This window comes from Caldicellulosiruptor acetigenus (assembly GCF_026914305.1).
GTDB classification, from domain to species: Bacteria; Bacillota; Thermoanaerobacteria; order Caldicellulosiruptorales; family Caldicellulosiruptoraceae; genus Caldicellulosiruptor; species Caldicellulosiruptor acetigenus.
This window is the reverse complement of record NZ_CP113866.1, coordinates 1,403,529-1,634,214: the sequence shown is the minus strand read 5'-3', so window position 1 is coordinate 1,634,214 and position 230,686 is coordinate 1,403,529. Positions and strand designations below refer to the sequence as shown.

Here is a 230,686-nt window from a genome sequence, read left to right as displayed (position 1 = left end):
GAGGAATGAAATAAAATGGAGAGATTACTGGATAATAAGTTTTCTGTTGAGGATGTTCATGAGGAGTCATTAAGGCCAAAGACACTTGAAGATTATATTGGCCAGCAAAAAGTGAAAGAAAAAATAAAAATTTTTATTGAAGCTGCCAAAAAAAGAAAAGAACCGCTTGACCACGTACTCTTGTATGGTCCACCCGGTCTTGGAAAAACAACATTGGCAAACATCATTGCAAATGAGATGGGAGTTGATATAAAAGTAACATCTGGCCCTGCAATAGAAAGAGCAGGCGACCTTGTTGCTATTCTTACAAATATTGGTGAAAATAATATTCTATTCATTGATGAAATTCACAGATTAAACAGGACAATCGAAGAGGTTTTATATCCCGCAATGGAAGACAAAAAGGTTGACATTGTGATTGGCAAAGGTCCGTCCGCGAAGACCATAAGATTGACTTTGCCACCTTTTACACTCATTGGAGCAACAACAAGGGCAGGTCTTTTATCATCGCCGCTGAGAGACAGGTTTGGAATAATAGAAAGGCTTGACTACTACACAGTTGAAGAGCTGAGCCAAATTGTTATGAGGTCTGCCAGCATTTTAAAGTGCGATATAGAAAAGGAAGCATGCATAGAGATTGCAAAGCGCTCAAGAGGAACTCCAAGAGTTGCAAACAGGCTACTTAGAAGACTTAGAGATTATGCTATGGTAAAGCACACAGGAAGTATAACATATGAAGTTGCAAAAAGTGGTCTTGAGATGTTTGAGGTGGACGAATATGGACTTGACCTTGTTGACAGAAACATTTTAGAAGCGATAGTTTACAAGTTTGGCGGAGGACCTGTTGGACTTTCTACAATTGCAGCTGCCATTGGCGAAGATGAAGGGACAATTGAAGATATTTACGAACCTTATTTGATTCAGGAAGGTTTTTTAGTAAAAACTGCGCGAGGAAGAGTTGCAACTCAAAAAGCCATAAATCACATAGCAAAGATAAAGTTTAGGGTCAAAGAGAGCGGTGATAAAAGATGAGATTACTTATGCACACATGTTGTGGTCCTTGCAGTGTGTATCCTTTGGAAAAGCTAAGTGAAGAAGGGCATGAAGTTTTTGGGCTTTTTTTCAATCCAAACATTCATCCTTATACAGAGTTTAAAAACAGATTAGATTCAGCAAAGCTTTTTTATGACCTGCGGGGTAAAAAACTTATTGTGATAGAAGAGTACCCTTTGGAAGAGTTTTTGCGAAACTGTGCTTTTAGAGAAAATGCAAGGTGTATTTATTGTTATTCTGTAAGGTTAGAAAGAACTGCTTCAGTTGCTAAAAAAAGTGGGTTTGATGCCTTTACAACCTCTCTTTTGGTAAGTCCTTATCAAAAGCATGAGCTTATAAAAGAACTTGGAGAAGCAATTTCAAAAAAATATGAAATTGAATTTTATTATAGAGATTTCAGGGAAGGATTTAGAGAAGGAAGGCAAAAAGCAAGAGAAATAGGACTTTATATGCAAAAGTATTGCGGCTGCATTTACAGTGAAAAAGAGAGGTTTTACAAAGAAACAAAATGATAAAGACACAAAGGGTTTTGAGGAAAATTTGCTATTGTAATGGGCAATATTCAATGCTATAATATTGAATGTTGTTTTGTGAGCGCTCGCAAAGGGCAAATTGCTCCCGTAGCGGCGTGCAGGCAGAATTTGAAAAATTTCTTAAAAGCAGGAGGTATGGAAAAGAAGATGTATGCAATAATTGAAACAGGTGGAAAGCAATATAAGGTGCAGGAAGGCGATGTTTTAAAGGTTGAAAAATTAAAAGCTGATGTTGATTCTGTAGTAAAGATTGACAAGGTGTTGGCAATTTCGTCTGACGACGGTTTTGTTGTTGGAAAGCCATATGTAGATGGCGCATATGTTGAAGCGAAGGTTTTGGAACATGCAAAAGACAAAAAAATCATAGTATTTACTTACAAATCAAAAACAGGTTACCACAGAAAGCTTGGACATCGCCAGTGGTATACAAAGATTCAGATAACAAAAATAGCAAAATAAGCAAATTAAATTATTAACCATGATTGAAGCTACTTTTTTAAAATCACAAAAGAAAGGGTATTATAAAATAGTTGTCAAAGGGCACAGCCATTTTGCCCCAAAAGGTAAAGACATAGTGTGCAGTGCAGTCTCTTCAATAGTACTTGCAAACGTAAATGGCTGTATAGAGATATTGAAAGCTGAGCACTTTTTAGAACAAAAAGAAGGCTATTTGGAATTTGAAGTGCTAAATAACAATGAAGAAGTAACAAAAGGCTGTTCGCTTCTTCTTCAAACAGCATATTTAGCGTTAAAAGAGTTAGAATCTCAGTATCCCAAATATGTTAAAGTGGAGGTGAAAGAAGATGAAGCTAATATTTGACATTCAGCTTTTTGCACACAAGAAAGCTGGTGGTTCAACAAGAAACGGAAGAGACAGCGAGTCAAAGAGACTTGGTGTTAAAAGGTCAGATGGTCAGTTTGTTTTGGCAGGAAACATCTTGGTAAGACAGAGAGGAACTAAATTCCACCCAGGCAAAAATGTCGGTCGTGGTGGAGATGACACCCTCTTTGCTTTGGTTACAGGGTATGTAAAGTTTGAAAACAAGAGAGGAAGAAAAGTTGTGTCTGTTATTCCAGCTGAAGAGATGGTTGCTGTTCAATAAAAATCTATGATGGTTTAACGCTTTTCAAAAAGAGGCAAACTGACAAAAGAGGTTTGTCTCTTTTTTTGTATCTTTTAGTTGTTCTTAAAAGAGGTGAGATTTTCATGTTTGTGGACATAGCAAAGATTTATGTCAAAGCAGGGGACGGTGGAGATGGCATAGTTGCATTCAGGCGTGAAAAGTACGTTCCAGCAGGTGGTCCTGCAGGTGGCGATGGCGGGAAAGGCGGAGATGTTATATTTGTTGCTGACAGAGAGCTGAACACCTTGCTTGATTTTAAATACAAAAGACATTACAAGGCACAAAATGGTGAGCGTGGCGGACCTAACAATATGCACGGCAAAGACGGTGAGGATTTGATAATAAAGGTTCCTGTTGGAACTGTAATAAAAGATGCTGAAACTGGTGAGATAATTGCTGACCTGTCAAGAGAAGGCGACAGAGCAATTGTTGCGCACGGTGGACGAGGTGGTAGAGGCAACGCCCACTTTGCAACATCAACCCGTCAAGTGCCAAGATTTGCTGAAGTGGGGGAAAAAGGTGATGAACTTTGGGTGATATTGGAGCTCAAAGTTTTAGCAGATGTTGGGCTCATCGGCTATCCAAATGTTGGGAAGTCAACCTTCTTATCCGTTGCAACAAACGCAAGACCTGAGATAGCAAACTATCCATTTACAACAAAGTATCCAAACCTTGGAATTGTATATATCAGCGAGGGTGAGAGTTTTGTATTAGCAGACATACCAGGGCTTATTGAAGGGGCAAGTGAAGGAGCTGGTTTGGGACATCAGTTTTTGCGACATGTTGAAAGAACAAAGGTTTTGATTCATATTGTTGATGTGTCGGGAAGTGAAGGAAGAGAGCCTGTTGAGGATTTTATAAAAATCAATGAGGAGCTTAAAAAATACAGTCCAGAGCTTGCCCAAAAACCGCAGATTGTTGCAGCAAACAAGATGGACCTTCCTGATGCCCAGGCGTATTTTGAACTTTTCAAAGAAGAAATTGAAAAGATGGGGTATGAAGTGTATCCTGTCTCTGCTGCAACTGGTATGGGTGTAAGAGAGGTTTTAAAAAGGGCTTATGAACTTTTGAAGCAGCAAAAAGCAGCCGAAAATGTCGAAGAGGATACAAAGCCACGGACTTTTGTGTACTACAAGAAAAAGGATGTAAAGCCATTGACTATCAGAAAAGAAAATGGTGTATATATTGTAGAAGGAACAGTTGTGGAGAAGGTTGCAAGAAACATAGTTTTAAATGACCATGACTCATTCAGGTATTTTCAAAATTTCTTAAACAAGCTTGGGGTCTTTGACAAGCTAAGAGAAATGGGAATCCAGGATGGCGACATTGTGAGGATACTTGATGTTGAGTTTGAATATTATGAATAAGTTTTAGATTTATCATAAAAATGGATATAGACAAAACAGTGAAAATGGGTTAAAATAATTGACAAGCAAAAACAAATTCTTAAAAGGTTTGGAGGTTATCTTTTCTAAATGGAGTGCATCAATTGTGGGAACTGCAAGGTAGGTAATACCACATACTTTTGTTTTAAGGAAAACGGGTTTGTTGTGGATGTATCAAAACAAAAGGTGGTTGAGAAGGTAAGAAGCGGTTGGAAAAAGGGGGATCCGGAGTACGAGAAGCAGCGGCGCAGGTCTCGAAAAGAAGTAGAGGTCTAAAAAATAAAAAAACGCCGGCAGAAAGGCAAGTTCCTTTCTGCCGTTTTAGTTTATAAATCGAAAATTAAATTCATAAAAGAGGTGAAAAATATCTTGCTAACATCCAAACAAAGAGCAAAACTCAGGGGCATGGCAAACACAATGAATGCAATTATTCGAATTGGCAAGGAAGGGATTACAGAAAGGGTGCTCAAACAAATAGATGAAGCACTCACCGCAAGAGAGCTTATAAAAATTACCCTTGAGAAGAACTGCGATAAGAATCCAAAAGAAGCGATGGCTTATATCTGCGAAAAACTAAACGCAGAGCCTGTGCAGGTGATTGGCAGAAAAATTGTAATTTACAGAATGTCTGAAGAAAATCCAAGAATTCAGATTTAAAAAGTAGAGTATTGACCAATGTATTTTTAAATGGTATAATCAAAACAACAAAATTGAATATCGAAAAATTACTTCTTATCAAGAGTGGCGGAGGGACTGGCCCAATGAAGCCCGGCAACCGGAAAAAGGTAGGCTATAGCCCTTTTTCTTGGTGCCAATTCCAGCAGGTATTTTTTTAAAATACCTGGCAGATAAGAAGTAAGAAGATTTGAAAAAAAGTCTTCTTGTAGCTTATCTGCAGGAAGACTATTTTTTTATCTTTTTTAAAAACCAAGATATTATAAAATTAACGAAAGGGGAAAAGACATGATGGAAAGAAAATATGGTTTTGATACTCTTCAACTTCATGCAGGGCAGTTTGTTGACAAAGAGACAAAATCAAGAGCTGTCCCAATTTACCAGACAACCTCTTACATTTTCGAGACACCTGAAGAAGCAGCAGACCTGTTTGCACTCAAAAAAGCAGGAAATATCTATACAAGAATAGGAAATCCGACAACAGATGTTTTAGAAAAAAGAATTGCAGCATTGGACGGTGGTGTTGGAGCTGTTGCTACCTCTTCAGGGCAGGCTGCCATCACTTATGCGATTTTAAACATCACAAGAAGCGGTGATGAGGTTGTTGCGGCATCCACTTTGTACGGTGGGACATACACCCTTTTTGCTCATACTCTTAGAAAACTTGGCGTTGTGGTGAAGTTTGTCAATCCCGATTATCCAGAAGAATTCGAAAAGGCAATCACAGACAAGACAAAGGCTGTATTTGTAGAAACTCTTGGAAATCCCAATATAAACATACCTGATTTTGAAGCAATAGCTGAGATTGCCCACAGGCATGGGATTCCATTTATTGTTGACAACACATTTGCAACACCGTATCTATTTCGTCCTATTGAACATGGAGCAGATATTGTTGTATATTCAATGACAAAGTTTTTGGGCGGGCATGGAACATCAATTGCAGGGATTGTTGTTGACTCTGGCAAATTTGAGTGGAATGAAAAATTCCCAGATTTGATTCAGCCAGACCCAAGCTACCATGGACTTGTTTACACAAAAGAGTTTGGGAACGCTGCATACATTGCAAAGCTAAGACTTACGCTTCTTAGAGACATTGGCGCATGCATCTCGCCATTTAATTCGTTCTTGATACTGCTTGGTGTTGAGACGCTCTCTTTGAGAATGCAAAAACATGTTGACAATGCAATAAAACTTGCCAAGTTTTTAAATGACCATCCAAAGGTTGAGTGGGTGAACTATCCAGCTTTAGAAGGCAACAAGTATTATGAGCTTTACAAGAAGTATCTTCCAAAAGGACCGGGTGCTATCTTCACATTTGGACCAAAAGGCGGCTACAGTGCTGCAAAGAAGATTATAAACAATGTAAAGCTCTTTTCACACCTTGCAAATGTTGGTGATGCAAAGTCGCTTATTATTCATCCTGCATCAACAACTCATCAGCAGCTGACAGAAGAAGAACAAAGAGCAGCCGGAGTTTTGCCAGAGATGATTAGACTCTCTGTTGGTATTGAAGATATTGAAGATTTAATATATGATATTGAGAGTGCACTCAATAAAGTGTAAAATAGTTTTTAAGCTGACATTTCAACTAGCATTGAAAGATTGCTCCAAAAATCAAGGTTTATTAAATACAAAATGGGGCAATCTTTCATTTTAATTAATCTTTTTTGGTGGGGGTAAAGGAAAGTTGGAAAAATTTGAGTTCTGGGAAGAGGGCTACAAAAAATTTGTACGATTTGCTCACAACAAGGATTTTGTATTAGAAAGTGGAAAAACATTTGGACCAATCACAGTTGCTTATGAAGTCTATGGAGAGATAAATAAAGAAAAGAATAACATCATCCTTATAACCCACGCTCTAACAGGTGACTCTCACGTTGCAAAGCATTCAGAAGATGACCCTAAGCCTGGATGGTGGGACAAGTTTGTCGGCCCTGGCAAGATGATTGACACAAACAAATATTTTGTAATATGTTCAAATGTGTTAGGAGGCTGCCAGGGAACAACTGGTCCTTCTTCTATTGACCCTGAGACAGGGAAACCTTACGGTGCACGGTTTCCTATAATAACCATAAAAGACATGGTAAATGTTCAGAAAAAGCTTTTAGAAGCACTAAGAATAGACCATATACTGTGTGTTGTTGGTGGTTCCATGGGCGGAATGCAGGCTTTGGAGTGGGCTGTGAGCTACCCGGATTTTATGGACGGGGTTATAAACATTGCATCGCCGCTCAAACTCAACGCACAGTCCATTGCTTTCAATGAAGTTATGAGAAGGGCTATCATGGCAGACCCAAACTGGCACGGTGGAGACTACTATGACAAGACAGGACCTTCTCAGGGACTTTCAATTGCCAGAATGCTTGGCATGATAACATACCAGTCTGACAAGCTCATGGATAAAAAGTTTAATCGACGAATGAAAGACCCTGTTGAGAGCTTTTTTGAGTCGTTTAACACCGAGTTTGAAGTTGAAAGTTATTTGCACTATCAGGGTATGAAACTTGTTCAGAGGTTTGATGCAAACACGTATCTTTATCTCACACGCGCAATGGACCTTTATGATTTGGGAAGGACATATGGCAGCGAGGAAGAGGCTTTAAGACGAATAAAGGCAAAATTTTTGCTCATTGCTATAACCTCGGATATACTTTTCCCGCTGTCTCAGATGAGATATATGAGAGACAAGCTTTTAGAAGCTGGGGTTGACCTTGTTTACAAAGAGATTGATTCTGATTATGGTCATGACTCCTTTTTGGTGGAAGAGGAGAAGTACAGGAATATTATCTCTGAATTTTTAGAATTACTTTATAACAAGGAGATGATAAGATGATATTAAATATCTTAGGGGCAAGAGGACCTTATCCGGCAAAGGGTGAGCCTACATCAGGGTATCTTTTGAGGACAAAAGAGGCAAATATTCTACTTGAGTGTGGAAGTGGAGTTTTGACAAGGCTTTTAAACTTTATTTCTTTTGATGAGATTTCTTTTATCATTTGCAGTCACCTTCATGCTGACCACTACAGCGATTTGGGAGTTTTGAGATACTATCTTGCATCAAGAGGAAAAGAAATAGACCTTTATATACCTTCTGAGCCAAAAGAAGAATATGATTTGATAAGAAAAGGAGTGTACAGGGTTAAGGAAATTGAAAATAATATGGAAACAAGAATAGGAAATCTTACAATCAAGTTTTTGGAAGGTCAGCACCCTTACAAAAGCTTTGCCGTAAGAATTGAAGAGGATGGTAAGGTTTTTGGATTCTCAGGTGATACAGGATTTAAAGAAGAACTTATAGAATTTTTCAAGGATGCAGATGTAATTTTGCTAAACTCAGCATACACAGACAAGGAAGTGGAGAAGATTGAACCTGAAAAGAGATTTCATATGAGTCCAAAACAGGCAGCTGAAATTGCAAAAAAAGCAAATGCAAAGCTCCTTGTTTTGACACATTTAAAGCCTGAGTGCAACGAAAAAGAACATCTTATGTCTGCAAAAGAGGTTTTTGAAAATGTTGTTCTTGCAACTGATAATGAAACAATAGAATTTTAAATGAGAGGCCAAAAATCCAACGAGCTTTGTAAAATGTTTGCCGATGCCCATAATGATACGGTGACCACCGCTTTTTCAAAAGGTGAAAATCTTTATAAAAATTCATGTCAATTTGATTTTAAAAGAGCAAATAAGCTTAATTTAAAACTTCAATACATGGCAATATGGCAAGACACACGTCAAAAAGGCATTGATTTTTTGAAAAATGCCTTTTATTTTTTGGACAAAATAAATGAGTACACAATAAACAACGTAGCTAAAAGCCAAAAAATCGAAGATGGTATGATAAACGTTTTACTTTCAATCGAGGATATATCTTTTATAAATGACACGTATGAGATAGAGCTTTTAAAACAAAGAGGGGTAAAAAGTGCAACACTTTCGTGGAATCATGAAAATAAACTTTGCGGTGGTGCATATTCAGATAGAGGTTTGACAAACACGGGACGTGAAGTTTTAAAAAAATTACTTGAAGAAAACTTTATCATAGACCTTGCACATGCATCAGAGAAAACTTTTTTTGATGTTGTAAAGCATCTAAACAAACCTTTTATAGTAAGCCATTCTAACTGTTTTAGCTTATGCCCGCACCCGCGAAACCTAACAGATGAGCAGATAAAAATTGTGAGAGATTTTGATGGCATAATAGGAATTAATTTTTATTCTCCATTTGTGAAAAATGAAGGCAGAGCTAATTTGAATGATGTTGCCAGACATATAGCATATATTGCAGAATTAATTGGTGTGCAGTACATTTCGTTTGGGTCTGATTTTGATGGAGCAGATGAATTTCCAGAAGGCTTGAGAGATGTTGAAGATTTGCCAAATATAGTGAATGAACTTGGAAAATATGGGTTTTCCGAAAAGGAGATTATGGACATTTGCTATTTTAATCTTGTAAGGTTTACTGAAAGGTTTTTAAAATGAAATTTTTACATCTGCATCTTGCGTTTTTACTTGAAAAATTCTTAGTTTTCTGTATCAGTACTATTGAAAAATGCATATAAATATGATATAGTATTGCAAAAATGAATTGAAGGAGAGAAGCGATAAAAAATGAAATATTCTCAAAAGGCACTTAACATTTCAGCATCACCGACACTTGCCATCGATAGCCTTGCAAAAAAATTAAAAGAAGCTGGCGAAAATGTAATTGGATTTGGTGCTGGTGAGCCTGATTTTGACACTCCTGATAATATTAAGTATGCTGCAGTTTCAGCTATTGTAAAAGGGTATACAAAATACACGCCGGTTGCGGGGATTAGCTGTTTAAAAGAAGCCATTGCAAAGTATTACAAAGAGAATTATGCAGTTGATTATTCTCCAGATGAAGTGGTTGTTTCAAATGGTGCAAAGCATTCACTTATGAACGTGTTTTTTGCACTTTTAAACGACGGTGATGAGGTGCTTCTGCCATCTCCATATTGGGTTACATATCCAGAGCTTATAAAGCTTGCAGGTGGGAAGGTAATAGTTGTTCCAACAACAAAAGAAAAGAACTACAAAATAACAGTATCTGACATTGAAAGGTATGCGACGTCAAAAACAAAGGCGATTGTGTTGAACACACCTTCAAATCCCACCGGTATGGTCTATACATATGATGAGCTCAAACAAATTGTTGAGTTTTGTATTGAAAGAGAGATATTTGTTATCTCTGATGAAATATATGACAAGTTGATTTATGATGGCAAAAAGCATATATCGGCAGCATCGATAAGTGAAAAGGCAAAAGAGTTTGTAATTGTTGTAAACGGTGTTTCAAAGTCATATGCGATGACAGGATGGAGAATTGGTTATACCCTTTCAAACAAGGAACTTGCAAAGATTATGTCAAACCTTCAGAGCCACACAACCTCAAACCCGAATTCAATTGCTCAGTACGCTGCATATGAAGCATTGGTAGGTCCGCAGGATAGCGTAAAAAAGATGATATGCGAATTTGAAAAAAGAAGAGACTTAATTTATAGCCTTGTAAATGATACCAAGTTTTTATCTGCACTAAAGCCCGAAGGTGCATTTTATATATGGGTTGATATATCTGCTACTGTTGGAAAGAGTTTTGAAGGCAAATTAATAGACTCGGCAAACACGTTTGCAAAACTTCTTTTGGAAGTAGAAAAGGTGGCTGTAGTTCCAAGTGAAGGATTTGGAATGGAAAATCATATAAGACTTTCATATGCAACATCTGAGAAGAATATAAGAGAAGGGCTTGAGAGGATTAAGAGGTTTGTTGAAAAGCTAAGTTAGTAGTATAATATATGGTATCAAATGCTGAAGAATTGACAGAGTGGGGATGTGAAGTAAGGTGAACGATATTTATGAGACACCGCTAAATTCAAGATATGCAAGTGATGAGATGAAAAGACTTTTTTCAAACGATACACGTTTTAAGCTTTGGAGGAAACTTTGGATTGCACTGGCAGAGGCACAAAAAGAGCTTGGTCTTGATATTACAGATGAGCAGATTGAAGAGATGAAAAGATACGCAGAGGATATAAACTATGAGGTAGCAAGACAAAAGGAAAAAGAGCTAAGGCACGACGTGATGGCGCATATCCATGCGTTTGGTGAGCAGGCAAAAAAGGCAAGACCAATAATTCATCTTGGTGCAACAAGCTGTTTTGTCACAGACAACGCAGATATTATCATTATGTATGAAGCGTTAAAACTTATCAGAAAAAAACTTGTAAACTGTATAAAGGTGTTGTCCGAGTTTGCTCTAAAGTATAAAGATATGCCTACGCTTGGATTTACGCATTTTCAGCCTGCACAGCTGACCACTGTGGGCAAAAGAGCCATGCTCTGGGTTCAGGATTTGGTGATGGATTTAGAGTTTTTGGAGTATGTTATGGAGCATACTTATCTGAGAGGAGTCAAGGGGACAACTGGTACTCAAGCAAGTTTTATGGCACTTTTTAACGGTGATGAAGAAAAGGTCAAGATGCTTGACAAGCTTGTTTGCAAAAAGATGGGGTTTGAAAAAAGTTTTCCGCTGACATCACAGACATATCCCCGAAAATATGATTTTCTGGTCTTGTCGGTTTTAGCTTCAATTGCGCAAAGCAGTTACAAGTTTGCAAATGATATAAGGCTTTTACAACACTTAAAGGAAATTGAAGAGCCGTTTGAGAAAACGCAAGTTGGTTCATCTGCGATGGCATACAAGCGAAATCCTATGAGAAGTGAAAGAATCTGTGCATTAGCAAGATATGTCATGGTGAATATTCAAAACCCGCTTTTTACAGCATCTGTTCAGTGGCTTGAAAGGACGTTAGATGACTCGGCAAACCGAAGAATATCAATTCCGGAGGCGTTTTTGGCAGTTGATGCTATTTTGAACCTTTATCACAATGTTGCAAGCGGGCTTGTTGTGTATGAGAGAATGATAGAAAGGCATATACAGCAAGAGCTTCCATTTATGGCAACAGAAAATATATTGATGGAAGCTGTAAAGCGCGGCGGTGACAGGCAGGATTTGCACGAGAGAATAAGAAGGTATTCCATGGAAGCTGGAAGAAATGTCAAAGAGTTTGGGAAAGAAAATAATCTTATAGAGCTTATTTCAAATGACCCAAGTTTTAAACTTTCAAAAGAGGAGATTGAGGCTATTTTAGACCCTAAAAAGTTTGTGGGAAGGGCACCTTCACAGGTGCAAGAGTATTACGATGAATATGTAAAACCTATATTGGAGAAGTATAAAGACGAACTTGGCTTTGAGTCTCAAGTGAACCTATAAAAAAGTAGAAAAAGGGGGCAAAAAACCCCCGCTTTTTGTTTTGGAGTTAATTTTCAATTAAATTTTTTAAATCGTTGAACAGCTCGCTCAAAATTTCTTGATAGTCTCTTTTTCCTTCTTCTACTATGTCCATAAGTTTTTCAAGCTCGCGTGTAGTTTGCTCATTCACGTATTCACCATATTTTTGTGAAAGATAAGAATATACCTTCTTACCAAGCGATGTTGACCTTATTCTTCTGAAGCTGTCTTCAAACACATACCCTCTTTTGAAAAGTGTTTCTACCATCTTTGCATATGTTGAAGGCCTTCCTATATTTTTCTGTTTCATTTCGTCAATAAGGCTTGCCTGGGTGTAAAGCTGAATGGTATGTTTTTTATAACTTCGCTTGTCAGTTATGCTATAATCCTTATTTTCAAACAAAGGGTAAATCTGCATAGGAAGAAATTCCAGCCAGCTCTCTTCTTCCACTTTCACAGGGATGTCCTTGACAATTTCAATGTCATTGATTCTAAAATGCACTTTTTGAACCAAAACCTTCGGATTTTTCATTTGGCTGCTCATAAACCTGTTGAAAATGAGCTGATAAACTTTTATGTGATTTTGTGATATACCCTGTGCATATTTTTCATAGGCAAGTTCTTTTAGCTCCTCAGGTGATATAGGTTTTACAGGTCTTATTGCTTCATGAGCACCTTCATCTCCAAAGCTTCTTGGTAAAAACAATTCTTTTTTACCCACCTTTTCTAAAAACATTCTTGCAATATTCTGTCCTGTCCCAGAAATCCTTGTTGAGTCTGTTCTGTGATAAGTGATAAAACCATGCTCAAACAAAAACTGCAAAATTTCCATTATCTGTGGTACACCCAAGTTTAGTTTCTGTGAAGCCAAAGATAGTAACGATGAGGTTGAAAATGGAGCAGGTGCAGATATTTCCTCTATTTTTTGTTCAACAATCTGTGCTTTTACTCTTTCGCATTCAATTTCACCTTCAATTTCAAGATTATATCCGTTTTCAAGTTTTAAAAGGGTAAATGTTTTCTCACTTTTTGCATATTCCTTTTCTCTTTCAACAATCCAGCCAAGGATGGTTGACTGGACCCTTCCCGCAGAAAGATTGTAACTTTTAAAGTTTTCTTGAAGCTTTGAAGAAAGCTCAAATCCTACCCATCTGTCTTCTATTCTTCGCACAATTTGAGATTTTACAAGGTTTGTGTTGAACTGTCGCGGGTTTTTCAAAGCACTGTCAAGACCATAGCGTGTAATTTCATGCATTTCAATTCTTTTGATATTACTATTTGCAGGCTTTATATACTGTGAAATGTCCCATGATATCTTTTCACCTTCAACATCAGGGTCTGTTGCAATCAATACTTCGTCAACCTCAAGTGAAAGTTCACGCAATGTTTTTAAGATTTCTTTTTTATCATCAATTGTATTAGATGCGCATTTGGGACAGCTATCAAGCTCATCTGTAAATTGAGTATTGCATTTCATGCAGCGTTTAATAGAGTTGTAATAGGGAATGAATTTTCCATCATGGTACTCAACACCGTGTAGACCCTTTTTTGTCTCAAGGTCGTACACATGCCCTTTTGATGCAGTGATAAGTAGAATTCCTTCCGGGGTTATCGATTCATATACAGAGAGTTTACCATATCTTCTTGTTGAGGCTTTTTCCAGGAACTTCGAAATGGTATCAGCTTTTGTTGGAGATTCAACTATCATAAGTCTTGACTTTGTGTCATTTTGATAAAAATCATGGTTTTGGATTTTTCTGCTCTCTTCTACCTCTTCCATAAGATTTTCAAAATCTACCTCATTTTCTTCCATCCATTCCTCATCCAGTAAAAACAAGAGTCGTGACTTTAAGCTTTCGAATATAGTATCATCTTCTTCAAAGAGGATTGAAACTCCTTTTGTCAGGCGCATTCCAAACATTCTGGATGTTCTGCCAGAACCTTGGATGTATGTTGGAACGTCAGGGATAACCAGTTTGCCATCGTCGGTTAATTTCAAGTGCGAAAATATTTCATTTACAATTTTGCTGTAATCCTCTTTAGATATATATTTTGAGACAAGTTGTCTGAGCTTTTCTGTTTGCAGACTATCAACATTTTTAAAATACTCCTTGAGCTTAGGATGATTATCAAGGTATTCAACAAAGACTCTTTCAAGTACAAATCGAGGAGCTTTATCCATGTCAATCAAAAATCTAAAACAAGGTGTTTCCCAAAAGATACAGTATTTTATGCGTAAAGGTAAGTCAATTCCTCTTATTAGTTTTCCATAGTAAGAAGAGACACCACAGATGACATTCAACTTTCCTTCTTTGAAAAGTTCAAACTCCTTCTCAAAATCATTCCATGTAGCTCCAATTTTAATACCATTTTCTAAAAGAAATTTAACAATTTCTTTTCCTTCTTCCTCAGTGTTGACAAACAGAAGTATACCATCTTTTAAGATGTTGATTATTTCAAGCAATTTTTTGTTTGATTTATTTTTGATTCTTATATTGGTTATATTTCTTATATTAAATGTAAATCTGCCAATTTCAAAACCCAAAAGTTCTCTGAAAAGAAGTGGCTTTAGTCCCTGCGGCTTTGCTGTTGCTGAGGATACTATGAGCATTCCCTTATTTTTAGAACCATTTGAAACTGTATCTTGCCCGCTTTCTTTATTTTTGCTTCTCAATCTTTCGGTTGCTTTTTCAATCTCATCTTCTGAAAAGCCTATCATCTGAAGTAATGTATCGATATTCTTTGAAGATTTCAAAATAGCGTCAACATCGTCCACAAATACAAGGTCAAAAAACATTTTAGATAGAACATCTTTTCTTTTTGAAACAAACTGAGTGGTTATTATAAGTATATCAAAGTCGCAAGATAAAAACCTTTTTTCAAACTCTTCTTTTCTACTTTTTGTCATCGAAGAGTTAAATAATAAGATTTTCACAGCGTTTGCATTTTCTAATTTTGTTTTAAACTCTTCAAGTCTTTCAAAAGACTGCTGTGCAAGTGAGATTGTAGGGAATACAAGAGCTGACTTTTTACCATTTAGCGCTAAAAAAAGGCTTGCTACAAGTCCAAATGTTGTTTTACCAACTCCTGTGGGGGCAACAAGGGTAAAGCTTTTTGAAAGCAAAAAACGTCGTGCCCATGTTCTTTGGTATCCTGTCAATGGTTTTTGAAAAATATGCTCAAAAAACTTTTCAAACGTATCAAAGTTTTGCTGAAAGTTCCAGTATATTTGATAGTCTTTCAATGTTCCCTTCTTTTTTAAAGATTCAAATATATTTTTACTTATCTGTTCTTGGCTAAGACACTGCTCACAGGGTAGTCCTTTTTCATTTCTTGTATCTGTATTTATCCCGCCACAATTTATGCAAGAGTGATAGTATTTTGCTCCTGTTGCCAATCAGCACTCCTCCTGTTTTTTTAAAGATTTTAATTAGCTCTTCTATTTTTCAATAATACTAAGTGGAAAACCAAAATTCAATACTGTCAAAAAAAAATAAGCTGCCCCAACTTCAAAGGCTGTTTTGGGCAGCGTGTGCACAAACTTACTTTAAATCAAATCTTTCTTTTATAATCTGAACAGCTTTTTCCTCGTCTTTCTGGTCAATCAAATATGATATGTCAACCTCACTTGTTGTTACCATCTTAAGCTCAACACCTGCTTCAGCTAAAGTGGTGAAAAGTGATGCTGCAACGCCGGGAATGTCTTTCATTGCTTCACCAAAAATTGAAAGCTTGCTCAAGCCAGACACGATATCAATTCTCAGGTGAGGAATCTCTTTTTTGAACTTGCTTAGTGCAGATATTGCCTTTGGCACATTTTCTTCGTCAAGACTAAATGATAAATTTATGTTTCCTTTATAAGGTGCTGTTTGGCTTATCATATCAATATTTATTCCATGGTTTGCCACTTCATTGAAGATAGATGCTATCAAGTCAATTTTATTAGGGACATTGTCAAGGGTTATCATGGCAACATTCTGGGTGACATTTAAATTTGTCACAGGCTTCAAATTCAAAACACCTCACATTGAATTAATCAAATCTTTCATATTATATATACCCGCGCCTTTGCCTATCATAAACATTGCAGCCTTGATTGCCCCGTTTGCAAAGATTTCTTTTGAGAGTGCTGTGTGCTTTATCTCGATAATCTCATCAGGGCCGGCAAAAATGACACTGTGCTCACCAACAATTGTTCCACCGCGCAAAGACGCAATTCCTATCTCGTTTTGCTGTCTTTTCTTTCTCCTTGTATGCCTGTCATAGATATACTCATAAGAATTATTTGCAACCTCGTTTATTGCATCAGCAAGCATCAGAGCTGTGCCCGAAGGTGAATCTATTTTCTGGTTATGATGTTTTTCGATGATTTCAATATCAAATGAAGGACCAAGAGCCTTATAAGCCTTTTGAATAAGCTCTGCGACAAGATTTACTCCCAAAGACATATTTGCCGACCAGAAAATAGGAATTTGTTTTGAGTATTCTAAAATTTTAGATTTCTGGTCAGATGTAAAGCCTGTTGTTGCTATTACAACTGGCTTTTGCTTCTGCTTTGCAAACTCAAGTATTTTCATTGTTGCTTCAGGAAGAGAAAAGTCAATTATGACATCAAAGTTTTCAACCACTTCCTCGGGACTTTTGTAAACAGGATAGTCAAAGTTTTTAGTTGTGTTTAAGTCAACCCCTGCAACAATTTTGATATTGTCATAGCTTTTGGCAACCTTGCTAACAACCTGGCCCATTTTACCATTGCAACCGTTAAGTAAGATGCTAATCATTTGTGTCTCACATCCAATCCTTGTTATTATTTTATTCTCATTCTTTTATCGAAATGCCATAGTCAACAAGTGCTTTTTTGAGAATTTCCCTGTTCTTTTCTGTCATAGTGGTAAGCGGCAATCTTGGTTTTCCAACATTAAATCCCATCATATTCATAGCTTCTTTTACAGGAATTGGGTTTACCTCAATAAAGAGTGCTTTGATTATAGGAAGAAGCTTTAGCTGAAGCTGTCTTGCCTTTTCAATTTCACCGTTTAAGAAATATTCAACAATATCATGCGTCTCATCAGGTAAGATATTTGCCAGCACCGAAATAACACCAATTCCACCAACTGAAAGAACAGGCACTATCTGGTCATCATTTCCAGAATAGATATCAATTTCGGGGCAGAGCATAGCAATTTCAGCAACCTGTGTGATGTTACCACTTGCTTCTTTTATCGCTTTTATGTTTGGCAGTTTTGCAAGTTCTTTCATGGTTTCAGGCAAGACATTTAACCCTGTCCTTGATGGTACATTGTAGACAATAATAGGAATTGATACAGCATCATTTATTTCTTTAAAGTGCTCAATCAATCCTTTTTGAGTTGTTTTGTTGTAGTATGGTGTTACATGCAAAAGACCATCTGCACCAAGCTCCTGTGCTTTTTTGGAAAGATAAACGGCATGTTTTGTGTGATTACTACCAACACCAGCAATAACAGGTTTTCTGCCAGCTACCCTGTCAATTACAAATCTGATTACTTCTAAATGCTCATCATCTGGCATTGTTGAAGGCTCTCCGGTTGTACCACATACAATGATTGCATCTGTCTTGTGTTCAAGGTGAAAGTCAACAAGCCTTCCAAGAGTTTCAAAGTCTACACTTTCCTCATCTTTAAATGGTGTTATTAAGGCAACACCTGAACCTTTAAAAAGAGACATAGCAAATAAACCCTCCCAATTTATTCAAACTTTAAAGTTTAGCCACTTTTCAATTAGCTAAAGAAATATTCTATTACCTTTTCAGCAATCTGAACAGCATTTGTTGCTGCTCCTTTTCTTATATTGTCAGCAACAACCCACAGATTTACTCCACTTTCAACAGATTCATCTCTTCTAATTCTTCCAACATAAACTTCATCTTTTCCGGAAACATAAATTGGCATTGGGTATAAGAGATTTGCAGGGTCGTCCTGAACAACCACGCCTGGAGCACTCTTTAGAATTTCTTTTAACTCTTCTAAATCAAACTGCTTTTCGAACTCCACATTTATTGACTCACTGTGACCGTTGAAAACAGGCACTCTCACAGTTGTTGCTGTTATCTTTATGGAATCATCATGTAAAATCTTTCTTGTCTCATTTATCATCTTCATCTCTTCTTTTGTATATCCGTTTTCTAAAAACACATCAATATGGGGAATAACATTTCCTGCAATTGGGTATGGGAACTTCTTTGGCGGAGCACCTTTTAATCCTTCTTCTAAATCCAAATATCCTTGATACCCTGCACCTGAAACTGCCTGGTATGTTGAGTATACAATCCTTTTTATTTTGTACCTATCATGCAAGGGTTTTAAAACAACAACTGCTTGGATTGTTGAACAGTTAGGATTTGCAATAATTCCCTTGTGCCATTTGATATCTTCCGGGTTGACCTCTGGTACAACAAGAGGAACATCTTTTTCCATACGCCATGCACTTGAATTGTCAATTACAACACAGCCTTTTGATGCTGCAATTGGCGCAAAGTGAAGAGATGTTGAAGCGCCGGCAGAGAACAAAGCAATGTCAATGCCCCTGTCAAATGAGTCTTCTTTTAGCTCTTCAACTGTGTATTCTCTTCCCATAAATTCAACCTTTGTCCCTGCTGACCTGCTTGATGCAAAGAGGAAATATTCTTCAACCGGAAGATTTCTCTCTTCCAAGACTTTCAAAAATGTTCTTCCAACCATGCCTGTTGCGCCAACTATTGCCATTCTGATTTTCTTTGCCACTTTACTGTAAACCTCCTCTTCAAAAATTAAAATTGTACTTTTGTGCATATACATAAAACTAAAAAAAGCTGGTTTTTGAGCCAGCTTCTGTTAATATATTGTACATCAAGCATACAATATATTAACAGATAGCGCTCCACCAATTTTTCAATTGGTGACAGTTGCATGGATATTCTCCATGCACCCAGGGAAGTTTCCAAGAAGAAAGAAACTCCCTTCGGCGTCTTTTCCTTTCAGCAGGTTTCATCTGTGTCTTCTTTCACATCCACCTGCCTACTCTTAAAAGACGCGCCTCTATCTATTAATATATTATGAGCTATTCATTTGTGGTGTTTATTTAATAATACCATTAAGATTCTTTGCATGTCAAATTTTTTTGAAGGGCTAAGAGCATTTTCATGTGATATAATTTAAGTAACGATAATGTGAATGAACAAAAAATGGAGGATGAAAAGTTTGGAAAAAATTAAAGAAAGATTTGCTAACTTTCAAAAAGCTCTTTTAAGATTGAAAGAAGCAGTGGAAGAAAGAAGTGATAATCCTCTTTTGTATGACGGTGCTATTCAAAGATTTGAATTTACCTATGAGCTTGCTTGGAAATTATTAAAGGCGTATTTGGAATATCAAGGTATAGTAAATATTTCTTCACCTAGGGCAGTTTTCAAAGAAGCATATTCAGTGGGCTTGATTGAAAATCAAGAAAAATGGCTAAGGATGATTGAAGACAGGAGCTTGGCAGTCAACAGCTATGATGAGTGTATTGCTAAAATAATATTTGATAGAATAAAAAATGATTACTTGCCATTGTTTATAGAGCTTGAGAAAGAAGTTGAAGAGTTAATTAAATGAAATTTGAGATTGAAGATGTGGTATTTGAAAGGGGAGTTTAAATCAATGTTTAAAGTAGGAATTGGTTATGATGTTCACAGATTTGCTGAGGGAAGAAAACTTATACTGGGCGGTGTTGAAATACCATTTGAAAAAGGGCTTTTGGGACATTCAGATGCGGATGTTTTGGTTCACGCTATAATTGATGCTATTCTTGGTGCTATGGGGGAAAATGATATTGGAAGGCTTTTCCCGGACAGCAGCCCAAAGTATAAAGACATTTCCAGCCTGCTTCTTTTAAAAGAAGTTGCAAAGCTTTTAGAAGAGAAAAACTTGAAAATAGTGAATATAGATTCTACAATAGTTAGCCAAAGACCCAAGATTTCACCATATACTAATGAGATGAAAAATAAAATTGCAGATTGCCTCAAGATTGAAAGTACGCAGGTAAATATCAAGGGAAAAACAACAGAAGGATTGGGGTTTGAAGGAAGAGAAGAAGGTATCTCAGCATATGCAGTTGTTTTGATTTGCGAATAAATGTTTGATAAAATGACGTACAAGGGATATAATTATAAGTATAAGAATAACTTTTGGATGTGATAAGATGTTAGACCTTTATAGTTTATCTGAACAGATAAATGAGAAGAAAGAGATTTTAGCAAAACACGAAAAAGAGCTAAAATCAAAGATAGAAGATGTGTTCGCGTTTTTAAAATCGGCAGATGAGAAGAAAATTCAAAGCATTCTTGCCAAAATTCCCAGCAAGGACGAGAAAAATGAGATTTTATTCTGCCTTCCCTACTATAGCAATTACGATGAATTTTTGAAATCTCACAGATGTCATTTGAATCTTGAGTATGAGGTCTTTGCAGTAGATGGCAGCAATACAGAAATAGATAGGCATAATCTAACACCTTACTATGTGTTAAACATTGCCTGTGTCTCTATTGCCTACGGAGAAAAAGAAAGTAGATTTTGGTACAGAACTTTTCCCTACATTTACCTCGACCAAGAATTATATTCTGACAAAGACGATGTTACTTTTAAAAATTCTTCTGAGATATCACAAGAGCGCCAACAAAAAGAATTTGAGGCGATTTTAGAGTATATAGAAAAGAGCATTCAAACAGAAAAGCTCAAAATAGTGCTTTACGACGGCAATCTCATTGACTGGTCGCAGGACAGGCAAGGCATGCGTTTTGGCAGAAAAGCAAATGCTATTCTTGAAAGGATATTCCTGCTGGCTGAGCAAAAAAGAATAGCCGTGTGCGGTTTTATTTCTGTCCCCAAAAACTCAATTATTTCTAATATTTACAGAATATATATGTGTGAAAAGCTAAGGATAAGCTGTAGAGAATGTCCAAAGGAGCAAAAAAGAGAGTGTGAAAAGGTAGGCAGAATAAAGGATGTGGTTTTATTTTCCAGCTTTAGGGAAGGAGAGTATTCAAACATCTTTTACACATTAGGTAGAGCTTTTGATGAGTTTGAAAAAACTGATATAGGCTTTGTTTATTTGAACACAGGTTACGAGATAGCACGAATAGAGTTTCCGCTCTATATAGCAAACGATAAAGACTGGTTTGAGAGTTGCTTGGGTGCTATTTACCATCAGTGTCAGCTTGGGTTTGGCTATCCCATATCTTTGACCCATGCCCATGAATTTTCTGTTATATCTAAAGACGACAAGGACGCAATAGAAAGCATGCTATATAGTTTTGAAGATGGTCTTGTGCGCTATTCTGCTAAAAAGAATAATAAAATGAAAAGAATAGTATAAAAGGAGTAGTTCTTGAGATGATAGTGGGTGAGATAATAGATATTTCTTTTACCCAACTTACCTGTGAGGCAAGGGACTTGAACAACGTACCTACACCTGGAAGGTTTATAAAATTTGAGTTAGATGATTACACGGTGGTGGGATGTGTTACAAGATACGATATCGGCAGCATATCCGAGGGAGGATATCCGAGAGCTTTGTGGAAATCACCAGAAGAGATAAGAAAGCAGTATCCACAGATTGACCAGATTTTGAAAGGTTATTTTAAATGCGTTGTTATTGGTTACATAGTAAATGAGAAGTTTGTTGTATGTCTTCCTGACAAAAGTATAAGACTTCACAGTTTGGTTGAGCTGGCAAACCAAAAAGAGATTCTTCTTGCCACTCAAAACGGTCTTTTTCTAAATTCTGTGCTGAAAGCAAAAGATATTGACATTATTGAAGTTGTCCCGTGGATGCTCTTTTTTGCATATCTTGCAAGAGGAAAAGATTATTACTATATAGAACAGATGGGGAAAAGTTTAAATGCTTATCTTAAATATGATCTCAATCTTCTTGAGCCTGTAATTGAGAGGTTAGAAAATCTAATAATGACTGTACAAGAAGGGTGATTGAGATATGGCAAGTGGTATGTATGAAGAAAGCAGGATTGGCAAAATCATAGGTGGTTCGTACTCAGAAGGTCTTGCAATAAAAGTCGAGGATGATTCTGTGGTGGAAAGTACAAGGATTGGAACAATTCTTGTGAGCGAGACTGAAAAGAGAAAGTACTACTGTATGCTTACCGACATGGTTATAGAAGGTATGAACAAGCAGGCTTTAACAGAGCTTCCGCGAGGGACATCAAACTATCTTTTAAACAGAATTACAAGAGGAACCTCTATTTACACTGTGTTCAAGGCACAGCCAGTCCTTTCCTTCGACCTTGAGGAAAGGAAAAATCAGCCTATAAGAAACATACCGCCTCATGCATCAAGCGTAAGGCGTGCAACATATAATGATATTTCTGATGTATTTGGAAGCTTTGAGAAGGACCCAAACCGATATTTTCCTGTGGGAAACATTCTTGACATGGACGAAAGCTCTACAGTTTGCATAGATATGGAAAGGTTTATTGAACGAAGCAGTGGCATTTACGGCAGAACTGGTACAGGAAAATCATTTATTGCAAGATTATTGATGGCAGGGATTATCCTTTGTGATAAGGCATCGCTTCTCATTTTTGATGCTCACTCAGACCACGGACCTGACAGCGTTGATGAGGAAAACCGGCCTGTCAAAGGGCTTAAAAGTCTTTTTGGAACCAAAGTCCAGATAATGACAATTGAAAATTCATCGTCAATGGCAGGTGTTTTGCCAATTGAGATTGATGTTAGAGATGTTGAGATTGAGGATATTCTATCAATTGCAGAAGAGCTGAACCTCAATGAGACGGCACAGCAGGTTATGATTGCGCTTAAAAACAAGCTTGATGCAGAAGGGAAACACTGGCTTGAAGAGATACTTGTAAATGGCGAAGACTTGGCAGAGAGGTTTAAAGACAGTGAAGCTGTTGTCAATAGAAGCTCTCTTTTGGCGCTTATTAGAAAACTTTCCGTATTAAAGGAATTGCCTTATCTTAGATATGATAGACGACCTGGCACAAACTCAATTGATATTATTTTAAACTATCTTCAAAAAGGTATCAGTGTTGATATAACATTTGGCAAAAGTGATAAATTACTTAACTACCTTTTTGTTACAAACGTCTTATCAAGACGTATTTACCAAAGATATATGGAGATGTACGAAAGGTATATTTCAAACAGACAAAAATATTCCCCACCAAGGCCGCTTGTGATTGCAATTGAAGAAGCACACAGATTTTTATCGCAAGATGTTGCAAAGCAGACAATATTTGGAACAATAGCAAGAGAGATGAGAAAAGCGAAGGTAAGCCTTATGTGTATAGACCAGAGACCTTCTCAGATAGACAGTGAGATTGCATCGCAAATTGGAACAAGGGTTATTTTATCTCTTTCTGATGAAGCTGACATTACAAGTGCACTTGCTGGTATGAAAAATAGTAAGCAGCTGAGGGCAATTATAGAGTCGCTTGATTCGAAACAGCAGGCATTACTGATAGGTCATGCAGTCCCTATGCCAGTTGCAATAAAGACAAAAGGATATGATAGTAGCTTTTATGATTTTATTTCAATTTATCTCAAAAAAGATGAGGTAGATGAAAAGTACGAAAAAACAATAGAGGCATCTAAGAAATGGCTTGATGAGATGGACTATTAAAAATTTTTTTAAGAGGGAGAATAAAATGGCAATAAAAGGTGTTCATACAGCAGACCTTCATTTTGGTGTGACAACTTACAGCCGCGAAACCCCAGATGGTCTTGGCTCGCGTGTACATGATTTTTTCAAGACATTTGACAGAATACTGCAGTTTATACGAGAAAATGGCATTGACCTTTTGCTAATAACAGGCGATATTTTTAAAGACAGGGAACCAAACTCTACGCTGAGGAATATGTTTTACAAGAGGGTTGTGGATATTTCAAAAGAAGGTGTTTTGGTCATAATAATTCCAGGCAATCATGATATGCATCCATTTGAGACAAAAGACCATTCTGTAAAGGTCTTTGAAATATTTGACCAGCCAAACATTGTTGTTATGGACAAACCTTTTGAAATCAAAGAATTTGAAATAAGAGGTGAAAAGCTTCGCATTGTGGCTGTGCCATACCTTTATCTTGAAAGGTTTGTGGATGAGACATTTCCTCAAAAGACAGAAGAGTTTGATATGGTAGCAGCCAATTTTTTTGAGAAGAAACTTAACCAGGTTTTGGACTCTTCAGAAGATAATATTCCAACAATTCTTGCAGGGCATTTTACTGTAGTAGAGGCGCAGATTGGCAGTGAAAGAGCAATCATGCTTGGCAAAGACATAAAAGTGCCTCTTTCTTGCCTTTTAAATCCAAAGTTAAAATTTGTTGCGCTGGGTCACATTCACAAACCTCAAATTTTGCATGCAGCAAACCCAACTGTCCTATATTGCGGGTCGCCTGACAGGATAGATTTTTCTGAGGCAAACGACAGCAAGGGGTTTGTTGTATTTGAGATAGGCAAGGACAGCTTCAGATTTGAGTTTCAACCTGTCAAGGTAAGACCTTTTTGCCAGTTGGAGATTGAGGTGTTTGAAGACCAAGTAGAAAATCTCACCAAAAAGATTCTTGACAAAATAGAAGAGAGAATACAAATGTTTGAGCAAAATACTTCAAGTAGTATTAAGGTTTCGGTTGTAAAGCTCATAATAAAAACTCAAAGTTTGATAAAAGAAAAGATTGACATTGGGCTTGTTGAAAGGTTTTTGAGAGACAGATGTTTTGTTTTAGCGCCTATCGAAATTGAGGTAGTTGATTCTAAAAAAGATTTTAGAATAGCTGAGGTTGACGAGAAGTCAGACCCTGTTTATGCCTTTGAAAAGTTTTTATCGGCAAGCCAGAAATACAGGGGTATAGAGAATAAGGATAAGGTTGTATCAGAATTTAAAAAACTTTTGTATGAAGTGCAGGAAAAATGAAAGCAAATAAAGAGGTGGGGATGAAATTTGAGACCTCTTTTTTTGAGGATTGAAAATTTCAAATCATATAAAGATACTCAAAACGAGATTGATTTTAGCAAAATAAAAGTTGCTTGTATCATAGGAAAAAATGGCAATGGAAAATCTTCAATTGCTGAGGCAATTGCCTGGGCGCTTTTTGGCGAGTTTGAAAGACTTCAAACAGGCAAGCGTGGAAAAGTTGCAGAAACAGAGTATATAAACTCACATAGGGATTATATGCAGGTTGAATTTGAATTTGAGTTGAATAAGACCATATACAAAGTTGTGAGAAGGCTTGACAGGAAAGGAAAAAAGTATCTTTCGCTCTTTGTCAGAAAAGCAGACAGCCTCATTCCTATAAATGAAGCAACTTACACCCAGACTCAAGTAAAGCTTCAGAATATTTTGGGAATAGATTTTAATGTCTTTTTGCACTCAGCCTATCTTTCTCAAAAACGAACAGAAGATTTTTTGCTGTCATCCCCTGAAGACAGGCGTGAAGTTCTTGCAAAGATATTGAACTTGAGCATATATGACAGGATAAACGAACTTGCGAAAGAAAAACGAAAAGAAATAAAGGTTTTGCTGGATGTAAAGAACAGAGAAATAGAGGAAGAACATAAAATTTTGTCAGAGGAAGAGTCTATAAAAACTTTGGTAGCTGATTTGGAAAAGAAAAAAGCCACAATGGAAGCTGAATTAAATGGTTTGAGAAATGAACTAAATGCCCTTATTTCAAAGAGGTCTGAAATAGAACAAAAACTTGGTTTATTGAGTCAGAAAAAGAATGAAATGACAGAACATCAGAGAAAAGCTGAGGAGATAAGGTATAAGATTGGAACTGCCAGAAAAGAGCTTTTAAAAATTGAAGAAAAGTTAAAGGAAGAAGATAAGATAACTGCAATGGTTAAAGAGTATGATGGAATAAAAGAAAAGGTTGAGCTCAAGAGAAAGGATTATGAAACGTATCTTGAACTTAAGAACAAAATTCTTCTTTGTGAGAGGGACATAATAAACAAACTGGAACAGAAAAAGATATTTGAAAAAAACATTGAAGAGAGTAATTTACAGCTTAATAAAGAAACTTCTGAGATTTCAAAGTATGAGGAAGAGATGAAAAAAGTGGAGATTGAAATTTCGAAGGTCGAAAATGAGCTGGATAAAGTAAAGCAGTATAAACAGGAGCAAGAGAAAAAAAGAGAGGAGATTGTAAAACATGAAAAGTTGTTAGAGGTTGTTGAGAACAAATTAAAAGAGCTTGCTTCAAGTTACAGGCTCATAGAGGCAAATCAGGGAAGGTGCCCAGTATGCTTGCGCCAAATTAATGGCCAGGAAGAAAAAGAGCATATAAAAAGTGAAATTGCAGCCCAGGGGAGAGAATTTAAACAAAGAAGAGAAAGTTTGACAAAAAAACTTGAAATTCTGAAAAAAGAGTTTTCTGAGCTTGAAGAAAAGATAAAACTTGAAGAGCTTCTTCGGGCAAGAGAAAAGAAGCTTCACGGGATGTTAGAAAATCTTAAAGCTAAGGTGGGGCAGAAAACACAAAACATTGTTAATCTACAAAATTCAATAGCCCAGATAACTCAAAGCATAAAGCTTTGTGAAGATGAAGTAGAAAGACTGAAAGAAGAGATGACAAACCTAAAGAGAGAAATTTCCATTTTAAACTTTGATGAGAATTACTACACCCAGCTTTTGCAAAGAGAAAAAGAACTTGAAATATATCAGAGACTTTTTAGCGAGCTTACTGTGAACAAGGTGAAAGCTGAAAATTTAAAAAAGGAAATACTTGGATATCAAGAACAGGAAAAAGAGATTTTGAAAAAGGTTGAAGATTTAAGCCAGGAAATAGCAAGTTTATCTTCTTTTGCACATGATATGATGCTTGAAAGGGTAAAGTCAGATATTCTGAGCTGTGAAAGTAAGATAAAAAATCTTCAAGAAAATCTCAATTCTGTTTTAAAAGAATTGGGAATCCTTGAACAGAAGCTAAATCAGATTGAAGAGGCAAAAGAGAAGCTCTCAAGGCTTGAAAGTGAAATAGAAGAGATGAAAAAAAAGATTGAAATATACGACATAATAATAGATATCACAGGACCAGATGGAATAAAAAACGAGATAATCGCAAATACACTGCCGCAGATAAGAGATGAAGCAAATGGGCTTTTAAAAATACTGACAAATGGAGCATTTTCAATAGATTTTAAAACCCAAAGAGAAACAGCATCTGGAAAAACAATTGAAACTCTTCAAATAGAAATTTCTGATGCAAACGGTACAAGAAACTATGAGCTTTTTTCGGGAGGGGAGCTTTTCAGAATAAATTTTGCTATCAGAATTGCTCTTTCAAAGGTACTTCTCAAAAGAGCAGGTGCTTCTATCAGGATGCTGATTTTAGACGAAGGTTTTGGCTCTCAAGATGAAGAGGGGAAGGACCACATTGTTGAGTGTCTGAATAGAATCAAAGACCAGTTTGACACTATACTTGTTATAACCCACATTGAGGATTTAATGGATGCATTTGACCAGCGAATTGTTGTTAAAAAAGATATGGAAGGGTCTAAAATTTTTGTTGTATAATATAAAAGTATTTCTTGAAATAAATGATGTAGCCGTTTGCAAAATAGGTGGTGATTGAAGGGAAAAGATGCCAGTATAAACAGGAAATACAATTAAAATATAAAAAGAAGAGAAGGATTGAAACCATATATTATCAATGATAACAAAAGTATTCAGGAGCAAATATACGACAAGGATTGAAAAGTTCAAAAAAGACAATAGCATCCTAAGCCTTCTAAACTCTAAGTTTTAGAAGGTTAAATAAAAAACAAAATCATAAACCTTTAGTTAGTAGGTTAACTTTAGTGGATTAATTACTCAAGAAAAATTGTAGTTTTAAGCTATAAGTTTTTTAAGTTTGCTCAGTTTTTTGATAGTTAATTTAGAACAATAGAGTTTAATGTTGTGAGCAAGGATAAATAAGAGCGAATAAGTAATAGCAGAGAGCAAGAAATCAGAGAAAATAGGAATATGATCAAGAGTTTGTGTTGTATCAGAGCCCATGTAGGATTTTAGGTGGTAAATAGTCTGCTCTACAGCGACACGTTTTTTGTAGAGGTCAAAAAACTCTTGGGAATTTCTGTTGATTCCTGGGAAAGAGCGAAAGTTATCTGGGTATGTATAGAACATTCTGCCCGATTTAGAGGTAGTACAAGGCTGAGGGCAAGAGCAGATGCGTTTGCCGTCTTTGTAACAAGACATAGGGCAAATCCATTTAAAGCGCAATGAGCGATTTTTGCCTTGACATTTGCCTTCAGGTTTAAAAGGTTTATTGAACTTTTTGCAGATTGGGACACCATCTTCAGATATAACGATATTAGGGTCTGAAGTAGGTGTAGTATTTTTAGAGGCTCTTGTATTTAGAGGGATAACAATTTTGGAGAAGTTGAAAGAATTTTTTAAAGTGGAGTAGATGTTGTGTGAATCCAAGGCACTGTCAGCGATGAAAGTAGAGAAATTTTTAGGTAGATAAGAGAATAGAGTTTCGAGTGAAGGAATTAAAGCTTTAGAGTCAGAGATAGCTTTATGTTGCAGTGGGTCTGACGAAGGAGAATCAGAGTCAAACAGAGGAACTAAAGCTAAAGGAATACCGAGAGCGTTGGTAATGACAGCAAATTTTAAAGCCCAGCAGAAATGGCCATTTACGAACATAAGGCGGATATTAGAATTAGCGTTAGCAGTTTTAGGCAAAGAAGAATAAACAAGAGAGTAGATTTTGTCAGAAGACAGCTCAGGGTTAGCTTTTGAGGTATTTTTCAAGAGTGATTGAATGAATTTAGGGTTGTTTTCACGAACCTTTGGGACAATACCGGTTGTATCGAAGATTAGGATTGAAGCAAGTTCAGGGCATTGTTGGATAGAGATATTGTGTGCATGGATAGAGATATTTTGGAAAAGTTTTTGGATTTCGCTTGCAAATATTTTTCTGAAGCGAGAGAAAGTAGAGATAGAAGGGACATTGCCATGTAGATTACAAAATGAGCGAAGTTCATATGAGTTAAGCAAGACAGCGCGAAGTTGGGTTAAGGTATTGAGTTTAAGGATTTTTTGGACAAAAAAGCAAAGAAGCATAGATTCTAAAGAGAAGTATCTATGCTTACCGAAGTATTTGTAGTAGGCTTTGTAGAAAGAAGAAGGTATGTAGTTGGACAAGTCGATGAATTTGTTGAACAAGCCCAAGAGGCTTTCAGGCTTGTAAAGAGCCGAGGCCTTTATGTGGGAATACAAGTCTAAAAATGAAAGCTGATTAGGTTTGTTTTTGAACATTTTGGACCCTCCTCATAGTAGAAAATTTGTTTTATATACACATATTTTACTACAACTATGAGGAGGGGGTCCAGACTTTTTTGATTCTATATAAAGCTTGATAACGCTCATCTTGAGCGTTTCTGCAAAAGGCTATTGAAATAAATGATGAACAAGGAGGTAAAACTTTAATGGCAAAAAATAGGTTTCCTGGGCTTGGTGGTGGCTTTAATATAAATCAATTACAGAAACAGGCAAAAAAAATGCAAGAGGAAATAGAAAAGTTGCAAGAGGAGTTAAATCAAAGGGAGATTGAGGTAAGTAGCGGCGGTGGTGCTGTCAAGGTTGTTATTAATGGCAAAAAAGAGATAAAAAGCATCCAAATATTGCCGGAGGTTGTTGACCCGGAAGATGTGGAAACTTTGCAGGATTTGATAGTTGCATGTGTAAATGAAGCTATAAGAAAGGTTGATAAGATGGTTGAAGAAGAGATGCAAAAAGTTACAGGGTTTGGAATCCCAGGTCTTTTTTAAAACGAGGTTGAGAGGAAGATGCAGCAGAAAGAAAATTCTATATCAAAACTTATTCAGCAGCTTGAAAAACTTCCTGGCATTGGTCAGAAAACTGCCCAGAGGCTTGCATTTCACATCATTAATATGAAAACTGAAGATGTCAAAGCACTTGCTGATGCTATCTTGAGTGCTAAAATCAGCACAAAACTGTGCAAAGTGTGCTGTAACTTTACAGAAGATGAAGTATGTCCTATATGCAAAGATGAGAAGAGAGATAGAAGCATTATCTGTGTTGTGGAAGAGCCACAGGATGTTGCAGCACTTGAAAGAGTAAAGGAATATAAAGGACTTTATCATGTGCTTCACGGTGCAATATCTCCGCTCAAAGGTAAATACCCTGAACAGCTTACAATTGATGTTCTGATGAAGAGACTTTCTGACCCACAAGTCAAAGAGGTTATAATTGCCACAAACCCTGACGTTGATGGTGAGGCAACAGCCTCATACTTGGCGCGGCTTATAAAACCAATGGGTATCAAGGTTACAAGAATTGCCAGAGGAATTCCAGTTGGCGGTGACATTGAGTACGCTGATGAGGTTACAATTCTCAAAGCAATAGAAGGAAGAAGAGAAATTTAGTAGTATATTAAATAAAATATTGGTGCATAATATATAAAAGAAGCTTTATAAATGAGGTTGAATGTAAATTTAAGATGAAAGTGGATATTTTAAATGTTGTCGCAGACCAATTTGCAGATAAGCTTAGCAAAGAAATGGATGAGCAAAAAAGAAGTGACTATGAGTCTTTACTTAAGTATGTAAAGGGGTTGCTCGCCTCTGCAAACACCATTTTTAATTTCGCTTCTGACCAAGACCTTATAGAAATAGCCATCTATCAGCAAATTCTTGCTGAAAAATGGTTAAACTACCTGTATAAAATCCTAAAGCAGAACCCTCACTAAAAAAGAGGGTTCTTTTTATTTTTGATTTTACATAAATTTATATTTAGAAAAGCCAAATCTGAGGTAATCCATATATGAGACTTTTTGATTTAATTATAAGATTTATTCTTACTGCATCTTTTATTATCCTTTTTAATCTCTTGTGCCAGCCGTATGGTCTTCATATTGGATTTAACATGGCAAACCTTGCAATTGGAACTTTAATAGGATTTCCCGGTTTTGCCCTGCTTTTTATTTTGGCTCTTCTTTTTAGGTAAAAGTGTATATTCAGGAAGCTTAATAAGTTCTTTCTTTTCCAATACCCCAATTAAATAACCTATCCAAGACGAAACTGGCAAAAACAAAGCAGATATCCAGTAAATTGTTACTATAACATCCACTGAATGCTTGGTTTTTGCAATCTCATCTGCGTATGAATACACACCAATAAAAGGGGAGTTCCAAAGTCTGAACGCAACATTTGCCCAGTGAGAGTTTAAAAAACCCTTATCGTTCAAAGATACATAATTTGTTGCCAGTATAGCTAAAATAATTGTGGGAAGTGAAGCTATTGCTATAGCTGCAGCACCTTCTAAAAAAGACAGCGCATCTCTTTTTTTTGCATGAAACCTGCCACTTGAAAAATTGCCATATAAGTAAAGCAGACATATAACTATGCCACTTATAAGCTGTGAAGTTACTCCTCTGAAAAGAGAAAAGTACAAATACATGAATGCTATGAATATGACCATTGTTAGAAAGTGATTTTTCAAAATGTGCAAACTATACAGAAATATCTTTTTGGTTTTCATTTTGTATTTCAAAAACCCCCTGAAGTTTAAATTTATTTCATCCTCTAATTATATCAAAGTTTGCAATTGAAATAAATTAGATATATACTTTTTCTATATACAAAATAAAAAGGAGTGCAAAGTCTATTGGCAGTTCTTGTGACAGGCGGTGCTGGCTTTATTGGGTCGCATATTGTCGACAAGCTCATTGAAAGAGGATATGATGTATGCATTGTGGACAATCTTCTTTCGGGCAATGTTTGTAATATTAATCCAAAAGCTAAGTTTTATCAACTTGACATTCGTGACAATTTAGAAAAAGTATTCGAAGAAAACAAAATTGAATATTGTATACACCAGGCAGCTCAGGTGAGTGTTGCAAAGTCTATGGAAGATGCTTATCTTGATTGCAGTATAAATGTCTTGGGCACGGTTAATCTACTTGATTACTGTGCAAAATACAAAGTGAAAAAATTTATTTTCGCATCCTCAGCAGCAGTTTATGGAGAACCTGAGTATATTCCAATTGACGAAAATCACCCGTTAAGACCAGAATCTTTTTATGGTCTGTCCAAGCTTACTTCGGAAGAATATATCAAGATGTTTGCGCACAATTTTAATTTTGAGTATATCATTTTCAGATATTCAAATGTCTATGGGCCACGGCAGGACCCGTTTGGTGAGGGCGGAGTTGTATCAATTTTTTGTGAACGTATGCAAAGCAGCAAAGATGTAATTATATTTGGAGATGGGACTCAGACAAGAGACTTTATATATGTTGAAGATGTTGCTGAGGCAAACTGCGTTGCACTTGAAACTTCTGTGTCAGGAACATTTAATCTTAGCACTGGCAAAAATGTGTCAGTAAATGAACTGTTTGAGATTCTCTCAGGCTTGACAGGATACAAAAAAAGTCCTGTGTATCAGCCAAAACGCCCCGGCGATATAGCACACAGCTGTCTTTCAAATAATCTTTTAAAAAGTGTATTAGGATTTTCACCACAGTTTTCACTTTTGGAAGGGTTGAAAAAAACAGTCGAATATTTTATTGATAGGTCTGTTTAAACCCTTTTTATAGAGGGTATCATTATATCATAATAAAAAAGCATATATTTCATAATGTCATTGAAAAGGGGTTGTTTGGAATATGATAAAAAGAGGTTTTAGATATCAAACAGGCGAAATTGATGAGGTTGCAAAGCTTTTAAAAGAAGGGAATATCCCTGAGATTGATATTGACTTTGAATATGAGATTCAGGAAGTCATTAGCGACCTTGAAAGTTTTGGTTTTGAAGTTGCCTGGGAAGATGCTTACGACTATGATGCAGTTGATAAGATAGAACATCCAGATTTTATGTTCAGATTAAAGATGGTTGAAAAATCCACAGGCAAGATTTGCTATTTGGACTTTTATGAAGGACCAAAAGACCAAGAAGATGGTTATGATGAAATCTGGTGGGGATAATATATTGTAGATTAATTTGAGTGTTGACACGTGCCAATTTTTGTATTACAATAATTTATATTTTAGCCGTTTGCAAAATAGGTGGTGATTGAAGGGAAAAGATGCCAGTATAAACAGGAAATACAATTAAAATATAAAAAGAAGAGAAGGATTGAAACCATATATTATCAATGATAACAAAAGTATTCAGGAGCAAATATACGACAAGGATTGAAAAGTTCAAAAAAGACAATAGCATCCTAAGCCTTCTAAACTCTAAGTTTTAGAAGGTTAAATAAAAAACAAAATCATAAACCTTTAGTTAGTAGGTTAACTTTAGTGGATTAATTACTCAAGAAAAATTGTAGTTTTAAGCTATAAGTTTTTTAAGTTTGCTCAGTTTTTTGATAGTTAATTTAGAACAATAGAGTTTAATGTTGTGAGCAAGGATAAATAAGAGCGAATAAGTAATAGCAGAGAGCAAGAAATCAGAGAAAATAGGAATATGATCAAGAGTTTGTGTTGTATCAGAGCCCATGTAGGATTTTAGGTGGTAAATAGTCTGCTCTACAGCGACACGTTTTTTGTAGAGGTCAAAAAACTCTTGGGAATTTCTGTTGATTCCTGGGAAAGAGCGAAAGTTATCTGGGTATGTATAGAACATTCTGCCCGATTTAGAGGTAGTACAAGGCTGAGGGCAAGAGCAGATGCGTTTGCCGTCTTTGTAACAAGACATAGGGCAAATCCATTTAAAGCGCAATGAGCGATTTTTGCCTTGACATTTGCCTTCAGGTTTAAAAGGTTTATTGAACTTTTTGCAGATTGGGACACCATCTTCAGATATAACGATATTAGGGTCTGAAGTAGGTGTAGTATTTTTAGAGGCTCTTGTATTTAGAGGGATAACAATTTTGGAGAAGTTGAAAGAATTTTTTAAAGTGGAGTAGATGTTGTGTGAATCCAAGGCACTGTCAGCGATGAAAGTAGAGAAATTTTTAGGTAGATAAGAGAATAGAGTTTCGAGTGAAGGAATTAAAGCTTTAGAGTCAGAGATAGCTTTATGTTGCAGTGGGTCTGACGAAGGAGAATCAGAGTCAAACAGAGGAACTAAAGCTAAAGGAATACCGAGAGCGTTGGTAATGACAGCAAATTTTAAAGCCCAGCAGAAATGGCCATTTACGAACATAAGGCGGATATTAGAATTAGCGTTAGCAGTTTTAGGCAAAGAAGAATAAACAAGAGAGTAGATTTTGTCAGAAGACAGCTCAGGGTTAGCTTTTGAGGTATTTTTCAAGAGTGATTGAATGAATTTAGGGTTGTTTTCACGAACCTTTGGGACAATACCGGTTGTATCGAAGATTAGGATTGAAGCAAGTTCAGGGCATTGTTGGATAGAGATATTGTGTGCATGGATAGAGATATTTTGGAAAAGTTTTTGGATTTCGCTTGCAAATATTTTTCTGAAGCGAGAGAAAGTAGAGATAGAAGGGACATTGCCATGTAGATTACAAAATGAGCGAAGTTCATATGAGTTAAGCAAGACAGCGCGAAGTTGGGTTAAGGTATTGAGTTTAAGGATTTTTTGGACAAAAAAGCAAAGAAGCATAGATTCTAAAGAGAAGTATCTATGCTTACCGAAGTATTTGTAGTAGGCTTTGTAGAAAGAAGAAGGTATGTAGTTGGACAAGTCGATGAATTTGTTGAACAAGCCCAAGAGGCTTTCAGGCTTGTAAAGAGCCGAGGCCTTTATGTGGGAATACAAGTCTAAAAATGAAAGCTGATTAGGTTTGTTTTTGAACATTTTGGACCCTCCTCATAGTAGAAAATTTGTTTTATATACACATATTTTACTACAACTATGAGGAGGGGGTCCAGACTTTTTTGATTCTATATAAAGCTTGATAACGCTCATCTTGAGCGTTTCTGCAAAAGGCTATTACAATAATTTATATTTAGAAAAGAGGTGAATCCATTATGGATATGTTTGACAATGTAGTAACATTGGTAGATGAGGAAGGAAGAGAGATATCTTTTGAGATGCTTGATAAGGTCAATTACAATGGCAATGACTATATAGTACTTCTTCCTTTAGAGGAGATGGAGAAAGAAGACGAAGAGGCTGAGGTTGTAATTCTCAGAATTGAAGACAGAGACGGTGAAGAGGTATATGTGGGTGTAGAAGACGAAGAAGAGCTTGAAAATGTATTTGAAATCTTCCAGTCCAGATTTGATGAGGAAGATTTTGATATGTACGACGAGGACGAAGAGTAAGTGAGAAATAAAGCACGGCCAATTTTTGCGGGAGACTATAAATAATTTTGTGTAAAGTATAAGGACCTCCTTCTTGGTAAGAATCAGAATATAAACAAAAATATCCAAGAGGGAGGTTTTTGTTATGGAAAATGTTTTAACAAAAGAACAATTGCTCGAATTCATAAGAAAAAATAATATCCAAAGTGTAAGCGACATTTATGAAAGCTTAAAGGACCTATTTAAGGATGTGTTGCAAAGTTTTTTAGAAGCAGAGATTGAAGAAAGTTTAGGCTACGAAAAATATGATGTCAAAAACAAGCAGACAACAAATTCCCGAAATGGTTATAGTCAAAATACTGTCAAAACTAAGTTTGGTGAAATGGAACTTGATATTCCAAGGGATAGAGAAGGTAAATTTGAACCGAAGATAATTCCTAAGTATAAAAGAGACATTTCAGAGATTGAAGACAAAATTATAGCCCTGTATTCAAGAGGAATGACAACACGAGACATTCATGAGCAAATTAAAGATATTTATGGTATCGAAATATCTAGCGAAATGGTTAGCAAAATTACAGAGAAAATTATTCCTGAGATAAGAGAATGGCAAAATAGACCATTGGAAAAGATATATCCATTTATTTTCATGGACGCAATTCATTACAAGATAAAGGATGAGGGTAAAATTGTGAATAAAGCTGCCTATGTTGTTTTGGGTATTAACATTGAAGGATATAAAGATGTTTTAGGAATATGGATTGGAGAAAGTGAAAGCTCCAAGTTTTGGTTGGGTGTTTTAAATGACTTAAAAACAAGAGGAATAGAAGAGGTGTTGTTGTTTTGTGTTGATGGTCTTACAGGTTTAAAAGAAGCAATAGAAGCAGTATTTCCAAAGAGCGATATTCAAAGGTGTATTATTCATCAGCTCAGAAATTCGTTCAAGTATGTTTCATACAAGCATATAAAAGAGTTTTCGAGGGATTTTAAGAATGTATATCAAGCAGTCAATGAAGAAGAGTCGTTTGAAAATTTTTGTCAATTAAAAGAGAAATGGGGGAAACAGTATCCTTATGCGTTCAGAAGCTGGGAAAACAACTGGGATTCACTGATATCGTTTTTTAAGTTTCCCCCAGAGATAAGGAAGATAATTTATACCACAAACATCATAGAAGGAATTCACAGACAGTTTAGGAAAGTGACAAAGACAAAATCAGTGTTTCCAAATGATATAGCATTGGAGAAGATGCTTTATCTTGCAACAAAAAATGTTGTAAGAAAGTGGACACAGAGGTACAGAAATTGGGATATAATATTAAATCAGCTTTTGATAATGTATCCTGACCGTTTGAGAGAGTATATAAAGTAGATAGCAATCACCAGTTCGTATTTTAAACTGCTTCCATGGAAGCAGTTTAAAACAGCAAATAAAAAACAGAGTATTATAACCCAGTATTAAATTTTGTCCAGGATTTTAAAAATTTATGCATAAAAATTTTTAAAATGGTAATACTAAAAAATAGAAAGTAGACAAGTTAATCTGAATGATCTCTTACCAAGAAGGTTGGCCTAATTTAAATACACAAAATTATTTACAGACCCTTTTGCGGTCGTGCTTTATTTTTTTATCTCAATTTTCATCTCAAATCTGAAAGCTCACAGGATATGCTACTTTCTGCCATCTAAATTCCAATAAAAAGAAAATATACAAGTAAATAAACTCTTGCATTTGCTTAACTGTGATTATTATAATTGAATTAATACCATATCCTGAAAGTATATAAATTGTCGAATTATGTTGAATTGTGTTGAGCTATGTTCTTAGCAGTTGCTTGAGAGTGAGCTATAAATGCTTGACAATTTTGGAAAAGGAATTGAGAGTGATCTTGGGAATAATCTTTTTGTATGTAACAAACTTAAATAAAAAGACGTTTAGTTTGGATTTTTTGAGGATATAGCAAGGTTTTCCGAAGAACCCAGAAACAAAGTGGTGGTTATTACAAATGTTATAAAGAGAGGCTTTGTTGTTGATAGGTATTTTAACTGCATATAAGATTTATTATGAGAATTATTTTGTTCTTGCACTACAATATGCCAACATTCCAAGCGACAAGTACAACTTTACTTGAATTTGGTAAGTATTTATTAATTTTTAGCTGATACATGTCACAGCCGCTTTTATTTTATTATTTTTTCAGCTGTGAATATGACTCGACATTAAGTATTTTTAGATGCTTTATAACGCTCATATAGAACGTTTTTATAAAAAACAAAATCATATTTAGCCGTTTGCAAAAAGGGTGATGTTTGCAGGTAATAGGTGGGAAAACAGAAATTATGTACAAATAAGGAGTAGGAAGGCAAAGGAAAAGCTAATACAATTAATACCAATACAAACAGCAATAGCTAAATCAAATTGATGGAAATTATTAACAGCGTTTAAAAAGACAATACTATCCCATACCCTCTAAAAAAGCTTCTTTAGAGGGTTTAAGACAGGTAACTATGATATTGAGTAAAGGGTTGAAAGATTTAACCAAGAAAAAACTTAAAGTTTTAAGCAATAAGTTTTTTGAGTTTATTAAGTTTTTTAATAGTAAGCTTAGAGCAATGAAGCTTAATATTATGAGCGAGAATAAATAGCAAGAGGAAAGACACAGCAGACAAAAGGAAATCAGAAAACAGAGAAATATGGTCGCGTGTTGGCAGGATGTCAGAGCCCATGTAGGATTTAAGGTGAGCGATGGTTTGTTCAATGACGACACGTTTTTTGTAGAGGTTTAAGAATTTTTGAGAGTTTCTGTTGATGCCAGGGAAAGAACGAAGGTTATCAGGGTATGTATAAAACATTCTGCCTGATTTAGAGGAAGTACAGGGCTGAGGGCAAGAGCAGACACGTTTGCCATCTTTGTATGAAGACAAAGGGCAGACCCATTTAAAACGCTCTGAACGATTTTTACCCTGGCAAATGCCTTCTGGTTTAAAAGGCAGATTGAATTTTTGACATATGGGGATACCATCTTCTGAGATAATGATATTGGGGTCAGAGGTAGTAGAGTTTTTGTTAGCTCTTTTGTTTAGAGGGATAACGATTTTAGAGAAATTGAAAGAGTTTTTTAAAGTGGAATAAATGTTAGCAGAATCCAAGGCACTATCAGCGCTAAAAGTAGAGAAGTTATTAGGGATGTATGAAAAAAGTTTTTCAAGGCAAGGTAGCAAAGCTTTTGAATCAGAGACAGCTTTATCTTCAATAGGGTCAGAGTTTGATGAATCTATATTGAACAGAGGATGGATAGCCAGAGGAAGACCGAGAGCATTTGTAATGACAGCGAATTTGAGTGCATAACAAAAATGACCGTTTATGAACATAAGGCGGATATTAGAATTAGCGGCGGATGTTTTGGACAAAGAAGAATAAACAAGAGAGTACACCTGGTTAGTTTCGAGGTCAGGGTTAGCCTTAGAAGTTTTACGCAGTAGAGATTGAAAGAATTTAGGGTTATTTTCCCGGACTTTAGGTTCAAGGCCTGTAGTATCGAATATTAGAGTAGAAGCTAAATCTGGGCAATGCTCAAAAGCTATGTTATGAGCGAAAAGAGCGATGTTATTGAACAATTTTTCGATTTCAAGTGCAAAGAGTTTTCTAAACCTTGAGAAGGTAGAAATAGAGGGCACATTTTCAAAGTTGCAGAATGTACGAAGTTCATAAGATTTAAATAGAACAGCACGGAGCTGGGTGATAGTATTAAGTTTGAGGATTTTTTGGATGAAGAAAGCGCAGAGCATGGATTCTAAAGAGAAACTTCTGTGTTTGCCGAAATATTTGTAGTAGGCTTTGTAGAATGAGTCAGGGATGAATTGAGACAGGTCGATGAATTTATTGAACAAGCCCAAAAGGCTTTCAGGCTTGTAGAGAGCCGAAGCCTTTAGGTGGGAGAATAGATCTAGGAAAGAAAGTTGTTTAGGTTTAGTGTTGAACATTTTGCACCCTCCTCATAGTAGAAAATTTGTTTTATATAATCATATTTTACTAGAACTATGAGGAGGGTGACCAGACTTTTTTGAATCTTCCTAAAGCTTGATAACGCTCATATTGAGCGTTTCTGCAAAAGGCTAAAAACAAAATCATATTGTGAGGGAGGTTAAATTTATGAAGAGAAGATTGTTGAGCTTGTTTTGTGTTGTAATGATTTTAGTTACAAGTTTTTATTTAGTATTTGCGGCTCAAAGCAGTGCAAAATCGACATCAAAGGTTCAAACAGAAGTATTAGCTGGTGGTAAGTTTTTGTTAATTAAACCTCAATTCGATTGGGTTGGGCCTTTTTCAGAAGGTTTAGCGGCAGTTTATCTTAATGACAGATGGGGTTTTATAGATAAGACAGGTAAGTTCATAGTTAGTCCTCAATTTGATGAGGTTAAGGGTTTTAAGGAAGGATTAGCAGCAGTTAAGCAGAATGGGAAATATGGTTTTATAGATAAGGCGGGTAAGATTGTTATTAAACCTCAATTCGATTTGGTTGGGGATTTTAGTGAAGGATTAGCAGCAGTTAAGCAGAGTGGGAAATGTGGTTATATAAACAAGACAGGCAGGTTTGTTATTAAACCTCAATTTGATGATGTTGGAAATTTCAGTGAAGGTTTAGCAATAGTTAAGCAGAATGGCAAATGTGGTTATATAGACAAGACAGGTAGATATGTTATTAAACCTCAATTTAATGTTGCTTCTGGGTTTTTGGGTAGTATAGCATTAGTTTTGCAGGATGGTAAATGTGGCTTTATAGATAAGACAGGTAAGTTTGTTATTAAACCTCAATTTGATGATGTTTATTTTTGGTTCTCAGAAGGTTTAGCACCGGTTAAGCAGAATGGAAAATGGGGATATATAAATAAAACAGGCAAGATTGTTATTAAACCTCAATTCGATGAAGCTGGAGATTTTAATGAAGGTTTAGCAGTAGTTAAGAAAAATGGGAAAATGGGTTATATAGATAAAACAGGCAAATTTATTATTAAACCTCAATTCAATGAAGCTGGGACTTTTTCAGAAGGTTTAGCACCGGTTAAGCAGAATGGGAAATGGGGTTATATAGATAAAACAGGCAGGTTTGTTATTAAACCTCAATTCGATAATGCCTATTGGTTTTCAGAAGGTTTAGCAGTAGTTGAGCAGGGTGGAAAATATGGTTTTGTAGATAAGACAGGTAAAATTATTATTGAACCTCAATTTTATTATGTTAAGGATTTTAGGGAGGGTTCAGCAATTATTGGGCAAGATGACAAATATGGTTTTATAATTAAGCTTAAATAGAAGCCAAATTAATAATGGTTAACTTAATTATGATTCTATTACACTATGAGCTGAAGAGTAATAATTAAAAATTAAATATAGGGAAGTAAAGAAAGGAATCCATTAATTGTGTCTTCTATCCTACAAAGACACATAAGAAAAACAAATATATGAGGGAATGCTTGATTTAAAATGTCTCAGAGATTGTTTTGAAAATTATCATAGCATTATTTATTTTAAGACTCTCTTGGCAAGCGAGCTTCAAAGCAAATGAATTTTATCCTGCACTTCTTTGTGTTTAAAATATTTACCACAGAAAAGAATATAAATAGGAAAAGCGTTAAACATAACCAAAGAGTACGTGGTTAAGTATATTTACAACCTAATTCATTAATAAATAACAAACAAATAGTTAATAATTTGACGCTGTATGGTATCTATAATAAAATTTTACTCATAAAGGATAAAGTTTTTTAGCTGTTTGCAAAATAGGTGGTGATTGAAGGTAAGAGATGCCAGTATAAACAGGAAATACAATCGAGATGTAAAAAGAAGAGTAGAATTGCAACTAAATATTATCAATATAATCAAAATATTCAATAATAATTGTATGCTAAAAATTTACAAGCTCAAAAAAGACAATAGTATCCTAAACCTTCTAAACTCTAAGTTTAGAAGGTTAAGAAAAACAAAATCATAAATTTTTTAAAAGTTAATAATTCAATAAAAATTGTGAGTTTAAGCGATAAGTTTTTTAAGTTTGTTCAGTTTTTTAATAGTCAATTTAGAACAATAAAGCTTAATATTGTGAGCGAGAATAAATAAGAGCGAAAAAGTAATGGCAGAGAGCAAGAAATCAGAGAAAATAGAAATATGGTCATAAGTGCAGATGGTATCAGAACCCATGTAGGATTTTAGATGGTAAATAGTCTGCTCCACAGCGACACGTTTGTGGTAGAGGTCTAAAAACTCTTGAGAATTTCTGCTCAAACCTGGGAAAGACCGAAAATCGTCAGGGTAAGTGTAGAACATTCTACCTGATTTGGAGGTAGTACAAGGCTGAGGGCAAGAGCAGGTACGTTTGCCATCTTTATAAGAAGACATAGGGCAAGTCCATTTAAAACGCACAGAACGATTTTTACCCTGACATTTGCCTTCAGGTTTAAAAGGTTTATCGACCTTTTTGCAGATAGGGACACCATCTTCAGAAATAACGATGTTGGGGTCTGAAGTAGGTGTAGTATTTTTAGAGGCTCTTGTATTTAGAGGAATAACGATTTTGGAGAAGTTGAAGGTGTTTTTTAAAGTGGAGTAGATGTTATATGAATCCAAGGCGCTGTCAGCAATGAAAGTGGAGAAATTTTTGGGGATATAAGAGAATAAAATTTCGAGTGAAGGAATTAAAGCTTTAGAGTCGCAGATACTTTTATGCTCTATAGGGTCAGAAGAAGTAGAATCAGAGTCAAACAGAGGTAATAAAGCTAAGGGTATACCAAGAGCATTTGTAATGACAGCAAATTTTAAAGTCCAGCAAAAATGGCCATTTACGAACATAAGGCGGATATTAGAATTAGCATTAGCAGTTTTAGGCAAAGAGGAATAAACGAGAGAATAGATTTTGTCAGAGGACAGATCGGGGTTAGCTTTTGAGGTATTTTTCAAGAGTGATTGAATGAATTTAGGGTTGTTTTCACGAACCTTTGGGACAATACCGGTTGTATCGAAGATTAAGATTGAAGCAAGTTCAGGGCATTGTTGGATAGAGATATTGTGTGCATGGATAGAGATATTTTGGAAAAGTTTAAGTATTTCGCTGTTAAAGACTTTTCTGAAACGTGAGAAAGTAGAAATAGAAGGAACATTGCCATTTAGGTTACAGAAAGAACGAAGTTCATAGGAGTTAAGAAGAACAGCCCGAAGCTGAGTAAGGGTATTGAGTTTGAGTAATTTTTGGACAAAGAAGCACAGGAGCATAGATTCTAATGAGAAGCATCTATGCTTGCCAAAGTGTTTATAGTAAGCATTGTAGAAAGAAGAAGGTATGTAGTTTGATAAGTCGATGAATTTATTGAACAAGCCCAAAAGGCTTTCAGGCTTGTAGAGAGCCGAAGCCTTTAGGTGGGAGAATAGATCTAGGAAAGAAAGTTGTTTAGGTTTAGTGTTGAACATTTTGCACCAGGCTAAAAACAAAATCATATTGTGAGGGAGGTTAAATTTATGAAGAGAAGATTGTTGAGCTTGTTTTGTGTTGTAATGATTTTAGTTACAAGTTTTTATTTAGTATTTGCGGCTCAAAGCAGTGCAAAATCGACATCAAAGGTTCAAACAGAAGTATTAGCTGGTGGTAAGTTTTTGTTAATTAAACCTCAATTTGATAAAATTTAAAATTTATCGGAAGGTTTAGCCTGGGTTGTGCAGAATGGGAAATGTGGCTATATAGACAAAACAGGAAAGTTTGTGATTAAACCTCAATTCAATGGGGTTGGGGATTTTTCAGAAGGATTAGCAGCAGTTTTTTGTGAACAGAATGGTAAATGGGGCTATATAGACAAGACAGGTAAATTTGTTATTAAACCTCAATTCGATGATGCTGGGAATTTTTTTGAAGGTTTAGCGGCAGTTAAGCAGAATGGTAAATGGGGCTATATAGACAAGACAGGCAAATTTGTTATTAAACCTCAATTCGATGATGCTGGGGACTTTTCAGAAGGTTTAGCGGTAGTTAGGCAGAATGGGAAATATGGCTATATAGACAAAACAGGCAAGATTGTTGTTAAACCTCAGTTTGATAATGTTTGGCCTTTTTCAGAAGGATTAGCAGCAGTTCAGCAAAATGACAAATGGGGCTTTATAGACAAGACCGATAAGTTTGTAATTAAGCCTCAGTTTGATGATATTTGGTGGGTTTTTTCAGAAGGATTAGTGGCAGTTAAGCAGAACGGCAAATGGGGCTTTATAGACAAGACAGGCAAGTTTGTAATTAAACCTCAATTCGATGATATTAATGTTGTTAATCCTCCTTCTGCTAAGCATATTTATCGTTTTTCAGAAGGTTCAGCACTGGTTTATCAAAATGCCAAATGGGGCTTTATAATCAAACTCAAATAAAATCATTGCCAGTTTATATAAAAATCAGGGGCTGGCTGGAAGGTAAATGCCAGCCCTTTCAATGTTATATGTTTTTCTCTATAGTATCAGGAAATTACGGTTTCAGAATTTTATCTTTTGAGAAATTCTAAAATTAAATGACTCTATATAATTGTGCGAATTTGTTGTATAATGGAATTAAATTTTGATAAAATTTTGATAAAAAGAAGGTGACATGTAAGTGAGAAGGCTTATCAAAAAAGCAATTATTCCTGCGGCAGGACTTGGAACAAGGTTTTTGCCGGCAACAAAAGCACAGCCCAAAGAGATGCTTCCTATTGTGGACAAGCCAACAATTCAATACATAGTTGAAGAGGCGTTAGAATCGGGGATAGAGAGCATTTTGATTGTCACAGGGCGTGGCAAAAGAGCAATTGAGGACCATTTTGACAAGTCTTTTGAGCTTGAGGTTGCGCTCGAAAACAAAAAGGATTATGACAATCTTCAATTGATAAGAAAGATAGCAGATTACAATGTTCATTACATACGTCAAAAAGAGCCAAGAGGGCTTGGAGATGCAGTGTATTGTGCAAGACTTTTTATCGACAATGAACCTTTCGCAGTTTTGCTTGGAGATGACATCATCATTTCTGAAAAGCCATGTTTAAAACAGCTGATAGAGGTGTATGAAGAGTACAGGACAACCATCTTGGGTGTGCAAAAAGTACCAGAGGATGATGTTAGCAAGTACGGAATTGTTGCAGGAAAACAGATAGAAGAGAGAATTTACAAGGTAAAAGACCTTGTCGAAAAGCCAAAAAAGGAAGAAGCACCTTCGAATATTGCTGTGCTTGGAAGATATATCATAACTCCGGAGATATTAAATATTCTACAACATACAAAAGAAGGCGTTGGTGGCGAGATTCAATTGACTGATGCTTTAAGAGAGTTATCAAAAAAAGAGGCTATGTATGCTTATGAGTTTGAAGGGAAAAGATATGATGTTGGCAATAAACTTGGATTTTTGCAGGCAACAGTCGAAATTGCTCTTTCAAGGGAAGACATTGGCAAAGATTTTTATAACTATCTTGTTACTCTTGTAAATGCTAAGAATTATAAAGAAAAGCTGAATGAGTTAGATAAGATTTAAAAATTTTTTTGGCCACTTTCAGAAAGTGGCTTTTTTGTTATTGAAAATTAAGTCATATTTATATATAATATTGGCATAAGAATTTAATACCTGATATTAATATCAAATATTAAATCATGGTGATAAAATTATGGCAAAGCTATCAAGGAGAGAAAGACACAGGCTTTTGCTTCAAAGAATTAAAGAGAATCCTTTTATAACAGATGAAGAATTGGCGCAGGAATTTGGATGTTCTGTTCAGACAATAAGGCTTGATAGAGCAATACTGGACATTAAAGAAGTCAGAGAAAGAATAAAAGAGATGGCAAAAGAAAGCATATCTAAACTCAAGACAATCTCACCGCGAGATGTTGTGGGCGAGATTATTGACATAGAGCTTGAGAATTTTGCCATTGCAATGTTTGAACCGGAGCTTTGGATGACATTTACCAATAGTAATATGGTCAAGGGCCAGTACATCTATGCTTTTGCTGAGTCGGTTGCGATGTCTGTTATTGATGCAAAAGCAGCGTTGATTGGTGTGGCAAATATAAAGTATAAAACACCAGTTTTTGCAAATGATAGGCTTGTCGCAAGAGCTGAGCTGAAAAAGAAAAGGAACAATAAATATATAGTGTGGGTATTTATCAAGAGAAATAATGAAGAGGTTTTCAGGGGCAAATTTATTCTTGTTGCTTTAAATGAAGAGACTAATTTACCGCAATAGGAAACGGGAGTGTAGTAAAATATGAGGATTGGTATTGATGCAATGGGCGGTGACAACGCACCACATGCAGTTATAGAGGGCGTTGCACTTTATTTAAATCAAAACCAGGATGATGAAATAGTAATTTTTGGAGATAGGGACATTATTGAAAAAGAGTGTGCTCAAAAAATAAAACAGCTAAATAAAGTAGAAATAGTAGATTGCAAGGAAAAAATAGAATTTGAAGATGAGCCAGTAAAGGCAATAAGGCAAAAGAAAGGTTCTTCTATTGTAGTGGGTTTGCAGTACTTGAAAGAAGGCAAGATTGACGCTTTTGTATCAGCAGGAAGTACTGGTGCTTTAATGGCAGGTGGGCTTTTGATTGTGGGAAGAATCAAAGGGATAGACAGACCTGCGTTGACAACCCGGCTTCCTTACAAAGACGGGCAGTACCTTTTAATTGATGTTGGGTCTAACACAGACTGCAGACCAATAAATATCCTGCAGTTTGCTCAGATGGCAACAGTGTATGTAAGCAAGGTGCTTGGCAAGAAAAACCCGACAGTTGGGCTTTTGAATATAGGCACAGAAGAAAATAAAGGTAATGACCTTTCAAAACAGTCATATGAGCTTTTAAAAGGTGCAAGAAACATAAACTTTGTAGGAAATGTTGAGGCAAGAATTTTGCCATTTTCACCACCTGATATAGTTGTATGTGATGGATTTGTTGGCAATATAGTTTTGAAGCTCACAGAGGGAATGGGACTTTTGTTTTTTGATATCCTGAAAGATATTGCAAAATCAAGTTTTAGAGCAAAGATTGGAGGACTTTTGTTAAAACCATACCTCAAGAGGTTAAAAGGTAAATACGATTACAAGGAAGTAGGAGGAGCTCCTCTTTTAGGAATAGATGGAATAATAGTTAAATGTCATGGTTCATCAGACAGCCAGGCAATTTTCAGCGGAATACATCAAGCAAAGTCTTTTTATGAGAATAACATATTAGCATTACTTAAAGAAGAAATCACAGCCGAAAGCGAGGTCTAAAAAATGAAACAAAACGTCAAGATTCTTTCAACAGGGAGATTTGTGCCTGAGAAAATTCTTTCTAACTATGATTTAGAAAAGATGGTTGAAACATCTGATGAATGGATAACCCAGCGGACAGGTATAAAAGAAAGAAGAATAGTTGACGGCAGAACCTCAACCACCGATTTAGCAGTCCAGGCGGCAAGAAATGCCATGCAAAAGTCAGGAATTTCACCGGATGAGATTGAGCTTGTGATTGTTGCAACAGTAACACCCGAGATGTTTTTTCCATCAACAGCATGCCTTGTTCAAAAGGAGTTAAAGCTTAAAAATGCGTTTGCCTTTGACATATCCGCAGCATGTTCAGGTTTTATATATGGAATGGCAGTTGCTACTCAATTTATACAAAACGGCTTTTGCAAAACTGCTCTTGTGATAGGCGCAGAAGCACTCTCTAAGATAACCAACTGGTCTGACAGGTCAACCTGTGTGCTTTTTGGTGATGGAGCAGGTGCTGCAATTTTGACAGCTTCAAGCGAAGAAGGTATTTTAGGCTTTGAGCTTGGAAGTGATGGTGAAAACGGGCTTTTACTTTACTGTCATGCTTTTGGGCTCAGTGACTTGAGCTATTCTCAATTTAAAGATATGCCAAACTTCAGAAAAATCTATATGGATGGAAATGAGGTTTACAAATTTGCTGTTAAAATAATGCCATACGCAGTTGAAAAAGTTTTAGAAAAGGTTGGTCTTTCTTCTTCAGATATAGATGTTTTTATCCCGCATCAAGCAAATATAAGAATAATTGAAAGTGCTGCAAAGAGGCTCAAAATTCCGATGGAAAAGGTGTTTGTTAACCTGCACAAGTATGGTAACACATCTGCTGCATCAATCCCAATTGCACTTGATGAGGCAATAGAAGAAGGAAGGATAAAAAAAGGGGATAGGATTGTTCTTGTTGGGTTTGGTGGAGGCCTTACATGGGCATCTTGTGCTGTTAAATGGATATAGGAAGGAGATGTATAAAAAGTGGGGAAATTGGCAGTCATGTTCCCTGGTCAAGGTGCGCAGTTTGTTGGCATGGGTTATGATTTTTACCAGAATTTTGACGCTTCTAAAAGAATTTTTGATTTAGCAAATGAAGCTTTGGATTTCGATTTGAAAAACATTGTTTTCAATGGTCCGGAAGAGGAGCTAAAACTTACAAGAATAACTCAGCCTGCGATTCTTACAACCTCAGTTGCAATATATGAAGCTGTTAAAGAAAGACTTGAACCTAAAGCTGTATTTGGTCAGAGCTTAGGAGAGTACTCTGCGCTTGTTGTGTCTGGTTGTATTGATTTTAAAACTGCTGTGTGGCTTGTCTCAAAAAGAGGAGAGTATATGCAAAATGAAGTGCCTGAAGGAGTAGGAGCGATGGCAGCGATTTTAGGCTTGTCAGTAGAAGATATAAAACAAGTCTGTAGAATAGCAAAAGAGAAGGGAGTTGTTGAAATTTCAAACATCAACTCTACTGAACAGACAGTGATTTCCGGAGAAAAACAAGCTGTGTATTTTGCAATGGAGATTGCAAAGCAAAAGGGAGCAAAAAGATGTGTGGAACTTAACGTGTCTGCCCCATTTCACTGCAGCCTTATAAAAGGCGCAGGAGAGAAACTAAAAAAACACTTATTAGAAATTGATATAAAAGAACCTCAAATCCCTGTTGTATCAAATGTTACAGCAGATTATATGAAAAAAGAGGATATAGTAGACCTTTTAGAAAAACAGGTTTATACTACTGTAAACTTTCTTGGATGTGTAAACAGGCTTTTGGAAGATGGGTTTGATACGTTTGTAGAAATAGGACCTGGAACCACTTTGAGCGGTCTTGTAAAGAAAATAAAAAAGGATGTGAAAATTGTAAACATTAACAAGGTTGAAGACATGAATAATCTTTAACTTTGCGTTCATAAGATTCTGTTGTAGGAGGATTTTGAATTATGGAACTTTTGAAAGATAAAGTGGCGCTCATCACGGGTGCATCACGTGGAATTGGAAGAGCAATTGCTTTAAAGTTTGCTCAAAACGGAGCGAATGTAATTATTAACTATTCGTCGAGTCAGTCCCAAGCAGAAGAATTAAAAGAAGAGATAGAGAAAATAGGAACAAAAGCAATGATAATAAAATGTGATGTTTCAAATGCAGATGAGGTAAGTCAGATGTTCTCACAGGTGGAAAAGGAGTTTGGAAGGCTTGATATACTTGTTAACAATGCCGGAATTACAAAAGATGGACTAATTCTTAGAATGAATGAGGAAGACTTTGATAAGGTTATTGCAATAAACCTAAAAGGAGCGTTTTTGTGTGCAAGAGCAGCTGCCAAAATGATGGTAAAACAGCGATCTGGCAATATAATTAATATATCCTCTGTTGTAGGAATTGCGGGCAATATTGGTCAGGCAAATTATGCAGCGTCCAAAGCAGGAATAATAGGTCTTACAAAATCTCTTGCAAAAGAACTTGCGTCCCGAAATATCAGGGTAAATGCAATAGCACCAGGCTTTATTAAAACTGACATGACAGAGGTTTTAAGTGACAAGGTGAAAGAGGTCATGCTTTCTTCCATCCCACTGGGTAGATTTGGCGAGGCTGATGAGGTAGCAAATGTAGCACTTTTCCTTGCATCTAATCTTTCGTCCTATATTACAGGGCAAGTTATTGTTGTTGACGGTGGGATGATTATGTAATAATATTCTTATAGTGAGCGATTATTAAAAATACAAAATTTTTGGAGGTGTTTTTTGTGAATAGCGAAATTTTTGAAAAGGTAAAAAAAATCATAGCAGACAAACTTGACATTGAAGAAGACAAGATAACACCTGAATCTTCTTTCTTGGACGACCTTGGTGCAGACTCACTGGACATTGTTGAGCTTATCATGGAACTTGAAGAAGAGTTTGGCATTGAAATTCCGGATGAGGATGCAGAAAAGATTAGAACAGTTGCAGATGCGGTAAAATATATTGAAGAGCATCAATAAGAAATACTTGCCCCTGCTTTTAAAGTACAAAAGCAGGGGTAAAGTATTCAACTTTTAAGTGTTTAGGAGGTAAACTTGAATGCAAAGAAGAGTTGTAATAACTGGGCTGGGAGTTATATCCTCTTTGGGATTTGATATAGATACATTTTGGAATTCTCTCAAGAGCGGAAAGAATGGGATAAAGGTTGTAGAGAAATTTGACATCTCAAACTTTCCTACAAAGGTTGCGGCAGAGATAGTAGACTTTGACCCTACAAATTACATAGACAAAAAAGAATCGCGAAGAATGGATAGGTTCACACACTTTGCTTTAGCGGCAACAAAACTTGCACTTGAAGATAGCAAACTTGATTTAGAAAACATTGACAAGACAAAAGTTGGAGTGGTAATAGGAAGTGGCATTGGGGGAATTGAGACATTAGAAGAACAGGCAAATATCTTGAGAGAAAAAGGGCCATCGAGGGTAAGTCCGTTCTTTGTTCCAATGATGATAGCAAATATTGCAGCAGGACACATTGCAATAACGTATGGGTTCAAAGGTGTAAATGAGACAATTGTCACAGCATGTGCCTCATCTGCACATGCAATTGGAGAAGCATTTAGAATGATTCAGCGAGAGGACGCTGATGTGATAGTCACTGGCGGGTCTGAGGCAGCAATCACGCCACTTTCGTTTGCAGGTTTTTGTGCTATGAAGGCAATGTCAACAAACCCTGACCCGAATTCAGCCTGCAGACCGTTTGATAAAGACAGGGACGGTTTTGTAATGGGCGAAGGTGGAGCGATTCTCATCTTAGAAGAGCTTGAACATGCCAAAAAGCGAGGAGCTAAAATATATGCAGAGGTTGTGGGATATGGTGCATCAGATGATGCATATCACATTACAGCGCCTGATCCAGAAGGAGAAGGGCCTATGCTTGCAATGCAAAAGGCAATAAAAGATGCAGGAATTGCTCCTGAGAAAATAGATTATATAAACGCTCACGGCACATCCACACCTTACAACGATAAATTTGAAACCCTTGCAATTAAGAAGGTGTTCGGAGAACATGCATATAAACTTTCAATAAGCTCTACAAAGTCCATGACAGGTCACTGGCTTGGCGCTGCAGGTGCAGTGGAAACATTGATAACTGCATTGGCAATATATAACCAGTTTGTTCCACCAACAATTAATTATGCAACCAAAGATGAAGAGTGCGATTTGGATTATACTGTTAATCAGGGTAAAGAAAGGCCTATAGAGTATGCTATGACAAACTCTTTTGGTTTTGGAGGTCACAACGCAGTTCTTGTTTTAAAAAAATACCAAGAATAGAAAAGTAATATGCCCCAATTTTAGAAAAGAAATTGGGGCATTTTGTATTTGTTAACATAAAGAGTTTTGACGAAAGGGGAAAACAGATACTAAAATGGAAGAAATAGAGAAGGCTTTAGGATACAACTTCAAGGATAAAGATTTGTTGAGACTTGCGCTTACTCACAAGTCGGCAACACACAGCAACAAAAACTGCTATGAAAGGTTTGAATTTCTTGGTGATGCAGCTTTAGAACTTGCTGTGAGCAAGTATTTGTTTGTCCACTTTCCTGAGCTTTCTGAAGGTGAACTTACAAATATAAGAGCCGCAGTTGTGTGTAGTCAGACGTTATCTAAGGTTGCAGAAAAGCTGAATCTTAAAAATCATATAATCTTTGGAAAACGAGAAAAAATGGAAAAATTTCAAGAGAATAAATCAATTTTAGCAGATGTACTTGAAGCTATTTTTGGAGCAATTTTTATTGAATCTGGCTTTGATATAGTTGAGAAGATTATTGTTAACCTGCTTAAACCTTACATTCAAAAAGCTGTAGCAGGCAAGCTTTTTTACGATTACAAGACAAAGCTTCAAGAGATTGTACAAAGAGAAGGAAATAAAAAGATTGTGTACAAAGATTGTGAAATAATTGAAAAGAAATATTTCAAGTCAGAGCTTTTCATTGAAGGAAAAAAGGTCTCTGAAGGATACGGAACTTCAAAAAAAGAAGCTCAGCAGGATGCAGCATATAAATTCTTGCTTGAAATGGGGGAGCAAGAGGAGTGAAACATAGGATTTTACCCATATTTATTCCCCAGTATGCCTGTCCTTTTAACTGTATATTTTGCAATCAAAAAACAATATCTGGAGAAAAAGAAGAGGTAAGCTTTGATAGGATAAAAAGGCAGATTGAACAAGGACTGAAAATTAATCCAGATGAGGATGTTGAGCTTGCATATTATGGAGGAAATTTTACTGCCATAGATATAGATTTTCAAAAGAAATTGCTTGAACTTGCTAATAGTTTCGAGAGAATAAAGAGTATTCGGATTTCCACAAGGCCGGACTGTATTGATGAGGAGAGATTAAGATTATTAAAACTTTACAATGTGAAAACAATAGAACTTGGAATCCAAAGCATGTTTGACGATGTTTTAAATGCGTGTGCAAGAGGACACACCGCTCAGCATAGCAAAAATGCAATGGAAATGATAAAGAAGTTTGGGTTTTTACTCGGGGTTCAGGTTATGGTAGGGCTTCCAAAATCAACACCAGAGAAGGATATTGAAACGGCAAAAATATTGACCAGTTTTTCACCGGACATTGCAAGGATTTATCCAACTCTTGTCATAGAGGGTACTTATCTTGCAAAGATGTACCAAAAAGGAGAGTATGAGCCTCTTTCTTTATATGAGGCAGTAGTAAGATGTAGCCAGATAAAATCCATATTTATAGAAAATGGCGTAAATGTTATTAGAATTGGGCTTCAGCCAACAGAAGAGATAAATTACAATGCAAAAGTTTTGGCAGGACCTTTTCATCCTTCGTTTGGCGAGCTTGTAGACTCAGAGATAATATTCAGAAAGGTTGTAGAAAGATTACAAAACCAAAAGTTTTCTAAAATTTTGTTTATGATACATCCTAAGAACTACTCAAAGTTTGTGGGACAGAAAAAAAGCAATATTACAAGGTTTAAACAACTTTTTCCCCATGCTGAAATTAAAGTGTTATGTAGCAGTGAGCAGGTTGACAGGATAAAGATAATTACAGAATCTAATGAGACAGTAGTTGATATTAGTCGACTTTGAGATTATTTAACATAGATTTAACATTCATTTTAATTTGATTTAACATTAGTTGTGTAAAATCGTAATATATCAGAAACATAAGGGTAAAAATAATATGTAAAAAATTAAAATGGGGAGTGGAAGAATGTTCAAAAAATCTTTTGCTTTAGTAGTTGTATTATCTCTTTTGAGTTTACTTCTTTTTGGATGCAAAAATGTGGGAAATGAAGCTAAGAAATCCAAAAATTCGATTACAGTTGCGGGTTCAACCTCTGTTCAGCCATTGGCAGACGATTTGGCCAAGGCGTTTATGGAAAAACACCCAGAGACAAAAATTGAGGTCCAAGGCGGAGGTTCTGGTGTTGGGATAAAATCGGCCAGAGACGGTGTTGCTGATATTGGAACATCTTCGAGAGAGTTAAAACCAGAAGAAAAAGGTCTTCATGAATACAAGATAGCAATTGATGGAATTGCAGTTGTTGTACACCCTTCAAATCCGATTGACAACCTATCAGTTGAACAAATAAGAGATATATATGCAGGCAAAATAAAAAATTGGAAAGATGTTGGTGGCAAGGATGCACAGATTGTTGTTGTAACACGAGAAGAGGGGTCAGGAACACGAGGTGCCTTTGAAGAACTTGTAATGGGAGAAAGCTCAATTTCTGATTCTGCAGTTGTTCAGCCATCAACAGGTGCAGTAAAGCAATCTGTTTCGCAAGACCCTAATGCAATAGGATATATCTCAATGGGTGTGTTAGATTCAAGTGTAAAGGCTGTAAAAATAGAAGGAGTGGAAGCTACAGAGGATAATGTAAAAAACGGCAAGTATAAACTTCAAAGACCATTTTTATTTCTGACAAAGGATGAGCCACAGGGACTTGTAAAAGAGTTTATTGATTTTGCATTGAGCAATGAAGGACAGGCCATTGTAGAAAAGTATCATTATATTAAAGTAAAATAGTATTTTATTGTAATGGGGTGTAAGATTTATTATGCCTAAGAAGAAAAGTGCGATAGAAATTATTTTGTTTGTAGCAGCAGCACTCTCAGTAATATCTGTGTTGCTAATAACAGTTTTCATCTTCAAAGAAGGTTTTGCAATCATAAAGGAATATGGACTTTGGAACTTTATCTTAGGTAAAAAGTGGGCGCCTTTGAGTGGCAAGTTTGGAATTTTCCCGATGATTTTGGGTTCTATTTATGTGACAGTGGGAGCAATTATTATAGGTGTACCAATTGGAATTGCAACAGCAATATTTTTGGGTGAACTTGTAAATGAAAAGATATCAAGGCTTATAAGACCATTTGTTGAGCTGTTGGCAGGAATTCCATCTGTGATCTACGGTTTTTATGGTCTTGTTGTGGTGGTTCCTCTAATAAGGAAATATTTAGGAGGCTCTGGTTTTTCTATTTTGGCATCTTCTATAATTTTAGGAATTATGATTTTACCAACAATTATAAACATCTCAGAAGTTTCAATAAGGTCTGTACCAAGAGAATATAAAGAAGGGTCTTTGGCCCTTGGTGCAACTCACTGGCAAACAATAAAAGGAGTTATTTTGCCCGCTGCAAAGTCTGGAATCATTGCTTCAATAATTCTTGGTATGGGAAGGGCAATTGGCGAGACCATGGCTGTTATTATGGTAGCAGGCAACAGTCCAAAAATACCAAATAACATTTTGGACCAGGTAAGAACCTTAACAGGAAATATAGCAATTGAGATGGGGTATGCGTCTGGTAAACATGCTCAGGCGCTTTTTGCAACAGGCATAGTTCTTTTTGTAATTATTATGATTTTAAACACCATTGCAAATGTAATTGCAAGAAGAGTTGGTGAAGAGAAATGATAAGAAAGAATAAAGTTGTACAGGGTATTGTATTTTCTATAATTGGACTTTTTACGTTAATCACCATGGTAATATTAATTGTTATAGTATTTCACATTATTTCTAATGGACTAAAAGGTATAAGTTTGAGCTTTATTCTTCAGTATCCTGAGGAGATGGGCAAAAGCGGAGGAATATTTCCTGTTATTGTGGGAACTTTGTATGTGACCTTGCTTGCAGTCATAATTGCGGCACCTGTAGGGGTATTAGCAGCAATCTATTTGACTGAATATTCAAAGAAAGGAAAAGTTGTTGAACTTATAAGATTCGGCACAGAAACATTGGCTGGAATACCTTCTATAATTTATGGACTTTTCGGATTTGCATTTTTTGTAATTGCACTTGGATTTAGATGGTCCATTTTATCAGGTGCACTTACACTTTCGATAATGATTCTGCCTACTATTATACGAACTTCAGAAGAGGCTATAAAAACTGTTCCGATGTCTTTTAGGGAAGGGAGCCTTGCACTTGGTGCAACAAAGTGGCAGACAATAGCTAAGGTTGTGATTCCACCTGCAATGCCCGGGATATTGACAGGAGTTATCTTGGGAGTTGGAAGGGCAATAGGTGAGACTGCTGCAGTGCTTTTGACAGCTGGAAGTTCGCTTAATTTCCCCACAAGCATATTTAGTCCAACGCGAACCATGTCTGTGCACCTTTACATTCTTTCTTCAGAAGGACTTTCAAAATTAAATTCATATGCTACTGCGACATTGCTTATTGTAATTGTGTTCATAATAAATACATTTGCAAATTTGATAATTCGAAGATATAACAGAATTTTAGGGAGAGGATAAATTAAAGAAGGAATTTTTAAAATGGTGTAGAATTATATATAGTAGACATTTGGTTTTGTATTTAAATAAAGTCACAACGTCATATTCAGGAGGTATAAAAAAGGATGGAAGTTCTAAAAGTTGCAGCAACTTCAAAACCACAAAAAGTTGCAGGAGCTCTGACTGCAGTTATAAAAGAAAAAAGAGTTGCTGAGCTTCAGGCAGTTGGAGCAGGTGCTGTAAACCAGGCTGTCAAGGCTATTGCAATTGCAAGAGGAAAAGTAGCACCAAATGGTATTGATTTGATTGTAATTCCAGCATTTTCTGAAATTGATATTGACGGTGAAGAAAGGACTGCAATAAAGTTTATTGTTCAAGCAAGGTAAGGAAAATCAATGTTTTTCAAGATATGGCAGGTAGAAAAAACTACCTGCTTTTTTGTTGTTTTAGCAGCATTGTATTTACACAAATGATATAGCACTGTTCAATAATTTTTGCTAAAATAATGATTGTTTTTTCTTGACTTTGTCAGTTAAGAGGTGTTTTTGAGCTAACAAAAAATAACAAAGTCTTAATTTATGCGGGTTTCAAGAAGAGAAAAATAAAAAATTTTAAAAAATGTAGGGACAAATTTTAGCTTAATATATACTGAATTTGCTTGACTTTTTAAATATTTTGTGGTACAATATAACAAACTATCTTCAAGGAGTTGCCATATGTTTGTCAAAATTACTAATGCTGGCGGTTATCAGTATGTTAGGTTAGTCGAAAATTACCGTGAAAATGGTAAAGTAAAGCAAAGAGTACTATTTAACTTTGGTAGACTTGATATTCTCAAAGATGACCCCGCTTTTAAAAACATTGTAAAAAAACTATCTGATATTGTCGCTGAAACAACTACTGAGAATACAAAAGCTGTTACTATTGAATCTGAAGAAGATATTTCGGATGCAGTTGCAAAAAATTGGGGATACATTGTATACAGAAAGTTATGGGAGGAGCTTGAAATTGATAAGTTTTTAAAAGGGAAAGCAGCAAAAGAGAGAAAGATAAAATTTGATGTAAACAAAGTAAGTTTTTTAATGACCATACAGAGATTGATAGAGCCAATGAGCAAACTAAGAACTTATCATCAGAGAAGCAAATATTTTGGATTTGAAGAGGATATAGATTTGAATCAATTGTACAGGTGTTTAGATTTTCTTGACAGTGTAAAAGAAGATTTAGAGACATACCTGTATCAGAGAAATAAAGACTTATTTAAGATGGTAGTTGATGTAGTGTTTTATGATGTGACGACAATATACTTTGAGAGTTGTAGAGCGGATGAACTTAAAAATTTTGGGTTTAGCAAAGACAACAAGGTAAATGAAGTGCAAGTTGTATTAGGGCTTTTGGTGGACAAAGAAGGCAGACCGATAGGGTATGAACTTTTTCCTGGTAATACGATAGATAGCAAGACGATGGTAAAGATACTGAGGAAGCTGAAGGAAAAATTTAGTATAGATAAGATAATAATAGTAGCAGACAAAGGGCTTAACAGCAGAATAAATTTAAAGATGATAAAAGAAGCTGGGTACGACTATATAGTAGCAAGCAGATTAAAGAATGCAAGTAAAGAAATTTTAGATGAAGTTTTTAATGAAGAAGGATATAAAAGACTTGATGGCAAAAGATGTTTGAATGCTGAAGAAATTTATGGTGATGAATTCAAATATAAGGTATTGGAAAGAACAAATATTGTCAAGGATGAAGAGGGTAAAGAGTTCAAAATAGAAGAGAATTTGATAATAACGTATTCAAGCAAGAGAGCCAAGAAAGACAAAGAAGACAGAGAGAGATTGGTAAGAAAAGCCAAAGAGCTTTTAGAGAACAAAGGAAGCATAACAGCCTTAGAGAAGAAAGGTGCAAGGAAATATTTGAAGAAGAAATCAAAATCAGAAGAATATGTGCTGGATGAGGAAGCGATAAAACGAGATGAGAAATTTGACGGATATTATGCAATTCAAACGAGCAAAAAGGATATGGATGTAGAAGAGGTTTTAGGAGCATATCACGATTTATGGAAGATAGAGCAGTCATTCAGAGTAATGAAAAGCTGTTTAGAAGTGCGACCGATATATCACTTTACAGAAAGCAGAATAAAAGGACATTTTGTGATATGTTTTTTGGCATTTTTACTGCAAAGGACATTGGAATATATTTTGAGGAGAAAAGGTAAAGGAATAAGTAGTGAAAGGATAATGGAAGCAATATATTCAATGAACTTTTTTGAAATAGAGATAAAAGGGAAGAAATATTTGATAAAGCAAAGAATTGAGGGAGGAGCTGGAGATATACTGAATGTAATGAAGATAAAGGGTCCAAAAAACTTCATGACATATGAGGAAGGCTTAGAATTTATTGGTATTAGCAAATGATGTAGTGACAAAATTGACGACCAAATTTTGTCAATCCCAGTCCTCCCAAGCTTTTTGAGCTTCAAACTGACAAAGTCAAGAGCTTCAGGCAGTTGGAGCAGGTGCTGTAAACCAGGCTGTCAAGGCTATTGCAATTGCAAGAGGAAAAGTAGCACCAAATGGTATTGATTTGATTGTAATTCCAGCATTTTCTGAAATTGATATTGACGGTGAAGAAAGGACTGCAATAAAGTTTATTGTTCAAGCAAGGTAAGGAAAATCAATGTTTTTCAAGATATGGCAGGTAGAAAAAACTACCTGCTTTTTTGTTGTTTTAGCAGCATTGTATTTACACAAATGATATAGCACTGTTCAATAATTTTTGCTAAAATAATGATTGTTTTTTGAAGTGATGGGGGATATGATAATGTACATAAAATGGCTTGAAATCTATGGTTTTAAATCTTTTTGTGAAAAGACAAGAATTGAATTTCAAAAAGGAATTACAGCTATTGTTGGACCTAATGGATGTGGAAAGAGCAATATTACAGATGCAATAAGGTGGGCTTTGGGCGAGCAAAGTTTAAAAATTTTGCGTGCAGCAAAACAAGAAGACCTTATTTTTGCTGGCACTGAGAAGAGAAAATCTCAGGGTTTTGCTGAGGTTTCTATATGTTTTGACAACTCAAGCGGGGTTCTTCCCATCGATTATCAAGAAGTGGTGATAACAAGAAGGCTTTTTAGGAGTGGAGAGAGTGAGTTTTTTATAAATAAAATTCCTTGCAGATTGAAAGATGTATATGAGCTTTTTCTTGACTCTGGACTTGGAAAAGACGGATATTCTATTATATCCCAAGGTAGAGTTGATGAGATAATAAATGCAAGGCCTGTTGAGAGGTATAGGATTTTTGAAGAAGCGTGTGGGATTACAAAGTATAAGTACAGAAAAGAAGAAACAGAGAGAAAGCTTAAAGCAACAGAGGAGAACATTCAAAGACTTCAGGATGTAATTTTTGAACTTAGCACACAGCTGGAGGAAATTAAGCCTGATGTGCAAAAGGCAAAGACATATCTTCAAATAAATCAAAAACTCCAAAGTTTGAAAAAAGAAAAGTATGTTTATGAGTATAACTTGACAGGCAGAAGATATCATGATTTTCTCACAAAGGAGAAGCAATTAAATGAGGAACTTGAAAAGCTAATACAATTGAGAAGAGAACTTGAAGAAAGTATAAATCAGAACAAATTACAAATGGACCTGCTGACCCAGGAGGTAGAGAAAACAAGACTATCTTATGATGAAATAAAAAGTGAACTTACAGAAAGCACCGCTCGGCTGAAGTTTTTAAAAAAGCAGCTTGAAAGCGAACAGCAACTTAAGGACCATTTGTCAAGGCAGATTTTACAGCTTGAGGAGCAAAAAGAGGATTTAAAAAAGAGCATAGATGAATTGCAAAAGAGTCTTTCTGAAAAAGAAGAAGAGCATAGAAGAGTTTTAGAGGTTCATGCAAAGTTACAAAATCAAATTACAGCTTTAAAAGAAAGCATTATAAAAGTAGAATCAGAAATCCAAAAGAAAGAAGCAGAGTTAATTGAATGCATATCTCAGATAGAAAAGTTTAACCAAAAATTAAATGGAATTTTGCATTTGTCAGGTACTTTAGAAAATAGAAAAGTGAAAATAAATGAGCAGACAAATGCTATTTTAAGCGAATTTGAAAAACTGACCATTGCACGAGATGCAAAAAAATCACAACTAAGGGAGTTAGATGATGAAAGAAAAAAGCTTGTAATTTTACTTGAAGATTTAAACCAGCAGGTATCAAAAAAAGAGGATTATCTTGCCAACATCAAAAATTTAGTAGATGATCTTTCAAAACAGCTGATAAAAAAGCAGGAAAGATTAAGTGTTCTAAAAATGATGGAAGAAAGCTATGAAGGATACAGCAAAACAATTAAGGAAGTTTTCAAACGAGTAAAAAATCTTCCCATTTGCCTGTATGGAACGGTGGGAAGTTTGATATCTGTCAAAAGAGAATATCTAAAAGCTATTGAAACAGCACTGGGCAGTTCTTTGCAACACCTTGTTGTGAAAAATGAAAATGATGCAAAAAGGATAATAGAGATAGCAAAGAATGAGAAGCTTGGCAAGGTCACAATTATTCCTGTTGATACCGTTTCGGTTTTAAGTCAAAAAGAAGATATTAACGCAGATGGTTTTTTGGGATATGCAGATGAATTTGTTGAGACAAATGATGAGGTACAAAAAGTATCAGAATTTTTGCTTGGTCGTACTCTTGTTTTTGATACTATCGACAGAGCTATAGAGTATCAAAAAAAGGTAGGATATAAAGCAAGGTGTGTTACACTTTCGGGAGAGCTAATTTCTCCCGGTGGCGTTTTTGTTGGTGGTGAGAAGAAAGCTGATTTTTCTCTTTTGGAAAGAAAAGTGGAAAAAGAAGAACTGGAACTTGATGTAAAAAACCTTTCATCCAAGCTTGAGGAAATGGATAAATTGATTATAGAAAATACTAAAGTGTTGTATGATCTTAAAACTGCGAAACGAGAAGTGGAAGAAAACTTAAATGATTTATTGTCGAAAATGAGTGAGCTTGAAAGAGAAATTGAGATGTATGATTATAAAATGAAACAGCTTGTCCAAAACAAAGATGCTTTAGAAAACGAAAAGAATTTGATAGATCAACAACTCATAACACTTGAATGCGACATAAAGTCTTCCCAGGAAAACTTAGAAAATCTCAAAAAATCAAAAGAGGAGTTGGAGAAAGAGATTTCAAATCTTAAAACCATTTTGAGTAAACTAAAAGAAGATTATAATCTTTTGGATAGCAAGTTCACAAAGGCGATAGAAGAAAAGAATAAGATTGAAGCAGAGATTTCTATATTAAAACATAAGCTTGAAAGTAAAAGCTATAACATGGTTGAGATAGAGAATCAAAAAATGTACAGGTTTAATGAGAAGGCAAAATGTGAAGAGAATATAAGAGAGCTTGAGGGTCAAATTTTTCAAACTTCTGAAGAGATAGAGGAGAAAAAACAAAAAGCAGAAGAGTTTAAAAATAATTTGCAGCAGCTTGAGAAAGATTACTTTGAACTTTCTGAGCGATACAATTCTGAGCAAAAAGGGTTAAATGAAATTTCAAATAAAATTCAGGAGATAGAAAAAAAACTTGGACAAATTGCTCTTGAAAAGCATGATCTTGAAAACTACATGAAGAATATAAAAGAAAAATATTTTGAGACATTTAATGAAGAAATCCATGCTTCAAATAATGAAGTTTTTTGGACAAAAGAGAAGGAAGATGAGCTTGAAAGGTGCACTCAAGCGCTTTCTGAACTGGGGGAAGTAAAGTTATATTCAATTGATCAGGAGAAAAGACTACAGGAAAGAATGCAATTTTTGCAAAAACAGATTGAAGATTTGCAGAAGACAACAGATGAGTTAAAAAGACTTATTAGTCATCTTGAAAAAAATATGAAAGAGATATTTTTAGAAAACTTTGAAAAGATAAAGAGTTTGTTTTCAGAGATATTTTTTGAACTTTTTGGCGGAGGAAGTTGTGATTTGAAGCTCATAGGTCAGGATGGAGAGCTTGGTGTAGATATTGATGTTAAACCTCCAGGCAAAAAGCTTCAGAATATAAATCTTCTTTCTGGTGGAGAAAAGGCTTTAGTAGCAATTGCACTTTTGTTTGCCTTTTTGACGTTTAAAGGTTCTCTTTTGTGCATATTAGACGAGATAGATTCAAGCTTGGATGAGGCAAATGTTCAAAGGTTTGCCCAGTATATAAAGAATTTGAATAACCAGAGCCAAATCATTTTCGTTACCCATAGGAAACCCACAATGGAGATTGCCGACGTTCTATATGGTGTTACAATGGAAGAACGCGGTGTTTCAAAAGTTTTGTCACTAAACATTGAAAAAATACAGAAAGGATGATAGAAGATGGGATTTTTTGATAGACTTAAAGAAGGTCTTTCGAAGACTAAAAAGAATTTTACTGAAAAAGTCGAAAGCTTATTAAAATCATTCAAGCAAGTAGACGATGAACTTTTTGAAGAGCTTGAAGAGGTTTTGGTACTCTCAGATGTTGGTGTTAAAACATCTCAAAAAATAATAGAAAATCTCAAAGAGAAGGTTAAAAAAGAAAAAATTTCTGCTACTGAAGCTGTGAAAGAGCTTTTAAAAGAAGAGATGCTTAGTATTATTAATCTAGAAAACAAATTAAGTGAAAAGTATCCCCTCATAATCCTGATGGTTGGCGTAAACGGTGTGGGTAAGACAACATCCATAGGCAAAATTGCAAATCTTTTAAAATCAAATGGTAAAAAGGTTTTAATTGCGGCAGCAGACACATTTAGAGCAGCAGCTGCAGAACAGCTTGAGATTTGGGCAAAAAGGGTTGGGTGTGACATTATAAAGCATGTTGAAGGTAGCGATCCGGCAGCTGTTGTGTTCGATGGTATCCAGGCAATGAGGGCAAGAAAGGCTGATGTTTTGATAGTCGACACGGCTGGAAGACTTCATACTAAGAAAAACTTAATTGAGGAACTTAAAAAGATTGACCGGGTGATAAATCAGCAAATGCCAGAAGCAAGCAAGGAGACTTTGCTTGTGATTGATGCAACAACTGGTCAAAATGCGCTGAATCAAGCAAAAGAGTTTAACCAGGCAGTCAATATTTCTGGAATTGTACTTACAAAGCTTGATGGTACAGCAAAAGGCGGCATCATTATTTCCATATGTGATGAGCTCAAGATTCCGGTAAAGTTTGTAGGAGTGGGAGAAAAGATAGATGATCTTCAGTATTTTAATGCAAAAGAATTTGTAGATGCTCTTTTTGAAAATTAATAAAAGTCACAAGGCTGGGTATCTGCCCAGCCTTTTATGCATCTTCGTATAAATACTCCTCTATCTTTTCCAGATCTTTGATCCAGATTTCTTTTCCCCAGAAATCAATTAGCCCTTCTTCTTTCATTTTTATGAGCTCTCTTGAAAGTGAAGGCCTTTGCACATTAAAAATTTTAGCAAGTTCTTGCTTTGTAAAATTGAGTTTTAATTTTGTAGTTTTCTGTTTTTTGTACTCTTCAATTAAAAAATTACAAATCTTTTGTCTCAAAGTAGAAAGCGTATTTTCTTTAAGTTTTGTGTTCAAAAGAAGAATTCTATCTGAAAGAAGATTTAAAAAGTTATATAAAAACTTTTCGTTTTTTTTGCACATCTTAATTATGGCATGCTTTGGAATGAATATAACTTCTGTTTTGGTCTTTGAAACAATTGTCGCAGGAAAGGTGTTTGCCGAAGAAAATATGACAGCTTCACCAAACGTATCGCCTTGTGTCAATGTAGTTATGGTATATTCTTTGCCTGAGACAGAACTTTTCTTCACTTCAATCATTCCGCTGAGTATAAGTCCTATAAAGCTGCATTCGTCACCTTCAAGTACAATCACCTGGTCTTTTTCAAAATCCTTTTTAAGAATATGAAAGGAATCCAATATCTCTTTTATTTCGCTTTGATCCATCATCTTAAACAGCTTGCTTTGACATACTCTTTCAAGATGCATCGATTTTCACCTTCTTTAAAATGCATATAAAACTGTAACATATGTTACCGCAAATATATTCTAAACCATATAAAATATAATTGCAAGTAAACAGAGAGGGATGGTTGAAAATGATAAGAAAGATTGTAAAGATCAACGAGGAAAAGTGCAATGGGTGCGGACTGTGTGTGAATGCTTGTGTTGAGGGTGCGATTGAGCTTGTAAATGGCAAGGCAAAACTTGTAAGTGAAGAATACTGTGACGGACTTGGCAACTGTCTTCCTGTTTGCCCAACAGGGGCGATTGAGATAATTGAAGCAGAAGCAAAACCATTCAATGAAAAGGCTGTGGAAGAAAGACTCAATCAGAAAAAACAGCATGAGCAGTTTTCATGTATGTGCCCTGGTTCTCAGGAGAGAGTAATTGAAAGAAGTAACATGCTCGAAGCTTCAGAGGAGAAAAATCAAAAGGTAGAAGAGAGCAAAGAAGAATTATCTCAACTTGTTAACTGGCCGGTGCAGCTAAATCTTGTTAATCCTTATGCAAAGTTTTTTGACAACGCGCATCTACTCATTGCGGCTGACTGTGTTGCATATGCATATGCGTCTTTCCACAGAGATTTTATGAAAGGAAAAGTGACAATAATAGGATGTCCAAAGCTTGACAATATTGAATACTTCTATGAAAAAATCTTAGAAATTATTCAAAGTCATAACATAAAGAGCATCACAGTTGTTAAGATGGAAGTTCCTTGTTGCAATGGTATTGCAAGCATAGTTAAAAAGGCCATGCTTCAGGCACAGAAGATTTTGCCGTATCAAGAGGTAACAATTACCACCGATGGTGGTATAAAAGAATAATTTTGGGTAAATAAAAACTGATAATATTTTGGGAGGTGCTATTTTGAGATGATCCAAACTGATATGTTTTGTTTCCAATGCGAGCAGACAGCAGGTGGAAAAGGCTGTACAAAGGTAGGTGTTTGCGGTAAAGACAGCAGAGTTGCCACACTTCAGGATTTGCTTTTGTACCAGTTAAAAGGCATTGCATACTTGGGTAGCAAAATTTTAGCTGAAGGAAAAAAGATTGACGAAGGTACAACCAAATTCATGATGGATGCTCTATTTTCTACTCTTACAAATGTGAACTTTGATGAGAAAAGATTTGTAAGGTATATTCTTGAAGCAGACAGTGTGAAAGAAAATCTAAAAAATCAAGTTTCAAACTTAGATAATCTACCGGCTGCCGTTTACTATCGACCACCAGAAGATGTTGAAAAGATGATAGCAGATGGGAAAAAGGTTGGAATTTTGGCAGATGACATTGATGATGATATCAGGTCTTTAAGAGAGCTCCTTATTTATGGCTTAAAAGGAATGGCTGCATATGCTCATCATGCATATAGGCTTGGCTACAAGGATGATGATGTGAACAATTTCTTCTTTACAGCACTTGCAAAAACGCTGGACAGCAATTTGTCAGCAGAGGAGCTTTACAACCTCTGTATGGAACTTGGAAAGAAGAATTTTAGATGTATGGAAATTTTGGACAAAGCTCACACTGAGACTTTTGGTCATCCACGGCCAACAGAAGTTTTGATTTCCAAGAAAAAAGGACCATTTATAATTGTCTCTGGGCATGATTTGAAAGACTTAAAAGATCTTTTAGAGCAAACAGAAGGAAAAGGAATAAATATCTATACACACGGTGAGATGCTTCCAGCACATGGTTATCCAGAGCTAAAGAAGTACAAACATCTTGTTGGTAACTATGGTGGTGCATGGCAGGACCAGCAGAAGGAATTTGACGGCATTCCAGGTTGTATCTTGATGACTACAAACTGTTTGCAAAAACCACGCGACAGTTACAAAGACAGAATATTTACAACGGGTGTTGTTGGGTTTGATGGTGTTGCACACATTGAAGAAGTAAATGGCAAAAAGGATTTCACACCAATTATCCAAAAGGCATTAGAGCTTGGTGGTTGGCAGGAAGACGAAGAAGAAAAGAAAATCCTTGTTGGATTTGCTCACAACACTGTGCTTGGTGTTGCAAACAAGATAATTGAGGCTGTAAAAAGTGGTCAGATCAAGCATTTCTTCCTGATTGGTGGATGTGATGGTGCAAAGCCAGGTAGAAACTACTATACAGAGTTTGCTGAAAAAACTCCAAAAGACACGCTTATTTTGACGCTTGCGTGTGGAAAGTATAGATTCAATAAGAAAGACTTTGGCTCAATTGGTGAATTTCCAAGGCTTTTAGATGTTGGCCAGTGCAACGATGCATATTCTGCAATCATCATCGCAATTGAACTTGCAAAAGCTTTTGGAGTTGATGTAAATGACTTGCCGCTTACACTTGTCCTTTCATGGTTTGAACAAAAAGCAGTAGCGATACTTTTGACACTGCTATCCCTTGGTATTAAAAACATCTATTTGGGTCCATCACTGCCAGCATTTGTTTCACCAAATATTCTGCAGGTACTTGTTGAGAGATTCAATATAAAACCTATTTCAAACCCCGAGAATGATTTGAATGAAATTTTGTCAAAAAAATAAGCGAAATAGGGTAAAAGGCGGGGTTGTGTGAGAAAAAACACAGCCCTGCCTTTTTTATATTAAGGTGCATAATGGGAAAATTAAAGTTGCAATTTATACAAAGTTGAATTTTTAAAATTAAGAAAAATCAAGAGGTTAGTAGCATGCAGGAAAAATTAATTGAAATATATTGACATCCAAATTTCATTTTGCTATACTTAAATCAAGACTTAAGTTAGACAGGGAAGGTTATTGACTGACAAAATGACAAAAGGGCAGATAGAGGCAAAAATCAGCGAGGCGGTAAGCAAGTTCGAAATAGAATACATGGGCAGAGGACCAAAGCAGATAAAAACTATAATTACAGAGGATATTATTGTTGTGAGACTAATTGGTTTTTTAAGTCCTACAGAAAAAAGGCTTGCGCAAACTAAGGAAGGCATTGAACTTATCAAAAAGGTGAGAGCAACTTTGTTTGAGAATGCAAAAGAGGATTTGGCAAACTTAATAAAACAGGTAATTGATGTTGACATTGCGGGCATATACTCAGATGTAAACACAGTAAATGGTGAAAAAGTAATTGTAATAACCCTAAATGAAAACTTAGAAAAAAAATTAAGTCAGTAAAATTTGGCAGACCAAGCAAAGGGCCAATAAATTGGCCAGTTGCAAGGTAGGCCAATATTTGCAGGGGAAAAAAGGCTTTGCAAATATTGGCCTTTTTTGATGCCCTGCAGAGGTGATGATTACAAATTAAGGAGGTATTTGTATTGTTTGCTGAAATTTATGAGGCAAACCTCTACAAGACTCAGGATTTACCGTCAAAACTGTTTACAAGAAAAACATTTTTTATACTCATAGAGAAATTTTTTAAAGAATACTGTGAGACAAATCCATTTTTGACAGGCTTCTTTTATAAATATTTTTGGGACGGAAGCTATATTGACCTGTGGGCCTTACCACTTGTTTTGTTGGATGTATTTCGCCTAAACACCAAAACTCTTAACTTTTATATAAGGAAAGATAAAAATTTTCTCAAAGACTTGAAAATTGTTGTGCAATGTTTGGAGTATTATGTTGTGGAATTTTTCAAAGAAAATGGGGAGTATTTCAGGCAAACCAAAGAAGTAATTGAAAACTACAGATATCTTCTAAAACTTTTGATTGAGAAGATTGAGTTTATTGAAAGTAACTGAAAAATTCTTCTTAATAGGAGGTATATATTGCGATGGTCAAGCTTCTAAACTTAAAGGTAAAAGATGAAGTGTATGAAATTTTAAGCAGCTGCAAAGGAATAATTATGCCAGAAAAGAGACTTGATTTTATAGATTTATCCCTTGGTGGAAAAGATAATATGGTGTTTGAGGTAAAGTATGAGGTAGAAGGTAAGGGCGAAGTGGTTGAGGCAATAGTTACAAGATGTAAAAATGGTATTGTTGTGAATTATCCTGATGTGTACATGAGAAGAAGAGACCCAGATAGCTTAATTATTGGTGATGATGGTGAAACTGATAAGCAGAGATACAAAGATATTTATGGAGACAATTTTGAAGCCGTAAGAAAAGAAACATTTGAGTGGTTAAAAAAGCAAGAATTAATAGTGTATGGCTTCTATGCTGGTGGAAAGGAACATGGTTATCCTGCTTTGGTCATAGCTCCAGCTAATGCTGCATTTTTTGGATTTGCTCTTGCTGATATTCAGGGGTTTATTCCAAAAAGCGAATTTGAAAAGATTGATGTTTTTGAACCAAAAGCAGTGATATATGTAGCTCCACCTTTTAGACATACACATTTTAACGGTAAACAAGTGGTTGTGCACAATAGGTTAAATGGCGTCCATGAAATATTTTCATATAACTTGTACCCAGGACCAAGTGCTAAAAAGGGAGTATATGGTGTACTTTTGAACATTGGCGAAATGGAAGGCTGGGTTGCAGCTCATGCTTCAACAGTCAGGATTGTTACACCATACGACAATGTGATAACAATCATGCACGAGGGAGCAAGTGGTGGCGGAAAGAGCGAAATGTGCCAGCAGATGCATAGAGAAAAAGACAATAGAGTTTTGCTTGGAGAAAATATTATAACCAAAGAAAGAATTTACCTTGAGATAAAAGAATCCTGCGAGATACATCCCGTGACAGACGATATAGCACTTGTCCATCCCAGCCTTCAAAAGGGTTCGAAAATGGTTGTAAAAGACGCTGAACAAGGTTGGTTTGTAAGGCTTGATAATATTCCACATTACGGTACAGACCCACAGCTTGAAAGGCTTTGCATTCATCCACCGGAGCCGTTAATATTCTTGAATTTAGAAGGTGTGCCTGGTTCAACCTGTCTTATATGGGAACACACAATGGATGAGCCAGGAAAACCTTGTCCTAACCCAAGAGTTATTTTGCCTCGCAGGTTTATTCCGAACATTGTGGATGAACCTGTTGAGGTTGACATACGAAGCTTTGGAGTGAGAACACCACCTTGCACTAAACAAAAGCCGACTTACGGTATTATAGGGATGTTTCACCTTTTACCACCTGCATTGGCATGGCTGTGGAGGCTTGTTAGTCCCCGCGGCCATGCAAATCCAAGCATAACACAGGCAGAAGCATTAAGTTCTGAAGGAGTTGGTTCTTACTGGCCATTTGCAACAGGACTTATGGTAAAGCAAGCAAATCTTTTGCTTGAACAGATTTTGCAGTTTACAAAGACCCAGTATATTCTCATTCCAAACCAGCACATAGGTGCGTACAAGGTTGGTTTTATGCCGCAATGGATAACAAGAGAGTATTTAGCAAAAAGAGGTAATGTAAAATTAAGACCTGACCAGCTAAAGCCTGCAAAGCTGCCGCTTTTGGGATGGGCACTTGAATACATGAAAGTTGAAGGAACTTATATACCAAAGTTTTTACTCCAGGTTGACCTTCAGCAGGAGGTTGGAGAAGAAGGCTATATGGAAGGAGCAAAGATTTTGACAGAATTCTTTAAGAAAGAGATTATAAAATTCAAAACATTGGATTTACATCCCCTTGGAAGAAAAATTATAGAATGCTGCTTAGATGATGGAAGCTTAGATGATTATGTATCTTTGATAAAATAGACAAAAACAATACCTCCCTGCAAAGAATATTTTGTGGGGAGGTCATTTATTGTTTTTTGAAGAGTTTGTGGTAAACTATATTTGGAAAGGAGAGATGAAAAGAGATATGCATCACAGCACTTTTGGTTTTCCCATAAAGAAAATTGGAATTATTGGTGGCGGACAGCTGGGTAAGATGCTTGCGCAAAAGGCAAAACAGATGGGCTTTTATGTCATCTCTTTAGACCCAAGCCCTGAGTGTCCTGCTGCTTCAGTCTCTGATGAGCTAATTGTGAGTGATTTTTACAACTCTGAAAAGTTAAAAGAGCTTGTTGAAAAAAGTGATATCACCACTTACGAGATAGAACATATCAACACTCAAGTGTTAAGAGACCTTTACGATAAGGGATATCAAATATATCCGTCGCCTTATTGTTTAGAGATTATTCAAGACAAATACAAACAAAAGCAAATGTTTAAAAACGCTAACCTCCCCGTACCAAGGTTTGAAAAGGTAACTCATTTGGATGTATCTTTTTTTGAGAAGTTTGGTTTCCCGTGTGTCCAAAAATCTTCAAAAGGCGGTTATGATGGAAGAGGTGTTGTTGTAATAAAGGACAAAGAGGATTTAAATAAAGTACTTAAGACAGAATCTTTTGTAGAAGAGTTAGTTGACATAAAAAAGGAATTGGCAGTGATGGTTGCCAGAAACAAAAGAGGAGATGTTAAAAGCTATCCTGTTGTTGAGATGGTTTTTGAGCAGTCAGCTAACATTCTTGATTTTTTAGTTGCACCTGCTAGGATTGACGAAAAGATAGCACAAAAAGCAAAAGAAATAGCAATCAAGGTGGTTGAAGTGCTGGATGGTGTTGGCGTGTTTGGAGTTGAGCTGTTTTTGACAAAGGATGACGAAATTTTAATAAATGAAGTTGCTCCAAGACCACATAACTCTGGGCATTATACAATAGAAGCATGTGTTACAAGTCAGTTTGAACAGCATATAAGAGCAATCTGCGACTTGCCACTCGGCTCTACAAGGCAACTTTCACCGGCTGTCATGATAAACCTCTTGGGCGAAAAAGATTATAAAGGAAAACCAAAGATAGAGGGCTTGGCAGAAAGTTTGTCTATAGAAGGAGTTTCGTTTCATTTCTATGGTAAGAAGATGACAGCACCTTTTAGAAAAATGGGGCATGTGACAATACTTGATGACAACTTGGAAGTAGCAATTGAAAAAGCAAAGAGGGTTAAAGAAGTACTCAAAATTAAAGCGGAGGTGTAATTTTGATGAAAAAACCACTTGTTGGAATTATTATGGGGAGCGATTCTGACCTTCCTGTTATGAAAGAGGCGGCAAAAGTTTTAGAAGATTTTGGGATAGAGTATGAGATAACAATTGTTTCCGCTCACAGAACTCCTGAGAGGATGTTCAAATATGCAAAAGAGGCAGAAGTACGGGGGATAGAAGTAATTATTGCTGGGGCTGGCGGTGCTGCACACCTTCCTGGCATGGTTGCTTCAATTTCATCTTTGCCGGTTATTGGCGTTCCAGTAAAAACTTCTTCTTTAAATGGTCTGGATTCTCTTATGTCAATTGTGCAAATGCCAGCAGGAGTGCCTGTTGCAACGGTAGCGATAAATAATGCCAAAAATGCTGGTATTTTGGCAGCTGAAATCCTTGGTATAAAGTATCCCAATATCAGACAAAAGGTGGTTGAATATAAAGAAAAAATGAGATTAGAAGTAGAAGAAAAAGCTAAAGGCTTAGAAAGTGTTGGGTATGAAGAATATCTTAAAAGGAGGCAGGATGGGTGACGAAAAATCATCCTGGGAATTTTGTAACCAACAAAAGTCGTTATGTTTACATATTATTGGGACTTATTATTAATTTATGTCTTGGTTCTGTATACTCATGGAGTGTGTTTAGAAAACCGCTGGAGCAACTGTTTAAGCTGAGTGCAACCGAAAGTAGTTTGCCATACATGATTTTTCTCGTATTTTATGCTATTTTGATGCCCCTTACGGGAAGGGTTTTAGATAAGTTTGGACCGCGGATGGTATCAATACTTGGAGGAATTTTAGTTGGTATTGGTTGGATTTTAGCAGGTTTTTCTAATGGTTTGATATATCTTATTCTGGGATATGGAATTATTGCTGGAACTGGCGTGGGAATTGCGTATGGAGTTCCGATTGCAGTTTCTGTGAAATGGTTTGAAGACAAAAGAGGATTTGCAGTTGGGTTGACTGTTTTAGGATTTGGCATGTCGCCTCTTATTACAGCACCTATTGCAAGAAAACTTATAGAGATGTATGGTCCTCTTTTAACATTTAGAATATTAGGAGTAGTTTTTCTGATTGTTATTATTTTATTATCAATTCCATTAAAATTTCCATTTAGAGAAGTAACAACTGATGAAGGGTTTAAGATCAAAAAAGATAAACTTTCTTATTCTTCTTCTGAGATGGTAAAAACAAAAACCTTCTGGGCTCTTTGGTTTTGCTTTGTTATAGGGACGCTGAGTGGGTTGATGGCAATTGGAATATCAAGCCCTGTTGGGCAGGAAATAATAAAATTATCAGCTGAAGCTGCGGCTGCGTCAGTTTCTGTCTTTGCTATTTTTAATGGAATTGGGCGACCATTTTTTGGATGGCTCACAGATAAAATTACACCGAGGTTTGCGGCAATATTTAATTTTTCTTTAATGTTTTTGGCGTCGTTCGGTATGCTTTTTGCAAAAGAGGGAATGACTCTTTTGTTTATGATAACTTTTAGTTTGTTGTGGTTGAGCTTAGGTGGTTGGCTTTCAATTGCTCCGACTGCGACTGCACAATTTTTTGGAACAATTCATTATAGTAAAAATTATGGTATTCTATTTACTGGCTATGGAGCGGGGGCTATTTTAGGAAACCTAATCTCTGGAAAGATTAGAGATATTTTTGGGAGCTATACGTTTAACTTCTATATAACAGCTATCCTCTCTATTGTTGGTATTTTGATTGCTCTTTTTTACTTAAAACCACTCATAAATCAAAAATAATTAATTTTAAGATAAAAGTTTGAAAAAATGCACCCTAGTTTTGGGTGCTATTTTTTATATCACAAAAATCTTTGATTTGGGAACAAATTTACTCAAATTTGAAATGAAGAAGTCCATCATCTCTTTTTTTAATTCAAAAGGATAAGTAAAAACACCATTTTCTTCTTCATAAGGAAATAGAGTAATTTCATTTTTGAATACTTTTTTCATTCTCTTGAGAAAATCTTTTGGAATTCTGAATACACCAACAGAAATATCTGTAATTTTAGAGGGCTGTATTTCTTCAAACACATTATTTATAAACTTTAAATATATCTCTTTCCAATTATTGGTAAACAGAAGGGGATCAAAACAAAGTCTTACATTCCACTCATTTTCAATAGCCTTTTTGATTGCATCAAGCCTTGCAGACAAACTTGGAGTTTTATGCTCAAACTCTTCTATAATTTCTTGGGGTGACAAGGTCCATGCTAAAATTACGTTCTCGGGTGGTTTTAGACTTTGCAGAACTTCATAGTTTGCAGTCTTTGTCCTGATTTCAATTGTCAAATCTTTTCTTGAAGTTGCATATTCAATAAACATGGTGCAAAAAGGAACAATTTTTTCAAATGCCATAATGTCAGTGTCATAAGACACTGATAGGTACAAGGGATGTCTTTTCAAAACCGAGTCAATCTCTTCAAAATAGTCTTCTATGTTAACAAATATTACTATATTAGCAGAAGAGTACATTCCTTTCAAGAAACAATAGTCACAGCTGAAGATGCAATTTAAAATGAGACTGGTATAATAAAAATGATTGTATCCAAAATCATGGCACAGAGGAGGACCAGGGTATAGAAATTCACCCTTCTTTTTAGCAAGTATTAGTTTTTTACTAATCTCTTGAAGTTTATAATTTTGTCTTGGTCTTGAGAAAACTTCTTTGTAGTTATCTATTTCTACTAAAACAGAGTTAGGGAATTTATCTAAAATTATTTTTGTAATCGGATGGGAAATAATCTCTCTTTCAATGTATATATGAGAAAAATGTTTAGCTAATAAGGAGTTTTTTGAGTTTTTCAAAGTATTGCTTGCCCTCCTTTTTTGAGTTTACATTTATATTAAAAAACTCTGAGATATCCTCTGGCAGATTTTCATGTCTTATTATATAACTCTTTAACAATTTCTCAAGTTGATATGTCATGGAAGTAGTAAGACGCAGACTACTTTTAAGCTTTTCAATCACTTCTCTTAATTTTTCCTCTTCGACCATAGTGGCGCAAAATTCAAGATTCACCTCAACAAGGGCATTTATAAAGTTTTCTATAAAAGGCATACTTTGTTTTACAAGATTTGTAACTTCTTGTGGTTCTATCTTCTCATATTCTAAAAAATCATAAACAATTTTAATACAATGGACATTGTGAGGGGCTAAAAAGCTTAAGGCTGCTTCAAAAAATCCTGCTCCTTCCATATCAACTATATCCCCTTCAATCTCACCAGTAAAGGTATCTTTCTTAACAGGAAATAAAAAAGTTTCAAGACAGACTTCTTTCATCTGGTGAGTTATCAGAATGTCGGGGTAAAATGCCCTTTTTGAGTGATGATTTATTATCTTGTTGCACAGCAGGACATCGCCTTTTGAAAGTTTTTTTTCCTTTGCACCACAAATTCCAATATTCAAGGCTATACATCTATCACTTGCTCCAAACTTTGTCAAAGCAAATGTGGTGGCTATTGCAGCTTGTAAAATTCCCTCTCCGCTCACTATAAGAAGAATCTCATCGCCAGAAAAAATTTGAAATTTTGATGGTTCGTATAATTTCTTGAGTCCGAAAGAGTCTATCAAAGCCTTGGCTTCAGAATAAAAGGCAGTGATGAAATATATCATTGACGGCTCTCTCCTTTATTGCTGTCATAGTTCAAAAATTTAAAAGTTATTTTAAATAATACAATACCACAAAGAAGAAGAGATGTGTACACGAAGTGAAGTTAAAAGAAGAACAATAGAAAAATTGATATTGCAGTTTGAGGTCTTCAAAAACATTAAAAAAACTATTGACATAAAAATTACCATGTATTATAATTTTAATAACCAAGTATACAGATAGAAATTTATAAGTTTGAAGTTAAAAATTTGCCTCTGCTCTTTAGTTTTTTAAGCAGAGGTAAAAAAATAACCTGAATTTGAAGTATTTCGATACAAATAGTTAATATTAGGGAGGTACATAAATGGAAATAAAAAGATATTATAAAGTGATTGCATCAATTTTATTGCCAATTGCATTGTTATTTCTCCTTTCAGGATGCTATGCAAGAAAAGAAAACAAAAATCTAAAGGTAAGAATTGCATTTTTCCCTAACATAACTCATGCCCAAGCATTGGTAGGGAAAGAACTTGGCATTTTCCAAAAGAGAATAGGTGAAGATGTAAAAGTTGAATATAAGGTTTTCAATGCAGGTCCAGCTGAGATAGAAGCATTTTTGGCAGATGAAGTTGACATAGGCTATATTGGACCTATACCTGCGATAAATGGATTTGCAAAGACAAATGGAGAAATAAAGATTATTGCAGGAGCTGCAAACGGAGGAATGATGCTGGTTTCAAGGCGCAATTTGAATATAAAGAGTTTAGGTGACTTAAAAGGGAAGAAAATTGCAGTTCCTCAATATGGGAATACTCAGGATATTGTGTTAAGGTTATTACTAAGTAAAGCTGGACTTAAAGATACTACTAAAGGTGGAAATGTTGAAATTATTCAGGCTGAAAATCCAGATATTAAAACTTTGCTTGATAGAAATCAGATAGATGCAGCGCTGGTTCCTGAGCCTTGGGGAACAAGGTTAAAAAAAGAAGTAAATAGCAATGTTGTACTTGACAGTAACCAAATAAGACGATACATAGATATTCCTACAACAGTAGTTATCACTACTTCAAAGTTTTTAAAAGAGCATTCTGATATTGTAGAAAAATTTCTCATAGCACATCTTGAGGCAACAGAATTTATTGAAAAAAATCCTGAAAAATCATGTGAAATAATAAATAACCAAATTTCTGAGATAACTTCTAAACCGCTGCCGGCGGACATCCTAAAAGAATCCTTCAAAAATATCAAACTTACAAGCGAAATACAAAGGGAATCCTTAGAAAAAGCAATTAAGTCATATTTTGAATTGGGATATTTAAGAGAAAAGCTAAATATAGAAGAGCTAGTAAATACAGAAATTTTAGATACAATTAAGAACAAAGAGGTGTATTAAAAATTGGCGTTAGCAGTTGAAAATGTAAGCAAAAAATTTCTATCAAAAAACAAAGAAATAACTGTGTTAGAAAAAATAAATTTAGAAGTACAAAAAGGGGAATTTATATGTATTCTTGGTCCCTCTGGATGTGGGAAGTCTACACTTTTGAATATAATTGCAGGACTTGAAAAACCCTCTGAGGGAAAGGTTTTTTTAAACGGCAAAGAGATTTTGTCACCCGGACCAGATAGGATTGTAATGTTCCAAGAGTCTGCTTTATTTCCATGGCTAAAAGTCATTGACAATGTTGAATTCGGCATGAAAATATGCGGTATCCCTAAGAAAGAAAGGTATGAAAAAGCGCTCAAATACTTAAGAATGGTTCACTTAACAAAGTTTAAAGACGCTTATGTTCACCAATTATCGGGTGGAATGAAACAAAGAGTTGCCTTAGCAAGAGCATTGACACTTGATTCTGAAGTTTTGCTCATGGATGAGCCTTTTGCAGCGCTTGATAGCCAAACTAAAAATATATTGTTACTTGAACTTCAACGAATTTGGTGGGAGACAAAAAAGACAATTATATTTGTCACACATAACGTAGAAGAAGCAGTTCTTTTAGCAGACAAAGTGGTGGTTATGTCTTCAAACCCGGGAAAAATCAAAAAAGTTTTTGAAATAAAACTTGCAAGACCGCGACTTCTTGACAATCCAGACATAGTTTATATGATATCTGCCATTATGAAAGAATTAAAAGATGAGGTGGAAAAGATTGCAAAAGCAGAATACGATAGCGATTGGAGTTTTGAAAAGGACACTGTTTTATATAGCTCTGATAGTAGCTTGGGAATTGGTCTATAGGATTTTTGTTGAGCTTTTTAAGATATGGAAACCTTATGTTTTTCCATCTCCTATCTCAGTGATAGAGACATTTGTGAGACTTTTAAACGACAATACTTTAACTGTGGCAATGATAGCAACAGTGAGGAGAATGCTTATAGGGTATTTGATTGCTGTTGTTATAGGGGTTGTTGTCGGACTTGCAATTGTAAAATCTGAATTTTTAGATAAGAATTTAAGGCCTCTTATTCTTGGTTTTCAAACACTGCCAAGTGTATGCTGGTTACCGTTTGCTATATTATGGTATGGTCTTTCAGAAAAAGCAATTATATTTGTTACTGCAATAGGTTCTATCTTTTCTATTACACTTGCTGTTGAGTCAGGTATTAAAAATGTCAATCCACTTTATATAAAAGCTGCAAAGACAATGGGTGCAACAGGATTAAGACTTTACCTGAATGTTATATTTCCTGCAAGCCTTCCATTTGTTATCTCAGGCATGAAGCAAGGTTGGTCATTTGCATTCAGAGCTTTGATGGCAGGTGAGATGCTTTTTGCTACAAAAGGTTTGGGGCAAGTACTCATGGTTGGAAGAGACCTTGCAGATATGAGTCAAGTCATTAGCGTGATGATAGTAACGATTGTATTTGGGCTTGTGATAGAAAAGGCAATTTTTGGCCCCTTAGAAAATCAAATAAGAATTAGATGGGGCCTTAAAAATACATGAAAAATTCCTGAGGGAGGTAGAAAAGAATGAAAATTAAAGCAAATGGAAATGAAGTACAAATTGAAAGAGAGATGACAATCTTTGAGATGTTAGATGCTTTGAATGTTTCAATGAAAGAATATGTAACAGTGCAACTCAACGGCCAAATTATCCCCAGAAGTGAATATGATAAGGTTACAGTAAAAGAAGGCGATGAGGTTGAGTTTCTATATTTCATGGGAGGGGGACTATTATGAAGCTAACAGACATCCAACTTGAAAGATACTCAAGACATATCATCCTAAACGAGGTTGGAGCTAAAGGACAACAAAAACTTTTGGAATCTAAGGTTTTGATCATTGGGACCGGGGGACTTGGTTCACCTGCTGCAATGTTTTTGGCAGCTGCCGGTGTTGGGACAATTGGACTTGTTGATTTCGACGCTGTTGAACTTTCCAATCTCCAAAGACAAATAATACATTTTACACCCGATGTAGGCAAGCCAAAGGTGTTTTCTGCAAAGGAAAAGATAAACCAAATAAATCCGGATGTGGTAGTAGTAACTTATCGTGAAATGGTAAATTCAAGCAATATTATAGATATTATCAAGGACAGAGATTATGATTTTATAATCGACGGCACAGACAACTTTCCAGCAAAATTTCTGATAAACGATGCCTGTGTGATGTTAAAAAAGCCATTTTCACATGCAGGTATCATAAGATTTGATGGGCAAACCATGACATATGTGCCAGAAAAAGGACCATGCTTTAGATGTATCTTTCAAAGCCCACCGCCACCTGATGCAGTTCCAACTTGCAAGCAGGCAGGAGTTTTAGGTGTGATGGGTGGTATAATTGGCACAATCCAGGCTACAGAAGCAATTAAATATTTGCTTGGAATTGGTGAACTTCTAACAGGATATATCCTGATTTACAATGCTTTTAAGATGGATTTTAGAAAAGTAAAGATAAACAAGAGAGAAAGCTGTGAGGTGTGCGGTGAAAATCCAACAATAAAAGAGTTAATTGACTATGAGCAGCCCCAATGTGATTTAAAAAACTAACGAGAAGAGTGCAAGAATAGATGTCTAAAAAACAGGAGGGACAAAGAAAAATTGATAATATTGCCAAAAACATTATATGAGGAGATTTTGAATCATTGTTTAAACTCCTTGCCTATAGAGGCATGCGGACTTCTGGGTGGAGTTATTGAAGATGAAAAAAGAATTGTCAAAAAGGTTTACTTGCTTACTAATGTTGACCAAAGCCCAGAGCATTTTTCAATGGACCCGCTTGAGCAGTTTGCAGCTGTAAAAGATATGAGAAAAAACGGATGGGTATTACTTGGTAATTTCCATAGCCATCCAACATCACCTTCAAGACCATCTGAAGAGGATAAGAGACTTGCTTTTGACAGGGATTTGAGCTATCTTATATTATCGCTCATGGACGAAAAAAATCCTGTTTTAAAATCATTTAGGATATATGAGAGCTATGTGGAAGAAGAAGAGATACAAATCATTTGAAAAAGCAGGGGGTATTTCAAGTGAAAGAGGTAAATTATAATGAACTGAAAAAAGGGGGGTTTATGCGCCAAGTCCAAAAAGATCATTTTTCACTAAGATTAAGAGTGGTTGGTGGAAGGTTAACATCAAGTCAGCTCAAAAAAATATACGAAGTTGCAAACAAATATGGCAAAGGATATGTTCACTTGACAGCACGCCAGGGAGTAGAGATTCCGTTTATTAAGTTACAGGATATAGAGGCAGTCAAAAAAGAGCTATCGGAAGCAGGACTTGAGCCTGGTGCATGCGGACCAAGAGTAAGAACAATTACTGCTTGCCAAGGTAGTAGCATTTGCCCAAATGGAATTATAGACACAACAGAGCTTGCCAATGAGTGCGACAAAAGATATTATGCTCAAGAACTTCCGCACAAGTTTAAAATCGGCATAACAGGTTGTGGTAATAATTGCCTTAAAGCTGAGGAAAATGATTTAGGTATAAAAGGAGCGATAGAACCTGAGTGGGAAGAGAGCAGCTGCACATTTTGTGGGCTTTGCCAGGCTGTATGTCCAGCAAAAGCAATACAAATAGATGAGAAGAACAAAAAGATTACCATAGATAGAGACAAGTGCACCTATTGCGGAAGGTGTGTAAAGTCGTGCCCGACTAATTCATGGAAAGGCAAGCCTGGCTATCTTCTCTATTTTGGTGGTATGTTTGGGAACAATGTAGCACTTGCGAAACAAATTTTGCCAATACTGTTTTCAAAAGAGGATGTTCACAAGGTCATTCAAGCTACACTCAAGTTTTACAAAAAATATGGCAAGCAAGGCGAAAGGTTTAGAAATACCTTAGAGAGAGTGGGATGGGATATATTTAAAAAAGAGTTGGAAAAAGCAATAGAAAATAAAGGGAGTGATTTTGATGAGTGATATCAAGGCTGATGTTTTTCTGGACATTACTAATCTTGTGTGTCCAATGACGTTTGTAAAAGCAAAAGCTACAATGGAGGATATGGAGGTAGGGCAAATCATAGAAATAAGAATGAACGAGGGTGAGCCCATTCAAAATGTCCCAAGAAGCTTAAAAGAAGAAGGACATGAGATTTTGAAAGTAATAAATAACAATGATGGGACATATACAATATTTGTAAAAAAGGGTGGGCTGTAATGAGGTTTAATACTTCTTTAATTCACGGAAACATTGGCCCCAAAGAAGATAAGGGAGCAACAAACATTCCAATATACCAATGTAATTCTTTCCAATACGAAACTGCACGTGAGTTGGAAGAGGTTTTTTCTGGCAAAAAGCCGGGCTTTATATATACAAGGATTAACAATCCCACAGTTGAAGCATTTGAAAGAAGAATAGCATTTTTAGAAGAAGGCATTGCTGCTGTTGCCACATCGTCTGGCATGGCAGCCGTTGCCTTAGCAATATTGAATTTAGTAAGAAATGGAGATGAAATTGTATCAGCAAGCGGGATTTTTGGTGGCACATATTCATTGTTCAGATCATTTGAAAACCTTGGTATTAAGACAAGATTTGCAGAAGATAGCAGCCTTGAGAGCTTTGAAAAGCATATAACAGACAAAACTAAAGTAATTTTTATCGAAACAATAGGAAATCCGAGACTTGATGTCCCAAATATCAGACAAATTGCTGAGCTTGCACATAAGCATGGCATTGCACTTATTGTTGATAGCACTGTCACAACACCGTATCTTGTAAAACCCATAAAACTTGGTGCTGATGTAGTGGTTCATTCAACATCAAAGTTTATTAATGGAAGCGGCAGCTGTATTGGCGGAATTGTAGTAGCAAGCGGTAACACGAAAATTGATTACGATAAGTATCCGTTGCTAAAAGATTACAAAAAGTATGGTGAATTTGCATATATCGCAAGACTTCGAAATAATCTCTTGAAGGATTTTGGTGCCTGTATATCACCTTTTAATGCATTTTTAACCACTATCGGGCTTGAGACTTTAGGTGTTCGCATGGAAAGAATATGTGAAAATGCTCTTTGCCTTGCAAAAGCTCTAAAAGAAAATAAGAAGGTTATTTCAGTAAATTACCCTGGGCTTGAAGAAAGTATATATCATCAACTTGCAACAGAGCAGTTTGGTGGCAAGTACGGAGCAATATTGACTATAAGAGTTGGAACAAAGGAGAATGCTTTTAAAGTGATAGATTCATTGAGGTATGCAATAAATTCAACCAATATAGGGGATGTAAGAACACTTGTTGTGCATCCTGCATCAACTATATATGCAAGCTTTGATGTTGAAGAAAAAGAAGCTATGGGTGTTTATGAAGATATGATAAGAATTTGTGTTGGCCTTGAGGATGTAGAAGACATAATAGAAGATTTTTACCAGGCACTTGAAAAGGTTTGATTATGATCTTTATTTTCAAGAAAGGTGAGAAAGCTCATGAATTTTGAGGTAAAGATGCTCAAAACCGACATACTCATAATTGGTGGTGGAACGGCTGGTTGCTTTGCTGCAATAACAATTGCCGAAAAAGCGTCAAATGCTAATGTTTTGATTGTAGAAAAGGCAAACATTAAGCGAAGCGGATGCCTTGCTGCAGGCGTCAATGCTCTCAATGCCTATATCACAGAAGGTGAAACTCCAGAGACATATTTGCAATATGTTAAAGAAGATTATGAAAATATTGTAAGAGAAGACTTGGTCTACACAATTGCGTTGAGATTAAACGAGGTTACTAAAAAGATTGAAGATATGGGTCTTGTCATTTTAAAAGATTCAAATGGGAAATACTTGGCAAGAGGTAAGAGAAACATAAAAATTAACGGCGAAAATATAAAACCAATTTTAGCAAAAGCAGTTGAGAGTAAAAGAAATATCAAAGTGCTAAATCATGTGAATATCATTGATTACATCGTCAAAGACAATAAAGTAATAGGGACATATGGATTCTCTATAAATAGCAATGTTTTTTACATTATCACTGCCAAGGCTGTAATCTGTGCAACAGGTGGTGCTGCGGGACTCTACAGGCCCAACAACCCTGGATTTTCAAGACACAAGATGTGGTATCCACCTTTCAATGTGGGTTCTGGGTATGCAATGGGAATTAGAGCAGGTTGTGAGATGACAAGTTATGAAGTTAGATTTATTGCGCTTCGTTGCAAGGATACGTTAGCCCCAACAGGAACAATCGCTCAAGAGGTAGGAGCAGAGTTTGTTAATTCAAAAGGTGAGTGCTATGAAAGAAAATATGGAAGACCTACCACATACAACAGAGTATTCTCAACAATTGAGGAAATAAAAGCAGGCCGAGGTCCATGTTATTTAAAAACAGTAGGGATTTCAAAAGAGGATGAGCAAAGACTGATAAAAGCTTACCTTCACATGGCACCTTCACAAACTCTTAAGTGGATCGACAGTGGCAAAGGGCCATCGGTTGAGAATGTCGAAATTGAAGGTTCAGAGCCATATATTGTTGGTGGACATTCAGCAAGTGGTTATTGGGTAGACACAAAGAGACAAACAACCCTAAAAGGCCTATTTGCAGCAGGGGATGTTGTTGGTGGGTGTCCTCACAAGTATGTGACAGGCTGTTTTGCAGAGGCTGAAATAGCTGCAAATTCTGCATTGGAGTATATAAAAGATAAAGAGTTTGAAACCTTAGATATATCCTCAATAGAGCAAAAACTCAATGAAGTGCAGAGATTTTTCAACAATACTTCTCCTTTGTACACCACAGAAGAATTAGAAGAAGCTATGCAAAAAGTAATGGATGTTTATGCTGGTGGGATTTCGACAGGTTATGCATACAATCTAAAAGGGCTACAAGTTGCAAAAGAAAGAATAGAGGAACTTCTTTCACTTGCCCAAAATTTAAGAGCAGAAAATACTTATCAGCTCATGCAAATTTATGAACTTATTGACAGACTCTATGTTTGCAAAGTTTTGCTACATCACTTAGAAGCAAGGAAAGAAACAAGATGGAGAGCGTTTCAAGAATTTGTTGATTATCCTTATAAGGATGATGAGAACTTTTTAAAGTATGTAAATTCCCGCTTTGAAGACGGCAAAGTCAAGATAATCTTTAGAAGCTTAGTAAAAAAGGATGAGGTATATGAGCATAAGGATTGACAGACAAAGATGCGTTGGATGTGGAAAATGCGCTGAAATTTGCCCAGGTAATTTAATTATCATAGATGAAAATAAAAAAGCATTTATAAGAGACCCACGGGATTGCTGGGGCTGTGCGGCATGTGTAAAGGAGTGTAGATTTCAAGCAATAAAATACTTTTTAGGAGCAGATATTGGCGGAAGAAGAACTATTATGTACGTGAAAAAAGAAAATGATTTACTTTATTGGTTTTTTGAAAAGCCAAGTGGCGAAAAAGAAGTAATTATCCAAAATCCTAATGATAACACCACATATTAGGAGGGAAGAATAAAATGGATCACTTAGATAGATTAGAAGCAGAAAGCATATACATTTTGAGAGAAGCCTATAGCAAATTTAGCAAAATAGCAATGCTATGGTCAATAGGAAAAGATTCGACAGTCCTTTTGTGGCTGGTCAAAAAAGCATTTTTTGGACATTGCCCGTTTCCATTGATTCATATAGACACCACATATAAAATTCCAGAAATGATAAAATACAGAGATAAATTGGCTAAAGAATACAACCTTGATTTAATTGTCCACATAAATGAAGAAGCACTAAAACAAGGGATGGGACCTGAAAAGGGAAGGCTTGTTTGCTGCAAGGCCCTAAAGACAGATGCGCTCCAGCAGGTAATTAATAAATACAAGTTTGAAGCTTTGATACTTGGTATCAGAAGGGATGAAGAGGGCTCAAGGTCTAAAGAGAGGTTCTTTAGCCTGAGAAATGAGGATTCTGAATGGGACTATACAAATCAGCCACCCGAGTTTTGGAACCAGTTCAATACAGATTTTCCTAAAGGAAGCCATGTAAGAGTTCATCCTTTGCTTAACTGGACAGAAATTGATATTTGGATGTACATCAAACGTGAAAACATCCCGGTCATCGATTTGTATTTTGCTAAAAATGGTAAGAGGTATAGATCTCTTGGATGTGCACCTTGCACCTTCCCTGTTGAGTCAAACGCAACAACAATTGATGATATAATCGAAGAGTTAAAAAATACCAAAATTAATGAAAGAGCAGGAAGAGCTCAAGACCAAGAAGATGCATATGCAATGCAAAAACTGAGAAAAGAAGGGTACATGTAAGACTATGCATGAGGAGGTATTTGGAGTTATGACAGCAAGAGAGCTACTTAAGATTGTAGTAGTAGGTCACGTTGACCATGGTAAATCTACAATTATCGGAAGACTTCTTTATGATACCAAATCTGTTCCTGAAGCTGCAATAGAAAGAGTAAAGAGAATATGCAAAGAAAAAGGTAGACCCTTTGAATATGCATACCTTTTAGATGCATTAGAAGAAGAGCAAAAACAAGGAATTACAATTGACACGACCCAGATAAAATTTTCAACCCCAAAAAGGGACTATTTGATTATTGATGCGCCAGGGCATAAGGAATTTCTCAAAAACATGATTTCAGGTGCTGCAAATGCAGAAGCAGCACTTCTTGTTATTGATGCTGCTGAAGGTGTGCAAGAACAGTCAAAAAGACATGCTTATATTCTATCCTTATTGGGAATACAAAAAGTGTATGTTATAGTTAATAAAATGGACATGATAGGCTTTTCAGAAGAAAAGTTCAAAGAAATCAAATACGAAATATCCAGCTTTTTGGACAAGCTCAATGTATATCCCCAAAAGTACATTCCAGTATCAGCCTTTTTAGGAGAGAACATAACAAGAAAGTCTGATAAAATGCCGTGGTACAAAGGAGAGCCTTTACTTGAGGCTTTGGACCTTTTTGAAAAAGACAAAGAATTGGAAGACAAACCTTTGAGATTTCCTATACAGGATGTGTACAAGTTTGACCAGAGGAGAATCATAGCTGGTAGACTTGAGTCTGGAAGATTAAAAGCGGGAGATGAAATAAAAATCCTGCCAGAAGGAAAGGTTAGCAAAGTTAAATCAATTGAATTTTGGCCAGAAAACAATAACAAGAATGAAGTTATGGCAGGAATGTCTGTAGGGATTACTATTGAAGATGAGTTTTTTAACAAAAGGGGAGAGATTATTGTTCATAAAGATGATAACACTTTATATGTTTCAGATACATTCAGGGCAAATCTGTTTTGGCTTGGGAAAAAGAATCTTGTAAGAAACAAAACATATAAGCTAAAGCTTGTAACACAAGAGACAGAATGCGAAATTATTTCAATAGATAAAGTTATTGACGCGACAACTCTTGAGACTATCGAAAATGCTAATGAAGTTAGAACAAACGATGTTGCAGAAGTAACTATCAAAACAAAGGAAAAGATTTGCTTTGATGAATTTAAAGCAAATTCTTCAACAGGAAGATTTGTTTTGGTAGATGGTTATGATGTTTCTGGTGGAGGGATTGTAGCAGGTTTAGCAGATTTGAAAGAAGAGGTAACTAAGCTTGTAAAAGAAGATATAGAAATGGTAGTTAGCTGCTTTGATGAGTATTACTATTTGCTACCCGAAGGTATTATCAGAAAATATTCTAATCACCCCAGAACATTCAAAGTAGGAGATGCTGTTCCTATTGAAGGTGAGACTTATTCTTATCCTGACAGCTTTGATATTATTGATTTGAACAAAAAACTTATTGCAAAAATTAGAAAAGGTTGCTTGAGTGACTTGATAAACTTGGATGGGTACACCTACAGTGAACTGCCAATTATAACAGCAGACGGTTTTTATGTGAAAGTAAATTCAGTCGAGGAATTTAAAAATTTTAAGGCCGAATTAGTTCAATTAAATGAAAAAGATAACTTCTTTTTAACCATGTTTGCCAACAACTGGTTTGATATATCTAAAAATAGAACATTCAAATTCGGAATATAGACATTATTTTATCTCTTAATAAGAAGGGGGTGGTGGATACTTTTTTTTTAATCTTATTTATTTACGGTGTAATCATAAAGGTGTTTTATAAACTCTTCAAATAAGTTTGATTTGAACTTATCTTTATGATAAATGATACTAAACTTTCTTTCAAATCTAATATTTTCAATATTAACTTTCACAAGTCTGCCATCTCTTATTTCCTTTTCCACAGCCAGCTTAGAAATGACCGAAACACCTATATTAGCTTCGACAGCCTTTTTTATTGCTTCGGTACTGTTAAGAACATATTTTATTCTGTACCTCACATTATTTTTCGCCATTGTTTCTTCAAAAACTTCCCTCGTTCCGCTTCCCTTTTCTCGCATAATTATATCTTCATTTTCAATTTCTTCGGGGCAGATAATTCCTTTCTCTGCCCATCTGTGGTTTTTTGAGGATACAAGATACAATTCATCGTCTATATATGGTATTACAATAATATCCCTTGAGTGTACTGGTCCTTCTACAATACCAAGATCTATAGCATTGTCAAGTATTAGCTTTTCTATTCCTGCTGTGTTGTCGATTGTAAAGTAAACATCCACACTGAATTTTTCTCTGAAATCACCAATTATTTTCGGAAGCAGATAAATTCCTACTGTGGTACTGGCTCCCACATTTAGTCTTCCCATCCTCATATTTCTCACATCATAAAGGATATTTTCTGCTTCCCTAACAAGATTGAGTATGCGTCTTCCGTAACTATAAAGTATTTCACCTGGGTAGGTAAGGCTAAGTTTTTTGCCTATTCTGTCAAAGAGTTTGATCTGAAATTCTCCTTCTATTTGTGATATAGCTTGACTTACAGCAGGTTGTGACATATAGAGCTTTTTTGCGGCAGCAGACATACTTTTTAGCTCACAAACAGTAACGAAAATTTCTATATCTCTAAGGGTCATACCGGTCACCTCATATAATCATAATGTTATCAAGTATAATGGTACCATATTGTTTTACTAATAACAAAGACAAAATGAACGTTTTTAGTGTTGTCTTCTTACGAGAGTGAGTTATACTTTGGACTTTTAATATGGACATGTAAAAATTGGTATTTGTAGATATATAAGAAATCATTATTAATGTTATAACCATTTCTTATTGGACTGGGATTTTTACAGGTGTTATACTTATGATAAAGTTAATTATTTGACAAAGTGATTGTAAATAACCTTTAGGTTAACACATATTGAAGGGAGAGAGAGCATGAGTTATTGTGTAAGCACTAAAAGAATGGATGAAATTTTAAAAGTATTACAAAAGGACTATAGAATATATGCACCTGTACGCTTTGAAAAGCGAGGTCGTTATTCAGACACAGATTTAATTCGATATGCAGAAATTAACTCGATTGAGGATGTAGTCTATGACGAGAAATCACATTTTTCACCAAAAGAAGTGATCTATCCGATTACCCAAGCACTATTCTACTTTACCGAAGATGAATATAGAGAAAGCAAAGTAGACGATAAAAAGATTCTAATATTTGCCCGTTCCTGTGATATAAATGGCTTTAGGCGACTTGACACTATCTTTCTCAAAAATGGGGGAGCAGAAGATATCTACTACAAGCGTTTACGAGAAAAAGTAAAGTTTATTTTGATGGAATGCAAAGAAAGTTGGGATAGTTGTTTTTGCGTCTCAATGGGTTCTAACAAAACCGACAACTACAGTTTAGCAGTTAGATTTGATGGGGACAACATATTGGTAGAAGTAAAAGACCATGAATTTATAAATTTATTTGCCAATGAAAGAGAAGTAGAATTTACACCTGAGTTTGTTACTTCTAACCCAACAAAAGTTAATATCCCTGAAATTGATAGCCAAGAGTTGTTAGAAAAAATTTACAACCTTGAGATGTGGGAAAGTTATAATTCAAGATGTATAAGCTGTGGAGCGTGCAGCGCAGTGTGTATAACCTGCAGCTGTTTTAATACCTTAGATATCATATATACCGAAAATGGCAGAGTAGGTGAAAGAAGAAGGGTTCAAACAAGCTGTATGCACGAAGATTTCACAACAATGGCGGGAGGATGGAGCTTTAGAAAAACTGCTGGAGAGCGGATGAGGTTTAGAACCCTACACAAAATCTACGACTACAAAGTTCGTTTTAAAGATGAGAATATGTGTGTTGGCTGTGGACGTTGTGAGGAAAGATGTCCTAAACTAATATCTTTTTCTTCTACTATTAATCGTTTATATGATGAAGTGGAAAAACTTAAAAAAGGAGAAGTTAGCCGAACAAGAGAACAAGCACCATCAACTGAGGAGGGAAAATAAATGAGCGAAAATATAATGCTTCCCCATCCACATAAAATAATAGACATTATTCCCGAAACAGAAGACGTATATACCTTTAGAGTAGAAACCAGCGCAAAAGTTAAACATGGGCAATTTTTTCAGGTATCTATACCTAAAATTGGAGAAGCTCCTATATCAGTAAGTTCTATGGGTGAAAATTGGGTGGAGCTTACTATAAGGAAAGTAGGAAAGCTTACCAATGAGATATTCAATTTAAAGCCCGGTGATAAGATATTTATGCGCGGACCTTACGGTAATTCATTTCCGATAGAGGAATTTAAGGGCAAACATTTGGTTGTCATTGCCGGTGGTACTGGAGTTGCTCCTGTTAGAAGTTTTTTAAAGTATTTTTACGAAAATCCAAATGAAATAAAATCCCTGTACTTTATTGCTGGATTCAGGGATGAAAAGAATATTTTGTTTAAAGAGGATCTAAAAAATTTTAGAACAAGATTTAACACGATCTATACTCTTGATAGAAATATAATAGAAGGTTTTGAAGTTGGCCTTGTTACCGAACACATTAAGAAAATACCATTCAATTCATTTGAGGACTATAATGTAGTAATCGTAGGACCTCATGTTATGATGCACTTCGCCGCTTTAGAATGTTTAAAAAACGGAGTATCTGAAGAGAAAATCTGGGTATCATTTGAAAGAAGAATGTCCTGTGGTGTTGGCAAGTGCGGTCATTGTAAGATAAATGAAACATATGTTTGTTTAGAAGGCCCTGTTTTTAATTATACCAAGGCGAAAAATTTACTGGACTGATGAGGAGGGGGAATTATAATGGGTTATGATATTGATGTAGAAAAACTTCGCAGAAACTGCTATCGTCAGTCAAAAGTAAGTGGTGAGTTTATGCTTCAAATGCGTGTTCCTGGTGGTGTAATAAGCGCTAAATATTTTCCATTGTTCAAACATATAGCGGAAACGTGGGGAAATGGTGAAATTCACTTAGGGATGAGGCAGACAATTTCAATTCCTGGTATTAAGTATGAAAATATAGAGGCGGTTAACAAATATATAAGGTCTTATATTGAGGATATAGAAGTAAAGTTATGCGGTGTTGAAATGGAAGTTAATGACAACGGATATCCGACCATAGGTGCTCGTAATATAATGGCTTGCATAGGCAATCGTCATTGCATATATGCTAACATTGACACAACCGACCTGGCCAGGAAAATAGAAAAGATTATATTCCCCAGCGATTATCACATAAAGTTAAGTATATCAGGATGCCCCAATGACTGTGGCAAAGCTCACTTTAATGATTTTGGTATAATTGGTATCACAAAAACAGAATACGATTATGAGCGCTGTATAGGGTGTAAAAAATGTGTGGAAGCATGTGCACGCCATGCAACGGGTGTTTTATCTGTTGAAAAAGGCAAAATCGTCAAAGACAATTGCTGTTGCGTCGGCTGTGGCGAATGTGTTCTTGTGTGCCCAACCGGGGCTTGGACCAGGAACCCTAAAAAATTTTACAGGGTATTGATCGGCGGCAGAACAGGAAAGCAAACACCTCGTATGGGAAAAATCTTCTTAAACTGGGTTACAGAAGATGTGGTTTTGGGTGTACTTAAAAACTGGGAGGCATTTTCTGCTTATGTGTTGAATAATAAACCTCAATATCTCCATGGCGGACACCTTATTGATAGAGTGGGATATGAGAAATTTAAAGAAATGATATTAAAAGATGTCCAACTAAACCCAGAAGCTATGGTAGCTCAAAGAGTTTTGTGGACAGAAACCGAATATAGATCTAACTTTAACTTAAAACCTGTAAACCAGCGTTAACATTCATCTTCTGAATAATCTAAAACCTATGGGCTGCTATAATAGTAGTCCACTCTTTTTTATCATCTTCTGCCCTTTGTTTTAAATATTTTACCAAAATTTTCAAGGAGGGGAGTAGTTATGGAGAAAAAGTACGTCAATAAAGGGTTTATACAGCAGTTAGATGGTAGTTACGCTGTTGTAATCCATCCTGTCAATGGGTATCTTGAACCAGAACAGCTGGAGACTATCTGGAGGCTAAGCAAACAATACGGAGGTGCGAAGCTTACAGTTACTCAGGCTATAATGATTTTTGGCATAAAGCCAGAGGATTTTGACAAGATTGCTGAAGAGTTGGAGAAGGTTCGCCTGCCTTTGGCTGATATTGGGCCAGTAGTACGAAATGTTAAAGTATGTTCTTGTGAGCATTGCAAACGTGTAATTCGCGACGTTACACCACTGGCAGCGCAAATCAATCAGTGCCTTGCAGGACTTGCGACGCCGAAAAAATTTAAGATTGCTGTAAATGGTTGCCCTAATTCATGCGTTGAGGCACAACTAAATGATTTGGGCATCATTGCAGTCAAAGACGGCTATTGGATTTATCTCGGAGGCAAAGGTGGTCGTCAGCCACAGTTAGGTACTCGGTTAGATGTGGTTATCAAGGAAGAATATCTAATCGATACAGTTAAACGTATTGTTAATGGCTATATTCAGGTTGCACAAAACGAACGATTGGCTGAGGTTATTAACCGCATGGGGTTTTTACCATTCCTTAGAATAGCATTGGCATGGAATAGTGAAGGAATCAAGACATGCATAGGTGCGCGCTATTGCAAAAATGGTGTTGGGGATGTCCATGCTATAGCTGAGCATATAGTATCCTCAGGCAATTTACAAGGAAATATAACCATCAGTGGTTGTGGTAATGCATGTGCTATGGATAAGGAAGCAGATTACAATGTTGTCGTTTTGAAAGATAGAGTATGGGTATATAATAAAAACGGCAATATGGTAGTTATCAATGGGGACCAGTTATCCGAGTATCTTAGAAAAAATGGTATTTTAAGGTGAAGTAAAAGAGGAGAGGTTTGAAAAGATATTTTTCACATTTAGCGAGGTGGCTGAAACTAAACAGAAAGTAGGTGTTTGGATGAATGGATTAAAGGTTCTCTTCCATATCAATGAGTTAAGCAGGTGGCAGATAGTACTCGGAAATATCACTAATTTTTTAAATGATGTTGGGCAAGATAATGCTAACATTGAAGTAGTGATTAATGGTGAGGCAGTTTCTATTTTTAAAAATAGATGCCAGCCAGCTGAAGGCGGTGGTTTGTGCGATGGATCAATTAATGGATCGCTTTTGGAACAGATGGAGAAATTATCAAAGGTGGGAGTAAAATTTGTAGCATGCCGGAATGCTCTCAAAGGGCAGCTTGTCGATGAAGAGAGCCTTCCCGATTTTGTCACAGTTGTACCAGCTGGCATAACAGAAATTGTCAGAAAACAGGCAGAAGGATATGCCTATATCAAGCCTTGATTTATATGTCTTAAATCTAAAATAAGGCAGGTGAATGAGATTGATGAAAGAAATTGTAGATTCTCATGTGCATGTTTCGTTACTCCCGTTCGAAGGATGGGAAAATATGTCATTAGCAGGGGTAAGGAAAATTATTGGTTGTTCCCTATTTTTTGGGGCAAAACATGCCGAAACACTCTTTGATCATTTTCATCAGATGTTAACTCTTTCTATGAATATTGCTGCTAAAAATGGTATTAAGCTTTACGTTACCATTGGAATTCACCCCATGGGAATACCGGACGATTGGACCAGAGTGATCGACGCTCTTCCAGACTACCTTAAAATGAGTGGTGTTGTTGGGCTTGGTGAGATTGGGCTGCATGAGGGAAACCAGCGGGAGCAGCAGGTCCTCCATGAACAATTGAAGATTGCCAAGGAATATGGGGTTCCAGTAATCCTTCATACTCCGCCAGACAACAGGGTTGAAATTACCGAGAAAACAATTGAGATTGCTGCTAAGGTAGGAATTGAACCCCGAAAAGTGATAATAGACCATGCTAATTTAGATATTATTGACTTAATCGAAGATTTTGGTGCTGTGCCCGGTCTTACAATTCGCCAGGATGGGCTTACTTCTCAACTGTTGCTGAATCATCTGGAACGTTTCCAACGAGGTGTACTAAATAGCGATTACAGTAATCTCAAACCCAATGATCTACTAAGTGTACCCAAGACGGTGCGGTACTTAGAATTGAATCGAGCTTACCCAGAAATTATTGATCGAATTGCAAGATACAATGCTGAGGAAATTTTTAGTATTTAAAAACCAAACTACTTAGTGGTAAATCCATAATAAAGGAGATGAAAGTATGCCGGTCAAGCATGACCAAGATGAACTTCTTGATTTAACAATCCTTGCCTACCTCAAAAAGCTTGGACCGGAATATGCAAAACTTCTGGCGATACGTCTGGGTTTATCCTTGGAGGAAAGCAGGAATCGGCTTCAAAGTCTGGAGGAGAGAGGGCTCATCAAGCGAGTGGAAAGAAGAATAGTTAAATATTACCATCGTCGACGAAAAAGTGTTGAGCATCGAAATCACACATATTATGAGCTTACCAGGGAAGGAGAACTTTTTTAAGAGAGGCTAAGAAGAAAATTGATATTAATTTGGACATCGAGTATCCTAAAAGGTAAAGTAACTCCTCTAAAGATTCTCCTCAGAAAAATAAAAACACGGTAGATTTGAAAGAAGCTTAAGCCATCAGGGAGTAACTTCAACATCTTTTTATAGTCTACAGCAACTGTGTTTACTCAAGCTTGCTGGTCCCTCAAGAGAATTGCACTAAGATGTGCAACATGATAGAATTTCTCTTGAGGGCAATTTAATATCCAAAAGAATTAAGGTTTTAACCGATGGTGGGGCTGATATATTTGGATATAAAAGAAATTAATAGCAATCATATTACACAGAGCAAAAGAATTCCAGAGATTAATCAAAGTGATAGATTGAAAAGAATAAAATAACTTATACCAAGAATCACATAGGGCTTTTTTAATAAGAACTCTTAATAATCCAAAAACCTTCGGAGATGATGTTTTGTGCTATGGGTCATTGGAATCAATCACAAAGTAGATATTGATATCAGACAAAAGTTTTCTCTGACAAAGACCAAGCTACAAGAAAAGCTTATAGACTTGAAAAAATTAGCAAACGAAGTCATAATTCTCAGTACTTGCAACAGAACAGAAATATACTTCTTTTCAGAGGAATATATTGACATAGAAGAAATATTCACTGAACTTGCCTGGGATAAGAAATATATGCCTTTATTTTATATTTACAAAGACAAAGATTGTATAAAACATCTATTTGAAGTTGTATGTGGTTTTGATTCGCTTATAGTTGGAGAAGAACAAATTGTAGCTCAAGTAAAAGAAGCAAAAGAGATTTCAGATTCAGCTGGCGGTAAAAACCCAGTCCTTGACAGACTTTTTGATTTGAGCTTAAGATGTTCGAAAGAGTTTCGAACAACGTCAAGGTTAAATGAGCATCCCATTACAATTGCATCAGTTGTTGGAAGAGTTATAAAGGAGTCAAATATCAAAAAAGTTGCTATAATTGGACTTGGAAATATTGGATTTTTATTTTGCAACTACTTTAAAAATTCAGATGTCGACAAAGTGTTTTTGATAGGACGAAAAAATGAAAAAATTGACCAATTCGTTAAGCTAAATCCTGAAAAGTTTGGGTATTATGATAAAAAGGAGGCAATCTTAGAAGCCCAGTGTCTAATATGTTCAACATCTGCCCCACATCCAGTTGTCCACAAAGATGATATACCAGAGGGAAAAAGTTTACTCATATTTGACCTTGCTGTGCCAAGAGATGTTGATGTTGAGGTATATAAACTTCCGAACGTTAAAGTGATTGATATAGACCAAGTTCATAAGATGGATACTGTTAACAAAGAATTTAGAATTTCAAAGATGCAAGAGAACTACCATATAATTGATAAATATGTTGATGAATTTATTGATTGGCTTGAGTTTAGGCAGTACAAAAACTTAATTATGGACATGAAGAAACATGCAGAGCAGCTGTGTAAAATGCAAGTGAAGAAGTTAAAAGATTTTGACAACCAAGAGAGAGAAAAAATTGAAGTGCTTTTGCTAAGGATAGCAAATTTATATATTGATAGGGCAGTTGAAGTTTTAAGAGAGGCACACAAAGAAGGAAGTGGTGAAATTTGTTCAAATCTGATGAGGAGAATATTCTTGAAGTAGATTCAAGCTTTGAAAATCTTATGCATATTGGACTTGTAGCAAATAATATTAAGGTGGGAGTTATAGGGGCAGGGAAAGCTTCTTTGATAAAAACCAAAACCTTTTTAGGAGCTGGTTGCAAGGTTGAAGTTTTATCGCCAAGGTTTGATATAGGCTTCAGAGAGTTGAAAAGTGGATATCTTAAGCTCAAAAGAGGGAAGTTTTGCAAAAGTTTTTTAAAGGATAAGCACATAGTTGTAATTGGGGTGTCAAATAGAAAGCTTGAAAAAAGAATTATCTGGCACTGCAAAAGACTAAATAAACTATATTTGGTGTGCTCAGATTACAGGCTTGGAAACTTAAGACTTGGTGCTCAAAAAAGAACTGATGAATTTGTTTTTAGCTTGTCAATAAGAAGAGGAAATCCAAAGCTATCAAAATATCTTGCCCAGAAAATTCTAAGTTATCTTCAGTTTTATTCTATATTCTCAAAGTGGGTAACTGATTTGAGAAGTAAATTGAAACATCATCCGCAAAAAGACCAAATATTGGAATTCGTTTGTTCAGATGACTTTTATTATTTTTTCAAAAAAGGATATGCTAATAAGATTATAAAATTGTTTTACGAAGATGTTTGGGATTCTGAGGTGACAAGATGAAAAAGTTAAGAATTGGCGCAAGGGACAGCAGACTCAGCAGAATTCAAGTTGATATTGTAGCAAGAAAAATCAAGCAGACTTTAGGTATTGAATGTGAATTTGTTCCTATAAAAACAAAAGGAGATATTGATAAAACAAAAAGTCTAAAAGAGTTTAAAAGCCCCGGTGTATTTGTAAAGGAGATTGAACTTGCACTTTTATCAAGAGAAATAGATTTAGCTGTGCATAGTCTAAAAGACCTGCCTTGTGAAATGGATAGCAATTTTGAGATTGTGGCAGTTGTTGAAAGAGAGGATCCCAGGGATGTACTTGTGTCAAAAGATGGTCTGGGATTCTACCAGCTAAAATCAAACGCAAAAATTGGAACAAGCAGTTTGAGAAGAGAAGTGCATTTAAAGAATTTAAGAGAGGATATACAAGTTATTAACATAAGAGGAAATATAGAGACAAGACTTTCAAAGATTCAATCAGAAGGCCTTGATGGTATCGTGCTTGCCTATGCTGCATTAAAACGATTAAAGTTAGATTCTTATGTAAGTTATATTTTTGATATAAATGAAATTACACCTTGCCCTGGTCAAGGTGCAATATGCATTGAATGCCTTAAAGATAGTCCCTATAAAAGCATCTTAAGCAAAATAAACGATGCTGATGCATATATCCAAACCCAATTTGAAAGGCTTGTTTTGAAGTTTTTGGGAGGAGGGTGTCATTCATCGATTGGCGTTTTTTGCAAAACAGACCAGAATAAAATTTATGCATTTGCTTCCCTTTTAAGAGGTGATAAATTAGTAAAAGCAAGTATTGAGGGTAACAAAGATGATTTTTTGTCTCTTGCAAATAAGCTAAGTAAGATGCTTGAAAGTTAGTTTATGGTAAGACTTGTATGAAGTTAATTTTCCAAAGGAGGTTAATATATTGAAAACTGGAAAGGTATATATTGTTGGTGCTGGTCCATACATGGAGGACTTGATAACACTAAAAGGTTTGAACGCTATAAAAACTGCTGATGTAATAATTTACGATAGGTTAGTAAATAAAAATTTGCTGAGACTTGCAAAAGATGAGGCAATTTATGTCTACTGTGGCAAAGAGCCAAAAAACCATACTCTTTCTCAGGATGAGATTATAAAACTCATGATAGACTATGCAAAAAAGGGTTTTAATGTTGTTCGGCTAAAAGGTGGTGACCCCTATATATTTGGAAGGGGTGCAGAGGAGGCAGAAAAATTATTTGAAAATAATATATCCTTTGAAGTTATTCCAGGTATTAGCTCATTTTGCTCTGCTCTTACTTTTGCAGGCATTCCTATCACATATAGAAAGCTTGCACGTGAATTTCATGTGTTTACTGGGCATACGTGCAACGATGAAGAGCTGAATTGGAATGTAATTTCTAAACTTGACGGGACTTTAGTATTTCTCATGTCAGCGGAAAGTGTTGAAAATATTTCACAAAAATTAATTTCACATGGCAAGGAACCTAAAACCCTTGCTGCAGCAGTGATTAATGCAACAACTGGTCGGCAAAAGGTAATTAGCGGGTATTTAGAAGACTTTGCAAGTGGAAAATTCAAAAATCAGGTTGCATCACCGATGGTATTTGTAATAGGTGAAGTTATAAGGTTTAGAAATAAGCTTTCCTTTTATGAAAGTTTACCTTTATATGGAAAAAGAATTTGTATCACACGTCCAAAAAGTGTTTCTGGAAATATAAAAAGTTTGCTATCAAGTCTTGGTGCAGACGTTGTTGATGGCTGCTGCTCAAGACTTGTTCACCACAAAGAGGAGATTGACAAAATTATAAGCTTTCTGCCTGAGTATGATATATTGGTGTTTACAAGTGTGAATGGTGTAGATAGTTTTTTCGATTATCTGATTGAGAAAAAGATAGATATAAGAAACATAAAAGGTGACTTTGCTGCAATTGGTAAAAAAACTGCCCTTGCACTACAAAAGAGAGGATTTGGGGTAAAATATATTCCAGATGAACATTCATCGGATGGATTAATCAGAATTTTCAAAAATGAAGTTGATAAGAGCAAAAAGATATTAACAGTTCAGTCTAAAATAGCAGGAGATTATCTTAAAAATGCCCTTACAAGTTTGGGATTTGAAGTTGACACCATCTTTGCATATTCAATGGAGTTTACTAAAAACCCAAATGATGCAGTTTATGATTCAGATATATATGTATTTACAAGTTCGGGAATGTTTAGACACTTTGTAGAATGCTATGGGACTGATATGCTTTTTAATAAAATAGTTATTTCAATAGGTGAACACACAAAAAAGACATTGGAAAGTTTCGGTATTAAAAGTATCGCTTGTGATGAGGCAAATGATGAGGGAATAGTAAATAAAATTTTAGAGGTGGTCAAAAATGGAGTTTAAAAGATTAAGAAGATTAAGACAGACAAAGGCTTTAAGAGAACTTTTTTGTGAGACAAGACTTAATAGCAAAGAGTTTATTCTTCCCTTGTTTATTGATGATGGTAAAAACGTGTTTGAAAGAATGCCGGGATTAGATGGTATAGTGAAGGTATCTGTTGACAGACTTCAAGAAGTCTTAGAAGAGGTCAAGAAAGCTGACATTGGAGGTTTAATTTTATTCGGCGTAACTTCCCAAAAGGATGAAATGGGGAGCTATGCCACAAGAGATGATGGAGCAGTCCAGCAGGCAATAAGGAGAATAAAAGAATACTCCGAAGATATATTGGTGTTTGCCGATGTATGCCTTTGCGAATACACATCACATGGACATTGTGGTATTTTGAAAGGTGATAAAATAGATAATGATAAGACAATAGAGGTTTTAAGTAGAATAGCATTATCTTATGCAAAAGCAGGGGCAGATGTAATTTGCCCATCTGATATGATGGATGGAAGAGTTGCTGCCATCCGAAAGAAACTTGACATCCATGGTTTTGAGTATGTTCCAATAATTCCTTACAGTGCAAAGTTTGCTTCCTCACTTTATGCACCATTTAGAGAGGTAGCAAACTCAAGGCCTGCTTTTGGTGACAGAAAAAGTTATCAAATGCCATATCAAAACAAAAGAGAAGCTCTGCGCGAGATAGAAGCTGACATTTTAGAAGGTGCTGATGCAGTAATTATAAAACCAGCCCTCACCTCTCTTGATGTAGTTTCTGCTGCCAGAGAAAAATTCAACATTCCAATTATAGCATATAATGTTAGTGGAGAATATGCCATGGTAAAAAGTGCAGGCAAATTAGGTTTTTTGAATGAAGAAGAGGTTGTAATTGAGATATTGACTGCAATTAAGAGGGCAGGGGCGGATGCGATTATAACATACCATGCTTTAGAGGCTGCAAAGATATTAAATCGAAAGGAGCTGTAAGCATGAGACTTGACAAAAGTAAAGAGATATTTGACAAAACCAAAAGGTATATACCTGGTGGTGTTAACAGTCCAATTCGTGCATTTAAAAATTTGAATATTACCCCACCTGTCATATCAAAAGGAAGAGGCTGCTTTATATTTGATGTGGATGGTAATAAATACATTGATTTTGTCCTGTCCTGGGGGGCAATGATATTAGGACATTGTGACCCTGATGTTGTAAATAGCATAAAAGAAGTGGTGGTGGAGCAAATAGCATTTGGAGCACCAACCGAAATAGAGTATAAGATGGCAAAGCTTGTATGTGAGACAGCCCAAATTGATATGGTCCGATTTGTTAATTCGGGAACAGAAGCTACAATGACTGCTGTAAGACTTGCAAAAGGCTATACTGGGAAGAAAAAAATAGTTAAGTTTGCAGGTTGTTATCATGGTCATCATGACATCTTTCTAAAAGAGGCAGGGTCAGCGATAGCTGAGCTTAAATTAAAAGGAATTGATGAAGACATTGTGCAAAATACAATAGTTGTTGAATACAACAATTTAGATTCAGTTGAAAAAGCTTTTACAGAAAACAAAGATGAGATAGCAGCTGTTATAATTGAGCCCATTGCGGGGAATATGGGTGTTGTGCCTGCAAAAAAAGAATTTTTACAGGCTTTAAGAGAAATTTGTAACCTCCATGGCAGTCTTCTGATTTTCGATGAAGTAATAACCGGTTTTAGGCTTTCATTAAAAGGTGCAAGAGCTATATATAATGTTGAACCAGACTTAGTAACTTTTGGCAAGATAATTGGTGGAGGACTTCCTTGTGGCGCGGTTGGTGGCAAGAAAGAGATTATGCAGTGTTTAGCACCACAGGGAAATGTCTTTCAAGCTGGCACAATGTCGGGCAATCCAATTGTGATGAGTGCAGGGTACGCTACTATTAAAAAGCTTAAAGAAAATCCTCATTTTTATAGTAACATGGAGATATTAGGCGAAAAGCTTGAAAGAGAGTTGACACAAGTTTTTTCTAATTCCAATTTAACTTTTTGCATCAATAGAATGGGTTCAATGCTAACAATCTTCTTTGGAGTTGAAAAGGTAGAAAATTTCAAGATGGCAAAGATGAGCGATTTAGACTTGTTCAGAAGTTTTGCAGAATATATGATAAAAAACCATATTTATGTTCCTTCCTCTCAATTTGAAGCAATGTTCTTATCTGTGGCACATAGCGAAAATGATGTAGAAAGGTTCGTTGAAATTGCTCAGGAATTTTGCTCTTCAAAAAGGAAATGATAAGCTACAAACATCTTGTAATTAATTTAAAGCATTTAAAAAGATGTTGATAGAATTAAATGATATGTGTAAAATAAATTTATACTAAATCTATCTAAATAATATAGTACAATAACATACAGGAGGGTAATTTTATGGATATCATAATAGATGAAACATTACAAGAGAAATATGAAAAATTAAAAAATTATATCAAAAGCTTAGGAAGCCTTGCAGTTGCTTATTCAGGTGGAGTTGATAGTACCTTTTTAGTCAAAGTTGCTTATGATGTTTTGGGAGATAGAGTTATTGCCGTGACTGCAACATCCTCAACCTATCCAAAAAGAGAACTCAATGATGCAATAACATTCATAAAACAAATAGGTGCAAAACATATAATTATAGAATCAGAAGAGCTTGAAATTGAGGGATTCAATAAAAATCCTGTTGATAGATGCTATTACTGCAAAAAAGAGCTATTTGAAAAGATATGGAAAGTAGCAAAGGCACATGGAATTGAGTATGTTGCGGATGGTTCAAACTTTGATGATTTGAACGATTTTAGACCTGGCATGAAGGCGGCATGTGAGCTTAACGTTGTAAGTCCACTTAAAGTTGCTGGGCTTACAAAAGAGGATATTAGGAAATTGTCAAAAGAGTTGGGCCTTCCAACATGGGATAAGCCTGCCTTTGCATGTCTTTCTTCACGCATACCTTACGGAGAAAGAATAACAAAAGAAAAATTGAGCATGATAGAAAAAGCTGAGGAGTATTTACTTGGACTTGGGTTTAAGCAGGTGAGGGTAAGGTATCATCAAGACAAACTTGCACGAATTGAAATAGGTAAGGATGAGATGGAGAAGTTCTTAAATATCAATGTGATAGAGAGTGTTAGGAATAAATTTAAGGAGTTAGGCTTTTTGTATGTTACCTTAGATTTAGATGGGTATAGAACGGGGAGTATGAATTTGAGCCTGAATTTATAGATTTTTAAAATTGTTTTTTGATATTGACATTCCCAAAGTATATGTGGTATCCTTATAGAGGTGAAAAAGAAGTAGAAGTCTATCGCTTCTCACCTTTCCGAGAAATGACTCGGAGGGTCAATAATGCTTTTTGAGCCATTTAATATGGCTCAAAAAGAGTTAAGGGAGTGGATAGGCTATGCTTCTATCCACTTTTTGTTTAAATTAGGAATTAGGGTTATTTATTTCCAGGAGGTGTTTTAATATAAATAACAAAGATTTGCTCATTAATGAGCAGATAAGAGACAAAGAGGTAAGAGTTATTGATGAGAACGGTGTTCAGCTTGGAATTATGAGCATTAAAGAGGCATTAAGAATTGCTGAGGAGAAGAAGCTTGATTTGGTTAAGATTGCTCCTCATGCTAATCCGCCTGTGTGCAAGATAATGGATTATGGCAAGTATAAGTTTGAACTTGCCAAAAAAGAGAAAGAGGCAAAGAAAAATCAGAAGGTTATTAACGTAAAGGAAATCAGGCTTACAACCACAATTGAAGAACACGACTTTAACGTAAAGGTTAAAAATGCAATAAGGTTTTTGCAGGATGGAGACAAAGTAAAAGTGTCCATTCGCTTTAGAGGTCGTGAAGTTTTGCATCCAGAAATAGGTGAAGAGATTATAAACAAGTTCATAGAAAAGATAAAAGAGTACGGAGTTGTTGAGAAAAAGCCCAAATTGGATGGTAAGAACCTTACAGCGGTCATTGCGCCAAAACAGCAATAAAAATTTTTGATGGGGAGGAGTTTTTTAATGCCGAAACTAAAAACGCATAGAGGTCTTGCAAAAAGAATTAAGATTAGCGGAAGTGGGAAATATTTGAGAAAGAAAGCAGGTAAAAGTCATCTTTTGAGCGGTAAGTCAAGAAAGAGAAAGAGAAATTTGAAAAAGACGGTGGTTGTTGATGCTACTAACGTTAAAGCAGTCAAAAAGCTTTTGCCGTACCTATAAACAACAATTTTGAGCAGGAGGTAGAGATATAAATGAGAATAAAAAATGGTGTTTGGGCAAGAAAGAGACATAAAAAATGGCTAAAACTTGCAAAGGGTTATTTTGGTGCAAAAAGCAAGATTTTTAAACAAGCGCATGTAGCTGTAATGAGGTCTTTAAGATATGCATATATAGGTAGAAGGCTTAAAAAGAGAGATTTTAGAAGGCTGTGGATAACAAGAATTAATGCAGCAGCAAGACAAAATGGTCTTTCGTACAGCAAGTTTATAAATGGGCTTAAGAAAGCAGGGATTAGTCTTAATAGGAAAGTCTTAGCAGATATGGCTGTAAATGACCAAAAAGCATTTGCTGAGCTGGTTGAAATTGCCAAAAAGCAAATAAATGCTCAGTAAAGTATTTAAATTTTGATTTTTTTTTGAACAAGGGCTATTGGTAAGATGTCCACAAAAAAAGTTGAGTTTATAAGCAGTCGAGAGAACGAATGTATAAAGAGAGTAAAAAAGCTGCATGATAAGAAGTACAGAGAAGAGTTTAGGTCTTTCATAATTGAAGGTTTAAAACTTGTAAAAGAAGCTATTGACTATCAGATTGAATGTATAAACTTGGTGATATTTTCTCAACAGGCGAAAGATAGGTATCAAGAATTTTACTGGGAGTGCAAGCGTCTTTTAGAAGATGGGAAAATAGAAAGAGTTATTGAGGTTCCTGATAAGTTATTTGAATACATTACTACAACTTCTACACCACAAGGTATTTTAGCTGAGTGCAACTTTGTTGACAAAGGCATAAATTTTATAAAAAATCTGAGAAGAGTAGTTGTAGCTAACAAGCTACAGGACCCTGGCAATTTGGGAACATTAATTAGATGTGCTGATGCATTTGGATTTGATGCTGTTGTAACAACAAAGGGAACAGTTGATATCTACAATCCCAAGACAATACGTGCCACAATGGGTTCACTTTTTCATCTGCAGATTATGAGAGAGGCTGAAGAGGGAAAATTAATCAAAATCCTAAAAGATAATAGCTTTGCAGTTTATGTAACAACGCCGTATGGTGATATTGAAATTTCAAAAATTGTTCCTGACAAAAGATTTTGTGTTGTTATTGGTAATGAGTCTGAAGGAGTTAGCGATTCTTTTGCAAAGGTGGCAACAAGAAAGATAAAAATTCCTATGGCTGGCAAAGCAGAGTCTTTAAATGCAGCGGTGGCAGCTTCAATTGTGTTGTATGAATTGAGAAAAAGATAGAATTTAAGCCTTCATCCAGAGTTAAAATTGTGGATGAGGGCTTAAAAATTAATTAAAAGGTGGTATAAGAAATGAACGATAAAACTCAACATTTCTCATTTGAAGAGAGTATGGAAAAAAAGGTTAAAGAAATATTGAGTGAGGTTTACAGTGCACTGAAAGAAAAGGGTTACAATCCAATTGCCCAGCTTGTAGGATACTTAATATCGGGCGACCCAACTTATATTACTAATCATAAGAATGCCCGCTCTATAATAAGGAGAATTGAAAGAGATGAAATATTGGAAGAAATTGTTAAGTTTTATATTGATAATAACATTGAGTAGCTTAATTTTCAGCTCAGCTTTTGCATTCAGTTTCTACAAGTTTAAAGGGGAAGAGTTTATTGATAAATATTTTTTTGCTACTGTAAAAGAAGTTATTTCAAGCAGCAAAAAAGGTTGGGCAGTGATTGTAGTTTTAAAAGATGAAGTAAGAAGTCAAAAGATTAAAGAATATCTTGAAAAAAAAGGGACAAATATTAGTAATCTATCACAGATGAAAAAGAAAAAAGAGGGACTATTTTTTTTATACAGTGGTGATGGCAGGTTAATCTTTGTGCTCAATAACCTTTCTGATGAAGGCTTTTTTACTTTCAAATCAGTTCACACTAAAAGAGCTGGGCTTGTACTGGACAGCGAGTTTATGGATATATTAGAAGGCAAGCTTAAAAAAGATGCTAAAATGTTAGTAGCAAATGACTTTTTACAATACTTGTGGAAGTTTTTTTGGATATTGAATTATCAGCTTATGTATCTTAATAGGTATTTAATAGTGCTTTTTGCTGTTATTATTATATTCTCAATTTTAGAAGCAATAATTTATTTTGGTGGTTTTAAAATAGGTTTACCAAACGCTATGCGTATGTATATTTTAAAATTATTTCCTACCACTGCGTTGCTTTCGTACCTTTTTATTATCTACTCACCGATAATAGTTCAGTTTATTGGCCATCTTTTTGTATTTTTATTACTGTTTTTTGCAACCTCGTTAATATTATCATACTTCAGTTTAGAAAAAACTCAAGCTGGAGTTGCTCTGGCTGGAATCCTCTCTATTTTGATTCAGGCTATTTTTTATGACAACTATTTGCAACTTATTTCTACTGCGGGATATCATCCTTCATTTGCAAATAGATTTTATGGCATAGGCAATGAATTTTTTGCTTATTTGTTGGGCTTTGCATTTGTATTTTCGGTTGCAACTAAAATTCCTTTAAAAAATGTTTATATAATACTTGGGGCCTTGGCTATATTTTTGGCGATTCCATATTATGGTATAAATTTTGGTGGGCTTGTTTCCATCCTCTTAGGTCTTATTTTGTTTTTAGTTATAAATTCACGAAATAAAAAAAAGATGATTTTTTTGTTGTTACCAGCTGCAATCTTGATAGTTTTTGTTATCTTCAAGAATAGCTATCTATTTAATGTTTTTTCAAACACTGATGTTTTGCTTGATACAATAAAAAGAAAAACGCTCATGAACCTTTCTTATTTTATATCCTATCCATTGACAATTTTGCTTGTTAGTTGCCTTGTGATTTTAAGTATCTTAGCTTTGACCAAAAATAAAATTTTGGTTTTGAGCTCACTTGAAAGAGAAAAGATAAAATTGTTTATTATAATCACTATGTTTGCATGGCTTTTGAACGATTCAGGTACGATAATTGCTGGTCTTTTATTAGGATTTTTAAACTTGGATATATACCTTGCAAAGCTGGTGAAAGATTATGCAAACAATTAAACTTGGAAATACATCACTTTATGTGAGCAGAATATGTTTTGGTACTCTTACCATTGGACCGCTTCAAAAAAGATTATCTATTGAAGATGGAGCAAGGCTTTTAGCGTACGCGTACCAAAAAGGCATAAATTTTGTTGATACTGCTGAGCTGTATGAGACATATGAGTATATAAGAAAGTCAATTCAGATAAGCGGGATACGACCAGTGATATCTACAAAATCATATGCTTATGATAAAAAATCAGCAGAGTTTTCTTTATATAAGGCTTTGAAAGAGCTGGATGTTGATTACATAGACCTATTTATGCTCCATGAACAGGAAGGTGAGCATACTTTCAAAGGACATTATGAAGCAGTTGAGTATTTTTTAAAAGCAAAAGAAAAAGGGTATATCAAACATTTTGGCATTTCTACCCACTATGTAAAGGCGGTAAAAGATGCCATCAAATATCCAGAAATTGAAGTTATTCATCCAATATTTAACTACAAAGGAATCGGAATTGTAGATGGTACAGTTGATGAGATGGCTGAGGCAATAAAACAAGCCTACATACAAGGCAAAGGAATTTTTGCTATGAAAATATTTGGTGGAGGCAACCTCCTTTCTAATTTCAAGCAAGCGCTTGAGTTTATATTTGACTTTCCTTATCTTCATTCTGTTGCAATTGGTATGCAAAGTATATTTGAAGTTGACCATAATATTAGATGCTTTGAAGAAAAGAAGGTTTACTTGACCAAAGAATTATTAGAGAATGTAAAAACCAAAAAGCTCCATGTTGAAAGCTGGTGTGAAGGTTGTGGAGAGTGCATTTTGCATTGCCACCAAAATGCATTGTCTGTGAAAGATGGAAAGGTAGTTGTTGACCATTCTAAGTGTCTTTGCTGTGGATACTGCAGCAGTTATTGTAAGCTTTTTGCTTTAAAAGTAATATGAAGCAAATTGGAAAGGTAGAAGGGTGGTTGCGAATTGAGAATTCTGTGTCTTGACATAGGAAACAGCAGAGTTGGTGTTGCAATTTCAGACCCACTCAAAATTACTGCTCAGCCGGTTATGACAATTGAGCTACGAAATAAAGATTTGTTTGAGGAGCTTGATAGTATATTTCAAAGATTCAGTATAGAAAAGGTTGTAATAGGCTATCCTCTTTCTAAGCTGCATCCTGATCAGAAAGATGAAAAGCTCAAAAAAATTGATGAGATTTCTGAAAAGATTAAAAGCAGATACAATGTAGAGATTGTAAAATGGGATGAGAGATTTTCAACAAAAGCTGTTGAAAGGGTAATGAATGAAGAACTGAACTGGAAAAGAAAGAAAAAGGTAATTGACAAGGTTGCAGCAGTTTATATTCTGCAAGGGTATCTTGACTTTTACAATGGAAGCTAAGAATCTTTTGTGTATGTTGATTTTGGTCTTCTTAAATGGTATATTAATGATAAAAATCTTACCAAGAAAAGCGAGTGATATTATTGAATATAGAAGTGCTTAAAAATGAAATTTACAAGCTCAAAAGAGAAAAGAACGCTTTGATAGTTGCTCACAATTACCAAATTGATGAAGTGCAGGAGATTGCTGATTTTGTGGGCGACTCTTTTTATCTTAGCAAAGTGTGTGCTGAGCGTCCTGAAGAAGTTATAGTGTTTTGTGGAGTTCACTTTATGGCTGAGAGTGCAAAGATACTTTCACCACATAAAAAGGTACTGTTGCCAGAGATAGATGCTGGATGTCCTCTTGCTGATATGGTGACTGCAGAAGATGTTGAAAATTTAAAAAAGAAATATCCTGATTATTCAATTGTGTGTTATATTAACTCTCCTGCTTCTGTCAAAGCAAAATCAGATGTTATCTGTACTTCATCAAATGCTGTGAAAATTGTAAGGGAATTTCCCAATGACAAAATAATTTTTTTGCCAGACAAAAACTTAGGAAGTTTTGTTAGAAAACAGGTGCCTGAAAAAGACATCATTTTATGGGAAGGATTCTGTATTACCCATTACAAGATAAAAAAAGAAGATGTTGAAAAAGCGAAGTCTGCGCATCCAAATGCTTTGGTTTTGGTCCATCCTGAGTGTAGACCAGAAGTGGTTGAGCTTGCTGACTTTGTCGGAAGTACAAAACAGATAATAGATTTTGCTACTGCTTCAAAAGAAAAAGAGTTTATTATCGGAACAGAGATGGGAGTGCTGTACAGTTTAAAGAAGCTGAATCCCGACAAGAAGTTTTATATTCTTCATCCAGGGATGATTTGTCCTAATATGAAGAAGAATACTTTGCAATCGGTAAGAGATGCTCTGTTGTATGAGAGATACCAGATAGAAGTTGAAGAAGAAATTATGCAAGGTGCGAAAAGAGCACTTGCTAAGATGCTTGAGATGGGTTAATTTGTAAATTGGGGATGGTTAGTTTGGCAGAGTTTAAAAGGTTTTGCATTGAATTTGACTCTGGTAGTGATGAAGTTTTAAATTTTGATGTAGTAATTATTGGAACAGGTGTTGCAGGGCTATATACGGCAGTTAATTTGGATAAAAAGCTCAAAGTGGCACTTGTCACAAAAGAAACCATGCAGGTTAGCAATACCAATTTAGCCCAAGGTGGGATTGCAGCGCCACTTAGCCATGATGACAGTCCTGACATACACTATATGGATACAATAAGAGCAGGCAGCGGTCTTTGTGATTCGCACATGGTAAGAATTTTGGTTGATGAGGCTATTGAAAATATAAATATTCTGCTTAAGATGAATATTCCGTTTGATTTAGATGACGAAGGTGAGATTGTTTTAGGTCAGGAAGGAGCACACAGTAGACGAAGGATTATCCATGCAAGTGGAGATGCAACAGGAAGAATTGTGTCTGAGCATTTAGGACTTGTAGTTAAGTCATATGAAAACGTTACAATATTTGAAAATGCTTTTCTGGTTGATATACTCACCGATGAGCAGAACACTGCCATAGGAGTTTTGCTAAAGATAAAGAATAAGAATGTCATTTTATTTGCAAAAAACATTGTTCTGGCATCTGGTGGTTATGGATATTTGTACAAATACACAACAAACCCTGAGGTGACAACAGGCGATGGCTGTGCTGCAGCTGTGAGATGTGGAGCAAAGGTTGTGGATATGGAACTTGTGCAGTTTCATCCCACTGTGCTTTATCATGAAAAGAACAAAAGTTTTTTAATATCAGAGGCAGTAAGAGGAGAAGGTGGTCTTCTTTTTAATAGTTTTGGTGAAAGGTTTATGGTAAGGTACCATCCTCTTGCAGAGCTTGCACCAAGAGATATTGTTTCTCGTAGTATATACTTTGAGCTACAAAGGACAGGCTCTGAAAACGTATTTCTCGACATTACTCATCTTGATGCTAACTTTATAAGAAAGAGATTTCCCAATATATATCAAAAATGTTTGGAACTTGGTATCGATATTACAAAACAGAGAATTCCTGTTGCACCTGCGCAGCATTATAGTATGGGCGGGGTGCTTTCTGACGAGTTTGGCAGAACCACTGTAGAAAACCTTTTTGTATGTGGTGAGGCAGCAGGGACACGTGTTCATGGAGCAAACAGGCTTGCATCAAATTCACTTTTAGAAGGTCTTGTTTTTGGAAGAAGAATAGCTCAATATATCAACAGCAGGTCACAAAAAAATGTAAAACATATAGCAATCTGCCATAGAAGTTTGAGTAAAAAGGAGTTTGATTTGAACGTAGCTACCGAGATTGAAGGTTTGAGAAGTAAAATGAGTGAACATGCAGGGATTGTGCGAACAAAAGAAGGACTTGAAAAATTGATAGATTACATTGTCTCGAGGTTAGAAATATTGAATACAATGAGACTCAGCACGCAAAAAGAGATAGAATATTATAACATGCTTATGATAGGGTACATCTTGGCAAATGCTGCACTGATGAGAAAAGAAAGCAGGGGTTCTCATTACAGAAAAGATTTCCCGTACCAGGACGATGTTAACTGGAAGAAGCATTTGGTATACTCAAACATTTATGGATGGGAGGAAATCTTTTAAATGCTGAATTTTTTGGTGATTGATAAAATTATTAAGGATGCACTTGTAGAGGATATGCCATATGGGGATGTTACAACACAGCTTTTGATTCCACAGGAAAGTATCTCAAGTGCTGTTTTTCTCAGTAAAGAGAATGGAATTTTATGTGGAATAGATGTGGCAAAGAGGGTATTTGAGATATTAGACTCAAACATAAAATTTGAAAAGTTAAAAACTGATGGAGACTATATTCAAAAAGGTGATGTTTTGGCCAAAATACAAGGAAATACACGAGCAATCTTGATGGGTGAAAGACTTGCTTTAAACCTTCTTCAAAGGATGAGCGGCATTGCAACATTTACAAATATGCTTGCACAAAAGATAAAAGGGTACAAGGCGACTGTGACTGATACTCGAAAGACCATTCCTCTTTTGAGAATGCTTGATAAATATGCTGTTTTTGTCGGTGGTGGGAAAAATCACAGATATTCTTTGTCTGATGCGGTGCTAATTAAGGATAATCACATAAAGGCTGTTGGGAGTATAACAGAGGCTGTAAAAAGGGCGAAAGAGAATGTTCCACATACAATGAAGGTTGAAGTAGAAGTGCGTAATATGCAGGAGTTTGAAGAGGCATTGCTATCGGGTGCAGATATAATTATGCTTGACCATTTTACGGTTGATGAGATGAAAAAGGCTGTTGAGAAAGCTGAAGGAAGAGTTTTAATAGAAGCATCGGGAAATATAAATATTGATAACATTGAGGAGATTGCAAAGACAGGTGTTGATATTATTTCTGTTGGTAGCATTACCCATTCAGTAAAAAGCCTTGATATTAGCCTTGACTTTGTAGATTAAAGTTTTTTGGAGGCAAACTCTTATGAAAAAAAAGACATTTTGTCCACTTGACTGTTTTGACAGTTGTGCGATTGTTGCTCAGGTTGAAGATGGGAAAGCAGTAAAGCTGTACGGTAGTAAGGACCACCCTATCACTAATGGTTTTTTGTGTCCAAAAGGTTATAGATTGCTTGAAAAGGTTTATTCAAAAGAGAGGGTAACCACTCCTCTTTTGAGGGTTAAAAACGAATTTCACCAGATTTCGTGGAACCAAGCTCTTGACATGATTGCAGAGCAAATAAAAGAGATTTTAAAAAAGTACAACTCAAGTGCCATTTTATACTATAGTGGAGATGGGTACGAAGGGTATTTAAGAAATATTGAAAGGCTATTTTTTGATTATTTGGGTGGTGCGACATACTCTGAAGGGAGTTTGTGCTGGGGAGCAGGTCTTCTTGCCCAGAAAATAGATTTTGGAAATTCGCTTTGTCATTCACCATTTGATATTTTTAATTCTAACTGGATTGTTCTTTGGGGAAGAAACGCTCTGTGGACAAATCTTCACCTTTTTTATTTTGTCCATATGGCCAAAAAACAGGGTAAAAAAGTAGTGGTGATTGACATTTACCCTACCGAAACATTCAAGGTAGCTGATATTGGTCTGATTATAAATCCTGGGTCTGACTCTCACCTTGCATATGGAGCAATAAAATATATATTGGAAAATGGGAAGGAAGACAGAGAATTTATCGAAAAGTATACCATTGGATTTGAAAAGGTAAAGGAGATTGCAAGTAGACTAACATATGAAGAGATAGAGAAAAAGTGCGGTGTGAATAAAAAAGATATAGAAAACATTGCAAATATTTACATTCAAAGACCTGTGTCAACTTTTATTGGCTATGGTCCGCAAAGATATACAAATGGAGTAAATACAATTAGGACAATTGACTATCTTGTTGCAATCTCAGGTAATGTTGGCATAAAAGGTGGAGGTTCAAACTTTGCTCACAGGTTCACTCAAAATATAGCTTCCATTTTCAAAAACGATACCAAGGCTGTGAATAAGCGTTTTTATAACAAAGCAAAACTCGGTGAATATCTAAAAGACCAGCAAAACCCGCCTGTTGAAATGGTTTATATATCTGCCGGAAATCCTGTTTCACAGTGTCCTGACTCAGATTTGGTGTTCAGAGAACTTCAAAAGAGGTTTGTAGTTGTGGTTGACATGTTTTTGACAGCAACAACACAGGCAGCAACCATTATACTTCCTGCTGCAAGTTTTCTTGAGAAAGAGGATGTGTTTGTGCCGAATATGTGGCATGATTATATTGGGGTTTCTGAGAAGGTTATTGAAAATATCGGTAAGTCAAAATCTGAGGTTGAAATAATAAACGAGCTTGCAAAAAGGCTTGATTTAGATTTTCCTATAAAATCAGAAAAAGAATGGGTAGAATATGTAAAGGCTCATTTTGAGAAAGCTTTGAACATTAAATTTGAGAAGCATTTTGTGCGTGCAACCAAAATGGAAGTTCCGTGGGAAGATAAACTATTTGCAACAAAGAGCAAAAAATTTGAATTTGAAGACGAAAAGATGGGTGTAGCTGTGCCATCTATAGATGAAGAAAGAGCGTTAAAAAACCAGCTCAGACTTGTGACCGTTCATTCTCAAAAAACATTGCATTCTCAGGAGTTTTTTGAAAGAAGACCAGTTGCTATTTTTAATATTGAGGATGCAAAGAGACTTGGAATTGGAAATGGAGATAAAGTGCTTCTTTACAATGGCTGTGGAAGTTTTGTTGCTGAAGCAGTGCTGAGACAGTGTATAAAAAGAGGGTATATAATAGTTGAAGAAGGGTTTCAGAACCAGAATATTGAGACAATAAACTCTTGCATTTTTTCCAAAACGGCAGAGATGGACAGTCAAGCAGCATTTAATTCAAATTTTGTATTTGTGAAAAAGGTGGCAACATGAAAAATCTATTTATTTTGGCGGGTGGGAAGTCAAAAAGGCTTGGATTTGACAAATTATATCTTAAGATTGGTAATCAAAGGGTTGTACAGATAATAGACAAGATTATAGGGAGCCTTTTTGACAAAAAGTTTATTGTTGTAAAAAACGGGTATATAGAGTTTGAAGGTTTTGAAGTAATAAAAGATATAATTGAAATAGATGCTCCTGTTGCAGGGGTCTTAACAAGTTTGATGGTAAGCAGAACAAACAAGAATTTTATAATAGCATGCGATATGCCGTTTGCCAAAAAAGAACTTGTAGAGTACATGCTTGGGTTTGATGGGTACGATGCAGTTGTTCCTTATTACAATGGCTATTTTGAGCCTCTTTTTTGTGTATATAGCAAAGCATTTTTGGAAAAAGCGTTGGATTTTATAGACAAGGGTATATTTTCTCTTTCTGCTATCTTACAAAGCTCAAACATAAAAAAGATTGAGCTCAACGAAATATTGAGGTTTGACCCTTGTTTTGAAAGTTTTAAAAATATAAATACTCAATCTGATTTGGAGGAGGCAAATGAAAGGTTTAGAAGAGCTCTTTCAAGCCAGGTTTGATTTAGAAAAAATACCAATTGCTTCAGATTTGATTGTAAGAGAGGTTACTGTAACAATAGAAGATAGAGAGTTCTTTGAATATGTTAAAAGCAAAATAAATGTTGATAGAATAGGTGAAGTGGTGTTTGCAATAAAAGATGGTGAAGAAGTGCTTGTTGTTAGGCAAAAAGAGTATCCTGATAAAGTTTACAGGATACCTTCTGGTGGCATCGGTCTTAACGAGGATGTGGATGAGGCTTTGAAAAGAGAAGTAAAAGAAGAGCTTGCACTGAATATTAAAGATTTTTTACTAATTGGAGCGATAAAGTATAATCTTGTCTGCTTGCAAGAACATCTCGATTTTTATTCGTTTGTATTTTTAATTGAAAAGTGTGAAAAAGATAATCTTGCAAAAACTGATGGTGAGATTTCAGAGGCAATAAAAGTATCTTTGGATGGATTAAAAAATCTTAGTGATATCTTGAAAGAACAAAAAGGTTTTTGGGGTGATTGGGGCAAGTTCAGGTATTATTCTACTTATCTTGTATATGAGTACCTTGTACGAAAGAAAATAAACTAAAAAAGAGGTGTTGTTTAGAGTATGGCAAAAGTGTTTTTGGCAAAAGGGAAAGGACTGAGAGTGGAAAGCGGTCATCCATGGGTTTTCAGGCATGAAGTACAGAAGATAGATGGGGAGTTCGAGGATGGGGATATTGTTGATGTGTTAAATTTTAAAGGAAAGTTTGTTGGAAAGGGGTTTATAAATTCCAAGTCTCAAATACTTGTAAGACTTCTTACACGAAAAAATGAGGAGATTAATATTGACTTTTTTAGAAAAAGAGTTCAAGATGCCTGGGATTACAGAAAAAGTATAGGCTATACACAAAATTGCCGGCTCATATTTGCTGAGGCTGATTTCCTGCCTGGACTTATTGTTGACAAGTTTGGCGATGTTCTTGTGATGCAGACATTGTCAAAAGGTGTTGACAGATATAAAGATAAGCTGGTAGAAATATTAGTTGAGGTTGTCAATCCCAAAGCTATATATGAGAGAAATGATGCAAGGGTAAGAGAAATTGAAGGACTTGATTTGAGAAAAGGATTTTTATATGGCAGCTCGCCTGTTGAAGTTGAGATAGAGGAAAATGGTATTAAGATGATAGTAGATATAGAAAATGGACAAAAAACAGGATATTTCTTGGACCAGAAAGAGAACAGGGTTGCAATAAGAAACTTTGTAAAGGATAAAGTGGTTTTGGACTGTTTCTGTCACACAGGAGGATTTACAATAAACGCTGCTAAGTTCGGTGCATCAAAAGTCATAGGTGTTGATATTTCAGATACAGCCATTGAACAAGCAGTAAAAAATGCTAAGTTAAACGGCGTTGAATCAAAATGTGAGTTTGTGGTTGCAAATGTTTTTGACTATCTAAATGAACTTGACGACAAGAAAGAAAAATACGATATGATAATACTTGACCCTCCTGCATTTGCAAAAAGCATACACACCTTGGAAAATGCAAAAAGGGGTTATAAAGAGATAAACTTGCGAGCTATGAAGATACTCAAAAAGGGTGGAATTCTTGTGACCTGTTCATGTTCACATTATATGAAACCAGACCTGTTTTTTGAGGTTATTAAAGATGCTGCAAAAGATGCAAAAAAGATATTAAGACTCATTGAGTACAGAACGCAGGCAAAAGACCATCCATATCTTATCAACTATGAAGAGTCTTTGTACCTCAAATGTTTTATTTTTCAGGTTTTATAAGATTTACAAGGAGGTCTAACTTTAAATTGAACTTGCCAGAAGAATTCTTGTCAAAGATGAAAGAAATTTTAAAAGAGGAGTTTGACCAGTTTATAAAAGTATACGACTTTGACAGTTATAAAGGCTTTAGGGTCAACACTGCCAAAGTTTCAGTTGAAGAGTTTATAAAGAAAATGGGAATTGAATTTGAAAAAGTTCCATGGTGCAAAGATGGTTTTTACTACACCGAAGAGATAAGGCTAAGCAAACACCCGTACTATTTTGCTGGGCTTGTGTATATACAGGAACCATCTGCCATGTTTCCGGTTGAGGCTTTGGATGTAAAAGAAGGCGAAAAAGTCTTGGACTTGTGTGCCGCACCTGGGGGAAAGAGCATTCAGATAGCAGCAAGGCTTGGTCAAAATGGCTTGCTTGTATCCAATGATGTAAAGCCATCAAGAATCAAGGCACTTGTGAAGAATGTTGAAAATCTTGGGCTCACAAATATTGTAATCCTGAACAACAAGCCGAAAGAGATAGCTGAAAGCTATGGCGCATATTTTGACAAGATTTTAGTTGACGCACCTTGTTCTGGTGAGGGAATGTTTCGCAAAGACCCGACGGCAGCTAAAAAATGGACTTCTAATCACCCTGAAAAGTATGTCAATCTGCAGAGAAGTATCATGACAGAGGTAGATGAGCTTTTAAAAGTGGATGGCGAGATAGTATATTCCACTTGTACGTTTGAAGTAGAAGAGAATGAAGGAATTATTGACTGGTTTTTAAAAAAACATAAAAACTATGAAGTTGTTGAGATAAAAAAATATGAGGGCTTTTCGGATGGGATCGAGATAAACGGCAATGAAAATTTGAAAAAAGCTGCAAGAATATACCCGCATAGGGTCAAAGGTGAAGGACATTTTATTTGCAAGCTAAAAAAGGTAAGAGAAAGCGGAGCTGAGTGGACTTTCCAGCCACAAAGATTTGAGGTGGATAGAGAGGATTTAAAAATTTTTGAAAAGTTTTGTAATAAATACTTAAACATAGACTTGAGTTACTTCAAGGATAGGGTGTTTTATAAAAAAGCAAGCAAACTATATTTGGGTTTTGAAGGACCTTTTGATAAAATAACACCGCTTCGAAATGGTCTTTTGCTTGGAGAAGTTTATAAAGGAAGATTTTATCCTTCTGCTCATTTGATTGCAAGTTTAAAGTGCGAAAATCTCAAGGTTGCTATTAACTTTTCTCAAGACGACGAAAGGCTGTGGAGGTATTTAAAAGGCGAGACGATAGAGAACAAAGAAAATCTAAATGGATTTGTAGGGATATGTGTAGATGGCTTTACTCTTGGATGGGGTAAAGCAGAGGGACATATAATAAAAAATTATTTCCCAAAAGGATGGAGATTGGAATAAAAATGAGACTTGACAAGTTTCTGACTCACTGTGGTTTTGGTTCACGAAGTCAGGTTAAAAAGTTAATAAGAGAAGGAATTGTGACTGTAAATGGGAAACGAATAGTAGAAGTTGATTTTAAGATTAATCCCGAAGAAGATGTAGTAGAAGTCGATGGCAGGGTTGCAAAGTTCAGTAGACAGATTTATATCATGATGAACAAACCGAAAGGTTATGTGTGCTCAAATGACGACCCGGCATCACTTACAGTGTTCTCACTTATTTCTGATGATTTAAAGTATCGAGATTTGCATACAGTTGGAAGGCTTGACAAAGACGCAGAAGGTCTTTTGATAATTACAGATGATGGTGAATATACGCACAGAGTTATCTCACCCAAAAAAAGAATTGAAAAAGAGTATTTAGTAAGGCTTGAAAAAGAGGTGGATGAGGAAAAGCTGAAAGAGTTTGAAAATGGTATTATTTTAGATGATGGTTATAAGACACTTCCTGCAAAATATACTATTATTGATAGTACCACAGTAAAATTGTGCATATATGAAGGTAAATATCATCAGGTTAAAAGGATGTTCGAAGCAATTGGAAATAAGGTGGTGGACTTAAAACGTCTGAGAATAGGAGGTCTTAATTTAGACCAAAATTTAAAACCGGGTGAATACAAGGTTATAGACAGAGAAGAAGCTTACTTAGTTTTTGAATAAGACAAGAAAGGAGAGCAGCTGATAAATGAAACAGGTTGAGTTAAAAAATCTTGTTAAGGTTTCAATCTTTGGTGCTTTAGCATTTGTTGTAATGCTTATAGAGTTTCCTTTAGGGATATTTCCGGACTTTTTAAAGCTTGATTTTAGTGACTGTGTAGCATTGATAATTTCGTTTGCTCTTGGACCTGTTTGGGGTGTGGGTGTTGAATTTTTGAAAAATGTACTTCATCTGTTTGTTACCAAAACGGCCGGGATAGGCGAGTTTGCTAACTTTATGATTGGCGGCTTTTTTGTGTACATTGCGGGATACATATATGGCAAGAATAGAACTAAAAAAGGTGCTGCAGTAGCTCTTATTATTTCTACCATTGCATTTTCTGTCTGGGCAGGCTTGCTAAACTATTTTGTGCTTCTTCCTCTTTACGAAAAAGCTTTAAAATTTCCAATCTCAGAGATAGTAAAAATTGCTGCGAAGGTAAATGGTCTTGTGACAGATAAGTTTACATTGATTTTGTTTTCAATAATTCCATTTAATTTGGTAAAAGGTACAGTTATTTCAGTGGTTACTTTTGTCCTTTATAAAAGGTTATCGAAGATTGTAAAAAGATAGGAGATGAAGATTATGGGCGTTTATTTTGAAAATGAATTTGGAAAGATAGAGATTACCAATGATTGCATTGCTACAATAATTGGGCTTTCGTGTATGGAAAGCTATGGTGTTGTTGGTATGGCATCAAAGAGTGTAGCAGACGGGATAGTTACACTTCTTGGCAGGGAAAATTTGCAAAAAGGCATAAAGGTTTTGGCAGAAAATGGTGTTGTTAACATTGATATTCACATAATTGTGGAGTACGGTACAAGAATTCCTGTTGTTGCTGAAAATATCAGAGAAAGAGTTTCATATGCTATTGAAAAATACACAGGTCTAAAACCGGGAGCTATAAATATCTTTGTAGATGGTATTCGTCTTTAATTAGCTGAGGAGGATTGGACTATGAAATTTTTAACTGCAGATGTGTTAAAAGATATGTTAAAAGCTGCAAATAATTATTTAAAATTGCACATAGATAAGATAAACTCTTTAAACGTCTTTCCAGTACCAGACGGTGACACAGGTACCAATATGTCTGCGACTCTTGACAGCAGCATAAAAGAGATAAACGGGAAGACTTTTGAAAATGTGGACAAACTTATGAATGCAGTTGCTTTTGGCAGTTTAAAAGGTGCACGCGGCAATTCTGGAGTTATTCTTTCTCAGCTTTTGCGCGGATTTGCCAAAGAGTTAAAAGGCAAAGATGTTATAGATATACCAACATTTGTTGCTTGTTTAAAATCTGCGTCTGCAAGTGCTTACAAAGCAGTGATGAAACCTACAGAAGGGACTATGCTCACAGTTGCACGCGGGATTGCAGAGGATGTTGAAAAAGAAGTGGCAGAAGGCATTGTGAGCGAAATAGAGGATTTGCTGGAAGTGTGCGTTTCAAGCGGAAAGAAGTGGCTTGCAAAGACACCAGAGATGCTTCATATTTTGAAAGAGGCAAATGTAGTTGACAGTGGCGGTATGGGTCTTGTCATAATTTTTGAAGGGATGTATAAATTCTTAAAAGAAGGGATGGTATTTGAAGAGCCATCACAGCAGGAAGTTTATACAGCCCTCACTTTTAAACCTGAGGATATTAGGTTTACTTACTGTACAGAGTTTTTTATTACCGGTTTGAAAAAGAATATTGAAAAAGAATTTAAGGAATATCTTGAGACAATTGGTGATTCAATTATTGTAATCCAGGATGGCGACATTCTCAAAACACACGTTCACACAAATTCACCTGGCAGGGTATTAGAGAAGGCTTTGAAGTATGGTGAGCTTATAAATATAAAGATTGATAATATGAAATATCAGCACCAGGAGTTTATAAGTAAAAGAGAAAACCCTGATACAGAAGTTCAAACACAGGCTGAAGTTATTACAAAAGAATATGGTTTTGTAGCTATATCACAGGGAGAAGGATTCAATGAAATATTAAAAGGCTTGGGTGTTGATTTTATAATTGAAGGCGGACAGACTATGAATCCAAGCGCTGAGGACTTTGTAAATGCTATAAAGAATGTACCAGCTAAAAATGTATTTATTTTCCCGAACAATAAAAACGTGATTATGTCTGCAGAGCTTTCTTTGCAGCTTATTAACACAAATAAAAATGTAGTGATTATGAAGACAACCAACATTCCTGAGTGCATTGCTGCAATGATAAAGTTTGATTTGAACAAGAGTGTTGAAGAAAATATAAAGCTCATGCAGGAAGCTATAGACTCAGTAAAGGTTGTAGAAGTTACTAAGGCAGTGAGAAATACAAAAATAAACGGGTTTGAGATTGAAGAAGGCGATTTTATAGGGATTTCCAAAAAGGAAATAATTGCATGTGACAAAGATATGTTAAAAGTAGCTTTGGCTTGTGTCGAAAAGATTGTTGATTCTACAACCCAGATTTTGAGTATCTACTATGGCAAAGATGTAGCCTTAGAAGATATAGAGGTGCTTGTTAAAAACATACAAGAAAGATACCCGAAAATTGACATTGAGAGCTATGAAAGTGGAAATGAAATTTATCAATTAATTATTGTGGCTGAGATGTGATGGTAAAATGAATGTTCTTGAAAAAGACATAAGATTCTTAAAAGGTGTTGGAGAAAACAGAGAAAAGCTATTTAAAAAGCTGGGTATAAAAAAAGCCGAGGATTTGCTCTGGCACATACCACGAAAATATCTTGATTATAGTAGGCTAAAGAAAATAAGAGAGCTTTGCGATGGAGAGATAGAGTCATTTGTTGCAAAGGTTGCTGGCAAGCCTGTGGAGATAGAGACAAGGTCAGTAAAGGTAATAAAAATTCCTGTTGAAGATAGTACAGGCGTTGTTACAACAGTATGGTTTAACCAGGACTATATAAAAAACGTTTTGAAAGAAGGAGAGATATTCTGCTTTTCTGGGAAGATAGAGAGAAAAGGCTTTTATATTGAGGTTAAAAATCCTGAATTTGAAAAATATGATCAACAACTTCTTCATACAGGCAGGATTGTTCCTGTATACAATTCTACAGAAGGTCTTTCTCAAAAGGTGATTAGAAATATTGTGAACAATCTTCTGCATCAAGTTGATGGAATGCTTATAGATATAATTCCGCCTTATATAAGACAAAAATATAATTTGAGTGATATCAATTTTGCAATAAAAAATATTCATTTTCCAGAAAACAAATTGAGCTTAGAACTTGCAAGGAAAAGGCTTGTGTTTGAGGAATTTTATCTTCTTCAGCTTTCCCTTTTGCTTTTAAAAGAAAACATAGAAAAAAATGAAGGAATAAAAATTGAAAATGCTCAAAGTAGCTTAAAAGAGTTTGAAAAGCTCCTTCCGTTTGAGTTGACCGAGGCACAAAAAAGAGTGCTGGCAGAGATTGCACAGGATTTAGAAAGTACAAAACAGATGAATAGACTCATCCAAGGCGATGTTGGCTGCGGGAAAACGGTTGTAGCTTTGGCAAGCGCATATGCAACAATAAAAGCGGGATATCAGGTTGCACTGATGGCACCAACAGAGGTTTTAGCTTTGCAGCATTATAACGAATGTAAAAAGTACTTTGGTAATAAATTCAATGTAAGACTTCTAATTGGGTCAACTCCAAAAAAAGAAAAGGAAATAATCTTAAAAGAGCTTGAACATGGACTTTGCAAAATGGTCATTGGAACCCATGCACTTATCCAAGATGAGGTAAAATTTAAAAACCTTGGCTTGGCAATCACTGATGAACAACACAGATTTGGAGTTATCCAAAGGGTAGAACTCACAAAAAAAGGAAGTTCACCGAACATTCTTGTTATGACAGCAACTCCAATACCCAGGACGTTGAGTTTGGTTTTGTATGGAGACCTTGATATTTCTATTATTGACCAGTTACCTCCCGGCAGAAAAAAGATTTTGACATACGCTGTTGATGAGAGTTTTCGCCAGCGGGTGTACAATTTCATAAAAAAACAGTTAGATGAGGGGAGACAGGTTTACTGGATATGTCCTCTGATTGAAGAGTCAGAAACTTTGAATGCAAAATCAGCAGTTGAATTTGCAAAATCTTTGAAAGAAGGATTTTTTAAAGACTACAATGTTGGTTGCTTACACGGAAAACTTTCTGCAAAAGAGAGAGACAAAATCTTAAATGATTTTAAAGATGGACACATCCATATATTAGTTTCAACCACAGTTGTTGAGGTTGGAATAAACGTTCCAAATGCCACAGTTATGGTAATTGAGAATGCTGAAAGATTTGGACTTGCTCAGCTGCATCAGCTAAGGGGGCGAGTTGGCAGAGGCGAGCACCAGTCGTACTGTATTTTGTTTAATCAAAGCGATTCAGAGATTGCCAAAAAAAGGATGATAGCTATAACCAGAAGTCAGAACGGATTTGAAATTGCTGAAATGGACCTAAAACTCCGAGGACCTGGTGATTTATTTGGGACAAAACAGCATGGTATCATGAACTTTAAAGTAGCCGATATTATAAATGATATGGATATTTTAAAGCAAGCAAGAATTGCTGCAGAAGAGACGATTAGACTCAAACTTGTTGATAACAAACTTTTAGAAAAAATTAACAAACAATTTTACAATAATATAGAAAATATTGGCCTTTAACCCTTTTCAAAAATTTCTTGTTATAATGTTTTTAAAAAGAGAGCATATTAAATAGTGAAAAAAGAAAAGTCTCAAACAAAAAAAGGGGGTTGAAGGCCATGGCAAGAAATAGAAAGCTTGTTCCGGAAGCAACTAAGGCTCTTGACCAGTTAAAAGCAGAGGTAGCAAGCTCAATTGGTGTTCCGTTGAAACCAGGTTACAATGGTGATTTGACAGCAAAACAGGCAGGTTCAATTGGTGGTTATATGGTAAAGAGAATGATTCAGGATTATGAAAATAGAGCAGCAGGTAAATAACCCCGCGAGGTGTTTAAAATTTACCAACAACGAAGGGACTTTTTGAGTCTCTTCGTTGTTGTTTTTTTAGAGGGATTTTTATATAATCAATATATAAACAAATTGTAAGAAGTTGCTTAAAAGATGAGGGTTATAAGCGGCCAGCAAAAGGGTAGAAGATTAAAAAGTGCAAATATTGAAGGGTTAAGACCCACATCAGATAGAGTAAAAGAGGCTATTTTTAATATGATAGCACCTTTTTTGAATGAAAAGCTTATTGTAGCTGATTTTTTTGCAGGGACAGGAAATGTGGGGATTGAGTTTTTATCAAGAGGTGTCAGAGAAGTTACATTTGTTGAAAAAGATATGAGGTGTATTAATCTAATAAAGGAAAACCTTAAAAATTTGGATTTGTTGAAAAGGGCAAGGATAATAAAAGGTGATGTATTAAAATTTTTGAAGTCTAAAAACTGTCCAGTATTTGATATTATCTTTTTAGACCCACCGTACAGGTCTGATTATGCAAAAGAGTGTATTTCTGAAATAATAGAAAATAACAGAATCAATGAAAATGGTCTTATAATTGTTGAATCTAATTTAGAGTTCCGGTATGAAGATGAAAACCTCTCTATCTTGAGAGAAAGAGAGTATGGTGATACTAAAATCACAATATTCTGTTTTGGGGGTAAGAGAAGTTGAAGATAGGAGTATATCCGGGAAGTTTTGACCCTGTTACGAATGGTCACCTTGATATAATTGAAAGGGCTTCGAAAATTTTCGATAAATTAATTGTGGCTGTTCTGGTCAATCCAAATAAAACTCCTGTGTTTGACATTGAAGAGAGGGTTGAACTTTTAAAAGAGACAACGGAGCATCTGCCAAATGTAGAGGTAAAAGCTTTTAAAGGTCTTTTAATTGATTTCATGAAACAGGAAAATGCCAAGGTTATAGTAAAGGGATTGAGGGCAGTGTCCGACTTTGAATATGAATTTCAGATGGCACTTTTGAACAAAAAACTTGAACCTTCGATTGAAACAATCTTTATGATGACAAATAGCAAATACTCATACCTCAGTTCAAGCATGGTCAAAGAAGTTGCAAGATTTGGCGGGTGTATAGAAGACTTAGTCCCTGAAAAGATTGCTAAAAAGGTAATGAAAAAATTGAATAAGAAATATGCAGAAACGGAGGAAAATAAGTGATGGGTGAGCTGAGCATATTAGAGCTTTTAGAGAGAATGGAGGAAATAATAGAAAATAGCAAATCAATACCGTTTACATCAAAGGTTATGGTGGAAAAGGATGAGCTTTTAGAGATAATAAAAGAAATAAGGCTTTTGCTGCCGCAGGAACTTTCTCAAGTCAAGTGGGCAAAAGAAGAGAGGAAGAAGATTTTAGAGAGAGCTCAAAAGGAAGCAGAAGCAATCATAAATGATGCGGAGAGCAAGGTAAAAGGTCTTGTGGATGAGACAGAGATTGTCAAATTGGCAGAGAAGAGGGCAGAGGAGATTATTCAAAAAGCAAAAGAACATGCAAAAGAATATAGACTCATGGCCCAAAGTTATACCATTGAGCTTTTAGAGCAGACAAAGAAAACTATTGAAAATATTGTAAAAGAACTGAATGATAATATTGACCAAATAAGACAGAAAAACTCATAGTTGTAAAATTATTGGAAACACACAAATGATAGCTGTAGCTAAAGCGCACTGGATCAATTTTCCAATGATATAGTGGAAAGATTGCAAACCTGCTACGCTCAAAAAGGATATAGTTTGAAAATGCACCGAAAGTCCACCCCAGGAAATAATAAGCTCAGATGCTATCAATTTTTGCCAGACAGGGAGAGAGTTTGTATTAATTTGCACACTACCGTTTGTTATTTCAAACAAGCCATATAAAAGTCCTTTTATGAGAGTATCATCTGCACCTGTAAATCTGAAGAGGCTACATATTGAATGATAAATTTTGAAATATTCGAGAACGTTATTCAAGTTGAAAAAGAGAGTTATAAAACCACCTATAATGAGTATGGACTCAACTGAGTCTTTGACTGATTTTGATAGAACCTTTCCAATGTCAAAGTTCAAAAATTTGTAAGGTGCGGAAGCTGACAGTATTTCACTTTGTGCAAATCGAGAAGTACACAAAGCTATTATCAGGCTTGCGAGTATATGAGCAAAAAATAGCATATATCCATATTTTTTGGAACCCAAAAGATTGATTCCAACCGTTCCAATGATAAAAAGAGGACCAGAGTTATTTACAAAATAAAGGAGCCTTACAGCTTCGTTTTTACTGATTAATTTTTGGCTATATAAGTTACATACCATTTTAGCGCCAACTGGATATCCTGTTAACATTCCTATTATCATTGCTAAAAACCCATTTGATGAAAGTTTGAATATCTTTTTGGAGGGCAAAAAGAAGATATTTGAGAGATAGCTTATAAGCTTTGATTCAATGAGTACATTTATAACTAAAAAATATGGGAAAATAGAAGGCAGGACTTTTTCCCACCATATGATTGCTGATTTTGTTGTTGACTGAATGATAAGTTGAGGATTTAAAAACATAGATAAAAAGTAAAGTATACATAATATTATTACGGTAAGGTTAAATATCTCTCTCAAGTACTCTGCTCCAATACATAGCTAAATGGTATTCTAATTAAAATATTATTACTGTACGGAGGTTAAAATGAAAAAAGTTTCGCTTGCGCTTGGTTCTGGTGCAATGAGAGGGTTTGCACATATAGGGGTTATAGAAGTGCTGGAAAAGGAGTTTAAATTTGAAGCTTTTTCAGGTTCAAGCATTGGTGCTGTTATAGGCGCATTTTACTGTCTTGGATATGACCTTGGTCTTATATATAAGGTAGCAAAACAAATAAGAAATGACATACTCATAGATTTTAAAGTAAGAAAAAATGCTCTCATTTCAGGTAAAAATATTGAAGAGATTTTAAAGCTTTTTTTGAGAGATAAAAGGTTTTCTGATTTGAAATATCCGTTTTATGTTGTTGCAACAGACCTTTTAAAGGGTGAGCAGGTGGTCTTCAGCGAGGGAAGTTTATATGATGCTGTAAGAAGCAGCATATCTATTCCTGGTGTTCTTCCACCATATAAAATAGGGGATACTGTGCTGGTTGATGGAGCGGTAGTAGACAAAGTACCGGGAAAGGTTTTAAAAGAAAATGGTTGCGAGTTTGTAGTTGGTGTGGACGTTTCAGGTAAAAGTTCGCTCAAAGAACCTAAAAATATCTTTGAAATGATAATGACTACCATTGATATCATGGGTGAAGAGATACTCAGACTTAAGCATGGGTACTTTGATTATCTCATAAAAATTAATCTTGAGGATATAAATCCATATACCCTTGCTGATGTGGAAAAGGCGTATCAAAGAGGAAAGAAAAGGGCAGAAGAGGAGTTAGAAAACTTAAAGAATTTAGCTTCTTGAACTGATATAGATAGGAGATGATTTAAATTCTGTCTGCAGATATTTGTGAAAATCTCTATATTGCAGGGCATGCAGCATTGAAGACCTTATTTCAAGTTCAAGAAGCTCTTTGTATTGAGGGTTTTTTAACCACTGCTGATTTAGTTTTGTGATATACTCAATTTTGTCTTTTATCTTATTTAAATATTCTTTTCCTTTTTGGTTGAATCCCAAAACTCTTACATAAGGTGTAATGGAAAGAAGAGTTTTTTGGTCAAAATTGTTTCTTACAATAGCGTGTATGAATATTCTCTGAAGTCTTGTAAGGGTATATCTTTTAGTTTTTACATTCTCAAGAAGATTTTTAGCTGATGGAGAATTGAAAATGTACTTTTCAAATCTATTTTCAAGCCCTTCTTTGACATCAATTTTGTTTTTCAAAAAATCTGGTACAACGATGGCGTTGTAGATAAAGAGCTTAAAGTAATCCTCAAGGAATACAGGTCCTCTTCCGCTTTCAAATTCTTCTATCAGTATTTCATAAGAAGCAGATGGCATTTTGTTTTTGATTGCCTGCAGGTTATTTATGTTTCTTCTTATAGCAGTAGCTGAAGCGTATGTGTCTTGTGTGAGGTTGGGGTCATTGTAAGATGCACCTATCCTCTTTATAGTCAATGGTTCAATCTTTGAACTTAACCTGTAAATCCATTTGATATATTCAATTCCAAGTATGTTGTTAGAAGAAAACTCAATATTGGTTTTACATGTTTTGATAAGAGCAAGTTCACGAGCTTTTGGGAAGGAATACCCTTCTTTCAAATAACTTTTCAAACTTGACTTGAAATCATCTTCTTCAAATGCCAAGTGTTTAGCAGTTTCTTTAAGCTTATCTATATCACCACATTCTGAGCCAAAAACAATAAAGTCAACGCCGAGCTGGTTTAAAATGGATATTGCACCGTATGCAAATATTTCGGCACTGTTGCAGGCATATGCAAACGGCAGTTCAAAAATGACATCTACCCCGTTTAAAATGGCCATCTTTGTCCTTGCCCATTTGTTTACAATTGCAGGTTCTCCTCTTTGAATAAAGTTACCGCTCATTACGCCCACAACTATGTCTGCATTTGTTATTTCTCTTGTTTTTTGCAGATGGTACAGGTGGCCATTGTGAAAAGGGTTGTATTCCACTACTATTCCAGCAACCTTCATTTTGTGGTCCTTCCCCAGGACAGTTTTTTTATATGAAGTATGATATCAAAAAATAATCACGCAATACAACAATTATTGTTACAAAATAGTCACATTAATGAAAAATATTTATGGTTGTTTGACAATAGAGAATTTCATCTGATAAACTATGAAGAAGGATACTGAAAAAGTAGGGGGCGAATTTTTAAGGTGGAATATTTTTTAAGCGAAGAACAGAAGATTATAAAGAAACTTGCAAAGAGGATTTCAGATGAATACGTGTCAAAGGTTGCAATAAAATATGACAAAGAAGGCATATTCCCAAAAGATATATTGGACCTTTTAGCATACACAGAGCTCACTGGTGTATACATTCCTAAAGAGTACGGTGGGTTTGGTGGCGGTGTTATGGAAATGTGCCTTGTTGTAGAAGAGCTTTCAAGAAATTGTGCAGGTGTTGCAGTATCATACGCTGCAACAGCTCTGGGTGCATATCCTATAATTCTTTATGGTAAAGAGGAACAAAAGAAAAAGTATTTACCTAAGATAGCAAAAGGAGAGTTGATAGCCGCGTTTGCATTGACAGAAGCTGATGCTGGAAGTGATGTGAGCAGCATAAAGACAACTGCAGAGAAAAAAGGAGATTATTATATTTTAAACGGAAGCAAGCACTGGATAACAAACGGCGGTGAAGCTGACGTGTATGTAGTATTTGCAGTAACCGACAAATCAAAAGGACCACGCGGAATTTCGGCTTTCATTGTAGAAAAGGGATATGAAGGGTTTTATTGTGGCAAAAAAGAGGACAAGATGGGCATAAGAGCATCTTCTACTACAGAACTTATATTTGAAGATTGTAAAGTTCCCAAAGAAAATCTTTTAGGTCGTGAGGGTACAGGATTTATTGTTGCAATGAAGACGTTTGACAGGACACGGCCTGGGGTGGCTGCAATGGCTGTTGGGATTGCCCAAGGTGCATATGAGCACGCAGTCAGGTATGCAAAAGAAAGAGTCCAGTTTGGACAGCCTCTTTCATCCTTTCAGGCAATCCAGCATATGCTGGCTGACATGTACATAAACATCGAAGCTGCAAGAGCTATGCTTTATTCAACATGTAGGATGATAGACAGTGGTGCAAAGGATTTTTCAAAGGAGTCTTCAGCGTGCAAGGTTTTTGCTTCTGATGTTGCTATGAAGGTTACCACTGATGCTGTTCAGATTATGGGCGGAAATGGATATGTTAAAGACTATCCGGTTGAAAAAATGATGAGGGATGCTAAAGTAACTCAGATATTTGAAGGTGCAAATCAAATTCAGAGAAATATTATCGCGTCTGAAATCATAAAAGAGTATTAAATTTTTAAGACTTTAGGGGGAGTTTTTGAAAGATGAAAATTCTTGTGTGTATAAAACAAGTAGTAGACCCGGAAAAAGTGGAGTATAATGCTCAGACTAAAACAATAAAGAGAAATGCTCAATATTTGATGAACAATCCTGCAGACCTTAGCGCTTTAGAATTTGCTCTTAGAATAAAAGATGTTTATAAAGATGTTCATATCACAACCCTTTCAATGGGGCCTGCTGAGTGTGAAAGCAAAATAAAAGAACTTATAGAGGTTGGTTGTGACAGCTGTGTGCTTTTGAGCGATAAAAGACTTGCTGGTTCTGATGCGTATTCTACTGCGTATGCACTGGCAAAGGCTATTGAAAAGCTTGGCAATTTTGACTTGATACTGTGTGGTGAGTCCTCCTTAGATGGTGAGACATCTATTGTCCCACCTCAGATAGCAGAATATCTCAATATTCCTCACATAGCATTTGCAAGTAATATAAAGGTTTTGAATATTGAGCGCATTGAAGTTGAAAGAAAATTAAAAAATCTACTATTTAGGTTTGAGGTAAAACTGCCTGCGCTGATTTCTGTCAAGAAAGATAGCGCTTTTCTTAGGCTTCCAAAACTAAGCTTCATGATAAAAGCTCTTTCATATACTCCTCAAATTTTAAGTGTGGATGATTTTGAAAACTTTGATTTTGATAGGGTTGGAGCAGAAGGTTCAAAGACCTCGGTCGATAGCTTTGTTGAACAAAGCTTTGAAGATGTTAAATGTGAAATCTATGATGGGATTGAAGATGCTCAAATAGAGTGTATAGCTGACCTTGTTACGAGATTCTTATAAAAACTTCAATTTCATAAGGGGGACTAAAAAGAGAAATGGAACACGTGATATTTGTACCGGCAATTTATCATATTGATGAAATCTCACAACTTGCTTCTCTTCTTTCTTTCATTGATAGCAGAATTGCAGTTAAAGATAAAAAGATTGTTTTGTACCTATATTCGAACAGAAAAGTGGAAGATAAAGATATAAATTACTTGAGAACACTTCCATTAAGTCAAATTGTAATCTGTAAAAATGAACTTTTTTCAGACTGGGAATGGCCTTACATCGAAGCTATAACCCAGCATATAAATACAATAAAACCTCATGCCGTCATTTCAACATCAAGCGATTTTATAAAGTCAATTTTAGCAAGAGTTGCTGCACGCTTTTCATGTGGGTTTGCTGTTGATTGTACAGACCTTATTTTTGATGAGGGTACTCACAACTACAGTTTTTTGAAGCCTGCATATACAGGAAATATAAATGCTAAGATTTTGGTCAAAAATTCTTCTATTGTCTTTGCTACCTTAAAAATAAAAAACGTAGCTGAATGTTCTTTTGAGGCTGTTGATAAAAAAGTAGAGATTGTTGAAAGTCTCTTTGAAGGGCTTAAACCTTTTTCTGGCAAAATTAAGATTATTGAAAAAAATTTAGCTCAGAATATTGATAACAAACTTGAAAGTGCTAAAATAGTTATTGGTGTAGGAAGAGGAATCAAAGACAAGGAAAATTTAAAATATGCCTTTGAACTTGCAAATCTCTTAAATGGTGCGGTGGGTGTCACGCGACCGCTTGTTGACATGGGCTGGATTGACAAAGAATATCAAATTGGTCAAAGTGGCAAGGTTGTATCACCACAGATATATTTTGCTTTTGGAGTTTCGGGTGCAGCCCATCATATTTGTGGGATTGGCAGTCCAAAACTCATAATAGCAGTTAACAAAAACAAAGATGCGCAGATTTTTAAAATTGCTCATTACGGGATTGTAGCAGATGCTACCTCTGTTATGAAAAGTTTTATAAAAGCTTTTAAAAGTAGGCTCAAAGGCTGCTGATTTTTTGAGGTGTACTGGAGGAAGTTTAAGTAATGAAAAGCAAACTCTCGGTAGCTGTTGTTTTAATAACAGTTATTTTCTTTCTTTTTTTAAGTGGATGTTCGTATTTATTTCAAAATTCAAACTTTTGGGAAACAAACTCAGCACAGTTTTTAGATAAGCAAGTATGTAGTGTATTTTTTTTAGATGTAGGTCAGGGAGATAGTATACTGATAAAAACACCAGGAAATAAGTTTGTATTGATTGACTCAGGACCGAATTCTGCTGAGCAGGATGTTTTACAAACCTTAGATAGATTAAATGTCAAAAAATTGGATGTGGTAATTGCAACTCATCCGCATGAGGACCATATTGGCAATATGGACAAGATTATTTCTAAATATGACATAGAAAGATTCTATACAATTAATAAAACAACAAATACTCAGACATTTGAAGATATGCTAAACGCACTGAAGAAAAAGAACCTAAAAATTTCAATCGCAAGGCCGTTTGATAGACTGAAATTAAATGGTGTTACATTGACTTTTTTATCTCCTCTTAAAGATTATGATGATTTGAACGATTCAAGTGTGGTTGTCATGCTTGAATTTGCGGGAAAAAGGGTGTTATTTACTGGCGATATTTCAAAGAATGTAGAATATGACATAGTAAGGAATGTTCACGATATAAAGGCAGATGTTTTGAAGGTTTCTCATCATGGAAGCTATGCTGCAACTTCAAGTTTATTTTTAGAAAAGGTAAATCCTAAAGTGGCTATCATAAGTGTGGGAAAAGACAATCCATACGGTCATCCGCACTCATCCACAATAAGGAGATTGGAGAAATTTAAAGTTAAAATATTTACAACAGAACAAAATGGCAACATTGCTGCGCTGATGTTCCCAGATGGCACATTGAAACTCATCACCCAGAGATAGAAAGGAGAAAAGTTGAAAAATGATTTATATATTTAAAAAAAGGATTAAAGAAATAACAGCAATAATTATCTTATTTTTGATACTGTCGGCTGTGGTTGTACAATTTTTTACAAAAACATTGTGGACGGCTGAGACAAACCTAAGACTTGATAACAATCTTTTAAATCCGTTCAACTTCAATACTTCATCACCCAACGTTTCCAATATGGTACAGGGTTTGTATTCTAACGTGACTGCATTGGATTTGAACAAGGAATACTTAGAGATGGTAGCGCTAAACCCTCCTTTTATTGATTATGTCACAAGCAGATATGGTGAAGATGAGAGGTTTGGGGTTTTTATTGAACCTAAAGCTTCAAAGAGCGGTATAAACTATGTCGTTATAAAAGCTGTTGCAGATTCACAGACTGCTGCTCAGAATATGCTAAATGAATATCTCAAAAGTTTAGATAACCAGGTAATCTCAGATTTGAAAAGTAAGTCAGAAGCTGCTCAAAAACTTTTGGATGAGCTTTTGCTTGAAAGAAGCAAATATGAAAAGACCAGTTTGACTTCAAGTGAACAAGAACAACTAAGCCAGATTTCAGCTGCTATAAGTCTTATAAAGTGGGTAAATGAACATTACAACAAAGTGATTGATTTGAAAAGTGCTATCTATCAATATGGGAAAGTAAAGGTATACGAGTCTGCTGGCAGCAAGTTCGAAAAGGCATTGAGAGTTGTTGCTGGAATGCTGGCAGGTGTGATTGCGGCAATTTTGTATGTAATATATAGAGAGAGAAAATATATTATCCAGAATTTATAATTTTTTCTAAATATCAAAATTAGAATGGAGATGAGCACTTAAAATGATTTCGCTTATTGATTTGAAAAGACAGTACCAAAATATTTCCCAAGAAATATTAGACAGCGTAAAAGAGGTATTTGAAAGTGGACAATATATCTTAGGGCCAAAAGTTGCAGAGTTTGAGAAAAAGTGTGCTGAGTATCTGAATGTAAACCACGCGATAGGTGTTGGGAATGGAACAGATGCCCTTGTCATAGCACTTGAAAGCGTGGGTATAGGACAAGGTGATGAGGTTATAACAACTCCTTTTACCTTTTTTGCGACAGCTGAGGCAATAGTAAGAGTGGGTGCAAGACCAGTTTTTGTTGACATTGACCCTCTGTCGTACAACATAGACCCTGAAAAGATAGAAGAAAAGATTACTGAGCGCACAAAAGCTATTATTCCTGTCCATATATTTGGTCAAGTGTGCGACATGAAGAAAATAGTACAAATTGCCAAAAAGTATAACTTGTATATTATCGAAGATGCCTGCCAGGCATTTGGTGCTGAATTTGAAGGGAAAAAAGCAGGCACAATTGGAGATGTAGGATGTTTTTCGTTCTTTCCTACAAAGAACTTAGGCGGGTTTGGCGACGGTGGTCTGATTGTAACAGATTCTGACGAGATTGCCTCAAAAGCAAGGATGCTCAGACAGCATGGTTCTAAAAAGAAGTATTTCAATGAGATGATAGGATTTAACAGCAGGCTTGACGAAGTGCAGGCAGCAATACTTCTTGTTAAACTCAAATATATTGACAGTTGGAATAGAAGAAGAATAGAAATAGCTCAAAAGTTTTCTCAAGAGCTTAAGCTTGATGGACTTGTCACTCCCAAAAAGTGCAATAGTTTTGAGTTTGGACACATATATCATCTGTATATTCTCCAACATGAAAAGAGAGAAAATCTTATGGAATATTTAGCCCAGAAAGGAATTGCAACAGGTATATACTATCCTGTACCACTACATTTAACTAAAGCCTTGAGCTTTTTGGGATATAAAGAAGGCGACTTTGAAATTGCCGAAAAGCTTTGCAAAAAGTCATTTGCAATTCCAATGTTTCCTGAATTGACAGATGAAGAGATAGAGTATATAACAACTTCAATAAATCAATTTGGAGGGAGTTTACAATGAATGAGATTGCACAAAGACTTCTTGAGAAGATTGAGAACAAAACAGCAGTGATTGGAGTTGTGGGGCTTGGGTATGTAGGGCTTCCGCTTGCTGTCGAAAAGGCAAAAGCAGGATATAAAGTTATCGGATTTGATATACAGCAAAAGAGAGTTGATATGGTAAACAGAGGCCAAAATTATATAGGTGATGTTGTGGACAAAGAACTTGCTGACCTTGTAAAAGAAGGTAGAATATTTGCCACAACTGACTACAGCAAAATTGGAGATGTTGATGCTGTTGCTATATGTGTTCCCACTCCACTTGATAAATACAAACAGCCAGATATTTCGTACGTTGTAAATTCTACAAGGGAGATTGCAAAATACCTTCACAGAGGAATGTTGGTTGTTTTAGAGAGTACTACATATCCAGGGACAACAGAAGAAGTGGTAAAACCTATTTTGGAAGAAAGTGGGCTAAAATGCGGTGAGGATTTCTTCTTAGCTTTTTCACCTGAGAGAGTTGACCCGGGCAACAAGGTGTATAACACAAAGAACACACCAAAGGTTGTAGGCGGTGTGACAAAAACATGTACTGAGATAGCTGCAAGGCTTTACGAGAATGTGTTAGAAGGAGAGGTATTTAAGGTCAGCTCTCCAAGGGTTGCAGAAATGGAAAAGATTTTGGAAAACACCTTCAGAAATATAAACATTGCGCTTGTAAACGAAATGGCTATTTTGTGCGAAAGGATGAACATTGATATTTGGGAGGTCATTGAAGCAGCAAAAACAAAACCATATGGATTTATGGCATTTTATCCCGGACCTGGGCTTGGTGGTCATTGCATACCGATTGACCCATTTTATCTCACTTGGAAAGCGCGCGAATATGATTATCATACAAGGCTAATTGAAATAGCCGGTGAAATAAACAACTATATGCCAGAATATGTGGTTGAAAGAGTTATGAAAATCCTCAATAAATTCAAAAAACCTTTGAACGGCTCAAAAATTTTAATTTTAGGTGTGGCATACAAGAAGGATATTGATGATATAAGAGAGTCACCTGCATTGAAAATTATCGAGATTTTTGAAAAAGAGAATGCAGAGGTAGAATACAATGACCCATATGTACCGAGTTTTACTTATAATGGCAAACAGTATTTCTCGGTGGATTTTACAGCAGAGTCGCTCAAAAAATATGATATAGTTGTTATCACAACAGACCATTCAAAATATGATTATAACTTTATTGTAGAGAATGCAAACCTTATTTTTGATACCAGAAATGCTACAAAAGGTATAAAATCAGACAAAGTTTATAAACTATAAAAAAATTCAATATAATGGAGGATTTGTTGATGGACAAGTTAAGGATTTGCCTTGTTGGATGTGGGAGAATATCGTTCAAACATGCTGAGGCTTATGCCAACAATTATGACCAGCTTGAGGTTGTGGGATTTTGTGACTTAGATAGCCAGAAAGCTTTAAGGACAAGACAAAAGTATTATGAGCTGCTTGCGAGCAAAGGAATTGAAATAAAAAAGGATATACCCATATACACAGATTATATAAAGATGTTAAAAGAACAAGAATGTGACATAGTTGACATAGCAACATACAGCGGATGCCATGCTGAGCAGACGCTTGTTGCTTTGGATTTTAACAAGCATGTGATTGTAGAAAAGCCCATGGCACTTTCAATAGAAGATGCAGATTTGATGATTAAAAAAGCAAGAGAAAAGAAAAAGGTACTTGGTGTATGTCTGCAAAACAGGTTTAACAAGAGTGTACAAAAACTGAAGAGTACTATTGACAGTGGCAAATTTGGCAGGATACTGTATGCTGTTGCAAGTATTAGATGGAATAGGAACGATGAATACTACAGGCAAGATAGCTGGAGAGGCACATGGGAACAAGACGGTGGTGCGCTTATGAACCAGTGTACCCATAACATTGACCTTTTGCAATGGATAATAGGTTCTGAGGTTGACGAGATTTATGGTGACATAGAAACATTTTTAAGACCTATTGAAGCAGAGGATACAGGGTTTGCCATCTTGAAATTCAAAAGTGGAGCAAGAGGAATTGTTGAAGGAACTACCTGTGTTTGGCCTTCAAATTTGGAAGAGACGCTCAGCGTATTTGGTCAAACAGGCACAGCAGTGCTTGGTGGTACGTCAGTCAACAAGATTGTTGTGTGGCGTGTGCCTGATGAGGATGAAAAAGAGGCTTTAGAAAAGTTTACAGAAAATCCAGACAATGTATATGGGTTTGGTCACACTCCTCTTTTCAGGGATGTTATTGAAGCCATCAAAAGCGGAAAAGACCCGCTTGTTACAGGAGAAGAGGGGAAAAAATCACTTGAGATAATTCTTGGTATTTACAAATCGGCAATTGAAAAAAGACCAATAAAACTGCCACTTACTAACTTTTCAACAATAGACATGAAAAAGCTTTATGAAAGGCAGAGGTTGGTAAGATGAGATTTATAAGTGAGAAAGCAAAGATAGCTGAAGATGTTGAAATGGGTTATTTTGTTGTGATAGAAGATGATGTTAAGATAGGTAGCGGATGCAAAATTGGTCACAATGTAATTATAAAAAAAGGAAGCATTATAGGTGACAATGTCGAAATTTCTGATGGTACAATTATAGGAAAATCTCCTCAAAAGGCTTTTGCGAGCAAAACAACAGAAGAGATTGTTCTTCCACCTGCTAGGATTGGGAACAACGTCAAGATTGGGGCAAACAGCATAATCTACAGGGGTGCTGTAATCTCAGACAATGTCTTTATAGCCGACCTTGTGACAATAAGAGAAAATGTGACAATTGGTGAGTATACCATTATAGGTCGTGGTGTTAGCATAGAAAACAAGACAACTATTGGAAGTTATTGCAAAATAGAGACAAATGCATATATTACTGCTCTTTCAACAATTGAGGATTGGGCGTTTATTGCACCGTGTGTTGTTACCTCAAATGACAATTTTGCGGGAAGAGGTAAGGACAGGGCAAAATATTTCAAAGGTGTTACAGTAAAACGAGGTGGCAGAATTGGTGCAAATGCCACCGTGCTTCCCGGAAAAGTGATTGGAGAAGAAGGGTTTGTTGGTGCTGGCAGTGTTGTTACGAAAGATGTCATGCCAAGGAAGATTGTTGTGGGAAATCCTGCAAGGGAGATAAAAGATGTACCGGCTGATCAGTTACTTGAAAATCAATAAATATGAGCTTTTGCTTGCTGCAGGTGCTGCTGCTACTGTGCAGTTTGTTAGGTATTCGTATATTCCTGTATATTTATTTTTGTTGGCGCTATTTTTTATATCCTTTTATGTCTATAAACCAAAAATTAAATTTGACATTTTGAATTTTGTTCCTATATTTTTTTATGTGAGCCTTGCATTGATTTCTCTCTTGTTACTAAATGTCAGTTTAGCTAAGGACAAGGCGATTATAGGTGTAATAAATGCTTTTGTATTTCCAGCAATATTTTATATCTTCCTCATTTCATGTAACAAAGATTGCATTTTGAAAATAGAAAAAATATGGTTGTTTTTATTAGCAATTGCTTCAGTTGTATGTATTTTTGAATTTTTGTACTATATAGCTTTCAAAACTTTTAGAGAGAGAACTATTTCAATCTTTTTTAATCCAAACACATTTGCGTTTTTTTTAGTTATGGTTTACCCACTTGTGAGAAACAAGTTGAAAGATGAAAAGTCAAAACTCTTGATATCACTTTTAATATTTGTAGAAATCTTACTTTCTGGTTCAAGGACAGGGTTTGTAGTATATATATTTGAGTTTCTTCTCATAAATATTTACCTTATTAGAAAAAATATCTTAAAGGTTTTCTTGGCACTGGCTGGTATATTGACTATTTTTCTACCCAAGATTCTATATAGAATTCCCAAATTGGGTGATATAACAAATCCTAAAACAGCTGTAGGGCAGAGAGTTTTTGTGATTGAGTTTGTTTTGAGATATTTTTCACACAGAAGCCCGTTTGAAGGAATTGGTGCAGGCCAATTTGAGCTATTTTTTAGAAAGTTAAAAGCGCCTGGTATAGTGGCCCTTCATTCAGCACATAATTTGTTTTTAAATGCCCTTATTGAATATGGTATAATAGGATATATGATTTTAGTTTTTATAGTTTATTTTTCGGTTTTTCTTTCTGCATATAATTTTTTTAAACACAAAGAAGAATATGATAGAAATATTCTTATTGGATTTATTCTTATTACCATTTTTCAGATGTTTGATATGGCTGAAATTACAAATAGTAGGATGCTGTTAATTAACATGCTATATACATTTTATCTTTTCTTGCCTATTTGCAGATTTAAAAGGTGGAGAGCTATAGATGGAGAATGCATTTAGAGTTAAATTGAAGCAGCGGGTTATTCCAGCTATTTTGTACTTGACCTTTTTGAGTGGTTTTTTTGGGAGTACACTCGCGTATCCAAAGTTGAGCTACCTTTTTGCATATAGAATATTTTTAGCATTTTTATTTTTTCTTATTTTTATCGATTTGATGTTAAATGGGATTGAGCTGAAAAGTTTTCTTAACTTTTCGACTTTTTTTCTAATAGGATGGTGTGCCTACTCACTTTTAAGTTTTTTATGGGCTCAGGATGTAAAAAGTGCAGCAAGAGATCAGGTTTTTTTAACTATCAATATATTTGTGATACTGATATTTATGTATTACTCAAGATATCTTAGATGGGATGTATTTGAAAACATAATGTTGATTTCATTTATCATTCATCTTGCTGTAGGCTATTTAGAAGTAGTGACTGACAAACATTTGTGGACATCTAAGGTACCTTTATATAATCTTCATAGAACGCCTTCAACCTTTTTTGCAAATCCAAACGATTTTGCAACTTATTTGGTTTTATATTTGCCTTTTATTTTTGCTGTTGCGATAAACAAGAGTGATAATAATTTTTTCAAAAAGTGGGCAGCTTTTTTAGGTGCAGTTTTGGCTATCCCACTTTTGATTCTTACCACAAGCAGAGCAAATTACATAGGATTTTTAATAGCTTTGTTTGTTTATTTTCTTTTGGCTGGTAAAGACCAGAAAAAGAGTCTTCTACAGTATGGGGCTATATTTTTAGTTTTTTTAGTGTTTATAATAGGTTTTAGACTGGACTTTGGAGCGTTTAATAAGGTAGTTGAAATGATAAAGATTCAGATTTCTTCGCTTACTGATTTTTCGCAGACTTCTCTTTCATCTAATGTGCGACGAGAACTTTTGGTTGTATATGGTCTTTCATTCTTGTATGACTATCTCTTTTTTGGTGTTGGTTCAGGCAACAGCAGGGTTTTGATGGAAAAGGTAAAACAGTATACTGTAAATGTTGAACTTCATAATTGGTTTTTGGATGTTCTTGTGAGTTACGGAGCAGTAGTATTTATCTTGTATCTTGTTTGGATATTTTATCTGCTTTATAATCTTTTCAAAATAAGAGAGAAAAGTAGTACTTTAAGTCTGTCTGCAATCTCTTTAATGAGCTCTATTTCTGCCTTTTTTATATCAAGCGTAAGTTCATCAAAGATGATTGAGATGAGGGTAATGTGGTTTGTATTTGCACTTTCACTCTTTGTTTTGGCAAAGACAAAAGAAGAAAAAGGAGAGTATTGAGCTTGAAAAAGGTGCTGGTTTTGTCTTCTGCTCATCCATGGGATGACGAAAGAGTGTTTAGCAAAATAACAAAGAGTCTTTCGAAAAAGTATGAAACAGCCCTATGTGCTGTTGCAGACAAGCAATTTTTTGAAGTGGACCGAATAAAGATTTTTGGACTTCCAAAATTGCCCCGCTCAAAAAGATATAAAAATTATTTAAGAATCATAAAGATAATTAATGAGTTTAAACCTGATATCATTCACTTTCATGACCCTGACCTTTTGGTTTTGTCCTTGTACTTTAAGTTTTTTTTGAAAAAAAAAGTGATATATGACGTGCATGAGGACTATCCTTTAGCCTTCAAAGATAGAAAATATTTTCCAGAGCCGTTTAGTACATTATTTTCGATTTTTTTTAATCTTGCTGAAAAGACTATAAGCAAGCTTTTAGACGGTGTTGTAACTGTTACAGAAGACATATATTCAAAATTCAACTGCAAGAACAAGGAGGTTATCAAAAATTATCCTGTTGCTGAGACGTTTTTTGAGGAAAAAGATAGCACCATTGATGGGACATTAAACCTCATATATATAGGAAGTGTTTCGCAGAGCAGAGGAATAACAAACTTGATTTTGGCAGTGAAAAGTTTGCACGAACTTGACATAAAGTTAGACATCGTGGGACCTGCTGAAAACCAAAAATACTTTGAAGAGATAAAAAAATACGAAGATGAGAAGATAAGGATATGGGGAAGAGTGCCTAAAAAAGACATTCCTGGAATTTTAAAAAATGCGCATGTTGGGTTTGTGACGCTTTTGCCTCTTTCGCGGTATAAAACTTCACTTCCTTTGAAACTTTTTGAATACATGGCTGCAAAGGTAGCTGTCGTTGCTTCAGACTTTGAACTTTGGAGAAGAATAGTTGAAGAAGCAGACTGTGGAGTTTTAGTTGACCCTACAGATATTCAGTCTATCTGTCAAGCCATATTGTTTTTTTACAACAACAGAGACCAGATAATAAAGAAAGGTTTAAATGGTTACAAGGCATTTATGGAAAAGTACAACTGGGCAAATGAGGAGAAAAAGCTTTTTCAATTTTATGAAAGAATTGTATAGTATTGAAAAAGTGCGGGGAAGGAGAAACAAGATTGGTATGAACAGGGCAAGAAATAAAAAAATTGTGATTTCAATTATAATTTCAATTTTGCTTATATGTGTAGCTGTGGGTGGGTACATTTACAAGGTTTTTGTTATTGATGCAAAACATATTGAGAAGGTTTTCACGAAAAAATCACAGGTATCAAAAAACTCTTCTTTAAAATATCCTTTTGATGATAGTAGTGTGAACATCTTGATTGTTGGACTTGACAAGGCAAGCAACAGGACAGTGTACGATATGCACCGAACAGACACAATTTTGTTTATAAACATTAATTTCAAAGATAAAAAAGTTAGAGGAATTTCTATTCCAAGAGATACACTTACGCAAATTTACAAAGTTGAAAAATGGGACAAGATTAACAGTGCATTTGGTTATGGAGGAGGAGAGAAAAAAGAAGGTTTTATATACACAATGGAAACTGTGAGCAAGCTCTTGGGTGGGATGCCAATTGATTATTATGTTGGATTTGACCTTGATGCTATAAGAAAGGTTGTAAACATATTGGGCGGTGTTTATGTCAATGTTGAGGTGCCAGTGAGGGTAAAGACAAAGTGGGTGGACATTGATTTAAAACCGGGGTATCAGAAACTGAATGGTATAGAAACTCTCTATTATGCTCTTTGGAGAAAAACTCCTGGTGGCGACATAGACAGAATTAAAAGAGACAAAGAATTAATTCTTTCAGTTTTCCAGCAGCTTAAAGAAAGCAATAAGATAATAAAATTGCCAGAAATATATTGGAAGATAAGAAAACACTTTTTTACCAATCTTTCTCTTCAGCAGATAACATCGCTTGCTTATTTTGCCCAGAGCATGAACAAAGAAGATATAGTATTTGAGAGCATTCCTGGCACTTATTTTAACTATGCGGGAGTAAGCTACTGGAAACCAGATTATGAAGGGATAAAAAAGCTTGTAAAGGACCTACTTGGCTATGACATTGAAATAGACCTTCAGCTTCCTGACAGATTTAAATATACACCGCGGATTGTAAAACATAAAACCAGTAATTCTTCCCAAAAAACCGTGAAAAAAAATCCACAGATTATAGACCAAGAACATCAGAAAACAACAGAAGGACAAACTAAGCAAAGTAGTTCAATTGATACTTCCTTGCCTGCACAAAATTCAGAAAATCCTTCAACTGGGGATACTACTGCCCAGACCCAGCAATCTTCGCAAGCACTGGAAGGTCAGCAAACTTTGCCACCCACAAATAGTCAACAAAGCTTGTACGAAAATCAAGATCAGAATTCTTCAGTCCAAAGTGGTTTTTCATCGTCTGCAGCCTCAGATGTAAACAGCGATGTTTATAGTCAAGACAGATAGGAAGAATTTTTGACAAAAACTTTTAAATTGGATATACTTTATTTATGTAAAGTTATTGTAAGATAGCATGGGGTGGCAATGAATGTATAAGGTGGGAGATACTATAATACACCCTTTGCATGGAGCAGGCAGGATAGTTGAGATAGTTGAGGAGAAGGTTTTCGATAGTGTTCAGAAGTATTATGTGGTAAAGATATTGTACAATGGAATGAAGGTACTAGTTCCTGTCAAAAGCGCATCAGAGATTGGTATTCGGAACGTGATTTCTGAAGAGGAAGCAAACAGGGTATTTGAGCTTTTGAAAGACAACAGTTTTAAGGTTGACATAAATAGCTGCGGAAATTATAACAAGCGAATAAGAGAAAATCAGCAAAAGCTAAAGAGCGGAAATATTTACTGTGTCGTAGAAGTTTTAAAGATGCTTGCAATGAGAGAAAAGGTAAAAGGACTTTCGACAAACGAAAAGATGATGTTCAACACTGCAAAACAGATTTTAGTAAGCGAGCTTGGACTTGCGAAAGGTCTTGACATTGAAGAAGTTGAGAGGATGGTTGACAGTATTTTATTTGAGCTTGAGACGGCAGAGTAAGGGGGAAGTTTTTGGTGGCAGGATTTTTTGGATTTTTTGACTATACAAAGCCTGGTCCGGGTGTGCCGGAAAACGAGCCTCCAAAATCAAAGTTTATAGTGTTTTTTGAAGTGCTTGCAAGGAAGTTCTGGAAACTGTGCTGGCTAAATATTTTGTACTTTCTTGTTTCATTGCCGATACTGATATTGCTTTATCTTGTTATTGCAAATTATATTTATCCTATTATTCAGTCTGTAACAAAAGGAGCTGGAAATGTAAAAGATATTCAGTCACTGCAGGGTTTTTTGATGACAGCTTTTGGATTGACACTTTTAAGTGGGTTTATGGTGTTTGGCATAGGGCCAACAACTGCAGGATTTACGTATATTGTGAGAAACTTTGCAAGAGAAGAACATGCATGGGTTACAAGCGATTTTTTTGAACATACGAAAAAGAACCTCAAGGAAGGAATAATAAGTTTTGTAACAGATTTGTTGGTGTTGTGGATATTTTCTGTAGCTATACAATTTTATTCAGTTCAAAGTCTTAAATATCCCAGCGTAGAAATTATAAAATACTTTTTGGTATTTACACTTTTTATCTATTTCATGATGCACATATACATCTATCCCATGATGGTAACATACAACCTGAAAGTGAGACACATTTATAAAAATGCTTTTATCTTCACCATTTTAAAACTTCCTCATACTATTGGAATGTTTTTGTTATTGGCAACATTATGGCTACTTCCTTTCCTACTGCTTTTATTCGTGATACCTTTTATGCCACTGCTACTTCTTTATCCTTTAATATGGGTAAGCATAATTGGGCTTGCCCAGAATTTCTACACAAACTACATCTTCGGGATATATCTCAATCCCCAAAAGGAAAATGAAGAGCAGCTCGAAAGTCAAGAAAATACTGAACTTTCTTCCGACAAAGATGATGACAGCAACAGCAAAGATAGTGTATAATATATAATACTGCGCAAAAATTTAATATGCGAAGGGAGGTTGCTTCTTTATGGAACCAGTACTTGTCTACAACAGAAGGGACGTATTTACAAAGAGCAATTTAAATAAACTCAGAAAAGAAGGATATATCCCTGCTGTTGCGTATGGTGATGACATAAAGAGCCTTCCTGGATACGTTTCTAAAAAGGAGTTTGAAAAATTATATCATCAAAAAGGTTTGGCTGGTAAAATAAAGATTTCAATTGATGGGAAAGAGAGAACTGCTCTTATAAAAGAGGTTCAGACCCATTATACAAAAGGGAATATAATTCATGTGGATTTTCAGATACTTTCTGAAAACAAGCCTATTTATGTTGAGGTGCCAATTATATTTGAAAACGCAGAGATTTTGAAGTCAAGAGGACTTGTGCTGCAAAGACAAATGGACACAGTAGAGATAGAAGGGCTTCCTAAGGATATTCCTGAACACTTGGTAATTGACCTGATGGGCTATGAAAAACCAACAGCTATAAAGTTAAGAGATATAAAACTTCCAGAAGGAATTAAAATAACAGAAGACTTGGATGAAGTTGTTGCGGTAATTGATGTAAGCGAGATTACAGAAGAGCCAGAGGAGAAGCAAGAAGAGACTTCTTCAAATGCATAATCAAACAGAAAGGATTAAAAAATAGGACCTGAATGAAATTGCAAAAAAGAAAGGTGGCAACAACAAACAAATGTGCCACCTTTCTTTTTCTATGATTTTCTATTTCAAAATCAAATATTCGCTATAAGAATTTAAAGAGTTATCCTTTTCATAACTTCTCAAGAACAGGGAAGTTGCAGGTGACTCTGAGTATAGCATGATGTTATTGGAATATTCTTTCTGAACTTTGAGATATGGAATTTTGTAATATTTTAAATCTTTTAGCGAAAAGATATAAATTCCATCCTTTAAATAGTTGCCATACCATGAAAGATATCCACCAGAAATATAGGGGTCGGCGAAGGTAAAAATTGTGTTGTTTTTTGTAGGGTATAGGGAAGGGTATACAATAATTTTCCATTTGTATGGTTGTTTTGAGATGTCACATAAAACTATTTGGGTTTGAGAGTGTATACTATTTGGTAGTCGAAGGGCAACAACGTAGTTTTTATATATCCTTGGCATTACAAGCTCGCTGTTTGGCGATATTTTTCTTTTGACGTTGGTCTTTAAATTGTACAAGTATATCTCTCCATCTTCTGTTGCCATGGAATGAGTACTTACAAGTTCAGATACGCACCATACAATGTTACTATCGTAAATGGAAGGAGGGTAGATAAACCTATTTTCTCTTTCAGGGACCTTGTCAACTACAAAGTATTTTTTGGTTGCAACATCGCATACTTTTATCACTTGATAAACAATTCCATTGTTTCCTTTTTCGTATTTTACATAAACTACCTTCCCGTTATGACCAAATATATCTCTCCACATGATTGATGATTTAGCTTTCATATCTCTTGTCACAGGCAAATTTCCTTCTCCGCATGTATCAATCAAGTACTTTTTGTTGGTGGTAATATCATAAGCATACAGTGTCCATCGACAGCTTTGCTGCAAAAATCCCTTTTTTCTTTCACCCTCTATCCAGTAAAAGTATCTTCCATCCCAGTTTTCAGCTATGCTGAGAAAGTTTTTCTTTGTTATTTTGTGTATTATGGTTTTCTTGCCACTTCTCATGTCTTTGACAAAATATGCATCTTCTTCTTTTGAAAGCCCAATAAATCTGTTTGAATCGATAGCAATAATTAGATTTTCGTCCTTATTTCTTTTAAAAATTTTAAGAAGAATATCACTAAATCTTCCTTCATTTTTGGGAAAGTATTCAAACATCTCTTTACTTTGAGCAGTAGCTGATTTCAGGCTTGAAAATACTTCTTTGTTGGATATAAAAAGAGACACAACACAAATAATGATTGTTAAAATGAATATTTTGGGTGTATCAATTCTATTACTCATTGTCGCTTTCTCCTTTTTCAATTTCTACATTTTTGGATTTTCTTGCTATAACTATATACCACTAATAATATTTTGTCAACTATACTTTTGTATAGTCTTTCTTGAAAATCTAAATAGATTCTGGCTGCAAAAAACAAAAAAGGTGAGTGTCCAGCATCCACCTTGAACACCCACCTTAAATCTAATTCATTTTCAATGTATTATTCTAAGTTTTTTAAAAATTCCTTTAGATTATCAATTTGTTTTCTTACACTCTCCAGCGAAGTTCCGCCATAGCTTTTTCTCCGGTTTACACAAGTTTCAATCTTTATAAATTGATATACATCCTCTTGAATCTTCTCACAGAATCTTTTATATTCCTCTAACGATAAGTCTTCCAATGTTTTGCCGCTTTCAATACAGTGCTTTACAATGTTTCCTACAATAAAATGTGCATCTCTAAAAGCTACGCCTTTTGTCACCAAGTAATCTGCAAGGTCTGTTGCATTAATAAATCCAGATTTGCAGGAATTAGCCATATTTTCTTTGTTAATTTTGAGAGTTTTAAGTATTTCATTTATTATTATTAAGCTCATTTCTACTGTTTCGATGGAATCAAATAAAAATTCTTTGTCTTCCTGCAAATCCTTGTTGTATGAAAGAGGCAAACCCTTTAGTACTGTTAAAAGTCCAATCAAGTTTGCGTATACTCTTCCTGTCTTGCCACGTATTAGCTCTAAAGCGTCAGGATTTTTCTTTTGTGGCATGATGCTACTGCCTGAACAGAAACTATCATCAAGTTCGATAAATTTGAATTCATCAGTATTAAAAATAATAAAATCTTCTGCAAGTCGTGACAAATGCATCTGAATCATGGCAAGTGAGAATAACATATCAAGAATAAAATCCCTATCAGAGACAGCATCGATACTGTTTTCTGTCACGCTTTCAAAACAAAGTTCACTTGCCACAAAAAATCTGTCTATTTCAAATGTAGTTCCTGCCAAAGCAGCGCTGCCAAGAGGACTGTGGTTTGTCATGCTGTAGTTTTGTCTTAATCTTAACAAATCTCTTTTTAGCATTTGAGCATATGCAAGAATATAATGAGAAAAAAGTATGGGCTGAGCCTTTTGCAGATGAGTAAACCCCGGCATAATTACATCAATATTTTCTTCGGCTAAGTTTACAATGGTGTTTATTAGCGTTTTTATCAGTTCTTGAAGATACAAATTCTTTTCACGACAGAATAATCTCTCATCAAGAGCAACTTGGTCGTTTCTGCTTCTGGCTGTATGGACTTTTTTGCCAACTTCTCCTATTCTCTTTATGAGCTGTTTTTCAATCAGCATGTGTACATCTTCATCAGAAATTTCATATTCGATTTTTCCTGATTTAAAGTCTTCTAATATTTGATAGAGACTATCTATGATAAGTTTTGCCTCATCCTCAAGGATAATATTGCACTTTGCAAGCATTTTAACGTGGGCAACAGACCCAAGGATGTCGTATTCAAAGAGTTTTATATCAGTCATGATAGAAGCATTGAAAAGGTCAAAAATCTCTGCTGTAGACTTTGAGAACCTGCCTTCCCAGAGCTTCAGTTTACTTATCCTCCTTTCTGTTCACCATTCCAAATACCTTCAAAGGCAAGCCAAACAGGTTTATAAATCCTTCTGCATCCTTTTGATTGTACATCTGGTCTTCTTCAAAGGTTGCAAGGTCTTTGATATATAGCGAATTTGGTGATTTTGAACCAGCAGAGTAAATATTGCCTCTGTAAAGTACAAGTTTTACTGTGCCATTTACAACCTCTTGGGTTTTGTCAACAAATGCTGAAAGTGCTTCTCTTAACGGTGAAAACCAAAGCCCGTCATAAACAAGTTCAGCAAATCTAATTGCAACCATGTCTTTAAAATGCAAAGTAGCTCTGTCAAGGCAGAGGTATTCTAATTCCCTGTGAGCATAATAAAGAATTGTACCTCCAGGGGTTTCATACACGCCGCGCGATTTCATTCCAACAAGCCTATTTTCAACTATGTCTGCAATGCCAATTCCATGATTTGCGCCTATTTTATTCAAAGTCTTTAGAAGTTCAACTCCATTCATCTTCTGTCCGTTTACTTTCACAGGAATTCCTTTTTCAAATTCAATCTCCACAGTCTCTGGAGAATCACTGAGTGAAAGAGGATTTTTTGTAATCTTCAATACTTTATCAAAGTCAGGCATGTTCCAAGGGTCTTCTAAGTCAAGCCCTTCGTGAGAAAGATGCCATATGTTCCCGTCCATGCTGTAACTTTCTTCCTTTTTGAAAGGAATATCAATTCCTTTTTGGCCAAGATAATTTAGTTCATCTTCACGCGATTTTAAATTCCACATTCGCCAAGGAGCTATTATCTTTATTTGTGGCATAAGTGCCTTAATTGTCACTTCAAATCTTACCTGGTCGTTTCCTTTTCCTGTTGCACCATGTGCTATTGCATCAGCGTTTTCTTTTTTTGCAATATTGACAAGTTTCTTGGCAATTAAAGGTCTTGCCATTGATGTTCCAAGCAAATATTTTCCTTCGTATATAGCTCCAGCTTTCAAAGTGGGGAATATATATTCATTCACAAACTCTTCTTTGGCATCTTCGATGTAAACTTTTGAAGCCCCCGTCTTGTAAGCTCTTTCTTTTATGGCTTCAAAGTCATCTTCCTGTCCTACATCAACAACCACGGCAATTACTTCACAGTCAAAGTTTTCTTTAAGCCAGGGAATAATTACTGAGGTATCAAGTCCGCCTGAATATGCCAAGACCACTTTGTTCAGTTTCATTTTCTTTATCTCCCCTCACATGATTTAATTGGCTTTATAAAATTATACACCTAAATGAATAATTATGCAATGAGCTAAATCAAATTTTCTTGAGATTTAAAGGGATTTATTTTATTATAATATCTTAGATATGAAGAATTTTTCAAGGAGTAGGTAGATGAAGATAGCTCTATTTGGTGGTACTTTTAATCCCATTCACATTGGACATCTAATTATGGCTCAGTATGTTTTGAATTTTTCGCAAGTGCAAAAGGTTATATTTGTTCCAAATGGACATCCGCCGCACAAGATTGAAGATATAGCAGATGCGAGCGACAGATTTGAAATGGTTAAGCTTTCAATAGAAGATAATCCATATTTTGATATAAGCGACTTTGAAATCAAAAAAAGTGGACCAAGCTGGACTATAGATACGCTTGAGTATTTTTCATCTATTTATGAAAGAGTATATTTTATTATTGGAAGCGACAATCTTTCAGAGATAGTAAAATGGTACAAGGCAGAAGAGATTTTAAGAAGATACCCTCTTATTGTTCTTCCACGAGAAAGAGATTTGTGTGCCATAAAAAAGGAAATAGAAATGCTTTCCTCTAAATTTGCTCAAGAGATTTCTTTGATTCAGATGCCTATTGTTGATATATCTTCAACAGAGATAAGAAAACTAATTTCTCAGGACAAAAGTATAAGATATATGGTTCATCCAAAGGTGGAAGAATATATTAAGAGAAAGGGGCTTTACAAAAGATGAAAATTGAACAGATTAAAGATAAATTAAAAGAACTTTTGGATGAGAAAAGGTATGTGCATTCGATTGGAACAATGGAGTGTGCAGTAAAGCTTGCTGAAAGGTTTGGCGAAGATGCGCAAAAAGCAATGATTGCAGGTCTTGTTCATGATGTTGCAAAGTGTCTTGATAAGCAGCAGTTGTTGAATTGTGCCTTGAAATCTGGTATAGTTATAGATAACATTATGCGAAGTCAAATAGAGCTTTTACACGGTCCTGCTGGTAGCTATTTGGCAAGAAAGCTCTTTGGAATAGAAGATGTTGACATCTTAAATGCTATTGCATATCATACAACGGGAAGAGAAAATATGTCAAAGTTAGAAAAGATAATATATGTGGCGGATTTGATTGAGCCTTCAAGACAATTTGAACGTGTAGAGAAGCTCAGAGAAAAATCATTTGAAGATTTAGAAAAAGCAGTTGTGATGGCTATGGATAATACTTTAAAGTATGTAATTGACCGTGGTGGATTAATACATCCCAATACTATTTATGCAAGAAATTGGCTTATATTACGAGAAAGCGGGGAAGTAAGGTGAAGAAGATTCGAATTAAGAAAGAAGCAAAAATGTTTTTGGCATCTTTTTTAGCTACTGTAGCAGTTATATTTTTGCTCATTGTTGCAACAGCTTTGTATTATAAAAACACAAAAACACTTCCACCAATAATAAATAATCTCATTGAAAAAGTTACAAATACTGAGACAAGCGGGCTTGAAGATAAATTGCCAATGAACATTTTAGTTCTTGGAGGAGATGAAAAAGAAGGTGGAAGGTCAGATACTATAATGCTTGTTCATATCCAAAAAGATTTCCAACCTGTTATTATTTCTATTCCAAGGGATACAAGAGTAAAGATAGAGGGTATAAGAGGATATTCAAAAATCAATGCTGCATATGCTTATGGTAAATCAAAGCTTGCTATAAAGACCGTAGAAGACCTTCTGGGCGTAAAAATTGACAGATATGTTGCCCTAAATTATGAAGCAGTCAAAAAAATTGTTGACGCAGTCGGTGGAGTAGATGTTGAAGTTCCTTTTCATTTATATTACAAAGATACAACACCGGGCAAAGAGCTTTTTATAGATATCCCTGCAGGTCTTCAACATTTGGATGGTGAAAAAGCAGTTGAGTTTTTGCGCTGGCGACACAACTCAAACGGCAAAGAGTATGGCAGAGGCGGGGATTTGGGTAGGATTGAGATGCAGAAAAAATTTGTGTTTGCTTTGATTGACAAGGTATTAAAACCACAAAATCTTATAAAACTTCCAAGTATTATCCAGACAGCAACAAAGTATGTTGACCACAATTTTACAAGAAATGAGATGGTTTGGTTTGTCCAGAATGCAGGGAAATTCAGTAGCCAAAATATAATGACAGCTGTACTACCGGGCTATCCTAAGTATATTGATAATGTTTCTTACTATATATTGGATGAAGAGAAATGCAAACAGCTTGTTGAAGATTTAAATGAGCCAGAGTTAATAAAGGAGAATTTCAGAATAAAAGTGATAGGAGAAAGTGGTAGCGAAAAGGCAGCTTTGCTTAAAAGTGAGCTTGAGTCAAAAGGATATGTAAATGTGGGGTTGGGAAGTCAAAAGAGTATTCAAAATTCTACAATTGAGCTAAAGAGGATTAACAGAAAATATCTTGAGCAATTAAGAAATGACATTGACCTTTCAACTTTTCAGGTGGTTTATTCACCGGACTATGGGGAAAAGTACGATGTTTATATTAAAGTAAAATAAAAAAAGGGGTGAAAAAAGTAAATTGGAACAGAAAATATATGAGATTGTAAAACTCCTATCTGACAAAAAAGCTCAGGATATTGTGGTTTTGGACATTTCAAAGCTAACCATAATAGCTGACTATTTTATTATATGCAGTGCATCAAATGTTCAGCACGTGAAAGCAATTGTAGATGAAATAGAGGAAAAAGAACCAGTGCATATATTGAGAGTTGAAGGAAAAGAAAGTTTCAGGTGGGTTGTTATAGATTTTGGTGATATAATTCTTCATATCTTCCACGAAAAAGAGAGAGAATTTTATAACCTTGAACGATTGTGGATAGATGCCAAAAAGGTTGAGATTGCAGCTTTATAATAGTAAGATTCATTATTTAAATGAAAAAATCATTGGGGGTAGGAGAAATGGAATACAACTTTAGAGAGATTGAGAAAAAGTGGCAGCAAAAATGGTTTTCACAGAACAAGTACAAAGTGTCAGAGGACAGTCCAAAACCAAAATATTATGTCCTTGAGATGTTTCCATATCCTTCAGGAAAACTTCATATGGGGCATGTTAGGAACTATTCGATTGGTGATGTATTTGCTCGATTTATGAGATTAAAAGGCTACAACGTTTTGCATCCGATGGGCTGGGATGCGTTTGGTCTTCCGGCTGAAAATGCTGCTATAAAGCATGGAATTCATCCTTCTGACTGGACATGGTCAAACATTGAAAATATGAAAAGGCAACTTATGGAACTTGGAATTAGCTATGATTGGGACAGAGAAGTAGCAACATGTCATCCAGATTATTATAAATGGACTCAGTGGATGTTCTTGCAGTTTTATAAAGCTGGACTTGCTTATAGAAAGAGGTCATATGTAAACTGGTGTCCATCATGTGAGACAGTACTTGCAAACGAACAGGTTGTAAACGGGAGATGTGAAAGGTGTAAATCACTTGTTGGAAAAAAAGATTTAGAGCAGTGGTTCTTCAGAATTACTAACTATGCAGAAAGACTTCTTCGTGATATAGAAAAGCTTGATGGGTGGCCAGAAAAGGTAAAGATAATGCAAAAGAACTGGATTGGAAGAAGTGAAGGTGCAGAGATTGAGTTTGAAATTGAAGGTTTGGGTAAAAAAATAAAAGTGTTTACTACAAGACCTGATACCCTTTTTGGTGTCACATACCTTGTTTTGGCTCCAGAACATCCTTTAACAAAGGAGATAATAGCAGGAAAACCTCAAGAGAGAGTGTGTCTTGAGTTTATCGAAAAGATGCAATATCTAAATGAGATTGAAAGAACTTCTACAGAGACAGAAAAAGAAGGAAGGTTTACGGGTGGATATGCTATTCATCCCCTAACAGGTGAAAAGGTGCCAATATACATTGCAAATTATGTGCTGGTTGATTATGGAACAGGGGCTGTAATGGGTGTTCCAGCCCATGACCAGAGGGACTTTGAGTTTGCAAAAAAATATAATCTTCCTATTAAAGTTGTAATAAAAGGTGAAGGTGTTGACATTGAAAATCTTCAGAGTGCTTATGAAGACGAAGGTGTTTTGATTAATTCTGGAATTTTTGATGGGCTTAAAAACACAGATGCTATGAAAAAGATAACACAGCATCTGGAACAAAAAGGCGTTGGCAGGGCATGTGTAACGTATAAACTCAGAGACTGGTTAATATCCAGGCAACGTTATTGGGGAGCTCCAATTCCTATTGTATATTGTGATGAATGTGGGATTGTTCCTGTACCTGAGGAAGATTTGCCTGTTTTGCTACCTTACAATGTTGAGTTCAAACCAACAGGACAGTCGCCACTTTCTTACTGTGAAGAGTTTGTCAACACCACATGTCCAAAGTGCGGAAAACCTGCAAAGAGAGAAACTGATACAATGGACACATTTATATGTTCGTCATGGTATTACTTCAGATATACAGACCCAAAAAATAGCCAAAAACCTTTTGAAAAGTCGCTTGTCTCTTACTGGCTTCCTGTTGACCAGTATATTGGCGGGGTTGAACATGCTATATTGCATCTTCTATATTCGAGGTTCTTTACAAAGGTGCTATATGACCTTGGTTATGTACCTTTTGAAGAGCCTTTCAAGAACCTCTTGACGCAAGGCATGGTATTAAAAGATGGTGCAAAGATGTCTAAATCGCTTGGAAATATAGTCAGTCCTGAGGACATTGTAGAAAAGTATGGAGCTGATACAGCAAGGCTGTTTATACTCTTTGCTGCACCACCAGAGAGAGATTTGGAGTGGTCAGACCAAGGAGTTGAAGGATGTTTTAGATTTTTAAATAGGCTGTGGAGACTTTATATAGAACTTAAAAGCAAACTTGCAGATGAGAGCCTACTTGGGGAATCTGAACTTGACGATGAACTGAAATATAGATTAAACTATACAATTAAAAAGGTTACAGAGGATATAGGAGAGAGGTTTAACTTTAACACTGCTATCAGTACTATCATGGAACTTTTGAATTTCTTGTATGAGTATAAGGAGAAAGGAAAATTAAATAAAGATTTGATTATAGATACACTCAGGAATTTATTAATACTGATTTATCCATTTACACCTCACATTGCATGTGAGCTATGGGAGATTATGGGGTTTGGTGAGGACATTGAAGAGGTAAGCTGGCCGCAGTACGATGAAGCTGCTCTTGTTCGAAAGAACGTAGAGATTGCTATTCAGGTAAATGGCAAGGTAAGGTCAAGGATGAGTATCTCTGTGGATATGACAGAAGATGAAGTAAAACAGGCAGTTTTAAATGACCAGAAACTCAAATCGCTTTTGGACGGGAAAGAAATAGTGAAATTTGTGTACGTAAAAAATAGACTTGTTAACATTGTGGTGAAATAAAATAAAGAGGGCATTTTGAGATGTGCCCTCTTTATTTTAATCTTCTGTTGTGCAGGTTTGAAAAGTCTATCGTTTTTGTTGCTCTGAGCTTAAGTTTGGCTCTTCTGCGCTTAAATTTGATTATGGTTATTATTGTGAATATAAGTACAAGTAAAATAGCTCCTATCAAAAGTTCTATCACTATTTTAGTGCCCTTTATCAATCCTTTTTTTACATTCTGGAGAATTTTCTTTGCAGGCTGTATCTCATAACTTTCATATGATAACACAGGAATAGAGTTTATAAGATGCCCCTTGCTGTATATATATACATTTCCAATTACTGTATCCTTGTATATGGGGATTTTAAGGTCTTTTGAGAAGTCTACAGTATAAGTAAAATTGGATTCTGCTGGAGAATAAACATTTTGAAGAACATAGACAGGGGCTTTGAGATAGCCATCAAGCCATTTTTGGTTTGTTTTATCTATTAACACCTTTCCAACAATCTGATTTTCTGAAAAAAGTTTCTCTCTTTTGAAGTTATTAAAACCGTAGTCAAATAACTTAATTGCGTCTGAAAAAGCATCTTCAGAAGAAAGAATAACTGCAATAAGTTCTATGTCATTTTTTTTAGCTGAGGCAATTAAACATCTTTTTGCCTGGGCTGTATAGCCTGTTTTTATTCCTGTTGCGTATGGGTAATAATACTGAGAGTTTTTTCGCAAAAGCTTATTTATGTTATATATTATCTGCCAATCTGGTTTTTTATGCATTGAAGCAGTTGTTATTCTATATTCAACTGTAGAAAATATCTTTTTCAATATTTCATTTTGATAAGCCTGTCTTGCAATAAGGCTCAAATCATAAGCAGTTGTATAATGCTGAGGAGAGTGAAGTCCGTTTGGATTTACAAAATGAGAATTTTCGGCACCAATACTTTTCGCGTATTCGTTCATTTTCTCTACAAATTCGGGGATACTGCCTGCTATATTTTCAGCAATCACATTAGCTGCATCGTTTGCAGATATCAAAAGCATTGCGTAAAGAAGGTCCTGAAAAGATATAGTCTCACCTGGATTTAAATAATAACTGCTACTTCCTGGTTCTATCATTGTGGCTTTTGAAGAAACTTTAAATATCTTGCTAAGGTCATGTTCATATGATATAGCAACAAGTGCTGTGAGTACCTTGGTAGTACTTGCAGGAAAGCATCTTAAATTAGGATTTTTTTCAAATAAAATCTGTCCGGTATGTGCTTCAACTAAAATGGCTGATTTTGCACTCAAGCCAAGTTTGTCATTGGACTCTTGCTGTGAGTATGTATAAAAGGGGTATGTAAAAAGTATTACAAAAAAAAGTGCTGAGGAAGTTAGATATAAGACTGCCTTTTTTAGAAACTGAGACATTAAATACTGTCACCGCCTTTAAAAGTTTTGTGTGCATGTGATAAAATAAGTATATATTATGACCAGCTTTTATGTCAATTGCTGGGCTTCTGGCAAAACTTTTTATTTTCCTGTCAAGTACTACAACCAAAAAAAAGAAGGTGAAATAAAATGCCTGCATTTACAAAAAGAGAAAAGGTTATGATTGTGATTATTGCTGTACTTCTTATGCTCAATATATACCAGTATTTTACACACAATAGTTTTTCGGACAAAAGTACCGGAGAAGTGGTTACCATTGAGGCGCAAGAAGGCGGCAATGACATTGTGAACAATGAGAGTAGAAAAACAGCTGAAACAAATGTCCAAGATTCTCAGCAAAAATGCATTGTCTATGTGTGCGGAAACGTAAAAAATCCAGGAGTTTATGAGCTTTTGCCAGGCAGCAGAATAAACGATGCCTTGATTTTGGCGGGTGGAGCTTTGCCTGGAAGTGACCTGAATTCAATTAATCTTGCCGAGAAAATTTCTGATGGGCAAAAGATTTATATTCCAAAGATAGGTGAAGTGCAGTCGCAGGGCGTTTTGTCTTCTTCTACAGGTGGGACAAAACAAGAAACTATTTCTGCAGGTGAAGGGAAAATAAACATCAATACTGCCACAAAGGAGGAGTTGAAAACTCTTGATAGAATTGGTGATAAACTTGCTGAAAGGATAATAGAATATAGACAAAAACATGGTCCTTTTAAAAGTATCGAGGAGATTAAAAACGTAAACGGTATCGGGGAGAAGATATTCGAAAGTATTAAGGATTCCATTACAGTGCAATAAATCAATTGACAAAACTCAAATAAAAGTTTATAATACAACCGTTATGATACGAGGTGACTGTAAAGATGAGATTAGATGTATCAAAATTAAAAACAAATGGTGACTCTGAAGAATTTGAATTTTGTGAATCATGGGAAAAGCTTGAATTTAGAGGTGATATTTTATTTTTTGTTGAACCTGTCTATTTTTATGGGATTGCTACAAAGAAGGGAAATTTAATTGAGGTCAGTGGCAATGTCAAAACAAAACTAAAAACTATATGTTACAGATGTACAGATGATGCTTATGTTGAAGTTGATGTTCCTTTTTATGAAGAGTACTCCAATAGAGAAGATACTACAGATGATGAAGTAATTAGGTTTGAAGATGATGTCATTGAATTTGATGATAGCATAGTTGCAACAATTGTTCTGTATCTGCCGATGAAGTACCTGTGCAGGGAAGACTGCAAGGGGCTTTGTCCTGTGTGTGGGACAAACCTAAATGTGAGCTCATGTTCATGTGAAAAAGATGATATTGACCCGAGACTGAGCGTTTTAAAAACCCTTATCAATCAACTGGACACAGATGAGAAAAAGGAGGTGTGAAAGGAAATGGCACAACCAAAAAGAAGATGGTCAAAACAAAGAACACATAAACATAGAGCAAATTGGAAATTGGAAATTCCAAATCTTACAGAGTGTCCACAGTGTCATGAGATGAAACTTCCTCACAGGGTATGTCCAAATTGCGGGTATTATAGAAATAGAAAAGTTGTAAACCAAGACTAACAAAATAGCCCTGATTTATTTTCAGGGCTATTTTACTTTTAGTACATAAAAGGTATTTCATTTGTAATAAAAAAGTGATAAATTAATAGAAAAGGGTGATAAAAACTGGTCAAAAGAAAAATAAGGAAGATTATAGGAATCAGGCGAAAATTAGTTGAGCCAAGGAGAAAGTTATATCTTGATATATTGGTATACAGAAACCTAAAAAAACTTCTTTCAACCCTTGAGTTTCAAACCGTCTTTACTTACATGAGCCTTCCATATGAAGTTGATACCAAAAGAATTATTGAATATCTTATCAAAAAAAATAAAAAGGTCTGTATGCCTAAGGTTGTAAATAGTGCAGAAATGGTGGCGTGTGAATACAAAAAAAAGGATAAGCTTCACAGAAATAAGCTTGGTATCTTGGAGCCGTCAAGCAAGCAGCAAATACCTCCATCACAAATAGATGTCTGTATTGTACCCATTGTTGCGTTTGACAAGGATTTAAACAGGGTGGGGTTTGGTAAAGGTTACTATGATAGGTTTTTGAAAAAGGTAGCCCAACATTGTGTGAAGGTTGGGATTGCATACCATTTTCAAAAGGTAAAAAGAATCAAAGCAGATGAGCACGACGTAAAGCTTGATGTAATTGTGACTGACAGGCTTATCTTGTTGCCAAAAAATGCATATAGGGGAGAATGTGATGAGAAGGATACTACTTAAAAATGCAAAAGAGGGTATGGTGCTTGCACGGGACATATACAGTGAGGATGGAAAGGTTTTAATTGCAAGTGGCCAGAAACTCACAAATAGTGTTATAAAAAGGTTAAAAGAATTTGGAGTTTATGACATTTACATTGTAGATGACAATACCGAAATTTACATAGAGGATGTTATAACCAAAGAGATAAAAGAAGAAGCATTTGAGATTGTAAATGGTGTTTTTTCGTCAAAATATATAAATACGCAAGAGATTACTCCGGAAATAAAGGAGCTTGTTAGCAAAATAATTTCTTCTCTTTTGAACCAAAAAGAGGTTATCTTAAACCTGTGTGATATACGTACAGTTGGGAACTACACACTTTTTCATTCACTCAACACAACAGTGCTCTCAATTCTGATTGGGATAAAGCTGGGATATGATTTTGATAAACTCATGGTACTTGGTATGGGCACTTTACTTCATGATATTGGTAAGATAAAAATTCCCAGAAATATTTTGAGCAAGAGAGGACCTCTTCAGGAAAAGGAATATGAAATGATAAAGATGCACACAATTGTTGGATATGATATCTTAAGCTCTGAGTACAAATTTGAACAGAATGTTGCAGAGATTGCACTTTTCCATCACGAAAGATTAGATGGCAGTGGTTATCCTTTTGGCAAAACCAGAGATGAAATCCCGCAAATGGCTAAAATTGTAGCTGTGGCAGATGTGTTTGACGCTTTAGTTAGTGACAGAGAGTTTAGAAAGCGATTAAAACCTCACATGGCAATTGAATATCTGCTAAATTCATGTTCAACACATTTTGATAGTTATATCGTTTCCAAGTTTGTCACATTTATTTCTCTTTTTCAAATTGGAACACCGGTTGTACTCAATACTCGAGAAAAAGGAATAGTTGTGCACAACAATCCCAAGTTTCCCTCGAGGCCAATTGTTAGAATTTTTTATGATAGTGAAGGTAAAAGGCTTGCATTTCGCAAGGATATAGATTTGGCTTTGAATTTCCACTATTATATTGTTGATGTGTTAGATGATTTAGAGATATAAAACCAGGAAAGAAGAAAGGTGCAAAAGAGAAATGAGTTTTGTTCATCTTCACCTTCATACCGAGTATAGTTTGTTGGACGGGGCTTGTAGGATTGATAGGCTTTTTGAAAGGGTAAAAGAGCTAAATATGAATGCTGTGGCAATAACTGACCATGGAGTAATGTATGGTGTTATAGATTTTTATAAAGCTGCCAAGGAAAATGGTATCAAACCTATAATTGGATGTGAGATATATTTAGCTCCACGGACTCGCTTTGATAAAGAACCAAATATCGATAATGATATCCACCACCTTGTCCTTCTTGCTATGGACAATGAGGGCTATAAAAATCTTTCCAAGATAGTTTCGATTGGATTTGTTGAAGGATTTTACTATAAACCAAGGGTTGACAGAGAAGTCTTGAGCAAGTATTCAAAAGGGCTTGTGGCACTTACAAGTTGTCTTGCGGGGGAGATTCCCAAGCTGATTTTGAGAGAGCAAAAGGAAAAACTGTATGATGCAATTAGTTTTTATAAAGAGGTGTTTGGAGAGAACTTTTACTTTGAACTTCAATATCATTACATTGATGAGCAAAGATTTGTAAATAATGAACTTATGAGGCTATCAAAAAAATATCAAATTCCGATTGTGGCAACAAATGATGTTCATTATTTGAGGAGAGAAGATAGAAACCTTCATGATATCTTGCTTTGTATTCAGACAGGAAAAACCATAAGTGATTCTAACAGAATGGAATTTCCAACCGATGAATTTTATCTCAAGTCACCTGAAGAGATGCAACAGATTTTTGGTTACATTCCGGAAGCACTGAAAAACACGTTGGAGATTGCTGAAAAATGCAACGTTGAGTTTGAGTTTGGTAAGATTAACCTTCCGAAATTTCAACTGCCAGAAGGCAAAAGTGACGCATTTGAGTACCTTAAAGAGTTGGCTTTAGAAGGATTCAAGAAAAGATATTCAAAAGATGACAAAGCTGCATATGACAGGCTTATGATGGAGCTTCAAGTGATAAAAGATATGGGATTTGTCGAATATTTTTTAATAGTTCAGGACTTTATAAACTATGCTAAACAAAACAACATAATGGTAGGTCCTGGAAGAGGTTCTGCAGCTGGGAGTATTGTTGCATACTGTCTGGGTATTACAAATGTTGACCCAATAAAGTATGACCTTCTTTTTGAGAGATTTTTAAATCCAGAAAGAGTCTCTATGCCCGACATAGACATCGACTTTTGTTATCAAAGAAGACAGGAAGTGATTGACTATGTCACTCGCAAATATGGAGAGGACAGAGTAAGTCAGATAATAACATTTGGAACAATGGCAGTAAGGGCTTCAATCAGAGATGTTGGAAGGGTCCTGGGAATTCCATATTCTCAGGTGGACGAAATTGCAAAAATGATTCCGTTTTCTCCTGGGATGACCATTGACAAGGCACTTGAGATAAACCATGAGCTTAAAAAGATTTATGAACAAAATGATACGGTAAGAAAAATAATTGATACAGCAAGAAATCTTGAAGGTATGCCAAGACATGCGTCTGTTCATGCTGCCGGTGTTGTGATTTCAAGCTGTCCAATTACAGATTTGGTGCCGTTGGCAAGGACTGATGATGCTATTGTCACTCAATTTCCAATGACAACTTTAGAAGAACTTGGGCTTTTGAAGATGGATTTTCTTGGTTTGAGAACACTCACTGTCATCCAAAATACGTTGGAGCTTGTGAAAAAAAATAGAGGTATTGAGATTGATTTAGACAGGATAGACTATAATGACAAAAATGTTTATGAATTTATATCAGAAGGAAACACGAATGGTGTGTTCCAGCTTGAAAGTAGTGGCATGAAACAGTTTATGAAAGAACTCAAACCTGAAAACTTGGAGGATATTATTGCAGGAATATCTTTATTTAGGCCTGGACCAATGGACCAGATTCCAGTTTATATCCAGAACAAGAATAACAGAGAAAAAATTGAATACCTCCATCCCAGTCTTGAACCAATTTTAAATGTCACCTATGGATGTATTGTGTATCAAGAACAAGTTATGCAAATTTTCAGAACACTTGCTGGGTACTCGCTTGGAAGAGCTGACCTTGTGAGAAGAGCAATGGCAAAGAAAAAAGCCGATATACTGATGGAAGAAAAGGACAGATTCATTGAAGGAGCTATGGCAAATGGAATAGATAAAGAAACAGCTGAAAAGATTTTTGCCATTATAGAAGATTTTGCGAGTTATGCATTTAACAAATCACATGCTGCTGCATATGCTATATTAGCATATCAGACTGCATATTTGAAAAAGTATTATACCATAGAGTTTATGACAAGTTTAATTACAAGTGTTATGAACTCGAATGAGAAGGTTGGAATGTATATAGAAGAGTGCAGGAAATTTGGAATATCTATTTTGCCACCTGATATAAACAAAAGTAGTTATGACTTTACAATCGAAGGAAATAGCATAAGATTTGGACTAAGAGCTATAAAAAGCTTGGGAGAGAACGTCATTGCCCACATCTTAAAAGAGAGAGAGGAAAAAGGTGAATTTAAGGATTTGTATGATTTTATAATGAGAGTTGACACAAATACTGTAAACAAAAGAATTATTGAAAATTTGATACGCTCGGGTGCATTTGACTTTACAGGGATCAACAGAAATTCGCTTTTAGCTTCAATAGAAGATATTCTTGTGCTAAAACAAGCTAAAAAGAAGAATGCAAATCAGTTTAGTTTTTTTGAGATATCCGGCAATGAAAATGAAAGTTTTGAGTACAAAAATATGCCACAACCAACTGCTCAGGAACTCATGAAAATGGAAAAGGATACTATTGGAATATATATAAGCAGTCATCCACTTGAAAGGTATACTGAGGAAATTTCAAAATACAATGTAACTCCTCTTTCTGAAATATCTACTATGTCCGAAGAAGATGAATACAAGTTTGAGCAAATACTTGTGTGCGGGATATTAAAAGAGGTAAAAGTAAAACTTACAAAGAACAACCAGACAATGGCATTTGCAAAGTTAGAAGATTTGACAGATTCGGTTGAGGTGTTGTTTTTCCCGAGCGTTTATGAAAAGTATTCTCATCTAATAAAAGAAGATATGATTGTATTAATTGAGGCAAAGGCAACTTTCAGAGAGGACGAGGGGGTAAAAGTTATTGCTCAAAAAGTAGATAGGCTTGGCAGCGATAGACCTGAAGAAACTCAAAACAGCAGAGAAAAAGCCCTTGCAATAAGGGTAAGTGATGATACAATATTAAAGTCAAAGAAATTCTTAGCGTTTGTAAAGTTCTTTGCAGGAAAGTCTAAAATAGTTCTTTATTATAATCAAAAGAGGCTAATTTCCAAGTCAAATTTGTGTATAGAAATAAATCCTACGGTGATTGAACAGCTCAAAGAGTGGTTTGGCGAGGAAAATGTTTGGATAGAAGATATTGATTCTTGATTTTTAGACCGTTTTGTTATAATATTTGAAAAGAGGTGAGATGAAATATGGAAAATGAAAATGTATACGAATACAAAAATGGTGACTATATAGTAGTCAAGGCTCTTGAAAACGGAGTAAATGTGATAGGGCTGACAAGAGGTAAGGACACAAAACTTCATCACACAGAAAAACTTGACAGTGGTGAAGTTTTACTTGCTCAATTTACTGAGGTTACGTCGGCAATTAAGGTAAGAGGTAGGGCAGAAATCTATACAAAGTTTGGGATGATTGTTTCAGAGTCCCAGAATAAATGATGGTGTAGAAGGTGTTTTTATGTGGGAAGTTGTTTATATAACCTCAAATAGTGAGATTGCCAACAAAATTAGAGAGGAGCTTGAGAAAGTCGGGATTCTTGCAAAGGTCAAATCTATTTCTCAGGAAGGCAAAGAAGGTTATTTTGAAATAATAGTGCCAGAAACAGATGTCAATGAAGCACACAACATAATAATCGAAAAAGGATTTTAAACTCAAAAGAAAGGGGTACTAAAGATATGCCAGAAGTGAGAACTATTGGTGTTTTGACAAGTGGTGGAGACGCACCAGGAATGAACGCTGCTATACGAGCTGTTGTAAGAACTGGTATATACTACGGGTTTAGAGTGATGGGCATAAGACGTGGGTACAATGGTCTTATTGAAGGCGACATTTTTGAGATGAACCTGAGGTCTGTTTCAGATATAATCCAACGTGGTGGAACAATACTTTTGACTGCAAGGTCTCCTGAGTTCATGACAGAAAATGGGCTCAAAAAAGCTGCTTCAATGTGCAAAATCTTTAAGATTGATGCTCTTGTTGTAATTGGTGGAGATGGGTCTTTCAGGGGAGCAAGAGACCTGAGTAAGTTTGGTATAAATGTTGTTGGAATTCCTGGAACCATCGACAATGACATCGCATGTACAGACTACACTATTGGTTTTGATACAGCATTGAATACTGTACAGGATGCAATTAATAAGATAAGAGACACAGCAACCTCTCATGAAAGAGTTAGCATCCTTGAAGTAATGGGCCGTCATGCTGGATATATTGCTCTTTACAGCGGTATTGCAGGTGGTGCTGAGTCAATTGTGATTCCCGAAAAAGGTCTTGACAAAGATGAGATAATCAGAAGAATAATTGATGGCAAAAACAAAGGAAAGCTCCATAACTTGATTATATTGGCTGAGGGAATTGGTGGAGCAACAGAACTTGCAAAGGAGATTGAAGAAGCAACAGGAATAGAGACACGGGCGACAATACTTGGATATATCCAGAGAGGTGGATCGCCTACTGCATATGACAGAGTTGTTGCAAGTTTGATGGGGGCAAAAGCTGTTGAGGTTATCAAAGAAGGTAAGCAGAACAGGATAATTGCGATGAAGGATGGCAAGATTGTTGATTATGATATTGACGAAGCACTTTCTATGCAAAAGACAATTGATGAATACATGTACAACTTAGCTACTATTCTTTCTTTATAACTTTTTGTGGAGGGTTTGAGTTTGAGGAAAACAAAAATAATTTGTACATTGGGTCCAGCGACCGACTCAGAGGAGATAATAAGAAAGCTTGTTGAAAATGGAATGGATGTTGTGAGATTAAATTTTTCTCATGGTACACATGAAGAGCATAAGAAAAAGATTGACATGGTAAAAAAGATAAGAGAAGAACTTGACAAGCCTATTCCCATTTTGCTTGATACTAAAGGGCCAGAGATAAGAATAGGTTTTTTTAAGGACGGCAAAGTAGAACTAAAAGAGGGTCAGAAGTTTGTACTGACTGTGGAAGAAATCTTAGGAAATGAAGAGATTGTGAGTATAACTTATAAAGAACTTATTGAGGATGTAAAACCAGGTGATAAAATCCTGATAGATGATGGACTTATTGAGCTTATTGTTGAGGACAAGACAGAAAAGAACATAATCTGCAAGGTAAAAAATGGAGGAGTTTTGACCAACCAAAAAGGGGTAAATGTACCGGGCATACCCATAAGACTTCCTGCACTTACCCAGAAGGATAAAGAGGATATTCTGTTTGGGATAGAAAACGATGTAGATTTTATTGCAGCCTCATTTATAAGAAAGGCAAGTGACGTTGTTGAGATTAGAGAGTTTCTGAACAAAAATGGTGGAAAAGACATTTTAATAATTGCCAAGATAGAAACTCAAGAAGGTGTTGCCAACTGCGACGAAATAATAAGGGTTGCAGATGGAATTATGGTTGCAAGAGGAGATTTAGGGGTAGAACTTCCTTTTGAGGAAGTCCCCCTTGTTCAAAAAATGCTCATTGAAAAATGCTACAAAGCAGGGAAGCCTGTCATAACAGCAACACAGATGCTTGAATCTATGATACGAAATCCAAGACCTACCAGGGCAGAGGTTAGCGATATTGCCAATGCTATATTTGATGGCACGTCTGCAATAATGCTCTCTGGCGAGACGGCAATGGGCAAATACCCCGTTGAAAGTGTTGCTACAATGGCAAAGATTGCCGAGAGAGTGGAAAATCAGATTGATTATATCAAGAGATTTCAGTCTCAGGTATTTGATATGCCTGTTAACGTTACAAATGCTATTTCGCACGCAACTTGTACAACCGCACATGACCTTGGCGCAAAGGCTATTATAACTGTGACAAAGTCAGGTAACACTGCAAGAATGGTCTCAAAATTCAGACCTGCTTGTCCGATTATTGCAACCACACCTTGTGAGAAGGTAAGAAGACAGTTGAATCTGTCATGGGGTGTGTATCCATTTTTGGCAGAGTACAAGAGTTCAACCGATGATATATTTGACCATGCTGTTGAGATAGCTGTGAAATCCAAGATTGTAAAAAATGGAGATTTGGTTGTTATCACTGCCGGAGTTCCTGTTGGTGTAAGTGGAACAACAAATATACTTAAAGTTCATGTTGTAGGACATGTTCTGGTTGAAGGGCGTGGCTGGGGAAGTGGAAAGGTGACAAGCAGGGTCTGTGTTGTAAAAACCATTAATGATCTTAAACAGAATTTTGAAGATGGAGATATTATTGTTACAAATCAAACAAATAACGAGTTTATACCATATATGAAAAGAGCATCTGGTATTATCACAGAAGAAGGTGGACAGAACTCTCATGCTGTAATTGTAGGTGCTGCACTTGATATCCCTGTAATCACAGATGCTAAAAATGCATTAGAGATATTAAAAACAGGGATTGTGGTTACAATTGATACTCAAAAGGGAATAGTATTTAGTGGAGAGCAGAAGACAGAAGAATAAAAGTTTTAGGGGTAACAAATAATGATAGAAATAGAATTAACAGTAAGGTATGCTGAAACAGATAGAATGGGTATTGCACATCACTCAAATTATTTTGTGTGGTTTGAAGCAGCTCGTACAGAGCTTATAAAAAAGGTGGGAGTTTCTTATTCTCAGATTGAAAATGAGTTTGGAGTGTATCTGCCACTTGTAAGCTGCTCTTGCGATTTTAAGAGAGCTTGCTTTTACGAGGATAAAATTTTAGTGAGTGCAAGGGTTAATAATTTAACACCTACGAGAATAAAATTTTACTATGAGGTTAAGAGAGATGGAGTTTTATGTGCCACAGGTTTTACTGAACATGCTTTTGTTGACAAAAAATTTAAGCCGATAAATCTTGAGAAGAAAAACAAAGAGTTGTTTTTGAATTTTGAGAGGCTTTGGGCAGAAGACAAGTTGTAATATCTAAAACTGTTTGACATATCTTAAAAAAGTGAGTTATAATAATACCATAATCCTGAGGTAGGGTTTTTGAGCCTTGTTTGAGGGGAGGGAAATTGATGTCAGAAGTAAGAGTGGGTGAAAACGAATCACTCGATAGTGCCCTCAGAAGATTTAAAAAGAAATGTGCAGAAGCTGGGGTTTTGGCTGAGCTCAGAAAAAGAGAGCACTATGAAAGTCCAAGCGTTAGAAGGAAGAAAAAATCAGAAGCTGCACGCAGGAGAAAGCGCAGATAAGGAGTAGGAGGCGTTTTTGTTGAGTCTCAAAGATAAGCTCCTTGAAGATTATAAAACTGCTATGAAAGAAAAGGATGTTGTCAGAAAAAATGTTGTTGGTATGGTGAGAGCTGCTATATTGCAGTTTGAAAAGGACAACAAGGTGGTTCTTGACGATAGTGGAGTGTTGAATGTTATCGCGAAGGAGATTAAAAAGAGAAAAGACAGTTTACCTGAGTATATAAAAAGTGGCAGACAGGATTTGATAGATGAGTTAAATAGAGAGATTGAAATTTTAAATTCTTACCTTCCACCTATGCTCAGCGAAGAAGAAATAGAGCAGGTTGTAAAAGAAACTATAGAAATTATAAAACCTAATGGAATGAAAGATATGGGGAAGGTAATGCAAGAGGTTATGAAAAAGGTAAGTGGCAGAGCAGAAGGAAAAGTTGTAAGTGAGATTGTCAAAAAATATTTACAACAGTGAATAAAAATAATTGAAAGATAAAAAGTGGCCTTCTTGATGTAAAACAGAAGGCCATTTTTTTATTTTGGATAAGTTATAAAAAAATTTGAGGAAAAATAAAATAGAGGTGAACCTTAATTTTTTAAATAAAACCTTTATGCCAAAGAGGTCAAAGAAGGATTTAAGACAGTTTGCTTTGCTATCTCAGCTTCCCCAAGAAGTTATAACAGACCAGCCAAGAATTACTTTAATAGGTGACCAAGAAATTGTTGTTGAGAACCATAAAGGACTCATTAGCTATGAAGATGCTTTGGTTAAAGTAAACACAAACATCTCTCCTCTTGCAATTGAAGGGGATAAACTTGTAATTGAAAGAATGGACAGTGAAACAATTATTATAAGGGGAAGAATAAAGTCTGTAAAATATTTTTTTGATCCCGCGCAAGGGAGAAGTGATTAGAGAGTGTGCAGTGGAAGACTTGTTTTAAAAGTAGAAGGAGAGAATCTAAACAAATTTTTAAACATGCTTATTTTCAATAAGATTTTACTTAAACTGTATTCTAAACAAGACAATACCATTATTATAGGCATTTCGACCAAAGATTTTAAAAAAGTAACAAAGATAGCAAAAAGGACAATGTGCAAAATAAGCATTTTAGAGAAAAATGGAATGTATTTTTATTTAAAGGAGCTAACGTTATGGAAAGTAATTACAGTTGGAGTATGTATTTTTATTTTAATAGTTTTTAATCAATTTATTTTTGACATAGCTATTTTAAACCATGGTTCTGCAGACATATTGTTGGATGAAAAAATAAAAGAAAAACTTTACCAGTACAATATAAAGCCATTTATGCTGAAAAATAAAATTGACGAAAAAATACTTGAAAGAAAACTTCTTGCTGATTTGGGTGATTTGATGTGGGTAAATGTGAAAAAAGAAGGTGCTCGTTTGTTTGTGGAATATGTAAAAAGAGAAAAGGCAGAAGTTGAGAACAAGAAAGGACAGATATTTGCAGCAAGTAGCGGAGTTATTAAAAGAATAATCTTAAAATCAGGAAATTTACTTGTCAAAGAAGGTGATACTGTAGTGTGTGGACAGCTTCTTGTAGATAATAAAGTGACCTCCAAAGATGGAATTGAGTATTATGAAGATGCAAATGCCCAAATTGAAGCAATCACATTTTATACCATTCCTGCAGATTTTACTATTCCTTTATATCAAAAAGAATATATTTCAAAAGCAACAGTTCCATACATAAAAGTTGGTAATTATGAAATCAAGCTTAAAAATATAGTTACTAAAAACGAAAATTGTGATAAAATTAAAATAAAAGAGTATAAACTTTCACCTTTGGCTATTTGGGTGGGAGTGTATGAAATCAAAAGATACAAGCTGAAAAGATTTGTACCTACGCTTGCTCAAATAAAAGAAAAGGTTAAAAGAGAATGCGACCAAAAGTTTATGTCACTTACAAAAAATAAGAAGATATTAAACGTTTTGTCAGTTCGCACATATATAAAAATGATAAAGCAAAAAGGTGAAATAAGGAAAATTGAATGCCAAAGAAATTATGAATGTTTAGAAGAAATTGGCATAAAAAAATAAAATCATAGGAGGTCAGAAATATTTGGAAGAAAGACTTATTTCAACTTTAAACATTGAAGACACCCAAGAGCTTTGGAATATATTTGGTGAGTTTGATTCCAAAGTAAGGACGTTAGAAGAGCTTTTGAATGTAAATATTGTGTTTAGAGACAATGGTATAAAAATCATAGGCAGCAGTCCAGAAAATATAAGCAAGGCTGAAAAGACAATAAAAATATTACATGACATGGAGAAGAAAAAATTAGATATTGACGAACATACCATCCGTTATATAGTAGAGACTTTAGAAGATGAAGAGATAAGAAGTTTAGAAAATGATGTTATCTTTATAACTCATAGAGGTAAACAGGTAAAACCTAAAACCCTTGGCCAAAAACGATATATAAATGCAATTATGAACAATACAATTGTATTTGGCATTGGACCTGCAGGTACAGGTAAGACTTACTTGGCTATGGCAATGGCTGTTCATTACCTCAAAAAGAAAGAGGTAAGCAAGATTATTCTCACAAGACCGGCTGTTGAAGCAGGTGAAAAATTAGGGTTTTTACCTGGAGATTTGCAGACAAAGGTAGACCCATACTTGCGACCAATTTATGATGCGCTGCATGACCTAATTGGCACAGAAACCTACCAACGGTATATGGAAAGAGGAGTAATTGAGGTTGCACCGCTTGCGTACATGCGCGGAAGGACGTTAGATGATGCTTTTATAATCTTAGATGAGGCACAAAACACAACTTCAGAGCAGATGAAGATGTTTTTGACAAGGCTTGGTTTTGGTTCAAAGGCAGTGGTAACTGGTGATATCACTCAGATTGACTTGCCAAGTGGTGTTGAGTCTGGTCTTGTTCAGGTAACGAAGATACTTAGGGATATCGAGGGAATAGAATTTGTTTTTTTGACATACCAGGATGTTGTTCGTCATCAACTTGTTCAAAAGATTATTAACGCTTACAACAGGTATGAAGAAAAACGAAAGGAGAAACAAAAAGTATAGACCATGTTAAAAATTTTTGGACGATGGCATGAGAGAAAGAAGATATATTTTTATCGATTTATTCTTTTTTGCTCTTTTTTTGGGACCTCGTTGCTATTGATAGCACTGTCTAAAAGAAAAGCAACACCTATAATTTGGGATAAAATCTTTAGATTTTTTAATCCTGATATAAAATATTCTAAATTTAGAATAGCCGGTGATTTGTCAGCTGCCATTTTATTAATTTTGATACTTTCTCTCATAATGGGAGTGTACTTTTATCTTTTTGAAAGAAAATTTATAGACAGCTGCAGAGATATGGCAGCAACAAGTGCCATTATAATTTTGAATCTTCTGTTAATAAAGTTTCTTCTTCCTATACCAACATTTGCTGTGCCGGCTTTTGTAGGGGTTATTTTGATTTCTCTTTTGATTGATGTTAGAGTTTCGATTATTTTTAACATGGTACTCTCAATAGTAAACCTGCTAATTGTGGGGATGGATAACCTCAGTTTTGCTCTTCATCTTTTTGTGACAGGAAGTTTATGTGCAATTGTATCACACAGTATTCATAATAGACTACAATTTATATCTCACGGATTTTTGGCCAGTTTAATATCCTCGCTTTTTGTTTTATCAGCTGAACTGGTGTTTAAAATAAATGGAGCTGAGGTGTTGACCACTTCAGCAAACTCTTTTATTGGTACGACGCTTTCGTTTATTATTGCGTATGGAACTTTACCAGTGTGGGAGTACTTGTTTGATTTTACCACCCCGATTAGACTTATGGAGCTTTCTAATCCCAACCATCCGCTGCTAAAAAGACTTTTACTTGAAGCTCCAGGTACTTATCATCACAGTTTAATAGTTGGAAATTTGGCTGAGATTGCATGTGAGGCAGTCGGCGGCAATTACCTTCTTGCCCGCATAGGTGCTTATTATCACGACATAGGAAAGCTAAAAAGACCTTTTTATTTTAAAGAAAATCAGATTATTGAAGAAGACCCTCACAACAGGATAACTCCTACTCTTTCAGCTCTTATAATAATCTCACATACAAAAGATGGAGTGGAGATTGGGAAGGAATACAGGCTACCGAGGCAGGTACTTGACATTATAAAACAGCATCATGGTACTACTAAGGTGGCATTTTTTTATGGAAAAGCGCTAAGTCAAAATCAGCAAGTGAGCGAAGAAAAGTTTAGGTATGATGGACCAATTCCACAGAGTAAAGAAGCTGCAATTGTTATGCTGGCTGACTCTGTTGAAGCAGCTGTCAGGGCTCTTTCTTCTCCGACGCCTCAACTGATTGAAGCTACTATAAGAAATGTTATCCAAGAAAAGCTTCTGGATGGGCAGCTAAATAACAGCGATTTGACGTTTAAAGAACTTGAGATTATATCAGAAAGTTTTATCAAAGTTTTGACTGGTGTTTTTCACAAGAGGGTCAGTTATAATATATTTGAAGATTCTTCAAACAAACCAGATGAGGTGATAGTAGGAAGTGAAAATATTCATTCAAAATCAGCAGGATAAGGTTGATGTTGACCAGCACATTTCAAAGATAATTGAAGAGTCGATTGTAAATACCATTAAGGTTTTCTTGGAAGAAGAGAACTTTGAAATAAGCGTACTCATAGTTGACAACAACTTCATAAAGGAACTCAATAAAAATTATAGAAATGTCAATAAAGAAACAGATGTACTATCTTTTCCTATATTTGAATTTAAAAATGGGAAGCTTTTAGAAGATATAGTAATTATGGAGGATGAAATTCCGCTTGGTGACATTGTAATTTCAATCGAAAAGGCAGCACAGCAGGCTGAAGAATTTGGTCACTCATTGGAAAGAGAGGTTGCTTATTTGACTGTACATTCTGTTTTACATCTTTTGGGTTTTGACCACATAGAAGATGATGATAGAAAAGTAATGAGAGAGTATGAAGAGCAAATTTTACAGAGCATGGGGTTGACAAGATGAACAAAAGAAGAACCTTGCTGGAGAGCTTTGACAATGCAATAAACGGAATAATAATTGCGTTTAAGACTCAGAGAAATATGAAGATTCACTTTATAATAGCTTTTGCAATCCTTTTTTTAACTATTGTCTTTAAACTTAATAAAATTGAAACCATATTAGTACTAATTTGTATTGGCTTGGTTATTGCAACAGAGCTTATAAATACTGCAATAGAGAATGCTATAGACCTTATAGCAAAAGAGTTTGAACCAAAAGCAAAGATTGCAAAAGACGTGGCAGCAGGGGCTGTGTTGGTGTCTGCCTTGATGTCATTGACTATAGGGTATTTTCTTTTTTATGATAAAATAAAGCTGCCAATAGAGTTAACACTTAAACATATAAGAGGTATTTCTTTCCATGTAGTGTTTTTATCCCTTATAATTGTGGCAATGGTCATAATAGTTGTTAAGGCTGTTACAAATAGAACAAAGTTTATGCAGGGCGGAATGCCAAGCGGTCATACTGCTTTGGCTTTTGCTGCGGCAACTGCTATTTTAATGCTCACAAACAACCTCATAATAGTATCACTTGCTCTTTTTTTGGCTCTATTGGTACTTGAGAGCAGGATAGAAGCTAAGATTCATACAGTTTGGGAAACACTTGTAGGTGCAATTATTGGAGTTCTTGTAACCCTTTTGATATTCAAGATAAAATGAAAGAGGGACCTTTATGAAAGGCAAAAAAGGAGTTTATTTAAAAAGGATTTTATCGCTTATTATAATAGGAATGATAATTTTTTCTTTGTCAGCATGTGGCAAAAAGGAGACCAAGAATGAAATTTCAAAAACAAGTAAAACATTACAAGCACATAAAAAAGAAGGAAAAGACAATAGTCAAGCTCAGCAGTTTGACTATCTTTGCAGATTCACTGGAGATGCCATTTACCAAAAAGATGAACATCAAATAATAGCAGTTATGATTAATAATGAACCCGGTGCAATCCCTCAATCTTCGTTAAATCAGGCTGAGTACCTTTATGAAGCTTTGATTGAGGGTGGAGCAACACGAATTATGGCAATATATCACCATACATATCCTAAAAAAGTAGGTCCTATAAGAAGTGCAAGACCGTATTTTATGCAGATAGCAAAATCGCTTAATGCTTACTTTGTACACTGTGGTGGGAGTCCACAAGCTTACAGGCTTTTCAAACAGAATTTTATACCCCATATTGATGCCATATACACAGGTGGCGGAATTTTCTTCAGGACCTCAGATAGAAAAGCACCGCATAATCTCTATTCTTCTATGGAGAAGCTTACAGCTTTTTTTGATAAAAAGGGTTACAAAATGCAGAAAACTTACAAAACATATCCTTTAACAGATGAAGTTGTAAATAAATGGAATTCAGAAAACACCAAGATAAAAATTACTTTTTCAGGATGGTATTATGTTAGGTATGAATATGATGCTCAGAAAAAAGTTTACAAAAGGTTTATCAAAGAAAAACCTCATCTTGACAAAGAGACAGGTGCTGTACTGACTGCAAAAAACTTAGTAATAATATTTGCTCACTATGACACAATAAAAAACGACGACAAAGGTAGACAGGAAGTGGATTTTTCAAAAGGAAAAGGGTATGTTCTACAAATGGGAAAGACTATTCCAATCACTTATGAATTTAATATGAAAAATTCATTTATATTAAAAGATGAAAATGGGCAAGAGATTAAGCTTTTAAAAGGGAACACATGGTTTGAGATTGTACCGCAGTATGGTAAGGTTAAGTTTGAATGAGAGGAGAGGGAAAATTTGAAGATAACATTTATAGGTGGAGCTCAGAGCGTGACAGGTTCATGCTACCTTTTTGAGCTTGAAGGCAAAAAATTTCTGGTAGATTGTGGTATGTTTCAAGGTGGTTTGACTGAAGAACTGCTCAACTATGAATCATTTCCTTTTAATCTGTCAGAAATTGAATTTGTCATTCTTTCTCACGCCCATATTGACCACAGCGGAAGAATTCCCAAACTCTATAAGGATGGCTTTAGAGGAGTAATTTACACAACAGATGCGACAATGGACCTGTGTAGTATTATGTTGCCAGACAGCGCTCATATTCAGGAAAGCGAGATTGAATGGAAGAATAGAAAAAGGAAAAGAGAAGGGAAAGAGCTACTGCTGCCGCTTTATACCTTAGAAGATGCAGAAAATGTTTTAAAACATTTCAGAGGCGTGAAATATGGTCAGAAAATTCAAATAGACAAAAATTTGAGTTTTGTTTTTAAAGATGCAGGACACATGCTTGGTTCAGCTATAGTTGAACTTTATATAAAAGAAAATGGTAAGGAGTACAAACTTGTTTTTTCTGGTGATTTGGGGAACAGAAATGTTCCTATTTTGAAGGACCCTACCATAATAGATGGTTGCGATTATCTGTTCATTGAAAGCACTTACGGTAATAGGCTTCATGTAGACGTTGAAAACAAATCTAAAAAACTTATAGATATAATTAGTACAACTATTTCAAATGGCGGAAAGGTTATAATTCCATCTTTTGCAGTTGGGAGAACACAGGAAATATTATATGAGATTGCAAAAGAAATTAGCACTGATTCTGAAGAGGCTAAAATTATAAGAAATGTAGAGATTTTTGTTGACAGCCCGCTTGCAACTTCTGCAACTGCCATTTACAAAAAACATATAGATTATTTTGATGCAGAGGCAGCTATGTTCATAAAAAATGGAATATATCCTCTTGAGCCTCCTAATTTGAGGTTTATAAAATCTGTTGATGAGTCCAAGTGGTTAAATGAGTATGATAAAAGCTGTATAATAATCTCTTCAAGTGGGATGTGTGAGGCAGGAAGGATAAAACATCATCTTAAACATAATTTGTGGAATGAGAAAAATACTGTGCTTTTTGTTGGATATCAGGCGCCAAACACGCTGGGAAGAAGGCTTTTGGATGGACAGAAGAAGGTAAAGATATTTGGTGAAGAGGTGGAAGTAAGAGCAAAGATAGAGTATATCGAGGCATATTCTGGTCATGCAGATAAAAGTGGGCTTTTTTCGTGGATTGAACAGATGAGCGAAAAACCAAAGAAGATTTTTGTGGTCCATGGCGAGAAGGAAGGTCAGCTCGAATTTGCTAAGGAGCTCCAAAACAGGTTTAACACTGATGTCATTGTCCCTGCGCGTGGCGAGATGTACGAAATTACACCTGAGTATGTTGCACAAAGTGAAAGGTTGTTCTCAGAACTTCCTTCATTTATCAATCTTTCAGTACTTGCTCAGATTGAGGAGATTGAATATGAACTGGATAGACTAAAAGAAGGTATAAAAAACTCTGCTATTTCTCCAGAAAGGTTATTTGCCCTCAATTCAAATTTAGAAGAGCTGAGGTACCTTCTCAGCCTTGCGTTGAACGATTACTAAAAAGAAAGTTTATCTTATATCAACGTTTTTAAGAGTAAACAGGTTACCTGCAAATTTAAAGTAGATATTTATTGTATGAGTATCATGTGGCAAGGGCTGAAATTTAGCGTAGAATTTTGCTTTATACAACAGAGGTTGGTCTTGAGGAAAATTTTCTATCTCAAAATAAGGAATTGGATAGTATTTTTGTTTTGTGGTTGTATCTTCAATGTAAATATATTCAAAAGCAGCCTTATTAATCTTCTTTTTTTCTAAGTTCTCTATGATAAGTGTTAAACCAAAGTAACTCTGATTTCCGGTAACCTGAGAGTATGTGATATAAAATTTTTCTTTTGTCACTTTTTCAAGACTTACTTTTATATTCTGTACTATCACTGAGTATTGTGATTCTCCATAGCGGATGGATAAATTGGAAGGTTCATGGTACACGTATATATGTTTATCCGAATTTTTAATGATAAATATGCTTAAGATAATATAAACTGCTAATAATGTAAAAAGTATGCGAACAAGTCTTCTTTTCATCTTTTCTACCTACTCAAAAACGATAATGCTTAGTATATTATCATTATATTTGAGAAGAGTAATTTGTTTGATACAAAAACAAAGAAGCTGAGGTGAAACAATGAGATTTTTAGACGCTGGTGAGACACATGGAAAAGCTTTAATAGCCATAGTAGAAGGATTTCCTGCACATGTAAAAATAGACATAGAAAATATAAACCATCTTTTACAACTACGCCAGAGAGGTTATGGCAGAGGGAAACGAATGGAAATAGAAAAGGACAGAGTGACAATTTTATCAGGAGTCAGAAACTCTTTTACCACAGGAGCCCCCATTACATTGATGATTGAAAATAGAGACTATGAAAACTGGAAAAGTTTTATGGATGCAATACAGTGTGATGTAGATACCAAAAAAGTGATAGTTCCACGGCCTGGTCATGCAGATTTGGCTGGCTGTTTAAAATATGAGTTTGATGATGCAAGAAATGTATTGGAAAGAGCCAGTGCAAGAGAAACTGCTATAAGGGTAGCAGTTGGAGCTGTTTGTGAAGAACTTTTAAAAATGTTTGGCATTAAACTTTACAACCATGTTATTGAGATTGGTAGGGTACGGCTTACAAAGTCATATTCATTTGATGACACAGAGCTTTTTGAACAGGCTTTATCTTATTCAGAGCTATTTTGTATTGACAAAGAAGCTGAAATGCAGATGAAGCAGGAGATTGATATAGCAAGACAAATGGGTGACAGCGTAGGCGGGGTTGCCGAGGTTATTTGCAAAAATGTTCCATATGGTCTTGGCAGCCATGTTCACTGGGACAGAAAACTTGATGCGCAGATTGCTCAGGCTGTGATGAGTATTCAGTCTGTCAAAGGTGTTGAAATTGGTTTAGGTTTTGAAGCGGCAAGGCGGTTTGGTTCTGAAGTTCATGATGAAATTTATTATGATGATAAGAGAGGTTTTTATCGAAAAACAAACAATGCAGGTGGTATAGAAGGCGGAATTTCAAACGGCATGGATATTGTTGTTCGGGCTGCTTTCAAGCCAATTCCAACGCTCTATAAGCCTCTCAAAAGTGTGGATATGAAAACTTTTCAACCTGCTGAGGCCGCAGTGGAAAGGTCTGACACATGTGCTGTGCCGGCAGGAAGTATTGTTATGAGAGCGGCAATTGCATATGTTCTGGCAAATGCTTTAATAGAAAGATTAGGAGGAGATTCTGCCAAGACTATGTTAGAGATTTTCAAAAGAATTTATAATAAAAATTAAAAGTACATATGCCCTCACATCCATGGGTATACTAAGTAGATGTGGGGGTGTTCTTTTTGTAATGAAAGCAAGGGCATTTGTTCTTGTATTTGCGATAATAATAACTACAACATTTGGTAAGATATGCTATGCAAATGAAAAAAAGAATTTACCACAGATAAGCTCTAAATCTGCCATAGCTATTGAATGGGTAACAAGAAAGATTCTCTTTGAAAAAAACAAGGATTTAAAACTTCCGATGGCAAGCACAACCAAAATAATGACAGCAATCTTGGTGTTAGAAAACTGTGATGTAAACAAAGAAATTGAAATTCCGCCACAGGCTGTAGGAGTTCCAGGCTCATCTATGTACCTCGAAAAAGGAGAAAAACTGAAAATAATAGACCTTTTATATGGACTTATGCTTTCTTCTGGGAATGATGCTGCTGTCGCCTTGGCAATAGCAACAGCCGGTGATGTAAAAAGATTTGTCAATCTTATGAACAAGAAAGCAAAAGAGCTTGGACTTTCAAATACCGTATTTTCATCTCCACATGGCTTAGAACAAGGTGAGCACTATACAACAGCTCACGACCTGGCGAAACTTGCCGCATATGCTATGAGAAATCCAATTTTTCGGCAGATAGTAAAGACCACAGAAAAAGAAGTACCATGGACAACAAGACCTTACAATCGAATCTTGAAGAACAAAAACAAGATGTTAAGATTATATCCGGGGGCTGAAGGTGTAAAGACTGGATTTACAAAAAAGGCTGGTAGGTGTCTTGTCACTTCTGCTTGCAGAGATGATTTTAGAGTCATATGCGTAGTTTTAAATGCTCCGGATATGTGGAATGATACGCGAAAGATTCTCGACTATTGTTATAGCAATTTTAAAGTGATAAAGCTTCTACCTGGCGAAATAGGTTATGTAAAAGTTAAAAATGGGATAAATGATTGGATAAAAGTTGGAACAACATATCAAAGATACTGGGTAGTAGACTTAAATTGTCTGCCAAAAATAGAGGTACTTTTGCAGGTGGCAGAAGCACCCATTGAAAAAAACAAGGTGGTTGGTGGGTTAAATTTATATCTCAAAGGTGAAAAATGGAGTTTTCCAATTGTTGCATTACAAGAATGTCAAAGAAAATCTTTATGGGATAGAATAAAAGAAAAATTGTTTGAAAAGAGAATGAGACAAAAATAAATTTAGCGTGGACGTAAAATCCACGCTAAATTTATTTTTTCTTATTTTTCCATAAACGGTTCGAGCTCTTTGAGTAGGTCATCGCAATTGTCTGAGTGAATCTCTACCTTGATAGGTTTGCTGAGGTCTAAACTGAATATTCCCATGATAGATTTTGCGTCAACAACATACCTTCCTGATGTAAGGTCAATATCAAACGGGTACTTGCTAACAATGTTGACAAAGTTCTTGACAGCATCGATTGTGTTCAGCTTTACTGTTACTGTTTTCATTTTAAATTCCTCCCTTCACAACAAAAATAATACTCATTATTTATCATATCATGTTTATGAGCTTTAAATCAATTAACTCCTTACACATTTTCTATACCCTTTTTTCATAGAAAAATAACAATTGAAGATAAATTTTTAGCTCTTCACTAATTGGCTGCTAAATATTATAATATAACTTAAATGTGGAGGTGAACAAATTAAATTGAAGATTGCCTTTTATACACTTGGATGTAAGGTCAACCAGTATGAAACCCAAGCAGTGGCTGAACTTTTTAAAGAAAATGGGTTTGAGATTGTGGACTTTGACAGCAAGGCAGACGTGTACGTGATAAATACCTGTACAGTTACCAACATAAGCGATAGAAAGTCAAGACAGGCAATAAAAAAGGCTAAAAAACTTTCCCCGCAAAGTATTGTGGTTGTGATGGGATGCTATCCGCAAGTGTATCTCCAAGAGGTTGAAAAGATAGAAGATGTAGATATTATAATTGGCACCAAAGATAGACAAAGAATTGTAGATTATGTTAGACAATATTTGGAGGACAAAAAGAAAATTGTAGCAATAGATGGAGAATACAAAAGAGAAGCATTTGAAGAGCTCAAGATATCAGAATTTAATGAGCACAGCCGTGCTTTTATAAAGATAGAAGAAGGTTGTGACCAGTTTTGTTCTTATTGTATAATCCCATATGCAAGGGGGGCAGTTAGAAGCAGAGGTTTAAAAAGCATAGAAGAAGAGGTCAGAAGGCTTGTTCAGAAGGGATACAAAGAGTTTGTCATAACAGGAATTAACATCTCAGCTTATGGGAAGGATCTGGATGGAAAGGTAACACTTATAGATGTTATTGAGAGGGTAAATGAGATTGAAGGTGTTAAGAGAATTAGACTAAGTTCTTTAGAGCCGGTTATAATGAATGATGAGTTTATAGAGAGGTTACTTGGTTTTGATAAACTGTGCCATCATTTGCATCTTTCTCTTCAAAGTGGCAGTGATAAAATATTGAAGCTTATGAACAGGCATTACACTACAGCACAGTATCAAGGTATAGTAGATAGAATAAGAGAAAAATGGGAGGATGTAGCATTCACCACTGATATTATAGTGGGTTTTCCGGGCGAAACAGAAGAAGATTTCAATGCTACTTTAGAGTTTGTTCAGAAAATAGGTTTTTCACGAATTCATGTGTTTAGATTTTCGCCAAAAAGGGGCACTAAAGCCTATGAGATGCCAAACCAAGTAGATAGCAAAGAAAAAGAAAGACGAAGCAAGATAATGAAAGAAGTGGCAGCAAATCTTGCATATCAATTTCACAAGAAGTTTGTTGGCAATTGGTTAGAGGTTTTAATTGAACAGGATTCTGATTTTGACGGATATTATGAAGGATATTCGGGAAATTATATCCGTACGTTAGTGAGAAAAAGTCATATGATAGTACCTGGTGAAATTTACAAGGTTAAGATTACACAGGCTTATGAACAATATGTCAAAGGAGAAATAATCCAATAAAAATACAAAAAGGTGGTGTGTAATATTGAACACTGACATAGCAAATTTAAAAAGCCAATGTGTGGAAGAACTATCAAAAATCAAGAATTTGCAAGAACTTGAAGATTTTCAGATCAAATATTTAGGCAAAAAAGGTATTTTGAAAAGTAAACTGAAAGAGCTATCAAAGCTTGAACCAGAAATCCGCGCTCAAATGGGAAAAGAATTAAATAGTCTAAGAGAGTACCTTGAGGAAAACATTGCTACCCTGCGAAAAAGGTTTTTAGAGGAAGAAAAACAAAAAAGGATACAAAGTGAACGCATTGATGTTACTATACCTGGCAAAAGAGTAGAAATAGGAGCCATTCACATCCTCTCCCAGGTTCAAAATGAAATAGCAGAAATCTTTCTGAACATGGGATATGAAATTGCAGAAGGACCAGAGGTGGAACTTGATTATTATAACTTTGAAGCACTGAATATCCCAGCTGACCATCCTGCAAGAGATACACAGGATACTTTTTATATTTCTGACGATGTGCTTTTGAGGACGCATACTTCCCCTGTTCAAATCAGGGTCATGAAAAGTAAAAAACCCCCAATTAAGATAATTTCTCCGGGAAGGGTGTACAGGTCAGACGAGGTGGACAGCACACACTCTCCCATTTTTCACCAGATAGAAGGACTGTTTGTTGATAAAGGGGTTACAATGGCTGATTTGAAAGGGACACTTGAAGTGTTTGCAAAGAGATTTTTCGGTGAACAGACGAAGGTCAGGTTCAGACCGCACCATTTTCCGTTTACTGAACCGTCGGCCGAGGTTGATATTTCATGTATCTTCTGTGGTGGGAAAGGATGCAGAACGTGTAAGGGTGAAGGCTGGATAGAAATCCTTGGTGCAGGAATGGTTCACAGAAAGGTTCTTTTGAACTGTGGAATTGACCCAGATGTATATACTGGTTTTGCGTTTGGTATGGGAGTTGAGAGAATAGCGCTTTTGAGATATGAGATTGAAGATATCAGACTCTTTTACGAAAATGATTTGAGATTTTTGAAACAATTCAGATAAAAAACTTGATACAAAAGGAGTGAAAGGTATTGAAGGTTTCGTTGGAATGGTTAAAAAGTTTTGTTGATATAGAGTGTTCGGTAGATGAGCTTGTTGACAAACTTACTATGAGCGGAACAAAGGTAGAGGGATATGAAAAGAGACTTGAGAATATTAAAAATGTAGTAGTAGGTAAAGTTTTGGAAATTTCTTTGCACCCTCATAACCAAAATCTTTTTGTTTGCAAAGTAGATACAAAAGATAAAATACTTACAATAATCACTGCAGCAAAGAATGTAAAACCAAGCTCATATGTTCCTGTGGCAAAGCCAGGAGCCGTTTTGGCAAATGGCAAAACAATTGATGTTCTTGAGTTCAAGGGGATAGTATCAGAAGGAATGTTGTGTTCGCTGGAGGAGCTTGGGCTTACCCGCGGCGAGTTTTCATATGCTGATGAGAATGGCATATTTATTCTTGAAGGTATGGACAACAGCATGATAGGGACTGACATAAAGATTGCACTTGGAATAGATGATGTGATAATTGATTTTGAAATAACCTCAAACAGGCCCGACTGTTTGAGCGTTGTGGGTATTGCAAGAGAGATAGCTGCTATATTAAACAAACCCCTTAAATTTCCAAATTTGAACTTTAAAGAGGCAGATGAGCCAGTAAAAAATTATATAGATGGTATTGAAATTCAGGACAAAAAGATTTGTAGAAGATATATGGGAAGAGTGATAAAAAACGTAAAGATTGGACAGTCGCCTCTGTGGCTGAGAAGAAGACTTGTAGCTTGCGGTGTAAGGCCGATAAATAATATTGTTGATGTAACAAATTATGTAATGCTTGAGATGGGCCAGCCTCTTCACGCGTTTGACCTCAACAAGATTTGTGGCAGAAACGTTTTTGTAAGACTTGCAAACGACGGCGAAAGGATTGTAACTCTTGATGGAGCAGAGAGGGTTTTGCGCTCATCTGACATTGTTATTGCAGATGAGAAAAGGGCTATAGCAGTTGCAGGTGTGATGGGTGGATTAGATACTGAGGTTGATGAGAGTACAACACTTGTACTTTTAGAGTCTGCAACTTTTAATCCCGCAATGGTGAGAAGGACAGCACGATATTTAGGGCTTAGAACAGAGGCTTCAAACAGGTTTGAAAAAGGTTTGAGCCCATACTTTGCAGAACTTGCAATTCAAAGAGCGTGTGCTCTTATCGAACAAATAGGAGCAGGCGAGGTTGTAAAAGGAGCTGTAGATACCTATGTTGACCCATGGCAGCAAGTAGAAGTAAAAGCTGATTTTTCATATATAGAGAAGCTTCTTGGTCTTAGGATTGAAAAAGGTAAGGTCTTGAATATTCTTAGCAGGCTTGAAATAGAGTATGATAAAGAAAAAGAAGTATTTATAATACCACCTTTTAGGACTGACATTGAAGATATGGCCGACATCTCTGAAGAAGTGATAAGAATATATGGGTATGATAAACTACCTTCAAGGGTTTTCATGGGAAATGCTATATCTTCGGGGCTTACTCATAAGCAAAAAATGGTAAATAGTATAAAAAATTTCCTTGCCAATAGCGGTTATTATGAGATTTATTCGTATTCATTTGAATCGCCAAAGGTTTATGAGGTTTTAAAAGGGTATAACTTGGATGATGCTGTCAAGATTTCAAATCCACTTGGTGAAGATTTTTCGATTATGCGAATGCAGCTTTTGTCTTCCATATTAAAAACAATCTATCTCAATATATCGCGAAATATAAAAGATGTGAAAGTATTTGAGCTATCTACAGTATTTAAAAAGTCAGACGAAAAACTTCCGCAAGAAAAACTTGTTTTGGCAATAGGAAGTTCGGCTCAGGATTTTTATTCTCTAAAGGGTGTACTTGAAAATCTTTTTGACATGCTGAGAATAAAAGATGTTAAGTTTTCATCGCAACATCAAAATCCAAATTTGCATCCTACACGTTCAGCAAAGATTTATACCGAGGAAAGTTTTCTCATTGGCTACATTGGAGAAGTCCATCCGGATATATTAGAAAGGTTTGACATACCCGCAAGAGTTGTATATGCAGAGGTTTATATAGATAAGCTGCTTGATGCGGAAAAGAAAGAAAAAAGGTATGCTCCGCTTCCAAAATATCCTGCTGTTGAGAGGGACTATGCATTTGTTGTGCCAGATGATGTAGAAAGCAGGGTAATTGAAGAAATTTTCAAAAAATATAGCTCTGACATTTTAGAAGAGTTTCGTCTGTTTGACGTGTACAAAGGACAACAAATAAAGCCAGGTTTCAAAAGCTATGCCTATAAAGCAGTTTTCAGGTCAAAATCAAAAACACTTTCAGATAGTGATATTAACCAGATTCAAGAGAAAATCTTGGATGAGCTTAAAAACTACAATATAAGTTTGCGGGAGTAGAAAGAGATGGAATGGTTAAAAGAACTAAATGAGCAGCAAAAAGAGGCGGTTCTTTCAACAGAAGGGCCGCTTTTAGTATTGGCTGGTGCAGGTTCAGGGAAAACTCGTGTCATAACATATAGAATAGCATATATATTGAATATGGGGTTAGCAAATCCGGGCAATATCCTTGCAATTACTTTTACAAACAAAGCTGCTGATGAGATGAAAGAAAGGATAAAAAGGCTTGTTAGCACTCAGTCATTTTCAGAAATGTGTGTGTCTACTTTTCATGCTGCGTGTGCAAGGATTTTGAGAATGGAAGCTCATAATATAGGATTTTCAAACAACTTTGTAATATTTGATACACAGGATAGACAGCAGCTTTTAAAGGAGTGCTTTGACAAGCTAAACATCGACTCAGAAAAGCTTGATATCAGATATGTATCAAGGCAGATTAGTAATTTCAAAAATCAACTAATCGGACCTTCTGATGTATACAGATACGGTGATGTTGATGGTCGTGTTGTTGAGGTGTATAAACTTTACAATAAACTTTTAAAAGAATACAATGCGTTTGACTTTGATGACCTTCTGTATTACACTGTAGTTCTTTTTGAAACAAACCCTGACATTCTGGAAAAGTATCAGAATAAGTTTAAATACATTTTGGTAGATGAGTATCAAGATACAAACCATGCTCAGTTTTATTTTATTTATTTACTTTCACAAAAACACAGAAATGTCTGTGTTGTCGGTGATGACGACCAGAGTATATACAGTTTCAGAGGAGCAAATATAAAAAATATTTTGGAATTTGAAAAGGTTTTTAGCGATGCCAAGGTAATAAAATTAGAAAAAAACTACAGGTCTACAAAGACAATACTCTCAGCTGCAAATGAGGTTATAAAACACAACTATTATAGAAAATCTAAAAGGTTGTGGACAGACAACACCGAGGGTGAAAAGATTTTTCTATACTCAGCTTTTGATGAAGTGAATGAAGCAGAGTTTGTTGCATCAAGTGTGAAAAATCTTATTGAAAGCGGACTTTCACCTTCAGAAATAGGAGTACTCTACCGAACAAATGCTCAGTCTGTAAACTTTGAGAATGCACTTTCGGCTTATTCTGTGCCATACAAAGTTGTGGGTACTTTGCGATTTTATGAAAGAAAAGAAATAAAAGATATAATTGCTTATTTGAGACTTATCACAAATCCGCATGACGATTTGAGTCTATTTAGGATTATCAATGTCCCAAGAAGGGGTATAGGAAACAGTACAATAGAGAAAATAAAGGCTTTGAGCGAAGAATATAATGTTTCTGCGTATACCGTCTTACTCGAGCGAGCAAAGTTTGATTTTGACAAAAAGACATACGAAAAACTAAATAGCTTTATCTCGCTGATAGAGGATTTGAAAGCTGAGGCAGAGGATTTGTCTGTATCTTCAGCCATCAAACTTGTGCTTGACAAGACAGGGTATTTAGAAAGCTTGCTCAGTAGCAAAAGTGAAGAAGAGTTTCAGAGAGCCAAGAATATTGAGCAGCTTATAAGCGCTGCAGCTATTTTTGAAGAAGAAAATGAAGAGCCAACCTTGCAAAACTTTTTGAACTCTATTACTTTGAGTTCTGAAGAGGAAGATACTCAAAAAGAAGAAAAAGTTTCGCTTATGACAGTTCATGCTGCAAAAGGATTGGAATTTGAAGTTGTCTTTCTCACAGGGCTGGAAGAAGGACTGTTTCCGCTTGTTAGGGCAGAAGAACCTGTTGAGGCTGAAAAGGAACTTGAAGAAGAAAGAAGACTGTGTTACGTTGCAATTACCAGAGCAAAAAAGCTTCTTGTTCTGACATATGCTAACAATCGAAGAGTATTTGGCAGGTTTTCTTCACGGCAAAAGTCATGTTTCATTGAGGAGATTCCTCAAAAATACATTCAAGTTATTTATAGTCCTATTACTAAAACTCACCAAACATTTTCTGTCAAGATTAATCAAGCTGAAGATGTTTCTATTAGCAATCTACAGGTTGGAAACAAGGTCCAGCACGGAAAGTTTGGAGTTGGAAAAGTTATCTGGCTTTCAGATGATAGGAGAGAGGCAGTAGTAGATTTTGAAAATATTGGACAGAAAAGGCTACTTTTGTCCTATGCAAATCTTAAGAGGATTGGTTGAGGGGAAGATGAGAGAGGTTGTATTAGAGATTTTAAAGAATAAGGCGCTTGAGGTTGGTGTTGTCAGCTGGTTTGCTGCACAGTTTTTAAAGATTGTGATAGCATTTATCATGACACGAAAGCTCAACCTCAAATGGTTCATAAGCTCCGGAGGGATGCCGAGTTCTCATTCAGCGTTTGCATGTGGGCTTTCAACTGCTGTGGGGCTTATAGATGGCTTTAGCTCAACCAATTTTGCTATTTCATTAACATTCACTTTAATTGTAATGTACGATGCGGCAGGAGTAAGAAGAGAGGCTGGGAAACAGGCACAGACTTTGAACGAGATAATTGAGATTTATCTTTCACCACATTACAAGCCTCAATATAAACTAAAGGAGCTCATAGGTCACAAACCTACAGAGGTCTTTGCAGGAGCTGTAGTTGGAATATTGATTGCCACAATAATGATTTGAAGCAAAACAAAAGCTGTGATATAATATTATTCTGAAAACTGAATAATCAAGAACGTTAAAATGGGATAGGGTGATGCAGTATCCTAGTCAGAGTGGCTGCTTTCGAAGGCGGGCCTAAAAATCCGCCAAAGGGCACACCGATGAAGTTCCTGGTTTCGGCTTCTGACGCCCAGTCAGGGGTTGAAGCTGGGAGTAAGGGTTAAGGGAGTCCTGCAATGGCATGCAGGATGCAACCCTTTTCCCGTGGAGGCTAACGCACAAAAAGAAATAAGCTTTTTGTGCGTTAGTAAAACCTACCGCCAGATGCGTCCTTTTTTAAGGAAGGATGTGCTTGGGGTAGTGTAGCCTGCCTTGAGCGGAATAGACGGATGGCCGAATTTCTGGCCTTCCTAAAAATAGGGCCCGTTTTTAGGAAGGTCTTGAGGCCTGAAATCTATTTCGCAAAAGAGGCTAGAAAGCATGCCCTCTGTCGAGGAAAGCTCCTAGGCTGTGCCAAGTATTTGGCTTTACGAAGGGGATTAAAGTGCGGACTAAGTGGCGATCTGGTTGTGTGTTGGGCAACCGCACACCCAAACTTTTAAAGGGAAACCGCCTCCTGGCGACGGGAGGTAAGTTTGGGGGAAATCCTACCAGACCTTAAGCCGCAAAATTTACCCTTCGTAAAATCACCCTATCCCAATAAATTTATATATTTTTCAAATAGTATGTCTTGGGAGATGAAAAATGAAAAATAAGAAGAAAATGCAGAATAAAAAGCGAGAATATTTCAAATGGACACTAATATTGTTTATTTTATCGTTTTTACTGTCGGCTACTCTAAACTACATTTCAAGCTATGTATCAGAAAGATTACCTGTGACAATTTCATTCATACTTTTATTTTGTATAATTTTATTAGGAATAATCTTTGACATAATTGGTATTGCTACAACCGCAGCTGATGAGGTTCCTTTTCACGCAATGGCTGCAAAGAAAGTAAAAGGTGCAAAGGTGAGTGTATGGCTCATAAAAAATGCAAGCAAAGTATCTTCTATTTGCAACGATGTTATAGGAGATATATGCGGAATATTGAGTGGAGCACTTTCTGCAAGTATTGTATTTTATATAGCAAAAAATAGCAAAGCTAATCCCATTCTTCTTTCAATACTTTTGACTGCAATGGTTGCTGCTATAACAATATCTGGCAAATCAATTGGAAAATATTTTGCAATCAAAAAGAGTAATGAGATTGTAAAAATAAGCGGAAAGATTCTTGGAATATTTTTAAAAATGTAGTTTGGGAAGTGAGAAGTATTGGGTATATTAGAAAAGGTAAACTATCCTGAAGATGTAAAAAGATTGAGTATATCTGAACTTTATGAACTTGCCGAAGAAATAAGAGAATTTCTGTTATATAACATCGCCAATACAGGTGGACATTTGGCAGCAAATTTGGGAGTTGTTGAACTGACTCTTGCTCTGTTAAAAGTATTTGACCCACCAAAAGATAAAATTGTGTGGGATGTAGGACATCAATGTTATGTTTATAAGATTTTGACAGGACGAAAACAAAAATTTAATACTTTAAGGAAATTTGGTGGTTTGAGCGGTTTTCCAAAGTCAAAAGAAAGCATTTATGACTCGTTTGATACTGGACACAGTTCCACATCTATTTCTGTTGCACTGGGATTTGCAGTTGCACGTGATCTTAAAAAGGAAAACCACAATGTGATTGCGGTAATAGGAGATGGAGCTTTAACAGGGGGGCTTGCATATGAAGGACTCAATAATGCCGGCAGGTACAATGGTAAGCTTCTTGTTGTTTTGAATGACAATGACATGTCAATCTCCAAAAATGTTGGTGCGATTGCAAAATATCTATCAAAGGTACGAACAAAACCACGTTATTTTAAATTGAAAAAGGCTGCTGATAGCTTGGTAGAAGGAATCCCGGTTGTTGGAAAGAACTTGAGTAAGTTTGTGAGAAAGGTAAAAGGAAGTTTAAAATATTTTTTCTTTCCTGGGACTTTGTTTGAAGCGCTTGGATTTGAATATTATGGACCTATTGACGGTCATGACATAGAAAGGCTTTGTGAAGTATTTGAAAGTGTTAAGGATTTTGAGAGACCTGTTTTGGTCCATGTGGTTACCCAAAAGGGTAAAGGATATGAACATGCTGAAAGGTTTCCAGAAAAGTTCCATGGTGTTCCGCCATTTGACATAGAAACTGGAAATCATTTATCTGACAATACTTCAAAGACATTTTCTGAGGTTTTAGGTGATAAACTTTGCGAGCTTGCCAAGTGCAATCCAAAGATATTAGCAATCACCGCTGCAATGCCTGATGGTACTGGTCTTAGCAAGTTTGCAAAGATGTATCCTCAAAGGTTTTTTGATGTTGGAATAGCAGAGGAACATGCGGTCACTTTTGCAGGTGCCCTTGCTAAAGAGGGATTTAAACCGTTTGTTGCTATATATTCAACCTTCCTACAAAGAGCTTTTGACCAGATTATTCATGATGTGTGTCTTCAAAATTTGAATGTGGTCTTCTGTGTAGACAGAGCAGGTCTTGTTGGCGAGGATGGAGAGACACACCATGGAAGTTTTGATATATCGTATTTGAGCCTAATTCCAAACTTGACATTGATGGTGCCAAAGGATACAAAAGAATTTGAAATGATGCTGGAATTTGCAGCTTTTTATCAGGACGGACCTATTGCAATAAGATATCCGCGCGGGAGCTGCAAACAGGTAGGTCTTTATGATGAAATTAAACTTTCTGAACCAGAGATATTAAAAGAAGGAAAGAATCTGGCCATATTTTCTATTGGAAGACATGTTTCAATGTTGTATGATATTATTAGCAAAAACAAGTTGGATGTAACACTGGTAAATGTAAGATTTATAAAACCTTTGAATACCAAGATTATAAAAAGAATAATAAATACACATCAAAAGATTTTAATTGTAGAGGACAACAGTATTATCGGAGGGCTTGGTGAAAAAATAAAAAGTATTATAGCTGAAGAAAAATCACCAGAGATTAGGCACATAGCTATACCTGATAGATTTATTCCTCATGGTTCAATTTCTCAGCTTTATTTCATGCTCGGGATGGACAGAGAAAACTTAACAAAAGTAGTTATGGAGTTGATAGAGAGTTGAAAAAGAGGGCTGATATACTTCTTGTTGAAAAAGGTTTGGCAGAATCACGTGAAAAGGCAAAAGCATTAATTTTGAGTGGTAACGTATATGTGAATAATCAAAAGATAGAAAAAGCAGGAGAAATGATAGATGAAAGCAGCCAGATAATAATAAAAGAGCCACTAAAATATGTCAGCAGAGGCGGTCTTAAACTTGAAAAGGCTTTAGAGTTTTTTAGAATTTCTGTTGAAGGCAAAATAGCCCTTGACATTGGTGCTTCAACAGGAGGTTTTACAGACTGTTTGCTTCAACATGGTGCTAAAAAGGTTTACTGTGTGGATGTTGGATATGGTCAGCTTGCATGGAAGTTAAGAGAGGACCCGAGAGTAGTAAATTTTGAAAAGACTAATTTTAGGTACTTTGATAGAAAAAGTATTCAGGATAAAATTGATATTATAGTATGCGATGTCTCCTTTATTTCTTTGAACCTAATTGCAGAGAAGGTAAAAGAGTTCATGGAGAATGGTACAGAAAGCGTTTTGCTGATAAAACCCCAGTTTGAAGCAGGAAGAAAGGAGGTTGGAAAAAGAGGAGTTGTAAAGTCTAAGGAAACTCATAAAAATGTGATCAAAAAGGTAATTGATCACTATTTTTCGCTCGGAATCTCAATCAAGGGTCTGACATATTCGCCAATCACAGGGCCAGAGGGAAATATAGAATATCTCCTCTATATTAAAATGGAGGACGAGACCAAAAATAACATGGTTGACATTTCAATAGAAGAAATTGTCAACCAAGCTTTTGAAACATTAGGTGAGAAAAAGTAAAATTTTGGAGGTTTTTGTTATGAAATTAACAAAAATAAAGGAACTTCTAAATTGCAAGGTTTATTTCGAGCCGGAAGAGCTATGTAGCGAGGAATTTTTGAATGCATGTGGTTCTGACCTTATGAGCGACGTTTTGGCATTTGTGAAAGAAAAGGTGATTTTATTGACAGGTCTTGTAAATCCTCAAGTGATAAGAACTGCAGAGATGATGGATATAAAAGCTGTAATAATTGTTCGAGGCAAACAACCATCTGAAGAGATGTTAAAACTTGCAAAAGAAAAGTGTATAGCTCTTCTTGGAACCGACTATCCAATGTTTCAAGCATGTGGGATACTTTATGAAAACGGACTTGGGAAAGAAGGGTGCTGCTGAGAAAGATGCTGCTTGAGCTGGAATTTGAGATTGAACCAGGCAATTTTATATTAGCAGGTGAAGCTTCTTCTAAGATTAAAGAGACTTTAAAAAAACTTGGTGTAAAACCAGAGATACTCAAAAAAGTTGCCATTGTCTCTTATGAAGCGGAGATGAATATTGTTATACATTCTGTTGGTGGTATTTTAAAAGCCATAATTTCAAAAGATAAGATTGAAGTAATAGCTCAAGACAATGGACCTGGGATTGAAGATATAGAGCTTGCAATGAAAGAAGGGTATTCCACCGCTCCAGAAGAAATAAGAAACTTGGGATTTGGAGCGGGTATGGGTCTTCCAAACATGAAGAAGTATTCAGATTACTTTGAGATTGATTCACAAAAAGGCAAGGGTACAAGAGTATATATGATTATTTACAATAAATGACCATCTTTGAAATGTAGGGAAGTGAATTATAAATGAAAAATTTGCATTCTATAATGCTTGACAAAGAGAAATGTAAAGGTTGTACAAACTGTATTAAAAGATGTCCAACTGAAGCCATTAGAGTTCGAAACTCAAAAGCAAGGATTATTGACCAAAGGTGCATAGATTGCGGGGAATGTATAAGGACATGTCCATACCATGCAAAATATGCCATTACTGACAGTTTAGAAGAAATCAATAAATTTCAATATAAGATTGCACTGCCTGCACCTTCATTTTACGCCCAATTTGAGGTTGATGATGTAAATAAGCTACTATATGCTTTGCTTGAACTTGGATTTGATGATGTATTTGAGGTAGCAAAAGCAGCTGAAATAGTAACCTACTTCACAAAGCAGTTCATTCTATCTGAAAAAAACAAAAAACCAATAATTTCCTCTGCATGTCCGGCAGTTGTCAGGCTTATCCAGACAAAATTTCCAGACCTAATAGAGAATATCCTGCCAATTGCCTCGCCTATGGAAGTTGCTGCATATATTGCTAAGAAAAAGATACAGAGAGAAAAGGGGATTGAAGAAGACAAAATAGGAGCTTTTTTTATATCTCCATGTGCAGCAAAGATGACATATGTAAATAGTCCACTTGGTTTTGAGCGTTCATATGTTGATGGGGTAATAGCGATAAAAGATGTTTATGGACTTGTAAGAAGCAAGCTCAGAGAAATAAAAGATATAAAGCCTCTTTCAATTGCCTCAGGCAAAGGTATTGGATGGGCAGCCTCAGGCGGTGAAAGTTTAGCGTTGGAAATTGAAGAGTATGTAAATGTAGATGGTATTCACAACGTGGCAAAAGTTTTAGAGGAGATTGAAAATGGCAGACTCAAAGACATCGTATATTTTGAAGGTCTTGCTTGCAGTGGCGGGTGTGTTGGAGGGCCTCTTGCAGTAGAAAATCCGTATGTTGCCAAAAATCGTATTAAAAGATTGTCTTCCAAATTAAAAGACAAAGAAGAGAGTCTTTCAGCGTGGACAGAGGAGATTATTAATAGTTTTTCTCTCAAGCTTGAGGATGTTCTTTTTGAAAAAGAATTAGAAACAAATCCTGTGCTTGAACTTGACTCTGACATTGAAAGAGCTATGGAAAAGTTTGAAAAGGTAAATAATATACTCAGTATGTTGCCGGGACTGGACTGTGGGGCTTGTGGGTCACCTACATGCAAAACTCTTGCCGAGGATATAGTGCGTGGTTTTGCCAATGACACAGATTGTATCTTTATTCTCAGGGAAAACATAAAAGAGCTTGCAAACAAGATGGTTGAGCTTTCGAATAAACTGCCACCATCACTTGAAAGGAATGATGAGTAGTGCCAAGCATTTTGGATTTAGGCAGGTATTTTGAATTGGCAAATGGGATTGTAAAGGATGAGCAGTATGAAAATGTGTACATTGGAGATGTTTTGAGTTTCGCAATATCGCATATTAAGGACAACAGTATATGGATTACCATTCAAAACAATGTGAATGTGGTTGCCATAGCAACTCTCAGAGAAGTAAAAGCAATAATCTTAACAGAAGGAGTAAAACCCGACTCTGATATGCTTCAAAAATCAATAGAGCAGCAAATTCCAATTTTTACAACAGAACTTTCACATTTTGAAACAGCAAGGCTGCTGATTCTTAAAGAAAAGGAAGATAAAAATGAAGCTATATTATGACCTTCATATTCATTCGTTGCTTTCTCCGTGTGCAGACAATGATATGACGCCACATAATATAATAAATATGGCTAAGATAAAGGGCTTAGATGTTATTTCAGTAACAGACCATAACTCTACCTTAAACCTTGAAAGTTTTTTAGAAGTGGCAAACTTGCTTGATATCTTGTTTATACCTGGGGTTGAGATTGAAACAGAAGAGGAGATTCATGTTCTGCTGTATTTTAAGCACAAAGATGTTTCGATTATAAGAGAATTTCAGAGCATTATTGACAAACATTTGCCTTTTGTAAAGCTCAGAGAAGACATTTATGGTAATCAATACACTGTTGATACACAGGACAATATAATCGGAAGCTATGAAAAACTTCTTCTTCAACCACTTACTCTAAACTTAAAACAGATTTATGAGGTTTCTAAATTCTACAATATGATTTTTGTCCCTGCCCACATAAACAGACAGTCTTTTGGCGTAATTGGAAGGCTTGGCTTTTTGCCCGAAGAGCTAACTGATTTGACCTTTTTAGAGGTATCAAAGACCACTGAAATAGAATTTGCCAAGTTTCTTCCTCAAAACAGAGATTATATTTTTCTCCACTCCTCAGATGCTCATCATTTGTGGGAGATAAACGAAAGAGAATTTTTTATTGAAAGTGATATACTGTATACAATATTTTTCGATTAAATTCTCCAAAATTTATACTTCATTTATAACCCGTTGTATGTTACAATATTAACAGTAGTTTTAACTCAGTATGTTAAATTTCTAACAATAGAAGGGGGATGCAGATTTATGTCTTGTTGCCAGGGAAAGAATCTGACCGAAGAGAATTTTAAAAAGCTTGATGAGATTATTGAAAAGAATAAATCAAGAAGAGGAGCTTTAATTCCAGTTTTGCATGAGGCACAAGAACTTTTTGGATACTTGCCATATGAGGTTCAAAAAAGAATAGCAGAAGGACTCAATATACCTATGGCAGAGGTTTACGGTGTTGCAACATTTTATACACGCTTTACGTTAAAGCCGACAGGTGACCATAAGATAAGTGTATGCATGGGTACAGCTTGCTATGTTAAGGGTGCAGACAAGATTTTGGATAAGTTAAAAGAACTTTTAAAGATTGATGTAGGTGAAACAACAGAAGATGGTAAATTTTCAATTGAAGCGACAAGATGCTTAGGAGCTTGCGGATTGGCACCGGTTGTTGTGATTGACAATACTGTTTACGGGAAATTGAGTGTGGATGATGTTGAAGATATCTTGTCAAGATATTAACTTAACAAATTGACAACGGTGAAAAATATAAGGTGATTTAATTGAACGAGCTTTCGCTTTATATCCTTGACCTTGTGCAAAATTCGATAGAAGCAGGTGCAAGTTTGGTTAAGATTGAGATTGCCGAAGATTTGAAAGAGGATCTTTTTACCATTACAATAGAGGATAACGGCAGAGGAATTCCACAGGATGTTATTGATAAAGTAACAGATCCTTTTTACACCACAAGAAAAACGCGAAAAGTAGGACTTGGTCTTTCTTTAGCAAAACAACTTGCAATGGACTGTGAAGGAAGCTTTACTATTGAAAGGCTTGAAAAGGGCACTAAAATAGTGCTTAAGATGAAACATTCTCATATAGACAGACCTCCTCTTGGAAATATAACCGAGACCTTACTTGCACTTATAACCGGAGCACCTGATGTGGATTTTAAGTTTTGTTACAAAAAAGACCGAAACGAGTTTACTTTTGACACAAGAAGCATCCGAGACGTTCTGGGTGATGATATTCCTTTAAATACTCTGAGCGTTCTTGACTTTATTCGTGGTCAGTTAGAAAGTGGTTTATCAAATTTAACCGGAGGTGTAAATAATAAATGATTAAGTCTATTCAAGAGCTTGAAGAAATAAGGAAAAAAGCGTTAGAAGAGCTTGAGTTCAGAAAACAGCAAGGCGAAGGTATAAGAGTTGTTGTTGGAATGGCAACATGTGGAATAGCAGCAGGTGCAAGACCTGTCATGCTAAAGTTTGTTGAAGAGATACAAAAAAGGAATTTAAAAAACGTCACAGTTGTTCAAACAGGCTGTATTGGGCTTTGTAAGTATGAACCAATTGTAGAAGTGTATGAGCCAAATAAAGAAAAGGTCACATATGTCAAAATGACTCCTGAAAAGGTTTTAAAGGTTGTTGCAGAGCATTTGGTCAATGGAAAACCAGTGTATGAATACACAATTGGCTATGAAGAAAATAAAGAGGCAAATAACTAAAAGGAGGTAAGGCTAACATGCCATTGTACAGATCGCACGTTCTTGTATGCGGTGGGACAGGTTGTACATCAGGTGGGTCAGATAGAATATATGATGCATTTTTAAAAGAGATTGAAGCTCAGAATTTAAAAGATGAGATTCAGGTAATTCGTACAGGTTGTTTTGGTCTTTGTGCAGAAGGTCCAATTGTAATTGTTTATCCAGAAGGGGCATTTTATAGCAAGGTTGCAGACTCTGATGTAAAAGAGATTGTTGAAGAACATCTTTTAAAAGGAAGAATAGTAAAGAGACTTTTGTATAGAGAATCTGTAGAAGAAGGTCAGATTAAATCGTTAAATGAGGTCAAATTCTATAAAAAACAGATGCGAATTGCTCTCAGAAACTGCGGTGTTATAAATCCAGAAAATATCGAAGAATATATTGCATATGATGGATACAAGGCTTTGGCAAAGGTTCTTACAGAGATGACTCCTGAACAGGTAATTGACTGGGTAAAAAGGTCAGGTCTTAGAGGAAGAGGTGGCGGTGGTTTTCCAACAGGACTCAAATGGGAGTTTGCAGCAAAAGCTCCAGGTGATGTTAAGTATGTTGTTTGCAACGCAGACGAAGGTGACCCAGGAGCGTACATGGACAGAAGCATCTTAGAAGGTGACCCGCATTCTGTAATTGAAGCAATGGCTATCGCTGGATATGCGATTGGCTCAAAGCAAGGTTATGTGTATGTAAGAGCAGAGTATCCTTTGGCAGTAAAAAGACTTGAGATTGCTATAGAGCAGGCAAGACAGTACGGGCTTTTGGGCAAGAATATTTTGGGTACAGACTTTGAATTTGATATCGAGATAAGGCTTGGTGCTGGTGCATTTGTCTGCGGTGAGGAGACAGCGCTGATGACATCAATTGAAGGACACAGAGGAGAACCACGACCAAGACCACCATTCCCAGCTGTAAAAGGTTTGTGGGGAAAACCTACTTTACTTAATAACGTTGAGACATACGCAAACATTCCAGTAATAATTCTAAAGGGACCAGAGTGGTTTGCATCAATTGGAACAGAGAAGAGCAAAGGGACAAAAGTTTTTGCACTTGTTGGAAAGGTTAACAATACAGGTCTCATTGAGGTTCCAATGGGAACAACTGTAAGAGAGATAGTTGAGGATATTGGTGGTGGAATTCCTGGCGGCAAGAAATTTAAGGCAGTTCAAACAGGTGGACCATCAGGTGGATGTATTCCAGCATCGCTTATGGACACACCAATTGATTTTGATTCTTTGACTGCACTTGGTACAATGATGGGATCTGGCGGAATGATTGTAATGGATGAAGACACCTGTATGGTTGACATAGCAAAATTCTTCTTAGAATTTACAGTTGACGAGTCATGCGGAAAATGTCCACCATGTAGAATAGGGACAAGAAGAATGCTTGAAATTTTGCAGAAGATAACAAGCGGAAATGGCACAGAAGAGGATTTAGAAAAGTTAGAAGAGCTTGCATACTCAATAAAAGACAGTGCTCTTTGTGGACTTGGTCAGACTGCACCAAACCCTGTTTTGAGTACACTAAGATATTTTAGGGATGAATATGAGGCACATGTAAAAGAAAAGAGATGTCCAGCAGGTGCTTGCAAGGCACTGCTCAGGATTGTGATAGACAAAGAGCTTTGCAAAGGTTGTGGCATATGTGCTAAGAATTGTCCTGCAAATGCTATCACAGGCCAGATTAAAAAGCCTTTTGAGATTGATCAGAGCAAATGTATCAAATGTGGCGTTTGCATAGAGAAGTGTCCGTTTAAAGCAATCTCCAAGAAGGCATAATCAAGGGAGGGTATGACAAATGGAAATGGTGAATATAACAATAGATGGCAAGAAGATTCAGGTCCCAAAGGATTATACAGTGCTTCAGGCAGCACGCGAAGCAGGAGTTGAGATTCCAACCCTGTGTTATCTCAAAGGTATAAATGAAATTGGTGCTTGCAGAATGTGCGTTGTTGAAGTAAAAGGGGCTAGAAGCTTGCAGGCTGCTTGTGTCTACCCTGTATCAGAAGGCATGGAGGTCATCACAAACAGTGAAAGGGTAAGAAGAGCAAGAAAGGTCAATCTTGAGCTTATTCTTTCAAATCATGACAGGAGCTGCTTGACATGTGTCAGAAGCGGAAACTGTGAACTTCAAAAACTTGCAGAAGATTTAAATGTTAAGCAAATTAGATATGAAGGCGAAAATATAAGAAGACCTCTTGATGATTTTTCACCTTCTGTTGTAAGAGACCCAAATAAGTGTATACTTTGTAAAAGATGTATAAATGTTTGCAGGAATGTTCAAGAGGTTGGAGTTATTAATGCAAATTACAGAGGTTTCAGAACAGTTATATCCACTGCATTTGACAGAAGTCTAAATGATGTTGCATGTACAATGTGCGGGCAATGTATTCAGGCTTGCCCAGTTGGAGCTTTAAGAGAGAAAGACTCAACAGACATTGTATGGAAAGCACTTGCAGATAAGAACAAATATGTGGTTGTTCAAACAGCTCCAGCTGTCAGAGTTGCACTTGGTGAAGAGTTTGGACTTCCAATTGGTACAAGAGTTACCGGCAAGATGGTAACTGCTCTCAAGATGCTTGGGTTTGACAAAGTATTTGATACAGACACAGGCGCAGACCTTACCATTATGGAAGAAGGTACAGAGCTTATCAACAGAATTAAAAACGGTGGTAAGTTACCGTTGATAACCTCATGTTCACCAGGCTGGATTAAGTTCTGTGAACACTACTTCCCAGAATTTTTAGATAATTTATCTACCTGCAAATCACCACATGAGATGTTTGGTGCTATTTTAAAGACATACTTTGCACAGAAAATGGGAATTGACCCTGCGAACATGTTTGTTGTGTCTATCATGCCATGTACTGCTAAGAAATTCGAAGCTCAAAGGGAAGAACTTGCGGCAAGTGGATATCCAGATGTTGATGCAGTATTGACGACAAGAGAGCTCGCAAGAATGATAAAAGAAGCGGGAATTGACTTTGTGAACTTGCCGGATAGCCACTTTGACGACCCAATGGGAGATGCAACAGGTGCAGGTGTCATCTTTGGAACAACAGGCGGTGTAATGGAAGCAGCACTGCGAACTGTATATGAAGTGCTAACAGGAAAAACACTTGAAAATGTCGAAATTACTCAAGTTCGTGGCCTTGAAGGAATAAGAGAGGCTGAGATTGACGTTGGGAGTATGAAGATTAAAGCAGCTGTTGCACATGGTCTTGCAAACGCTAAAAAACTTCTTGAGATGGTCAAAAACGGTGAAAAAGAGTATCACTTTATAGAAATCATGGCATGCCCTGGCGGATGCATAATGGGTGGAGGTCAGCCAATTGTTCCTGCAAAGGTCAAGGAGAAAATAGATGTTGCAAAGCTCAGAGCAAGCGCAATATACGATGAGGATAGGTCCCTGCCAATAAGAAAGTCTCATGAAAACCCTGCTGTAAAAAGATTATATGAAGAGTTCTTAGGTCATCCAAATAGCGAAAAAGCTCATCATATTTTGCATACACACTATAAGAAAAGACCACTGTACTAAGTTTAATTTAAATCTTAGAAAAAAGAAGCTGGTCCATGAATTTGCCAGCTTCTTTTTTTATCAAAAGTTATTTTTTTTGTAACATATTAATGATATAATAGAATATCAGAGAGCTTAGAAGACTACACAAAATTCACATTCAATACACAGTGTATGAAAGGGGTTATGCTTGACAAAATTGAGAAGAGTAATTCTTGCATCCTCATCACCCAGAAGAATAGAGCTTTTGAAGCAGTTTGGCATTGAGTTTGAAGTAATTCCATCAAATGTTGATGAAAGTATAGATCAAAGTCTGTCGGTTGAAGAAAATGTAATGCAGCTTGCTAAAAAGAAAGCTCAAGAGGTTTTTAATAAACTTGGGGAAGATAGTAAACAAAGTTTGGTTATTGCAGCTGACACTGTGGTGTTTGTTGAAGGAGTTATCCTGGGGAAGCCCTCAAATGAAGATGAAGCTTTCTGGATGCTCAGAAAAATAAGCGGTAAGTGGCATACTGTTTACACCGGTGTATGTATAATTGATGGACCAAGCGAGAGAATTTTGGTGGAATACGAAAAAAGTAATGTTTATATAAAGCAAATGTCCGATGAGGAGATATTAAGTTATATCTCAACAAAAGAGCCTTTTGATAAAGCAGGGGCGTATGCAATCCAAGGTTTTGGAAGCTTAATTGTTGAAAGGATAGAGGGCTGTTTTTACAATGTAGTTGGTCTTCCCTTGTACAAACTAAACATCATGCTACAAAAACTTGGATATGACTTAATGAAAGGAGAGTTGTGATGGGACTTCTAAAATCATTCTACAGAGATTTGGGAATTGATTTGGGCACTGCAAACACTCTTGTACATTTACGTGGGAAAGGCATTGTTGTGAATGAACCGTCTGTTGTGGCTGTTCAAAAAGACACTGGAAAGATTTTAGCGGTTGGAAATGAAGCAAAAGAGATGATTGGCCGAACACCTGGCAACATTGTGGCAATAAGACCATTGAAAGATGGTGTTATAGCTGATTTTTATACAACTCAAGTCATGTTAAAGTATTTTATGGAAAAAGCATATAAAAAATCATTTCTTGGGTTAAGACCAAGAGTTGTGATATGTGTTCCATCTGGTGTTACAGAAGTTGAGAGAAGGGCTGTGGAAGAATCGGCTTACAAGGCAGGAGCAAAAGAGGTTTATATAATGGAAGAACCTATGGCAGCAGCTATTGGTGCAGGACTTCCTGTTGATGAGCCGTCTGGCAGCATGGTAGTAGATATTGGTGGGGGTACGTCAGAGGTTGCTGTGATATCCTTAGGAGGAATTGTCACCAGTAAATCCCTCAGAATTGCTGGGGATGAGTTTGACGAGGCAATTTCAAACTATATAAAGAAGGAATACAACTTAATGATAGGCGATAGAACTGCAGAGGAGATAAAAATAAACATTGGCTCTGCATATCCTCTTGAAAAGGAAGAATGGTACGAAATAAAAGGAAGAGACCTTATAACAGGTCTTCCAAAAACTATAAAGGTTTCATCCACAGAAATAAGAGATGCCTTAAAAGAACCTGTTATGGCAATTGTTGATGCAATAAAACAAACTCTTGAAAAAACTCCACCAGAGCTTGCAGCAGATATTATGGAAAGAGGGATTATGTTGACAGGTGGTGGTGCGCTTTTAAAAGGGCTTGACAAACTTATAAGCAAAGAGACTGGTCTTCCTGTTCACATAGCTGAAAGACCTCTTGATTGTGTAGCACTGGGGGCTGGAAAGGCGCTGGAAGAAATTGAAACCTTACGAAATGTGATGATTAACAGGAGCTCAAGATAGTGGAGGATGAAATATTTTGAAAAGAAATATTTTATTAACCATTGTTGTTTTGTTTGCATTTTTATTTAGTATAGTTGCAACTGTAATATCCCTCAAAAACTATGATTCAAATATTGTCTCGAGAAAATTGAAAGAGGGATATATTCCTGCAAATTCCCAAGTAGTTAAGATTATCAGAGACATAAGAGAATATATAAACGGAATATTTCATCTCAACCAAATCATTGCTGAGAACAAGCGATTAAAAGAAGAGCTGAATAAGTTAAATACAGATAAAATTACCATTGAAGAGATAAAAAGTGAAAATGCAAAATTAAAAGAACTTTTGGGGCTCAAAGAACAAATTGGGTTGGCCGCAAGTTTTGAAATTGCCAGAGTTGTTCAGAGATCTCAAGAAGCCTGGCTTAGTTTTTTTATCATCGACAAAGGAGAAAAAAACGGCATAAAGAAAAACATGGTTGTTATCAACAACCAAGGACTGATAGGATATGTTGTAGATACGGGAGCAAATTGGGCAAAAGTAGTGACGCTGCTTGACCCTGATTTTTCAGCATCTGCTATGGTTGTGCGAACAAGAGAAATTGGTGTTGTAAGAGGGAGTGTCAATCTTTTGTCAAAAAGGTTATGTGAGCTGAGGTATATTTCGAAAGATTCTAAGATTAAACTTAATGATATTGTTATAACCTCTGGGATGGGAGAGATATTTCCAAAAGGAATTGCCATTGGCAAGGTTGTGCAGATAAAAAACGACAGGTTTGAGCTTACCAAAAACATTTTAATAGAACCTTTAGTTGACATCGAAAATGTAGAATATGTGATGGTAATAAAGCAGGTAAAAGATATAAATTTGTCGGTAGGTGTGAAGTAAATTGCTCAAAAATAAGCTAATTTTGCATGGGATAAACATTGTTATTGCAATTATTTTTCAAACAGTACTACAAGAAGTTATTCAAATAAAAGGAAACACTGTAATACTTTTTTTACCACTCATTGTTAGTAACGCTATATTTTTTGATTTTTCAGATGCAATAATAGCTAATCTGTTTATTATTTTTGTTTTTTGTTTTTTATTTTCAAATAGCTTTTTCTTAAACCTCTTTTTAATGGTTTTACTTGTAATTATCTCAAATAGACTTAAAGAAAAGATTTATCTGCAAAGGGTTGAGATATTTCTGTTGTTTCTTTTAATATACATCTTTTCTTTGAATTTATTACAATATATTACAATAGGTATTGCTTTTAATAGAATACCACTACCTTCAGTATTTTTGAGTAATTCTATCATTCAATTTATTCTTGACTCAGTATTTGGAATATTCATTTACTTTACTGTGTTGAGAGAAAGTAAATACTTACTGAAACTCAAAAAGGGGAGAAATTTGAAAGAAGAATGAAGATATTGTTTATAGAAAAGTTAAAAGAAAAAAACGTATTTAATAGGTGGACTTTTTTATACATACTTTTTATATGCCTTGTGTTAATTCTAACTGGGCGCTTGAGCTATTTACAGCTTGTAAAGGGAGATTATTACTATGAACTTTCTGAAAAGAAGTTGATGCAAAAAGCAAACTTGGAAGCGCCAAGGGGTATTATTTACGATAGAAATGGTAAACCACTTGCTGACAACAGGCCTGCCTATGTTCTCCAGATTATGAAAACTCAGCAGCTTCGAACTGAAAGTCAGAAAAGAGAGTTTACAAAAAAGATAATAGAGATTGTGAATATTCTAAATAAAAATGGAGACAAAATCATAAATCAATTTAAAATTGACATAAATCCTATCAGATTTAATTTTGGTATTGCAGACAAGAAACTTGCAAAAAAAGTAGAAATACAATGGAAAAAAGATAGAGACATTCCTTCGAATTTTTCTGCGCAGCAAGTTTTTGAATTTTTGAGAAAGAAATTTTATATTCCAGAAAATCTTGACCTGCAAACTACTCTTCAGGTAATGGCTATTGAAGATATGCTTTTTTATAACTATTATCAAATGTATCAACCTGTTACAATTGCAATTGACATTTCCATGAAGACTATTGCTGAGATTGAAGAAAGGCGCAGAGATTTTTCGTTTGTAAACATAGAAGCAAAGGCAGTAAGAATTTACAAGGATGCAATATACAACGCGTTCGTGGTAGGAAGGATAGGTAAAATAACTCAAGAACAATACGAAAAGTTAAAAGACAAAGGATATTCTCAGGATAGTTTAATTGGTGTTGAGGGAATAGAAAAAAAGTGCGAAGATTATTTGCGTGGCAAGGATGGACTGCAGCTCATTGAAGTTGACAAGTTTGGAAGGATAAATGATGTCAAGATAGAAAAACAACCAACAAAGGGAGCAAATGTCTATCTGACCATAGACTCTAAGCTTCAGAAAGTTGCTTATGAGTCGCTCAAAAAAGTTTTAGAAAAGATAAGAAATGGTGATTATGGTGAGAGATTCCCAAAAGCAAACAGTGGTGCTGCTGTGGTAATTGATGTAAAAACAGGCAATGTTCTTGCTCTCACAAGTTATCCTTCATACAATCCTAACATATTTATAAAAGGCATCACTACCAGTGAATGGAATAAGCTGATTAATGACCCCACAAGACCAATGTTCAACAGGGCAATTGCCGGGGTTTATCCTCCTGGTTCAACTTTTAAGATACTCTCAGCGATTGCAGGTCTTCAGGAAGGTGTCATCAAGCCAGACGAAAAAATATTGGATACAGGTAGATATATGTATTACGCAAAGTCAGGGTTTACTCCTGCATGCTGGCTGTGGAATAGATATCGAACCACGCATGGCTGGGTAAATGTTGTTGATGCTCTTAAAGTTTCTTGTAACGTATTTTTCTATGAAACCGGAAGAAGACTTGGTATAGAAAGGATTGACAGGTATGCAACACTATTTGGTCTTGGTGGGAAAACTGGGATTCAACTCGATGGTGAATCAAACGGTATACTTGCGAATGAAGAGAATAAAAAGAAAATCTTTAATCAACCTTGGTATCCTGGTGATACAGTTTTAGCAGCTATTGGTCAGTCTATAAATGCATTTACACCTATCCAGATGGCAAGTTTTATTGCAACTGTTGCAAATGGGGGGACAAGATATCAGGTGAACCTCATAGACAAGATTGTGGATGCCAATGGGAAAGTCATCTATAAGTCTGTGCCAAAAGTACTCAGCAGGGTAAAAATGTATGAATCAACAAAAAAGGCAGTTTTTGAAGGAATGAAAAGTGTTACAAGTGAAGAGGGAGGAACAGCAAGACAAGCGTTCAAGGATTTGCCGTTTACAGTGGCAGGGAAAACAGGGACATCACAGTATTCAAACTCATCGGCTGCACATGCTTGGTTTGTTGGTTTTGCACCTTATGATGACCCCCAGATTGCCTTTGCTATAGTTTTGGAAAATGGTGGGCATGGTTCATATGCTGCGTATGTTGCAAGGGATATAATAGATGCATATTTTAATTTGCCTTCGCAACAAGAAGAGAGGCCATAAAAGGGGGAGGGTTTGGTTTGAATGAACCTGTTGTGTTAAAAGGGTTTGGGAAAGGAATTGCTGTCATTTTGGATAGCAGTTGTGATTTTGAGACAATCTGTGATCATTTTAAGCAAAAAGTTATAAACGGCAAAAATTTTTTTTCAGGATATGAGATTCCTATCCAGTTCATTGGAAGGAAGCTTAACAGTTATGAGCTTCAAAAGCTAATAGAGATAATGAAGACATTTGGAGGAGTGCATGATATAATATTTCCATGGGACGAGATTAGTTTTCATAATCTTATTTCGACTTCAGAGGAACGAGTTGAAAATATAAAAGAAGAAAAGCTCAATGCAAAGGTGCACAAAGGTACTCTGCGTTCAGGACAAGTTATAACCTCAGAGTCTGATCTGATAATTATAGGGGATGTAAATCCCGGAGCAGAGGTGATATCCAAAAATAACATTATTGTCCTGGGAGCGCTCAGAGGGATTGCACATGCGGGCATTTCAGGGAACAAAAATGCTGTCGTTTTTGCGCTTGAGATGGACCCTGTTCAAATCAGGATTGCCAATATAATTGCAAGGGCACCTGATGAGGAAAATAAACGTGAAAAGTCAGTTGCTGAGATTGCTTATATAGAAAATGATACGATAGTTGTTAAGCCTGTTACGCAATTTTAAAAAAACGAAAAAAGGAGAGTTTTAGAAGATGGGAGAGGTTTATGTAATTACATCTGGTAAAGGTGGAGTTGGAAAGACAACAACCACTGCAAATGTAGGGACATATTTGAGCGTTTTGGGAAAAAGGGTGCTTTTGATTGATGCTGATATAGGTCTTAGGAATTTAGATGTTGTTATGGGACTTGAGAACAGAATTGTGTTTGACATTGTGGATGTTGTTGAAGGAAGATGCAAGCCAAAACAGGCACTAATTAAAGATAAAAGATTTGATGGGCTTTATTTGCTTCCTGCTGCTCAGTCAAAAGACAAAACTGCCGTTTCACCTGAGCAGATGAAGGCTTTGTGCGAACAGTTGAAGGACGATTTTGATTTTATCTTGATTGACTGTCCTGCGGGGATTGAGCAAGGCTTTAAAAATGCAATTGCAGGTGCACAAAAAGCAATTGTGGTGACAACCCCGGAAGTTTCTGCTGTACGTGACGCCGACAGAATTATTGGTCTTTTGGAAGCATATGAGCTTCACAACCCTAAGCTCATCATAAACAGAATAAGGTTTGATATGGTAAAGCGTGGAGATATGATGGACATTGATGATATTTTAGAAATTCTTTCAATAGAACTTCTTGGGATAATTCCTGATGATGAAAAGATTATAATCTCCACCAATAAAGGAGAACCTGTGGTAATGGACGAAAAATCAAAGGCGGGGCAAGAGTATAGGAATATTGCAAGAAGAATTCTGGGTGAGAATATTCCTATTGTGGGCGAGGAAGAAAATTCAGGTTTTTTGAGCAGGCTAAAAAGGCTTTTGGGGTTAAATAATTCGTAGGAGGAATAAAGATGTTTGAATTCTTTAACAAGTTCTTTAACAAACAATCTTCAAAAGACATTGCAAAGGAGAGGCTAAAACTTGTTATTATTCACGACAGGGCAAACGTGTCTCCAGAACTTTTAGAGATGATAAAGAATGAGATTTTGAAGGCTATACAAAAATACATAGTGATTGACGACAAACTCTTGGAAATTCAAATAACCAGAACACCGTCTGAGCAGAAAGGCGAATTTGTTCCTGCACTTATTGCCAATATTCCTATAAAATCTGTAAAGAAATCTGAGATTTTAAACAACGAGGCTGACGATTAAAATGATAGTGAAAAACAAAGAGACCATAAAAAAAAGGTTCAATGTTTTCATAACCATCTTAATGATAATTCTTTGTCTTATTGGCTTTATTTTAATTGCGAGTGCGACAAACGTTCTGGAGACAGGAAAATATAAATTGGTAATTTCGCAAGTCATCTGGTTTTGTTTGGGACTGAGCTTATACTTCGTTTTTTCATTAATTGACTATAGAATATTTGCAAACTTTTATGTTATTATTTATATGATAATGGTTATTCTGCTTTTGTATGTAGACATAAAAGGTATAAATGTACTTGGTGGTCAGAGATGGATAAAAATTGGACCATTTTCGTTTCAGCCGTCTGAGATTTCTAAATTGCTCATGGTAGTATTTTTTGCAAAAGTTGTTACAATGCAGGAAAATATTAATAAGTTTAAAACATTGGTCAAAGTATTGATTTTCACTGCAATTCCTATAGTTCTTGTTTTAAAACAGCCCGACTTGGGAACAGCTTCTGTGTTCATCGCCATAATTGCTACAATTTTATTTGTTGCAGGGCTGGACTTGAGATATTTCTACGCAGCAATTGGTGCACTTTTGGTGTTTATTCCTATTGCATGGGAATTTGTTCTTCATGAATATCAAAAAGATAGAATAAGAATATTTTTAAATCCCCAGCTTGACCCGATGGGAAAAGGATGGCAGGTAATATACTCTCAGATAGCTATAGGGTCAGGTAGAGTATTTGGCAAAGGCTTATTTATGGGAACAATCAACAGGCTTGATTATCTTCCTGTGAAAGAATCCGACTTTATATTTGGTGTGGCAGGGGAAGAACTTGGTTTTGTAGGATGTATAATTATAATAACAGTATATGCGCTGCTTATACTGAACCTTATTAGAATAGCTTCCACATGCAAAGAAAAGCTTGCATCTTACATTGTTGCTGGGGTTGCAGGTATGTTTAGTTTTCAGATGTTTGTCAATATTGCAATGACTCTTGGGATAATGCCTGTGACTGGAATTCCTCTGCCGTTTGTAAGCTATGGTGGAAGCTCGATGCTTACTTCCATGGCATCACTTGGAATTGTGCAAAGCATTTATAGGGAAAATATAAAAACTATGTTTTGAGGTGAAGAGAATGAATATAGCACTTATTGCCCATGATAAGAAAAAAGAACTTATGGTTCAATTTGCAATAGCTTATAAGTTTATATTGTCAAAACACACATTATATGCGACAGGAACTACTGGAAGGTTAATTCAGGAAGCAACAGGGCTTGAAGTTCATAGATTTCTTCCAGGTCCGCTCGGAGGGGACCAGCAGATAGGGTCTTTAATTGCATACAATCAGATTGACATGGTGATATTTTTGAGAGACCCTCTTACAGCTCAGCCTCATGAACCAGATGTGAATGCACTTTTGCGTCTTTGTGATGTCCATAATATTCCTCTTGCAACAAACATTGCAACAGCAGAACTTTTGATAAAAGCCCTTGATAGAGGAGACTTATCATGGCGTGAAATTGTAAATCCAAAACTGCAAAAAAACAAGAGTGATAAGTGATGATAAAAGGCAAGGTAAGGATTGATAGAAGGACCAAGAACTTAGTTAAAAGATTAAGACCAGGGGAGATACCTGTCATATTGCACGAGGATATTGATGAGGTAGCTGCATATTCTCTCTTAGAAAAAAAAGTAAAGGTGGTAATTAACTGTGCTAAGTCTTTTACTGGGAAGTTTCCAGCAGTTGGTGCGAAGATTCTTCTTTCACACGATGTGATTATAATTGATAATTTAGGGGAAGATGTATTTAATCGAATAAGAGAAGGGGACATTATAGAAATCAAAGATGATAAGATATTTTTAAACGGCAATTATCTGTGTGATGCAAAATATCTTTCTAAAGAAGAGTTTGAATCTTTTTATCAAAAGAGTTTCAAAGAAATGGAAAATCTTTTGGAAGATTTTATAGAAAATACCTTAGAGTATGCGAAAAAGGAAAAAGGATTTATCTTAGGACAATTTGAAATGCCTGACATTTCAACCAAAATAGCTGGAAGACATGTACTTGTTGTGACAAGAGGGAGCAGTTTTAAAAAAGATATAAAAGCAATAAAAGGCTATATTACAGAGATAAAACCGGTAGTGATTGCAGTTGATGGTGCTGCTGATGCATTGCTTGAGGAAAAGATAAGACCAAACATTATAATTGGGGATATGGATAGTGTGTCTGAAGAAAGTCTTTACAAATGTGACGAGATAATTGTTCATTCATATCCGAATGGATATGCGCCAGGGCTCAAAAGGATACAGGCTTTGGGACTTGAGGCAAAAACAATAGCATGTCCTGGCACAAGTGAAGATGTGGCTTTGCTTTTGGCTTATGAAAAGGGAGCAGAACTGATAGTTTCGGTTGGTTCTCACAGCAGTATGCTTGATTTTTTAGAGAAAGGTCGAAAAGGAATGTCAAGCACTTTTCTGGTCAGGCTAAAAATAGGTTCAAAGCTTGTGGATGCACGAGGTGTATCCAAGCTTTATACTGAAAAGGTAAGTTTCAAATATATCGGGGTTTTGTTGTTTTCTGCACTTATTCCTATACTTGCAATCCTCATGGTAACCCCACCTTTTCAGTACTTTTTCTATTTGATTCAACTAAAACTGAGAGTAATCTTGAGGTAGGAAAGAATGAATGGAGTTAGTATAAAATATTTCGTTATTACTATTGCTTCTATCTTTGTTGCTCTTGGAGTTGGGATTCTTATTGGATTTTCTGTAAATAGTGAAAAATTTGTTCAAAAACAGTTTCAGCAGCAGTTAAGCCTTATAGATAAGAATTTAGTTGAGTTAAAAAAAGAAAATGACAGGCTTTTAAAAGAGATTGATGAGTACAAATCGCAGATAAATCAACTGGGAAAAATAAATGACACTCTAGTAAATGCATATCTCAAAACATGCAAAAGTAATGCAGTTGTAAGTCTCATTGTAACATCAACAGATTATTCATACAACGACCTAATAGATTTTTTGAGAAAAAATCAAATAAAGTTAGCAAGAATTGTAAAAGTAAAAAGAACGTTTGTGGATGTTTTGAATAACAAGACAAACGATTTTTCAGAATATAAACTTCCAGAAGACATAATAAATACTCTAGCATTGTACGCGGTATTTGACATGAAGGATGAACTTTTGACAAAACTTACAGAAAAAAGATATATAGAAATAAATAGACTATCAGGAGAAATTGCCGATACAATTTTAATAGCAGGTGGAAATACTCTTCAGAACGATACTTTTAACGCAGTTGATAGAAGAGTTATTGAAAAGTTGAGAAGTATAAACGACCTCAACATTGTTGGGGTTGAGCAATCGTACAGTGAGATAAACTATTGTGAAAAGTACAAAAGCATGGGCTTGGATACAGTTGATAACGTTGATGAACTGACAGGCAAAGTTTCACTTATAGAGCTTATAAGAGGTGGAAATGGCAATTATGGAACTAAAAAAGAGGCAAACCTTTTAATGCCTAATACCTTTACAAGCATTGAGGTTTCTGAAAATTCATTGAAAAAGAGAAGAGAAGGTTTGCTTGAGCTATATCAAAATCTTCAATCTGCAAATGTTATGCCATAAAGAATTTGATTTTGCAAACTTCTCATGAGAGGAAGAAAACAATTGAATATTGTTGTGGTAATTCCTGTATACAATCCTCCACAATCTTTTAAAAAGCTTCTTCTGGACTTATCTAACATAGAGTTTATAAAAAATATACTTGTTATTGATGATGGTTCTAAGAAAAAGATTTTACTTAAGTGTGATAAGTGCATCATACTAAGACATGATAAAAACAAAGGCAAGGGTGCGGCTCTAAAAACAGCATTTGAATATCTCAAAGACAGGTCTTTTGACAGGATAATCCTTCTGGATGGTGACTTAAAGGTAAAAAAAGAAGAGTTGCAAGCATTTTGTGAAAAAGTTTTTGTTCTAAACGATAAACAAATGCTAATTGGTTATCCTATAAAAGTGAGAAAAAAAGGTTTTGGAGTTGTGAAAAAGTTTGCTAAGTTTGTGGTGAGAATTTATACCAGAAAAGAGGTTGAGCATTGTCTCAGTGGTCAGAGGATAATTCCATTTTCTGTTTTAAAAGATATCAAATACATTCCTGACAGATATGGAGTTGACATTTCAATGTTAATTGATTTTATTAATATGGGTTATGAGATAAAAGAGGTTGAGTTTGATTTTTCACACGACGAAAAGGGAAAAAGTTTGAAAGATTTATTACATAAAATTCGACAGATGAAGGATATATTTTGGGTTTTTATTACCAAATGGAGGGCGTGAAAAATCTGGTAAAGGATTATTTAATTTTTTGTGGATTCGAAATAGGGATGCTAATTCTTTCCACTTTCTATCTTAAAAAATACAATCTTTTGTTGAAAGAAAATTTTAGAGGTAAGAAAATTCCGTGTTGTATGGGTATTGTTTTGTCGCTGAGCTGGGTTATATACTTATTACAGATATTTTTTCGTACTTCAAATGCTAAATGGTTAGTTGTGGCTATTTCGATGTGGTGCATATCCTTTATAGGTTTGTTGGACGACATTTTTGGTGACAATAAAAGCAAAGGTTTTAAAGGACATGTTATAAGATTTATAAAAAATGGTGAATTTTCAACTGGACTTTTAAAGATGATATCAGTGCCAGCTGTGATTTTTATCTCAAGTATGATTTTACACAAAGAAGTAGCTCAGTCAGTTTTTTATACTATTTTGGGTTCGCTGTGTGTTAATCTCTTTAACCTGTTTGACCTTCGACCTGGCAGATGCATAAAGGTGCTATGGATATTCGGTGTAATACTTAGTTTTTTTGTGCATCTTGACAGTACAGCAGTTGTGCTTTTGACTTTAACCATTCCGTTTTTTGTAGGTGATTTGAGAGAATTTTATATGCTTGGAGATGCCGGCTCTAACGCGATTGGGTATCTGTTCTTTCTCATTTTGACAAATAGCTATTCAAAAGCCTACAATTCGTTTTTGATATGGACTGTGTTTGTAGTTGTTTTTGGACTCAATGTTTTATCTGAACACCTCTCATTTTCAAAGGTTATTGAAAAAAATACGCTTTTAAATTTTATAGACATGTTAGGACGAAAAAATTAATAACTTGAATTTATTTGTCGGATATTGTAATATATTCACTGTTGTTTAAAGTTTTCGGCAAGGAGGTAAATAGAAATTGGCTGAGATGGAACTTTGGTTTACCGAGCAACAGACTCCTGACTTGGGATTTACATGCAAGATAACAAGGACCATTTATACGGCAAAGACTCAATATCAAGACTTGGCAATACTTGAAACCAAACAGTTTGGTAGGATGCTTGTACTGGACGGCGCTGTTCAAACAACAATTGCTGATGAGTTTTGTTACCATGAGTTAATTTCTCATGTTCCTTTATTCACCCATCCAAATCCCAAAAAGGTTGCTGTCATAGGTGGGGGAGACGGAGGAGTTATCAGAGAAATTCTCAAACATGACGAGGTTGAAAAGGCATATTTAATCGAGATTGATAGAGAAGTTGTAGAAGCAAGCAAGAAATACCTTCCTGAGATAAGTTGTGCACTTGATGACGAAAGAGCAGAGGTCATAATAACCGACGGAATAAAATTTGTATCTGAGAACAAAAACATGTTTGATGTTATAATTGTGGATTCAACAGATCCTGTTGGACCAGCAGTGGGGCTTTTCCAAGATAGTTTTTATAAGGCGGTATTTGAATGCTTGAAAGAGGATGGACTTTTTGTTGCACAGACCGAGTCGCCTTTTTATGACCAGGAATTGATAAAAAATGTATTTCATGCAGTAAAGTCTATTTTCCCAATAACAAGACTTTATCTTGGATTTATTCCAACATATCCAAGCGGGCTTTGGAGTTTTACTCTTGGTTCTAAGAAGTATGATCCGCTTGAGGTGGATATTTCAAAGATAAAAAGAATTGATACAAAATATTACAATCCGGAGTTGCATAAAGCTCTATTTGCACTGCCAACTTTTGTCCAGGAAATTATAAAATAAAAAAGGAGTAAAAATGAATGGGCTTTAATCTCTACAAACCTTTTTTTCTATGTGCAACAGAAAATTATCAAGCAAGTACCATAGTTTTAGCCGGAATTCCTATGGATTTAACAGTAAGCTTTAAACCTGGCTCGCGTTTTGCACCTGCAAAGATAAGAGAAGTGTCAATAGAGCTGGAGGAGTATTCTATCTATCAAGACAAAAGCCTTTATGATAAGACCTTTTGTGATATGGGAGATTTAGAGCTTCCTTTTGGAAATATTGAAAAAAGTATTGAGACAATATATCAGTTTGCTTGTAAGCTGTTTGAAGAAAGAAAAGTTCCTATTTTCTTGGGCGGTGAACATCTGATTAGTTTTCCTCTAATAAAGGCGGCAGCAAATTCAACTGATGAAGAGTTGTATGTACTTCATTTTGATGCTCATGCTGATATGAGAGAAGAGTATCTTGGTGAAAAGTTTTCACATGCCACTGTCATGAGAAGAGTTGGTGAGCTAATAGGCTTTAAAAATATATACCAATTTGGTATAAGGTCTGGATCTAAAGAAGAAATTGAATTTGCAAAAAAGAATAGCAATCTTTATTTGGTTGACAAATGGTGTAAAATTGATGATGTAATAAAAAATTTAAAAGGCAAAAAGGTATACCTATCGATAGATATAGATGTTTTTGACCCGGCTTTTGCACCTGGTACAGGAACACCTGAGCCAGGCGGAATTCTATCTTCGGATTTTTTTGACATTTTACTTAAATTAAAGGACCTCGATATAATAGGAGCAGACATAGTGGAAGTTGCTCCATACTACGATATTTCTGACAGAACAGCACTACTTGCCGCAAAGATAGTAAGAGAGCTGATATTGATGATAGAGTAAAATTTTTGGGAGAATTTTTAAAATAAAGGGTGTGGACAATATCCAAAAAAGTACCTTTTATAAAAAGTCCACACCCTCATTTTATTTTTTCAATTTTTTCTTGCTAAAAATATTTGGATGTTATAAAATAGAAATTAGCATAATATATTAATACCAGATATTAATACTACATGATAAATCACCTTTGAGGAGGATTTTTAATGACAGACAAGCTCAAAGAGCTCAAGCAAAAGAGAGAAAGAATACTAAAACTTGGTGGAGAAGATAAAGTAAAAAAACAGCATGATAGCAAAAAACTTACTTGCAGAGAGAGGATAGAATATTTACTTGACCCTGGAAGCTTCAATGAAATAGACATGTTTGTTGAGCACAGATGTCAAGAATTTGATATGAAAGATACATTTGTCCCCTGTGATGGTGTTGTAACAGGTTATGGAACAGTCAATGGCAGAAAAGTATTTGTTTATGCTCAAGATTTTACTTCGATAGGCGGTTCACTTGGAGAGATGCATGCAAAAAAGATTTGTAAAGTTTTGGACTTAGCATTAAAATATGGTTGTCCAGTAATAGGTATAAATGATTCTGGTGGTGCAAGAATTCAAGAAGGTGTTGATGCATTAGCAGGGTATGGTGAAATCTTCTATAGAAATACCATGGCATCAGGTGTAATTCCACAAATTGCAGCTATCATGGGACCTTGTGCAGGTGGAGCTGTATACTCTCCTGCTATTATGGATTTTATTTTTATGGTGGACAAAACCAGCCAAATGTTTGTTACAGGACCTCAGGTTATAAAAGCTGTGACTGGAGAGGAGATATCCTTTGAAGAGCTTGGTGGTGCTTACACCCACAGCTCAAAAAGCGGAGTTGCTCATTTTATTGCAGAGGATGAGTATCACCTGCTTGACATGATAAAGTATTTATTGTCATTTATACCCTCAAATAACATGGAAGACCCACCTTTTATAATGTCATCTGATTCAGAAAAAAGGCTTATACCAGAGCTCGAAAGTATAATTCCGTCAGAACCAAACAAAGCTTATGATGTAAAAGAAATAATTTATAAAGTAGTAGACAATCAAGAATTTTTAGAGGTACAACCTTATTTTGCTCAAAATGCTGTTGTAGGATTTGGTAGAATAGGGGGCTTTAGCGTAGGAATTGTAGCAAATCAGCCCAAAGTGAACGCTGGAGTGCTTGATTATGATTCATCTGACAAGATAGCGCGATTTGTAAGATTTTGCGATGCTTTCAATATTCCTATAATAACATTTACAGACGTGCCTGGATTTTTGCCAGGTGTTAACCAAGAGCACAATGGAATAATTCGTCATGGAGCTAAGGTTTTGTATGCTTACTCAGAGGCGACAGTTCCCAAAATAAATGTAATTTTGAGAAAGGCATATGGTGGGGCTTACATTGCAATGAGCAGCAAACACATTGGTGCAGACTTTGTGTTTGCATGGCCAACTGCCGAGATAGCTGTTATGGGACCGGATGGCGCAGCAAATATTATATTTAGAAAAGAGATACAAAACGCTCAAAATCCCGAAGAGGAAAGAAAAAGAAGGATAGAAGAGTATACTCAAAAGTTTGCAAATCCATACATTGCAGCTGCCCGCGGGTATGTTGACGATGTGATTGAGCCACAGCTTACCCGCAACAAAATCATTGAGGCGCTCAAAATTTCCATTACAAAAAGAGAGCAAAGGCCCCCCAAAAAGCATGGCAATATTCCATTATAAAATGTATTTTTGTAAAAAAAGGAGAGTGTTTTAAAAATGTATGCTCAGGTCAGCACTATTTCAACCATTACAAAAGAAGAACTTGCTTGTATTTGTGCATGTCTGCACATTGTGATGGGTAAAGGTCAATATAAAATCACAAACATAACAAAACAGCAAAATAAGTGGGTCAAAGGTGCGAGAGAGATGATACTCAATCAGTCACAGATGTTTTATAGATGGAGGTAAAGCTTGTGATGAGAAAGTTCAAGGTAAAGATTAATGACCAAGAATTTGTTGTAGAAGTGGAAGAAATAGGAGTTGAAAATGCTACTACTGTTGTGCCAAGACCTAAGATTGGCCATTTTGAGCCAAAACAGGAAAGACATGAGGATAAAACAAAACAAAGCTCTGTACCTTCTTCTGATAAAAATTCGGTTGTTGCCCAGCTTCCGGGTACTATTGTAAGGCTGCTGAAAAGTGAAGGCGATGTTGTGGATGCAAATGAACCTGTTTTAATTCTTGAAGCCATGAAAATGGAAAATGAAATAACTGCACCTGTCAAAGGAAAAATTAAAAGAATACATGTAAAGGAAGGGCAGAAGGTAGCAAAAGGAGATTTGCTGTTTGAAATAGAGTAAGAAAAATTTTCTGGAGGTTTTAAAAATAATGGGGGTAAAAATAACAGAAACAATACTGAGAGATGCTCATCAGTCACTCATTGCAACCCGCATGACAACTGAACAGATGCTTGAGATTGCTCCTGTGCTTGACCAAGTTGGTTATTATTCGGTTGAGTGCTGGGGCGGTGCTACATTTGATGCGTGTCTGAGGTTTTTCAATGAAGACCCATGGGAAAGATTAAAAAAGCTGAGAACTGCTTTTAAAAAGACAAAGCTCCAGATGCTTCTTCGAGGACAAAATCTTGTTGGTTATAGGCATTATCCTGATGATGTTGTTGAAGAGTTTGTAAAAAAAGCTATATACTATGGCATTGATATTATAAGAATATTTGATGCGCTCAATGACATTCGGAATATTGAAATGGCTCTAAAAGTAGCAAAAAAAGAAAAAGGACATGCCCAGGTTGCCATATCATACACTGTCTCTCCTTATCATACTATTGAAAACTATGTAAATTTGGCAAAACAAATAGAAGAGCTTGGGGCAGACTCAATTTGTATAAAAGACATGGCTGGGCTTCTCTCTCCATTTGATGCTTATAAACTTGTAAAAGCGTTAAAAGAGCAGGTAAAACTTCCTATTCATCTTCACACACACTACACCACAGGATTTGGGTCAATGACATATTTGAAAGCTATCGAAGCAGGTGTGGATGGTATTGACACGGCTTTATCTCCGCTTGCACTGGGCACTTCCCAGCCGCCAACCGAAACAATTGTATATGCACTTGAAAACACAGAATATGCTCCAAAACTTGATTTAGAAAAGATAAACGAGGCAAGCGAATATTTTAAAGTACTCAGAGAAGAGTATATAAAAAAAGGGCTTCTTGACCCGAAAGTATTAAGTGTTGACATAAACGCTCTTCATTATCAAATACCTGGTGGAATGCTATCAAATCTTATTTCTCAGCTAAAAGAACAAGGGCAGGAAGACAAGTTAGATGAGGTTTTAAAAGAAGTTCCTGAGGTTCGAAAAGATTTTGGATATCCGCCACTTGTAACTCCTACAAGTCAAATTGTGGGAACACAAGCTGTTTTGAATGTTGTAGCAGGTGAGAGATACAAGCTTGTTACAAAGGAAACAAAAGCGTATTTTAAAGGTGAGTACGGAAAACCTCCAGCTCCTGTGAATGAAGAGATAAAAAGAAAAATCTTGAAAGACGAAAAAGAGATAACCTGCAGACCTGCAGATTTAATTTCGCCAGAGCTTGAAAATGCAAAAGAAAAAATCAAGGAGTATATTGAAAATGATACTGATGTGGTAACTTACTGTTTATTCCCTCAACTTGCAGAAAATTTTTTCAAGTTAAGGTTCGCAAAAAAATACAAGGTTGACGTTGACCTTGTTCAGGGTAACAAAGTGTATCCTGTGTAAAAAAGGAAGGACAAAAAATAGTGTTCTTCCTTTTTTTCTTTTAAAGATGCTCTTATAAGAACATAAGCATTGTGATATAATTAATAAAGAATAATAAAAAGAACAGGATGTGGGATATAAAAATGGAAAACGAAAAGCTTGAACTTATCTCTTCAATGGAATTTGAAGAAAATGTTCCAATCTATAAAATAATAGATTTTCTTAACAAAAGTTTGAAAGACAAAAATATTATTGTGGGGCTTTCAAGAAGCCACAATAAGATTGTTATAAGCATATACCAAACATAAGGAGAAATGCAAGATGACCCACGATTTAGAAGCCAGGATAATTGAGCTTATGCCAGAGTTTAGTAAAGGGCAGAAGAAAATTGCCCAGTTTATTTTAGAACATGGAGAAAAAGCAGCATATATGACAGCACTTGCGCTTGGCAATTCAGTTGGTGTGAGTGAATCTACAGTTGTAAGATTTGCTGAGAGGCTTGGTTTTGAGGGTTACCCTGAATTTCAGCGGGCTTTACAAGAACTCATGAAAAGCAAGCTCACATCAGTGCAGAGGGTAGAACTTTCTGCAAGCAGAATAAACGAAAAAGAGGTTTTAAAAAGTGTTCTCCTTTCTGACATGGACAAGATAAAGCAGACATTAGAGCAGATAGACGAAAATGTTTTCAACCAGGTTGTGGATGAGATAGTAAATGCAAAAAGGATATACATTATTGGAATTAGAAGTTCTGCAGCACTTGCTGATTTTTTGGGTTTTTATTTAAATATGATTTTGGACAATGTCAAGGTTATCACAACAAGTGGCATCAGTGATATTTTCGAACAGGTATTTAGAATTACAAGTGATGATTTAATAATTGGCATTAGTTTTCCGAGATATTCAAAGCGCACTTTAAAGGTTTTGCAGTACGCAAAAAAACAGGGTGCTAAGATAGTTTCGCTTACAGACAGCAAAATATCACCTCTGTGCAAGTACAGTGACTATGTTCTTATTTGCAGAAGTGATATGGTGTCATTTGCTGATTCGCTGGTAGCACCGCTGAGTGTAATAAACGCATTAATTGTTGCGACAGGTCTTAGGAAAAAAGAAGAGGTTGCAAAGACACTTGAAAAACTTGAAGAAATATGGGACGAGTTTCAGGTATATGAAAAGGAAAACAGGTGATGCAGCTTGAAAAGAATTTATTTGGTAAGACATGGTGAGACCGACTGGAATAAGCTCAACCTTGTTCAGGGTTCAATCGACACAGAACTCAACTCAACTGGTATTGAACAGGCAAAAAAGATTGCTGAGAGGCTTAAAAATAAGAAGATTGATATAATATTTTCAAGTACATTAAAGAGGGCTTATACTACGGCAAGTTATATAAAATCTTATCATCCCCAGACTTTATTTGAAACTTCTGAAAAACTCAATGAGATAAATTTTGGCGAGTGGGAAGGGTTGAGCTTTGATGAACTTGAAAAGAAATACTCTCAGACGTACTTGATGTGGAAAGACAATCCCGATAAGGCCATTTTCCCAGGTGAAGGCAATCTGGATGTTGTTATGAAAAGAGTTAAAAGTTTTTTTGATGAGATTTTGCAAAGGGATTACAGCAATATTGTAGTTGTTACTCACGGTGGGATAGTAAAACTTTCAATCATATATCTTTTGAACCTACCGCTTGATTTTTATAAAAAGTGCTGGATTGGAAATGCAAGTTTGAGTATTGTTGATATTAAAGGAGAAAGGACAATGCTCAGTCTTTTGAATGATATGTCTCATTTAACATCAGAACAAGTTCGCCCAATAATTTAAATGAAAAGTGGGGTATATAAAGTGATGGAGAAAAAGGAGTTTGGGAGCAAGGACGTCTCAAGAGCAGCTATTTTGATGGCCTTGAGCCAGAACAGACAAGAAGAAAAGAAGATTCAAGAAGATTTTTTTAAAATAGGAATAAGATGCGCAGCAGTAGATTTTGGTGGAGAATTTATAACCTCTGTTATGAAAATTGTTGAAAGAGCAGTTGTTGCTGCCAAAAGAGAAGGTGTTATAAACGAAGTACATCAAGAGGAAGGCGCTGTTGCAGGAGCAACAAGAGAAGCGATATCTCAAATTATGCAAAAAGCAATTGGCCTTAATGTGGGTGGAAAGATTGGCATTGCAAGGTTTGAAGAGCATGTTGCGGTTGCAATATTTTTTGGGATAGGTCTTTTACATTTAAATGAGGTGGCAATAGGACTTGGTCACAGGGTTATATAAAAGTTTTTGTGCAAAAGATGAAAGAATTAGTAGGGGGAATGACCTTGGTTTTTGCAATAAGAGGTGCTACAACTGTTGAGAATGATTGCAAAGAGGAGATTGTCAGATGTACTCAAGAACTTTTGAATGAAATTATGCTTAGAAACAATCTTAAAAAAGAGGAGATTGTTTTTATTTTGTTTACAATGACCAAAGACCTAAAATCGGCTTTTCCAGCATATGCAGCAAGACTCATGGGGTTTGTGGATATTCCTCTTATATGTGCTCAAGAGCTTGACATTGAAGGAGCGCTCACTAAATGTATTAGGCTTCTTATGCTTATTCAAAGAGATAATAGCTTTACTCCTAAACATGTTTATTTGAAAGAAGCAACAAAACTCAGGGAAGACTTAACTTGTGAGAAAGGTGAAGATTTATGAAGAAGATTAACATTGCAATTGATGGTCCTGCAGGGGCAGGAAAAAGTACAATTTCAAAGCTTTTAGCAAGCCAGCTTGGATATATTCATATTGATACAGGTGCAATGTACAGAGCTGTTGGACTCAAAGTACTTAAGAGTAATATCTCCCCGCATGACAGTAGAAAGATTGTTGAGATTTTAAACTCAACTGATATACAAATAAAACTTGTGGATGGTAAACAACTTGTCTTTTTAGATGGCGAAGATGTCACAGAAAAAATTCGCCAGCCCGAGGTTTCAATGTATGCATCTGACGTGTCAAAAATCAGAGAAGTGCGAGAAAGACTTGTAAAGATGCAGCAAGACTTAGCAAAACAAAAAGGGGTTATAATGGACGGAAGAGATATAGGAACTCATGTTTTACCAAATGCCGAGCTAAAAATCTTTTTGACAGCTACAGCTGAGGAAAGAGCAAAGAGAAGGTTTTTGGAACTGAAGCAAAAAGGCTATGATGTAGATTACTATCAACTTTTAGATGAGATAAAGAAAAGGGACCAAAATGATATGACAAGAGAGTTTGCCCCTTTGAGAGTAGCTGAGGATGCCATTGTTATAGATTCAACTTCCCTTTCAATTGAAGAGGTCTTGCAAAAGGTTTTAGAGCTTTTTTACAAGGTGGTCAAAGATGAAGTATAATTTTATTCTCAACCTTATTCGAAAGGTTGCTTTTATTATTTTAAAGTGTATCTTTTTCATAAGAGTTGAAGGAAAAGAAAATATACCAGAAGGTCCTTTTATTATCTGCGCAAATCACAGAAGTTACCTTGACCCAGTTTTGATTATACTTATATTCGACAGGCGAGTATATTTTATGGCTAAAAGTGAACTTTTTAGAATTTGGTGGCTTGCACCGATCATCAAAACGTTTGGAGCTTTTCCTGTCAAGCGTGGCAAAAGCGATATTGGAGCAATAAAAAAAGCTATAGAGGTTATAAAATCTGGCAATATTTTGGGTATTTTCCCGGAAGGAAAAAGAAACAGGACAAAAGAAATAATTTTAAAAGGTGAAAAAGGAGTTGCGACTATAATTAAAGCAACAGGTGCAAAGGTCTTACCAGTTGGTATTTCTGGAAAAATAGTTCCCTTTGGTAGGATAAGAGTGAGAATTGGAAGACCAATGGAATTTAGAGATAATAGTTTAGATAATCAAGAGATTGTAGATACAATCATGAATGAAATTAAGGAACTTATCCTAAAATAACGGAAGAGGGGAAGTAAAAAGAATGATTATTAAGGTTGCGCAAAGTGCTGGATTTTGTTTTGGTGTTCAAAGGGCAGTAGAAGGCGTTTTGGCATGGGCTAAAGCAAATAAGGGAAAATCTATAAAGGTGTATGGAATGTTAATACATAACAGTTATGTTATAGATAAATTGAAAGAGTTAGGTGTAGAAGTTGTAGAGGATATTGAGCAAATTGGGAAAGAAGATATAATTTTTATTCGTTCTCACGGTGTTTCGATGGACGAGTATGCTGAAATTGAGAAAAGAGCAGAGAAAGTTTATGATTTTACATGCCCGTATGTTAAAAAGATTCACGAAATAGTAAATGAACATTCAGAAAACGGGTATGACATAATTGTTGTTGGAGATATGAATCATCCCGAAGTAAAAGGAATTGTTGGTCATGTTAGCAATAATAGAAAATGTTTTGTTGTAGATAGTATTGAAAAAATAAAAGAAGCAATTAATCAAGTTGAAGGGCAAGCTGTGGTTGTCTGTCAGACCACATTTGACAGCAAAAAATGGAGTGAGATAAGAGAATTTTTAGAGACTCATACAAATTATAAAGTGTTCGATACCATATGCAAAGCAACAATAAACAGGCAAAAGGAAGCATCAGAACTTGCAAAGCATGTGGACATAATGTTGGTTGTTGGTGATAAAAAAAGTTCTAATACCAACAAATTGTATCAGCTTCTGAAGGAGATAAAACCCACATTTTTTATTGAAAAAGTTGAAGATTTAGATTCAATAAAATTAGATAGCCATATAAAGAGCATTGGGGTGACAGCAGGTGCTTCCACTTCTCCTGAACAGATTGAAGAGGTGGTAAAACATCTGGAAGAAAAGTTTAATGAGATGACTCTAAAAGATTTTGAGAGGCTTATTGATAGAAGCTTTTTGGCAGTGCAAAGAGGTGAAGTTGTAAAAGGCAGGATAATAAAAGTTGAGGAAGATTATCTACTTGTTGATATTGGTTACAAGGCAGAGGGTATAATTTACAAAGATGAGGTTATCAAGAATGGAAATGTAAATTTGAAGGACCTATTTAAGATAGGTGAGACAATCGAAGCAGTAGTGATAAAAGAGTCAGATGAAGAAGGAAATGTGGTTTTATCAAAATATCGGGCAGATGTACTTCACGGTTTTGAAGAGCTGCTTTCAAAGTATGAAAATAAAGAGCCGGTAAGAGCAATTGTAAAATCAATTAAAGAAAAAAGTGTGGTTTGCGATTTTAGAGGCACAAACGTGTATGTTCCAATTTCACAGTGGGGTGAAGATGTTCAAACTTCGGATATAGGAAAGATATTTGAAATAGAAATTACAGAGGTAAACAAAGAAAAAAAGATTGCTTTTGGAAGTCGAAAATCTTTGCTAAAACAAAAAGAAGAGGAGAGATTTATTAAACAGATTGATTCTTTAGATTTTTCCAAAGAATACGAGGGCACTGTAGTTGAGATAAGAGAAAAAGGCATTGTGGTAAATTTTGAGAACCTGCGAGGTTTTGTACCTGCAAGTGAAGTTGGATATTTGAAAAAAGGTGCAGAACTTAAAAAATTATTTGAAATTGGCGAAAAAGTCAAGGTGAAGATTCTTGATATAGACAAGAACAAAAAGCAGATATATCTGAGCATTAAAAAGACTCAAGATGATGAGTGGATAAAAAAGATTAAAAACTTGTATTTGGGAATGCTTGTTGACTGTGAAGTGACAAAGGTGTTACCATTTGGACTTATTGTGTGGATTACAGAACATGATGTTGATGGTTTTGTTCACATTTCAAATATTCCACTTGGATACAACCAAAGACCACATAACGTATATAAAGTTGGGGATAGACTCAAAGCAAAAGTTATAGAGATTGATGAAGAAAAGCGAAGGATTGCATTGTCTTTAAAAGATTTGCATGAAGAAGAAAATGTAGATACTGAGCATAATGAAGATTTTGTGATAACACTTGCTGATTTTGTGAAGAATATAGAGTTAGAACAATAAATTTAATATTTTAAGAGCCCATGAAGATCTCATTTTCTGTCCTGAAAAACAAGCCTGTCCTTAATTTAGACAATAAAGTAACAGGAAAAGTTGAAGACATGTTAATCAAAGATGACAAAGTAATTGGATTTAAGGTGCGTGTTAAAAACTCATTTGGCATGCCATCGTGTGCATATGTTTTGGAAGAGGACATTGAGTCTATAAATAACCAACTTTTGATTGTACGTAGTATTCATGCTTTTATTGATTGCTTGCCGTTTTTAAGAGCACAAGAAATTTTTTTAAAAGAAGTAATAGACGAAAATGGATTTTTGATAGGGATTGTAATTGACATTATATTTAATGCAGAGAACTTTAAAATTTTAGAATATCAGGTTGCAGAGAGTATTTGGAGCTATATAAAAAATAAAAAAATAATATTGAGCCCTGAGGAAATAATATTAAGAGAAAATAAAATATTAAGCTGAGGTGTGAGACCTTGAAAAGAATCTCTGCAAAACATGTATTGATAGGAAGCATAGTTGGCGGGATTATATCTGCTATGCTGTTTCCTGCATCTTCCAAAAATATGAAAAATAAGATTTTGAAAAGAATAATAGCTAAAAAGCTGATGAGTATGGCAAATAAGCTTTTTCGATAGGGAAGGTATTCTTCCCTGCTTTTTTAATATTTTTAGTGATAAGAATAATTTTATTTGAGGTGTTAAAAAGTGCACATAATAAAATTGGTAAAAAAGTATTTTACGGACATATTGTTCATGACTCTGATTGCAATCGTTATTTATTTTTTTGTGAATATTAAGGCATTTTGGCCAATTTTGATTCCATTTTTGATTGCGCTATTTTTATCATATCTCTTAAAACCCTGCGTAGATTTTTTAGAAAAAAAGGTTCGGTCAAGAGATATTTCAATCCTGATTTCTTTTGCAATAATCTTTGGTATCACTATTATGGTTTTTGTATATTTTATTCCTTTATTTGTCAGCGAAACTAAGCAGCTTATTCAAAACGTTCCTGAATATATAGCACTCATTCAAAAGTGGTTTTTTGAGATTGATTCTAAACTTTTGAATAAGCTAAACATTGATATTAAAGAAATACTAAACGCAAATTCTATCAACATCGAAGGAATTTCCAAACAAACATTATCAATATTTTTAAACATTGTAAAGAGTATTTCCTCTAACATCTTGTATTATCTTCTTATTCCTATTATATCTTTTTATATACTGAGGGATTGGAAAAGGTTGGTCATGTGGATAAAATGGCTATTACCCGAGAAATACAGAAAGGAAGGGCTTTATATCTTTGCTGATATAAATAGGGTGCTTCATCAGTATATTCGAGGACAGCTTCTTGACGCTTTTATAGTTGGAATGTTAAGCTTTATAGGATTCTCCATTCTTTCTGTAAGGTATGCAGCTCTTTTGGGTGTGATAACCGGTATTGGTAATTTGATTCCCTATTTTGGACCAATATTTAGCAGTATTCCAGCAGTGATAATAGCGCTTTCCGACTCCTACATAAAGGCTATATTGATTGTAATTTTTTTAGTCCTACTTCAGCAAGTAGACAGTTTTATCATATCCCCACGAGTTATTGGTTCAAAAGTTGGACTTCATCCTCTTACCATAATTATAGTTATAATCTTAGCAAACAAAATATTTGGGTTTGTTGCAATGTTCTTTGCCATTCCTATTGCTGCAGTAATAAAAATTATATTTATTAACATCATGAAAAGGATAAAATCTGAGAAGATTGAGTGAATATTGTTGACTTTGTATTTTGGCTTTAATAAAATTTTGATTGTATTGAAAAAATATAAAAACTACTTTCTAAAAAATACCATAAGGAAAGGCTGATTGAAAGATGTACATGTCTACAGACGAGATAAGGGAAAAGTTTCTCCAGTTTTTTGAATCAAAAGGACATTTGAGACTGCCAAGTTTTTCACTTATTCCTAAAAATGACAAAAGTCTTCTTCTGATAAACGCTGGTATGGCACCATTAAAACCATATTTTTTGGGAATTGAAGAACCTCCTCGCCGAAGGATTACCACATGCCAAAAATGTATAAGAACACCAGATATCGACAGAGTGGGTAAAACAGCAAGACATGCAACCTTTTTTGAGATGCTGGGCAATTTTTCGTTCGGTGATTATTTCAAGAGAGAAGCTATTATCTGGGCATGGGAGTTTGTTACAGAGGTTTTGAAACTTCCAAGAGAGAGATTATGGGTTACAATATATGAGGAAGACGACGAGGCATTTGAAATTTGGCACAAAGAGGTAGGCTTAGAACCAGATAGAATCAAAAGAATGGGTAAAGAGGATAACTTCTGGGAAATAGGAACAGGACCATGCGGACCATGTTCTGAGATATACTTTGATAGAGGCGAGGAAAAGGGTTGTGGCAAGCCTACTTGTGGTATCGGATGTGATTGTGACAGATTTGTTGAGTTCTGGAATCTTGTTTTTACTCAGTTTGACAAGGATGAAAATGGTGTATACCACAGGTTGAAAAACCCAAATATTGACACAGGTATGGGTCTTGAGAGAATTGCAGCAATTATGCAAGAGGTTGATTCTCTTTTTGACATTGATATTGTGAAGGCTATTCGTGACAAGGTATGTGAAGTCACGAGCTATGAGTACGGAAAAGATGCAGAAAAAGATGTATCGGTACGTGTTATCACAGACCATATTCGCGGCACAGTGTTCATGATTGGTGATGGTATTTTGCCTTCAAACGAAGGAAGAGGGTATGTTTTGAGAAGGCTTATCAGAAGAGCTGCACGACACGGTAGGATGCTTGGTAAAAAAGAAGCGTTCTTGCACCTTATTGTAGACACGGTTGTAGAGTCTTACAAAAATCCGTATCCAGAACTTGTTCAAAAAGCTGAGTATATAAAGAAAGTGCTCTATAACGAGGAGAGCAGGTTCAATCAGACAATTGATGTTGGGCTTGAGATACTTGAAAGTGAGATTGAAAAGCTTAAAAAGAACAAGGAAATCATTTTAAATGGTGAGATTGCATTTAGAATGTACGACACATATGGATTTCCTCTTGACCTCACAAAAGAAATAGCTGCAGAAAAGGGGATTATTGTTGACCAAGAGAGATTTGATGAGCTTATGCAGCAGCAAAAAGAAAGGGCAAGAGCTGCTCAAAAAGAACTTGAAAATGCTGGGTGGAAGGATATAAACATTGTCATTGATGAGGACATAGAAACAATTTTTGTTGGTTATGATACCTTAGAACAAGATGCAAAGATACTTAAGATTTTTCTGGACAATGAAGAGACAGCATATGTAAAAGAGGAAGATGTGTGCTTTGTTATCTTAGACAAAACTCCTTTTTATGCAGAAAGTGGTGGACAAGTTGCAGATAAGGGCATTTTAGAAGGTGAAGGAGTTTTAGCAGAGGTTTTAGATGTCAAGAAAGGACCAAAGGGAACAATTCTTCATAAGGTAAAAGTTTTAAAAGGTGAGATATCTGTTTTGTCAAGTGTGGTTGCCAAAGTGGACGAAGAGCTAAGACTTGCAACAATGAAGAATCATACTGCAACTCATCTTTTACACAGTGCACTAAGGAAAATATTGGGACAACACGCACAACAAAGTGGTTCACAGGTTACCCCTGACAGACTCAGATTTGACTTTGCTCATTATGAGCCGCTGTCCGAGGAGCAGATAATTGAAATTGAAAAGATGGTCAATAACGTTATTCAACAGGCTATCCCTGTTGAAAAGATTGTAACAGATTTGGACAGTGCCTTAAAGATGGGCGCAACTGCTCTGTTTGACGAAAAGTATTCCAATGTGGTAAGAGTTATAAAAATAGGCGATTTTAGTATGGAGCTGTGTGGCGGAACACATGTGGATAACACGGGCCAGATAGGAATGTTTAAGATAATATCCGAGTCGAGTGTAGCTGCAGGTGTCAGAAGAATTGAGGCAATTACTGGAAACAAGGTCTATGAGTTTATTCTAAATACACAGCAGACGTTAAAACAGTTAAGAAGCAAAGTGAAAGCCAGCACTGATTCTGAGATAATATCGAAGATAGAACAGCTTGAAAATACGATAAAAGCACTTGAAAACGAGGTAGAGAAGTATAAACTTTTGGTTGTCGAAAATGAACTTTCATCGCTTTTTGGCAAAGCAGTTGATTATGGCGAGTTCAAGCTGATTGTGAACAGAAAAGAGACAGACGATATGGATTATGTAAAACTTCTTACTGACAAGATTAAGGAAAGAGATTCAAAAGCGATTGTGCTAAATATTATACAGCAGGGTAGCAAGGTTACAATACTGATGTCATGTTCGAAAGAGGCAGTTAAAAAGGGAGTTGATTGTGGAAAAGTGGTAAAAGAAGTATGCTCAGTGCTTGGTGGAAAAGGCGGTGGAAGACCAGACTTTGCCCAAGGCGGTGGAAATGATATATCGAAGATAGATATGGCATTGCAGACAGCTGAGAATATTTTGAAAGATATATTAAAGGGGAGTGCTCAAAAATGAGTGAATGTATCTTTTGTAAAATCTTAAATAAAGAGATTCAATCTGAGATTGTGTATGAGGACGAGCTTGTTTGTGCTTTTGAAGACATAAATCCCACTGCACCTGTGCACATCCTTGTAGTTCCTAAGACACATATAGAAAATTTAAACGCTGTCCAGCAGCAACACAAAGACCTCATAGGTCATGTATTTGTTGTAGCAAAAGAATTGGCAAAAAAGTTTGGAATTGACGAAAAAGGATACAGAATTGTGGTAAACTGTGGAGCTGACGGAGGCCAGACTATTGACCATTTGCACTTTCACTTGCTTGGCGGCAGAAAATTTTCCTGGCCAGCTGGTTAAATAAGCAATTTGTTTCGGCAATGATAAAGGAGTATGGTTTTGCAAATGGTAGTTGGAATTTTTGTGAATTTTCAAAAAGAACGTAGCAGTGAAATCTTAGAAAATATTGTATCCATTTTTAACCACAACAGAGTTAATTGGCTACTGGTAAATGAAGAGAACAAAAAAGCCAAAAATTTTGACCTCCTTATCACAATAGGAGGAGATGGCACACTTCTGAATGTGGTTGAAAAGGCTTCTATAGAAGCCACACCAGTCCTTGCCATTAACTGTGGAAGGCTGGGGTATCTTACCGAAGAGGTAGGAGATGATATTGAAAAGGCAATTTTTAATCTGTTAAAGAAAGAATATTTTATTGAAGAGAGGCACATTGTTGAAGCTGGGGTAAAGGAGAAGGTTTTCTTTGCGCTGAACGATGTGTGTATTGTGAGAAATACCTTTAATATAGTGGACCTGTGTCTTTACATTGACGGTGTGTTTGCCCAGGAGTATAGAAGTGACGGTATTATAGTTGCAACAGCTACTGGGTCGACTGCATATTCACTTTCGGCAGGCGGACCTATAGTTGAGCCACAGCTGGGGGTGATTTTAGTCACCCCTATTTGTCCTCATTCTTTGAGTTCAAGAAGTCTTGTACTTGGCAGCACAAGAACAATAAAAGTGGAAAATTCATCTTCTGAAAATGTTCAGGTAGTAGTAGATGGCAGATTTGTAGATGAGCTTGCGCCAGAAGAATTTGTTGAATGTAAGATTTCTCAACACAAGTTAAAACTTATAAGGCTTAAGCAAAGGAACTTTTATGAAATTCTTAGAGAAAAAATAAAAGAGTAATAGAAAAGGATAGAGGTGAAATTTTGCTATGAAATCTGAAAGACAACAGAAGATTTTAGAAATAATTCAAAATGAAGATATAGAAACACAGGAAGAGCTTGTAGAAAGACTCAAGGCACTTGGTTACGATGTGACACAAGCTACAGTCTCAAGAGATATAAAAGAGCTAAGACTTACCAAGGTTTTGACTGAAACAGGGAAGTACAAATATGCAGTTTTATCAGGTCCAGAAGCAAATATCACCGAAAAACTTATCAAGGTCTTTTCTGAGTCGATAGTCAAATACGACACAGCTGACAATCTGGTTATTATAAAGACAATTACAGGTGCTGCACAGGGTGCTGCTGCTGCCATTGATTCGTTGAGCTGGCCTGAGGTTGTGGGAACAATTGCAGGTGATGATACCATTTTCATAGCAACTAAAGGCAGTGCAGCAGCTGATAAGATAGTTGAGAGGATAAAAGCTATCATAAGCCAAGGTGAGTAGATATCATGTTAAAAAGATTATTAATCGAAAATATTGCTATAATTGATAGACTTGACATTGAATTTGACAAAGGTCTGACTATACTGACAGGTGAGACTGGTGCAGGTAAATCTATTATCATTGACTCTTTATCTTTGCTTTTGGGAACAAAATTCAAAAAAGAAATTATAAGAACAGGATGTACAAAGGCCTGCGTGTCTGCAGTTTTTGAAATAGAAAAAAAGAGTGCTATTGAGAGATTGACTCAGATGGGAATTTCTCTTGAAGACAATTTTTTGATTGTTAGCCGTGAAGTGTACAGCAGTGGCAAAAACATCTGCAGGGTTAACAATCAGTTTGTATTGCTCTCAACTTTAAGAGAAATAACTAAGCACATATTTGAAATTCATGGCCAGAATGAGACTCATCTTTTAAACGATAAAAGGATTCAACTTTTGTACATAGATAGGTTCTGTGGAAAAGAACTTGAAGAGTTAAAAGCTGAGTATAAGGATTTGTACCATGATTATCAAGAGAAAAAAAGGCTTTATGAACAGATAATAACAAAAGAAGAAGAGCGGGAAAGACAACTTGATTTACTAAACTACCAAATAAATGAGATTGAAAGCGTAAAACCCCAAATAGGTGAGGATACAGAGCTTGAAAAAAGAAAAGAGATTATCCAAAACAGTTGGAAACTTAAGCACAACAGCGAAAAGATACTTGATACCATTAACAACACAATCATAGACTCTCTTGAGATGTGTATCAGACTTGCTAACGAAAATTCAAGGTTTGACAAGGAATTTGAGGCAATATCTGAAAGACTGAACAACGTGTATTATGAAATAGAAGACATCTCATTTTCTATATCCAAAAAAAGCCAGAGCTACGAAGTGAATAAAGATGAGATAGAACAAATAGTGGACAGACTTGATAAAATAAACAGATTAAAGAAAAAATATGGAAGCACAATCGAAAAGATACTGGAGTACAGAAAAAATTTGTTAGAAGAGAGGGAAAAAATTAGGAGTAGTAGCGAACAAGCTCTTGAACTAAAAGAGTATTTGAGTAAAACTAAAGAAAGACTTGAGGAAATTTCTAAGAAGATGTCGGATATCAGGCGGAGAAAATCTGAGGAGTTTGAAAAAAAGGTATTAGAGATACTTTCCCAGCTTGAAATGAAGAATGTAAGTTTTTATGTTAATTTTCTTGAAAGAGAGCTTTACGAAGAAGGAATTGACGAAGTAGAATTTTTGATATCAACAAACGTTGGTCAGCAGCCGAAGCTTCTCTCTGCAATTGCTTCTGGTGGGGAACTTTCAAGAATAATGCTTGCAATAAAATCTATTGTGGCGGAGAAAGACGATGTGGAGCTGATTATCTTTGATGAGATAGACAGCGGACTGAGTGGAGTTGTTGCCAACAGACTTGCAAAACTTTTAAAAGAACTTTCCAAAAAACACCAAATTATATGTATTACACATTTGCCGCAGGTTGCTGCTGCCGCAGATACTCACTATTATGTATATAAAGAAGTTAAGGAGAACTCGACAATTTCAAATATTAAAAAGCTCGAAGGAAATGAACAGCTAAGAGAGATTGCCAGAATGTTTTCTGGAGAAAATGTTACAGAAAGTTCTCTTCTCCATGCAAAACAGCTTAAGTCTCAGTTTGTTTGAAGTATTCAAGAATATTTTAAGAGGGTAGTGGAGAGGATAATTTATTAGAAATTTTAAATTGACAGGTGTTAAACAAGTGAAAAAACTGGTAGGTGGACTTTTTCTTTTTTATATTCTACTTACCACCTTTTTTGTCATCTATCTTTACATTACTCCTGATTGTCTTACTTGTTACAGCTCAGACAAAGCTATTACCATCAAAACTCCTGTTTTTATTAATGTTAATCTAAGTCCTTCGAATGTTCAAAACAACACACAAATAAAATTTTTTTACAGAACAAACAAGATTTATATCCCAAAGAAGGCTTCTTCAGTTCTATGTGAGCTAAAAATTGGTTCAATACCACTCAAAAAGGTAAAAATCTCTATTCTTGAATCAAACAAGGTCTGGGTTTCTGGGAAATTTGTAGGAATCAAGCTTATGACAGACGGAATACTTGTTATAGGGTATTCTTACGTAAGTAATGGTAGTAATTCAACTTCACGAGTTCCTGCAAAAGAAGCAGGTATCCAAATAGGTGATAAGATTGTATACGTAAATGGACAGAAGGTAAAAGACTGCAGTCAGCTTTTTAAAATGATAAACTCATCAGGTGGCAAGTCTTTAGTTTTTGTAATCAAAAGAGGGCAAACTTACAAACAGCTCAAAGTAAAACCACTTCTTAGTAGCGAAGGTGTGTACAAAATAGGACTGTGGGTCAGAGACGGTACAAGCGGCATTGGAACAGTTACATTTGTAGATACCAAAAGAAAAGTATTTGGCGCTCTTGGCCATGGCATATCAGACATAGACACAGGTATTCTCCTGGATATAAAAGAGGGACAAATTTATGCAGCCGAAATAGTTGATATAAGAAAAAACAATAAAAGTGAGATTGGCGAAGTTGTAGGCAAAATCAATGAAAACTGCACAGTTGGAGATGTGGTTATTAATACTCCATACGGGATTTATGGTAAAATAATTCAAAATAGTTTTTGGAATAGCCTTCAAAGCATGGAAATTGCTCGACTTCAGGATATTCACGTAGGTAGTGCATATATTTTGAGCGAGGTTTCAGGGAATGTTGAAAGGTTTGAAATAAAAATAGAAAGAATCCTGCCTATTTACAGAAATTCGACAAAAGCATTTGTTATAAGGATTACTGATAAAAGACTTCTTCAGCTCACATCTGGAATTGTTCAGGGAATGAGTGGCTCTCCAATTATACAGGATAACAAACTTGTAGGAGCTGTTACTCATGTTTTTTTGAAGGAACCAGAAAAAGGATACGGTGTTTTTATTGATAATATGCTAAACATCACAAAACACATTAAATAAATTTATTAAAAAATACTAAAAGGAAGTTTCGGTTAGCTGTTGAATTTTTATGTATATAACACATCAAAAAGAGGGAGATATATGGAAAAGTTGAAAGTAGTGATTGCAGATGATAACAGACAATTTAACATGCTTTTAACAGAAGTTTTCAATTCCCAGCCAGATTTTCTGGTGGTTGGCAATTCGTATGATGGTGTTGAAACCTTGAAAGTTGTTGAAGAAAAGAAACCAGACCTTTTGATGCTGGATATCATAATGCCATACCTTGATGGAATTGGTGTAATAGAAAATCTCTCAAGTGTGGAAAAACGTCCAAACATAATTGTCATCTCTGCAGTTGGTCAAGAAAATATTTCACAAAAAGCAATTAATATGGGAGCTCTGTACTACTTTGTTAAGCCCTTTGATTTGAATATTATGATAGAAAGAGTTAGACAACTTTTATTCAGCACATCTTCAAAGCCAGAGACTGTAGAGGTAAATTTCTCAAAACCTGCTGAGAAAAAACCTGTGAGCGAAGTGGACTTGGAAGCCGAGGTCACAGAAATTCTCAAAGAGATTGGAATCCCTGCGCATGTGAGAGGGTATCAGTTTTTGAGAGATGCAATTGTTGCAGCAACTATGGATGCTGACCTCTTAAGTGGTATCACAAAAGTTTTGTATCCTATGATTGCAGAGAAATACAACACAACACCAACCAGAGTGGAAAGAGCAATAAGACATGCGATAGAGATTTCATCAACAAGGGGCAAGGCAGACACACTTTATAAATATTTTGGGTATTCCACGTCACAGGATAAAGGAAAGCCTACTAACGCTGAATTTATAGCCATGATAAGCGACAAGTTAAGACTCAAGATAAAGAAGTCTTCCCAGGCAAAATAAACGAGGATTTAAAACAGGACAATTTACATACACTTTTAATATGGAGCAACAGTTTGATGTGAAAGCTAAAGTTTATGAAAAAAGGATTAATATATTCAGCAATCATCCTGACAGTGGGGTCACTTTTTGCAAAATTTGTTGGTGTATTCTTAAAACTTCCCCTTATAAACATTGTTGGTGATTATGGGATAGGGTTGTATCAGCTGCCTTATCCCATTTATACTACCGTTTTGACTTTCACAATGACTGGTTTTTCACTCGCAGTTTCAAAACAGATTTCCTCCTCTCATGCAGAAAAAGATTACAGGGCTTGTAAACTCACATTTTACACAGGTTTGAGTGTTATAACAGCTATTTCTTTTATATTTTCGCTTGCATATGTGCTTTTATCTAAAAAGATTATAGAAATCTTCAAGTGGCCACAAGAGGCTTATATTCCATACTTGTCTTTAGCTCCTGCACTTTTTCTTGTCTCTGTGCAAGCGTCGTACAGAGGGTATTTTAATGGTGTCAAAAAGATGTACATTACATCAATCTCGCAAATAATAGAGTCGATAGGACGGGTTTGTTTTGGACTTTTGTTTTGTATTTTGCTTTTAAGAAAAGGGGTCCATTTTTCGGTTGCAGGGGCACTTGCAGGAAGCAGTATAGGAGCTTTATTTTCTTTAATCTATCTTATTTTTGTACTGCAGAAAGATGAGATTATAAATAGTACCAAAAATAATGCCGAAAATAAAGAAGTATACCGTGATATAATCTTAGAATCCAAAAATATTCTTTTGCTTACTATTTATTTTTCGCTGTCGTCGCTTTTGATGTCAGTAATATCAATTGTTGACTCTTTGCTTTTTCCATATTTCATGCATATGAGAGGGTATCAGGATAGAATAATCTCACAGCTGTTTGGAATATTTTCAGGCAAGGCAATGACTCTTATACATGTTCCACTCACCTTCAGTGTGTCAATGGCTGTGAGCATAGTTTCATATGTTGTGGCTGCAAAACAGCAAAAAGAAAAAAGAGAGCTCATTTGCACTGCTTTTGAGTACATCATTCTTGTGACACTACCTTGTTGTGCAGCATTTTATTTTTTCTCTGATACCATATTCAAAATTGTATTTTTCAACGCTACTACAGGAGATAGCGTGCTAAAAATCTCTGCTTTTCTTACCATCTTAATCTCTCTTGTTCAGTTTACAACGTCGGTGCTGCAAGCAACTGGACATTTTATGGCACCTGTAAAAAGTATCCTAACAGGTGTGATTATAAAGATTATATGCATGTTTGTGTTTATCGTAATATACAATCTAAACATATCAGGGCTTGTCTTAGCTAATATCATGTGCTACTTTGTGGTGTTTGTGATAAACTTAGATAAGTTAAAATCCTTTGGTTTTGCCCATTTTAATATGTTAAAGATGTTTTATATTGTCCTTTCAAGTGCTATAATGGTTATTGTAGGCAGAATAATCCTTAACATTCTCAAAACCTCTGTCTTTATCGAAGGTGTAGTTATGATAACTTGTTGTGCATGCGTATATTTTATGTGTGCTTTTATGTTAGGTATATTGAAAGTTTCAACAATAAAAGAATTTTTCTTTGAGGTGAAAAGAAAATGAAGATAGGAATAATTGGCTGTGGAAACATGGCAAGTTCAATCGCATATTCAATAAAACAATCTATTGAAGCTCAACTTTTTTGCTATGACATAGACATTGACAAGGCAAACAGGTTTTCACAAGTTTATGGTGCTATCAGGGTCAATAGTGAAATTGAGACTGTAGAAAGCAGCAGCATAATCATAATTGCTGTAAAGCCAAAAGACATCTTTGATGTGCTTGAGAAAATAAAAGATGGCATCTCTGAAAAGATAATAGTCTCTATTGCAGCGGGGATTTCGATTTCAAAAATTAAAGAGGTTGTAGGAGAAAAAAAGATAGTTCGAGTTATGCCTAATATAAATATAAGCGTGCAGAAAGGCGTTATGGGAATATGTTTTTCTGAAATGGTATCAGCTGATGAGAAAGAAAAAATACTCAACCTTTTCAAAAGTATGGGTGAGGTTATAGCTACTGATGAAAAACATATGGATGCAATAACAGCCTTGTTTGGAAGTGGTCCAGCATTTGTTGCACACTTTATTGAAAGCTGCGTAGATGCAGCAGTCAAACTCGGATTTTCAAGACAAGAAAGTTTAAACTTGGTCTTAACGTTGTTTGAAGGTACTGTTGTTAACATGAAAAATAATATGTTAACTACACAACAGATAAAGGATATGGTAACATCTCCTGGAGGTACAACAATTGAAGGGCTTGTGGAGTTTGAAAGAAGAGCGGTAAAAGGGGCAATAATAGATGGGATACTCAAGGCATATGAAAGAGCCAAAAATATATTGTAGGTGTTAAAGTGATGAAAGAAGTTACAATTTACACCGACGGTGCTTGCAGCGGAAATCCTGGACCAGGCGGTTGGTGTGCTATACTCATATACAAAGGAATCAAGAAGGTGTTAAAAGGTTTTGAAAGGTACACAACCAATAACAGAATGGAGCTCAAAGCGGTTGTGGAAGCTCTAAAGGCATTGAAGGAACCGTGCAAAGTAGTAATCTATTCAGACTCTGC

The 230,686-nt window shown here is 35.7% G+C and carries 234 protein-coding genes, 2 pseudogenes and 2 riboswitches (1 of these 238 running past the window's edge); of the genes and pseudogenes, 214 read left to right on the top strand and 22 right to left on the bottom strand.

The window, feature by feature from the left end; genetic code table 11:
- The first annotated feature begins 15 nt into the window (after positions 1-15).
- From ruvB to purB, 14 genes are all read left to right on the top strand, one after another.
- On the top strand, positions 16-1,032 hold the full coding sequence (ruvB, locus tag OTK01_RS08125) for a Holliday junction branch migration DNA helicase RuvB (RefSeq protein ID WP_013432411.1): 1,017 nt from the start codon (positions 16-18) through the stop codon (positions 1,030-1,032).
- Positions 1,029-1,565, top strand: a complete 537-nt coding sequence (locus tag OTK01_RS08120; protein ID WP_029228251.1) for an epoxyqueuosine reductase QueH — start codon at positions 1,029-1,031, stop codon at positions 1,563-1,565. Before ruvB ends, OTK01_RS08120 begins: the two co-directional genes overlap by 4 nt.
- A 168-nt stretch (positions 1,566-1,733) precedes the next feature.
- Positions 1,734-2,045 (top strand): 50S ribosomal protein L21, encoded by a 312-nt coding sequence (gene rplU / locus OTK01_RS08115; protein ID WP_011917095.1) that lies wholly within the window; start codon positions 1,734-1,736, stop codon positions 2,043-2,045.
- Positions 2,046-2,064: 19 nt separating this feature from the next.
- Positions 2,065-2,406, top strand: coding sequence for a ribosomal-processing cysteine protease Prp (locus OTK01_RS08110; protein WP_029228252.1), 342 nt, complete (start codon positions 2,065-2,067; stop codon positions 2,404-2,406).
- Positions 2,390-2,689, top strand: a complete 300-nt coding sequence (rpmA, locus tag OTK01_RS08105; protein WP_013290701.1) for a 50S ribosomal protein L27 — start codon at positions 2,390-2,392, stop codon at positions 2,687-2,689. The genes OTK01_RS08110 and rpmA overlap by 17 nt, the downstream gene beginning before the upstream one ends.
- A gap of 104 nt (positions 2,690-2,793) precedes the next feature.
- Positions 2,794-4,077, top strand: a complete 1,284-nt coding sequence (obgE, locus tag OTK01_RS08100; protein WP_029228253.1) for a GTPase ObgE — start codon at positions 2,794-2,796, stop codon at positions 4,075-4,077.
- 108 nt (positions 4,078-4,185) lie between these two features.
- Positions 4,186-4,371: a hypothetical protein gene (locus OTK01_RS08095; protein ID WP_011917100.1), complete on the top strand. Its 186-nt coding sequence runs from the start codon at positions 4,186-4,188 to the stop codon at positions 4,369-4,371.
- Between the two features lie 93 nt (positions 4,372-4,464).
- Positions 4,465-4,752 carry a YhbY family RNA-binding protein gene (locus OTK01_RS08090; protein WP_029228254.1) on the top strand — a complete coding sequence of 96 codons (288 nt, stop codon included), beginning with the start codon at positions 4,465-4,467 and terminating at the stop codon, positions 4,750-4,752.
- A 72-nt stretch (positions 4,753-4,824) separates the two neighbouring features.
- Positions 4,825-4,950: riboswitch (SAM riboswitch) on the top strand.
- 108 nt (positions 4,951-5,058) lie between these two features.
- The gene (locus tag OTK01_RS08085; RefSeq protein WP_029228255.1) at positions 5,059-6,336 is read left to right on the top strand and encodes an O-acetylhomoserine aminocarboxypropyltransferase/cysteine synthase family protein; all 1,278 of its coding nucleotides are present in this window, start codon (positions 5,059-5,061) and stop codon (positions 6,334-6,336) included.
- Positions 6,337-6,460: 124 nt separating this feature from the next.
- A complete protein-coding gene (gene metX, locus OTK01_RS08080; protein ID WP_029228256.1) occupies positions 6,461-7,606 on the top strand; it encodes a homoserine O-acetyltransferase MetX in 1,146 nt (381 codons plus the stop codon).
- Positions 7,603-8,325, top strand: a complete 723-nt coding sequence (locus OTK01_RS08075; protein ID WP_014042096.1) for an MBL fold metallo-hydrolase — start codon at positions 7,603-7,605, stop codon at positions 8,323-8,325. The genes metX and OTK01_RS08075 overlap by 4 nt, the downstream gene beginning before the upstream one ends.
- Positions 8,326-8,358: 33 nt before the next feature.
- The gene (locus OTK01_RS08070) at positions 8,359-9,252 is read left to right on the top strand and encodes a dipeptidase (RefSeq protein WP_029228257.1); all 894 of its coding nucleotides are present in this window, start codon (positions 8,359-8,361) and stop codon (positions 9,250-9,252) included.
- Positions 9,253-9,381: 129 nt separating this feature from the next.
- Entirely contained in the window at positions 9,382-10,575 is a 1,194-nt protein-coding gene (locus tag OTK01_RS08065; protein ID WP_029228258.1) for a pyridoxal phosphate-dependent aminotransferase, read from the top strand.
- Positions 10,576-10,633: 58 nt separating this feature from the next.
- On the top strand, positions 10,634-12,064 hold the full coding sequence (purB, locus tag OTK01_RS08060; protein WP_029228259.1) for an adenylosuccinate lyase: 1,431 nt from the start codon (positions 10,634-10,636) through the stop codon (positions 12,062-12,064).
- Positions 12,065-12,110: 46 nt separating this feature from the next.
- Here the strand turns inward: purB and rgy are convergent, their stop codons facing one another.
- From rgy to OTK01_RS08035, 5 genes are all read right to left on the bottom strand, one after another.
- Positions 12,111-15,479 (bottom strand): reverse gyrase, encoded by a 3,369-nt coding sequence (rgy, locus tag OTK01_RS08055; RefSeq protein WP_029228260.1) that lies wholly within the window; start codon positions 15,477-15,479, stop codon positions 12,111-12,113.
- A 145-nt stretch (positions 15,480-15,624) separates the two neighbouring features.
- On the bottom strand, positions 15,625-16,092 hold the full coding sequence (locus OTK01_RS08050) for an ACT domain-containing protein (RefSeq protein ID WP_013432426.1): 468 nt from the start codon (positions 16,090-16,092) through the stop codon (positions 15,625-15,627).
- 12 nt (positions 16,093-16,104) lie between these two features.
- The gene (gene dapB / locus OTK01_RS08045) at positions 16,105-16,863 is read right to left on the bottom strand and encodes a 4-hydroxy-tetrahydrodipicolinate reductase (RefSeq protein ID WP_013432427.1); all 759 of its coding nucleotides are present in this window, start codon (positions 16,861-16,863) and stop codon (positions 16,105-16,107) included.
- Positions 16,864-16,900: 37 nt separating this feature from the next.
- Positions 16,901-17,788 carry a 4-hydroxy-tetrahydrodipicolinate synthase gene (dapA, locus tag OTK01_RS08040; protein WP_014042103.1) on the bottom strand — a complete coding sequence of 296 codons (888 nt, stop codon included), beginning with the start codon at positions 17,786-17,788 and terminating at the stop codon, positions 16,901-16,903.
- A gap of 53 nt (positions 17,789-17,841) precedes the next feature.
- The gene (locus OTK01_RS08035) at positions 17,842-18,891 is read right to left on the bottom strand and encodes an aspartate-semialdehyde dehydrogenase (RefSeq protein WP_049772739.1); all 1,050 of its coding nucleotides are present in this window, start codon (positions 18,889-18,891) and stop codon (positions 17,842-17,844) included.
- 73 nt (positions 18,892-18,964) lie between these two features.
- Positions 18,965-19,148: riboswitch (Lysine riboswitch) on the bottom strand.
- A gap of 151 nt (positions 19,149-19,299) precedes the next feature.
- On the opposite strand from OTK01_RS08035, the gene OTK01_RS08030 reads away from it, so the two are divergent.
- The 7 genes from OTK01_RS08030 to OTK01_RS08000 all read left to right on the top strand — a co-directional run bounded on the left by OTK01_RS08030 (position 19,300) and on the right by OTK01_RS08000 (position 27,623).
- Entirely contained in the window at positions 19,300-19,692 is a 393-nt protein-coding gene (locus OTK01_RS08030) for a nucleotidyltransferase substrate binding protein (protein WP_029228261.1), read from the top strand.
- A gap of 45 nt (positions 19,693-19,737) precedes the next feature.
- Positions 19,738-20,211, top strand: a complete 474-nt coding sequence (gene ispF, locus OTK01_RS08025) for a 2-C-methyl-D-erythritol 2,4-cyclodiphosphate synthase (protein WP_013432432.1) — start codon at positions 19,738-19,740, stop codon at positions 20,209-20,211.
- Between the two features lie 67 nt (positions 20,212-20,278).
- On the top strand, positions 20,279-21,451 hold the full coding sequence (locus OTK01_RS08020; RefSeq protein WP_029228262.1) for a DNA double-strand break repair nuclease NurA: 1,173 nt from the start codon (positions 20,279-20,281) through the stop codon (positions 21,449-21,451).
- Positions 21,452-21,468: 17 nt separating this feature from the next.
- On the top strand, positions 21,469-22,062 hold the full coding sequence (locus OTK01_RS08015; RefSeq protein WP_029228263.1) for a hypothetical protein: 594 nt from the start codon (positions 21,469-21,471) through the stop codon (positions 22,060-22,062).
- A gap of 7 nt (positions 22,063-22,069) precedes the next feature.
- The gene (locus OTK01_RS08010) at positions 22,070-23,734 is read left to right on the top strand and encodes an ATP-binding protein (RefSeq protein WP_029228264.1); all 1,665 of its coding nucleotides are present in this window, start codon (positions 22,070-22,072) and stop codon (positions 23,732-23,734) included.
- Positions 23,735-23,759: 25 nt separating this feature from the next.
- Positions 23,760-25,022 carry a metallophosphoesterase family protein gene (locus OTK01_RS08005; RefSeq protein ID WP_029228265.1) on the top strand — a complete coding sequence of 421 codons (1,263 nt, stop codon included), beginning with the start codon at positions 23,760-23,762 and terminating at the stop codon, positions 25,020-25,022.
- Positions 25,023-25,049: 27 nt separating this feature from the next.
- Positions 25,050-27,623, top strand: a complete 2,574-nt coding sequence (locus OTK01_RS08000) for an SbcC/MukB-like Walker B domain-containing protein (RefSeq protein WP_029228266.1) — start codon at positions 25,050-25,052, stop codon at positions 27,621-27,623.
- A gap of 315 nt (positions 27,624-27,938) precedes the next feature.
- On the opposite strand, the gene OTK01_RS07995 is transcribed toward OTK01_RS08000, so the two are convergent.
- Entirely contained in the window at positions 27,939-29,369 is a 1,431-nt protein-coding gene (locus OTK01_RS07995) for a transposase (RefSeq protein ID WP_269011518.1), read from the bottom strand.
- Between the two features lie 170 nt (positions 29,370-29,539).
- On the opposite strand from OTK01_RS07995, the gene OTK01_RS07990 reads away from it, so the two are divergent.
- The 4 genes from OTK01_RS07990 to OTK01_RS07975 all read left to right on the top strand — a co-directional run bounded on the left by OTK01_RS07990 (position 29,540) and on the right by OTK01_RS07975 (position 31,079).
- Positions 29,540-29,881, top strand: a complete 342-nt coding sequence (locus OTK01_RS07990) for a YbaB/EbfC family nucleoid-associated protein (RefSeq protein ID WP_013290677.1) — start codon at positions 29,540-29,542, stop codon at positions 29,879-29,881.
- Between the two features lie 18 nt (positions 29,882-29,899).
- Positions 29,900-30,499, top strand: a complete 600-nt coding sequence (gene recR / locus OTK01_RS07985; protein ID WP_029229269.1) for a recombination mediator RecR — start codon at positions 29,900-29,902, stop codon at positions 30,497-30,499.
- 74 nt (positions 30,500-30,573) lie between these two features.
- Positions 30,574-30,822, top strand: a complete 249-nt coding sequence (locus OTK01_RS07980; protein ID WP_029229268.1) for a hypothetical protein — start codon at positions 30,574-30,576, stop codon at positions 30,820-30,822.
- 74 nt (positions 30,823-30,896) lie between these two features.
- The gene (locus OTK01_RS07975; protein WP_013432441.1) at positions 30,897-31,079 is read left to right on the top strand and encodes a pro-sigmaK processing inhibitor BofA family protein; all 183 of its coding nucleotides are present in this window, start codon (positions 30,897-30,899) and stop codon (positions 31,077-31,079) included.
- Here OTK01_RS07975 and OTK01_RS07970 read toward each other — a convergent pair.
- Positions 31,023-31,613 carry a hypothetical protein gene (locus tag OTK01_RS07970; RefSeq protein ID WP_029229267.1) on the bottom strand — a complete coding sequence of 197 codons (591 nt, stop codon included), beginning with the start codon at positions 31,611-31,613 and terminating at the stop codon, positions 31,023-31,025. The two genes, OTK01_RS07975 and OTK01_RS07970, sit on opposite strands and share 57 nt — an antisense overlap.
- 126 nt (positions 31,614-31,739) lie before the next feature.
- Here OTK01_RS07970 and OTK01_RS07965 point away from each other — a divergent pair, with 126 nt between their 5' ends.
- Positions 31,740-32,657 carry an NAD-dependent epimerase/dehydratase family protein gene (locus OTK01_RS07965; RefSeq protein ID WP_029229266.1) on the top strand — a complete coding sequence of 306 codons (918 nt, stop codon included), beginning with the start codon at positions 31,740-31,742 and terminating at the stop codon, positions 32,655-32,657.
- Positions 32,658-32,739: 82 nt separating this feature from the next.
- A complete protein-coding gene (locus OTK01_RS07960) occupies positions 32,740-33,057 on the top strand; it encodes a hypothetical protein (protein ID WP_029229265.1) in 318 nt (105 codons plus the stop codon).
- Positions 33,058-33,406: 349 nt separating this feature from the next.
- Here OTK01_RS07960 and OTK01_RS07955 read toward each other — a convergent pair whose 3' ends face one another.
- Positions 33,407-34,837, bottom strand: coding sequence for a transposase (locus tag OTK01_RS07955; protein ID WP_269011518.1), 1,431 nt, complete (start codon positions 34,835-34,837; stop codon positions 33,407-33,409).
- A 173-nt stretch (positions 34,838-35,010) separates the two neighbouring features.
- Here OTK01_RS07955 and OTK01_RS07950 point away from each other — a divergent pair, with 173 nt between their 5' ends.
- Positions 35,011-35,307 (top strand): DUF1292 domain-containing protein, encoded by a 297-nt coding sequence (locus tag OTK01_RS07950; RefSeq protein ID WP_013432445.1) that lies wholly within the window; start codon positions 35,011-35,013, stop codon positions 35,305-35,307.
- A gap of 124 nt (positions 35,308-35,431) precedes the next feature.
- Positions 35,432-36,655 carry an IS256 family transposase gene (locus OTK01_RS07945; protein WP_269011515.1) on the top strand — a complete coding sequence of 408 codons (1,224 nt, stop codon included), beginning with the start codon at positions 35,432-35,434 and terminating at the stop codon, positions 36,653-36,655.
- 1,187 nt (positions 36,656-37,842) lie between these two features.
- Here OTK01_RS07945 and OTK01_RS07940 read toward each other — a convergent pair.
- Positions 37,843-39,267: a transposase gene (locus OTK01_RS07940; protein ID WP_269011513.1), complete on the bottom strand. Its 1,425-nt coding sequence runs from the start codon at positions 39,265-39,267 to the stop codon at positions 37,843-37,845.
- Positions 39,268-39,457: 190 nt separating this feature from the next.
- On the opposite strand from OTK01_RS07940, the gene OTK01_RS07935 reads away from it, so the two are divergent.
- Complete coding sequence (locus OTK01_RS07935; RefSeq protein ID WP_269011512.1) at positions 39,458-40,594, top strand: WG repeat-containing protein; 1,137 nt, start codon at positions 39,458-39,460, stop codon at positions 40,592-40,594.
- A gap of 717 nt (positions 40,595-41,311) precedes the next feature.
- Here the strand turns inward: OTK01_RS07935 and OTK01_RS07930 are convergent.
- A complete protein-coding gene (locus OTK01_RS07930; RefSeq protein ID WP_269011803.1) occupies positions 41,312-42,742 on the bottom strand; it encodes a transposase in 1,431 nt (476 codons plus the stop codon).
- Positions 42,743-42,790: 48 nt separating this feature from the next.
- On the opposite strand from OTK01_RS07930, the gene OTK01_RS07925 reads away from it, so the two are divergent.
- The 20 genes and pseudogenes from OTK01_RS07925 to ftsY all read left to right on the top strand — a co-directional run bounded on the left by OTK01_RS07925 (position 42,791) and on the right by ftsY (position 62,565).
- Positions 42,791-42,958 carry a hypothetical protein gene (locus tag OTK01_RS07925; RefSeq protein ID WP_208595887.1) on the top strand — a complete coding sequence of 56 codons (168 nt, stop codon included), beginning with the start codon at positions 42,791-42,793 and terminating at the stop codon, positions 42,956-42,958.
- A 27-nt stretch (positions 42,959-42,985) separates the two neighbouring features.
- Positions 42,986-43,681: a WG repeat-containing protein gene (locus OTK01_RS07920; RefSeq protein WP_051129967.1), complete on the top strand. Its 696-nt coding sequence runs from the start codon at positions 42,986-42,988 to the stop codon at positions 43,679-43,681.
- Between the two features lie 220 nt (positions 43,682-43,901).
- Positions 43,902-44,810 (top strand): UTP--glucose-1-phosphate uridylyltransferase GalU, encoded by a 909-nt coding sequence (gene galU / locus OTK01_RS07915; RefSeq protein WP_029229231.1) that lies wholly within the window; start codon positions 43,902-43,904, stop codon positions 44,808-44,810.
- A 127-nt stretch (positions 44,811-44,937) separates the two neighbouring features.
- Positions 44,938-45,516 (top strand): transcription factor FapR, encoded by a 579-nt coding sequence (fapR, locus tag OTK01_RS07910; RefSeq protein WP_167321291.1) that lies wholly within the window; start codon positions 44,938-44,940, stop codon positions 45,514-45,516.
- 21 nt (positions 45,517-45,537) lie between these two features.
- The gene (gene plsX / locus OTK01_RS07905; RefSeq protein WP_029229229.1) at positions 45,538-46,542 is read left to right on the top strand and encodes a phosphate acyltransferase PlsX; all 1,005 of its coding nucleotides are present in this window, start codon (positions 45,538-45,540) and stop codon (positions 46,540-46,542) included.
- A 3-nt stretch (positions 46,543-46,545) separates the two neighbouring features.
- Entirely contained in the window at positions 46,546-47,532 is a 987-nt protein-coding gene (locus tag OTK01_RS07900) for a beta-ketoacyl-ACP synthase III (protein WP_029229228.1), read from the top strand.
- Positions 47,533-47,550: 18 nt separating this feature from the next.
- Positions 47,551-48,462 carry an ACP S-malonyltransferase gene (fabD, locus tag OTK01_RS07895; protein WP_029229227.1) on the top strand — a complete coding sequence of 304 codons (912 nt, stop codon included), beginning with the start codon at positions 47,551-47,553 and terminating at the stop codon, positions 48,460-48,462.
- Between the two features lie 41 nt (positions 48,463-48,503).
- Positions 48,504-49,250, top strand: a complete 747-nt coding sequence (gene fabG, locus OTK01_RS07890) for a 3-oxoacyl-[acyl-carrier-protein] reductase (RefSeq protein ID WP_029229226.1) — start codon at positions 48,504-48,506, stop codon at positions 49,248-49,250.
- A 56-nt stretch (positions 49,251-49,306) separates the two neighbouring features.
- Positions 49,307-49,543 carry an acyl carrier protein gene (locus tag OTK01_RS07885; RefSeq protein WP_013290663.1) on the top strand — a complete coding sequence of 79 codons (237 nt, stop codon included), beginning with the start codon at positions 49,307-49,309 and terminating at the stop codon, positions 49,541-49,543.
- 79 nt (positions 49,544-49,622) lie between these two features.
- On the top strand, positions 49,623-50,861 hold the full coding sequence (fabF, locus tag OTK01_RS07880; protein WP_029229225.1) for a beta-ketoacyl-ACP synthase II: 1,239 nt from the start codon (positions 49,623-49,625) through the stop codon (positions 50,859-50,861).
- 94 nt (positions 50,862-50,955) lie between these two features.
- A complete protein-coding gene (gene rnc / locus OTK01_RS07875; RefSeq protein WP_029229224.1) occupies positions 50,956-51,624 on the top strand; it encodes a ribonuclease III in 669 nt (222 codons plus the stop codon).
- On the top strand, positions 51,621-52,646 hold the full coding sequence (locus OTK01_RS07870) for an elongator complex protein 3 (protein WP_013432454.1): 1,026 nt from the start codon (positions 51,621-51,623) through the stop codon (positions 52,644-52,646). Before rnc ends, OTK01_RS07870 begins: the two co-directional genes overlap by 4 nt.
- Before the next feature lie 124 nt (positions 52,647-52,770).
- On the top strand, positions 52,771-53,589 hold the full coding sequence (locus OTK01_RS07865) for a phosphate ABC transporter substrate-binding protein (RefSeq protein ID WP_029229223.1): 819 nt from the start codon (positions 52,771-52,773) through the stop codon (positions 53,587-53,589).
- A 31-nt stretch (positions 53,590-53,620) separates the two neighbouring features.
- Positions 53,621-54,475, top strand: a complete 855-nt coding sequence (pstC, locus tag OTK01_RS07860; protein WP_013432456.1) for a phosphate ABC transporter permease subunit PstC — start codon at positions 53,621-53,623, stop codon at positions 54,473-54,475.
- Positions 54,472-55,314, top strand: coding sequence for a phosphate ABC transporter permease PstA (pstA, locus tag OTK01_RS07855; protein ID WP_029229222.1), 843 nt, complete (start codon positions 54,472-54,474; stop codon positions 55,312-55,314). The genes pstC and pstA overlap by 4 nt, the downstream gene beginning before the upstream one ends.
- 104 nt (positions 55,315-55,418) lie before the next feature.
- Entirely contained in the window at positions 55,419-55,679 is a 261-nt protein-coding gene (locus OTK01_RS07850; protein ID WP_013290656.1) for a stage V sporulation protein S, read from the top strand.
- 330 nt (positions 55,680-56,009) lie between these two features.
- Positions 56,010-57,713, top strand: a complete 1,704-nt coding sequence (locus tag OTK01_RS07845; protein WP_029229278.1) for an IS1634 family transposase — start codon at positions 56,010-56,012, stop codon at positions 57,711-57,713.
- A 73-nt stretch (positions 57,714-57,786) separates the two neighbouring features.
- Positions 57,787-57,966, top strand: a pseudogene (locus tag OTK01_RS07840) (stage V sporulation protein S); the annotation flags it as partial.
- Positions 57,967-58,119: 153 nt separating this feature from the next.
- Positions 58,120-61,653 (top strand): chromosome segregation protein SMC, encoded by a 3,534-nt coding sequence (gene smc / locus OTK01_RS07835; RefSeq protein WP_029227487.1) that lies wholly within the window; start codon positions 58,120-58,122, stop codon positions 61,651-61,653.
- 6 nt (positions 61,654-61,659) lie between these two features.
- Entirely contained in the window at positions 61,660-62,565 is a 906-nt protein-coding gene (ftsY, locus tag OTK01_RS07830) for a signal recognition particle-docking protein FtsY (protein ID WP_029227488.1), read from the top strand.
- A 34-nt stretch (positions 62,566-62,599) separates the two neighbouring features.
- Here ftsY and OTK01_RS07825 read toward each other — a convergent pair whose 3' ends face one another.
- The gene (locus tag OTK01_RS07825; RefSeq protein WP_029227489.1) at positions 62,600-63,280 is read right to left on the bottom strand and encodes a Crp/Fnr family transcriptional regulator; all 681 of its coding nucleotides are present in this window, start codon (positions 63,278-63,280) and stop codon (positions 62,600-62,602) included.
- A 110-nt stretch (positions 63,281-63,390) separates the two neighbouring features.
- On the opposite strand from OTK01_RS07825, the gene OTK01_RS07820 reads away from it, so the two are divergent.
- From OTK01_RS07820 to OTK01_RS07785, 8 genes are all read left to right on the top strand, one after another.
- Positions 63,391-64,119 (top strand): ATP-binding protein, encoded by a 729-nt coding sequence (locus OTK01_RS07820; RefSeq protein ID WP_029227490.1) that lies wholly within the window; start codon positions 63,391-63,393, stop codon positions 64,117-64,119.
- A gap of 48 nt (positions 64,120-64,167) precedes the next feature.
- Entirely contained in the window at positions 64,168-65,817 is a 1,650-nt protein-coding gene (gene hcp / locus OTK01_RS07815) for a hydroxylamine reductase (protein WP_029227491.1), read from the top strand.
- 243 nt (positions 65,818-66,060) lie between these two features.
- The gene (locus tag OTK01_RS07810; protein WP_029227492.1) at positions 66,061-66,423 is read left to right on the top strand and encodes a Na-translocating system protein MpsC family protein; all 363 of its coding nucleotides are present in this window, start codon (positions 66,061-66,063) and stop codon (positions 66,421-66,423) included.
- A gap of 143 nt (positions 66,424-66,566) precedes the next feature.
- Positions 66,567-66,992 carry a hypothetical protein gene (locus tag OTK01_RS07805; RefSeq protein WP_029227493.1) on the top strand — a complete coding sequence of 142 codons (426 nt, stop codon included), beginning with the start codon at positions 66,567-66,569 and terminating at the stop codon, positions 66,990-66,992.
- 32 nt (positions 66,993-67,024) lie between these two features.
- Entirely contained in the window at positions 67,025-68,893 is a 1,869-nt protein-coding gene (locus tag OTK01_RS07800) for a DUF4914 family protein (protein WP_013432469.1), read from the top strand.
- 49 nt (positions 68,894-68,942) lie between these two features.
- The gene (locus OTK01_RS07795) at positions 68,943-70,154 is read left to right on the top strand and encodes a 5-(carboxyamino)imidazole ribonucleotide synthase (protein WP_029227494.1); all 1,212 of its coding nucleotides are present in this window, start codon (positions 68,943-68,945) and stop codon (positions 70,152-70,154) included.
- Between the two features lie 5 nt (positions 70,155-70,159).
- Positions 70,160-70,687 carry a 5-(carboxyamino)imidazole ribonucleotide mutase gene (purE, locus tag OTK01_RS07790; RefSeq protein WP_013432471.1) on the top strand — a complete coding sequence of 176 codons (528 nt, stop codon included), beginning with the start codon at positions 70,160-70,162 and terminating at the stop codon, positions 70,685-70,687.
- Positions 70,684-71,910, top strand: coding sequence for an L-lactate MFS transporter (locus OTK01_RS07785; RefSeq protein WP_029227495.1), 1,227 nt, complete (start codon positions 70,684-70,686; stop codon positions 71,908-71,910). The genes purE and OTK01_RS07785 overlap by 4 nt, the downstream gene beginning before the upstream one ends.
- A gap of 54 nt (positions 71,911-71,964) precedes the next feature.
- On the opposite strand, the gene OTK01_RS07780 is transcribed toward OTK01_RS07785, so the two are convergent.
- Both OTK01_RS07780 and OTK01_RS07775 read right to left on the bottom strand, forming a co-directional pair.
- On the bottom strand, positions 71,965-72,975 hold the full coding sequence (locus OTK01_RS07780) for an SPL family radical SAM protein (RefSeq protein WP_029227496.1): 1,011 nt from the start codon (positions 72,973-72,975) through the stop codon (positions 71,965-71,967).
- On the bottom strand, positions 72,944-73,783 hold the full coding sequence (locus OTK01_RS07775) for a 5'-methylthioadenosine/S-adenosylhomocysteine nucleosidase family protein (protein WP_013432474.1): 840 nt from the start codon (positions 73,781-73,783) through the stop codon (positions 72,944-72,946). Before OTK01_RS07775 ends, OTK01_RS07780 begins: the two co-directional genes overlap by 32 nt.
- Positions 73,784-74,124: 341 nt before the next feature.
- Here OTK01_RS07775 and OTK01_RS07770 point away from each other — a divergent pair, with 341 nt between their 5' ends.
- From OTK01_RS07770 to OTK01_RS07710, 13 genes are read left to right on the top strand one after another with little or no spacing between them, the layout of a single operon-like run.
- On the top strand, positions 74,125-75,153 hold the full coding sequence (locus OTK01_RS07770; protein WP_029227497.1) for an aliphatic sulfonate ABC transporter substrate-binding protein: 1,029 nt from the start codon (positions 74,125-74,127) through the stop codon (positions 75,151-75,153).
- 3 nt (positions 75,154-75,156) lie between these two features.
- A complete protein-coding gene (locus tag OTK01_RS07765; RefSeq protein ID WP_029227498.1) occupies positions 75,157-75,996 on the top strand; it encodes an ABC transporter ATP-binding protein in 840 nt (279 codons plus the stop codon).
- Positions 75,986-76,702, top strand: a complete 717-nt coding sequence (locus tag OTK01_RS07760; RefSeq protein WP_029227499.1) for an ABC transporter permease — start codon at positions 75,986-75,988, stop codon at positions 76,700-76,702. Before OTK01_RS07765 ends, OTK01_RS07760 begins: the two co-directional genes overlap by 11 nt.
- 26 nt (positions 76,703-76,728) lie before the next feature.
- The gene (gene thiS, locus OTK01_RS07755; RefSeq protein WP_029227500.1) at positions 76,729-76,938 is read left to right on the top strand and encodes a sulfur carrier protein ThiS; all 210 of its coding nucleotides are present in this window, start codon (positions 76,729-76,731) and stop codon (positions 76,936-76,938) included.
- Positions 76,935-77,747, top strand: a complete 813-nt coding sequence (locus OTK01_RS07750) for a HesA/MoeB/ThiF family protein (protein WP_029227501.1) — start codon at positions 76,935-76,937, stop codon at positions 77,745-77,747. Before thiS ends, OTK01_RS07750 begins: the two co-directional genes overlap by 4 nt.
- 51 nt (positions 77,748-77,798) lie before the next feature.
- Positions 77,799-78,209 (top strand): M67 family metallopeptidase, encoded by a 411-nt coding sequence (locus OTK01_RS07745; RefSeq protein WP_029227502.1) that lies wholly within the window; start codon positions 77,799-77,801, stop codon positions 78,207-78,209.
- 20 nt (positions 78,210-78,229) lie between these two features.
- Positions 78,230-79,120: a 4Fe-4S binding protein gene (locus tag OTK01_RS07740; protein ID WP_029227503.1), complete on the top strand. Its 891-nt coding sequence runs from the start codon at positions 78,230-78,232 to the stop codon at positions 79,118-79,120.
- Entirely contained in the window at positions 79,113-79,358 is a 246-nt protein-coding gene (locus OTK01_RS07735; protein WP_013403429.1) for a sulfurtransferase TusA family protein, read from the top strand. The genes OTK01_RS07740 and OTK01_RS07735 overlap by 8 nt, the downstream gene beginning before the upstream one ends.
- On the top strand, positions 79,358-80,587 hold the full coding sequence (locus OTK01_RS07730; RefSeq protein ID WP_029227504.1) for an O-acetylhomoserine aminocarboxypropyltransferase/cysteine synthase family protein: 1,230 nt from the start codon (positions 79,358-79,360) through the stop codon (positions 80,585-80,587). The genes OTK01_RS07735 and OTK01_RS07730 overlap by 1 nt, the downstream gene beginning before the upstream one ends.
- Positions 80,588-80,623: 36 nt before the next feature.
- On the top strand, positions 80,624-82,315 hold the full coding sequence (locus tag OTK01_RS07725) for an adenylyl-sulfate reductase subunit alpha (RefSeq protein WP_029227505.1): 1,692 nt from the start codon (positions 80,624-80,626) through the stop codon (positions 82,313-82,315).
- Positions 82,299-82,613 carry a 4Fe-4S dicluster domain-containing protein gene (locus tag OTK01_RS07720; RefSeq protein WP_029227506.1) on the top strand — a complete coding sequence of 105 codons (315 nt, stop codon included), beginning with the start codon at positions 82,299-82,301 and terminating at the stop codon, positions 82,611-82,613. Before OTK01_RS07725 ends, OTK01_RS07720 begins: the two co-directional genes overlap by 17 nt.
- 14 nt (positions 82,614-82,627) lie before the next feature.
- Positions 82,628-83,428, top strand: coding sequence for a sulfate adenylyltransferase subunit CysD (gene cysD, locus OTK01_RS07715; protein ID WP_029227507.1), 801 nt, complete (start codon positions 82,628-82,630; stop codon positions 83,426-83,428).
- Positions 83,429-83,456: 28 nt separating this feature from the next.
- The gene (locus OTK01_RS07710; RefSeq protein ID WP_029227508.1) at positions 83,457-85,151 is read left to right on the top strand and encodes a sulfate adenylyltransferase subunit 1; all 1,695 of its coding nucleotides are present in this window, start codon (positions 83,457-83,459) and stop codon (positions 85,149-85,151) included.
- 53 nt (positions 85,152-85,204) lie between these two features.
- Here OTK01_RS07710 and OTK01_RS07705 read toward each other — a convergent pair whose 3' ends face one another.
- Positions 85,205-86,092, bottom strand: a complete 888-nt coding sequence (locus tag OTK01_RS07705; RefSeq protein WP_029227509.1) for a LysR family transcriptional regulator — start codon at positions 86,090-86,092, stop codon at positions 85,205-85,207.
- Positions 86,093-86,396: 304 nt separating this feature from the next.
- On the opposite strand from OTK01_RS07705, the gene asrA reads away from it, so the two are divergent.
- The 39 genes and pseudogenes from asrA to OTK01_RS07510 all read left to right on the top strand — a co-directional run bounded on the left by asrA (position 86,397) and on the right by OTK01_RS07510 (position 121,709).
- Complete coding sequence (asrA, locus tag OTK01_RS07700) at positions 86,397-87,470, top strand: anaerobic sulfite reductase subunit AsrA (protein ID WP_029227510.1); 1,074 nt, start codon at positions 86,397-86,399, stop codon at positions 87,468-87,470.
- Positions 87,471-88,262, top strand: coding sequence for an anaerobic sulfite reductase subunit AsrB (asrB, locus tag OTK01_RS07695; RefSeq protein WP_029227511.1), 792 nt, complete (start codon positions 87,471-87,473; stop codon positions 88,260-88,262).
- Positions 88,263-88,280: 18 nt separating this feature from the next.
- Positions 88,281-89,294: a sulfite reductase subunit C gene (asrC, locus tag OTK01_RS07690; RefSeq protein ID WP_029227512.1), complete on the top strand. Its 1,014-nt coding sequence runs from the start codon at positions 88,281-88,283 to the stop codon at positions 89,292-89,294.
- 120 nt (positions 89,295-89,414) lie between these two features.
- Complete coding sequence (locus OTK01_RS07685; RefSeq protein ID WP_029227513.1) at positions 89,415-90,347, top strand: nitrite/sulfite reductase domain-containing protein; 933 nt, start codon at positions 89,415-89,417, stop codon at positions 90,345-90,347.
- 79 nt (positions 90,348-90,426) lie between these two features.
- Entirely contained in the window at positions 90,427-90,813 is a 387-nt protein-coding gene (locus tag OTK01_RS07680; RefSeq protein WP_029227514.1) for a DsrE family protein, read from the top strand.
- Between the two features lie 43 nt (positions 90,814-90,856).
- A complete protein-coding gene (locus tag OTK01_RS07675) occupies positions 90,857-91,618 on the top strand; it encodes a TatD family hydrolase (RefSeq protein WP_029227515.1) in 762 nt (253 codons plus the stop codon).
- A 46-nt stretch (positions 91,619-91,664) separates the two neighbouring features.
- Positions 91,665-91,990 (top strand): annotated as a pseudogene (locus OTK01_RS07670) (DUF2250 domain-containing protein).
- Positions 91,991-92,395: 405 nt separating this feature from the next.
- The gene (gene hemA / locus OTK01_RS07665) at positions 92,396-93,580 is read left to right on the top strand and encodes a glutamyl-tRNA reductase (RefSeq protein WP_029227516.1); all 1,185 of its coding nucleotides are present in this window, start codon (positions 92,396-92,398) and stop codon (positions 93,578-93,580) included.
- Positions 93,544-94,218 carry an NAD(P)-dependent oxidoreductase gene (locus tag OTK01_RS07660; protein ID WP_013432489.1) on the top strand — a complete coding sequence of 225 codons (675 nt, stop codon included), beginning with the start codon at positions 93,544-93,546 and terminating at the stop codon, positions 94,216-94,218. Before hemA ends, OTK01_RS07660 begins: the two co-directional genes overlap by 37 nt.
- Positions 94,215-95,087, top strand: a complete 873-nt coding sequence (gene hemC, locus OTK01_RS07655) for a hydroxymethylbilane synthase (RefSeq protein ID WP_013432490.1) — start codon at positions 94,215-94,217, stop codon at positions 95,085-95,087. The genes OTK01_RS07660 and hemC overlap by 4 nt, the downstream gene beginning before the upstream one ends.
- Positions 95,088-95,136: 49 nt before the next feature.
- Positions 95,137-96,612 (top strand): uroporphyrinogen-III C-methyltransferase, encoded by a 1,476-nt coding sequence (cobA, locus tag OTK01_RS07650; protein ID WP_029227517.1) that lies wholly within the window; start codon positions 95,137-95,139, stop codon positions 96,610-96,612.
- On the top strand, positions 96,602-97,579 hold the full coding sequence (hemB, locus tag OTK01_RS07645; RefSeq protein WP_029227518.1) for a porphobilinogen synthase: 978 nt from the start codon (positions 96,602-96,604) through the stop codon (positions 97,577-97,579). The genes cobA and hemB overlap by 11 nt, the downstream gene beginning before the upstream one ends.
- Positions 97,580-97,581: 2 nt before the next feature.
- Positions 97,582-98,862 carry a glutamate-1-semialdehyde 2,1-aminomutase gene (gene hemL, locus OTK01_RS07640; RefSeq protein ID WP_013432493.1) on the top strand — a complete coding sequence of 427 codons (1,281 nt, stop codon included), beginning with the start codon at positions 97,582-97,584 and terminating at the stop codon, positions 98,860-98,862.
- 134 nt (positions 98,863-98,996) lie between these two features.
- On the top strand, positions 98,997-99,827 hold the full coding sequence (gene larE, locus OTK01_RS07635) for an ATP-dependent sacrificial sulfur transferase LarE (RefSeq protein ID WP_029227519.1): 831 nt from the start codon (positions 98,997-98,999) through the stop codon (positions 99,825-99,827).
- A 259-nt stretch (positions 99,828-100,086) separates the two neighbouring features.
- On the top strand, positions 100,087-100,587 hold the full coding sequence (infC, locus tag OTK01_RS07630) for a translation initiation factor IF-3 (RefSeq protein ID WP_013432495.1): 501 nt from the start codon (positions 100,087-100,089) through the stop codon (positions 100,585-100,587).
- 27 nt (positions 100,588-100,614) lie between these two features.
- Positions 100,615-100,812, top strand: a complete 198-nt coding sequence (gene rpmI / locus OTK01_RS07625) for a 50S ribosomal protein L35 (RefSeq protein WP_013403406.1) — start codon at positions 100,615-100,617, stop codon at positions 100,810-100,812.
- A 32-nt stretch (positions 100,813-100,844) separates the two neighbouring features.
- Positions 100,845-101,204, top strand: a complete 360-nt coding sequence (gene rplT / locus OTK01_RS07620) for a 50S ribosomal protein L20 (protein WP_029227520.1) — start codon at positions 100,845-100,847, stop codon at positions 101,202-101,204.
- Positions 101,205-101,249: 45 nt separating this feature from the next.
- Positions 101,250-102,062: a TrmH family RNA methyltransferase gene (locus OTK01_RS07615; protein WP_029227521.1), complete on the top strand. Its 813-nt coding sequence runs from the start codon at positions 101,250-101,252 to the stop codon at positions 102,060-102,062.
- A 71-nt stretch (positions 102,063-102,133) separates the two neighbouring features.
- Positions 102,134-102,388 (top strand): IreB family regulatory phosphoprotein, encoded by a 255-nt coding sequence (locus OTK01_RS07610; RefSeq protein WP_013403403.1) that lies wholly within the window; start codon positions 102,134-102,136, stop codon positions 102,386-102,388.
- Positions 102,336-103,844 (top strand): hypothetical protein, encoded by a 1,509-nt coding sequence (locus OTK01_RS07605; RefSeq protein WP_029227522.1) that lies wholly within the window; start codon positions 102,336-102,338, stop codon positions 103,842-103,844. Before OTK01_RS07610 ends, OTK01_RS07605 begins: the two co-directional genes overlap by 53 nt.
- Positions 103,831-104,778, top strand: a complete 948-nt coding sequence (locus tag OTK01_RS07600) for an aldo/keto reductase (RefSeq protein WP_029227523.1) — start codon at positions 103,831-103,833, stop codon at positions 104,776-104,778. The genes OTK01_RS07605 and OTK01_RS07600 overlap by 14 nt, the downstream gene beginning before the upstream one ends.
- Positions 104,779-104,811: 33 nt before the next feature.
- The gene (ruvX, locus tag OTK01_RS07595) at positions 104,812-105,228 is read left to right on the top strand and encodes a Holliday junction resolvase RuvX (protein WP_013432500.1); all 417 of its coding nucleotides are present in this window, start codon (positions 104,812-104,814) and stop codon (positions 105,226-105,228) included.
- Positions 105,229-105,311: 83 nt separating this feature from the next.
- Entirely contained in the window at positions 105,312-106,223 is a 912-nt protein-coding gene (nadA, locus tag OTK01_RS07590) for a quinolinate synthase NadA (protein WP_029227524.1), read from the top strand.
- Positions 106,224-106,246: 23 nt separating this feature from the next.
- Positions 106,247-107,863 carry an L-aspartate oxidase gene (gene nadB / locus OTK01_RS07585; RefSeq protein ID WP_029227525.1) on the top strand — a complete coding sequence of 539 codons (1,617 nt, stop codon included), beginning with the start codon at positions 106,247-106,249 and terminating at the stop codon, positions 107,861-107,863.
- Complete coding sequence (gene nadC, locus OTK01_RS07580) at positions 107,864-108,700, top strand: carboxylating nicotinate-nucleotide diphosphorylase (protein ID WP_013432503.1); 837 nt, start codon at positions 107,864-107,866, stop codon at positions 108,698-108,700.
- 22 nt (positions 108,701-108,722) lie between these two features.
- Complete coding sequence (locus OTK01_RS07575) at positions 108,723-110,654, top strand: molybdopterin-dependent oxidoreductase (RefSeq protein WP_029227526.1); 1,932 nt, start codon at positions 108,723-108,725, stop codon at positions 110,652-110,654.
- A complete protein-coding gene (locus OTK01_RS07570; RefSeq protein ID WP_029227527.1) occupies positions 110,651-111,247 on the top strand; it encodes a molybdenum cofactor guanylyltransferase in 597 nt (198 codons plus the stop codon). Before OTK01_RS07575 ends, OTK01_RS07570 begins: the two co-directional genes overlap by 4 nt.
- Positions 111,210-111,806: an NUDIX hydrolase gene (locus OTK01_RS07565; RefSeq protein WP_029227528.1), complete on the top strand. Its 597-nt coding sequence runs from the start codon at positions 111,210-111,212 to the stop codon at positions 111,804-111,806. The genes OTK01_RS07570 and OTK01_RS07565 overlap by 38 nt, the downstream gene beginning before the upstream one ends.
- Positions 111,807-111,827: 21 nt before the next feature.
- Positions 111,828-112,997, top strand: a complete 1,170-nt coding sequence (locus OTK01_RS07560; protein ID WP_014042148.1) for a class I SAM-dependent rRNA methyltransferase — start codon at positions 111,828-111,830, stop codon at positions 112,995-112,997.
- A gap of 26 nt (positions 112,998-113,023) precedes the next feature.
- Positions 113,024-114,391, top strand: a complete 1,368-nt coding sequence (locus OTK01_RS07555; protein ID WP_029227529.1) for an RsmB/NOP family class I SAM-dependent RNA methyltransferase — start codon at positions 113,024-113,026, stop codon at positions 114,389-114,391.
- Positions 114,392-114,393: 2 nt separating this feature from the next.
- Entirely contained in the window at positions 114,394-115,092 is a 699-nt protein-coding gene (locus OTK01_RS07550; protein ID WP_013432509.1) for a pseudouridine synthase, read from the top strand.
- A 25-nt stretch (positions 115,093-115,117) separates the two neighbouring features.
- The gene (locus OTK01_RS07545) at positions 115,118-115,702 is read left to right on the top strand and encodes an ECF transporter S component (protein ID WP_013432510.1); all 585 of its coding nucleotides are present in this window, start codon (positions 115,118-115,120) and stop codon (positions 115,700-115,702) included.
- Between the two features lie 12 nt (positions 115,703-115,714).
- Positions 115,715-116,065: an Asp23/Gls24 family envelope stress response protein gene (locus tag OTK01_RS07540; RefSeq protein ID WP_013432511.1), complete on the top strand. Its 351-nt coding sequence runs from the start codon at positions 115,715-115,717 to the stop codon at positions 116,063-116,065.
- A 21-nt stretch (positions 116,066-116,086) separates the two neighbouring features.
- Complete coding sequence (locus tag OTK01_RS07535) at positions 116,087-117,727, top strand: DAK2 domain-containing protein (protein WP_013432512.1); 1,641 nt, start codon at positions 116,087-116,089, stop codon at positions 117,725-117,727.
- Between the two features lie 7 nt (positions 117,728-117,734).
- Positions 117,735-119,774: an ATP-dependent DNA helicase RecG gene (gene recG, locus OTK01_RS07530; RefSeq protein WP_029227530.1), complete on the top strand. Its 2,040-nt coding sequence runs from the start codon at positions 117,735-117,737 to the stop codon at positions 119,772-119,774.
- A gap of 98 nt (positions 119,775-119,872) precedes the next feature.
- On the top strand, positions 119,873-120,070 hold the full coding sequence (locus tag OTK01_RS07525) for an alpha/beta-type small acid-soluble spore protein (protein ID WP_013290621.1): 198 nt from the start codon (positions 119,873-119,875) through the stop codon (positions 120,068-120,070).
- Positions 120,071-120,193: 123 nt separating this feature from the next.
- Positions 120,194-120,748: a 16S rRNA (guanine(966)-N(2))-methyltransferase RsmD gene (gene rsmD / locus OTK01_RS07520; RefSeq protein ID WP_029227531.1), complete on the top strand. Its 555-nt coding sequence runs from the start codon at positions 120,194-120,196 to the stop codon at positions 120,746-120,748.
- Positions 120,745-121,251, top strand: a complete 507-nt coding sequence (gene coaD / locus OTK01_RS07515; protein WP_013403385.1) for a pantetheine-phosphate adenylyltransferase — start codon at positions 120,745-120,747, stop codon at positions 121,249-121,251. Before rsmD ends, coaD begins: the two co-directional genes overlap by 4 nt.
- Entirely contained in the window at positions 121,251-121,709 is a 459-nt protein-coding gene (locus OTK01_RS07510; RefSeq protein WP_013290618.1) for an ATPase, read from the top strand. The genes coaD and OTK01_RS07510 overlap by 1 nt, the downstream gene beginning before the upstream one ends.
- On the opposite strand, the gene OTK01_RS07505 is transcribed toward OTK01_RS07510, so the two are convergent.
- Complete coding sequence (locus OTK01_RS07505; protein WP_029227532.1) at positions 121,704-122,681, bottom strand: nucleoside recognition protein; 978 nt, start codon at positions 122,679-122,681, stop codon at positions 121,704-121,706. The genes OTK01_RS07510 and OTK01_RS07505 overlap by 6 nt on opposite strands.
- A gap of 67 nt (positions 122,682-122,748) precedes the next feature.
- Between OTK01_RS07505 and OTK01_RS07500 the strand changes: the two genes are divergently transcribed.
- A complete protein-coding gene (locus tag OTK01_RS07500; protein ID WP_029227533.1) occupies positions 122,749-123,507 on the top strand; it encodes a patatin-like phospholipase family protein in 759 nt (252 codons plus the stop codon).
- On the opposite strand, the gene OTK01_RS07495 is transcribed toward OTK01_RS07500, so the two are convergent.
- Entirely contained in the window at positions 123,496-124,698 is a 1,203-nt protein-coding gene (locus tag OTK01_RS07495) for a nucleotidyltransferase (RefSeq protein ID WP_013432518.1), read from the bottom strand. The genes OTK01_RS07500 and OTK01_RS07495 overlap by 12 nt on opposite strands.
- A 189-nt stretch (positions 124,699-124,887) precedes the next feature.
- Here OTK01_RS07495 and OTK01_RS07490 point away from each other — a divergent pair, with 189 nt between their 5' ends.
- The 16 genes from OTK01_RS07490 (at position 124,888) to OTK01_RS07415 (ending at position 141,062) form a co-directional block, all read left to right on the top strand.
- Positions 124,888-126,033 (top strand): acyl-CoA dehydrogenase family protein, encoded by a 1,146-nt coding sequence (locus OTK01_RS07490; RefSeq protein WP_029227534.1) that lies wholly within the window; start codon positions 124,888-124,890, stop codon positions 126,031-126,033.
- 32 nt (positions 126,034-126,065) lie between these two features.
- Positions 126,066-126,854, top strand: coding sequence for an electron transfer flavoprotein subunit beta/FixA family protein (locus OTK01_RS07485; RefSeq protein WP_029227535.1), 789 nt, complete (start codon positions 126,066-126,068; stop codon positions 126,852-126,854).
- Between the two features lie 35 nt (positions 126,855-126,889).
- Positions 126,890-127,894, top strand: coding sequence for an electron transfer flavoprotein subunit alpha/FixB family protein (locus OTK01_RS07480; RefSeq protein ID WP_029227536.1), 1,005 nt, complete (start codon positions 126,890-126,892; stop codon positions 127,892-127,894).
- A gap of 32 nt (positions 127,895-127,926) precedes the next feature.
- Positions 127,927-128,814, top strand: a complete 888-nt coding sequence (locus OTK01_RS07475; RefSeq protein WP_013432522.1) for a ComEC/Rec2 family competence protein — start codon at positions 127,927-127,929, stop codon at positions 128,812-128,814.
- 19 nt (positions 128,815-128,833) lie between these two features.
- Positions 128,834-129,619, top strand: coding sequence for a hypothetical protein (locus OTK01_RS07470; RefSeq protein WP_029227537.1), 786 nt, complete (start codon positions 128,834-128,836; stop codon positions 129,617-129,619).
- A gap of 43 nt (positions 129,620-129,662) precedes the next feature.
- Positions 129,663-130,775, top strand: coding sequence for a DegT/DnrJ/EryC1/StrS family aminotransferase (locus tag OTK01_RS07465; RefSeq protein ID WP_029227538.1), 1,113 nt, complete (start codon positions 129,663-129,665; stop codon positions 130,773-130,775).
- Positions 130,772-132,085, top strand: a complete 1,314-nt coding sequence (locus OTK01_RS07460) for a nucleotide sugar dehydrogenase (protein WP_029227539.1) — start codon at positions 130,772-130,774, stop codon at positions 132,083-132,085. Before OTK01_RS07465 ends, OTK01_RS07460 begins: the two co-directional genes overlap by 4 nt.
- 29 nt (positions 132,086-132,114) lie before the next feature.
- Positions 132,115-133,239, top strand: a complete 1,125-nt coding sequence (locus OTK01_RS07455; RefSeq protein WP_029227540.1) for a Gfo/Idh/MocA family protein — start codon at positions 132,115-132,117, stop codon at positions 133,237-133,239.
- Entirely contained in the window at positions 133,236-133,976 is a 741-nt protein-coding gene (locus OTK01_RS07450) for an acyltransferase (protein ID WP_029227541.1), read from the top strand. Before OTK01_RS07455 ends, OTK01_RS07450 begins: the two co-directional genes overlap by 4 nt.
- A complete protein-coding gene (locus tag OTK01_RS07445) occupies positions 133,942-135,132 on the top strand; it encodes an O-antigen ligase family protein (protein WP_029227542.1) in 1,191 nt (396 codons plus the stop codon). Before OTK01_RS07450 ends, OTK01_RS07445 begins: the two co-directional genes overlap by 35 nt.
- On the top strand, positions 135,116-136,399 hold the full coding sequence (locus OTK01_RS07440) for an O-antigen ligase family protein (RefSeq protein WP_029227543.1): 1,284 nt from the start codon (positions 135,116-135,118) through the stop codon (positions 136,397-136,399). The genes OTK01_RS07445 and OTK01_RS07440 overlap by 17 nt, the downstream gene beginning before the upstream one ends.
- A gap of 2 nt (positions 136,400-136,401) precedes the next feature.
- The gene (locus OTK01_RS07435) at positions 136,402-137,496 is read left to right on the top strand and encodes a glycosyltransferase family 4 protein (protein WP_013432530.1); all 1,095 of its coding nucleotides are present in this window, start codon (positions 136,402-136,404) and stop codon (positions 137,494-137,496) included.
- Between the two features lie 37 nt (positions 137,497-137,533).
- The gene (locus tag OTK01_RS07430; protein WP_029227544.1) at positions 137,534-138,871 is read left to right on the top strand and encodes an LCP family protein; all 1,338 of its coding nucleotides are present in this window, start codon (positions 137,534-137,536) and stop codon (positions 138,869-138,871) included.
- Between the two features lie 82 nt (positions 138,872-138,953).
- Positions 138,954-139,460, top strand: coding sequence for a CarD family transcriptional regulator (locus tag OTK01_RS07425; protein WP_029227545.1), 507 nt, complete (start codon positions 138,954-138,956; stop codon positions 139,458-139,460).
- A 14-nt stretch (positions 139,461-139,474) separates the two neighbouring features.
- Positions 139,475-140,416, top strand: coding sequence for a YesL family protein (locus OTK01_RS07420; RefSeq protein WP_029227546.1), 942 nt, complete (start codon positions 139,475-139,477; stop codon positions 140,414-140,416).
- A 49-nt stretch (positions 140,417-140,465) separates the two neighbouring features.
- The gene (locus OTK01_RS07415) at positions 140,466-141,062 is read left to right on the top strand and encodes a 50S ribosomal protein L25/general stress protein Ctc (protein WP_013432534.1); all 597 of its coding nucleotides are present in this window, start codon (positions 140,466-140,468) and stop codon (positions 141,060-141,062) included.
- 99 nt (positions 141,063-141,161) lie between these two features.
- Here OTK01_RS07415 and OTK01_RS07410 read toward each other — a convergent pair whose 3' ends face one another.
- The 3 genes from OTK01_RS07410 to OTK01_RS07400 all read right to left on the bottom strand — a co-directional run bounded on the left by OTK01_RS07410 (position 141,162) and on the right by OTK01_RS07400 (position 145,193).
- On the bottom strand, positions 141,162-142,400 hold the full coding sequence (locus OTK01_RS07410) for a hypothetical protein (protein ID WP_029227547.1): 1,239 nt from the start codon (positions 142,398-142,400) through the stop codon (positions 141,162-141,164).
- Positions 142,401-142,600: 200 nt separating this feature from the next.
- Positions 142,601-143,989, bottom strand: a complete 1,389-nt coding sequence (gene argH, locus OTK01_RS07405) for an argininosuccinate lyase (protein WP_029671811.1) — start codon at positions 143,987-143,989, stop codon at positions 142,601-142,603.
- Complete coding sequence (locus tag OTK01_RS07400; protein ID WP_029227549.1) at positions 143,982-145,193, bottom strand: argininosuccinate synthase; 1,212 nt, start codon at positions 145,191-145,193, stop codon at positions 143,982-143,984. The genes argH and OTK01_RS07400 overlap by 8 nt, the downstream gene beginning before the upstream one ends.
- Before the next feature lie 157 nt (positions 145,194-145,350).
- Between OTK01_RS07400 and nadD the strand changes: the two genes are divergently transcribed.
- Genes nadD through leuS form a run of 5 tightly spaced genes read left to right on the top strand, consistent with a single transcriptional unit; the run spans position 145,351 to position 150,580 of the window.
- A complete protein-coding gene (gene nadD, locus OTK01_RS07395) occupies positions 145,351-145,941 on the top strand; it encodes a nicotinate-nucleotide adenylyltransferase (protein WP_029227550.1) in 591 nt (196 codons plus the stop codon).
- Complete coding sequence (yqeK, locus tag OTK01_RS07390) at positions 145,938-146,516, top strand: bis(5'-nucleosyl)-tetraphosphatase (symmetrical) YqeK (RefSeq protein ID WP_029227551.1); 579 nt, start codon at positions 145,938-145,940, stop codon at positions 146,514-146,516. Before nadD ends, yqeK begins: the two co-directional genes overlap by 4 nt.
- The gene (locus OTK01_RS07385) at positions 146,513-147,724 is read left to right on the top strand and encodes an LCP family protein (RefSeq protein WP_029227552.1); all 1,212 of its coding nucleotides are present in this window, start codon (positions 146,513-146,515) and stop codon (positions 147,722-147,724) included. The genes yqeK and OTK01_RS07385 overlap by 4 nt, the downstream gene beginning before the upstream one ends.
- Before the next feature lie 22 nt (positions 147,725-147,746).
- Complete coding sequence (gene rsfS / locus OTK01_RS07380; protein ID WP_013432540.1) at positions 147,747-148,079, top strand: ribosome silencing factor; 333 nt, start codon at positions 147,747-147,749, stop codon at positions 148,077-148,079.
- 47 nt (positions 148,080-148,126) lie between these two features.
- Complete coding sequence (gene leuS / locus OTK01_RS07375) at positions 148,127-150,580, top strand: leucine--tRNA ligase (RefSeq protein ID WP_014042175.1); 2,454 nt, start codon at positions 148,127-148,129, stop codon at positions 150,578-150,580.
- A gap of 31 nt (positions 150,581-150,611) precedes the next feature.
- On the opposite strand, the gene OTK01_RS07370 is transcribed toward leuS, so the two are convergent.
- Positions 150,612-151,967 (bottom strand): D-alanyl-D-alanine carboxypeptidase family protein, encoded by a 1,356-nt coding sequence (locus tag OTK01_RS07370; RefSeq protein WP_029227553.1) that lies wholly within the window; start codon positions 151,965-151,967, stop codon positions 150,612-150,614.
- Between the two features lie 150 nt (positions 151,968-152,117).
- Here OTK01_RS07370 and OTK01_RS07365 point away from each other — a divergent pair, with 150 nt between their 5' ends.
- From OTK01_RS07365 to OTK01_RS07265, 21 genes are all read left to right on the top strand, one after another.
- Positions 152,118-152,777, top strand: a complete 660-nt coding sequence (locus OTK01_RS07365) for a helix-hairpin-helix domain-containing protein (protein ID WP_029227554.1) — start codon at positions 152,118-152,120, stop codon at positions 152,775-152,777.
- Between the two features lie 65 nt (positions 152,778-152,842).
- Positions 152,843-153,364 carry a YceD family protein gene (locus OTK01_RS07360; RefSeq protein ID WP_029227555.1) on the top strand — a complete coding sequence of 174 codons (522 nt, stop codon included), beginning with the start codon at positions 152,843-152,845 and terminating at the stop codon, positions 153,362-153,364.
- 6 nt (positions 153,365-153,370) lie between these two features.
- Positions 153,371-153,547, top strand: a complete 177-nt coding sequence (rpmF, locus tag OTK01_RS07355) for a 50S ribosomal protein L32 (RefSeq protein WP_013403355.1) — start codon at positions 153,371-153,373, stop codon at positions 153,545-153,547.
- A gap of 105 nt (positions 153,548-153,652) precedes the next feature.
- Positions 153,653-154,252, top strand: a complete 600-nt coding sequence (locus tag OTK01_RS07350; protein WP_014042179.1) for a 5-formyltetrahydrofolate cyclo-ligase — start codon at positions 153,653-153,655, stop codon at positions 154,250-154,252.
- Positions 154,233-155,303, top strand: coding sequence for an HD-GYP domain-containing protein (locus OTK01_RS07345; RefSeq protein ID WP_013432546.1), 1,071 nt, complete (start codon positions 154,233-154,235; stop codon positions 155,301-155,303). The genes OTK01_RS07350 and OTK01_RS07345 overlap by 20 nt, the downstream gene beginning before the upstream one ends.
- Before the next feature lie 31 nt (positions 155,304-155,334).
- Positions 155,335-158,757, top strand: coding sequence for a DNA polymerase III subunit alpha (locus OTK01_RS07340; RefSeq protein ID WP_029227556.1), 3,423 nt, complete (start codon positions 155,335-155,337; stop codon positions 158,755-158,757).
- A 47-nt stretch (positions 158,758-158,804) separates the two neighbouring features.
- Entirely contained in the window at positions 158,805-159,053 is a 249-nt protein-coding gene (gene mtrB, locus OTK01_RS07335; protein ID WP_013432548.1) for a trp RNA-binding attenuation protein MtrB, read from the top strand.
- Entirely contained in the window at positions 159,028-159,264 is a 237-nt protein-coding gene (locus OTK01_RS07330) for a hypothetical protein (RefSeq protein ID WP_269011371.1), read from the top strand. Before mtrB ends, OTK01_RS07330 begins: the two co-directional genes overlap by 26 nt.
- Positions 159,265-159,290: 26 nt before the next feature.
- Entirely contained in the window at positions 159,291-160,259 is a 969-nt protein-coding gene (pfkA, locus tag OTK01_RS07325; RefSeq protein WP_013403349.1) for a 6-phosphofructokinase, read from the top strand.
- A 21-nt stretch (positions 160,260-160,280) separates the two neighbouring features.
- On the top strand, positions 160,281-162,038 hold the full coding sequence (gene pyk / locus OTK01_RS07320) for a pyruvate kinase (protein ID WP_029227557.1): 1,758 nt from the start codon (positions 160,281-160,283) through the stop codon (positions 162,036-162,038).
- A 21-nt stretch (positions 162,039-162,059) separates the two neighbouring features.
- Positions 162,060-162,479 (top strand): acyl-CoA thioesterase, encoded by a 420-nt coding sequence (locus OTK01_RS07315; RefSeq protein WP_029227558.1) that lies wholly within the window; start codon positions 162,060-162,062, stop codon positions 162,477-162,479.
- Between the two features lie 98 nt (positions 162,480-162,577).
- On the top strand, positions 162,578-162,754 hold the full coding sequence (rpsU, locus tag OTK01_RS07310; protein WP_011917352.1) for a 30S ribosomal protein S21: 177 nt from the start codon (positions 162,578-162,580) through the stop codon (positions 162,752-162,754).
- 19 nt (positions 162,755-162,773) lie between these two features.
- Positions 162,774-163,220 carry a GatB/YqeY domain-containing protein gene (locus tag OTK01_RS07305; protein ID WP_013432552.1) on the top strand — a complete coding sequence of 149 codons (447 nt, stop codon included), beginning with the start codon at positions 162,774-162,776 and terminating at the stop codon, positions 163,218-163,220.
- A 136-nt stretch (positions 163,221-163,356) separates the two neighbouring features.
- Positions 163,357-163,659, top strand: a complete 303-nt coding sequence (yqfC, locus tag OTK01_RS07300; RefSeq protein ID WP_029671818.1) for a sporulation protein YqfC — start codon at positions 163,357-163,359, stop codon at positions 163,657-163,659.
- A 3-nt stretch (positions 163,660-163,662) separates the two neighbouring features.
- Positions 163,663-164,808: a sporulation protein YqfD gene (locus OTK01_RS07295; RefSeq protein WP_029227559.1), complete on the top strand. Its 1,146-nt coding sequence runs from the start codon at positions 163,663-163,665 to the stop codon at positions 164,806-164,808.
- Positions 164,809-164,830: 22 nt separating this feature from the next.
- Positions 164,831-165,808, top strand: a complete 978-nt coding sequence (locus OTK01_RS07290; RefSeq protein WP_013432557.1) for a PhoH family protein — start codon at positions 164,831-164,833, stop codon at positions 165,806-165,808.
- Positions 165,809-165,811: 3 nt separating this feature from the next.
- Positions 165,812-167,323: an HD family phosphohydrolase gene (locus OTK01_RS07285; protein ID WP_029227560.1), complete on the top strand. Its 1,512-nt coding sequence runs from the start codon at positions 165,812-165,814 to the stop codon at positions 167,321-167,323.
- Entirely contained in the window at positions 167,292-167,768 is a 477-nt protein-coding gene (ybeY, locus tag OTK01_RS07280) for an rRNA maturation RNase YbeY (protein ID WP_014042187.1), read from the top strand. Before OTK01_RS07285 ends, ybeY begins: the two co-directional genes overlap by 32 nt.
- Positions 167,765-168,463 carry a diacylglycerol kinase gene (locus OTK01_RS07275; RefSeq protein WP_013432560.1) on the top strand — a complete coding sequence of 233 codons (699 nt, stop codon included), beginning with the start codon at positions 167,765-167,767 and terminating at the stop codon, positions 168,461-168,463. The genes ybeY and OTK01_RS07275 overlap by 4 nt, the downstream gene beginning before the upstream one ends.
- 13 nt (positions 168,464-168,476) lie before the next feature.
- Complete coding sequence (locus OTK01_RS07270) at positions 168,477-169,544, top strand: DUF3048 domain-containing protein (protein WP_029227561.1); 1,068 nt, start codon at positions 168,477-168,479, stop codon at positions 169,542-169,544.
- A gap of 15 nt (positions 169,545-169,559) precedes the next feature.
- Positions 169,560-171,182 (top strand): MBL fold metallo-hydrolase RNA specificity domain-containing protein, encoded by a 1,623-nt coding sequence (locus tag OTK01_RS07265; protein WP_029227562.1) that lies wholly within the window; start codon positions 169,560-169,562, stop codon positions 171,180-171,182.
- 9 nt (positions 171,183-171,191) lie between these two features.
- Here the strand turns inward: OTK01_RS07265 and OTK01_RS07260 are convergent, their stop codons facing one another.
- A complete protein-coding gene (locus OTK01_RS07260; RefSeq protein WP_029227563.1) occupies positions 171,192-171,707 on the bottom strand; it encodes a hypothetical protein in 516 nt (171 codons plus the stop codon).
- Positions 171,708-171,807: 100 nt separating this feature from the next.
- Between OTK01_RS07260 and aroC the strand changes: the two genes are divergently transcribed.
- Together aroC and OTK01_RS07250 are read left to right on the top strand one after the other, a co-directional pair.
- Complete coding sequence (gene aroC / locus OTK01_RS07255; RefSeq protein ID WP_029227564.1) at positions 171,808-172,959, top strand: chorismate synthase; 1,152 nt, start codon at positions 171,808-171,810, stop codon at positions 172,957-172,959.
- A gap of 61 nt (positions 172,960-173,020) precedes the next feature.
- The gene (locus OTK01_RS07250) at positions 173,021-174,145 is read left to right on the top strand and encodes a D-alanyl-D-alanine carboxypeptidase family protein (protein WP_029227565.1); all 1,125 of its coding nucleotides are present in this window, start codon (positions 173,021-173,023) and stop codon (positions 174,143-174,145) included.
- Between the two features lie 41 nt (positions 174,146-174,186).
- On the opposite strand, the gene OTK01_RS07245 is transcribed toward OTK01_RS07250, so the two are convergent.
- Positions 174,187-174,417, bottom strand: a complete 231-nt coding sequence (locus tag OTK01_RS07245; RefSeq protein ID WP_013290567.1) for an HPr family phosphocarrier protein — start codon at positions 174,415-174,417, stop codon at positions 174,187-174,189.
- A 202-nt stretch (positions 174,418-174,619) separates the two neighbouring features.
- On the opposite strand from OTK01_RS07245, the gene mtaB reads away from it, so the two are divergent.
- The 59 genes from mtaB to rnhA all read left to right on the top strand — a co-directional run.
- Positions 174,620-175,924, top strand: a complete 1,305-nt coding sequence (gene mtaB / locus OTK01_RS07240; protein ID WP_029227566.1) for a tRNA (N(6)-L-threonylcarbamoyladenosine(37)-C(2))-methylthiotransferase MtaB — start codon at positions 174,620-174,622, stop codon at positions 175,922-175,924.
- 25 nt (positions 175,925-175,949) lie between these two features.
- A complete protein-coding gene (gene pheS / locus OTK01_RS07235; protein WP_029227567.1) occupies positions 175,950-176,972 on the top strand; it encodes a phenylalanine--tRNA ligase subunit alpha in 1,023 nt (340 codons plus the stop codon).
- Between the two features lie 29 nt (positions 176,973-177,001).
- A complete protein-coding gene (gene pheT, locus OTK01_RS07230) occupies positions 177,002-179,377 on the top strand; it encodes a phenylalanine--tRNA ligase subunit beta (protein WP_029227568.1) in 2,376 nt (791 codons plus the stop codon).
- A 6-nt stretch (positions 179,378-179,383) separates the two neighbouring features.
- Positions 179,384-181,528 (top strand): ATP-dependent helicase, encoded by a 2,145-nt coding sequence (locus tag OTK01_RS07225; protein ID WP_029227569.1) that lies wholly within the window; start codon positions 179,384-179,386, stop codon positions 181,526-181,528.
- Between the two features lie 7 nt (positions 181,529-181,535).
- The gene (locus OTK01_RS07220; protein WP_029227570.1) at positions 181,536-181,982 is read left to right on the top strand and encodes a divergent PAP2 family protein; all 447 of its coding nucleotides are present in this window, start codon (positions 181,536-181,538) and stop codon (positions 181,980-181,982) included.
- 723 nt (positions 181,983-182,705) lie between these two features.
- The gene (locus OTK01_RS07215; RefSeq protein WP_013432571.1) at positions 182,706-183,257 is read left to right on the top strand and encodes a hypothetical protein; all 552 of its coding nucleotides are present in this window, start codon (positions 182,706-182,708) and stop codon (positions 183,255-183,257) included.
- Positions 183,258-183,275: 18 nt separating this feature from the next.
- Complete coding sequence (dxs, locus tag OTK01_RS07210) at positions 183,276-185,126, top strand: 1-deoxy-D-xylulose-5-phosphate synthase (RefSeq protein ID WP_029227572.1); 1,851 nt, start codon at positions 183,276-183,278, stop codon at positions 185,124-185,126.
- Entirely contained in the window at positions 185,123-185,932 is an 810-nt protein-coding gene (locus OTK01_RS07205; protein WP_029227573.1) for a TlyA family RNA methyltransferase, read from the top strand. Before dxs ends, OTK01_RS07205 begins: the two co-directional genes overlap by 4 nt.
- Before the next feature lie 19 nt (positions 185,933-185,951).
- Positions 185,952-186,305, top strand: coding sequence for a hypothetical protein (locus tag OTK01_RS07200; RefSeq protein ID WP_013412023.1), 354 nt, complete (start codon positions 185,952-185,954; stop codon positions 186,303-186,305).
- 5 nt (positions 186,306-186,310) lie between these two features.
- Entirely contained in the window at positions 186,311-186,730 is a 420-nt protein-coding gene (locus OTK01_RS07195) for an ATP-binding protein (RefSeq protein ID WP_014042200.1), read from the top strand.
- Between the two features lie 32 nt (positions 186,731-186,762).
- The gene (locus OTK01_RS07190; RefSeq protein ID WP_029227574.1) at positions 186,763-188,094 is read left to right on the top strand and encodes a [Fe-Fe] hydrogenase large subunit C-terminal domain-containing protein; all 1,332 of its coding nucleotides are present in this window, start codon (positions 186,763-186,765) and stop codon (positions 188,092-188,094) included.
- The gene (locus OTK01_RS07185) at positions 188,094-188,444 is read left to right on the top strand and encodes a DRTGG domain-containing protein (protein WP_029227575.1); all 351 of its coding nucleotides are present in this window, start codon (positions 188,094-188,096) and stop codon (positions 188,442-188,444) included. Before OTK01_RS07190 ends, OTK01_RS07185 begins: the two co-directional genes overlap by 1 nt.
- Entirely contained in the window at positions 188,428-189,129 is a 702-nt protein-coding gene (locus tag OTK01_RS07180; protein WP_013432577.1) for a PHP domain-containing protein, read from the top strand. The genes OTK01_RS07185 and OTK01_RS07180 overlap by 17 nt, the downstream gene beginning before the upstream one ends.
- A 108-nt stretch (positions 189,130-189,237) precedes the next feature.
- Positions 189,238-189,720: an NADH-quinone oxidoreductase subunit NuoE gene (gene nuoE, locus OTK01_RS07175; RefSeq protein WP_013432578.1), complete on the top strand. Its 483-nt coding sequence runs from the start codon at positions 189,238-189,240 to the stop codon at positions 189,718-189,720.
- 41 nt (positions 189,721-189,761) lie between these two features.
- Complete coding sequence (locus OTK01_RS07170) at positions 189,762-190,319, top strand: ATP-binding protein (RefSeq protein WP_013432579.1); 558 nt, start codon at positions 189,762-189,764, stop codon at positions 190,317-190,319.
- Positions 190,316-190,705: a (2Fe-2S) ferredoxin domain-containing protein gene (locus OTK01_RS07165; protein WP_013403318.1), complete on the top strand. Its 390-nt coding sequence runs from the start codon at positions 190,316-190,318 to the stop codon at positions 190,703-190,705. Before OTK01_RS07170 ends, OTK01_RS07165 begins: the two co-directional genes overlap by 4 nt.
- A gap of 17 nt (positions 190,706-190,722) precedes the next feature.
- On the top strand, positions 190,723-192,519 hold the full coding sequence (gene nuoF / locus OTK01_RS07160) for an NADH-quinone oxidoreductase subunit NuoF (protein ID WP_013432580.1): 1,797 nt from the start codon (positions 190,723-190,725) through the stop codon (positions 192,517-192,519).
- Positions 192,520-192,538: 19 nt separating this feature from the next.
- Complete coding sequence (locus tag OTK01_RS07155) at positions 192,539-194,278, top strand: NADH-dependent [FeFe] hydrogenase, group A6 (protein ID WP_013432581.1); 1,740 nt, start codon at positions 192,539-192,541, stop codon at positions 194,276-194,278.
- A gap of 169 nt (positions 194,279-194,447) precedes the next feature.
- Entirely contained in the window at positions 194,448-195,056 is a 609-nt protein-coding gene (locus OTK01_RS07150) for a Maf family protein (RefSeq protein ID WP_013432582.1), read from the top strand.
- Entirely contained in the window at positions 195,056-196,087 is a 1,032-nt protein-coding gene (locus OTK01_RS07145; protein ID WP_014042203.1) for a rod shape-determining protein, read from the top strand. Before OTK01_RS07150 ends, OTK01_RS07145 begins: the two co-directional genes overlap by 1 nt.
- 16 nt (positions 196,088-196,103) lie before the next feature.
- Positions 196,104-196,955 (top strand): rod shape-determining protein MreC, encoded by an 852-nt coding sequence (gene mreC, locus OTK01_RS07140; protein ID WP_029227577.1) that lies wholly within the window; start codon positions 196,104-196,106, stop codon positions 196,953-196,955.
- A 1-nt stretch (position 196,956) separates the two neighbouring features.
- Complete coding sequence (locus OTK01_RS07135; RefSeq protein WP_029227578.1) at positions 196,957-197,481, top strand: hypothetical protein; 525 nt, start codon at positions 196,957-196,959, stop codon at positions 197,479-197,481.
- Positions 197,478-199,580 carry a penicillin-binding protein 2 gene (mrdA, locus tag OTK01_RS07130; RefSeq protein WP_029227579.1) on the top strand — a complete coding sequence of 701 codons (2,103 nt, stop codon included), beginning with the start codon at positions 197,478-197,480 and terminating at the stop codon, positions 199,578-199,580. The genes OTK01_RS07135 and mrdA overlap by 4 nt, the downstream gene beginning before the upstream one ends.
- A gap of 17 nt (positions 199,581-199,597) precedes the next feature.
- A complete protein-coding gene (gene minC, locus OTK01_RS07125; protein WP_013432587.1) occupies positions 199,598-200,245 on the top strand; it encodes a septum site-determining protein MinC in 648 nt (215 codons plus the stop codon).
- A 28-nt stretch (positions 200,246-200,273) separates the two neighbouring features.
- The gene (minD, locus tag OTK01_RS07120; RefSeq protein ID WP_013432588.1) at positions 200,274-201,074 is read left to right on the top strand and encodes a septum site-determining protein MinD; all 801 of its coding nucleotides are present in this window, start codon (positions 200,274-200,276) and stop codon (positions 201,072-201,074) included.
- A gap of 11 nt (positions 201,075-201,085) precedes the next feature.
- Positions 201,086-201,388, top strand: coding sequence for a cell division topological specificity factor MinE (gene minE / locus OTK01_RS07115; protein WP_013432589.1), 303 nt, complete (start codon positions 201,086-201,088; stop codon positions 201,386-201,388).
- 1 nt (position 201,389) lies between these two features.
- The gene (gene rodA, locus OTK01_RS07110) at positions 201,390-202,499 is read left to right on the top strand and encodes a rod shape-determining protein RodA (RefSeq protein WP_013432590.1); all 1,110 of its coding nucleotides are present in this window, start codon (positions 201,390-201,392) and stop codon (positions 202,497-202,499) included.
- Between the two features lie 10 nt (positions 202,500-202,509).
- Positions 202,510-202,935 carry a methylglyoxal synthase gene (gene mgsA / locus OTK01_RS07105; RefSeq protein WP_011917393.1) on the top strand — a complete coding sequence of 142 codons (426 nt, stop codon included), beginning with the start codon at positions 202,510-202,512 and terminating at the stop codon, positions 202,933-202,935.
- Complete coding sequence (steA, locus tag OTK01_RS07100) at positions 202,935-204,050, top strand: putative cytokinetic ring protein SteA (protein ID WP_029671826.1); 1,116 nt, start codon at positions 202,935-202,937, stop codon at positions 204,048-204,050. The genes mgsA and steA overlap by 1 nt, the downstream gene beginning before the upstream one ends.
- Before the next feature lie 6 nt (positions 204,051-204,056).
- The gene (locus OTK01_RS07095) at positions 204,057-205,001 is read left to right on the top strand and encodes a copper transporter (protein WP_029227581.1); all 945 of its coding nucleotides are present in this window, start codon (positions 204,057-204,059) and stop codon (positions 204,999-205,001) included.
- Between the two features lie 42 nt (positions 205,002-205,043).
- The gene (locus OTK01_RS07090) at positions 205,044-205,712 is read left to right on the top strand and encodes a glycosyltransferase (RefSeq protein ID WP_029227582.1); all 669 of its coding nucleotides are present in this window, start codon (positions 205,044-205,046) and stop codon (positions 205,710-205,712) included.
- Positions 205,700-206,530 (top strand): hypothetical protein, encoded by an 831-nt coding sequence (locus OTK01_RS07085; protein ID WP_416352866.1) that lies wholly within the window; start codon positions 205,700-205,702, stop codon positions 206,528-206,530. The genes OTK01_RS07090 and OTK01_RS07085 overlap by 13 nt, the downstream gene beginning before the upstream one ends.
- Positions 206,531-206,615: 85 nt before the next feature.
- Entirely contained in the window at positions 206,616-207,443 is an 828-nt protein-coding gene (gene speE, locus OTK01_RS07080) for a polyamine aminopropyltransferase (RefSeq protein ID WP_029671827.1), read from the top strand.
- Between the two features lie 17 nt (positions 207,444-207,460).
- Positions 207,461-208,318 carry an agmatinase gene (gene speB, locus OTK01_RS07075; RefSeq protein ID WP_029227585.1) on the top strand — a complete coding sequence of 286 codons (858 nt, stop codon included), beginning with the start codon at positions 207,461-207,463 and terminating at the stop codon, positions 208,316-208,318.
- A 200-nt stretch (positions 208,319-208,518) separates the two neighbouring features.
- On the top strand, positions 208,519-210,063 hold the full coding sequence (locus tag OTK01_RS07070) for an acyl-CoA carboxylase subunit beta (RefSeq protein WP_029227586.1): 1,545 nt from the start codon (positions 208,519-208,521) through the stop codon (positions 210,061-210,063).
- Between the two features lie 36 nt (positions 210,064-210,099).
- Entirely contained in the window at positions 210,100-210,291 is a 192-nt protein-coding gene (locus tag OTK01_RS07065; RefSeq protein ID WP_029227587.1) for a hypothetical protein, read from the top strand.
- Positions 210,282-210,683, top strand: coding sequence for an acetyl-CoA carboxylase biotin carboxyl carrier protein subunit (locus tag OTK01_RS07060; RefSeq protein ID WP_269011307.1), 402 nt, complete (start codon positions 210,282-210,284; stop codon positions 210,681-210,683). Before OTK01_RS07065 ends, OTK01_RS07060 begins: the two co-directional genes overlap by 10 nt.
- Before the next feature lie 28 nt (positions 210,684-210,711).
- A complete protein-coding gene (locus OTK01_RS07055) occupies positions 210,712-212,103 on the top strand; it encodes an oxaloacetate decarboxylase subunit alpha (protein ID WP_029227589.1) in 1,392 nt (463 codons plus the stop codon).
- A 122-nt stretch (positions 212,104-212,225) separates the two neighbouring features.
- The gene (locus OTK01_RS07050; protein WP_013290529.1) at positions 212,226-212,390 is read left to right on the top strand and encodes a YpmA family protein; all 165 of its coding nucleotides are present in this window, start codon (positions 212,226-212,228) and stop codon (positions 212,388-212,390) included.
- 13 nt (positions 212,391-212,403) lie between these two features.
- The gene (locus tag OTK01_RS07045; RefSeq protein ID WP_014042215.1) at positions 212,404-213,267 is read left to right on the top strand and encodes a MurR/RpiR family transcriptional regulator; all 864 of its coding nucleotides are present in this window, start codon (positions 212,404-212,406) and stop codon (positions 213,265-213,267) included.
- 6 nt (positions 213,268-213,273) lie between these two features.
- On the top strand, positions 213,274-213,903 hold the full coding sequence (locus tag OTK01_RS07040; protein WP_013432600.1) for a histidine phosphatase family protein: 630 nt from the start codon (positions 213,274-213,276) through the stop codon (positions 213,901-213,903).
- 24 nt (positions 213,904-213,927) lie between these two features.
- A complete protein-coding gene (locus OTK01_RS07035) occupies positions 213,928-214,347 on the top strand; it encodes a HutP family protein (protein WP_029671829.1) in 420 nt (139 codons plus the stop codon).
- 44 nt (positions 214,348-214,391) lie between these two features.
- Positions 214,392-214,766 (top strand): chorismate mutase, encoded by a 375-nt coding sequence (gene aroH, locus OTK01_RS07030; protein WP_029227591.1) that lies wholly within the window; start codon positions 214,392-214,394, stop codon positions 214,764-214,766.
- A complete protein-coding gene (gene cmk, locus OTK01_RS07025) occupies positions 214,763-215,443 on the top strand; it encodes a (d)CMP kinase (RefSeq protein WP_013432603.1) in 681 nt (226 codons plus the stop codon). The genes aroH and cmk overlap by 4 nt, the downstream gene beginning before the upstream one ends.
- A complete protein-coding gene (locus tag OTK01_RS07020; RefSeq protein ID WP_013432604.1) occupies positions 215,433-216,008 on the top strand; it encodes a lysophospholipid acyltransferase family protein in 576 nt (191 codons plus the stop codon). The genes cmk and OTK01_RS07020 overlap by 11 nt, the downstream gene beginning before the upstream one ends.
- Before the next feature lie 22 nt (positions 216,009-216,030).
- Positions 216,031-218,022, top strand: coding sequence for a 4-hydroxy-3-methylbut-2-enyl diphosphate reductase (ispH, locus tag OTK01_RS07015; RefSeq protein WP_029227592.1), 1,992 nt, complete (start codon positions 216,031-216,033; stop codon positions 218,020-218,022).
- 98 nt (positions 218,023-218,120) lie between these two features.
- Positions 218,121-218,489, top strand: coding sequence for a PRC-barrel domain-containing protein (locus OTK01_RS07010; RefSeq protein ID WP_333782346.1), 369 nt, complete (start codon positions 218,121-218,123; stop codon positions 218,487-218,489).
- Positions 218,490-218,500: 11 nt separating this feature from the next.
- Positions 218,501-218,662: a hypothetical protein gene (locus OTK01_RS07005; RefSeq protein WP_167321280.1), complete on the top strand. Its 162-nt coding sequence runs from the start codon at positions 218,501-218,503 to the stop codon at positions 218,660-218,662.
- Between the two features lie 69 nt (positions 218,663-218,731).
- On the top strand, positions 218,732-219,787 hold the full coding sequence (locus OTK01_RS07000) for an AI-2E family transporter (protein WP_029227594.1): 1,056 nt from the start codon (positions 218,732-218,734) through the stop codon (positions 219,785-219,787).
- A 103-nt stretch (positions 219,788-219,890) separates the two neighbouring features.
- Positions 219,891-222,542, top strand: a complete 2,652-nt coding sequence (alaS, locus tag OTK01_RS06995) for an alanine--tRNA ligase (RefSeq protein ID WP_029227595.1) — start codon at positions 219,891-219,893, stop codon at positions 222,540-222,542.
- Positions 222,539-222,883 carry a histidine triad nucleotide-binding protein gene (locus tag OTK01_RS06990; RefSeq protein WP_029227596.1) on the top strand — a complete coding sequence of 115 codons (345 nt, stop codon included), beginning with the start codon at positions 222,539-222,541 and terminating at the stop codon, positions 222,881-222,883. The genes alaS and OTK01_RS06990 overlap by 4 nt, the downstream gene beginning before the upstream one ends.
- 45 nt (positions 222,884-222,928) lie before the next feature.
- Complete coding sequence (locus OTK01_RS06985; RefSeq protein WP_013432611.1) at positions 222,929-223,714, top strand: NAD(+)/NADH kinase; 786 nt, start codon at positions 222,929-222,931, stop codon at positions 223,712-223,714.
- A 28-nt stretch (positions 223,715-223,742) separates the two neighbouring features.
- A complete protein-coding gene (locus tag OTK01_RS06980; RefSeq protein ID WP_013403283.1) occupies positions 223,743-224,201 on the top strand; it encodes an arginine repressor in 459 nt (152 codons plus the stop codon).
- Between the two features lie 5 nt (positions 224,202-224,206).
- Positions 224,207-225,862 carry a DNA repair protein RecN gene (gene recN / locus OTK01_RS06975; RefSeq protein WP_014042223.1) on the top strand — a complete coding sequence of 552 codons (1,656 nt, stop codon included), beginning with the start codon at positions 224,207-224,209 and terminating at the stop codon, positions 225,860-225,862.
- A 76-nt stretch (positions 225,863-225,938) separates the two neighbouring features.
- Positions 225,939-227,180 carry a SpoIVB peptidase gene (gene spoIVB, locus OTK01_RS06970; RefSeq protein WP_029227597.1) on the top strand — a complete coding sequence of 414 codons (1,242 nt, stop codon included), beginning with the start codon at positions 225,939-225,941 and terminating at the stop codon, positions 227,178-227,180.
- 81 nt (positions 227,181-227,261) lie between these two features.
- Entirely contained in the window at positions 227,262-228,065 is an 804-nt protein-coding gene (spo0A, locus tag OTK01_RS06965; RefSeq protein ID WP_029227598.1) for a sporulation transcription factor Spo0A, read from the top strand.
- Between the two features lie 74 nt (positions 228,066-228,139).
- The gene (locus OTK01_RS06960; protein WP_029227599.1) at positions 228,140-229,684 is read left to right on the top strand and encodes a putative polysaccharide biosynthesis protein; all 1,545 of its coding nucleotides are present in this window, start codon (positions 228,140-228,142) and stop codon (positions 229,682-229,684) included.
- The gene (gene proC / locus OTK01_RS06955) at positions 229,681-230,463 is read left to right on the top strand and encodes a pyrroline-5-carboxylate reductase (protein WP_029227600.1); all 783 of its coding nucleotides are present in this window, start codon (positions 229,681-229,683) and stop codon (positions 230,461-230,463) included. The genes OTK01_RS06960 and proC overlap by 4 nt, the downstream gene beginning before the upstream one ends.
- A gap of 11 nt (positions 230,464-230,474) precedes the next feature.
- Positions 230,475-230,686, top strand: the 5' end (the start) of a protein-coding gene (gene rnhA, locus OTK01_RS06950) for a ribonuclease HI (protein ID WP_029227601.1). The gene runs 226 nt beyond the window's last position; only the first 212 of its 438 coding nucleotides appear in the window; it begins with the start codon at positions 230,475-230,477; its stop codon lies off the right edge, out of view.

What these genes read in the sequence shown, in the direction of transcription:
- OTK01_RS07190 (WP_029227574.1), top strand. Translation starts at nt 186,763, where the DNA reads ATGAAAAATTTGCATTCTATAATGCTTGACAAAGAGAAATGTAAAGGT.
- OTK01_RS07155 (WP_013432581.1), top strand. Translation starts at nt 192,539, where the DNA reads ATGGAAATGGTGAATATAACAATAGATGGCAAGAAGATTCAGGTCCCA.
- OTK01_RS07960 (WP_029229265.1), top strand. Translation starts at nt 32,740, where the DNA reads ATGATAAAAAGAGGTTTTAGATATCAAACAGGCGAAATTGATGAGGTT.
- OTK01_RS07575 (WP_029227526.1), top strand. Translation starts at nt 108,723, where the DNA reads ATGAAAAAAAAGACATTTTGTCCACTTGACTGTTTTGACAGTTGTGCG.
- OTK01_RS07055 (WP_029227589.1), top strand. Translation starts at nt 210,712, where the DNA reads ATGGGGGTAAAAATAACAGAAACAATACTGAGAGATGCTCATCAGTCA.
- OTK01_RS07600 (WP_029227523.1), top strand. Translation starts at nt 103,831, where the DNA reads ATGCAAACAATTAAACTTGGAAATACATCACTTTATGTGAGCAGAATA.
- OTK01_RS07925 (WP_208595887.1), top strand. Translation starts at nt 42,791, where the DNA reads ATGAAGAGAAGATTGTTGAGCTTGTTTTGTGTTGTAATGATTTTAGTT.
- speB (WP_029227585.1), top strand. Translation starts at nt 207,461, where the DNA reads ATGGGCTTTAATCTCTACAAACCTTTTTTTCTATGTGCAACAGAAAAT.
- OTK01_RS07705 (WP_029227509.1), bottom strand. Translation starts at nt 86,092, where the DNA reads ATGACCCTTAGAGATATAGAAATTTTCGTTACTGTTTGTGAGCTAAAA.
- OTK01_RS07095 (WP_029227581.1), top strand. Translation starts at nt 204,057, where the DNA reads ATGAATGGAGTTAGTATAAAATATTTCGTTATTACTATTGCTTCTATC.
- OTK01_RS08110 (WP_029228252.1), top strand. Translation starts at nt 2,065, where the DNA reads ATGATTGAAGCTACTTTTTTAAAATCACAAAAGAAAGGGTATTATAAA.
- nuoE (WP_013432578.1), top strand. Translation starts at nt 189,238, where the DNA reads ATGTCTTGTTGCCAGGGAAAGAATCTGACCGAAGAGAATTTTAAAAAG.
- rsmD (WP_029227531.1), top strand. Translation starts at nt 120,194, where the DNA reads ATGAGGGTTATAAGCGGCCAGCAAAAGGGTAGAAGATTAAAAAGTGCA.
- OTK01_RS07560 (WP_014042148.1), top strand. Translation starts at nt 111,828, where the DNA reads ATGGCAAAAGTGTTTTTGGCAAAAGGGAAAGGACTGAGAGTGGAAAGC.
- leuS (WP_014042175.1), top strand. Translation starts at nt 148,127, where the DNA reads ATGGAATACAACTTTAGAGAGATTGAGAAAAAGTGGCAGCAAAAATGG.
- recG (WP_029227530.1), top strand. Translation starts at nt 117,735, where the DNA reads ATGAATGTTCTTGAAAAAGACATAAGATTCTTAAAAGGTGTTGGAGAA.
- OTK01_RS07545 (WP_013432510.1), top strand. Translation starts at nt 115,118, where the DNA reads ATGAAACAGGTTGAGTTAAAAAATCTTGTTAAGGTTTCAATCTTTGGT.
- OTK01_RS07945 (WP_269011515.1), top strand. Translation starts at nt 35,432, where the DNA reads ATGGAAAATGTTTTAACAAAAGAACAATTGCTCGAATTCATAAGAAAA.
- OTK01_RS07485 (WP_029227535.1), top strand. Translation starts at nt 126,066, where the DNA reads ATGAAAATTCTTGTGTGTATAAAACAAGTAGTAGACCCGGAAAAAGTG.
- obgE (WP_029228253.1), top strand. Translation starts at nt 2,794, where the DNA reads ATGTTTGTGGACATAGCAAAGATTTATGTCAAAGCAGGGGACGGTGGA.
- OTK01_RS07410 (WP_029227547.1), bottom strand. Translation starts at nt 142,400, where the DNA reads ATGAGTAATAGAATTGATACACCCAAAATATTCATTTTAACAATCATT.
- OTK01_RS08005 (WP_029228265.1), top strand. Translation starts at nt 23,760, where the DNA reads ATGGCAATAAAAGGTGTTCATACAGCAGACCTTCATTTTGGTGTGACA.
- OTK01_RS07285 (WP_029227560.1), top strand. Translation starts at nt 165,812, where the DNA reads ATGTTAAAAATTTTTGGACGATGGCATGAGAGAAAGAAGATATATTTT.
- OTK01_RS07425 (WP_029227545.1), top strand. Translation starts at nt 138,954, where the DNA reads ATGTATAAGGTGGGAGATACTATAATACACCCTTTGCATGGAGCAGGC.
- minE (WP_013432589.1), top strand. Translation starts at nt 201,086, where the DNA reads ATGTTTGAATTCTTTAACAAGTTCTTTAACAAACAATCTTCAAAAGAC.
- OTK01_RS07850 (WP_013290656.1), top strand. Translation starts at nt 55,419, where the DNA reads ATGGAAGTTCTAAAAGTTGCAGCAACTTCAAAACCACAAAAAGTTGCA.
- OTK01_RS07725 (WP_029227505.1), top strand. Translation starts at nt 80,624, where the DNA reads ATGAATTTTGAGGTAAAGATGCTCAAAACCGACATACTCATAATTGGT.
- OTK01_RS07810 (WP_029227492.1), top strand. Translation starts at nt 66,061, where the DNA reads ATGACAAAAGGGCAGATAGAGGCAAAAATCAGCGAGGCGGTAAGCAAG.
- OTK01_RS06980 (WP_013403283.1), top strand. Translation starts at nt 223,743, where the DNA reads ATGAAATCTGAAAGACAACAGAAGATTTTAGAAATAATTCAAAATGAA.
- minD (WP_013432588.1), top strand. Translation starts at nt 200,274, where the DNA reads ATGGGAGAGGTTTATGTAATTACATCTGGTAAAGGTGGAGTTGGAAAG.
- OTK01_RS07260 (WP_029227563.1), bottom strand. Translation starts at nt 171,707, where the DNA reads ATGAAAAGAAGACTTGTTCGCATACTTTTTACATTATTAGCAGTTTAT.
- smc (WP_029227487.1), top strand. Translation starts at nt 58,120, where the DNA reads ATGTACATAAAATGGCTTGAAATCTATGGTTTTAAATCTTTTTGTGAA.
- rpmA (WP_013290701.1), top strand. Translation starts at nt 2,390, where the DNA reads ATGAAGCTAATATTTGACATTCAGCTTTTTGCACACAAGAAAGCTGGT.
- OTK01_RS07990 (WP_013290677.1), top strand. Translation starts at nt 29,540, where the DNA reads ATGGCAAAAAATAGGTTTCCTGGGCTTGGTGGTGGCTTTAATATAAAT.
- asrC (WP_029227512.1), top strand. Translation starts at nt 88,281, where the DNA reads ATGGGTTATGATATTGATGTAGAAAAACTTCGCAGAAACTGCTATCGT.
- OTK01_RS07145 (WP_014042203.1), top strand. Translation starts at nt 195,056, where the DNA reads ATGGGACTTCTAAAATCATTCTACAGAGATTTGGGAATTGATTTGGGC.
- alaS (WP_029227595.1), top strand. Translation starts at nt 219,891, where the DNA reads ATGTACATGTCTACAGACGAGATAAGGGAAAAGTTTCTCCAGTTTTTT.
- OTK01_RS07360 (WP_029227555.1), top strand. Translation starts at nt 152,843, where the DNA reads ATGAGATTAGATGTATCAAAATTAAAAACAAATGGTGACTCTGAAGAA.
- OTK01_RS07720 (WP_029227506.1), top strand. Translation starts at nt 82,299, where the DNA reads ATGAGCATAAGGATTGACAGACAAAGATGCGTTGGATGTGGAAAATGC.
- OTK01_RS07540 (WP_013432511.1), top strand. Translation starts at nt 115,715, where the DNA reads ATGGGCGTTTATTTTGAAAATGAATTTGGAAAGATAGAGATTACCAAT.
- recN (WP_014042223.1), top strand. Translation starts at nt 224,207, where the DNA reads ATGTTAAAAAGATTATTAATCGAAAATATTGCTATAATTGATAGACTT.
- OTK01_RS07200 (WP_013412023.1), top strand. Translation starts at nt 185,952, where the DNA reads ATGAAATTAACAAAAATAAAGGAACTTCTAAATTGCAAGGTTTATTTC.
- OTK01_RS07070 (WP_029227586.1), top strand. Translation starts at nt 208,519, where the DNA reads ATGACAGACAAGCTCAAAGAGCTCAAGCAAAAGAGAGAAAGAATACTA.
- OTK01_RS07480 (WP_029227536.1), top strand. Translation starts at nt 126,890, where the DNA reads ATGGAACACGTGATATTTGTACCGGCAATTTATCATATTGATGAAATC.
- nuoF (WP_013432580.1), top strand. Translation starts at nt 190,723, where the DNA reads ATGCCATTGTACAGATCGCACGTTCTTGTATGCGGTGGGACAGGTTGT.
- dapA (WP_014042103.1), bottom strand. Translation starts at nt 17,788, where the DNA reads ATGTCTCTTTTTAAAGGTTCAGGTGTTGCCTTAATAACACCATTTAAA.
- yqeK (WP_029227551.1), top strand. Translation starts at nt 145,938, where the DNA reads ATGAAAATTGAACAGATTAAAGATAAATTAAAAGAACTTTTGGATGAG.
- thiS (WP_029227500.1), top strand. Translation starts at nt 76,729, where the DNA reads ATGAAAATTAAAGCAAATGGAAATGAAGTACAAATTGAAAGAGAGATG.
- OTK01_RS07085 (WP_416352866.1), top strand. Translation starts at nt 205,700, where the DNA reads ATGGAGGGCGTGAAAAATCTGGTAAAGGATTATTTAATTTTTTGTGGA.
- fabG (WP_029229226.1), top strand. Translation starts at nt 48,504, where the DNA reads ATGGAACTTTTGAAAGATAAAGTGGCGCTCATCACGGGTGCATCACGT.
- OTK01_RS07345 (WP_013432546.1), top strand. Translation starts at nt 154,233, where the DNA reads ATGAGAAGGATACTACTTAAAAATGCAAAAGAGGGTATGGTGCTTGCA.
- nadD (WP_029227550.1), top strand. Translation starts at nt 145,351, where the DNA reads ATGAAGATAGCTCTATTTGGTGGTACTTTTAATCCCATTCACATTGGA.
- OTK01_RS08065 (WP_029228258.1), top strand. Translation starts at nt 9,382, where the DNA reads ATGAAATATTCTCAAAAGGCACTTAACATTTCAGCATCACCGACACTT.
- OTK01_RS08010 (WP_029228264.1), top strand. Translation starts at nt 22,070, where the DNA reads ATGGCAAGTGGTATGTATGAAGAAAGCAGGATTGGCAAAATCATAGGT.
- spo0A (WP_029227598.1), top strand. Translation starts at nt 227,262, where the DNA reads ATGGAAAAGTTGAAAGTAGTGATTGCAGATGATAACAGACAATTTAAC.
- proC (WP_029227600.1), top strand. Translation starts at nt 229,681, where the DNA reads ATGAAGATAGGAATAATTGGCTGTGGAAACATGGCAAGTTCAATCGCA.
- OTK01_RS07535 (WP_013432512.1), top strand. Translation starts at nt 116,087, where the DNA reads ATGAAATTTTTAACTGCAGATGTGTTAAAAGATATGTTAAAAGCTGCA.
- mrdA (WP_029227579.1), top strand. Translation starts at nt 197,478, where the DNA reads ATGAAGATATTGTTTATAGAAAAGTTAAAAGAAAAAAACGTATTTAAT.
- OTK01_RS07995 (WP_269011518.1), bottom strand. Translation starts at nt 29,369, where the DNA reads ATGTTCAAAAACAAACCTAATCAGCTTTCATTTTTAGACTTGTATTCC.
- OTK01_RS07800 (WP_013432469.1), top strand. Translation starts at nt 67,025, where the DNA reads ATGGTCAAGCTTCTAAACTTAAAGGTAAAAGATGAAGTGTATGAAATT.
- OTK01_RS07510 (WP_013290618.1), top strand. Translation starts at nt 121,251, where the DNA reads ATGGGTGAGCTGAGCATATTAGAGCTTTTAGAGAGAATGGAGGAAATA.
- OTK01_RS07865 (WP_029229223.1), top strand. Translation starts at nt 52,771, where the DNA reads ATGTTCAAAAAATCTTTTGCTTTAGTAGTTGTATTATCTCTTTTGAGT.
- OTK01_RS07445 (WP_029227542.1), top strand. Translation starts at nt 133,942, where the DNA reads ATGTACCGGCTGATCAGTTACTTGAAAATCAATAAATATGAGCTTTTG.
- OTK01_RS07315 (WP_029227558.1), top strand. Translation starts at nt 162,060, where the DNA reads ATGATAGAAATAGAATTAACAGTAAGGTATGCTGAAACAGATAGAATG.
- OTK01_RS07820 (WP_029227490.1), top strand. Translation starts at nt 63,391, where the DNA reads ATGATAAGAAAGATTGTAAAGATCAACGAGGAAAAGTGCAATGGGTGC.
- aroC (WP_029227564.1), top strand. Translation starts at nt 171,808, where the DNA reads ATGAGATTTTTAGACGCTGGTGAGACACATGGAAAAGCTTTAATAGCC.
- cysD (WP_029227507.1), top strand. Translation starts at nt 82,628, where the DNA reads ATGGATCACTTAGATAGATTAGAAGCAGAAAGCATATACATTTTGAGA.
- OTK01_RS07370 (WP_029227553.1), bottom strand. Translation starts at nt 151,967, where the DNA reads ATGTCTCAGTTTCTAAAAAAGGCAGTCTTATATCTAACTTCCTCAGCA.
- OTK01_RS07730 (WP_029227504.1), top strand. Translation starts at nt 79,358, where the DNA reads ATGAGGTTTAATACTTCTTTAATTCACGGAAACATTGGCCCCAAAGAA.
- OTK01_RS07940 (WP_269011513.1), bottom strand. Translation starts at nt 39,267, where the DNA reads ATGTTCAACACTAAACCTAAACAACTTTCTTTCCTAGATCTATTCTCC.
- mtrB (WP_013432548.1), top strand. Translation starts at nt 158,805, where the DNA reads ATGGAAAATGAAAATGTATACGAATACAAAAATGGTGACTATATAGTA.
- OTK01_RS07970 (WP_029229267.1), bottom strand. Translation starts at nt 31,613, where the DNA reads ATGAAAACCAAAAAGATATTTCTGTATAGTTTGCACATTTTGAAAAAT.
- OTK01_RS07340 (WP_029227556.1), top strand. Translation starts at nt 155,335, where the DNA reads ATGAGTTTTGTTCATCTTCACCTTCATACCGAGTATAGTTTGTTGGAC.
- OTK01_RS07455 (WP_029227540.1), top strand. Translation starts at nt 132,115, where the DNA reads ATGGACAAGTTAAGGATTTGCCTTGTTGGATGTGGGAGAATATCGTTC.
- OTK01_RS07750 (WP_029227501.1), top strand. Translation starts at nt 76,935, where the DNA reads ATGAAGCTAACAGACATCCAACTTGAAAGATACTCAAGACATATCATC.
- OTK01_RS07180 (WP_013432577.1), top strand. Translation starts at nt 188,428, where the DNA reads ATGAAGCTATATTATGACCTTCATATTCATTCGTTGCTTTCTCCGTGT.
- fabF (WP_029229225.1), top strand. Translation starts at nt 49,623, where the DNA reads ATGCAAAGAAGAGTTGTAATAACTGGGCTGGGAGTTATATCCTCTTTG.
- OTK01_RS07930 (WP_269011803.1), bottom strand. Translation starts at nt 42,742, where the DNA reads ATGTTCAACACTAAACCTAAACAACTTTCTTTCCTAGATCTATTCTCC.
- OTK01_RS07675 (WP_029227515.1), top strand. Translation starts at nt 90,857, where the DNA reads ATGAAAGAAATTGTAGATTCTCATGTGCATGTTTCGTTACTCCCGTTC.
- hcp (WP_029227491.1), top strand. Translation starts at nt 64,168, where the DNA reads ATGATCCAAACTGATATGTTTTGTTTCCAATGCGAGCAGACAGCAGGT.
- OTK01_RS07565 (WP_029227528.1), top strand. Translation starts at nt 111,210, where the DNA reads ATGAAAGGTTTAGAAGAGCTCTTTCAAGCCAGGTTTGATTTAGAAAAA.
- larE (WP_029227519.1), top strand. Translation starts at nt 98,997, where the DNA reads ATGGATATCATAATAGATGAAACATTACAAGAGAAATATGAAAAATTA.
- OTK01_RS07035 (WP_029671829.1), top strand. Translation starts at nt 213,928, where the DNA reads ATGGAGAAAAAGGAGTTTGGGAGCAAGGACGTCTCAAGAGCAGCTATT.
- OTK01_RS07365 (WP_029227554.1), top strand. Translation starts at nt 152,118, where the DNA reads ATGCCTGCATTTACAAAAAGAGAAAAGGTTATGATTGTGATTATTGCT.
- asrA (WP_029227510.1), top strand. Translation starts at nt 86,397, where the DNA reads ATGAGTTATTGTGTAAGCACTAAAAGAATGGATGAAATTTTAAAAGTA.
- OTK01_RS08020 (WP_029228262.1), top strand. Translation starts at nt 20,279, where the DNA reads ATGTTAGACCTTTATAGTTTATCTGAACAGATAAATGAGAAGAAAGAG.
- OTK01_RS07770 (WP_029227497.1), top strand. Translation starts at nt 74,125, where the DNA reads ATGGAAATAAAAAGATATTATAAAGTGATTGCATCAATTTTATTGCCA.
- OTK01_RS07495 (WP_013432518.1), bottom strand. Translation starts at nt 124,698, where the DNA reads ATGAAGGTTGCTGGAATAGTAGTGGAATACAACCCTTTTCACAATGGC.
- OTK01_RS07065 (WP_029227587.1), top strand. Translation starts at nt 210,100, where the DNA reads ATGTATGCTCAGGTCAGCACTATTTCAACCATTACAAAAGAAGAACTT.
- steA (WP_029671826.1), top strand. Translation starts at nt 202,935, where the DNA reads ATGATAAAAGGCAAGGTAAGGATTGATAGAAGGACCAAGAACTTAGTT.
- asrB (WP_029227511.1), top strand. Translation starts at nt 87,471, where the DNA reads ATGAGCGAAAATATAATGCTTCCCCATCCACATAAAATAATAGACATT.
- OTK01_RS08085 (WP_029228255.1), top strand. Translation starts at nt 5,059, where the DNA reads ATGATGGAAAGAAAATATGGTTTTGATACTCTTCAACTTCATGCAGGG.
- rpmI (WP_013403406.1), top strand. Translation starts at nt 100,615, where the DNA reads ATGCCGAAACTAAAAACGCATAGAGGTCTTGCAAAAAGAATTAAGATT.
- OTK01_RS07220 (WP_029227570.1), top strand. Translation starts at nt 181,536, where the DNA reads ATGAGAGAGGTTGTATTAGAGATTTTAAAGAATAAGGCGCTTGAGGTT.
- OTK01_RS07470 (WP_029227537.1), top strand. Translation starts at nt 128,834, where the DNA reads ATGATTTATATATTTAAAAAAAGGATTAAAGAAATAACAGCAATAATT.
- OTK01_RS07735 (WP_013403429.1), top strand. Translation starts at nt 79,113, where the DNA reads ATGAGTGATATCAAGGCTGATGTTTTTCTGGACATTACTAATCTTGTG.
- OTK01_RS08095 (WP_011917100.1), top strand. Translation starts at nt 4,186, where the DNA reads ATGGAGTGCATCAATTGTGGGAACTGCAAGGTAGGTAATACCACATAC.
- yqfC (WP_029671818.1), top strand. Translation starts at nt 163,357, where the DNA reads ATGCCAAAGAGGTCAAAGAAGGATTTAAGACAGTTTGCTTTGCTATCT.
- OTK01_RS07685 (WP_029227513.1), top strand. Translation starts at nt 89,415, where the DNA reads ATGGAGAAAAAGTACGTCAATAAAGGGTTTATACAGCAGTTAGATGGT.
- OTK01_RS07465 (WP_029227538.1), top strand. Translation starts at nt 129,663, where the DNA reads ATGATTTCGCTTATTGATTTGAAAAGACAGTACCAAAATATTTCCCAA.
- hemB (WP_029227518.1), top strand. Translation starts at nt 96,602, where the DNA reads ATGGAGTTTAAAAGATTAAGAAGATTAAGACAGACAAAGGCTTTAAGA.
- plsX (WP_029229229.1), top strand. Translation starts at nt 45,538, where the DNA reads ATGAGGATTGGTATTGATGCAATGGGCGGTGACAACGCACCACATGCA.
- OTK01_RS07500 (WP_029227533.1), top strand. Translation starts at nt 122,749, where the DNA reads ATGAAAAAAGTTTCGCTTGCGCTTGGTTCTGGTGCAATGAGAGGGTTT.
- pfkA (WP_013403349.1), top strand. Translation starts at nt 159,291, where the DNA reads ATGCCAGAAGTGAGAACTATTGGTGTTTTGACAAGTGGTGGAGACGCA.
- rpmF (WP_013403355.1), top strand. Translation starts at nt 153,371, where the DNA reads ATGGCACAACCAAAAAGAAGATGGTCAAAACAAAGAACACATAAACAT.
- OTK01_RS07550 (WP_013432509.1), top strand. Translation starts at nt 114,394, where the DNA reads ATGAGACTTGACAAGTTTCTGACTCACTGTGGTTTTGGTTCACGAAGT.
- OTK01_RS07020 (WP_013432604.1), top strand. Translation starts at nt 215,433, where the DNA reads ATGAAGTATAATTTTATTCTCAACCTTATTCGAAAGGTTGCTTTTATT.
- hemL (WP_013432493.1), top strand. Translation starts at nt 97,582, where the DNA reads ATGAGACTTGACAAAAGTAAAGAGATATTTGACAAAACCAAAAGGTAT.
- OTK01_RS07460 (WP_029227539.1), top strand. Translation starts at nt 130,772, where the DNA reads ATGAATGAGATTGCACAAAGACTTCTTGAGAAGATTGAGAACAAAACA.
- OTK01_RS07060 (WP_269011307.1), top strand. Translation starts at nt 210,282, where the DNA reads ATGGAGGTAAAGCTTGTGATGAGAAAGTTCAAGGTAAAGATTAATGAC.
- OTK01_RS07475 (WP_013432522.1), top strand. Translation starts at nt 127,927, where the DNA reads ATGAAAAGCAAACTCTCGGTAGCTGTTGTTTTAATAACAGTTATTTTC.
- OTK01_RS06985 (WP_013432611.1), top strand. Translation starts at nt 222,929, where the DNA reads ATGGTAGTTGGAATTTTTGTGAATTTTCAAAAAGAACGTAGCAGTGAA.
- OTK01_RS07440 (WP_029227543.1), top strand. Translation starts at nt 135,116, where the DNA reads ATGGAGAATGCATTTAGAGTTAAATTGAAGCAGCGGGTTATTCCAGCT.
- OTK01_RS07045 (WP_014042215.1), top strand. Translation starts at nt 212,404, where the DNA reads ATGACCCACGATTTAGAAGCCAGGATAATTGAGCTTATGCCAGAGTTT.
- pstA (WP_029229222.1), top strand. Translation starts at nt 54,472, where the DNA reads ATGATAAGAAAGAATAAAGTTGTACAGGGTATTGTATTTTCTATAATT.
- OTK01_RS07775 (WP_013432474.1), bottom strand. Translation starts at nt 73,783, where the DNA reads ATGATATATTTCATCACTGCCTTTTATTCTGAAGCCAAGGCTTTGATA.
- cmk (WP_013432603.1), top strand. Translation starts at nt 214,763, where the DNA reads ATGAAGAAGATTAACATTGCAATTGATGGTCCTGCAGGGGCAGGAAAA.
- OTK01_RS07980 (WP_029229268.1), top strand. Translation starts at nt 30,574, where the DNA reads ATGAAAGTGGATATTTTAAATGTTGTCGCAGACCAATTTGCAGATAAG.
- OTK01_RS07525 (WP_013290621.1), top strand. Translation starts at nt 119,873, where the DNA reads ATGGCAAGAAATAGAAAGCTTGTTCCGGAAGCAACTAAGGCTCTTGAC.
- OTK01_RS07570 (WP_029227527.1), top strand. Translation starts at nt 110,651, where the DNA reads ATGAAAAATCTATTTATTTTGGCGGGTGGGAAGTCAAAAAGGCTTGGA.
- OTK01_RS07215 (WP_013432571.1), top strand. Translation starts at nt 182,706, where the DNA reads ATGAAAAATAAGAAGAAAATGCAGAATAAAAAGCGAGAATATTTCAAA.
- dapB (WP_013432427.1), bottom strand. Translation starts at nt 16,863, where the DNA reads ATGATTAGCATCTTACTTAACGGTTGCAATGGTAAAATGGGCCAGGTT.
- OTK01_RS07615 (WP_029227521.1), top strand. Translation starts at nt 101,250, where the DNA reads ATGTCCACAAAAAAAGTTGAGTTTATAAGCAGTCGAGAGAACGAATGT.
- OTK01_RS07245 (WP_013290567.1), bottom strand. Translation starts at nt 174,417, where the DNA reads ATGAAAACAGTAACAGTAAAGCTGAACACAATCGATGCTGTCAAGAAC.
- OTK01_RS06960 (WP_029227599.1), top strand. Translation starts at nt 228,140, where the DNA reads ATGAAAAAAGGATTAATATATTCAGCAATCATCCTGACAGTGGGGTCA.
- OTK01_RS08070 (WP_029228257.1), top strand. Translation starts at nt 8,359, where the DNA reads ATGTTTGCCGATGCCCATAATGATACGGTGACCACCGCTTTTTCAAAA.
- OTK01_RS07275 (WP_013432560.1), top strand. Translation starts at nt 167,765, where the DNA reads ATGAACAAAAGAAGAACCTTGCTGGAGAGCTTTGACAATGCAATAAAC.
- OTK01_RS07225 (WP_029227569.1), top strand. Translation starts at nt 179,384, where the DNA reads ATGGAATGGTTAAAAGAACTAAATGAGCAGCAAAAAGAGGCGGTTCTT.
- rplU (WP_011917095.1), top strand. Translation starts at nt 1,734, where the DNA reads ATGTATGCAATAATTGAAACAGGTGGAAAGCAATATAAGGTGCAGGAA.
- ruvB (WP_013432411.1), top strand. Translation starts at nt 16, where the DNA reads ATGGAGAGATTACTGGATAATAAGTTTTCTGTTGAGGATGTTCATGAG.
- purE (WP_013432471.1), top strand. Translation starts at nt 70,160, where the DNA reads ATGAAAAAACCACTTGTTGGAATTATTATGGGGAGCGATTCTGACCTT.
- OTK01_RS07950 (WP_013432445.1), top strand. Translation starts at nt 35,011, where the DNA reads ATGGATATGTTTGACAATGTAGTAACATTGGTAGATGAGGAAGGAAGA.
- rnc (WP_029229224.1), top strand. Translation starts at nt 50,956, where the DNA reads ATGGAAGAAATAGAGAAGGCTTTAGGATACAACTTCAAGGATAAAGAT.
- OTK01_RS07955 (WP_269011518.1), bottom strand. Translation starts at nt 34,837, where the DNA reads ATGTTCAAAAACAAACCTAATCAGCTTTCATTTTTAGACTTGTATTCC.
- OTK01_RS08120 (WP_029228251.1), top strand. Translation starts at nt 1,029, where the DNA reads ATGAGATTACTTATGCACACATGTTGTGGTCCTTGCAGTGTGTATCCT.
- OTK01_RS07710 (WP_029227508.1), top strand. Translation starts at nt 83,457, where the DNA reads ATGACAGCAAGAGAGCTACTTAAGATTGTAGTAGTAGGTCACGTTGAC.
- OTK01_RS07430 (WP_029227544.1), top strand. Translation starts at nt 137,534, where the DNA reads ATGAACAGGGCAAGAAATAAAAAAATTGTGATTTCAATTATAATTTCA.
- OTK01_RS07450 (WP_029227541.1), top strand. Translation starts at nt 133,236, where the DNA reads ATGAGATTTATAAGTGAGAAAGCAAAGATAGCTGAAGATGTTGAAATG.
- OTK01_RS07415 (WP_013432534.1), top strand. Translation starts at nt 140,466, where the DNA reads ATGGAACCAGTACTTGTCTACAACAGAAGGGACGTATTTACAAAGAGC.
- speE (WP_029671827.1), top strand. Translation starts at nt 206,616, where the DNA reads ATGGAACTTTGGTTTACCGAGCAACAGACTCCTGACTTGGGATTTACA.
- OTK01_RS07975 (WP_013432441.1), top strand. Translation starts at nt 30,897, where the DNA reads ATGAGACTTTTTGATTTAATTATAAGATTTATTCTTACTGCATCTTTT.
- OTK01_RS07605 (WP_029227522.1), top strand. Translation starts at nt 102,336, where the DNA reads ATGAAATATTGGAAGAAATTGTTAAGTTTTATATTGATAATAACATTG.
- OTK01_RS07900 (WP_029229228.1), top strand. Translation starts at nt 46,546, where the DNA reads ATGAAACAAAACGTCAAGATTCTTTCAACAGGGAGATTTGTGCCTGAG.
- OTK01_RS07610 (WP_013403403.1), top strand. Translation starts at nt 102,134, where the DNA reads ATGAACGATAAAACTCAACATTTCTCATTTGAAGAGAGTATGGAAAAA.
- OTK01_RS07680 (WP_029227514.1), top strand. Translation starts at nt 90,427, where the DNA reads ATGAATGGATTAAAGGTTCTCTTCCATATCAATGAGTTAAGCAGGTGG.
- OTK01_RS07250 (WP_029227565.1), top strand. Translation starts at nt 173,021, where the DNA reads ATGAAAGCAAGGGCATTTGTTCTTGTATTTGCGATAATAATAACTACA.
- OTK01_RS07400 (WP_029227549.1), bottom strand. Translation starts at nt 145,193, where the DNA reads ATGAAACTGAACAAAGTGGTCTTGGCATATTCAGGCGGACTTGATACC.
- nadC (WP_013432503.1), top strand. Translation starts at nt 107,864, where the DNA reads ATGCTGAATTTTTTGGTGATTGATAAAATTATTAAGGATGCACTTGTA.
- OTK01_RS07195 (WP_014042200.1), top strand. Translation starts at nt 186,311, where the DNA reads ATGCTGCTTGAGCTGGAATTTGAGATTGAACCAGGCAATTTTATATTA.
- hemC (WP_013432490.1), top strand. Translation starts at nt 94,215, where the DNA reads ATGAAAAAGTTAAGAATTGGCGCAAGGGACAGCAGACTCAGCAGAATT.
- pstC (WP_013432456.1), top strand. Translation starts at nt 53,621, where the DNA reads ATGCCTAAGAAGAAAAGTGCGATAGAAATTATTTTGTTTGTAGCAGCA.
- OTK01_RS08015 (WP_029228263.1), top strand. Translation starts at nt 21,469, where the DNA reads ATGATAGTGGGTGAGATAATAGATATTTCTTTTACCCAACTTACCTGT.
- recR (WP_029229269.1), top strand. Translation starts at nt 29,900, where the DNA reads ATGCAGCAGAAAGAAAATTCTATATCAAAACTTATTCAGCAGCTTGAA.
- rplT (WP_029227520.1), top strand. Translation starts at nt 100,845, where the DNA reads ATGAGAATAAAAAATGGTGTTTGGGCAAGAAAGAGACATAAAAAATGG.
- OTK01_RS06990 (WP_029227596.1), top strand. Translation starts at nt 222,539, where the DNA reads ATGAGTGAATGTATCTTTTGTAAAATCTTAAATAAAGAGATTCAATCT.
- ispF (WP_013432432.1), top strand. Translation starts at nt 19,738, where the DNA reads ATGTTTAAAGTAGGAATTGGTTATGATGTTCACAGATTTGCTGAGGGA.
- rpsU (WP_011917352.1), top strand. Translation starts at nt 162,578, where the DNA reads ATGTCAGAAGTAAGAGTGGGTGAAAACGAATCACTCGATAGTGCCCTC.
- OTK01_RS07825 (WP_029227489.1), bottom strand. Translation starts at nt 63,280, where the DNA reads ATGCATCTTGAAAGAGTATGTCAAAGCAAGCTGTTTAAGATGATGGAT.
- ispH (WP_029227592.1), top strand. Translation starts at nt 216,031, where the DNA reads ATGATTATTAAGGTTGCGCAAAGTGCTGGATTTTGTTTTGGTGTTCAA.
- OTK01_RS07010 (WP_333782346.1), top strand. Translation starts at nt 218,121, where the DNA reads ATGTTAATCAAAGATGACAAAGTAATTGGATTTAAGGTGCGTGTTAAA.
- OTK01_RS07050 (WP_013290529.1), top strand. Translation starts at nt 212,226, where the DNA reads ATGGAAAACGAAAAGCTTGAACTTATCTCTTCAATGGAATTTGAAGAA.
- rodA (WP_013432590.1), top strand. Translation starts at nt 201,390, where the DNA reads ATGATAGTGAAAAACAAAGAGACCATAAAAAAAAGGTTCAATGTTTTC.
- OTK01_RS07165 (WP_013403318.1), top strand. Translation starts at nt 190,316, where the DNA reads ATGATTAAGTCTATTCAAGAGCTTGAAGAAATAAGGAAAAAAGCGTTA.
- ftsY (WP_029227488.1), top strand. Translation starts at nt 61,660, where the DNA reads ATGGGATTTTTTGATAGACTTAAAGAAGGTCTTTCGAAGACTAAAAAG.
- OTK01_RS08075 (WP_014042096.1), top strand. Translation starts at nt 7,603, where the DNA reads ATGATATTAAATATCTTAGGGGCAAGAGGACCTTATCCGGCAAAGGGT.
- mgsA (WP_011917393.1), top strand. Translation starts at nt 202,510, where the DNA reads ATGAATATAGCACTTATTGCCCATGATAAGAAAAAAGAACTTATGGTT.
- OTK01_RS07845 (WP_029229278.1), top strand. Translation starts at nt 56,010, where the DNA reads ATGTTTGTCAAAATTACTAATGCTGGCGGTTATCAGTATGTTAGGTTA.
- OTK01_RS08035 (WP_049772739.1), bottom strand. Translation starts at nt 18,891, where the DNA reads ATGCACAAAAGTACAATTTTAATTTTTGAAGAGGAGGTTTACAGTAAA.
- OTK01_RS07270 (WP_029227561.1), top strand. Translation starts at nt 168,477, where the DNA reads ATGAAAGGCAAAAAAGGAGTTTATTTAAAAAGGATTTTATCGCTTATT.